225 protein-coding genes, 3 tRNA genes, 3 rRNA genes and 1 pseudogene (2 of these 232 only partly in view) are annotated in these 230,686 nt (G+C 56.4%); 84 read left to right on the top strand and 148 right to left on the bottom strand.

From position 1 onward, the window contains the following. Positions 1-361 carry the 5' portion of a hypothetical protein gene (locus tag PL263_RS19170; RefSeq protein ID WP_278210880.1) on the bottom strand. Its footprint begins 320 nt before the window's first position, so 361 of the gene's 681 nt are visible here — the first part of the coding sequence; the start codon lies at positions 359-361; its stop codon lies off the left edge, out of view. A gap of 261 nt (positions 362-622) precedes the next feature. Between PL263_RS19170 and PL263_RS19165 the strand changes: the two genes are divergently transcribed. Then, a complete protein-coding gene (locus PL263_RS19165) occupies positions 623-1,735 on the top strand; it encodes an NADH:flavin oxidoreductase/NADH oxidase (protein ID WP_278210879.1) in 1,113 nt (370 codons plus the stop codon). Positions 1,736-1,993: 258 nt separating this feature from the next. Continuing rightward, on the top strand, positions 1,994-2,755 hold the full coding sequence (locus PL263_RS19160) for a diguanylate cyclase (protein WP_278210878.1): 762 nt from the start codon (positions 1,994-1,996) through the stop codon (positions 2,753-2,755). 25 nt (positions 2,756-2,780) lie between these two features. Here the strand turns inward: PL263_RS19160 and PL263_RS19155 are convergent, their stop codons facing one another. Both PL263_RS19155 and htpX read right to left on the bottom strand, forming a co-directional pair. Further along, positions 2,781-3,008, bottom strand: coding sequence for a DUF2835 domain-containing protein (locus tag PL263_RS19155; RefSeq protein WP_140911768.1), 228 nt, complete (start codon positions 3,006-3,008; stop codon positions 2,781-2,783). A gap of 47 nt (positions 3,009-3,055) precedes the next feature. Continuing rightward, positions 3,056-3,931 carry a protease HtpX gene (gene htpX / locus PL263_RS19150; RefSeq protein ID WP_186289519.1) on the bottom strand — a complete coding sequence of 292 codons (876 nt, stop codon included), beginning with the start codon at positions 3,929-3,931 and terminating at the stop codon, positions 3,056-3,058. A gap of 113 nt (positions 3,932-4,044) precedes the next feature. On the opposite strand from htpX, the gene PL263_RS19145 reads away from it, so the two are divergent. Together PL263_RS19145 and PL263_RS19140 are read left to right on the top strand one after the other, a co-directional pair. Continuing rightward, complete coding sequence (locus PL263_RS19145) at positions 4,045-5,154, top strand: PQQ-dependent sugar dehydrogenase (protein ID WP_278210877.1); 1,110 nt, start codon at positions 4,045-4,047, stop codon at positions 5,152-5,154. Next, on the top strand, positions 5,151-5,771 hold the full coding sequence (locus tag PL263_RS19140) for an NUDIX domain-containing protein (protein WP_278210876.1): 621 nt from the start codon (positions 5,151-5,153) through the stop codon (positions 5,769-5,771). The genes PL263_RS19145 and PL263_RS19140 overlap by 4 nt, the downstream gene beginning before the upstream one ends. An 18-nt stretch (positions 5,772-5,789) precedes the next feature. Here PL263_RS19140 and PL263_RS19135 read toward each other — a convergent pair whose 3' ends face one another. Beyond that, entirely contained in the window at positions 5,790-7,109 is a 1,320-nt protein-coding gene (locus PL263_RS19135) for a hypothetical protein (protein ID WP_278210875.1), read from the bottom strand. 196 nt (positions 7,110-7,305) lie between these two features. Here PL263_RS19135 and PL263_RS19130 point away from each other — a divergent pair, with 196 nt between their 5' ends. From PL263_RS19130 to PL263_RS19100, 6 genes are all read left to right on the top strand, one after another. Further along, the gene (locus PL263_RS19130) at positions 7,306-7,812 is read left to right on the top strand and encodes a ProQ/FinO family protein (protein WP_278210874.1); all 507 of its coding nucleotides are present in this window, start codon (positions 7,306-7,308) and stop codon (positions 7,810-7,812) included. Positions 7,813-7,830: 18 nt separating this feature from the next. Beyond that, positions 7,831-9,156 carry an MFS transporter gene (locus tag PL263_RS19125; RefSeq protein WP_278210873.1) on the top strand — a complete coding sequence of 442 codons (1,326 nt, stop codon included), beginning with the start codon at positions 7,831-7,833 and terminating at the stop codon, positions 9,154-9,156. After that, positions 9,140-9,739, top strand: a complete 600-nt coding sequence (locus PL263_RS19120) for a DUF2799 domain-containing protein (protein ID WP_278210872.1) — start codon at positions 9,140-9,142, stop codon at positions 9,737-9,739. The genes PL263_RS19125 and PL263_RS19120 overlap by 17 nt, the downstream gene beginning before the upstream one ends. 329 nt (positions 9,740-10,068) lie before the next feature. Continuing rightward, positions 10,069-10,563 (top strand): HNH endonuclease, encoded by a 495-nt coding sequence (locus PL263_RS19115; RefSeq protein ID WP_278210871.1) that lies wholly within the window; start codon positions 10,069-10,071, stop codon positions 10,561-10,563. A gap of 105 nt (positions 10,564-10,668) precedes the next feature. After that, positions 10,669-11,271, top strand: coding sequence for a hypothetical protein (locus PL263_RS19110; RefSeq protein ID WP_278210870.1), 603 nt, complete (start codon positions 10,669-10,671; stop codon positions 11,269-11,271). Between the two features lie 359 nt (positions 11,272-11,630). Then, the gene (locus PL263_RS19100; protein WP_278210869.1) at positions 11,631-11,909 is read left to right on the top strand and encodes a DUF2442 domain-containing protein; all 279 of its coding nucleotides are present in this window, start codon (positions 11,631-11,633) and stop codon (positions 11,907-11,909) included. A gap of 84 nt (positions 11,910-11,993) precedes the next feature. Here PL263_RS19100 and PL263_RS19095 read toward each other — a convergent pair whose 3' ends face one another. The 17 genes from PL263_RS19095 to PL263_RS19015 all read right to left on the bottom strand — a co-directional run bounded on the left by PL263_RS19095 (position 11,994) and on the right by PL263_RS19015 (position 25,809). After that, the gene (locus tag PL263_RS19095; protein ID WP_278210868.1) at positions 11,994-12,743 is read right to left on the bottom strand and encodes a YdcF family protein; all 750 of its coding nucleotides are present in this window, start codon (positions 12,741-12,743) and stop codon (positions 11,994-11,996) included. A 63-nt stretch (positions 12,744-12,806) separates the two neighbouring features. After that, positions 12,807-13,820, bottom strand: a complete 1,014-nt coding sequence (locus PL263_RS19090; protein WP_278210867.1) for a tryptophan--tRNA ligase — start codon at positions 13,818-13,820, stop codon at positions 12,807-12,809. Positions 13,821-13,925: 105 nt separating this feature from the next. Then, positions 13,926-15,194: a (Fe-S)-binding protein gene (locus PL263_RS19085; protein WP_278210866.1), complete on the bottom strand. Its 1,269-nt coding sequence runs from the start codon at positions 15,192-15,194 to the stop codon at positions 13,926-13,928. A gap of 1 nt (position 15,195) precedes the next feature. Beyond that, the gene (locus tag PL263_RS19080) at positions 15,196-15,645 is read right to left on the bottom strand and encodes a hypothetical protein (RefSeq protein WP_278210865.1); all 450 of its coding nucleotides are present in this window, start codon (positions 15,643-15,645) and stop codon (positions 15,196-15,198) included. A gap of 3 nt (positions 15,646-15,648) precedes the next feature. Then, positions 15,649-16,611: a DUF364 domain-containing protein gene (locus PL263_RS19075; RefSeq protein WP_140911757.1), complete on the bottom strand. Its 963-nt coding sequence runs from the start codon at positions 16,609-16,611 to the stop codon at positions 15,649-15,651. A gap of 9 nt (positions 16,612-16,620) precedes the next feature. Next, positions 16,621-16,998, bottom strand: coding sequence for a hypothetical protein (locus tag PL263_RS19070; protein WP_140911756.1), 378 nt, complete (start codon positions 16,996-16,998; stop codon positions 16,621-16,623). Next, entirely contained in the window at positions 16,995-17,501 is a 507-nt protein-coding gene (locus PL263_RS19065; protein ID WP_278210864.1) for a hypothetical protein, read from the bottom strand. The genes PL263_RS19070 and PL263_RS19065 overlap by 4 nt, the downstream gene beginning before the upstream one ends. Positions 17,502-17,504: 3 nt before the next feature. Beyond that, positions 17,505-17,828 (bottom strand): (2Fe-2S) ferredoxin domain-containing protein, encoded by a 324-nt coding sequence (locus PL263_RS19060; RefSeq protein ID WP_140911754.1) that lies wholly within the window; start codon positions 17,826-17,828, stop codon positions 17,505-17,507. Between the two features lie 629 nt (positions 17,829-18,457). Further along, a complete protein-coding gene (fdxB, locus tag PL263_RS19055) occupies positions 18,458-18,769 on the bottom strand; it encodes a ferredoxin III, nif-specific (protein ID WP_140911753.1) in 312 nt (103 codons plus the stop codon). Between the two features lie 8 nt (positions 18,770-18,777). Then, positions 18,778-18,993 (bottom strand): CCE_0567 family metalloprotein, encoded by a 216-nt coding sequence (locus PL263_RS19050; RefSeq protein ID WP_278210863.1) that lies wholly within the window; start codon positions 18,991-18,993, stop codon positions 18,778-18,780. A gap of 8 nt (positions 18,994-19,001) precedes the next feature. Next, entirely contained in the window at positions 19,002-19,475 is a 474-nt protein-coding gene (locus PL263_RS19045) for a NifX-associated nitrogen fixation protein (protein WP_140911751.1), read from the bottom strand. A gap of 472 nt (positions 19,476-19,947) precedes the next feature. Further along, positions 19,948-20,379, bottom strand: a complete 432-nt coding sequence (nifX, locus tag PL263_RS19040) for a nitrogen fixation protein NifX (RefSeq protein ID WP_278210862.1) — start codon at positions 20,377-20,379, stop codon at positions 19,948-19,950. A 44-nt stretch (positions 20,380-20,423) separates the two neighbouring features. Then, a complete protein-coding gene (gene nifN, locus PL263_RS19035; protein WP_278210861.1) occupies positions 20,424-21,821 on the bottom strand; it encodes a nitrogenase iron-molybdenum cofactor biosynthesis protein NifN in 1,398 nt (465 codons plus the stop codon). Between the two features lie 15 nt (positions 21,822-21,836). Then, positions 21,837-23,285 (bottom strand): nitrogenase iron-molybdenum cofactor biosynthesis protein NifE, encoded by a 1,449-nt coding sequence (gene nifE, locus PL263_RS19030; protein WP_140911747.1) that lies wholly within the window; start codon positions 23,283-23,285, stop codon positions 21,837-21,839. 381 nt (positions 23,286-23,666) lie between these two features. Continuing rightward, positions 23,667-24,131, bottom strand: a complete 465-nt coding sequence (locus PL263_RS19025; protein ID WP_222101877.1) for an Hsp20 family protein — start codon at positions 24,129-24,131, stop codon at positions 23,667-23,669. A gap of 190 nt (positions 24,132-24,321) precedes the next feature. Continuing rightward, positions 24,322-24,522 (bottom strand): DUF2892 domain-containing protein, encoded by a 201-nt coding sequence (locus PL263_RS19020; protein ID WP_278210860.1) that lies wholly within the window; start codon positions 24,520-24,522, stop codon positions 24,322-24,324. A gap of 9 nt (positions 24,523-24,531) precedes the next feature. Continuing rightward, positions 24,532-25,809, bottom strand: coding sequence for an FAD/NAD(P)-binding oxidoreductase (locus tag PL263_RS19015; protein WP_278210859.1), 1,278 nt, complete (start codon positions 25,807-25,809; stop codon positions 24,532-24,534). Positions 25,810-26,009: 200 nt separating this feature from the next. Between PL263_RS19015 and msrB the strand changes: the two genes are divergently transcribed. The 5 genes from msrB to PL263_RS18990 are packed head-to-tail and all read left to right on the top strand — an operon-like array spanning position 26,010 to position 32,819. Beyond that, on the top strand, positions 26,010-26,405 hold the full coding sequence (msrB, locus tag PL263_RS19010) for a peptide-methionine (R)-S-oxide reductase MsrB (RefSeq protein WP_278210858.1): 396 nt from the start codon (positions 26,010-26,012) through the stop codon (positions 26,403-26,405). After that, entirely contained in the window at positions 26,402-27,703 is a 1,302-nt protein-coding gene (locus PL263_RS19005) for a M18 family aminopeptidase (protein ID WP_278210857.1), read from the top strand. The genes msrB and PL263_RS19005 overlap by 4 nt, the downstream gene beginning before the upstream one ends. A gap of 46 nt (positions 27,704-27,749) precedes the next feature. Then, positions 27,750-28,331, top strand: a complete 582-nt coding sequence (locus tag PL263_RS19000) for a YfiR family protein (protein ID WP_278210856.1) — start codon at positions 27,750-27,752, stop codon at positions 28,329-28,331. Next, the gene (locus tag PL263_RS18995; protein ID WP_278210855.1) at positions 28,324-30,684 is read left to right on the top strand and encodes an EAL domain-containing protein; all 2,361 of its coding nucleotides are present in this window, start codon (positions 28,324-28,326) and stop codon (positions 30,682-30,684) included. Before PL263_RS19000 ends, PL263_RS18995 begins: the two co-directional genes overlap by 8 nt. A gap of 8 nt (positions 30,685-30,692) precedes the next feature. After that, complete coding sequence (locus tag PL263_RS18990; protein WP_278210854.1) at positions 30,693-32,819, top strand: TonB-dependent receptor; 2,127 nt, start codon at positions 30,693-30,695, stop codon at positions 32,817-32,819. A 1-nt stretch (position 32,820) separates the two neighbouring features. Here PL263_RS18990 and PL263_RS18985 read toward each other — a convergent pair whose 3' ends face one another. From PL263_RS18985 to ffh, 9 genes are all read right to left on the bottom strand, one after another. After that, positions 32,821-33,243, bottom strand: a complete 423-nt coding sequence (locus tag PL263_RS18985; RefSeq protein WP_140911739.1) for a response regulator transcription factor — start codon at positions 33,241-33,243, stop codon at positions 32,821-32,823. 84 nt (positions 33,244-33,327) lie between these two features. Next, positions 33,328-34,113: an acyl-ACP--UDP-N-acetylglucosamine O-acyltransferase gene (gene lpxA, locus PL263_RS18980; RefSeq protein ID WP_278210853.1), complete on the bottom strand. Its 786-nt coding sequence runs from the start codon at positions 34,111-34,113 to the stop codon at positions 33,328-33,330. Positions 34,114-34,115: 2 nt separating this feature from the next. Continuing rightward, on the bottom strand, positions 34,116-35,000 hold the full coding sequence (xerD, locus tag PL263_RS18975) for a site-specific tyrosine recombinase XerD (RefSeq protein WP_278210852.1): 885 nt from the start codon (positions 34,998-35,000) through the stop codon (positions 34,116-34,118). After that, a complete protein-coding gene (locus PL263_RS18970; protein ID WP_278210851.1) occupies positions 34,997-35,506 on the bottom strand; it encodes a methylated-DNA--[protein]-cysteine S-methyltransferase in 510 nt (169 codons plus the stop codon). The genes xerD and PL263_RS18970 overlap by 4 nt, the downstream gene beginning before the upstream one ends. Positions 35,507-35,597: 91 nt before the next feature. After that, the gene (gene rplS, locus PL263_RS18965) at positions 35,598-35,945 is read right to left on the bottom strand and encodes a 50S ribosomal protein L19 (protein ID WP_054759399.1); all 348 of its coding nucleotides are present in this window, start codon (positions 35,943-35,945) and stop codon (positions 35,598-35,600) included. Positions 35,946-35,954: 9 nt separating this feature from the next. Continuing rightward, complete coding sequence (gene trmD / locus PL263_RS18960; RefSeq protein WP_278210850.1) at positions 35,955-36,698, bottom strand: tRNA (guanosine(37)-N1)-methyltransferase TrmD; 744 nt, start codon at positions 36,696-36,698, stop codon at positions 35,955-35,957. Between the two features lie 6 nt (positions 36,699-36,704). Continuing rightward, on the bottom strand, positions 36,705-37,145 hold the full coding sequence (rimM, locus tag PL263_RS18955) for a ribosome maturation factor RimM (protein WP_347568924.1): 441 nt from the start codon (positions 37,143-37,145) through the stop codon (positions 36,705-36,707). Positions 37,146-37,223: 78 nt separating this feature from the next. Next, positions 37,224-37,475 (bottom strand): 30S ribosomal protein S16, encoded by a 252-nt coding sequence (gene rpsP, locus PL263_RS18950; RefSeq protein ID WP_140911734.1) that lies wholly within the window; start codon positions 37,473-37,475, stop codon positions 37,224-37,226. An 88-nt stretch (positions 37,476-37,563) separates the two neighbouring features. Beyond that, entirely contained in the window at positions 37,564-38,919 is a 1,356-nt protein-coding gene (ffh, locus tag PL263_RS18945; protein ID WP_278210848.1) for a signal recognition particle protein, read from the bottom strand. Positions 38,920-39,144: 225 nt separating this feature from the next. Here ffh and ccsA point away from each other — a divergent pair, with 225 nt between their 5' ends. Continuing rightward, a complete protein-coding gene (ccsA, locus tag PL263_RS18940; protein ID WP_347568923.1) occupies positions 39,145-39,846 on the top strand; it encodes a cytochrome c biogenesis protein CcsA in 702 nt (233 codons plus the stop codon). A 16-nt stretch (positions 39,847-39,862) separates the two neighbouring features. Here the strand turns inward: ccsA and PL263_RS18935 are convergent, their stop codons facing one another. From PL263_RS18935 to PL263_RS18920, 4 genes are all read right to left on the bottom strand, one after another. Further along, complete coding sequence (locus tag PL263_RS18935) at positions 39,863-40,060, bottom strand: hypothetical protein (protein ID WP_278210846.1); 198 nt, start codon at positions 40,058-40,060, stop codon at positions 39,863-39,865. A 66-nt stretch (positions 40,061-40,126) separates the two neighbouring features. After that, positions 40,127-42,634, bottom strand: a complete 2,508-nt coding sequence (locus tag PL263_RS18930; protein ID WP_278210845.1) for a 6-hydroxymethylpterin diphosphokinase MptE-like protein — start codon at positions 42,632-42,634, stop codon at positions 40,127-40,129. A gap of 22 nt (positions 42,635-42,656) precedes the next feature. Further along, a complete protein-coding gene (locus PL263_RS18925; protein ID WP_278210844.1) occupies positions 42,657-43,511 on the bottom strand; it encodes a flagellin in 855 nt (284 codons plus the stop codon). A gap of 211 nt (positions 43,512-43,722) precedes the next feature. Then, positions 43,723-44,361 (bottom strand): FMN-binding negative transcriptional regulator, encoded by a 639-nt coding sequence (locus PL263_RS18920; protein WP_278210843.1) that lies wholly within the window; start codon positions 44,359-44,361, stop codon positions 43,723-43,725. Positions 44,362-44,590: 229 nt separating this feature from the next. On the opposite strand from PL263_RS18920, the gene PL263_RS18915 reads away from it, so the two are divergent. The 9 genes from PL263_RS18915 (at position 44,591) to kdpC (ending at position 55,348) form a co-directional block, all read left to right on the top strand. Continuing rightward, positions 44,591-45,277: a hypothetical protein gene (locus tag PL263_RS18915; RefSeq protein ID WP_278210842.1), complete on the top strand. Its 687-nt coding sequence runs from the start codon at positions 44,591-44,593 to the stop codon at positions 45,275-45,277. A gap of 259 nt (positions 45,278-45,536) precedes the next feature. Continuing rightward, complete coding sequence (locus PL263_RS18910; protein WP_278210841.1) at positions 45,537-47,765, top strand: fused MFS/spermidine synthase; 2,229 nt, start codon at positions 45,537-45,539, stop codon at positions 47,763-47,765. Positions 47,766-47,773: 8 nt separating this feature from the next. Next, positions 47,774-48,802, top strand: a complete 1,029-nt coding sequence (gene lpxD / locus PL263_RS18905) for a UDP-3-O-(3-hydroxymyristoyl)glucosamine N-acyltransferase (RefSeq protein WP_278210840.1) — start codon at positions 47,774-47,776, stop codon at positions 48,800-48,802. Positions 48,803-48,829: 27 nt separating this feature from the next. Continuing rightward, positions 48,830-49,507, top strand: coding sequence for a ribose-5-phosphate isomerase RpiA (gene rpiA, locus PL263_RS18900; protein ID WP_278210839.1), 678 nt, complete (start codon positions 48,830-48,832; stop codon positions 49,505-49,507). Positions 49,508-49,750: 243 nt separating this feature from the next. Next, the gene (locus PL263_RS18895) at positions 49,751-50,230 is read left to right on the top strand and encodes a peroxiredoxin (protein WP_278210838.1); all 480 of its coding nucleotides are present in this window, start codon (positions 49,751-49,753) and stop codon (positions 50,228-50,230) included. Between the two features lie 432 nt (positions 50,231-50,662). After that, positions 50,663-50,752, top strand: coding sequence for a potassium-transporting ATPase subunit F (locus tag PL263_RS18890; protein ID WP_140911723.1), 90 nt, complete (start codon positions 50,663-50,665; stop codon positions 50,750-50,752). Beyond that, positions 50,752-52,560, top strand: a complete 1,809-nt coding sequence (kdpA, locus tag PL263_RS18885) for a potassium-transporting ATPase subunit KdpA (RefSeq protein WP_278210837.1) — start codon at positions 50,752-50,754, stop codon at positions 52,558-52,560. The genes PL263_RS18890 and kdpA overlap by 1 nt, the downstream gene beginning before the upstream one ends. 85 nt (positions 52,561-52,645) lie before the next feature. Beyond that, positions 52,646-54,748, top strand: a complete 2,103-nt coding sequence (gene kdpB, locus PL263_RS18880; protein WP_278210836.1) for a potassium-transporting ATPase subunit KdpB — start codon at positions 52,646-52,648, stop codon at positions 54,746-54,748. A 9-nt stretch (positions 54,749-54,757) separates the two neighbouring features. Beyond that, the gene (gene kdpC / locus PL263_RS18875; protein ID WP_278210835.1) at positions 54,758-55,348 is read left to right on the top strand and encodes a potassium-transporting ATPase subunit KdpC; all 591 of its coding nucleotides are present in this window, start codon (positions 54,758-54,760) and stop codon (positions 55,346-55,348) included. A gap of 64 nt (positions 55,349-55,412) precedes the next feature. Here kdpC and PL263_RS18870 read toward each other — a convergent pair whose 3' ends face one another. From PL263_RS18870 to PL263_RS18835, 8 genes are all read right to left on the bottom strand, one after another. Further along, positions 55,413-55,763, bottom strand: a complete 351-nt coding sequence (locus PL263_RS18870) for a hypothetical protein (protein WP_278210834.1) — start codon at positions 55,761-55,763, stop codon at positions 55,413-55,415. A gap of 161 nt (positions 55,764-55,924) precedes the next feature. Beyond that, complete coding sequence (locus PL263_RS18865) at positions 55,925-56,371, bottom strand: hypothetical protein (protein ID WP_278210833.1); 447 nt, start codon at positions 56,369-56,371, stop codon at positions 55,925-55,927. A gap of 96 nt (positions 56,372-56,467) precedes the next feature. Continuing rightward, a complete protein-coding gene (locus PL263_RS18860) occupies positions 56,468-57,886 on the bottom strand; it encodes a phosphomannomutase (RefSeq protein WP_278210832.1) in 1,419 nt (472 codons plus the stop codon). A gap of 116 nt (positions 57,887-58,002) precedes the next feature. Beyond that, complete coding sequence (locus PL263_RS18855; protein ID WP_140911717.1) at positions 58,003-58,689, bottom strand: YafY family protein; 687 nt, start codon at positions 58,687-58,689, stop codon at positions 58,003-58,005. Between the two features lie 18 nt (positions 58,690-58,707). Further along, positions 58,708-59,082 carry a VOC family protein gene (locus tag PL263_RS18850; RefSeq protein WP_140911716.1) on the bottom strand — a complete coding sequence of 125 codons (375 nt, stop codon included), beginning with the start codon at positions 59,080-59,082 and terminating at the stop codon, positions 58,708-58,710. Between the two features lie 80 nt (positions 59,083-59,162). Further along, a complete protein-coding gene (locus tag PL263_RS18845; protein WP_278210831.1) occupies positions 59,163-60,668 on the bottom strand; it encodes a helicase HerA-like domain-containing protein in 1,506 nt (501 codons plus the stop codon). 49 nt (positions 60,669-60,717) lie between these two features. Next, the gene (locus tag PL263_RS18840) at positions 60,718-61,371 is read right to left on the bottom strand and encodes a redoxin domain-containing protein (RefSeq protein ID WP_278210830.1); all 654 of its coding nucleotides are present in this window, start codon (positions 61,369-61,371) and stop codon (positions 60,718-60,720) included. 19 nt (positions 61,372-61,390) lie between these two features. Continuing rightward, the gene (locus tag PL263_RS18835; RefSeq protein WP_256611403.1) at positions 61,391-61,873 is read right to left on the bottom strand and encodes a YajQ family cyclic di-GMP-binding protein; all 483 of its coding nucleotides are present in this window, start codon (positions 61,871-61,873) and stop codon (positions 61,391-61,393) included. Between the two features lie 137 nt (positions 61,874-62,010). On the opposite strand from PL263_RS18835, the gene PL263_RS18830 reads away from it, so the two are divergent. The 4 genes from PL263_RS18830 to PL263_RS18815 all read left to right on the top strand — a co-directional run bounded on the left by PL263_RS18830 (position 62,011) and on the right by PL263_RS18815 (position 66,335). Continuing rightward, positions 62,011-62,544, top strand: coding sequence for a hypothetical protein (locus tag PL263_RS18830; protein WP_278210829.1), 534 nt, complete (start codon positions 62,011-62,013; stop codon positions 62,542-62,544). A gap of 396 nt (positions 62,545-62,940) precedes the next feature. Then, the gene (locus PL263_RS18825; RefSeq protein WP_140911711.1) at positions 62,941-63,216 is read left to right on the top strand and encodes a hypothetical protein; all 276 of its coding nucleotides are present in this window, start codon (positions 62,941-62,943) and stop codon (positions 63,214-63,216) included. 66 nt (positions 63,217-63,282) lie between these two features. Continuing rightward, a complete protein-coding gene (locus PL263_RS18820) occupies positions 63,283-65,250 on the top strand; it encodes a methyl-accepting chemotaxis protein (protein ID WP_278210828.1) in 1,968 nt (655 codons plus the stop codon). Positions 65,251-65,480: 230 nt separating this feature from the next. After that, positions 65,481-66,335, top strand: a complete 855-nt coding sequence (locus tag PL263_RS18815; RefSeq protein ID WP_278210827.1) for an SIR2 family protein — start codon at positions 65,481-65,483, stop codon at positions 66,333-66,335. A 40-nt stretch (positions 66,336-66,375) separates the two neighbouring features. Here PL263_RS18815 and PL263_RS18810 read toward each other — a convergent pair whose 3' ends face one another. The 19 genes from PL263_RS18810 to PL263_RS18720 form a co-directional block, all read right to left on the bottom strand. Continuing rightward, positions 66,376-66,948 (bottom strand): transglycosylase SLT domain-containing protein, encoded by a 573-nt coding sequence (locus tag PL263_RS18810; protein WP_278210826.1) that lies wholly within the window; start codon positions 66,946-66,948, stop codon positions 66,376-66,378. Then, positions 66,935-68,053 (bottom strand): FHA domain-containing protein, encoded by a 1,119-nt coding sequence (locus PL263_RS18805; protein WP_278210825.1) that lies wholly within the window; start codon positions 68,051-68,053, stop codon positions 66,935-66,937. The genes PL263_RS18810 and PL263_RS18805 overlap by 14 nt, the downstream gene beginning before the upstream one ends. A 101-nt stretch (positions 68,054-68,154) precedes the next feature. Continuing rightward, positions 68,155-69,237 (bottom strand): molybdenum ABC transporter ATP-binding protein, encoded by a 1,083-nt coding sequence (gene modC, locus PL263_RS18800; RefSeq protein WP_278210824.1) that lies wholly within the window; start codon positions 69,235-69,237, stop codon positions 68,155-68,157. After that, positions 69,234-69,920: a molybdate ABC transporter permease subunit gene (gene modB, locus PL263_RS18795; RefSeq protein ID WP_278210823.1), complete on the bottom strand. Its 687-nt coding sequence runs from the start codon at positions 69,918-69,920 to the stop codon at positions 69,234-69,236. The genes modC and modB overlap by 4 nt, the downstream gene beginning before the upstream one ends. Positions 69,921-70,075: 155 nt before the next feature. Beyond that, on the bottom strand, positions 70,076-70,387 hold the full coding sequence (locus PL263_RS18790) for a hypothetical protein (RefSeq protein WP_278210822.1): 312 nt from the start codon (positions 70,385-70,387) through the stop codon (positions 70,076-70,078). A gap of 253 nt (positions 70,388-70,640) precedes the next feature. After that, on the bottom strand, positions 70,641-71,084 hold the full coding sequence (locus PL263_RS18785; RefSeq protein WP_278210821.1) for a SoxR reducing system RseC family protein: 444 nt from the start codon (positions 71,082-71,084) through the stop codon (positions 70,641-70,643). Positions 71,085-71,096: 12 nt separating this feature from the next. After that, positions 71,097-71,627 (bottom strand): flavodoxin, encoded by a 531-nt coding sequence (locus tag PL263_RS18780; protein ID WP_278210820.1) that lies wholly within the window; start codon positions 71,625-71,627, stop codon positions 71,097-71,099. Positions 71,628-71,653: 26 nt separating this feature from the next. Then, positions 71,654-72,271, bottom strand: coding sequence for a Grx4 family monothiol glutaredoxin (gene grxD, locus PL263_RS18775; protein ID WP_278210819.1), 618 nt, complete (start codon positions 72,269-72,271; stop codon positions 71,654-71,656). A gap of 417 nt (positions 72,272-72,688) precedes the next feature. Beyond that, positions 72,689-73,990, bottom strand: coding sequence for an ATP-dependent Clp protease ATP-binding subunit ClpX (gene clpX, locus PL263_RS18770; protein ID WP_278210818.1), 1,302 nt, complete (start codon positions 73,988-73,990; stop codon positions 72,689-72,691). 1 nt (position 73,991) lies between these two features. Then, on the bottom strand, positions 73,992-74,852 hold the full coding sequence (gene nifM, locus PL263_RS18765) for a nitrogen fixation protein NifM (protein ID WP_140911700.1): 861 nt from the start codon (positions 74,850-74,852) through the stop codon (positions 73,992-73,994). 1 nt (position 74,853) lies between these two features. Next, positions 74,854-75,330 carry a nitrogen fixation protein NifZ gene (locus PL263_RS18760; RefSeq protein ID WP_140911699.1) on the bottom strand — a complete coding sequence of 159 codons (477 nt, stop codon included), beginning with the start codon at positions 75,328-75,330 and terminating at the stop codon, positions 74,854-74,856. Next, the gene (locus tag PL263_RS18755) at positions 75,327-75,641 is read right to left on the bottom strand and encodes a nitrogenase-stabilizing/protective protein NifW (RefSeq protein ID WP_140911698.1); all 315 of its coding nucleotides are present in this window, start codon (positions 75,639-75,641) and stop codon (positions 75,327-75,329) included. Before PL263_RS18755 ends, PL263_RS18760 begins: the two co-directional genes overlap by 4 nt. A 4-nt stretch (positions 75,642-75,645) precedes the next feature. Further along, positions 75,646-75,768: a hypothetical protein gene (locus tag PL263_RS18750; protein WP_260839241.1), complete on the bottom strand. Its 123-nt coding sequence runs from the start codon at positions 75,766-75,768 to the stop codon at positions 75,646-75,648. A 71-nt stretch (positions 75,769-75,839) separates the two neighbouring features. Then, entirely contained in the window at positions 75,840-76,364 is a 525-nt protein-coding gene (locus PL263_RS18745; protein WP_140911697.1) for a hypothetical protein, read from the bottom strand. Next, positions 76,364-77,140 (bottom strand): serine O-acetyltransferase, encoded by a 777-nt coding sequence (gene cysE / locus PL263_RS18740; RefSeq protein WP_278210817.1) that lies wholly within the window; start codon positions 77,138-77,140, stop codon positions 76,364-76,366. The genes PL263_RS18745 and cysE overlap by 1 nt, the downstream gene beginning before the upstream one ends. Further along, on the bottom strand, positions 77,137-77,304 hold the full coding sequence (locus PL263_RS18735; RefSeq protein ID WP_278210816.1) for a hypothetical protein: 168 nt from the start codon (positions 77,302-77,304) through the stop codon (positions 77,137-77,139). The genes cysE and PL263_RS18735 overlap by 4 nt, the downstream gene beginning before the upstream one ends. Before the next feature lie 11 nt (positions 77,305-77,315). Further along, positions 77,316-78,440, bottom strand: coding sequence for a homocitrate synthase (nifV, locus tag PL263_RS18730; RefSeq protein WP_278210815.1), 1,125 nt, complete (start codon positions 78,438-78,440; stop codon positions 77,316-77,318). 434 nt (positions 78,441-78,874) lie between these two features. After that, a complete protein-coding gene (locus PL263_RS18725) occupies positions 78,875-79,681 on the bottom strand; it encodes a hypothetical protein (RefSeq protein WP_278210814.1) in 807 nt (268 codons plus the stop codon). A gap of 14 nt (positions 79,682-79,695) precedes the next feature. Continuing rightward, a complete protein-coding gene (locus tag PL263_RS18720; protein WP_278210813.1) occupies positions 79,696-80,580 on the bottom strand; it encodes a hypothetical protein in 885 nt (294 codons plus the stop codon). A gap of 68 nt (positions 80,581-80,648) precedes the next feature. Here PL263_RS18720 and PL263_RS18715 point away from each other — a divergent pair, with 68 nt between their 5' ends. Continuing rightward, a complete protein-coding gene (locus PL263_RS18715) occupies positions 80,649-81,611 on the top strand; it encodes a PfkB family carbohydrate kinase (protein ID WP_278210812.1) in 963 nt (320 codons plus the stop codon). Here PL263_RS18715 and PL263_RS18710 read toward each other — a convergent pair. Next, complete coding sequence (locus PL263_RS18710) at positions 81,595-82,401, bottom strand: GntR family transcriptional regulator (RefSeq protein ID WP_140911692.1); 807 nt, start codon at positions 82,399-82,401, stop codon at positions 81,595-81,597. The genes PL263_RS18715 and PL263_RS18710 overlap by 17 nt on opposite strands. 313 nt (positions 82,402-82,714) lie before the next feature. Between PL263_RS18710 and PL263_RS18705 the strand changes: the two genes are divergently transcribed. Continuing rightward, positions 82,715-83,596 carry a hypothetical protein gene (locus PL263_RS18705; RefSeq protein WP_278210811.1) on the top strand — a complete coding sequence of 294 codons (882 nt, stop codon included), beginning with the start codon at positions 82,715-82,717 and terminating at the stop codon, positions 83,594-83,596. 90 nt (positions 83,597-83,686) lie between these two features. Here PL263_RS18705 and nifS read toward each other — a convergent pair whose 3' ends face one another. From nifS to PL263_RS18690, 3 genes are read right to left on the bottom strand one after another with little or no spacing between them, the layout of a single operon-like run. Continuing rightward, positions 83,687-84,901 carry a cysteine desulfurase NifS gene (gene nifS, locus PL263_RS18700; protein ID WP_140911690.1) on the bottom strand — a complete coding sequence of 405 codons (1,215 nt, stop codon included), beginning with the start codon at positions 84,899-84,901 and terminating at the stop codon, positions 83,687-83,689. Continuing rightward, on the bottom strand, positions 84,894-85,808 hold the full coding sequence (nifU, locus tag PL263_RS18695) for a Fe-S cluster assembly protein NifU (protein ID WP_278210810.1): 915 nt from the start codon (positions 85,806-85,808) through the stop codon (positions 84,894-84,896). Before nifU ends, nifS begins: the two co-directional genes overlap by 8 nt. An 18-nt stretch (positions 85,809-85,826) precedes the next feature. Further along, positions 85,827-86,183 (bottom strand): iron-sulfur cluster assembly accessory protein, encoded by a 357-nt coding sequence (locus tag PL263_RS18690; RefSeq protein WP_140911688.1) that lies wholly within the window; start codon positions 86,181-86,183, stop codon positions 85,827-85,829. A 185-nt stretch (positions 86,184-86,368) separates the two neighbouring features. Between PL263_RS18690 and PL263_RS18685 the strand changes: the two genes are divergently transcribed. The 21 genes from PL263_RS18685 to PL263_RS18585 all read left to right on the top strand — a co-directional run bounded on the left by PL263_RS18685 (position 86,369) and on the right by PL263_RS18585 (position 112,454). Further along, positions 86,369-86,641 (top strand): nitrogen fixation protein NifZ, encoded by a 273-nt coding sequence (locus PL263_RS18685; RefSeq protein WP_278210809.1) that lies wholly within the window; start codon positions 86,369-86,371, stop codon positions 86,639-86,641. A gap of 92 nt (positions 86,642-86,733) precedes the next feature. Beyond that, on the top strand, positions 86,734-88,344 hold the full coding sequence (locus PL263_RS18680; RefSeq protein ID WP_278210808.1) for a SagB/ThcOx family dehydrogenase: 1,611 nt from the start codon (positions 86,734-86,736) through the stop codon (positions 88,342-88,344). Between the two features lie 75 nt (positions 88,345-88,419). After that, positions 88,420-88,833 carry a hypothetical protein gene (locus PL263_RS18675; RefSeq protein WP_278210807.1) on the top strand — a complete coding sequence of 138 codons (414 nt, stop codon included), beginning with the start codon at positions 88,420-88,422 and terminating at the stop codon, positions 88,831-88,833. A 455-nt stretch (positions 88,834-89,288) separates the two neighbouring features. Beyond that, entirely contained in the window at positions 89,289-90,599 is a 1,311-nt protein-coding gene (locus tag PL263_RS18670; RefSeq protein WP_278210806.1) for an autotransporter outer membrane beta-barrel domain-containing protein, read from the top strand. A gap of 150 nt (positions 90,600-90,749) precedes the next feature. Further along, complete coding sequence (locus tag PL263_RS18665) at positions 90,750-91,556, top strand: lysozyme (protein WP_278210805.1); 807 nt, start codon at positions 90,750-90,752, stop codon at positions 91,554-91,556. Between the two features lie 58 nt (positions 91,557-91,614). Continuing rightward, on the top strand, positions 91,615-92,367 hold the full coding sequence (locus PL263_RS18660; RefSeq protein ID WP_278210804.1) for an MlaD family protein: 753 nt from the start codon (positions 91,615-91,617) through the stop codon (positions 92,365-92,367). Between the two features lie 63 nt (positions 92,368-92,430). Continuing rightward, the gene (locus tag PL263_RS18655) at positions 92,431-95,190 is read left to right on the top strand and encodes a caspase family protein (protein ID WP_278210803.1); all 2,760 of its coding nucleotides are present in this window, start codon (positions 92,431-92,433) and stop codon (positions 95,188-95,190) included. Between the two features lie 13 nt (positions 95,191-95,203). Continuing rightward, positions 95,204-99,031 (top strand): CHAT domain-containing protein, encoded by a 3,828-nt coding sequence (locus tag PL263_RS18650; RefSeq protein WP_278210802.1) that lies wholly within the window; start codon positions 95,204-95,206, stop codon positions 99,029-99,031. A 56-nt stretch (positions 99,032-99,087) separates the two neighbouring features. Beyond that, positions 99,088-100,899 (top strand): caspase family protein, encoded by a 1,812-nt coding sequence (locus PL263_RS18645; protein WP_278210801.1) that lies wholly within the window; start codon positions 99,088-99,090, stop codon positions 100,897-100,899. Further along, positions 100,900-101,577 carry a hypothetical protein gene (locus PL263_RS18640; RefSeq protein WP_278210800.1) on the top strand — a complete coding sequence of 226 codons (678 nt, stop codon included), beginning with the start codon at positions 100,900-100,902 and terminating at the stop codon, positions 101,575-101,577. 1 nt (position 101,578) lies between these two features. Beyond that, positions 101,579-102,778 carry a phage tail sheath C-terminal domain-containing protein gene (locus PL263_RS18635; RefSeq protein WP_278210799.1) on the top strand — a complete coding sequence of 400 codons (1,200 nt, stop codon included), beginning with the start codon at positions 101,579-101,581 and terminating at the stop codon, positions 102,776-102,778. A 34-nt stretch (positions 102,779-102,812) separates the two neighbouring features. Continuing rightward, positions 102,813-103,244: a phage tail protein gene (locus PL263_RS18630; RefSeq protein ID WP_140911676.1), complete on the top strand. Its 432-nt coding sequence runs from the start codon at positions 102,813-102,815 to the stop codon at positions 103,242-103,244. Between the two features lie 12 nt (positions 103,245-103,256). Continuing rightward, on the top strand, positions 103,257-104,489 hold the full coding sequence (locus PL263_RS18625; RefSeq protein WP_278210798.1) for a hypothetical protein: 1,233 nt from the start codon (positions 103,257-103,259) through the stop codon (positions 104,487-104,489). Continuing rightward, positions 104,477-105,244, top strand: coding sequence for a hypothetical protein (locus PL263_RS18620; protein WP_278210797.1), 768 nt, complete (start codon positions 104,477-104,479; stop codon positions 105,242-105,244). Before PL263_RS18625 ends, PL263_RS18620 begins: the two co-directional genes overlap by 13 nt. Before the next feature lie 2 nt (positions 105,245-105,246). Beyond that, the gene (locus PL263_RS18615) at positions 105,247-106,815 is read left to right on the top strand and encodes a phage baseplate assembly protein V (protein ID WP_278210796.1); all 1,569 of its coding nucleotides are present in this window, start codon (positions 105,247-105,249) and stop codon (positions 106,813-106,815) included. Further along, positions 106,812-107,150, top strand: a complete 339-nt coding sequence (locus tag PL263_RS18610) for a hypothetical protein (RefSeq protein WP_278210795.1) — start codon at positions 106,812-106,814, stop codon at positions 107,148-107,150. Before PL263_RS18615 ends, PL263_RS18610 begins: the two co-directional genes overlap by 4 nt. Further along, complete coding sequence (locus PL263_RS18605; protein WP_256610314.1) at positions 107,150-107,578, top strand: GPW/gp25 family protein; 429 nt, start codon at positions 107,150-107,152, stop codon at positions 107,576-107,578. Before PL263_RS18610 ends, PL263_RS18605 begins: the two co-directional genes overlap by 1 nt. A 2-nt stretch (positions 107,579-107,580) precedes the next feature. Next, positions 107,581-110,193 (top strand): baseplate J/gp47 family protein, encoded by a 2,613-nt coding sequence (locus PL263_RS18600; protein WP_278210794.1) that lies wholly within the window; start codon positions 107,581-107,583, stop codon positions 110,191-110,193. Further along, on the top strand, positions 110,174-110,722 hold the full coding sequence (locus tag PL263_RS18595; RefSeq protein ID WP_222101876.1) for a phage tail protein: 549 nt from the start codon (positions 110,174-110,176) through the stop codon (positions 110,720-110,722). Before PL263_RS18600 ends, PL263_RS18595 begins: the two co-directional genes overlap by 20 nt. A 101-nt stretch (positions 110,723-110,823) precedes the next feature. After that, entirely contained in the window at positions 110,824-111,840 is a 1,017-nt protein-coding gene (locus PL263_RS18590) for a PASTA domain-containing protein (RefSeq protein ID WP_278210793.1), read from the top strand. Between the two features lie 29 nt (positions 111,841-111,869). Continuing rightward, the gene (locus tag PL263_RS18585) at positions 111,870-112,454 is read left to right on the top strand and encodes a hypothetical protein (RefSeq protein ID WP_278210792.1); all 585 of its coding nucleotides are present in this window, start codon (positions 111,870-111,872) and stop codon (positions 112,452-112,454) included. Positions 112,455-112,456: 2 nt separating this feature from the next. On the opposite strand, the gene PL263_RS18580 is transcribed toward PL263_RS18585, so the two are convergent. The 6 genes from PL263_RS18580 to rpmH form a co-directional block, all read right to left on the bottom strand. Further along, a complete protein-coding gene (locus PL263_RS18580) occupies positions 112,457-113,167 on the bottom strand; it encodes a hypothetical protein (RefSeq protein ID WP_278210791.1) in 711 nt (236 codons plus the stop codon). 314 nt (positions 113,168-113,481) lie between these two features. Then, positions 113,482-114,822, bottom strand: coding sequence for a tRNA uridine-5-carboxymethylaminomethyl(34) synthesis GTPase MnmE (mnmE, locus tag PL263_RS18575; RefSeq protein WP_278210790.1), 1,341 nt, complete (start codon positions 114,820-114,822; stop codon positions 113,482-113,484). After that, positions 114,822-116,552 carry a membrane protein insertase YidC gene (gene yidC / locus PL263_RS18570; RefSeq protein WP_278210789.1) on the bottom strand — a complete coding sequence of 577 codons (1,731 nt, stop codon included), beginning with the start codon at positions 116,550-116,552 and terminating at the stop codon, positions 114,822-114,824. Before yidC ends, mnmE begins: the two co-directional genes overlap by 1 nt. A 2-nt stretch (positions 116,553-116,554) precedes the next feature. After that, complete coding sequence (gene yidD, locus PL263_RS18565) at positions 116,555-116,779, bottom strand: membrane protein insertion efficiency factor YidD (RefSeq protein WP_140911664.1); 225 nt, start codon at positions 116,777-116,779, stop codon at positions 116,555-116,557. After that, the gene (gene rnpA, locus PL263_RS18560; RefSeq protein WP_278210787.1) at positions 116,761-117,129 is read right to left on the bottom strand and encodes a ribonuclease P protein component; all 369 of its coding nucleotides are present in this window, start codon (positions 117,127-117,129) and stop codon (positions 116,761-116,763) included. The genes yidD and rnpA overlap by 19 nt, the downstream gene beginning before the upstream one ends. Beyond that, positions 117,130-117,264, bottom strand: coding sequence for a 50S ribosomal protein L34 (rpmH, locus tag PL263_RS18555; protein ID WP_054763660.1), 135 nt, complete (start codon positions 117,262-117,264; stop codon positions 117,130-117,132). A gap of 156 nt (positions 117,265-117,420) precedes the next feature. Between rpmH and PL263_RS18550 the strand changes: the two genes are divergently transcribed. The 5 genes from PL263_RS18550 (at position 117,421) to PL263_RS18530 (ending at position 120,689) form a co-directional block, all read left to right on the top strand. Further along, positions 117,421-117,813 (top strand): hypothetical protein, encoded by a 393-nt coding sequence (locus PL263_RS18550; RefSeq protein ID WP_140911662.1) that lies wholly within the window; start codon positions 117,421-117,423, stop codon positions 117,811-117,813. Positions 117,814-117,868: 55 nt separating this feature from the next. Continuing rightward, a complete protein-coding gene (locus PL263_RS18545) occupies positions 117,869-118,879 on the top strand; it encodes an inorganic phosphate transporter (RefSeq protein WP_278210785.1) in 1,011 nt (336 codons plus the stop codon). A gap of 6 nt (positions 118,880-118,885) precedes the next feature. Then, positions 118,886-119,527, top strand: coding sequence for a DUF47 family protein (locus tag PL263_RS18540; RefSeq protein WP_278210783.1), 642 nt, complete (start codon positions 118,886-118,888; stop codon positions 119,525-119,527). 203 nt (positions 119,528-119,730) lie between these two features. Then, positions 119,731-120,309, top strand: a complete 579-nt coding sequence (locus tag PL263_RS18535; RefSeq protein WP_278210781.1) for a glutathione S-transferase N-terminal domain-containing protein — start codon at positions 119,731-119,733, stop codon at positions 120,307-120,309. Continuing rightward, positions 120,306-120,689, top strand: coding sequence for a ClpXP protease specificity-enhancing factor (locus PL263_RS18530; RefSeq protein WP_140911659.1), 384 nt, complete (start codon positions 120,306-120,308; stop codon positions 120,687-120,689). Before PL263_RS18535 ends, PL263_RS18530 begins: the two co-directional genes overlap by 4 nt. Positions 120,690-121,090: 401 nt before the next feature. On the opposite strand, the gene PL263_RS18525 is transcribed toward PL263_RS18530, so the two are convergent. The 11 genes from PL263_RS18525 to PL263_RS18475 all read right to left on the bottom strand — a co-directional run bounded on the left by PL263_RS18525 (position 121,091) and on the right by PL263_RS18475 (position 134,312). Then, a complete protein-coding gene (locus PL263_RS18525) occupies positions 121,091-121,945 on the bottom strand; it encodes an IS3 family transposase (RefSeq protein WP_278212847.1) in 855 nt (284 codons plus the stop codon). Between the two features lie 11 nt (positions 121,946-121,956). Next, positions 121,957-122,271, bottom strand: coding sequence for a transposase (locus PL263_RS18520; protein WP_278209330.1), 315 nt, complete (start codon positions 122,269-122,271; stop codon positions 121,957-121,959). Positions 122,272-122,322: 51 nt separating this feature from the next. Further along, positions 122,323-122,757 (bottom strand): hypothetical protein, encoded by a 435-nt coding sequence (locus PL263_RS18515; RefSeq protein WP_278210779.1) that lies wholly within the window; start codon positions 122,755-122,757, stop codon positions 122,323-122,325. A 12-nt stretch (positions 122,758-122,769) separates the two neighbouring features. Continuing rightward, positions 122,770-125,856 carry a type I restriction endonuclease gene (locus PL263_RS18510; protein ID WP_278210778.1) on the bottom strand — a complete coding sequence of 1,029 codons (3,087 nt, stop codon included), beginning with the start codon at positions 125,854-125,856 and terminating at the stop codon, positions 122,770-122,772. A gap of 61 nt (positions 125,857-125,917) precedes the next feature. Next, positions 125,918-127,054 (bottom strand): Fic family protein, encoded by a 1,137-nt coding sequence (locus tag PL263_RS18505; RefSeq protein ID WP_278210776.1) that lies wholly within the window; start codon positions 127,052-127,054, stop codon positions 125,918-125,920. 190 nt (positions 127,055-127,244) lie between these two features. Continuing rightward, complete coding sequence (locus PL263_RS18500; protein WP_278210774.1) at positions 127,245-128,627, bottom strand: restriction endonuclease subunit S; 1,383 nt, start codon at positions 128,625-128,627, stop codon at positions 127,245-127,247. Next, positions 128,624-129,652 carry a virulence RhuM family protein gene (locus PL263_RS18495; protein ID WP_278210773.1) on the bottom strand — a complete coding sequence of 343 codons (1,029 nt, stop codon included), beginning with the start codon at positions 129,650-129,652 and terminating at the stop codon, positions 128,624-128,626. Before PL263_RS18495 ends, PL263_RS18500 begins: the two co-directional genes overlap by 4 nt. Next, complete coding sequence (locus PL263_RS18490; RefSeq protein WP_278210771.1) at positions 129,649-130,026, bottom strand: hypothetical protein; 378 nt, start codon at positions 130,024-130,026, stop codon at positions 129,649-129,651. Before PL263_RS18490 ends, PL263_RS18495 begins: the two co-directional genes overlap by 4 nt. Beyond that, complete coding sequence (locus PL263_RS18485) at positions 130,023-131,156, bottom strand: hypothetical protein (protein WP_278210769.1); 1,134 nt, start codon at positions 131,154-131,156, stop codon at positions 130,023-130,025. The genes PL263_RS18490 and PL263_RS18485 overlap by 4 nt, the downstream gene beginning before the upstream one ends. Next, positions 131,153-133,273 carry a class I SAM-dependent DNA methyltransferase gene (locus PL263_RS18480; RefSeq protein WP_278210767.1) on the bottom strand — a complete coding sequence of 707 codons (2,121 nt, stop codon included), beginning with the start codon at positions 133,271-133,273 and terminating at the stop codon, positions 131,153-131,155. The genes PL263_RS18485 and PL263_RS18480 overlap by 4 nt, the downstream gene beginning before the upstream one ends. A 91-nt stretch (positions 133,274-133,364) precedes the next feature. Beyond that, the gene (locus PL263_RS18475) at positions 133,365-134,312 is read right to left on the bottom strand and encodes a site-specific integrase (RefSeq protein WP_278210766.1); all 948 of its coding nucleotides are present in this window, start codon (positions 134,310-134,312) and stop codon (positions 133,365-133,367) included. 106 nt (positions 134,313-134,418) lie between these two features. On the opposite strand from PL263_RS18475, the gene PL263_RS18470 reads away from it, so the two are divergent. The 3 genes from PL263_RS18470 to PL263_RS18460 are packed head-to-tail and all read left to right on the top strand — an operon-like array spanning position 134,419 to position 135,953. Then, positions 134,419-134,733 (top strand): transposase, encoded by a 315-nt coding sequence (locus PL263_RS18470; RefSeq protein ID WP_278209330.1) that lies wholly within the window; start codon positions 134,419-134,421, stop codon positions 134,731-134,733. Continuing rightward, complete coding sequence (locus PL263_RS18465) at positions 134,730-135,599, top strand: IS3 family transposase (RefSeq protein ID WP_347568950.1); 870 nt, start codon at positions 134,730-134,732, stop codon at positions 135,597-135,599. Before PL263_RS18470 ends, PL263_RS18465 begins: the two co-directional genes overlap by 4 nt. Positions 135,600-135,614: 15 nt before the next feature. Further along, positions 135,615-135,953 (top strand): hypothetical protein, encoded by a 339-nt coding sequence (locus tag PL263_RS18460; protein WP_278210764.1) that lies wholly within the window; start codon positions 135,615-135,617, stop codon positions 135,951-135,953. 159 nt (positions 135,954-136,112) lie between these two features. On the opposite strand, the pseudogene PL263_RS20370 reads toward PL263_RS18460, so the two are convergent. The 15 genes and pseudogenes from PL263_RS20370 to PL263_RS18385 all read right to left on the bottom strand — a co-directional run. Beyond that, positions 136,113-136,175: pseudogene (locus PL263_RS20370) on the bottom strand (DNA-binding protein); the annotation flags it as partial. A 242-nt stretch (positions 136,176-136,417) separates the two neighbouring features. After that, positions 136,418-136,822, bottom strand: a complete 405-nt coding sequence (locus tag PL263_RS18450; RefSeq protein WP_278210761.1) for a hypothetical protein — start codon at positions 136,820-136,822, stop codon at positions 136,418-136,420. A gap of 506 nt (positions 136,823-137,328) precedes the next feature. Next, positions 137,329-138,156, bottom strand: a complete 828-nt coding sequence (locus tag PL263_RS18445; RefSeq protein WP_278210760.1) for a DUF6387 family protein — start codon at positions 138,154-138,156, stop codon at positions 137,329-137,331. Between the two features lie 89 nt (positions 138,157-138,245). Continuing rightward, positions 138,246-139,499: a site-specific integrase gene (locus tag PL263_RS18440; protein WP_278210758.1), complete on the bottom strand. Its 1,254-nt coding sequence runs from the start codon at positions 139,497-139,499 to the stop codon at positions 138,246-138,248. A 249-nt stretch (positions 139,500-139,748) separates the two neighbouring features. Further along, positions 139,749-139,824 (bottom strand) — tRNA-Lys (locus tag PL263_RS18435). Between the two features lie 220 nt (positions 139,825-140,044). Further along, positions 140,045-140,593, bottom strand: coding sequence for a response regulator transcription factor (locus tag PL263_RS18430; RefSeq protein WP_140911658.1), 549 nt, complete (start codon positions 140,591-140,593; stop codon positions 140,045-140,047). Further along, complete coding sequence (locus PL263_RS18425; RefSeq protein ID WP_140911657.1) at positions 140,571-141,944, bottom strand: ATP-binding protein; 1,374 nt, start codon at positions 141,942-141,944, stop codon at positions 140,571-140,573. Before PL263_RS18425 ends, PL263_RS18430 begins: the two co-directional genes overlap by 23 nt. Positions 141,945-142,132: 188 nt before the next feature. Continuing rightward, a complete protein-coding gene (locus tag PL263_RS18420) occupies positions 142,133-142,408 on the bottom strand; it encodes a hypothetical protein (protein WP_278210755.1) in 276 nt (91 codons plus the stop codon). 34 nt (positions 142,409-142,442) lie between these two features. Then, positions 142,443-145,073 (bottom strand): DUF3570 domain-containing protein, encoded by a 2,631-nt coding sequence (locus tag PL263_RS18415; RefSeq protein WP_278210753.1) that lies wholly within the window; start codon positions 145,071-145,073, stop codon positions 142,443-142,445. Further along, positions 145,060-145,269 carry a DUF4266 domain-containing protein gene (locus PL263_RS18410; RefSeq protein ID WP_278210751.1) on the bottom strand — a complete coding sequence of 70 codons (210 nt, stop codon included), beginning with the start codon at positions 145,267-145,269 and terminating at the stop codon, positions 145,060-145,062. Before PL263_RS18410 ends, PL263_RS18415 begins: the two co-directional genes overlap by 14 nt. Before the next feature lie 94 nt (positions 145,270-145,363). Beyond that, complete coding sequence (locus PL263_RS18405; RefSeq protein ID WP_278210749.1) at positions 145,364-145,870, bottom strand: TlpA disulfide reductase family protein; 507 nt, start codon at positions 145,868-145,870, stop codon at positions 145,364-145,366. A 122-nt stretch (positions 145,871-145,992) separates the two neighbouring features. Next, a complete protein-coding gene (locus PL263_RS18400; RefSeq protein WP_278210747.1) occupies positions 145,993-146,472 on the bottom strand; it encodes a hypothetical protein in 480 nt (159 codons plus the stop codon). Between the two features lie 105 nt (positions 146,473-146,577). Then, the gene (locus tag PL263_RS18395; RefSeq protein WP_278210745.1) at positions 146,578-147,393 is read right to left on the bottom strand and encodes a hypothetical protein; all 816 of its coding nucleotides are present in this window, start codon (positions 147,391-147,393) and stop codon (positions 146,578-146,580) included. 108 nt (positions 147,394-147,501) lie between these two features. Then, a complete protein-coding gene (locus PL263_RS18390) occupies positions 147,502-148,257 on the bottom strand; it encodes a hypothetical protein (RefSeq protein ID WP_278210743.1) in 756 nt (251 codons plus the stop codon). A gap of 95 nt (positions 148,258-148,352) precedes the next feature. Further along, entirely contained in the window at positions 148,353-149,159 is an 807-nt protein-coding gene (locus tag PL263_RS18385) for a VPLPA-CTERM sorting domain-containing protein (RefSeq protein ID WP_278210741.1), read from the bottom strand. Between the two features lie 65 nt (positions 149,160-149,224). On the opposite strand from PL263_RS18385, the gene PL263_RS18380 reads away from it, so the two are divergent. Together PL263_RS18380 and PL263_RS18375 are read left to right on the top strand one after the other, a co-directional pair. Continuing rightward, complete coding sequence (locus tag PL263_RS18380; RefSeq protein ID WP_278210739.1) at positions 149,225-149,380, top strand: hypothetical protein; 156 nt, start codon at positions 149,225-149,227, stop codon at positions 149,378-149,380. A 602-nt stretch (positions 149,381-149,982) separates the two neighbouring features. Beyond that, complete coding sequence (locus tag PL263_RS18375) at positions 149,983-151,299, top strand: hypothetical protein (RefSeq protein ID WP_260839237.1); 1,317 nt, start codon at positions 149,983-149,985, stop codon at positions 151,297-151,299. 233 nt (positions 151,300-151,532) lie between these two features. Here PL263_RS18375 and radA read toward each other — a convergent pair whose 3' ends face one another. The 5 genes from radA to PL263_RS18350 form a co-directional block, all read right to left on the bottom strand. After that, positions 151,533-152,900 carry a DNA repair protein RadA gene (radA, locus tag PL263_RS18370; protein ID WP_278210737.1) on the bottom strand — a complete coding sequence of 456 codons (1,368 nt, stop codon included), beginning with the start codon at positions 152,898-152,900 and terminating at the stop codon, positions 151,533-151,535. A 16-nt stretch (positions 152,901-152,916) separates the two neighbouring features. Beyond that, positions 152,917-154,509, bottom strand: coding sequence for a phospholipase D-like domain-containing protein (locus tag PL263_RS18365; protein WP_140911648.1), 1,593 nt, complete (start codon positions 154,507-154,509; stop codon positions 152,917-152,919). A 52-nt stretch (positions 154,510-154,561) separates the two neighbouring features. Then, positions 154,562-156,061, bottom strand: a complete 1,500-nt coding sequence (locus tag PL263_RS18360) for an endonuclease/exonuclease/phosphatase family protein (protein ID WP_278210734.1) — start codon at positions 156,059-156,061, stop codon at positions 154,562-154,564. 65 nt (positions 156,062-156,126) lie between these two features. Next, positions 156,127-157,713 (bottom strand): 1,4-alpha-glucan branching protein domain-containing protein, encoded by a 1,587-nt coding sequence (locus PL263_RS18355; protein WP_278210733.1) that lies wholly within the window; start codon positions 157,711-157,713, stop codon positions 156,127-156,129. Continuing rightward, complete coding sequence (locus PL263_RS18350) at positions 157,706-158,359, bottom strand: DUF4912 domain-containing protein (protein ID WP_278210732.1); 654 nt, start codon at positions 158,357-158,359, stop codon at positions 157,706-157,708. Before PL263_RS18350 ends, PL263_RS18355 begins: the two co-directional genes overlap by 8 nt. 214 nt (positions 158,360-158,573) lie before the next feature. On the opposite strand from PL263_RS18350, the gene glgX reads away from it, so the two are divergent. After that, complete coding sequence (glgX, locus tag PL263_RS18345) at positions 158,574-160,751, top strand: glycogen debranching protein GlgX (RefSeq protein WP_278210730.1); 2,178 nt, start codon at positions 158,574-158,576, stop codon at positions 160,749-160,751. Between the two features lie 3 nt (positions 160,752-160,754). Here the strand turns inward: glgX and PL263_RS18340 are convergent, their stop codons facing one another. Genes PL263_RS18340 through PL263_RS18330 form a run of 3 tightly spaced genes read right to left on the bottom strand, consistent with a single transcriptional unit; the run spans position 160,755 to position 163,686 of the window. Next, on the bottom strand, positions 160,755-161,261 hold the full coding sequence (locus PL263_RS18340; RefSeq protein WP_278210729.1) for a hypothetical protein: 507 nt from the start codon (positions 161,259-161,261) through the stop codon (positions 160,755-160,757). Then, the gene (locus PL263_RS18335) at positions 161,258-161,899 is read right to left on the bottom strand and encodes a hypothetical protein (protein ID WP_278210728.1); all 642 of its coding nucleotides are present in this window, start codon (positions 161,897-161,899) and stop codon (positions 161,258-161,260) included. Before PL263_RS18335 ends, PL263_RS18340 begins: the two co-directional genes overlap by 4 nt. Further along, complete coding sequence (locus tag PL263_RS18330; protein ID WP_278210726.1) at positions 161,896-163,686, bottom strand: vWA domain-containing protein; 1,791 nt, start codon at positions 163,684-163,686, stop codon at positions 161,896-161,898. Before PL263_RS18330 ends, PL263_RS18335 begins: the two co-directional genes overlap by 4 nt. Before the next feature lie 130 nt (positions 163,687-163,816). Here PL263_RS18330 and PL263_RS18325 point away from each other — a divergent pair, with 130 nt between their 5' ends. Next, on the top strand, positions 163,817-164,989 hold the full coding sequence (locus tag PL263_RS18325; RefSeq protein ID WP_140911640.1) for a phosphoglycerate kinase: 1,173 nt from the start codon (positions 163,817-163,819) through the stop codon (positions 164,987-164,989). A gap of 50 nt (positions 164,990-165,039) precedes the next feature. Here PL263_RS18325 and PL263_RS18320 read toward each other — a convergent pair whose 3' ends face one another. Continuing rightward, positions 165,040-165,807: a hypothetical protein gene (locus PL263_RS18320; protein WP_278210723.1), complete on the bottom strand. Its 768-nt coding sequence runs from the start codon at positions 165,805-165,807 to the stop codon at positions 165,040-165,042. Between the two features lie 7 nt (positions 165,808-165,814). Further along, positions 165,815-166,696 carry an Hsp33 family molecular chaperone HslO gene (gene hslO, locus PL263_RS18315; protein ID WP_278210722.1) on the bottom strand — a complete coding sequence of 294 codons (882 nt, stop codon included), beginning with the start codon at positions 166,694-166,696 and terminating at the stop codon, positions 165,815-165,817. A gap of 76 nt (positions 166,697-166,772) precedes the next feature. Here hslO and msrA point away from each other — a divergent pair, with 76 nt between their 5' ends. The 3 genes from msrA (at position 166,773) to PL263_RS18300 (ending at position 170,466) form a co-directional block, all read left to right on the top strand. After that, positions 166,773-167,408 carry a peptide-methionine (S)-S-oxide reductase MsrA gene (msrA, locus tag PL263_RS18310; RefSeq protein WP_278210721.1) on the top strand — a complete coding sequence of 212 codons (636 nt, stop codon included), beginning with the start codon at positions 166,773-166,775 and terminating at the stop codon, positions 167,406-167,408. A gap of 256 nt (positions 167,409-167,664) precedes the next feature. Then, complete coding sequence (locus tag PL263_RS18305; RefSeq protein WP_278210720.1) at positions 167,665-169,518, top strand: methanol/ethanol family PQQ-dependent dehydrogenase; 1,854 nt, start codon at positions 167,665-167,667, stop codon at positions 169,516-169,518. Between the two features lie 90 nt (positions 169,519-169,608). After that, positions 169,609-170,466 carry a quinoprotein dehydrogenase-associated putative ABC transporter substrate-binding protein gene (locus PL263_RS18300; RefSeq protein ID WP_140911635.1) on the top strand — a complete coding sequence of 286 codons (858 nt, stop codon included), beginning with the start codon at positions 169,609-169,611 and terminating at the stop codon, positions 170,464-170,466. A gap of 18 nt (positions 170,467-170,484) precedes the next feature. Here the strand turns inward: PL263_RS18300 and malQ are convergent, their stop codons facing one another. From malQ to glgC, 3 genes are read right to left on the bottom strand one after another with little or no spacing between them, the layout of a single operon-like run. Continuing rightward, a complete protein-coding gene (gene malQ / locus PL263_RS18295; RefSeq protein WP_140911634.1) occupies positions 170,485-171,960 on the bottom strand; it encodes a 4-alpha-glucanotransferase in 1,476 nt (491 codons plus the stop codon). A gap of 17 nt (positions 171,961-171,977) precedes the next feature. Further along, positions 171,978-173,669 (bottom strand): glycoside hydrolase family 57 protein, encoded by a 1,692-nt coding sequence (locus PL263_RS18290; RefSeq protein ID WP_278210717.1) that lies wholly within the window; start codon positions 173,667-173,669, stop codon positions 171,978-171,980. After that, on the bottom strand, positions 173,659-174,939 hold the full coding sequence (gene glgC / locus PL263_RS18285) for a glucose-1-phosphate adenylyltransferase (protein WP_140911632.1): 1,281 nt from the start codon (positions 174,937-174,939) through the stop codon (positions 173,659-173,661). The genes PL263_RS18290 and glgC overlap by 11 nt, the downstream gene beginning before the upstream one ends. Positions 174,940-175,155: 216 nt before the next feature. On the opposite strand from glgC, the gene glgB reads away from it, so the two are divergent. The 5 genes from glgB to PL263_RS18260 all read left to right on the top strand — a co-directional run bounded on the left by glgB (position 175,156) and on the right by PL263_RS18260 (position 184,457). Beyond that, positions 175,156-177,333 (top strand): 1,4-alpha-glucan branching protein GlgB, encoded by a 2,178-nt coding sequence (glgB, locus tag PL263_RS18280; RefSeq protein ID WP_278210715.1) that lies wholly within the window; start codon positions 175,156-175,158, stop codon positions 177,331-177,333. A gap of 9 nt (positions 177,334-177,342) precedes the next feature. Then, positions 177,343-178,776, top strand: a complete 1,434-nt coding sequence (gene glgA / locus PL263_RS18275; protein ID WP_278210713.1) for a glycogen synthase GlgA — start codon at positions 177,343-177,345, stop codon at positions 178,774-178,776. Continuing rightward, positions 178,766-179,554, top strand: a complete 789-nt coding sequence (locus PL263_RS18270; protein ID WP_278210711.1) for a secretin N-terminal domain-containing protein — start codon at positions 178,766-178,768, stop codon at positions 179,552-179,554. Before glgA ends, PL263_RS18270 begins: the two co-directional genes overlap by 11 nt. Positions 179,555-179,676: 122 nt before the next feature. Further along, on the top strand, positions 179,677-180,714 hold the full coding sequence (locus PL263_RS18265) for an extracellular solute-binding protein (protein ID WP_278210709.1): 1,038 nt from the start codon (positions 179,677-179,679) through the stop codon (positions 180,712-180,714). Then, positions 180,714-184,457 (top strand): EAL domain-containing protein, encoded by a 3,744-nt coding sequence (locus tag PL263_RS18260; protein ID WP_278210707.1) that lies wholly within the window; start codon positions 180,714-180,716, stop codon positions 184,455-184,457. The genes PL263_RS18265 and PL263_RS18260 overlap by 1 nt, the downstream gene beginning before the upstream one ends. A gap of 4 nt (positions 184,458-184,461) precedes the next feature. Here the strand turns inward: PL263_RS18260 and PL263_RS18255 are convergent, their stop codons facing one another. The 21 genes from PL263_RS18255 to serA form a co-directional block, all read right to left on the bottom strand. Continuing rightward, positions 184,462-185,301: a transporter associated domain-containing protein gene (locus PL263_RS18255; RefSeq protein WP_054761594.1), complete on the bottom strand. Its 840-nt coding sequence runs from the start codon at positions 185,299-185,301 to the stop codon at positions 184,462-184,464. Next, positions 185,298-185,756 (bottom strand): rRNA maturation RNase YbeY, encoded by a 459-nt coding sequence (gene ybeY, locus PL263_RS18250; protein WP_278210705.1) that lies wholly within the window; start codon positions 185,754-185,756, stop codon positions 185,298-185,300. Before ybeY ends, PL263_RS18255 begins: the two co-directional genes overlap by 4 nt. Then, complete coding sequence (locus PL263_RS18245; protein WP_278210703.1) at positions 185,753-186,739, bottom strand: PhoH family protein; 987 nt, start codon at positions 186,737-186,739, stop codon at positions 185,753-185,755. Before PL263_RS18245 ends, ybeY begins: the two co-directional genes overlap by 4 nt. Further along, positions 186,739-188,094 (bottom strand): tRNA (N6-isopentenyl adenosine(37)-C2)-methylthiotransferase MiaB, encoded by a 1,356-nt coding sequence (miaB, locus tag PL263_RS18240; protein WP_140911623.1) that lies wholly within the window; start codon positions 188,092-188,094, stop codon positions 186,739-186,741. Before miaB ends, PL263_RS18245 begins: the two co-directional genes overlap by 1 nt. A 106-nt stretch (positions 188,095-188,200) precedes the next feature. Continuing rightward, positions 188,201-188,929 carry an MBL fold metallo-hydrolase gene (locus PL263_RS18235; protein WP_278210702.1) on the bottom strand — a complete coding sequence of 243 codons (729 nt, stop codon included), beginning with the start codon at positions 188,927-188,929 and terminating at the stop codon, positions 188,201-188,203. 28 nt (positions 188,930-188,957) lie between these two features. Beyond that, entirely contained in the window at positions 188,958-189,572 is a 615-nt protein-coding gene (locus PL263_RS18230; protein WP_278210700.1) for a chemotaxis protein, read from the bottom strand. Between the two features lie 103 nt (positions 189,573-189,675). Next, positions 189,676-190,374 carry a 7-cyano-7-deazaguanine synthase QueC gene (queC, locus tag PL263_RS18225; protein ID WP_278212895.1) on the bottom strand — a complete coding sequence of 233 codons (699 nt, stop codon included), beginning with the start codon at positions 190,372-190,374 and terminating at the stop codon, positions 189,676-189,678. Further along, positions 190,358-191,002 (bottom strand): 7-carboxy-7-deazaguanine synthase QueE, encoded by a 645-nt coding sequence (gene queE / locus PL263_RS18220; protein ID WP_278210699.1) that lies wholly within the window; start codon positions 191,000-191,002, stop codon positions 190,358-190,360. The genes queC and queE overlap by 17 nt, the downstream gene beginning before the upstream one ends. An 11-nt stretch (positions 191,003-191,013) precedes the next feature. Then, complete coding sequence (gene ybgF / locus PL263_RS18215; protein WP_278210697.1) at positions 191,014-191,862, bottom strand: tol-pal system protein YbgF; 849 nt, start codon at positions 191,860-191,862, stop codon at positions 191,014-191,016. Beyond that, positions 191,862-192,425, bottom strand: coding sequence for a peptidoglycan-associated lipoprotein Pal (gene pal / locus PL263_RS18210; RefSeq protein ID WP_140911618.1), 564 nt, complete (start codon positions 192,423-192,425; stop codon positions 191,862-191,864). Before pal ends, ybgF begins: the two co-directional genes overlap by 1 nt. Positions 192,426-192,488: 63 nt before the next feature. Further along, positions 192,489-193,772, bottom strand: a complete 1,284-nt coding sequence (tolB, locus tag PL263_RS18205; protein WP_278210696.1) for a Tol-Pal system beta propeller repeat protein TolB — start codon at positions 193,770-193,772, stop codon at positions 192,489-192,491. 17 nt (positions 193,773-193,789) lie between these two features. After that, the gene (gene tolA, locus PL263_RS18200; protein WP_278210694.1) at positions 193,790-195,223 is read right to left on the bottom strand and encodes a cell envelope integrity protein TolA; all 1,434 of its coding nucleotides are present in this window, start codon (positions 195,221-195,223) and stop codon (positions 193,790-193,792) included. 10 nt (positions 195,224-195,233) lie between these two features. Beyond that, positions 195,234-195,644, bottom strand: a complete 411-nt coding sequence (gene tolR / locus PL263_RS18195) for a protein TolR (protein ID WP_278210693.1) — start codon at positions 195,642-195,644, stop codon at positions 195,234-195,236. A 44-nt stretch (positions 195,645-195,688) separates the two neighbouring features. Continuing rightward, positions 195,689-196,366 (bottom strand): protein TolQ, encoded by a 678-nt coding sequence (gene tolQ / locus PL263_RS18190; RefSeq protein ID WP_064020548.1) that lies wholly within the window; start codon positions 196,364-196,366, stop codon positions 195,689-195,691. Continuing rightward, positions 196,366-196,782: a tol-pal system-associated acyl-CoA thioesterase gene (ybgC, locus tag PL263_RS18185; RefSeq protein WP_140911614.1), complete on the bottom strand. Its 417-nt coding sequence runs from the start codon at positions 196,780-196,782 to the stop codon at positions 196,366-196,368. Before ybgC ends, tolQ begins: the two co-directional genes overlap by 1 nt. Then, positions 196,779-197,813: a Holliday junction branch migration DNA helicase RuvB gene (ruvB, locus tag PL263_RS18180; protein ID WP_186289523.1), complete on the bottom strand. Its 1,035-nt coding sequence runs from the start codon at positions 197,811-197,813 to the stop codon at positions 196,779-196,781. Before ruvB ends, ybgC begins: the two co-directional genes overlap by 4 nt. Beyond that, positions 197,813-198,415 carry a Holliday junction branch migration protein RuvA gene (ruvA, locus tag PL263_RS18175; RefSeq protein WP_278210691.1) on the bottom strand — a complete coding sequence of 201 codons (603 nt, stop codon included), beginning with the start codon at positions 198,413-198,415 and terminating at the stop codon, positions 197,813-197,815. Before ruvA ends, ruvB begins: the two co-directional genes overlap by 1 nt. Continuing rightward, positions 198,412-198,909, bottom strand: coding sequence for a crossover junction endodeoxyribonuclease RuvC (ruvC, locus tag PL263_RS18170; protein ID WP_278210690.1), 498 nt, complete (start codon positions 198,907-198,909; stop codon positions 198,412-198,414). Before ruvC ends, ruvA begins: the two co-directional genes overlap by 4 nt. Before the next feature lie 31 nt (positions 198,910-198,940). Then, positions 198,941-199,690, bottom strand: coding sequence for a YebC/PmpR family DNA-binding transcriptional regulator (locus PL263_RS18165; RefSeq protein ID WP_140911610.1), 750 nt, complete (start codon positions 199,688-199,690; stop codon positions 198,941-198,943). 68 nt (positions 199,691-199,758) lie between these two features. Beyond that, complete coding sequence (locus PL263_RS18160; RefSeq protein WP_140911609.1) at positions 199,759-200,400, bottom strand: HAD-IB family phosphatase; 642 nt, start codon at positions 200,398-200,400, stop codon at positions 199,759-199,761. Next, positions 200,397-201,980 (bottom strand): phosphoglycerate dehydrogenase, encoded by a 1,584-nt coding sequence (serA, locus tag PL263_RS18155; protein WP_278210689.1) that lies wholly within the window; start codon positions 201,978-201,980, stop codon positions 200,397-200,399. Before serA ends, PL263_RS18160 begins: the two co-directional genes overlap by 4 nt. Positions 201,981-202,115: 135 nt before the next feature. On the opposite strand from serA, the gene PL263_RS18150 reads away from it, so the two are divergent. Continuing rightward, on the top strand, positions 202,116-202,562 hold the full coding sequence (locus tag PL263_RS18150) for a TlpA disulfide reductase family protein (protein ID WP_278210688.1): 447 nt from the start codon (positions 202,116-202,118) through the stop codon (positions 202,560-202,562). Positions 202,563-202,699: 137 nt separating this feature from the next. Here the strand turns inward: PL263_RS18150 and rrf are convergent. The 6 genes from rrf to tyrS all read right to left on the bottom strand — a co-directional run bounded on the left by rrf (position 202,700) and on the right by tyrS (position 209,637). After that, positions 202,700-202,815, bottom strand: a 5S ribosomal RNA gene (rrf, locus tag PL263_RS18145). Between the two features lie 162 nt (positions 202,816-202,977). After that, positions 202,978-205,871 (bottom strand): 23S ribosomal RNA (locus tag PL263_RS18140). 341 nt (positions 205,872-206,212) lie between these two features. Beyond that, positions 206,213-206,288: transfer RNA gene (locus PL263_RS18135), tRNA-Ala, on the bottom strand. A gap of 108 nt (positions 206,289-206,396) precedes the next feature. Next, a tRNA-Ile gene (locus tag PL263_RS18130) sits at positions 206,397-206,473 on the bottom strand. A 60-nt stretch (positions 206,474-206,533) separates the two neighbouring features. Beyond that, positions 206,534-208,069 (bottom strand): 16S ribosomal RNA (locus tag PL263_RS18125). The 16S, 23S and 5S rRNA genes sit together here with 2 tRNA genes alongside, the layout of an rRNA operon. Positions 208,070-208,458: 389 nt before the next feature. Beyond that, positions 208,459-209,637, bottom strand: a complete 1,179-nt coding sequence (gene tyrS, locus PL263_RS18120; protein ID WP_278212894.1) for a tyrosine--tRNA ligase — start codon at positions 209,635-209,637, stop codon at positions 208,459-208,461. A gap of 160 nt (positions 209,638-209,797) precedes the next feature. Between tyrS and PL263_RS18115 the strand changes: the two genes are divergently transcribed. Beyond that, the gene (locus PL263_RS18115; RefSeq protein WP_278210686.1) at positions 209,798-211,093 is read left to right on the top strand and encodes a peptidoglycan DD-metalloendopeptidase family protein; all 1,296 of its coding nucleotides are present in this window, start codon (positions 209,798-209,800) and stop codon (positions 211,091-211,093) included. A gap of 4 nt (positions 211,094-211,097) precedes the next feature. Next, positions 211,098-212,213 (top strand): anhydro-N-acetylmuramic acid kinase, encoded by a 1,116-nt coding sequence (locus PL263_RS18110; RefSeq protein WP_278210684.1) that lies wholly within the window; start codon positions 211,098-211,100, stop codon positions 212,211-212,213. Here the strand turns inward: PL263_RS18110 and erpA are convergent. Next, entirely contained in the window at positions 212,205-212,537 is a 333-nt protein-coding gene (gene erpA / locus PL263_RS18105; RefSeq protein WP_064020540.1) for an iron-sulfur cluster insertion protein ErpA, read from the bottom strand. The two genes, PL263_RS18110 and erpA, sit on opposite strands and share 9 nt — an antisense overlap. A 162-nt stretch (positions 212,538-212,699) precedes the next feature. Between erpA and PL263_RS18100 the strand changes: the two genes are divergently transcribed. Beyond that, positions 212,700-213,185, top strand: coding sequence for a histidine phosphatase family protein (locus PL263_RS18100; RefSeq protein ID WP_278210681.1), 486 nt, complete (start codon positions 212,700-212,702; stop codon positions 213,183-213,185). Here PL263_RS18100 and nirJ read toward each other — a convergent pair. The 9 genes from nirJ to PL263_RS18055 form a co-directional block, all read right to left on the bottom strand. Continuing rightward, on the bottom strand, positions 213,145-214,356 hold the full coding sequence (gene nirJ, locus PL263_RS18095; protein WP_278210679.1) for a heme d1 biosynthesis radical SAM protein NirJ: 1,212 nt from the start codon (positions 214,354-214,356) through the stop codon (positions 213,145-213,147). The genes PL263_RS18100 and nirJ overlap by 41 nt on opposite strands. Positions 214,357-214,358: 2 nt before the next feature. After that, a complete protein-coding gene (locus PL263_RS18090) occupies positions 214,359-214,838 on the bottom strand; it encodes an Lrp/AsnC family transcriptional regulator (RefSeq protein ID WP_278210677.1) in 480 nt (159 codons plus the stop codon). Beyond that, positions 214,838-215,281 (bottom strand): AsnC family transcriptional regulator, encoded by a 444-nt coding sequence (locus tag PL263_RS18085; RefSeq protein ID WP_278210676.1) that lies wholly within the window; start codon positions 215,279-215,281, stop codon positions 214,838-214,840. The genes PL263_RS18090 and PL263_RS18085 overlap by 1 nt, the downstream gene beginning before the upstream one ends. A 4-nt stretch (positions 215,282-215,285) precedes the next feature. Beyond that, positions 215,286-215,843, bottom strand: a complete 558-nt coding sequence (locus PL263_RS18080) for an AsnC family transcriptional regulator (protein ID WP_278210675.1) — start codon at positions 215,841-215,843, stop codon at positions 215,286-215,288. After that, positions 215,836-216,291: an Lrp/AsnC family transcriptional regulator gene (locus PL263_RS18075; RefSeq protein WP_186289578.1), complete on the bottom strand. Its 456-nt coding sequence runs from the start codon at positions 216,289-216,291 to the stop codon at positions 215,836-215,838. The genes PL263_RS18080 and PL263_RS18075 overlap by 8 nt, the downstream gene beginning before the upstream one ends. A gap of 2 nt (positions 216,292-216,293) precedes the next feature. Continuing rightward, positions 216,294-217,466, bottom strand: a complete 1,173-nt coding sequence (locus PL263_RS18070; protein ID WP_278210674.1) for a cytochrome D1 domain-containing protein — start codon at positions 217,464-217,466, stop codon at positions 216,294-216,296. A gap of 73 nt (positions 217,467-217,539) precedes the next feature. Next, positions 217,540-217,839 carry a cytochrome c gene (locus PL263_RS18065; RefSeq protein WP_278210673.1) on the bottom strand — a complete coding sequence of 100 codons (300 nt, stop codon included), beginning with the start codon at positions 217,837-217,839 and terminating at the stop codon, positions 217,540-217,542. A gap of 3 nt (positions 217,840-217,842) precedes the next feature. Beyond that, positions 217,843-218,154: a c-type cytochrome gene (locus PL263_RS18060; RefSeq protein WP_140912432.1), complete on the bottom strand. Its 312-nt coding sequence runs from the start codon at positions 218,152-218,154 to the stop codon at positions 217,843-217,845. Then, the gene (locus PL263_RS18055) at positions 218,151-219,728 is read right to left on the bottom strand and encodes a nitrite reductase (RefSeq protein ID WP_278210672.1); all 1,578 of its coding nucleotides are present in this window, start codon (positions 219,726-219,728) and stop codon (positions 218,151-218,153) included. The genes PL263_RS18060 and PL263_RS18055 overlap by 4 nt, the downstream gene beginning before the upstream one ends. A gap of 205 nt (positions 219,729-219,933) precedes the next feature. Here PL263_RS18055 and PL263_RS18050 point away from each other — a divergent pair, with 205 nt between their 5' ends. The 4 genes from PL263_RS18050 (at position 219,934) to rsmA (ending at position 224,359) form a co-directional block, all read left to right on the top strand. Then, positions 219,934-220,506: a MarR family winged helix-turn-helix transcriptional regulator gene (locus PL263_RS18050; protein ID WP_278210671.1), complete on the top strand. Its 573-nt coding sequence runs from the start codon at positions 219,934-219,936 to the stop codon at positions 220,504-220,506. 62 nt (positions 220,507-220,568) lie between these two features. Next, positions 220,569-221,552, top strand: a complete 984-nt coding sequence (gene pdxA, locus PL263_RS18045; protein WP_347568922.1) for a 4-hydroxythreonine-4-phosphate dehydrogenase PdxA — start codon at positions 220,569-220,571, stop codon at positions 221,550-221,552. A gap of 11 nt (positions 221,553-221,563) precedes the next feature. Continuing rightward, positions 221,564-223,555 carry a tetratricopeptide repeat protein gene (locus PL263_RS18040; protein WP_278210670.1) on the top strand — a complete coding sequence of 664 codons (1,992 nt, stop codon included), beginning with the start codon at positions 221,564-221,566 and terminating at the stop codon, positions 223,553-223,555. An 18-nt stretch (positions 223,556-223,573) separates the two neighbouring features. After that, positions 223,574-224,359: a 16S rRNA (adenine(1518)-N(6)/adenine(1519)-N(6))-dimethyltransferase RsmA gene (gene rsmA / locus PL263_RS18035; protein WP_278210669.1), complete on the top strand. Its 786-nt coding sequence runs from the start codon at positions 223,574-223,576 to the stop codon at positions 224,357-224,359. Between the two features lie 18 nt (positions 224,360-224,377). Here rsmA and PL263_RS18030 read toward each other — a convergent pair whose 3' ends face one another. Next, complete coding sequence (locus tag PL263_RS18030; RefSeq protein WP_278210668.1) at positions 224,378-227,413, bottom strand: ABC transporter substrate-binding protein; 3,036 nt, start codon at positions 227,411-227,413, stop codon at positions 224,378-224,380. 280 nt (positions 227,414-227,693) lie between these two features. Here PL263_RS18030 and adk point away from each other — a divergent pair, with 280 nt between their 5' ends. From adk to leuB, 4 genes are all read left to right on the top strand, one after another. After that, positions 227,694-228,332 carry an adenylate kinase gene (adk, locus tag PL263_RS18025; RefSeq protein WP_278210667.1) on the top strand — a complete coding sequence of 213 codons (639 nt, stop codon included), beginning with the start codon at positions 227,694-227,696 and terminating at the stop codon, positions 228,330-228,332. Between the two features lie 96 nt (positions 228,333-228,428). Next, positions 228,429-229,835: a 3-isopropylmalate dehydratase large subunit gene (leuC, locus tag PL263_RS18020; RefSeq protein WP_278210666.1), complete on the top strand. Its 1,407-nt coding sequence runs from the start codon at positions 228,429-228,431 to the stop codon at positions 229,833-229,835. Between the two features lie 3 nt (positions 229,836-229,838). Further along, positions 229,839-230,477 carry a 3-isopropylmalate dehydratase small subunit gene (leuD, locus tag PL263_RS18015; RefSeq protein ID WP_278210665.1) on the top strand — a complete coding sequence of 213 codons (639 nt, stop codon included), beginning with the start codon at positions 229,839-229,841 and terminating at the stop codon, positions 230,475-230,477. A gap of 22 nt (positions 230,478-230,499) precedes the next feature. Beyond that, positions 230,500-230,686, top strand: the 5' portion of a protein-coding gene (gene leuB / locus PL263_RS18010; protein ID WP_140912442.1) for a 3-isopropylmalate dehydrogenase. Its footprint extends 893 nt past the window's final position; the window shows 187 of its 1,080 coding nt (coding positions 1-187); its start codon is at positions 230,500-230,502; its stop codon lies off the right edge, out of view.

Below are 230,686 nucleotides of genomic sequence, written 5' to 3'. Positions count from 1 at the left end.
CCATAAATTCGGTAGCAAACGTAAATGCACCCGCCAATGAGGCCAGATCGATCGTGTCGAAGCTATAGAAAACGCTGGCAATACCACCGCTCGGACCGTTGCTGACGGTCAGCAAACCCGCTTCAACCACCACCTCGGAGGTATCGCCATTCGAAAACGGGGTCGCGGTCAGCGTGCGGGTAATACCATTCAAGCCGGAACCGACGATGGCCACCGGACCGTCGCTACCGTTATCGACTGCTTGAAAATCGGAAAAGTCGTCGATTAATGTCGCGGAGACAGCATGTTCCGCAAACAAGGTTAGGGATAGGGCGATTAAGACTAAGCGTAATCCAGGCAAATATTTGTCCACTTTTTTCATCCTTCTTTGCATCAGTAATATAACGTTGGATAGTACGGAACGAATTCCTTAACCCTATACAAAGCATGCCTTGTGCCAATATCTATAAAATTTTTAGAATCAATTATTTGACTCCGTTCACAATCAATTTTTTCAATATGCCGGAATGACAGCACTGGCAGCGGAATGACAGGTGTGGCAGTACTGCCAGGCAATATTGCCAATCCCTCCGCCAGCCCATAGACTCACGCCTCACCGACCAAGACTTTCCCGACGTACGCCATGAGCCAACTATTCACAGCGTTTTGTTTAGGCCCGATTACCTTACCCAACCGGATTGTGATCGCCCCCATGTGCCAATATTCGGCCGTCGACGGCATAGCCTCCGATTGGCACCAGATCCATCTCGGCAATCTGGCACTGTCCGGCGCCGGGCTGCTGATCATCGAAGCCACCGCAGTCGAAGCCCGCGGCCGCATCTCGCCGGCCGACCTCGGCCTTTGGTCCGACGCCTGCGCGGCGGCCTTGGGTAAAATCCTGGATTCGATTCGGCGCTATTCGCCGATGCCGATTGCGATTCAAATCGCCCACGCCGGCCGCAAAGCCTCTACCGCGCCACCATGGGACGGCGGCCATCCGTTGGGCGCAAACGACGGCGGCTGGCAGCCCGTCGCCCCGTCTCCGCTGGCTTTCATGCCCGAGGATATGCCACCTCAAGAACTGAGCCAGCTCGACATGGTGCAAATCGAGCAGGCTTTCGTATCGGCGGCACAACGGGCGCAACAGATCGGCGTCGACGCGATCGAAATCCACGCCGCACACGGCTATCTGTTACACCAGTTTTTGTCGCCGCTGGCCAACCTGCGGGATGACGAATTTGGCGGTTCGCTGGAAAACCGGATGCGCTTTCCGCTGGAAGTATTTGCGGCGATGCGCAGCGCGGTTTCCGAGCGAATACCGATCGGAGTCAGGATTTCGGCAACCGATTGGGTGGCCGGCGGCTGGGATGTCGAGCAAAGCATCGTGTTTGCCAACCAATTGAAAGCGCGCGGTTGCGCCTTCATTCACGTCTCCAGCGGCGGCCTGTCGCCGCAACAGAAAATCCCGTTAGGCCCCAACTACCAAGTGCCGTTGGCAGAAGCGATTCGTGCCGGTTGCGGGTTGCCGACGATTGCAGTGGGTTTGATTACCGAAGCGGAAGCGGCCGAAGCCATAATTGCCGAAGGCCGGGCCGACTTGGTCGCGATCGCTCGCGGCATTCTGTACGATCCGCGCTGGCCCTGGCATGCCGCGGCGAAACTCGGCGCACAGGTTGACGCTCCACGGCAATATTGGCGCTGCCAACCGAGAGAATTGAAGGAACTGTTCGGCGACATCCGGTTTCGCCAACGCTGACTTGCCCGTCAAGGCCAAGCACTAGACCGCGTTAAAAATACGAAATATCGTGCGCTTAGCGATATTTCGTCTCCGTTGCGCCAATCCTAGGGTTGCCGGAGCAGTGCTCCCGCCAGGCCTTACAATAAAAACAATTTCATTTCAATGAATTGCAGCATCTTGATTCGATTAAATCCGCAATGGCACGGCTCTTGATCGATACGGTAAAAAAGTCGCCGGAAAACGGCCTACACAATCCCTTTACCGACAGAGCTGACCATGAAAAACGAACCCAATCTTTTTTTGAACCCGATTCCAGCATTTTCCTGTTCCGACAATATTGCGGCCTCGCAATGGCTGAAGCCAACCTCGTGCGGCACAGCTCCCGGCAAATGCGAACCGCTGAACCAAAACTTCGCGGAAATCGCCGAATTGCAGAAAGCCCTGGCTTTGAGCCAACGCCAACTGGCCGACGCGAAACGGCAAATCGAAGCGTTGAATGCCGACCGAGCCGAACTCAGCCAACAATTGCAAGAAGCCGGTGAACATTACCACCAGGCCTTACATGCGGCCCATCACGACGCACTGACCGGCCTGGCAAACCGGACATTGCTGCAAGACAGGCTGCAGCAAGCGATGGCTCGGACAAACCGTCAACAATCGCAACTCGCGTTGCTGTTCATCGATCTGGACGATTTCAAGGCCGTTAACGACACCTTAGGCCACGCCGCCGGCGACCGTCTATTGAGCGAGGTCGCCAACCGGCTGCAAACCTGCATTCGCAATTGCGATACCGCTTGCCGTTACGGCGGGGATGAGTTTTTGGTGTTGCTGACCGACATTGAAAATTCGGAACAGTTAAACGCGGTAATCGACAAAGTCTACGAAAACCTGATCGCGCCCTACGCCTCGGCCATTGGCTACCTGACGCTGGATGTCAGCATCGGCACCGCGATTTACCGCCGCGGCAAACAATCCTGGGACGAGTTGATCAGACAGGCCGACCAAGCCATGTACCGGGCGAAGGCCGCCAAGGTTTGAGTCGGGTTGCGGGATTGAGGCCGAGCTAGTCCAGCCGGCGCAGCGCGACGAATTTGTTAGCCGGCCCCAGTTCCATTTCGAAATAGCCCTGAATGCCGTTTTTGGTGAGATAACGTTGAATATTGCCGGCCGGAAACTGAATGCGCCGGCCGTCATCGGCTAGAACGCTGATGGTTTTGGCGTGACCTTGATAAACAGCCAGAAACCGGTCGTAACTCAGATCGAGTCTAAAGCGGATGAATTGGTTGACCATACACAAGGCCGGCCCGGAAGCGACGACCGGACCGACCCTTAAATCGCTTAACGCGCGTTTTGCAATGCGGCGATCCGCTCTTCCAAAGGCGGGTGGCTCATGAACAAGCGTTGCACGCCGCCGCCGTTAATACCGAATGCCGCCAACTCGCCGGGCAATTGCGCGGGTTCGTGCGCACGCTGCAAAGCGCGCAAGGCACTGATCATTTTCTGCCGGCCGGCCAATTGGGCACCACCGGCATCGGCGCGGAATTCGCGGTAACGCGAGAACCACATCACCAGCATCGAAGCCAAAATCGACAACGCAATTTGCGCGACCATTTGGGTGATGTAGTACGCCGGGCCGTAACCGCGTTCGGTTTTGAACACCGCCCGGTCGACCACATAACCGATGATGGTGGCGAAGAAATAGACGAAGGTGTTGACTACGCCCTGCATCAAGGCCATCGTCACCATATCGCCGTTGGCGACGTGGCTGATCTCATGGCCGACCACCGCTTCGACTTCGTCGGCATTCATGCTCCTGAGCAAACCGGTACTGACCGCGACCAAAGCATTGTCGCGATTGGCTCCGGTGGCGAAGGCGTTGGCTTCCGGCGCGTCGAAAATACCGACTTCCGGCATGCCGATACCGGCCATTTGCGCTTGGCGCGCTACCACGCTGACCAACCACTGTTCGGTCTGGTTTTGCGGCTGCTCGATCACATGCACGCCCATCGCGCTTTTTGCCGACCATTTCGACATGAACAGCGAAATGACCGAACCGGTCATACCGAACACGGCGGAAGTCGCCAGCAAACCTTCGATATTCAGATTTACGCCTTGAGCGTCCAGCGCGCCTTTCAAGCCTAAAACGTTAAAAATGATGCTGATCGCAATCATGATGGCCACGTTGGTAGCCAAAAACAGCAATATTCTCATCATGGCGTAACTTTCCTGTGTTGTTATGGTGTGGTGGCGATTTGGGGCGCCAAAAGATTAAATTCAAGGTTATAGAGTGATAACATCATTCAAAGTTTACTCAGAGGCAGATAAAAATGAAAAGAATAAAGTCCCTGCTATTGCTCATGCTTACCAGCTTGCCGACCCTGGCCGCCAGCCCGGAACACGAGGCGGTGTTAAAACAATTGCACTTGCCGCCGGGGTTCAATATCCGGATTTTCGCCGACAATCTGCCCAACGCCCGGCAAATGGCATTGGGCGACAAGGGCGTGGTCTACGTCGGTTCTCGCCAAGGCAACGTCTATGCCGTGCAAGACAAGGACGGCGACGGCGTAGCCGACCAGCGCTTCGTCATCGCCGAACAGCTCAACCTGCCGAACGGCGTCGCTTACAAAGACGGCTCGCTGTACGTGGCCGAAATCCAACGCATCATTCGCTTCGACGAAATCGGTATGCGGCTGGCCAATCCGCCGAAACCGGTGACCGTATACGACCAATTTCCGTCCGACCGCCACCACGGCTGGAAATATTTGCGCGTCGGCCCCGATAACAAACTGTACACCGCGGTCGGTGCGCCTTGTAACGTCTGCGATCCGGAGCAACCGATCTACGGTTCCCTGTTGCGGATGAACCGCGACGGCAGCGGTCTGGAAATATTGGCGCGCGGCATCCGCAATACGGTCGGTTTCGATTGGGAAACCCGGACCGGCCATTTGTTTTTCAACGACAACGGTCGCGATCACCTGGGCGACGACCTGCCGCCGGACGAGCTGAACGAATGGACCCCGACCAACCAACACTTCGGCTTTCCCTACTGCCATGGCGGCAATGTTGCCGACCCGGAATTCGGCGCCGGCAAAGAATGCTACAAATATGCGGCGCCGGCCTGGCGCTACAAGGCTCACATCGCGCCGCTGGGTATGCGCTTTTATACCGGCAAGCAATTCCCCGACGTCTATTTCCGGCAACTGATCGTGGCACAACACGGCTCGTGGAACCGCAGCCAACCGCAGGGCTACCAAGTCGACGTCGTCAAATTCCGCGAGGGCCAGCCCTACAACGAACAGCCCTTCATCAGCGGCTGGCTGACGCCGAAGGGCGAGGTATTAGGCCGGCCCAACGACGTGCTGCAACTGCCGGACGGCAGTTTGCTGATCAGCGACGACAGCCTGGGCGTGATTTACCGGGTGACCTACGGCCGATGAGCGACAAGCGTTTCGAAATACTGGATTGCCGCACCGTCTACCACGGCTTTTTCCGGCTCGAGCAATATACGCTGCGGCACACGCTGTTCAACGGCGGCTGGAGCCAGCCGCTGACGCGGGAATTATTCCGCCGCGGCAATTGCGTGGCGGTGCTGCTGTACGACCCCGACCGCGACGAAGTCGTCATCATCGAGCAATTCCGGGTCGGCGCGATCTTGCAGCCGCAACGGGCCTGGCTGTTGGAGATCGTGGCCGGTGCCATAGAAGAAGGCGAAACCGCCGAAGAAGTCGCTTACCGCGAAGCGCGGGAAGAAGCCGGCTGCGAAATTCTGGAATTGATCGAGATTCAACAATTTTTCACGACGCCGGGCGGCGCCTCCGAATGGATCACGCTGTATTGCGGCCGGGTCGACAGCAGTGATGTCGGCGGCATTCACGGCCTGGACGAGGAAGACGAAGACATCCGGGTCAGCGCTATCAAATTCGACGAAGTGTTCGCGATGCTGGAACGCCGCGAAATCGAATCCGGCATTCCGATCATCGCCATCCAGTGGCTGTATATCCACCGCGACCGGCTGCGGGGGCGCTGGCTAACCACCGCTGGGCAGCCGGCGTAACTTGCCGGCCGCGGCCGGTTAACGCGTCTTTAACGAACCGCTGCGTCCTAACCAGGGATTGGATTTTTCCTGCAACCACGCCTGGGCGAACGCATCGTTTTTAACGATCATGTCCAAAAACGCGGTTGTGGTGCCGATGACGGCGGCAACGTGTTTATAGCCCTGCTCCCGCCGGACTTCTTCACTGCGGGAACTGCCGAACCAGGAACTGCTGCCGCCCGGCGGTCCACCCGCGCCACCGCGACGGCGACCGCCTCCAATCGGAGGCTCTCCAGCCATCGCCGCGTCACTGCGCCGGTCCGCCGCTGCGAAACGGCCGCCCGGTTCCGACCCCGCCAGTACCTTATGCCCACCATCCTGCAACAGTAATAAGTATTTGCCGCCGGCCGGCGCGTATTCCCACAAAGCGGTTCTGACCGGCGCCGAGCTGATCGCATACGGATCGTTGTCTTCGCTACCGGTAACGCTCAACATCGGCAAGGATAACTTTTGAAACCGGCCGCGCACTTGGCCTTCGGCCAAATCCACCGACGGACTCAACACGATGGCCGCAAGCGGCTGCAAATCGCCGCGGTCAGGCATATCGGCTGCGAACGCTTCTCCGGCGGCAGCGGAAACGGTTTGCCCGCCCAAATCGTAACCGGCCAAAACCACTTTGGAAAAATCCGCCGCGGCAAATACCGGCACGTGCATCTCGGCCCGGAGTTTCAGTTGCCGATAAGCCCAATACAAATGCCCGAGCCGGCTCTTTAAACGCTCCGGCGCAAAATATTGATGGCCGACGTAATGCAATTCGCTGCTGCGCGCGGAACGCGATTGCCGCGGCCGTTTTTCGCCGAACCAGGAGTCGCCGCCGGGTTCCCGCGCCGGCGGGCTTTCTGCGTCCAGTTCCTCGACCGGGCCGAAGGCATCTTCGTCCGGCAGGTCGAACTTACGCTCGGCTTCCAATTGTTTCAACGCCTGGGCGATTTCCACCGGCTGTAAGCTGAATACCGCATAGCCGGCCTTGACCCAATTTTCCCGCCACAACTTACCGGCCCTTGCGTCTTCGCCGATACTGGGCAGATAAATCACCAGCGGATAACGGCCCGGCATTTTCGGCGCAAGCATTTCCACATCCAGCTCGACGCCGTCGTGCACCCACAGATCGTGCGCCGAATCCAGCTCGAAACTGCCAGCCGGTTGGTAGGCACCGGAGCGAAGCATTTGGTCCAGTTTTGCCGTTTGATCTTCCATATCCGGCAGCGACGGACGGGACGAACAGGCACCGAGCATGGTCAGGAGTGCAGTTGCCAAAACCAGGCGAAATTCTGGAGAAAACTTCGAAAAAACGGACATCGGTGTGAAACTCCGGCGCGGGTAGCATAAAAAGATCCAAGTCATAGTCTCAAGTATGCCCAAAATAAAGTAAATCGCCGTCTGCCGAATGTAAAAATAAATTAAGCCGCAAACCGCTGCCATTCAGCCGGATCAATGCCGAAATAAACCGCATGAAATGCGCGGCAAATTTCACCGCCGCCCGCATCGTTGTACAATGCGCGTTTTTCAGTACATTATCGGTTTGCGTATGGGCTTCGAACAATTAGCATCGCTGCGGGATCAACTGGCGCAACAGGCCGCCGCCGAAAAAGCGAAAAAGCAAGAGCAGAAAAAGCAACACCAAGCGCCAAGCGCGGACGTCGACCCGGTCGTGCAAACCATCGGCCAGTTGCAGAAACGTTTTCCGGCCATCTTCCCGAAAAGCCCCAACCCGAAAGTCCCGCTCAAAATCGGCATCCACAACGACTTGGTCGAACAGTCCGAACAACTCGGCATCGCCAAGGAAGCCTTGTTAGAAGCGATCAAAACCTGGTGTACCGGCAACCGCTATTGGGCCTGCATGGTCGAAGGCGCGATTCGGGTCGATCTGAACGGTAACGAAGCCGGCCGCGTCACCAAAGACAACGCCACCCAGGCGCAACGGCTGAAATACCGGTCGCAGAAAAAAAAGCCGAAAAAAGCCGCAGCCAAACCCGCTCAGCCAGCTCCCGCCGTCGAATAAGGCCGACCAGGCGCAGGGATGGAATCTTTCGCCGCACTTCCGCCCGCCAATCCTACGCTGTCGCACCGGCAGCGCCTGCGTTACATTTTGAGCGGCTCCGCCGGCAATCTGGTCGAATATTTCGACTGGGCCATCTACGCCGCCTTCGCCCTGTACTTTGCCCCGCTGTTCTTTCCGGAAGGCGACCAGACCGCGCAATTGCTGAATAACGCCGCGGTATTCGCCGTCGGCTTCGTGTTCCGCCCGCTGGGCGGCTGGCTGCTCGGCAGTCTGGCGGACCGCAAAGGCCGCAAGAGCGCGCTGCTGTTATCCGTGAGTCTGATGTGCCTGGGCTCGTTGATCATCGCCTGCGCGCCGGGTTACGCCGAAATCGGCAACTGGGCGCCGGCTCTGCTGCTGTTTGCCCGCATGCTGCAAGGCTTCAGTATCGGCGGCGAATACGGCAGCTCGGCCACCTACCTCAGCGAAATGGCCGGCGCCAAGCACCGCGGTTACTATTCCAGCTTTCAATACGTGACCATCGTGCTCGGCCAGTTGCTGGCCCTGGGATTATTGATGCTGCTGCAACGCTACCTGTTAAGCAGCGAACAACTGCACGCCTGGGGCTGGCGGATTCCGTTCGTCGTCGGCGGCACCCTGGCCGTGCTCGCACTCTGGCTGCGCGGCAACATGGCCGAAACTAGCGCCTTTGCCAATTCCCGCCAGCACCCCGGCCGCCGGACCGCATTGCGGGAACTGGCGCGCCACCCGCGCGCGGTCTTCACCGTCGTCGCCCTGACGGCCGGCGGCACCGTGTCCTACTACACCTTTACCGTGTACATGCAAAAATTTCTGGTCAACACCAGCGGCTTCAGCAAAGACGACGCCACGCTGATCTGCAGCCTGGGCCTGTTGGGGTTCATGGCGCTCCAACCGATCTTCGGCCTGATTTCCGATTACGTCGGCCGCCGCACGCTGCTGATCGGTTTCGGCATCGGCGCCAGCCTATGCACCACGCCGCTACTGTCGTTGCTGGCGCAGGCGCGCAGCGTCGAAACCGCATTGGCCTGGTACCTGTGCGCGTTACTGATCACCTCCGGCTACTCGTCGGTCAACGCCATCGTCAAAGCCGAATTGTTTCCGGTCCAGATTCGCGCCCTGGGTGTCGGTTTTCCGTATGCGCTGACCGTAGCCCTGTTCGGCGGCAGCGCCGAATATCTGGCCTTATGGCTGAAAAGCCAGGGCCACCCGGATTGGTTCGGTTATTACGTCAGCGGCTGCGCCGCACTGGCATTGTGCGTTGCCGTAACCATGAAAGAGCCGCTGCGCGACTCGGCACTGGACCGCGATGAAGCCGCCGCTTAAATTGATCCGCCGCCGATTCCGCCGCAGCGTTTACCTGGCGGCGGCTTTACTTGGTTTATTGTTTGATTCCGGTTGCGCCAGCCTGAGCCGGGAAGACTGCCTGCGCGGCGACTGGTTCGGCGTCGGCATACGCGACGGTCTCGGCGGCGAGCCCGGCGCTCGGCTGGCCGACCACGCCGACGCCTGCCGCGAACACGGCATCGTCGTCGACCAAGCAGCTTATTTCGCCGGCCGCGACCAAGGGCTGCGCGATTATTGCCGGCTGGACAACGCGTTCACCGAAGGCCTCAACGGCCGCGGCTACCAACACGTCTGTCCACCGGCCATCGACAGCCAATTTGCCCGTTACAACGCTGCGGCCTATGCGGTGTACGAAGACCGCAACGAACTGGACCAGCTGCAAAGCGACTTGTCCGACAAGGAAAGCCGTTTGCGCGACAGCAAATTGACCGACAAAGAGCGCGACCGACTGCGCAGCGAACTGCGAGACCTGGACCGCCACTACGATCACCACCGCCAAGACCTGTACTTCCACGAACGGCAACTCGACGACATGCGCCGGGAGCTTTCCGGCTATCGTTGAAGCGGATTGCAACGCGGCGGGAATAATCGGGCCATTGGGTTAACTATTTCGCTTGCCGGCGAGTCCCGTTGCGGTCAATCCTGCGAAGTGGTTGAATGGCGGCCAAATGGCTATTCCCGAACATCGTTTCGAATCGACGAAGATAGACAGACAGGAAAATCCGATGCTGACCAACTAGTTACAGTGAAAATAAACATCAGCTTGGTGATATACGGAAACCACTTAATTACTAGTTAGACATCGCAAGCCCTATGCCAAAGCGTAAGCCATTTCCGAAGGACTCTGTGTGTAAGCCTTGCTGGGAGCTGAAGTACTGCCCTTACGGTCCGATGGTCGAGTACTTTACGTTTGCCGACGTTCGGGAATCCCAGGCAGAAGTCGAAGGCCGTTACAACGACCACTTGATGTCGCTCGCAAACGGCAAGTCAAAGACCGAGGAAGACATCTGGGACGACATCCGAATGCTTCACCTATGGCGTCCATGGGTTGCAGAACAACTCAGGGAGTACGAGCCAGAGGACATCACCTGCAAAGTGTTCGGACATTCATGCCCGGTCTTCTTCGTCCAGAGCGGCGGAACCGAAACAAAGGAGTCGCGGCCCGAAGGTCGCTCGGTCCCACGCAATGTCATGCTCAAGGTAGTCCGTCGAGACAATCACACTTGCCAGCTATGCCACGCTCACGTTCCTGACGATGAAATTGAGTTTGATCACATCATTCCGTTTTCGCGGGGAGGTGCAACGACAGTGGAGAACATTCGCTTGCTCTGCCGCTCATGCAACCGCAAGAAGTCCAATGCGCTAGGAGAGCTTCTTGGTCGGTAAAGCGACGTCTGACCCTGCGTTCGAGGCGACCTGCGCGAAAAGCCGCGCAGACGACTCAACTCCGCGTTGGACGTCACGAACCTATTTCCACAATCTGATAATGCAATGAAACATCCGAGCCATTCCGACCTTTCCTTCAATCTTGCGTGGCAGTTCACTGACATCTTGCCTGGCTCCTTTGAGCGCGCTCGAGAAGCCGTCGCTGGAAAAAAGTTCCCTATCCTTGGACCGCGCCCTGACGCCGGCCCAAGGACACAACCTTTATCGAATCGGAACGTGAAGGGTCCGTACCTGTATGCCGTGTACAGCCAAACGGGCGAAATCCGCTACGTGGGAAAGGCTCTGGAGAAGACAGTTCTGTATCGATGGATACGTCCGGACAATCGAACTGGGCAGCATTACTGGTCTCACGGAACCACGAGCGGCACCAAGAAGGCGACCATTGAGTTCATTGCCGAAGAGCTATTGGCCGGCTGCAAGCCCGTCGCTCTCTATTTTGCTGGCTACAGCCAGCTCGTTTCCTTGGTCCAGAAGCGAGCAACTGCGATCGGAATCAACAGCCAAGAAATTGCAGCTATTCCGGCCGAGCAATTCGCCGAGCAGCTCGAGAACTACCTGATTTACACCCTACAGCCACCTTGGAATAGTAGAGGCAAGACCTCACCTCCGAACGGGATCCTCGCCAAATGCGGCGATTACTGGAAGTGATGTCCAACAAGGCGCTCAAAGGGACGCTCCTAACGTCGCGCCCCTTAGCTTTACGTTGGGCAAACAAATAAAGGAGCCCAGTGTGCCAACAATTTCGATGTTCTACGGAATCCTGATCTTGATGTATTTCTACGACAACAAGAAACACAGCGCTCCTCATATCCATGCTGAGTAGGTGAATACGAGGCGACGATAGCCATTGAGGATGGTTCAGTCCTTGATGGCAGTTTACCGCCAGCAAAAATGAAGCTGGTACAAGCGTGGATAGAAATTCACCGAGAAGACTTAATGGCAGATTGAAAATTGGCCGTTTCTGGCGAACCAGTCTTCAAAATTGACCCATTGCGATAGAGTGTTCCATGGATAAGATCGTAAAAGCCATTCCTCTCGATAATTATCGGATTGAGATTCAGACAACTAGCGGTATTTCCGGCATTTTTGATGTCAAGCCCTACCTGGGAGGGAGTGCATTCAAAGAGCTTTTGAACGAATCATATTTTCGCTTGGTTCACCCGCGACATCATGGTATTGCTTGGCCGAATGAACAGGACTTCAGTGCGGATACCATTATCTATGACATCCAAAATGCCCAACAAAACGCTCCAGCAGACACCGTTACCGCTCTGCCGCCGAGCTAATCGCTAGCCGTTAAACACTATCCGGGTTCCCACGGTCCACCGTGGGAACCCATACTGCATGAAAGCTGCTGTGCATGCACCCAATCAATACCGAATCCGATACCAAACCATCCCGACCGCTTCGTGGGCCAGCAGGAAAAGGTTGGCCCAGGCCGACGGCGACGGTAGCCAGTCCGGGAAGCGAGGGTCGCCGTTGCGGCCGATGAAGGCGGTCGGTGCCGGCAAGACGTTAAAGCCGGCTTGGCGGAACGCCATCAACGCCCGCGGCATGTGGTAGGCCTGCGTTACCAGCACGATGTCGTTTATGCCGTATTGGCTCAGCAAGTCCCAGCTGAAGCGGGCGTTTTCGGCGGTGTTGCGGCTGTCGCGCTCCTGCCAGGCCACCGGGGTTTTGAATTCCTGGTCCAATATCGCCGCCATCAGGTCGGCTTCGGCCACATCGTCCGCCGCCAGCGCGCCGCCGCCGGAAACCAATACCGGCAAGCCCAGTTCCCAGGCCAGTTTGGCGGCATAGCGCAGACGCAGCAGATTGCGCGGATGTAAGGTGATTTGGCCGGGATATTCCGGCGTGTCGAATTGCAGGCCGCCGCCGATGACGACTAGTGCGCCGGGTTTGAAGGTTGCGGCAGCATTGGCCGGCAGCGGCGGCACCCGTTCCCAACACTGCGCCAAACGGTTGACGACGATGGGCAGACTCAGCAACCACAGCAAAACCAAACTCGTCAGCGCCATGCTCCGCCCCCATTTGCGTTTGTCGGCCAGCACCCCGACCAGCGCCAAAACCAGCAGTAAAACCGGCGGCAACAACAGCGACTGCAGCGCATAAACCAGCATGGCGGCTATCCTAGCCTAGGCCGGTTGCGCCGGGTTAAACCGCAAACCGCCGGGCAAAGCTGCCTAGCCGGCCAAGCCGGAAATGCCGACCGCTGCGCGCAATTGCTGAATGAACGGCCGGCTGATGGCGCGGGCTTTTTCGGCGCCTTCCTGCAATTGCTGTTCGATATGTTCCGGCGCCGCTATCAAGGCTTCGTAACGCTCGCGGGCCGGGGCGATTTCGTCGTTGATTTTCTCGAACAATACCTGCTTCATCTCGCCCCAGCCGATGCCTTCGGCATAACGCTGGCGAATCGAGTCCACTTCGTGGTGGTTGGCAAAGGCCTGGTAAATACCGAACAGCGTGCAGCCTTCTGGATCTTTCGGTTCGCCCGGTTCCAGCGAGTTGGTTTTGATCTTGTTGATCAATTTGCGCAGTTTCTTTTCCGGCTCGAACAACGGAATCGTATTGTTGTAGCTCTTGCTCATTTTGCGGCCGTCCAGGCCCAGCAAGGTCGCGGCATTTTCTTCCAGCACCGCTTCCGGCAACGCGAAATGTTCGCCGTAGATATGGTTGAAGCGGGCGGCGATGTCGCGGGCCATTTCGATATGCTGGATTTGGTCCTTGCCGACCGGCACCTTGTTGGCATTGAACATCAAAATATCGGCGGCCATCAAAATCGGATAGCTGAACAGGCCCATCGTGATGCCCTTGTCCGGATCGTTGCCTTCGGCTTCCTCGTTCTCGGCGACGGCGGCTTTGTAAGCGTGAGCCCGGTTCATCAAGCCCTTGGCGGTGACGCAGGTCAGCATCCAGGTCAGTTCCAGAATTTCCGGCACGTCGGATTGGCGGTAAAACACCGCATTCGAGGTATCCAGCCCCAGCGCCAGCCAGGTGGCGGCGATTTCCAGGCTGGATTGCTTGACCCGGGCCGGCTCGTTGCATTTGATCAGCGCATGGTAATCGGCCAGGAAATAAAACGGCCGGACCTGTTCGTCTTTGCTGGCCTTGATCGCCGGCCGGATGGCCCCGGCGTAATTGCCCAAATGCGGCGTGCCGGTGGTGGTGATGCCGGTAAGAACGATGGATTTAGTCATACTGCTGCCTGCGCTATCGAAATGAAAAAGTGGCGCGATTTTACACAAATCGCCGGGGATAGTCAGGCTCGACGCCTGCGGCGAGGCAGGCGGGGCCGCGGTTGGTCAGATCCGGTCGGCCAGCAGCCGAATCGGATGCATCAGTTTGCGGTCGGTTTCGCCGCGCTCGGCGTTCAGAAAAAACGCGCAACCGAAATTGGTGCTGACGGCGATATCGGCGCCGCAACCGGCGATGGCCTGGCGCTTTAGCGTTTTTAGTTGCCCGGCATTTTCCGGATGGCTCAACATATAACTGCCGCCGGCACCGCAGCAGGTGTGGTTGTCCGGCAAGGCTTCGATATTCACGCTGGGGATTTTCGCCAACAAGGCATAAACCGCCTTGGCGTTTTTCAAGACGTTACGCTGGCTGCACGGTTCGTGCACCGCGATATTCAGGTTGGATGCCGCCGGCTGAAGCTGGTCCGGCCAATGTTCCAGCAAAAACTCATTGATGTCGCGCAAACTGCGGGTGAACCAGCCGGAGGTTTCGCTATCAGCGCCCTGGTATTCGGTTAGCATCGCCCCGCAACCGCTGGCCAGATACACCACCGCCTCGACTTCCAGCTCGTAAAACGTGGCGATATTGTTTTCGATCAGTGCCTCAGCCGAGCGGCCGTTATGCTGGTGGATCGCGCCGCAGCAGCCCTGGCCTTCCGGCACCACCACCTCGTAGCCGACCGCATTGAGTAGTTTGATCGCCGCCCGCAGCGTGGCGCGGTCGAAATTTTCGGCCAGACAACCGGTAAACAAGGCGACGCGGCCGCGTTGGCGGGCGCGTTTACTCACAGGAAAAACTCCGGCTAAACCGCCGAGCGCCGGCTCGCAGACTAGGCGCTCGGCGGCCGCCAGATTCAGTTTTTGCAACAGGCCGCTCGCCCGCAACGGCTTTTGCAGGCCCGAACGCAAATATAGGGTAAGCAACGGCAACAAGCTGCGCCGCCAGTTTTTGTGTTCGATCAGACGCAGCGCCAATCCGGCAAGCCAGGACGACGGCTGCAATTGCGTCAGTTTGTGCCGCGCCAGGTCGAACAGTTCGCCGTATTTCATCCGGCTTGGACACACGGTTTCGCAGGCCCGGCATTGCAGGCAGTTATCCAGATGGGTACGTTCGTCGGCGCTGAGCGCTTCGTCGCGCAACACTTTTTCGATGCTGCGAATCCGCTGGCGCGGGGTTTCGGCGTCGGTTTGGGTCAAACGGTAGGTCGGGCAGCCGGTCACGCACATGCCGCAGCGCATGCAGTCCTGCGCCTCCGGAATATACGGGCCGGTGTTGGTCGAAAACGATGCGCCGCTATCCTCGCCGGAATCCAGGCCAAAATCCATGTAATCGAACACGCTAACCCTCCATCATCGTTTCGTAGGCGCGGCGCAGCAACTCCATCTCGGCCGGCGGCCGGCCGCGCAGTTCGGGTAAGGTGCGCATCCGGCAATCCAGGCTTTGCATCAACCGGTGCGGCGGATCGAGCAGTTTAAAGCGGGCGATGTAGACGGTGACGATGCCGCCGGGGGTGTCGACCGACTGCTTGTAGCCGGCTTCGGCCTGCAGCAAATCGGCCTCGAAGCCCATCAGCTTAGTGATAGCATTGACCAGCGTTGCCGGATGCACGGTCAAACCGGCCGCTTCGCCGCTGTCCTGGTCCAGTGCGGATGATAGCGCCGGCAGCGGTTGCGGAAAACAGACGCTGCCGTTGGCTTGCTGGGCGAATAAAGTCAAAGCGCTGATGTCGCCCTTGTATAACAGCAGCAACCGGTGCCGCTCGAAGTGTTCCGGTACAGCCAAGGTCATACGTTATCCGGCGGCATAGTTGTCCCATAACGATTTAAAACTGGTATCCAAGCGCGACAAACGACCGTTCAATTGGTCGAGCAGCGAATACTGCGGAAATCGGGCTTTGTTGCCGGCGTCGTACCATTGCTGCATCGCCGTGGTCAGTTGCGACTTTTCGGCAAAACAATCGGCGATTTGCTGCTTCAGCCAACTGATGCTGCGTTGCGGCGCCAGCTCGGCAATCCGGTAGCGCAAGCCGTTATGGAAAATCCGTACCCCGCCGCCCTGAGCCGCGGTGTGGTACAGCGCTTGCGGGTCGACGACTTCGACGCCGGCCAGATAATCGATGCCGAACTCGTGCAATTGCGGCAACCAGGGCACGGTCGGCCCCATCAAAACCGTGGTGGCATGAGAGGCCAGTTCGGTCAGGCGCGGGAAGGTCTTGTTGGTGATGCTGCTGCCGGTCAGAAACACCCAGTCGGCCTGCGGCAACAAAAACTCGCACGCCGAGTCCGGCAGATCGGACGCCGTCGGCTGCCGCTCCAGCACCGTCAGCAACATTTTGTCCTGGTAGCGCTCGATGCCGGGATAGCGGCCGATTACCACCACGTGCTTCCCCTGCAACTGCGGCAGAAAATAATCGAACACCGCCAGATTGGCGTGTTCGCCATGGCAATCCAGCGCCACCGATTCCGGCAACGGCCGGGCATTGATGCAACTGTTGATCGCTGCCATCGCCACGGTGGCCTTGAACGGGTCCCACTCGGTAATCCAGGCCGCCAGATCGGTGACCGGCTTGCCGACCAAGGTCCCCGACCAGGTCAAGGTGCGCGTGGCGAGGCCGGGGCTCATCGCCAGACCGGCCGTGGCCTTGCCCTGACTTTGGCATATGGTCCAGACCAGGCCGATCATCAAATTGTCCACCACGGCATCGCTGCTGCAATAGTCCAACAGCAATTCGTACAAGCGTTTGGGATTTGCCATAGCGCCTCCTTATTGCGGAGTTTCCAACAATTTTGCTTCGGTTTTGATGTTGTCCTGCCGGCCCCAGGCGTTGATGGCCTCGACGAACCAGAGCTTCTTGGTCGGGTGCGGCTTTACCACGTCGTATTCGGCGTAAAAACTGCCGTCGCCGTGGAATTTGATCTGGCCGATGCGCTGTTTGCCGGCGTTATACCAATAACCCACCAAATCCCGGCTTTGGGTAAACGGATCGGTGACCAGACTGAACACCGCGGCATCGAAATCCGGCAAACTCAGATCGGTCTGCAGCGGAAAACCCAGTTTGACGATGTTCTCGGTCATGCGCTGGCATACCGCCTTACCGAAGCTGCGTTTGGCTTCGACTTGTTGTTGCAATTCTTCGCTCATGCCGCATCCTCCGCCAAGGCCTCGGCCAAATGCATGATCACCGAACCGCCGGAACGGTCCAGCGGATCCAGTTGCCGCAGCACCGCCAGCACCAGCCGCGCCTCGTCCTCCAATTGCCGGCGCAGGCGAATGAAGCCCAGCGCTTTCAAACTGTACAGATAAAACAGGCAGACGTCGCTGGCATACATATCCCACTGCCCGGCTTCGGCCGCCAATTGCCGATAATCGGCCGGAAACCCGCCTTGGCGCGCCGATTCCGCCAGCGCCGCCAAAGCCTCGCGCTCGGCCTCGGCCAGCCGGCCCTGGTAGAAATAAAACTTGTACAGCGCGAAATAGGTCTGCAGGCAGGCCGGATCGAGCTGTTGCGCCTGTTGGAAGTACTTTTCCGCCAGCGGTTTATCGGCATGGCTGGCCGCCACGGCCATTTGCAGCAGCTTGTTCACCGCCTCGGGCACATCCGGGCTAAATAGCACCCTCTCTTCCAGAAACGCCACTCCGGTCATGGCTTACCAGACCTCGGCCGGCACTTGCAGCGCCTCGACCGGCGCACCGCCCAACAAATGCTGGTCGATGATGGTCTTGACGTCGTCTTTGGTGACTTTGCCGTACATGACGCCTTCCGGATAGACCAGCACGCTCGGGCCGAGCATGCATGGCCCCATGCAACCGGTGTTGGTCAGACCGATTTTCTCGAACAGATTCCGGGCCTGGATCTGGTTCATGAACTCGTTCATCACCTCGGCGCAACCGCTGGCCGAGCAGGACCCGCGCGGATGGCCTTGCGGACGGGCTTGAGTACAGACGAATACGTGTTTTTCGGGGCGTGGCATGATAGCTTTCCTTTTTTAAGATAAAAAAATTGGTGTCGCTATCGCGACGTGGATTTGAGTGTCGGTTCTCGGACCGACAACCGAGATACTTTTCTTTGCTTGTCCAAAGAAAAGTATCCAAAAGAAACGACACCCGGATTTCGCCCTTATCCTGCGCTTCTCATTTTTTGCAGGGGTTGGCGAAAGGGGCTTCCTGCCCCTTCGCCAACGAGCGGCATCCCTGCCGCTCCCCTTCGGGCGAATCCAGCAAAAAACTGCGATGCTCGGGGTCGAAATACGGGAGTAAAACCATCCCCAATATGAGCGGTTTTCAAAAATATCTACTGGCACTCCGACCAACTACACTGGGACGGAATTTCCCGTATGCAGCGCCGAACAACGAGGCTTTTGTAAGGATCAGCCCGCCAGGGTCGCCGCAGGGATGCGGCGCGCAGGATCAAAGCGGCATCCGGGTCGCCTTTTCTTTGGATACTTTCTTTTGGCGACACACAAATTCGTTTCGAACGAATTTGCACAGCCAAAGGCTGGCCCGTCAGGGCGAAAACCACGGATGGTTTTCGTAGCGAAAGTATCGCGGCCGCCAGCCCGCGAACCGGCATTCAATTCAGCCGTCGCGCCAGCGCCATCACCTACGCCGCAGCCTTATGCTGATGCGTAAAACAATCCTTCGGACAAACCTTGGAGCAGGCCTCGCAACCGATACAGTCGGCGGCGTTTTTCAGGCTCATCACCATACTGTTGTCGTCGTCCTCGAAATCTTCGTAGTCGTCGTCAGCCGCATCGGCCAACACCTCGTCTTTCTCGACCAGATCGAACACGTCGCGTGGGCAGACTTTGAAACAACGGCCGCAGCCGATGCAGGCGCGCTGGTTGATATCGGTCACGTAGGACGGCGTCCAAACCGTACCGCCGAAGGTCACGCCGGTTACAAATTCGCTCATCGTTCCTCCTAAGCTGAAGTGGCGCTGGCCGCCAAGAATTTCTTGTTGGCGTCGTCCCAGGCCTTGCAGGCATCGTAGGTGGCTTGTGCCACGCCCATCAGTTCGCCGTAGGCATCGGGCAACCGGTCTTCGATCAAGTCGTGCAGTACCGACGCCGCCTCGTTGGCCAGGCGTTTGTTTTTCTTCACTTCTTTTTCCAAGGCTTTAATGTCTTCGTCACTCATAAATCACCTCAAGCTTCGGCCACTTCTTTGTATTGCTCGATCAAGCTGACGGCCTTTTCCAGAATCTTCTCGGTCTTCTCGTTCAATTCTTCCAAACTGCCGAAACCGAAACGGTGCACGTCGCGCAAGACTTTATCGACCGCGATCAATTTGCCGACCAGCACCAGCGCCCGGCCGAACCCTTCGTGGGTGATGTTGATCACCGGCACCGCCATCAAGCCGGTGCGTTTTTCCGCCAGCGAGGCAATCGCGTTGTAATAGGCCTTGACCCGGGCCAACGTGATTTCGTCCGGATCGCCGACGATCGGAATCTCACGTTTACGTTCCTTGGTCATGATCAACGGATCGATGATTTTCTCTTCCGACCAGCCTTCGTAGGTATCGTAGGTATCCATCGCCCGAAGCTGCTTCAGCATTTCGACGACGATGTCGGAAGTCATCAAGGGATCGCCGGCTTCGACGACAAGTGCGGGTTGGGACATGGTGGTTCTCCTATTCAGGTTTTTTGTTTAAGTAGTCAAGCTGTCTTGGCTACCGAAAGGTATTCGTTCAATGTGTCGCTAACGCGACGTTTCTTTAACGTCGGTTCTCGGACCGACAACCGAGATACTTTCTTTTGCGTCGCCAAAAGAAAGTATCCAAAGAAAAGGCGACCCGGATGCCGCTTATTCCCTGCGCTCCTCAGGTTTGAGCGGGATTTTCCGAAGGGGCATCTCAGCCCCTGCGGAAAATGCGATGCATCCATGCATCGCCCCTACGGGCTAATCCGCTCAAACCTTCCGGTGCTCGGCGCGGCATACGGGGCTAAAACCCTCCCGAATTCTCGACACCCACAGCACTATTTACCGGCCCGGCTTTTAAGAATCTGGGCCCTTCGTGCTGCGCTCGTCGAAGCACAAGCAGGCTCTGGACAGGCTCGATACCCAAATTACATATAGGCAAATGGCTATTGCCTTATTCATCCCACCCTTCATCTTCCATCGCATTAAACCGATCCGGACTCGGTCCTTTGTGCTGGTTGATGGCCTTGGCTAGCCAAGTCGACGGGCCGGCTTTCATTTCGTGTTGCAAGTCGCCGATCAAATCCTTGATGGTGGCGCCTTCCTGAACCTTGATCGGCTGGATGCCTTGGGCCACGATCTGCTTGATCGCCGAGGCGCCGATGGCCTGGCAATAGACCGCCGCGCAACCCTCGAGCAATTGAATCTTCACCGACAATTTGTCTTCGTTACCATCCTGCGCCAGTTCGCCGAACTGGGCCGCTTCCAGCATCTCCGACTGCTCCGGGTCCACGGCATAGACCGCAAACGATCTGGCGGAACCGAAATGCTGGTTGACGTGAACCATGTCGGTGGTGGCGAAAGCGACTTTAATGGCGGTTTCCATAGGCATCCTCTGGTCTGGGGCATGCAATACCTGCATGCGGCGTGCTAATGACATGACGGCGAGCAGGTTTGGCGTTCGGTTTCCGGCTTCTGCGCGTACGGCGAGTAGTACGGTTCGATGTCCTCATGGGCGAAATTGATCACCAGATTGGCCAGATCGAACAGGGTTTGGCGAGAGCCGCGGTAGCCGATCCAGGTTTTCTGGTAGCCGCCGATGATGTCGTACAACGGAAAGCCGACCCGCAGAATCGGAATGCCCAAGCGCTCGGCACTGGCGACGGCATGCGAGTTACCGATCAACAATTGCGCCTTGCCGGCGCGGGCCAGGTTTTCCAAATCTTCGAGGTCGCCGATCTTGACGCTGACAACCGGCGTGGTCGCCAGCACCGGCGCGTTGCCGGCCGCGACCGCCGCAACCACTTCGGCGCCCATGCCGGTGACCAGATGCGCCAACGCGTTCAGTTGATCCGGATCGCCGGCAATCGCCACCCGCAATTGGCCGAGCATGAAATGGGTATCCAGCATCGCGTCCTGCAATTGCGCCCGCTGCCGTTCGACCTTGCCCGGTACCGGCATTTCGCTGATGTCGGCCAACGCGCAAATCAAGGCATCGTTGGCTTGCAGCCCGTAGAGATGGTCGAAGAAATGGCTGGGAACGCCGGTTTTTTCCTGCAACAGTTCGCCGGCTTTGCGCAGCGACGCGCCGATCACCAGCGTGGCGCGGGCCTCGCCCAGCGTTTTCAATTCCGACACCGGGGTACCGCCTATCGTCACCGGCGAAAAATCGTCGTCGGTCAAACTGCCGTCCAGCGAATCGGAAATATCCGGCACCAAAACCGGCCGTAAATTGAATTGCTCGATCAGGTCGCGCAAAGCTTCCAAATCGCCCGGCGTCAGCATCGGGCTAACCAGGACATTGACCTGGCGCTGGCGGGTTCCGGGCTTGGTGCCGGCCTGGTCGGCGTCCGGCACCAAGCTACGCACGATTTCGGTCAGCGTCGCTGCATAGCCGGTTTCGACGCAACCGGTAAAATCGGGCGTATTGACTACCACGACCGCGACATGGTCGTATTCGGGATATTTGGCGCGAAATTCGCGCAGGTTGCGCTGTACATCGCAACCCTGGGTTTCGGCCAAACCGGTGGTCAATACCGCAATCAAGGCCGGGTTGGATTTTTCGGCGATGACCCGGATGCCTTCGATCACGTTCTCATCGGCGCCCAGCACCGAACTGGCCTGGTCCATCGCTGTGGTTTGCAACGGAATCGGTTCGCGGAAATGGCGGACGAAAAACACCTTGGCAAACGCGGTGCAGCCTTGCGAGCCGTGCAGCATCGGGATGGCCCGGTCGAAACCCAGGCAGGCCAACGAGCCGCCGGTGGGTTGACTGGCTTTCAGCGGACTGACCGAGAGGGCTTTGTTGCGTTTTAAAATTTCGGCCATGGCGAAATACCCCGGTTAAGCGGCGACGGGCTCAGCGAACAGCACCGCCTGTTCGGCGGCTTTGGCAACCTTGGCCGCAGCCTTCCACGGTACCGGCGCCCTGACCGCTTCCCAGACCGGGCTTTCCAGCGTCAGCGCCAATTGGCGGACCAGTTCCAGCATGCCTTGGTAACCTTCGTAGCCGAATTCGCGCTCCTGATTGATGTCCAGGAACGGAATCCGCGCTTTCAAGGCGGTGTACATATTGCGGCCGCCGGCGATCAGAATGTCGGCCTTGTAGTCGTGTACGACTTTCAGCAAGGCTTTCGGGCTACCGTCTTCGATCATCAAGGTGTCTTCGCCCATCAACTCGCGAATCCGGGCTTTGTCTTCTTCGGTGGATTTCTTGGTGCCGGTGGCGACCACCACCATACCCAAATCCTGCAGCGCCGAAATCACCGACCAACTCTTGACGCCGCCGGTAAACAGCAGCACCCGTTTGCCTTTCAGGCGTTCGCGCCATGGTGCCAAGGCTTCGCGGATCCGGTTTTCCTCGCGGGCGATGATGGCTTCGGTACGAGCGGTCAAATCCGGATCGTTAATGACGCGGGCAAAATCGCGCAGGGCCTGACTGGTATCGGTAATGCCGTAAAAACTGCCTTCGAACCAGGGAATCCGGTATTGCTGCTCCAATTTGCGCGCCACGTTGATCATGGCTTTGGAGCAAACCATCATGTTGACTTCGGCCTTGTGCATGGTTTGCACTTCGCGGAAGCGGGCGTCGCCGGACAAGGTGCACAACACGCGCAAGCCCATTTCGTCCAGCAGCGGCAATACATGCCAGAATTCGCCGGCAATGTTGTATTCGCCGACCAGATTGACGTCGTGGATTTTGATGCCGGCTTTCTCCGCTTCGATTGCGGCCGGCGGCAACGGATCGGGGTCGCGGGTGCCGACCACGTATTTGATCATCGCATCGGCGGCGATACGGTTGCCCAGGTTTTTGGTGCCGTAAAAACCGGCGGCGTCGATCGGCACGACCGGCACGCCCCAACGCTCGGTGGCTTCTTTGCAGGTGGCATTGATGTCGTCGCCGACCAGGGCCGGCACACAGGTGTTGTAGATGAATACCGCCGGCGGGTTAAAGGTTTCCACCGCTTGCTTGATGGCATGGAATAGGCGTTTTTCCGAGCGGCCCATGACGATATCCTGCTCGGTCAAGTCGGTAGTCATGCCGATCCGGTACAGGTCCGGGCCGGACGAACGGGTGCCGCGGTTGTCCCAGGAACTGCCGGCACAGGCGATCGGACCGTGCACGATATGAGCGACGTCGGCAATCGGTAACAGAGCGATTTGGGCGCCGTCGAAGGCGCAGCCGCCGGCGGCGGAGCCGGGTTTGGGTTTGGCGCAGCCGGATTTTTCCTTCTTGTTATGCTCGCATGCCGGTTCGTCCAGCATTTCGGCAATGTCTTTGGTCGATTTCATGGCACAACCCCAAGTTTTTTGTACTATCTACTGCAACCGTTGTGCCAAGTGCTAAGACAATGATTTTCAAGGTCTTGGCCCGATTTTTTTTGTAGCAAACCCGACAATCGACGATTGCGACCAAACAAAGCCCGGCGCAACCGACGCCAGACCGGCCGACAGGGGAAAGGAATAACCGGGACCTGGCGAGCAACCGACGCGGCTATCAATCAGACTTGACGATGCCGGCGCATCGACTGAGATCCGGGCAAGCAGTCAGCGTTTTCCGGCTGATCGCCCGAATGCTGAAGGGAAAGGCTGTAAAGAGGGAAATTGGCGAGAGCCCCGCCACCGGCGTTGGCTGACAACGGGGCTCAAACCGTCATCGACTGGCGATCAGTTTCATGCGATGGGCAATGTCGCTTGCGCCGGACTCAACACTTGGCCGACGTTATCGATCTCGATGCGCCGCGGTTTCATTGCCTCCGGAATCCGTTTCACCAGCCTGACGGTCAGCAACCCGTCGCGGTAATGGGCACCGTTGACTTCGGTGTGTTCGGCCAGGTTGAAGCGGCGTTCGAAATTGCGACTAAAAATGCCTTGGTGCAGGAAGCGCCGTTTTTCGGCGTCTTGCGGTTTCTCGCCTTTGACGGTCAACACCTTGTTTTCGGTTTCGATCGATAACTGGTCCGGACTGAAACCCGGTACCGCCAAACTGATCGCAAACTGGTTGTCGCCGACCACTTCGATATCGAAGGCCGGATAATCGTGATTCGGCCGGTCGCTTTGTAAAATGCCGTCCAGCATTGCGGCCCATTGGCCCAAACCCAGGTTGGGACGGTAAATCGGCGTATATTCGACTCTCATGATTCTTTCTCCCCAATTCAAATAAGCTTTGAAAACATTGGTTGTAACCGAGCCGTCCGGCCCGGACACCGACAAATTAGGGTCGATGACGAAAACTTCAAGAGTGCGGCCACCGGATTTTTTCCGGTCGGATCTGAGCCGAAAAAGACCTAACCGCCAATCCAGCGGCGGTTAGGCTAGAGGGAACAAACTAAAATGCGCAGCCGGATTTGACGCCGAGCTTTTTCAGGATAATCGCCAACGGGCAAAATCCGGTAAATGACGCCTGCACCAAATTGGCGCCAACGAAGGCGGTAAACCACAACCAATTCGGCGAATGCCAATGCGCCAAAGCCAGACTGGCCAGAATAAACGAGCCGGCAAACGCCATCACCATCCGATCGATAGACATAAGCACCTCCTATTTCAGGCGGACGACGCCCATGAATTTCAGCATCATCCGCTCGTAGAACGGCTCGCTGATGCCTTTTCTAATCTTGCGCATGAAGTATTTTTCGAAGGCAATTTTGGCTAGATGCACCCATTTGCCGTGATTCGACCAAGTCGTGTTGCGGGGCGGAATTTGCGGTACGGCCAAAAACGCCACGCCGGTATCGCCGAGATCGGCCAGACATAGCGCGCTCAAACTGGGCTTGTCGGTCGGTTGTTTGCCGTCCAGTTCGTCGCGGATGTTATGGGCCGTTGCCGTCACCATCGATTCGATCATATAACCGGTTTTCGGCGTACCGGTCGGCACCGGGGTTTTTTCCACCGGCGGCAAGGCTACGCAGACGCCGACCGAATAAATGTTTTTATAGGTCGGGTTACGCTGGTGTTCGTCGACGATGACGAAACCGCGCGGATTGGTCAGACCTTCCGCGCCGCAATGCCGCACCGCATCGACGCCGGTGAACGCCGGCAGCATCATCGAATGCTTGAACGGCAGTTCGTGCTTCTTCTTTTCGTTGCCATCTTCGTCGACTTCGGTGACATACATCATGCCGGCTTCGATCTTGTCGACCTTGGCGTTGGTGATCCATTTGATGGTCTTGTCGCGTAATGCGCTTTCCAACAAGCCTTTGGTGTCGCCGACGCCGCCCAGGCCCAAGTGACCGATGTAAGGTTCGGAAGTGACGAAGGTCATAGGCACCTTGTCGCGGATCTTGCGTTTGCGTAACTCGGTTTCGATGATCATCATGTATTCGTAGGCGGGACCGAAGCAGGAAGCGCCTTGCACCGCCCCGATCACGATGGGGCCGGGATCGGCCATGAAGCGGTCCCAGTCTTCGGCGGCCAACGCCGCGTGATCGACATGGCACACCGATGAAGTATGTCCGCCATGCGGCCCCAAACCGGGCACCTCGTCGAAGGCCAGACGCGGACCGGTAGCGATGATCAGATAGTCGTATTCGACCGCACTACCGTCGGCCAGATCGACTTTATTGTTTAGCGGATCGACCTTAGTGGCTGCCTTTTGGATGAAGGTGATGCCTTTTTTTGCCATCACCGGCGCCAATTCGATTTTCAAATCTTCCGGTTTGCGCCATTTCGGCGGCACCCAGGGATTGGAAGGTACGAAATGGAAGGTCGGCGAATCGGAAATCACCACCACTTCATGCTGTTTGCCCACCGTTTCCTTCATTTCGTAAGCCATCGGCACGCCACCGATGCCTGCACCCAACACTACGATTCTTGCCATGACAATCTCCTCGCTGATATTCAGATAAACACGAAATTACGGTCTCTTTATCGAATAATTGTAGTTATACGCCGCAAAACCATGTGACCAAAGAATATTAGAATTCTCTAACATTATCAACCAAAATATTTGTCCGCCTTCAGCAAGCGCTGAAGACTGAGTACAATGGCCGTCGACTCCCGTTGATATGGATAGCCACCATGACCGACTCAAACGATCCGGAAAAATATTGGCGCGAAAAGCTGACGCCGGAACAATACCGCGTCTGCCGCGAAAAAGGTACCGAACCGCCGTTCACCGGCAAATACACCGATTGTGAAGACGACGGTATCTACCGTTGCGTCTGTTGCGGCGCGGCCTTGTTCGACTCGGAACATAAATTCCACTCCGGCTGCGGCTGGCCCAGTTTTTGGAATCCGCTGCATGACGAGAGCTTGGACGAGCACCTCGATACCAGCCACGGCATGCGCCGTACCGAAGTGACCTGCCATTCCTGCGGCGCCCATCTCGGCCACGTATTCGAAGACGGCCCGTTACCGACCGGATTGCGCTATTGCATCAATTCGGTGGCGTTAACTCTGGACAAGAAAACATGAGCGCACACCGGCAAGTACAGGATTTATTGGACTTTATCGACGCCAGCCCCAGCCCCTGGCATGCGGCAGCCTGCATCGAACAACGCCTGCAGGCGTTTCAGTTTCAGCGCCTGCACGAGGGCGACGCCTGGAGTTTGAGTGCCGGAGGCCGTTATTACGTGATTCGAGACGACTCTTCAGTGGTCACCTTCGTTTTGGGTCGGGAAGACTTGGCCAGCAAAGGCTTTAAGCTGCTCGGCGCCCACACCGACTCGCCCGGATTGCGGGTCAAACCGCAGCCGGTGTTGGAATCCGACAAAATTCAGCGTCTGGCCGTCGAAATTTACGGCGGGCCGATTCTGGCAACTTTTACCGACCGCGATCTCAGTCTGGCCGGCCGTATCGCATTCAGTCAGGCGGACGGCAGCGTCGGCAGCCGTTTGCTGCGCTTCGACCAACCGCTGTTGCGCTTGCCGAATCTGGCGATTCATATGAACCGCGGCGTTAACGAAGACGGCTTGAAACTGCAAAAGCAAAACGAGTTGGCCTTGATATTGGCCAGCGCTGCCGAACAATTGCCTGCTAATTATTTTCGCCAGCTGTTGGCCGACTCTGCCGGCATCGACGGCGACAGTCTGTTGAGTTGGGAATTGAACGTCTACGACACCCAAAAAGGCGTATTCTGGGGCACCGATCGCTTATTCTACGCCGACAGCCAGCTGGATAATCTGGCGTCTTGCCACGCAGGTTTGACGGCGATGTTGGACGCTTCGGTACTGAATAGCGGGAATACGCTGGTCTGCGCCTTTTTCGACCACGAAGAGATCGGTAGCGAGAGCTGTAAAGGCGCGGCAGGCAGTTTTTTGCCGGACGTGCTGGAACGTATCGCCACCGACTGCTGCGACCGCGCCGACGGCTACCGCCGCGCCCTGGCCAACAGCTTTATGGTCAGCGCCGATATGGCTCACGCTTACCAGCCCGGCTTTCCCGGCGCCTACGAACCCGGCCATAAAGTCATCGTCAATCACGGCCCGGCCATCAAGATTAACGTTAACCACCGCTATGCCTCGGAATGCGTGTCGGAAGCCGAATTCATCCGGTTTTGCCGCGACGCGGACGTGCCCTACCAGAAATACGCGCACCGCGGCGACCTCCCCTGCGGCAGTACGATCGGCCCGATTGCCTCGGCGAAACTGGGCGTGCGCAGCGTGGACGTCGGCTCGCCCATGTGGGCCATGCACAGTATCCGCGAAAGTGCCGGGGTTTTGGACCACGGCTATATGATCCGCGCGCTACGGGCTTTTTTCTGCAGCCAGTGATTTTTCAACTATCCTTGCCCCATGATTTTTTTCGGCAGGCAATAACTTGGTTTCCGTTTTTTCTCTCGCTGAGGCGCGGACACTGCGGCGCATTTGCGTCGCATTCGGCTGGAGCTTCCTGTGCTGCGTTATCGCTCAGGAAGCACACGCCGACGACAACGAATTGGAATACAAGGTTAAAGCGGCCTATCTCTATAATTTCACCAAGTTCATTACCTGGCCGGCCAAAGCCAGCCCCACGTTCAACATTTGCATTATCGGCAACGATCCGTTCGGCCACTTGCTTGATCCGCTGGAAAGCAAAACCGCTCAGGATAAGCCGATCAAGCTGATCCATTTCGACTCTGCCAAACAGGCGCGCGATTGCGACATCGCCTATTTCGATAATCCGGACCTGCGCCCCGAACAGCCCGTGGCAGGGGTGTTAACTGTCGGTTCGTTTAAAACGGCGCTGACGGTCAGCAGTCAGCCGTTTTTTGCCGAATCCGGCGGCATGATCGGCTTTGTGTTGGACGACACCAAAGTCAAATTGCATATCAACCTGAAAGCGTTGAAAAAAAACGGCCTGAACGTCAGCGCCAAACTGATCGAAGTCGCCACATTGGTCGAGGGAGGAGAGCTTGAGTAAGTTTTTCGCTCGACTGTCGATCAAATCCAAGCTGTTTACGATCGCGATCACATCCAGTTTGTTCTCGATGCTGCTGGCGCTGGTGATTCTGGTGACGATCAATATCAGCGACGTCAAACGCAAGGCCCAAGACGACCTGCTGGCCGTCGCCGGGCTGATCGCCAACCGCAGTATCGCGGCGGTGATGTTCGACGACGCCAATCTGGCCAAGGAAAACCTGGCCTCTTTAGCCAATCTGCCCGATGTGCGCAGCGCTTGCTTATACGACAAGGCGGGCGGACTGTTTACCGCACTGGACAATCCGGCGAACCAGTGTCCGGCCAGCCAACAAGGTTTATATACCCACTTCGACCAATTGTCCTTGTACGTTTACCAACCGATGTTGCTCGACGGCGAGATCATCGGTGCGGTGTATTTGTCGTCCGACCTCAGCACCGCCTTCTGGCGGGAGTTGAAATTCGTCGGCGTGGTGCTGTTGGTCCTGTTCGTCGCATTGTTCATCACCTTTTTGCTGACGGCGCCGTTGCTGAACCGGGTCGCCAAGCCCATTTCCCAGTTGGCGCGTACTGCGCAGAAAGTCAGCCGCGACCACGATTATTCGTTACGCGCCGAAAAACACAGCAGCGACGAAATGGGCATCCTGGTGGACGCTTTCAACGACATGCTGGATACCGTCGAAACTCAGAACAAGGCGCTGGTCAGCGTCAAAAACAACTATCAGGCGCTCTACGACAATAACCCGACGATGGTATTCAACCTGGACTTGGACGGCCAAATTATCTCGGTCAACCGCTTCGGCGCCCGACAGTTGGGTTTGGGGGTCGAAGAATTGCAGGGTTGTTCGTTATTCGCCTTCTCTCACCCGGAGGATATCGGCAACTGCAACCAGTTCCTGCAAATTTGCCGCGACCACCCGGAGCAGGTACACAAACTGGAAAGCCGCATCGTTTGCCGCAACGGCAATACGATTTGGGTCAGGGAAACGGCGCGCCTGGTCAAGGACGAAAACAATCTGCCGCATATGTTGCTGGTGTGCGAAGACATTACCGAAACCCGCCGACTGTCGGAAAAAATCGCTTACCAGGCCAGCCACGACGAACTGACCGGCCTGGTCAACCGCCGCCAATTCGACATCCATATCCAGAATCTGGTGTTGCAAGCCCAAAACGACAACAGCGCCCACGTGTTGTGTTACCTTGATTTGGACCAATTCAAGATCGTCAACGATACCTGCGGCCATCTGGCCGGCGACGAATTGTTACGGCAGCTTGGCGAGTTATTACGACAACAAGTGCGCAAGATGGATATCCTGGCCCGCTTGGGCGGCGACGAATTCGGTATTTTGATGTCGTACTGCTCTCTGGATCAGGCTGTCATCACCGGCGAAAAATTGCGAAATGCGATTTGCGACTTTCAGTTCGCCTGGGAAAACCGCAGCTTCAGCATCGGCGTCAGCATCGGCGTAGCCCCCATCAACCGGTCCAGCGGCAATGCGGTCGACGTGTTGAAGGAAGCCGACGCCGCCTGTTATGCGGCGAAAGAAAAAGGCCGGAACCGGGTGCATGTGTTCAGCCCGGACGACGAGGAATTAACCTTGCGCCAGGGCGAAATGCAATGGGTCGAGAAGATTCGATTGGGTATCGAACAAAATCGCTTCCAATTGTTCGGCCAGTTGATCGTGCCGGTGAATCACAACCACGAGGCCTTACACTTCGAAACCCTGATCCGCTACCGCGACGACCAGGGCAAAATCATCCCGCCCGGCGCATTTCTGCCGGCGGCGGAACGCTACAACATGGCTCCGCCGCTGGACCGCTGGGTCATTTCCTCGCTGTTCGAGTATTTGGCAACGACACCGGATTTGTTGCAGCGCCTGGAAATGTGCTCGGTCAACCTGTCCGGTCTGTCACTGTCGGACCAAACCATGCTGGGTTTCATCGGCGAACAATTCCAGAAATGGCGAATTCCGACCGAGAAAATCTGTTTCGAGATCACCGAGACCGCGGCGATCAGCAACCTGTCTTACGCCCGCCAATTCATGGAATCGCTGCGCGGCAAAGGTTGCTCGTTTTCTTTAGACGATTTCGGCAGCGGCTTGTCTTCATTTGCTTATTTGAAAAACCTGCCGGTCGACTATCTGAAAATTGACGGTTTGTTCGTCAAAGACATTGTGGAAGATCGAGTGGATCTGACGATGGTCAAGTCGATCAACGAAGTGGCGCACGTGATGGGTAAGAAAACAATTGCCGAATTTGTCGAAAACGAGTCTATCTTTGATTTACTGCAAACCCTGGGCGTCAATTACGCGCAAGGTTACGGCATCGCCAAGCCGGTGCCCCTACGGGACTTATGAGATTTGTTATGTCTGGTGCTTTGAAAAAACGGCTGTTCAAACCTGGTTTATGGCTTACCTTGATTAGCCAAGCGGCACACGCCGACAAAAGCATGAACGATTTACTGGATATGTCGCCGGCGGAGTTGGCCAATATATCGGTAACAATCGCGTCAGGCACATCCAAACCGATCGCCCAATCCGCAGCGGTCACCAGCGTTATTACCGCCGAACAAATCGCGGCGATGGGCGCCACCGATTTGCATGAAGTTCTGGAAACCGTGCCCGGCATGCATGTCACGATCCAACCTGTGACCAACGATTACAGCTACACCATGCGCGGCATCCGCAACGAGACCAATTCCGAAGTATTGCTGATGATCAACGGCACCCGCTTTTCGTTACCTTACCAAGGCACCCACATGGCCGGCATGATCATGCCGGTGGAGAACATTCAACGCGTCGAGGTGATTCGCGGGCCGGGTTCCGCGCTTTACGGTGCCGACGCCTTCGCCGGCGTCATCAATATCGTCACCAAAAAAGCGGCCGACATCGACGGATTTAACGTGGGCGCCCGCGGCGGCAACGCCGACACCAAGAGCGCCTGGGGCCAATACGGCGGTAAATGGCAGGGCTGGGACGTGGCCGGTAGCCTGCAATACAGCCACAATGGGGTAGACCCGGACCGAATCATCAAAGCCGATGCGCAAAGCCAGATCGACCAGTTGCTGTCGACCCGCGCTTCCCTGGCGCCGGGGCCAATGCAAACTCAAAACGAACGCTGGAACGGCCATCTGAATCTGCAACGCAAACATTGGGATTTGGGTTTCTGGGCCTTCAACGAATCGGATTACGGTTTTAGATCCGGGGCTTTCGGCGCTTTGGATAACCGCGGCAAAGGCAACGGCAGCAACTATCTCGCCGACATTCGTTATTCGACCGAAGACGATTTTCAGGATTGGGAGTTGCAGGCCCACGCCAGTTTCTTGCATACGGACGTTTCAGCAGATATTTACGGCTTTCCTCCCGGATCGATACTACCATTGGATGCCAGCGGCAACGTCACCGGACAACCGGCATTGATCAATGCCTTGGTGCCGTTTCCTAATGGCCTGCGCTTCGTCGCCGGTTTTAAAAATACGGTACCCAGTTTCGAACTGACCAGTATTTACAAGGGCTTTTCCAACCATATCATCAGGATGATCGCCGGCTTCCGCTACGAGGAGCTAAACACCGAGGAGGCCCGCAATTACGGCGCCGGCATCACCAGCCTGGGTGGTCCGCTGCAAAATCTGACCGGGACGCCTTTCACGTTTCTGGACGACCAACACCGCGATATCTGGTCCACAGCGTTTCAAGACGAATGGCAGTTTGCCCCGGATTGGCATTTGACCACGGGTCTGCGCTTCGACCACTATTCCGACTTCGGCAGCACGCTTAACCCAAGGGCGGCGCTGGTTTGGGATGTCAACGAACAGTTCACCAGCAAATTGCTTTACGGCCAAGCTTACCGGGCGCCGAGCTTTTTGGAGCAATACCAACAAAACAGCACGCTATTTCTAGGCAATCCGAGTTTGAGTCCGGAAACCATCGCCACCACGGAATTGGCGTTCGATTATCATCCGAGCAAAACGCTCAGAACGGCGCTGAATTTGTACCATTACGAAATCCACGACCTGATCAGCGGACCTATCGCCAGTTCGACCACACTGACCGAGCAAAACACATCCGGACAGGACGGCTATGGCAGCGAGTTCGAGTGGGACTGGAAGTTTCTGCCGGATTGGAATTTGCGCGGTAACTATGCCTGGCAATTCGCCCGCAACGAAGCGACGCACACTCGCGTCAGCAACGTGCCGGAACACCACGTGTATTCGGCGCTGGCCTGGAACTTTCTGCCGAAATGGCAAATTCAAACCCAGATCAACTGGATCGGCCACAGACTAAGCAGTCCGGGAGATACCCGGCTGTTAAAAGATTATGAGACGTTGGACTTGACGCTGAATGCGAAAAAACTGATGGGATATTTGGATTTGACAGCCTCGGCCCGCAATTTGTTGGACTCTGACGGCACGGAACCGGCAACCGCCAGTTATCCTTATAACCTGCCGATCAGCGGTCAAATGTTTTACTTCGAACTAGGATTACACTACTAACTTACAATGCGTCCTGGCCGACACAAGCTTTATGCACCGCATCCAATAAACTGGCGACGAGCTTACGCCCTAACCACGCTTCGCCGGCAGCTACCGCCCGAATCATGCGATTGATATAAAGCGCCAGCGAATCGCTGTTTTGGTAGCCCTTGGCTCCAGCCAACACGCAACTGACCACTTGCTCCGTAGCCAGATCGTTGCCAATGATCACAATATTGCTGGCCGGAGCGGCATTCAACAACAAACCGGTATATTCGGCGGTATCAGCTTCGCGTAACGCATAATTCAACAAAATCAGCCCAGGCTTATCCTGTTCCGCGGCATTTAGCGCCTGTATCTCGTCGGTATAGAACGCCACTTCGGCCTCAGCCATCAGCAGCAATGGCTCTATTTGCCCGGCATTATCGATTACGTGTATTTTCATGGCGGTTATTTCTGGCTGTGTGCCGAATCGCTGCCCGAAGTGCGGAACCGGATAAATCGCGGTTCTCAACGGGCCTAGCTCCCTTTAGTCGTGATCGGTCGGCGCTATCGACATGAAACCGTGCAATCCACGCTTCGAATCGGCGGCCAACCAATTTTTTAAGTATTGCAGTTCTTCGGTAGATTGCAATTCATCGAGGCTTTTTTTATTTCTTAGCAATCTGAATGCGGCGGAAAGCGCTTTGAGCCTATCGCCAGCAATCCCAGCCCGCCTCAGGCCGACGATATTCAGTCGGTAATGCTTTGCCGGACGGCCGCCGATCAACGTAAACGGTATCACGTCCATGTTGATACCGGTTGTACCTTGGATAATGGCGTAAGACCCGACCCGGCAAAATTGGTGAACCACTACCGCACCGCCCATGAACACATTATTTCCGACCTCGACGTGACCGCCAATCGCCACGTTATTGGCAAAAATGGTGTTATCGCCAACCCGGCAATCATGCGCGACGTGACTGTTATTCATGAAATAACAACCTGACCCGATCATAGTCGCCGCACCGGCCTTGGTGGCTCGATGGGCGGTAAAACCTTCCCGGAACACGTTGCCATCGCCGATTTCCAACCATGACTCGGTTTCCGGCTGAAAACCGGTGTCCTGCGGGAGCCCGCCCAATACGGCATGCGGGTGCAGAATATTATTCGCCCCCATTTTTACTCGGCCGTGGACGACGGCATGAGCACCGATTTGGCTACCGGAACCGACGCTGGCTCCGGCTTCGACCACCGCAAACGGCCCGACGCGTACGTTCTCCGCCAAAATCGCACCGCTTTCGATGTAAGCCGTTGGATGGATCAAATTGCTCATGTTTAACCTCTAGGGTGATGTTGGCGATGGAGTTCTTTCAAGCGCTGTTGAGCGATATGGGTATAAATTTGGGTTGTAGACAGATCGGAATGCCCCAACAACAACTGCACCACGCGCAGATCGGCACCATGGTTCAGCAAGTGAGTCGCAAACGCGTGGCGTAAGGTATGCGGCGACAAGTGTTTGTCAATTCCGGCCAGCTTGGCGTAACGCTTGATGATATGCCAAAAAGCCTGCCGTGTCATAGCATCGCCGCGCGCGGTAACAAACAAATAGTCGCTTTGGCGGCCGCCCAGTAACGCTTGTCTGGCTCCCTTGATGTAACGTTCGGCCCAATCCAGGGCTTCCTCGCCGATTGGGACTAGGCGCTCTTTATCGCCCTTGCCGACCACTCGCAAACACCCTTGGCGAAAATTGATCTGTGAAAAACTCAGTCCAACCAATTCCGATACCCGCAACCCGGTTGCGTACAGCACTTCCAGCATGGTTCTGTCTCTAAAACCCAAATTGCTGCTGATTTCCGGAGCCTCCAGCAATGTTTCGACATCGCTCTCGGACAGCGAACCCGGCAAATATCGGCCTAATTGCGGCGCATCTACCAGTTGGGTAGGGTCGACGACGATTTTTGCCTCTCGTAGCAAATAACCGTAAAACCGTTTCAAACAGGATAACTTGCGCGCCGAGGAGCGGCTGGAAGTACCAAGTTGCCGCAGGTGGGCCAAAAACCCTTTGATATCCGATTCGTCCGCGGCCGGCAACTCTTTATGCTTCAGCCACGCAGAAAATTGCTTCAAATCGCTGCCGTAGGCGGCGAGCGTGTTATCGCTTAACCCGAATTCCAGCCAAAGCGCATTTAAGAAAACTTCTATGGACTGACTCGAATTCATGCTTCCGAATCGCGCAAACGGCGCTCGTAGTCGAGCAACTGCCTTTTCAACTGAACGAACTCGCCTTCGATCTGGCCCATAAAGCCGCCAATACCTTGGCTTGCGACAACACGATGGCAAGGAATGATTCCGGCGTAAGGGTTACGTTTGCAACCAGCAGCAACAGCGCGCGGAGCCGAATCCAAGCATTTGGCCAATTCAGCATAAGTCAACGTCCGACCGACCGGTATTGCCAACAACGCGTTCCAGACCTTTTTGCTGAATTCGCTACCCTGAGTTAGCAGCTTAAGTTGCAAATCAGTATTATCCGGATCCAGTAGATATTGCCGAACATGTAGCGCCAGATCAGGCAGATCCCCCTCCGCCGGAAGTGCCTGCATCCGCCAGGAGGCGTCGACGATGACCGACCCGCGCAAGGTCAATAACAATTCAACACCAAATACCGGCACCCCAATTGTGTGCGGTTCCGCATCCGCTGTTGGCTGCCAAACAATATGCAAGGTCATGGATTATTCAAAATGAGCGGCAAAAAAAAGGCGGCCTGATAGCCGCCTTTTTCGGAGCCGATCCGATTGCTGCCAATCGGATAGCAACGGCTTAAGAAAGTCTTTCTTTAATCCGGGCGGCTTTACCGGCCAGATCGCGCAGATAATACAACTTGGCACGGCGCACATCACCACGGCGCTTGACTTCGATGCTGCCAACCGCAGGGCTGTGGGTCTGAAACACACGCTCAACACCAACGCCGTGGGAAATTTTTCTGACGGTAAATGCGGAATTCAAACCGCGATTACGCTTGGCGATAACGATGCCTTCGAAAGCCTGCAGCCGCTCGCGGCTACCTTCGGTCACTCTGACTTGAACAACCACAGTATCGCCCGGACCGAATTCAGGGACGTCTTTTTTCAGCTGTTCCGCTTCCAATTCTTCGATAATTTTACTCATAACCACACCCTATTTAACAACTTCGTTTCTAAATTCTTTCAGCAAGGCGTCCTGCTCTGCACTTAATTCGCGTTTTTCCAGTAAATCCGGCCGTCGCACCCAGGTTCTACCCAAGGCTTGCTTCATTCGCCAGCGGCGGATCGCCGCATGATTACCGCCCAACAAGACCTCGGGAACATTGCCGAGCTCACTACGCTCAGGCCGCGTGTAATGCGGGCAATCCAATAAGCCTTCGGCATGGGAATCCTGTTTAGCCGACTCCTCGTCGCCCAGCACCCCCGGTATCAAGCGGCTGATCGCGTCTATTACAATTAAAGCTGCAAGTTCGCCGCCGCTGATCACATAGTCGCCCAACGACCACTCGTCATCGCAAGCATGTTCGATAAATCGTTCGTCGATACCTTCATATCGTCCGGCAATCAGAATCAAACGCGGGCTGGTGCTGGCATCCTGCAACAGGGCCTGTGTGATCAATCGCCCTTGCGGGCTCAAATACACAACTTTGGCTCCATCCAGCTGCTGACTCCGTTTTGCGTCGTTTACAGCATCCAATAAAGGCTGGTACTTCATTACCATGCCGGGCCCGCCGCCGTATGGCCTGTCATCTACCGTTTTGTGCCGGTCGTGCGCGTAATCGCGCGGATTCCAGACCGATAAACCGACCAAACCTTTTTCTATCGCTTTCCCGGTTACGCCATAACCTGCCGCTCCGGAGACCATCTCCGGAAAAAGGCTGACCACATCGAAATGCATATCCGCCTAAAAATCCGGATCCCAATCGGCGACGATCAACCCGCCAACCAAGTCGACTTTCAAAATCGTGCTGGGCTGCAAAAACGGTATCAAACGTTCAGTCTCGCCGTCGATAACGACCAAGACATCGTTGGCTCCGGTCTCCAGCAAATGATCGACGGTACCTAGCCTGAAACCTGCTTGGTTTTCTACTAACAGGCCTATCAAATCGGCCCAGTAGAATTCACCCGCTTCAGGCTTGGGCAATTGCTGCTTGCGAATCAGAATTTCCGCACCCATCCACTCGGCGGCAGCATCCCTGTCGCCAATATTTTCAAGCTGGGCAACAATCAAATTGCCTTGTCGGCGACCACCAACAACTTTCAATTCATGGCGCTGGCCGTGTTTTTGTAACAGCCATGGCGAATATTTCAGGATATTTTCGCGGGGATCGGTAAAAGAAAACACTTTTACCCAGCCCTTTACACCAAAAACGCCGGATACTTGTCCGACGTTCAGATACTCCCCTGCCTGCAAAACTAAGCGTTACGCGGCAGCTTTAGCAGCGTCTTTGATCAGTCTGGCAACACGGTCGGTCGGCTGAGCACCGTTGGCTTTCCAATATTGAACGCGTTCAGCATCCAACACCAGACGCTGCTCCGCACCACGTGCCAGCGGGTTAAAAAAACCGACCCGCTCAATGTAGCGACCGTCGCGGCTGCTTCTGCTGTCGGTTACGACAACATGATAAAAAGGACGATTCTTTGCGCCGCCTCTGGACAAACGAATGCTTACCATTTGAATACCTTAAAAAACATTGAATCAAAAAATTTAATCAACCTATTCTACGCGATTTTGCGAATAAGTGAAGGACAAATTGCGCCGATCACATTCTCAGGCCGCGCATATTACTCTTCAAGCCGCGCATCATGTTGGTGATATTGCCTTTGCTGAACTTCTTCATCATCTTTTCCATCATCTGATGTTGTTTCAACACCCGATTTACCGCTTGTAAATCAAGGCCGCAACCGTCGGCAATACGTTGCTTGCGACTACCCTTGATCAAATCGGGAAACCGCCGCTCCTGCTTGGTCATCGAATTGATCACGGCAATCTGATGCGCCAAATCCTTGTCGTTGACCTTTTCCCTAATATCTTTCGGCACATTGTTCATACCAGGCAACTTATCCATCATCGCCCCCAGACCGCCCATGTTTTGCATCTGCAACAACTGTTCCTTCAAATCATCCAAATCGAAGCTTTTACCTTTTTGCAGCTTCTTGGCTAATTGCTCGGCTTTTTTCTTGTCGACCTTTTGTTCGATATCTTCGATCAGCGACAACACGTCGCCCATACCCAAGATACGAGACGCCAGCCGGTCCGGATAAAACGGCTCCAACGCATCGGTTTTTTCGCCGACACCGATGAATTTGATCGGCTTACCGGTGATTTGACGAATGGACAATGCCGCACCGCCGCGGGCGTCGCCATCGGCTTTGGTCAGGATCACACCGGTCAACGGCAGCGCGTCGTGGAAGGCTTTGGCGGTATTGGCGGCATCCTGGCCGGTCATACTGTCAACGACAAACAAGGTTTCGATCGGCTTGATCGCGGCATGCAAGGCCTTGATCTCGGCCATCATCTCGTCGTCGACATGCAGCCGGCCGGCGGTATCGACGATTAGTACGTCGACGAATTGGCGTCTAGCCGCATCAAGCGCCCGATTGACGATATCGACCGGATTCTCGCTGGCATCGCTCTCGAAAAACTTCAGACCGATGTCGTCAGCCAGGGTTTGTAATTGTTTGATTGCTGCGGGCCGGTAGACGTCGACACTGACCACACCGACTTTTTTCTTTTTCTTCTCTTTCAGATGCCGGCCCAGCTTGGCGACCGTCGTGGTTTTACCGGCACCCTGCAAGCCCGCCATCAACACGATGGCCGGCGGATTGGTACGCAGATTCAACTCTTCGTTGGCCGCACCCATCACATTTATCAGCTCCGATTGCACCACCTTGATCAGAGCCTGACCCGGCGTCAAACTGGTTTGCACTTCCTGGCCGAGCGCGCGCTGAGTAACTTGCTCGATAAAGTCGGTCACCACCGGCAAAGCGACATCGGCCTCCAGCAAAGCCATCCGCACCTCGCGCATGGTCTCCTGAATATTGCTCTCGGTCAGACGGCCTTGGCCTTTTATTTTTTTAAGTGTGCCACTCAGGCGATCGGATAAATTATCGAACATAGATACGTCTTGTTTAGCTGGTTAATTACGACTCGTTCCGGCTCAAGCGGAGTTAGAACAATACTCGGGCTTAGTTTAACATAAGGCCTACGCAACGCCTTTTGATAATTCTGCCCCGCCACTCCAATGAATATCGCAATTCTCGGCATCCTATCGGTTTTATGCTATTTGGCCGCGGCCACTTTCATCGCGAAGGACCTTTTCGCCGGACAGGAGCGCCGCCCGGTGCCTATCCGCCTGGCCTGGATCGGCGCCGCATTGCATGCCGCTTACGCCGGGACCATCTTCCTTGGCGAACAACCTTTCAACTTCAGTTTCTTTAACGCAGCGACCCTGGTAGCGCTAGTCATCTCGTGGTTTCTACTATGCGCCGCACTGGACAAGCCGGTCGAAAAACTCGGCGTCGCGGTATTCCCTCTGGCGGCGGCATTGATCGGCCTGGATATGATTTTTCCGGAAACCAACCATCCGCTGGTTACGCATAGTTGGCAGATGAGCGTCCACATTCTGACTTCCATCGTCGCGTTCAGTTTGTTGAATATCGCGGCGATTCAGGCCATCTTGCTGGCGATTCAAGACCAACAACTGCGCAGCCACCAGCCGAAAAGACTAATGCTGGCGCTGCCACCGCTACAAGCGATGGAAACCTTGTTATTTCAAATGATCGGCACAGGATTGGTGTTTTTAACCGCTGCGCTGATTAGCGGTTTCATTTTTATCGAAGACATCTTCGCGCAGCATCTGGCCCACAAGACAGTCCTGTCAATTTGCGCTTGGTTGATTTTTTCCGGGTTGTTGGTCGGGCGACTGCGGTACGGCTGGCGTGGCAGTACCGCAATCCAATGGACGCTGATTGGCTTTGTGCTGCTGCTCTTGGCTTATTTCGGCAGCAAACTGGTATTGGAATTGATCTTGAAAAGAACCTGAGCGCCGCGAACACGCATCAAGCGTAAGTATCGATTTTGCCGGCAGCAGTTGTAGCGGCCGAATCAATCAGCTTCAGCGCGGCCTCTCCCTGGGCGGCTTCGACTTCCTGGCCTTTTTTGACGACAGCCACCGCCAACTCTTGCTTATTCGATGCCTGCTGCAACACCGCTGCCAGCAGACTGGATGAATTAATACCGGATATCGAATCAGCCATCGCACACCTCCAGAACAAAAGATAGCACTGCCAAGCTTATCGCCCGACAACGCGAAATCTTTAGCCCTAACCCGCCGTTTTCTGCTCCGACAGGTGCCGCTTCAAAGCCAACGCCGCAGCGTAATCCGGTTTTTGCTGCAAAATGTAATCCAGCATCATATCCGCCCCATCGTAAATCCGGCATTCGCCGTACAACGCCGCCAATTTCATCTGTACCAGTACGTCTTGCGGGAACTGCCCGATATACGCCGCGTACGAATCGATAGCCGCAACCATGTCCTGCTGCAACCGTTGAATTTCGGCGTAGAACGGCAAATACACCGGATTCAATTGCGACAAGCACTCCAAAGCCAATCTGGCCGTTTGCCCGTCGTCGTGACTGACGCCGATCGCGGCAATTCTGGCCAAAGCTTCCTCCAGCAAGGCATCCCCCAAATCGACCACTCGCTGGTAAGCGTCCAACGCATCTTCCGGGCACTCCTGCAATTCGGCCAGATAGCCCTCGACCAAAAAGCGGTAACAATTTGCCGCCTGCTGTTGCTCGTGCTTATCCAGTGCGGCAAGCAAATCTCGCAGTTCTGCCGTTTTGCGATGTTTGAACAGCAAACCGGCCCGATGCTTTACCGCAGCCAGATTGCTGTGGCTCTTGGCTCGAGCCATGTGCTTGGTATTGCGATCGCTCAAGACGTCCGCATAACGCCGCTCCATCTCGGCAAATTCAGCAGCGAACCCGGCCGGTAACGATTCTTCGCCGAATTTTCGCCGCCACAATTTGACTCGGCCGTAACTGCGGTCTGTTTCCGCCTGAGCAAGCAGCTGAGCAAAATCGGGCTGCGGCATTTGCTCTTGCCGACGCGCAGAAACCCGATCGATCGCTGCATCGATCAAAGCCAACAACTTATTGGCGCCTTCGGCATAGGCATCGTAATAAACGTTGCCCAATTGGCGGGCTTCCTCGGCGCTCCATTCCGCATCGTCGAACGGCTTGGTCAATTTGATGAAACTGCGAATACCGAATTTTTTGACCAGCCGGCTGTATTGCCGATATTCGCGCTTAAATTTTTTCTCGATTTGGTCGAGGTTTTTCTTGTCTTTAAAACTGACGACCGTACCCTCGCTCCGATACATCGCGTCATTAATTTGGCGGGCGTTAGCAGACAGTTTGGCAATCGCTTTGACTTGGTGTTGCGCGCGTTTCAATTCGGCATGAACGTGTTCGAGATCCTGGCACCCGCCGCTCGCCGATGACAGCCGTGCCGTCAGAATGGAATCCACGTCGACAGGTTCTGAGTCCAGCAGCAACGACGCCGCCGGCAGGTATTCCACCGCTTCGATTTTTGCGGCGCCCTCGGCCAGGTTGACGATGCGACAACCGGCACGGCTCAGCAACTGGGTCTGCCGTCCCAACGACTTGATCGCTTGGGCAAAATCGCAACTGGTTGGCGCCAGATAACCGCCATTGGTCTCAACTTGCAATGAGGTGAGATTGAACCGCGGCCCAGCCAATTGTTCGTCGCTGCCTTTGGCGTGAGTAAAGCCCTCGCGGGTAAAACACAGGTCGACGCCGCATAAGATAATGCGACTGAAACCGAATTCGTAGGCCATGTTCAAGGCCGTATTGGTCACGGTAGGACCCGCGCTGCTCAGGTTTTTGATATTCAAGTCGCTCTGCCAGGGCAAGCGGGCCCCCAGATAGAGCATCGTGCCCGGCCATTGACTGACCAACGTCGGCACAGTGTGGTAAGAACAGACAAAAACGGTTTTTTCGCTGAAGTTCAGCATTTCCTTGCTGATATCGAAACTTAAATCGGTGGGGTCGACGGAAAACACGAAGTCCGGTTCGATACCAGCGGCCAGCAATTGCCTGGAAATGCGGGAGACGGCAAATACCACGCACTGCTGCCGATGCTGGATTACCCAGGGCAAAGCCTGATCGAGCGACGGCCCGCCGGCAAGAATTGCCACCGTTTTACCGCTGAACGCCTTTGCCAATAATTTGGCCGGCAACCGGTTGTCGGCTGCATTGGCGATTTGCCGGGCAATAAACGCTTCCGAACCCAATTCGGCGCTATACCGCCAGTTCAGTTGCGACAGAACTTCGGCGACGTGCCAACTCAACTCGGCGTATTCGTCGATAAAATCGTCCTGTGCGCACAACGCATTGACCGATTTCACCGCATCGATATAAAAATAATCGGCGGCTTTGAATTTTTGCAGGGTCTGCGGCCACTCGCCGGGACCGACGCAAACGATACGTTCGTCTGTCTCCCCAAGCAAGTCATGGCTGAGCAAGGCCTGCAATACCCGATCCGGCTCGATAAAAATATATCGGGTACCCTTCGGCAAAGTCTTGCCGCGCAAATACTGCAACAACATGCCGCAATCGGTACCGACAACGATGTTCAGCTCGTCTTCCCTGAACAACAGATCGCCGAACTTGGTCTCGAACAACGCCGCCGCGCCGAGCTTATCGAACGCGTGGCGATTCAGATTGAAAAAGTAGCGGTCGCCGAACGCGTTCGTCGTTAACGGCCCCAGCGCTTGTTCATCCGCCAAATCGATCGTTTCTGTCATACCTCGCGCCTGGTAGCCCGGTTTATTGCAATAGTTTCAAGACCCCTTGCGAGACCTGATTCGCCTGCGCCAACATCGCCGTGCCGGCTTGTTGCAGGATCTGGCTGCGGGTCAGATTCGAAGTTTCCGAAGCGAAGTCGGCATCCATGATTCTGGACCGCGCCGCACTTTGGTTCTCGATAGACGATTGTAGATTAGCAATCGTGGTCGTGAAACGGTTTTGAATCGCACCGAGGTTGGAACGGAAGATATCGATCTTCTCGATCGCGGTATCGATCGCATCGATCGCGGACCGCACGAACGTGGAAGTCGCAGCGCTACCGATCGAGCGGTTAGTGCCGAACAGCTCGTTGATGCCGGACATACTCAACAAATTGGATACCGTCACCGAAATCTGGTTATCCGAGGCGGTGTTGGCACCGATTTGGAAGTTCGCGCCTTGCAACGAGCCGTTCAGGATTTTCTTACCGTTGAACTCGGTGTTGGTGATAATCCGCTGCAACTCGTCGCCCAACTGGGCAAACTCGGTTTGCAGTTTTTGCCGGTCGCCATTGCTGACCGCCGCCCGGTTCGCCGCCTGAATCGCCAGATCGCGCATCCGTTGCAAGGTTTCGGTCAGCGTTCCCATGCCGGCCTCGGCAGTTTGCGCCATGGAAATACCGTCGTTGGCGTTGCGCATGGCAACCGTCATACCGCGGATCTGCGAAGTCATCCGGTCGGCAATCGCCAAACCGGCCGCGTCGTCTTTCGCGCTGTTGACCCGCATGCCTGAAGACAAGCGCTCCATGGACGTTTGCAGACTTTCGTTAGTCCGGCTCAGATATTTCTGGCTGTTCAATGAAGCGATATTCGTATTGATGACCATTGGTGATGGCATGATCGTTCTCCCGATAAATCTCTAATGAGTTTGGCATTATTGCCGCCTACCCGGATCATTCACTTTCCATGCCACATAACTTTTACATAAAAATAACAACAACTTACATAGAAACAAAAAAATTTCATCCGCCGAAGCCTGGCAAAGGCGCAATTTATTGCCGCCCCGGCACGGATTTCCAGTCAGATTCTTGACGCCGCGCAGCCGGCAATCATTTGCCCAAACACCGTCGCACCAGATCCGCCATTGCTACCGCTTGCGGCTGGCTGCTGGATTGCAATCCTGCGATTACCCCAAGCCGATTGGCGACGGGCTGGTTTTGACTGACTTTCCATTTCCCCTCCAAGCGCTCGACGGCAATTTCGATACCGACAATCTGGTTCAGCAAATTGCCAGTAAATTCGGCCGGCGCATCGGCCAAAGCCCACGGTGAGGCCAGACCGGCCTCCTGCACGTCGGTCATCTCCGCCAAGTGTCGATGCAACCAAGCGGCATCTTCTACCACCCGCAGCCGGCCATGAGCATGCACGACGGCGTAATTCCAGGTCGGCACAACTTTGCCATGCTCGCGCGTGCCGACGTACCAGGTTGGCGAAATGTAAGCGTTGGGGCCTTGGAACACCGCCGACGCCGGCCGGCGTCGGTCGTATTCGCGCCAAACCGGATTGTTGCGGGCGACATGACCATGCAACACGCCTTGCTCAGAGCCGTCATCGCGCCAAAGCAACGGCAGGTGATTGATTTCCGTTCCCGTTGAAGTCGGTGTAATCAGGCATGCCAACGGGTAGTCCCGCATCAATGCCTGGAGAAGCTGTGGGTCGTGCTCTTGAAACTGAACGGGGCTGTACATGTTGAAAACTACCAATAACCGGTTTTGAAGTTATTCCGCCAGCAGCGCCGGGGGATAGCGGCTGACTTTAACACGCTAGTCAAGATTGGCACATGGGCGGCGAATCGTTAGAATTCCGGCTACGGTCGGCATTCGAGCCCCACCGTCCGCTAGCTCACTCGACCACTAAAGCGGCGCAGCTAACCAGCTGCCGCCGGCCAAGTCTGTTTCACCGTTTAGGATCTAATCAATGAAATCTCCAGCACTCTTAACCGCAATCGCGGTCATCATGACCGGCTGCGCGGCGATCGAAACGCCGGCGCCCGCCGAAACCCTGGCGCCGATTCCCGACTTTAAACCCGCGCCCCCTCAGACCAAGACCCAGCCGGCAGAGAAAACCGGTCCGGTCGATGTCTATCTACTACCGCTAGACGATTTCTCCGCCGATTACGCCGCACAAATGGCGAAAACGTTGACTAAGGAGTTCGGCATTCGGGTCAAGGCCACGTTGCCGCTGGGTAGCTTGCGCTTGCACGCCTTTCCCGGCACTCAACAATACGCCGCGCAAGACATCTTCGAACAAGCCGGTACGGTGATGCGACGCTTGCCGGAAGGCGGCAAGCACACCCATTTCGTATTCCTGACCAACCGCGACATCAATGCTCGTGACCGCAATTTTCGTTTTCAATTTTCCTTCCACGACCGCGATTGCCGCTGCTCGGTCGTTTCTGCCGCACGCATGCACCAACCGGGAGATACCGCGACCAGTCCGGCAGTGGAAACCCGCTTTCTGAAAATGACCAAGCGCGCGATCGGCGAAATGGATTTGGGTTGGACCCGCTCTACCGACATCAAAGACCTGATGTATTCGCCGATTATGAGCCTGGACGATTTGGACGCACTCGGCAACCGCCATCCGCCGATCCGCTCCCGCTAACCGAGTTGGCTATTGAAGGCTGGCGACCAGCAGCCGGACTCGGGCACGCCAATACGGGGCCGGCCGCGATGGAAGTCGCCAAAACCTTGACGCGGCCGATATCGCCCCTGCGAACAATGCGTCACCGAGCGAACAAAACTTCCGCCCTTTCGCTTCCCCCGGCGGCAAAGGCTGGTCACTCGTATCGCCGGAGCGGCCACAAGCGCCGCCAAATGCTTTATGATGGGCCGCGACTCGTTCGGCCACAATCAGAATAACAATGAACAGCACCGCACAAACTGCCCGCCAATCTTCGATTTCTCCCGTCATTCCATTCGCCGCCACCCTGTTCGCCAGCGCCACGTTAATGTTCGTGCTGCAGCCGATGTTCGGCAAAATCCTGCTGCCCTTGCTGGGCGGCACGCCTGCGGTGTGGAATACCTGTATGGTGTTTTACCAGACCTTACTGTTCCTCGGCTATCTGTATGCCGATTGGCTCAGTTCGCGTTTCGGCAGCCAGCGCCAGTTGCAAATCCATACCGCGCTGCTGATATTCAGTGCGATCGCGTTACCGGTAGCGTTGCCGGCAGACGCGACGCCGCCCACCGCCGGCAATCCGACGCTATGGCTGGTTTGGACTTTGTTCCTGGCCATCGGCCTGCCCTTCTTCGTGGTGTCGACCACGGCACCGTTGCTGCAAAAATGGTTTTCGCACAGCGGCCATCACAGCAGCGGCGATCCCTACTATTTATACGCCGCCAGCAACGCCGGCAGCCTGTTGGCGCTATTAAGCTACCCGTTTTTGATCGAACCCAATTTGGGCCTGACGACGCAACAGCTGGCCTGGAGTGGTGCTTACGTCGGCTTGTGCCTGCTGATTCTGGTTTGCGGCATCAGTTTTTGGCGGAATCAGGCCGATAAGGCCGAAGACGAGGTGCTGGCCGATGCCGGCGTCGAACCGCCCACGACGTTGCAACAACTGCATTGGCTGGCCTTGGCTTTCGTGCCGTCCAGTTTATTGCTCGGCTTGACTCAGTTCATCAGTACCGACATCGCCGCAGTACCGTTGTTGTGGATCGTGCCGCTGACCTTGTACCTGCTGACCTTCATTCTGGTGTTCGGCACCTGGGCCGACCGGCTCCGGCCGTGGATGCTGGCCGCGCAGCCGGCGGTATTGACGGTATTCATCGCCTATTCCTTCATCAATCCGGCCACGCTGCCTTATTGGCTGGACCTGATTCTGCACCTGATCGCGTTTTTCCTGGCGGTAATGGTTTGCCACGGCGAATTGGCGAAAAGCCGGCCGCATCCACAATATCTGACTCGTTTTTATCTGGTGATGTCGTTCGCCGGGATGTTGGGCGGACTGTTCAATACCTTCGTCGCCCCGTTCGTGTTCAACTCGGTCTACGAATACCCGATCATGATCGTCGCGGCACTGTTGTTGCGGCCCGGCTTTTTCGACGGCAAATGGTTTCTGCAGCCGATTTTCCCGGCCGTGGTGTTGGCGGTCGGCCTGATCGTTTATTTCAGCAGCCGCGAATTGTTTGATTATCTGGATCTGATCGGCGGCGCCCTGATCCTGCTGGCCGGCGTCAGTTACGCACTGCGCCATAGCCCGATCGCGCTGGGCTCGCTGACCGGCGTGTTGCTGCTGTTTACGCTGGGCCTGCACAGCATGGCCTCCAACACCCTGTACCAGGAACGCAGTTTTTTCGGCGTGATGTCGGTGCGCGACACCGTGATCCCGGACGAAAACCAGAAGCCGGAAACCGTGCACGAGCTGTACCACGGCACCACTAAACACGGCGCACAACGCCTGACCCCCGGCAACCTGACGACACCGTTGACCTACTACAGCAAACCCGGCCCGATCGGCCAAGTGTTCGCCGAGTTCGACGCCGAAAACCAGCATTGGCATATCGGCGCGGTCGGCTTGGGCGCCGGTGCGCTGGCCTGCTACTTCAAGCCCGGCCAGCAATGGACGTTTTACGAAATCGACCCGCTGGTGGTCGAGGTGGCGCAAAATCCGAAATGGTTCAGCTACCTGAGCCGCTGCAACCCGCAAGCCGAAATGGTGGTCGGCGACGCCCGCCTGTCGCTGGCCAAAGCCGCCGACCGCAGTTTCGACTTGCTGGTGATGGACGCCTTCAGCTCGGATGCGGTGCCGACCCATCTGCTGACCCGCGAAGCCTTGCAGCTATACTTCGCCAAGCTGAAAGACGACGGCCTGCTGGCGTTTCACATCACCAACCGCCACCTGGCTTTGAAAAAAGTCATGGCCGACCACGTCAACCAGTTGCATCTGGCGGCCTTGCTGCAGGAATTTAAACCGGAAACCGATGTCCCTCTGGTGGTCGCCACCGACTGGGTGGTGATCGCCAAGAATCCGGAACGCCTGCAACGCTTGCAGCAAAGCCGGCTCGGCCACTGGCAAAAATTACCGTTGACCTTCGGTCTGCAACCCTGGACCGACGACTTCACCCATATTATTGGAATCTGGAAATAGGAAACGACATGCTGATTAAGGATCTGGCCCAACACTGCGACGCCACCGTACACGGCGGCGACGCGTCGGTCTTCATCAACTCCGCCGCCGACATCATGTCTGCCCACGCCCATCAGGTGACGGTACTGAGCGACGGCAAATACAAAAAATATTTGAAAGACACCCAAGCCTCCGCTTGCTTTATCAGCGAAGCCTTGATCGACAGCGATATCCCGGAAAATCTGGCCCTGTTGGTGTGCAAGGACCCGGAAATCAGCTTCTTGAATGCGGTGAAGGCACTGCACCCGGAACCGGCGCTGAAACGCCAGGTGTCCGAACATGCGGTACTGGCCGATACCTCGACGCTAGGCTACGACGTCCACGTCGGCCCGTTCGCCACGATCGGCCAACACAGCAGCATCGGCGACAGCAGCACCATCGAAGCCGGCGCCCGCATCGGCAACCACGTCTCGATCGGCAAACACTGCCACATTCATCCGAATGCGGTGATTTACGACCACAGTGTGATCGGAAATAACGTCATCATCCACGCCGGCGCGGTAATCGGCGCCGACGGCTTCGGTTACAAATTCCGCGACAACCAGCACGTCAAAGTACCGCACGTCGGCCACGTCGAAATCGCCGACAATGTCGAAATCGGCGCCAACACCTGCATCGACCGCGGTGCGCTGGGCGCGACCAAGATCGGTGCCGGCAGCAAGATCGACAATCTGGTGCAACTGGGCCACAACAACATCGTCGGCCGCAACGTCATCATCTGCGGCCAATCCGGCATCTCCGGTTCCTGCACCATCGAAGACGGCGCGATTCTGGCCGGCAGCACCGGCGTCGCCGACCATGTCAAGATCGGCTCCCGTGCCGTGGTGATGGCGCGTAGCGGCATCTCGGCCGACGTCGATCCCGGCGCGCAAGTGTTCGGCAGCCCGGCCAAAGACCGTAAAGTGGCCTGGCGGGAATTGGCGGCGCTGGCCAAGCTGCCGGAGCTACTGCAAAAATTCAAGGCGCTGGAAACGCGGATCGCCAAACTGGAAGAGTAAAACCACCCTAAATGCGAGGAGACGGCCATGAACGATAAACAACGCGTTGCCCACTACGCGGCTCAGCAGGTGCAAAACGGCATGATCGTCGGCCTCGGCACCGGCTCCACCGCCAATTTCTTCATCGAAGAACTGGCGCGCCGGCAAAGCGAGGAGAGTTTGAAATTCAAAGTGGTATCCAGCTCGGTGGTCAGCGCCAATAAAGCCAAGCAGTTGGGCCTGGCATTGTTGGGCATAGAACATATCGACGGTCTGGATTTATACGTCGACGGCGCCGACGAAGTGGCGCCGGACCTGACGCTGTTGAAAGGCCGCGGCTACGATCTGGTGCGGGAAAAGCTGCTGGCCAAAACCGCCGACTCGTTTTTGGTCTTGATTGACGCCAGCAAACGGGTAAAACGAATCGGCGAAAATTTCCCGATTCCGATCGAAGTCAGCCCGTTCGCCTGGCGTTTGGTACAACGCAGCGTCGCGGCGATCGGCGGCCACGGCAACTTGCGGCAAACCCCGAACCAGGACGGCCTGGTGGTGACCTCGCACGGCAGCCTGGTGCTGGACGTGGCCTTCGAACCCAATCTGGACGGCAAAACCCTGAACGAACGTCTGAACGCCATCCCCGGCATCGTCGAACACGGCATATTCAGCGGTCTGACTCGCGCGGTGTTTTGCGGCCACGACGGCAAAGTCGACGAGCAGTGGGCTTAAGCAAAGGCCCGACTCTAGCAAAACGTCACTGGCGGCCCACTCGAATCCGGTCCCGGCTTTGCCCCACTGCTTTTGGGGTAGATAGGGCCGGAAAACTTGGTTCATAATCGGCCAATTGCGGTTTCAACCAAAAACCGCTCCCAATTTCAACGACCGTTGGTCTTGAAAACCCGGCGCCCGCCAACGCAGCGCCACCCGGACTTGGCTCCGGTTCCTACAGGCCGAAATCGAGAGGAGAATCGCATGTCACAATTAGAAAAAAACCAGGAAGCGCCCTTCTTCCGCGCCGTCAACCAACACAATAAACCGGTTTATCTGGCCGACTATCAGGGCGAAAAGAACATCGTGCTGTATTTCTATCCGAAAGACGACACCCCGGGCTGCACCATAGAAGCCAACGACTTTACCGCATTGGCCGACGAATTCGCGGCGCTGGATACCGTCGTGATCGGCGTCAGCAAAGACGATTGCGAAAGCCACCGCGCCTTCATCGCCAAATACGGCCTGAACGTACAACTGCTGGCCGACACCGACGGCACCTTGTGCGACAGTTATGGCACTTGGCAGGAAGTGGAAAAAGACGGCGTCAAAAAAAGGAAAATCGTTCGCTCCACTTTCATTATCGATAAAGACGGCAAGCTGGTGGAAGCCATGTACGGCGTCAGCCACGAAGGCCACGCCCAAGCGGTGCTGGACATCGTCAAAGGTCTGGCGGCGGCATAACCCGGCTTTCCCCGGGTTGCGGCATGCGCCGGAGCCCGGTTCCCGTTTTTTAATGTTCAAGCTGTCGGCCGCCGACCGGCCGATAGCCTGCTCCCCCGTTCAAATCCCGCTGATCACCCTCCGACCTCGGCGGCCTCGAATTCGGCCGCGCGCACTGAGCTCCAATAGCAGAGCCGCATAACATCCGCCACTCGAATTCCGCTACCGCGGCGAAATACAAAATCCTTATATTTCCTTTATCCCGGTTTACGTCTTTTTTACGACATTTTTACCGGCCTATCTTTACCCTATCGCTACGCAATCAATCACGACTGCAAAGCCGGCTTAATGAGTGGAGGTAACGATGGACATCCTGTATTTACTGGTAGCGGCGACCTTCTTTGCCGCCACCGTTTTGTTAGTTGCGGGCTGCGATGCACTGAGGGGGCAAACATGAGCTGGATTTATCTGTTAAGCGGCGGGCTGGCGTTGGCCGTGTTCGTCTATCTGTTGGTCGCGCTGTTTTACCCGGAGAAATTCTGATGAACGGACCAGGTTTTTTGCAAATCGCTATTTATCTGATCGCGCTGATTGCACTGGCCAAACCGCTGGGTAGTTATATGGCGCGGGTTTACCAAGACGAGTCGGTGGGCTTGAACCGCTGGTTCGCCGGCGTCGAGCGGCTGTGTTACCGTCTGAGTGGGGTCGATCCCGAGCAAGACATGCGCTGGCAGCAGTATGCGCTAGCGACCTTGGTCTTCAATCTGTTCGGCTTGCTGGCCGTCTATTTGTTGCAACGCTTTCAAGACGTTCTGCCGTTGAATCCGCAAGCCTTGCCGGCGGTGACGCCGGATTCGGCCTTCAATACCGCGGTCAGCTTTGCCACCAATACCAACTGGCAAGGCTACGGTGGGGAAAGCACGATGAGCTATCTGACGCAAATGTTGGGGTTGAGCGTACAAAACTTCCTGTCGGCGGCCAGCGGCATGGCGGTGCTGGTCGCGTTGATTCGCGGCTTCGCCCGCCGCAATGCCCAGGGCATCGGCAATTTCTGGGTCGATATGACCCGCAGCACCTTGTATATTCTGCTGCCGTTGTCGTTCGCGTTGGCCCTAGTGCTGGTCGGACAAGGTGTGGTGCAAAGCTTCAACCCTTACCAGACAGTGAATACGCTGGAAACCGTCAGCTACTCGGCGCCGAAGCTGGACGCCGACGGCAAAGCCATGGTCGATGCCGAAGGCAAGCCGGCCACCCAAACCGTGCAGACTCGACAACAAACCTTGGCCTTAGGCCCGGCCGCCTCGCAAATTGCCATCAAGCAACTGGGCACCAACGGCGGCGGCTTCTTCAACGTCAATTCCGCCCATCCTTTCGAGAATCCGACGCCGCTGTCCAATTTCCTGGAAATGCTGGCGATTCTGTTGCTCCCGGCGGCGCTGTGTTACAGCTTCGGGGTGATGGTGGGCGACACCCGCCAGGGCTGGACGATTCTGGCGGCGATGACCTTGGTGTTCGGCACGTTGGTCTTTGTCACGGTACCGGCCGAACAACACGGCAATCCGGCCTTGACGGCGTTGGGCGTCGATCAAAGTATCGGCGCACAACAAGCCGGCGGCAATATGGAAGGCAAGGAAGCCCGCTTCGGCATCGTCAATTCCGGCTTATGGGCTGTCGCTACTACCGCCGCGTCCAACGGTTCGGTCAACTCGATGCACGACTCCTACACGCCGCTCGGCGGTTTGGCGCCGATGTGGCTGATGCAACTCGGCGAGGTGATTTTCGGCGGCGTCGGCTCCGGTTTGTACGGCATGATCGTATTTGCCATCGTCGCTGTGTTCATCGCCGGGCTGATGATAGGCCGTACCCCCGAATACTTGGGCAAAAAGATCGAAGCCTACGAGATGAAAATGGCCGCCATCGTCATCTTGATCCCGCCCTTGATGGTGTTGGGCGGTACCGCGTTGAGCCTGATGCTGGACGCCGGCAAGGCCTCGATCTTCAATCCCGGCGCCCACGGCTTCAGCGAAGTGCTGTACGCCTGGTCGTCGGCCGGCAACAACAACGGCAGCGCCTTCGCCGGCTTGTCGGCCAACGTGCCGTTTTATAACCTCTGGCTGGGGTTGGCGATGCTGTTCTCCCGCTATTGGCTGATGGTTCCGGTGCTGGCGATTGCCGGCTCGTTGGCGGCCAAAAAGACGGTACCGGTCGGTCCCGGCACCCTGCCGACGCATACGCCATTGTTTGCGGTGTTGCTGATCGTCACCGTACTGATGGTCGGCGCACTGACCTTCGTACCGGCATTGGCTTTAGGCCCTGTCGTCGAGCAGTTGCAAATGCTGGGGCATTATTAACTTCGGCTACGCGCCGGAAACAGCGGATTTTGCGACCCTCGAACCGCTTTATTCCGGCCTACAGAGATTTGATATAGGTAACACTATGACCAGAAAACCCTTAACAGCGTCCTTAATGGACCCGCAAATTTTGCAACAAGCGTTTTTCGACGCCTTTACCAAGCTGACGCCACGCCAGCAATGGAAGAATCCGGTGATGTTCGTGGTCTACCTCGGCAGCTTCCTGACAACCGTGTTATGGCTGCAAGCCTGGAACGGCGGCAGCGAGGAACCGGCCGGTTTCATTCTGGCGATTACGTTATGGCTGTGGTTTACCGTGCTGTTCGCCAATTTCGCCGAAGCGGTCGCCGAAGGCCGCAGCAAGGCCCAAGCCGCCTTTCTGCGCAGTGCCAAGCGCGACATCGCCGCCAAAAAACTGGATGAAGCGAAATACGGCAGCAACTACAGCAAGGTCGCCGGCTCCAGCTTGCGTAAGGGCGACGTGGTACTGATCGAAGCCGGCGATTTCGTACCGGGCGACGGCGACGTCATCGAAGGCGTGGCCTCGGTCGACGAAAGTGCGATTACCGGCGAATCGGCCCCGGTGATCCGCGAGTCCGGCGGCGACTTCAGCTCGGTGACCGGCGGCACCCGGGTACTGTCCGACTGGCTGGTGGTGCGCATCTCCACCAACCCCGGCGAAAGCTTTCTGGACCGGATGATCGGCATGGTGGAAGGGGCCAAGCGCCAAAAAACCCCGAACGAAATCGCCCTGACCATCTTGCTGGTGGCATTGACGCTGGTGTTTTTAATGGCCGTCGTCACTTTGCTGCCGTTCTCCATTTACAGCGTGGCAACCGCCGGTAGCGGCAGCCCGATCAGCGTCACGGTGTTGGTGGCCTTGCTGGTCTGTCTGATCCCAACCACCATCGGCGGCTTGCTGTCGGCCATCGGTGTGGCCGGCATCGGCCGAATGATGCAGAAAAACGTCATCGCCACTTCCGGCCGCGCGGTCGAAGCCGCCGGCGACGTCGATGTATTGCTGCTGGATAAAACCGGCACCATCACGCTGGGCAACCGCCAAGCTTCCGGATTCTTTCCGGTCAAGGGCGTCAAGGAGGCGGTTTTGGCCGATGCCGCGCAACTGGCCTCGCTGGCCGACGAAACCCCGGAGGGCCGCAGCGTGGTGATACTGGCCAAGCAAAAGTACGGTTTGCGCGAACGCGACATCCATTCTCTGGGCGCCACCTTCGTCCATTTCAGCGCCCAAACCCGAATGAGCGGCGTTAATCTCCCCTCTCCCCCTGGGAGAGGGGGCGGGGGTGAGGGTCGGCAAATCCGCAAGGGTGCGGCGGATTCCATCCGCCAGCACATCGAAACCCAAGGCGGCAAATGGCCGGCGGAACTGAAGACTCTGGTCGACGACGTCGCCCGCCGCGGCAGCACGCCGCTGGTGGTGGCGGAAGGCGCCAAGGCTCTGGGTGTGATCGAGCTGAAAGACATCGTCAAGGGCGGCATCAAGGAGCGCTTCATCGAATTGCGGCAAATGGGCATCAAGACCATCATGATAACCGGCGACAACCGGCTGACAGCAGCGGCGATTGCCGCCGAAGCCGGCGTCGACGATTTTCTGGCCGAAGCCACCCCCGAGGCCAAGTTGGCGCTGATCCGCCAGCACCAAGCCGACGGCCGCCTGGTGGCGATGACCGGCGACGGCACCAACGACGCGCCGGCCCTGGCGCAAGCCGACGTGGCGGTGGCGATGAACAGCGGCACTCAGGCCGCCAAGGAAGCCGGCAACATGGTCGACCTGGATTCCAACCCAACCAAATTGATCGAGATCGTCGAAACCGGCAAACAAATGCTGATGACCCGCGGCGCGTTGACCACCTTCAGCATCGCCAACGACGTGGCCAAGTATTTCGCCATCATTCCGGCCGCGTTCGCGACCACTTATCCGGTATTGAACGTGCTGAACGTGATGCACCTGGCCACGCCGGCCAGTGCCATATTGTCGGCGGTGATATTCAATGCCTTGATCATCATCGCCCTGATTCCGTTGGCCTTGAAAGGCATCAAATACCGCCCGGTCGGCGCCGAGCAACTGCTGCACAACAACTTGCTGGTCTACGGCGTCGGCGGCTTGATCGTGCCGTTCATCGGCATCAAGGCGATCGATTTATTTTTGGTTGCGATGAACTGGGTATAAGGAGCGAATATGTCCAATTATTTAAGACCCGCAGCGGTGATGCTGCTGTTATTGACCCTGGCCACCGGTGCCGTCTATCCGGCCTTGGTGACCCTGGTCGCCCAAACCGTATTTGCCGAGCAAGCCAACGGCAGTCTGATCAAAACGGCCCATGGCGAGGTGATCGGCTCTCGCTTGATCGGGCAAAGCTTCAGCGACCCGAACTATTTTTGGAGCCGGCCGTCGGCCACCGCACCCTACCCTTACAACGCCGCTGCCTCTAGCGGTTCCAACCTGGGGCCGACCAATCCGGCGTTGAGCGACACCGTTGCCGCCAGGATTCAGGCATTAAAACAGGCCGATCCCGACAATCAAGCGCCCGTGCCGGTCGATCTGGTCACTGCTTCCGGCAGCGGATTGGACCCGCATATCAGTCCGGCGGCGGCGAAATACCAAGTCAAACGCGTTGCCAGATTCCGAAAAATCGAGGAAGCCAAAGTTCGGGAATTAATCGAAGCCAATACCGAAGGCCGGCAATGGGGCGTGTTGGGCGAACCCAGGGTCAACGTGTTGCAATTGAATCTGGCCTTGGATGCCGTTAGTTTTCCTGCTCCGAATTAGCTTGCCCGATTCGGCACGGGCGGCGGCGAAAGCCGGCCATTGCCCAATCGGACATCAATCCGTATCAGGCCATTTGCCCGTAGACCCGCCTGACCGTCCGGTAAAACCAGCGCGGCCGACTCAAGATGATCGCAAAGGCGATTACCGGGGTGACCGGTAGCGGCAGGATATCGACTAAAAACAGCAGAAACAGACCGGCAAAGCTTTTGATGCGGGCCGCGCGGGCTTCGGCAGCGCTAACAAAATCGGCATTGTCAGAATAATCGTAAATACCGCGCACCAAGCGGTGGAACCAATCTGGACGCTTGACCACGACATACATGCCGATCAAGCAACCGGGAGAAATCGGACCGAAACCGATGATTGCGAATATCGCAAAAACGGACAAGGCTTTGAGTTGGGCGGCATTAAGCATGTTGCGACAGGTTCTGCGGAAAGAGCGCTAAGCATAGCCAATTGGCCGGCTTTAGGTATCGAATAGGTTTACCGGCGCAATACCGGCATTCGCTGTCCGGTTATCGAATCGACTCAGAGAGAGAAGCGGGCGGCGGCACGGCCGCCGCCCGTTTACCGGACTTAATTCAGCAAATCCAGCGCTTTGGCGGCGGCTTTTTGCTTGGCCTTGCCTTTGGCAGCTTTGACCGCTTCGCCGGCGGATTTGGGTGCGGCATCGGCTTTGCCTTTCAGATTCGCGGCGGCTTCCTTGCCGGCTTTAACGGTTTCCGCGCCCTGTTTGACTTCGGCCGGCACCGCTTGCTCCAGCTTTTGCTGCGCCGCGTCTTTCGCCGCTTCCTGGGCCTGGTTTTTCAATGCACCGGGCGCATTTTCAACACCCTGTTTGACTTCCTGAGCCTGCTCCAAGGCTTGGTTGGCTTGCTCCGCCCGTTGCACTGCGCCCGGCGCTACCGCGGCCGCAGTATCTTTTGCCGCCTGTTTCGCCACGCCTTCCAGAACGCCGGTTTCGGCGCAGGCCGCAGATGATGCCAATAGCAACGACCCGATTAAAATAGCTTTGTTTTGCATGTTGTCTCCTTGGTGTTATGTGTTATCGCGGGTCTACGATATCCCATGGAAACTTAACCGCAAATTAACCGAGGCGATATTGCCGATGGCCGAAAATCAGCCGGCAATCCGCCGCAAAGTTTCCGCCACCAGACTTTGCGCCCGCTCGGCATCGCCAGCCTCGGCATAACAACGCAGTTCCGGGGCATTGCCGGACGGCCGTAAATGGACGATGTCGCCGCTGGCGAAGGTCAGGCGCAAGCCATCGGTGGTATCGCTGTTTACCGGCGCACCCAAGCTATCGCCCCACAGGCCGCGATAGGCGGTGTCGTCGGCTTGCAAGCGGTCCAGTAACGCTCGGCTGTTGGCCGCAGGAAAATCCTGAATCCGGTCGCTGGCGGTAAAACGTTGCGGCAAACCTTGCAGCAGGCCGGACAATTTGACGCCCTGCCCGCGGGCCATCGCCAATAGTGCCAACGCCGGCAGCAGCGAATCGCGAGTCGGCAACGCGGCCAGAGGTTTGGCGTCGACGCTCAGACCGTTGCCGGCCAAAAAGCCGCCATTGGCCTCGAAGCCGGCCACGCCGCCCGCCGCGACCTGTTCCATACCGGCAATCACGTACGGCGAACCGATCCGGGTGCGTATCACTTGCTTGAACCAGCCCGACGCTTCGATCGCGGTATTGCAACTGACCGGTGTGACCACAGTATCGGCGCCCAGGAATTTGGCGCACAGCAAGCCGACGATGTCGCCGCGCAACCATTCGCCATGCTCATCGCCGATCAACGGCCGGTCGCCATCGCCGTCGGTGGAGATCAATGCATCCAGTTTATGTTCGGCGGCCCAGTTACGACCGCGCTGCCTGTCCGCCTCGCCGACCGCTTCGGTATCGATCGGCACGAAGGTATCGGTACGCTCCAAACCGATCACCTCGGCGCCCAGTTCGGCCAGCACTTCTTTCAACACATCGCGGGCGGCGCTGGAATGTTCGTAAACTCCCACCCGCCAGCCGGCCAGCAAATCTCTAGCAAACAGTTTGGTGTAGCGCTGCCGATACTGGTCCAATGCCGCCGGATTGACGGCCGGTAATTCGGCAGCCACCGCTTCCACTTCGACCGTCGCACCGGTCATCGCCGCCTCGTCGGCCTTGCTAATTTCGCCGTCGGCCCGATAAAACTTGATGCCGTTGCGGTCGAACGGAATATGGCTGCCGGTGACCATGATCGCCGGAATGCCTTCCGCCAACGCATACAAGGCCAGCGCCGGGGTCGGCAACACCCCGCAAAAATCCACCTCGCAACCGGACTGGCGGATGCCGGCGACGCAGGCTTGAGCAATCTCCGGGCTGGACGGCCGCAGATCCATGCCCAAGGCAATACGCTGGCCGCGGCGGGCGAGATTCAAGCCTTGAATAAACGCCAAGGTGTAAGCGGCGCAGACCTCGCCGCTCATCTGGCTGACCAGGCCGCGCGCGCCGCTGGTGCCGAACGCAACGCCGCTGTCGGCCATCATTTGTTGGATATTGATTGTCGTCATGGTAGGGATAATGATTGAAACGGTGAAGGAAAATGGCGGCCGCACCGACCGCTTAATCTGCCATGATAGATAAAAGCCGGAATTCGGCAAACCGATTCTTGCCGTCGGCTACAAAATCATTGCGGTGTGCAATGCATGCTGCGGATAAAGTCTTGTAAAGTCTGGCCGGGGTCTTCGCTGAAGGCTTCGTCCAGCACCAGCGCGCGCTCGATGCGGTCCAAGCGGAAGTTGCGAAAATCGCCGCGCAACTCGCACCAGCCGACCAGAGTCCAGACGTTGCCCCAGAAATACAGCCCCAGCGGCCGAATCCGGCGCTGGCTGAATTCGCCGTCGCCGCGGCGGTAATCCAGATGCAGCACGCGCTTGGCGTCCAAGGCTTGGCGGCAAATGTCCATCGTGACGTCCAAATCTTCGCGCGGCGAAAACCGCAGCGCGAACAATTTGGAACGGTCCAAACGGTCGCGCAATTCGGCCGGCACCACCGCCGTGACCTTGTCCAACACCGACTGCGCCGACCGGCCCAGCTCGGTACCGGCCCAGGTCTTGACCATGCGGGCGCCGACCACCAACGCCTCCAGTTCGGCGGCGCTGAACATCAACGGCGGAATATCCAGACTGTGACGCAAAGCATAACCGACGCCGGCTTCGCCTTCGATCGGAATCCCGGACAGGCTCAACACCTGGATGTCGCGATAAATGGTGCGCTCCGAGACTTCCAGCCGCTCGGCCAGCGCCTTGGCCGTCACCAGCCGCCGGTTACGCAGAATCTGCACGATCTGAAACAGACGGTCGGCTCTGCGCATCGTGGCTGCCGCTTCGGACTATGCCGGTGAGTAGAGGCCGACTCGATTGCCTTCGCTGTCCAGCACCAGCGCGAAGTAACCGCATTCGCCGTCGTGGATCGGCGTTTTCGGCATCAAGACCTTGCCGCCGGCGGCTTCGACTTTAGCCAAAGGTTGGCTCAGATCCTCACCGCCGTTGAAATACACCACGGCTCCGGTTGCCGAGGGTTGATAGTGCTCGCTTTTCACCAACATGCCGCTGACCGCACCGTCTTCGGCTTCGAAAATCGCCAATTGCATGTCGCTCATGTCCTCCAGCTTGAAACTGGTATCCAAGACGCTACGATAAAAATCCTGGGCGCGGCCGAGGTCGGTTGCAGGCAATTCGAACCAGGTTGCGATATTTTGATTCATGGTGGATTCCTCCATTGGTTTAAAAGAGCCGCCATCCTAAAACAGCCCTCCTGACAGCGTGGTGTCAGCAATGTTTGCCGCTAACGGCGGCGTCCGCCCAACAAAGAACCTAACACGCCGCGAATGATTTGCTTGCCGACTTCCTGGCCGATGCTGCGCGCCGCGCTTTTGGCTGCAGCCTCCAGCACGGTTTCGGCCGAACTTCGTCGCCCGCGGCGGGAAGTCGATTTACCGGCCCCGCCGCCCATCAACACCTCACCCCAATCGAAACCGCTGCCGCCGGTATCGCCACCTCCGGCCGGCCCGGCTTGCTCGGCGCGGCCTTTCAGAATCTCGTAAGCCGATTCCCTGTCGACCTGCTTTTCGTAATGGCCGGCGATCACCGAGTTCGCTATCGTCTCCCGCCGCTCGGCGTCGCTGGCCGGCCCGATCCGCGAGCGCGGCGGTTTGATCAGGGCCCGCTCGACGATAGCCGGTGTGCCTTTGGCTTCCAGAAACGATACCAACGCCTCGCCGACGCCCAGTTCGCCGATTGCCGCGGTGACGTCCAACTTGGGGTTAGTTCTGAAGGTTTCGGCAGCGGCTTTCACCGCCTTTTGGTCGCGCGGCGTGAAGGCCCGCAGCGCATGCTGCACCCGGTTGCCAAGCTGGCCCAGAATCACGTCCGGAATATCCAGCGGATTTTGGCTGACGAAATAGACGCCGACGCCTTTGGAACGGATCAGGCGCACCACCTGTTCGATTTTTTGCAACAGCGCCGCCGGGGCGTCGTTGAACAGCAAATGGGCCTCGTCGAAGAAGAACACCAGCTTCGGTTGGTCCAGATCGCCGGCTTCCGGCAGGTTTTCGAACAACTCCGACAGCAGCCACAGCAACATCGTGGCGTAAACCCGCGGCGAGTTGTAGAGGGTATCGGCGGCCAGAATGTTGATTACGCCGCGGCCGCCTTCGGTTTGCAGCAGATCGTTGAAATCCAGCGCCGGTTCGCCGAACAGTTTTTCGCCGCCTTCATGTTCCAGTTGCAGCAAGCCGCGCTGAATCGCGCCGACGCTGGCCGCCGAGATACTGCCGTACTCGCCGGCCAGCTCGGACGCATGTTCAGAGGCGTACTGCAACATTGTTTTCAGGTCTTTCAAATCCAGCAGCAGCCAGCCGTTGTCGTCGGCGATTTTGAAGGCGGCGGTCAACACACCGCTCTGCACCTCGTTCAGATTCAGCATCCGCGCCAGCAGCAACGGCCCCATCTCCGACACCGTCGAACGCAACGGATGGCCTTTCTCGCCGAACACGTCCCAAAACAACACCGGCGCGGCCGCCGGCTGCAGTTCCGGCAAACCCAATTCGGCCAGACGCGCGTCGACTTTGGAATTGCCGCCGCCCGGCCGGCTCAGCCCGGACAGATCGCCTTTGACGTCGGCCATGAATACCGGCACGCCGATCTCGGAAAAAGCCTCGGCCAGCGTTTGCAAGGTAATGGTCTTGCCGGTGCCGGTGGCGCCGGCAATCAAGCCGTGGCGATTGGCCATGGCCGGCAACAAGTGCAACTCGGCGGTGGCGGATTTGGCGATCAGCAGCGGTTCGGTCATCGAAAATATCCTTGGGGGGTTGGAAAAAGCCGGCCAACGCCGGCGAGTTTTAGAGCAGGCCGGTCAAATCGGTTTCCAGCTCGTCGTAGGCACCGAAGCGGCTGGCACGCAGGATACCGGCCCTATCGATCAACAGATACGACGGCGTGCCTTGCAGCCGATACCGCTCGAAGGTTTCCGGACGGAACGGCCGTTGCCCGAAATAGGCCCGCAGCCGGGCGCGGATGGCTTGGCGTTCCACCGGCGGGCGACTCTCGAAATCCGGCAATTGTCGGGCGACGAACGCGTCGATCTCGACTTCGAGATTATCCGCCGATTGCGGCACCAGCCGGTCCATCGCCACCGGAAAACTCAAGGAATACGGCAGCCGCTCGCCTTTGAGCAGCGCATGCTGCTGCAACAGTTTTTCGGTTTCGCCGATCACGCGGCCGCTGTCCAGCAACAAACGTAAATTGCCGACCGTATTTTTGTCGAAATCCTCGAACGCAGTGGCCAGGCCCAACACGGTCAAGCCGCGATCCTGGTAGCGCCAATGCAAATCCTCAACCCGCGGCAGGCAATGCAAAAAGCAGCCGGGGCAATTGACCTGGAATACCGCCACCAGCACCACCCGTCCGGCCAGATCGGCCAGTGGCGTCGGCCGGCCCTGCAGCCATTCGCCGATTGCCAGCGGCGGTGCCGGATGGCCGATGCGCGCTTCCACCAGGGTCTGCCGGCCAGGATCAATCCCGGAAATTGTTGAATTGCAGCGGTTGTTCCAGATCCTCAGTGCGCAGCATCTGGATCACTTCCTGCAGATCGTCCCTTTTCTTGCCGGTCACGCGCACCTTGTCGCCGTTGATCGCGGCCTGCACTTTCATTTTTTTATCTTTGATCAGTTTGACGATTTTCTTCGCCAGATCGCTGCCGATGCCTTGCTTCAGAGCAATGGTTTGGCTGGCGGTCTTGCCGGTATCGGTGATTTTTCCGCTCTCCAGCGCCGAAATGTCGATGCCGCGCTTGCTCATCTTGGCGTACAGAATCGGCAGCATTTGCTGCAATTGGAAGGTCGATTCGGCTTTCATCATAATGCCGTCGTCGGTCTGTTCGAAATTGGCATTGGAGCCCTTGAAGTCGAAACGGGTCGAGACTTCCTTGTTGGCTTGGTCCACGGCGTTGGTCACTTCGTGGCTATCGAGTTCGGAAACGATGTCGAATGATGGCATAGCATTGATTTACAAGTATAAAAGCCAGGCAATATAACGGCGTTACCGGCATTATTCAACTGCAATCTGAGCAAGGGCGCGGCCTTGTCGGCCATCGGCGAAACGGGTATCTTTAGCCGGCAACGGAGGAGAACCCCATGAAAACACACCCCAAACACCTGATTTTTCCGGTCGCGGCGCTGGCGCTGTTGAGCGGCGCTTTGCTGGCCGGCTGCGGCCAGGAGCAACCCAAGACCATCGTCGCCAAGCCGGCCGGCGCCCAAGTTTTACGGGCGGCCAGCCTGACCGGTGCGGTCAGCAACAACAGTGGTCCGATCAAATCCGGCGAGGTCAAATTGCGCTCCGAAGCCGGCAAATTGATCGCCAGCACCGAATTGAACAACAGCCCGCGGTTCGAGATACCCGTGCCGGCCAATACGCCGCTGCCGCTGATTTTGAGTTACGGCGCGGGCACCGACGAACTGGTCAGCGTGATCATCCATCCCGACTCCGGCAAATACGACATCAACCCGACCACGACCGCCATCGCCAAACAGGCCAAAGCCATGGGCGGCTACAGCCATGGCAACATGGTCAGAGCGGCGGAAGAAACCGCGCACGTGCCCGACGCCAACAAGACCACCTCCGGTTTCCGCGGCGACCCGACCACCCAGTACGGCGGTTGGCATTAACAGAAAATCCGGCAACAATTTCGCAGTAACGCTCACTAGACCGAGATCGGGACTCAACCGGTTCAACCGGCAGTCGTCGCCCCCACCGGGGCGGCGCGTTCAGCGCATGCCGCCCGTGTATCAATCAGAAACAATCCCTGACAATCCCGCCAAATTGATCCCGCCGCCGAACTTTCGGCATTCCGAGTCGGCAGCAATATTTCCCTAGCCCTCACGCCAGAATTCGCGGCCACCCCCGACCCCTCATGGCGAATTTCTTGCCGAAATTGCCGGCTAGCCGGCAATTTATCCATCGAAATAGCGCCGGCCCGAATCTGTAACAAAGTTGTCGCAATTCCGTTTTAACATCCGCCGCGCGAACTCACCGCGCCTTAACCATACCAGGAGTCAGAAACGATGAAGGACATCGACACCAAGGCCAGCTCGCCGGTGATTTTTGTGGCGGTAATTGGCGGTTTTGCCGTTAGGGATTCCATCGGCCGTTATCCGGCGCATCGATTCAAACCTAAGGTCCGGAAGGGCACAGACAAACGCCCATGTCACCCGACTCTGCCAACAATCGACGGCCAATATCAGCATCGCCACCAGAGTCGCTCAAATCGGGCAAATCAACGACCCGCACTATCCAGCCATTGCTGTTTAGGGGCAAAACCAGCGCCTTTCAACGCCTAAGTTAGGCCGGCTGCTGTCCGTTAAACCGCCAAGTATTTTCCAAATTACCGATTGCTATTTTCGCCCATGAACATCAGCCGAATTACCAAGATCGTCAGCCTACTGTTAATCCTTACGCTCAGCGGTTTCACCATTGCCGTAGTGTCCGCGTTGCGCCACTTAAACCAAGCGTTTTCGACCGTCGAATATTTCGGACAACAGCAAAACGGCTTTTACCTGCAGGTCAGCCAGCCGATCTTTGCCTATTTGGCTACCGGCGACGCCACGCTGCTGACCGCGATAGACCACAACGTCCGCCAGACCGTTAACGATGTCGAAGCCAACCCAACGGTCGCCGCCCATCTGAAAGCGCCGCTTCTGGACCTGCTCCGCAAGGTGCAGGAATCGGTGATCGCCGAATTGGCCGCCGCCGGCAAGCTGGCCGACCCACAACTGTTGTTGGTCAATAACGAACAACAACTCGCCGGCCATCTGCAAACCTTGCTCGATTACGCCGAGCGGGCGCCGGCCGAATACCACGCCAAACAGCTTTACTGGGTGACGCTGGGCCAAGCGCAAACGGCTTTGCTGTCGCTGTCGCGAGCCAGGCAAAGTTATTTTGCTAGCCGCGGCAACGGTTCGCCGGACAACGTACGCCACTACCTGCAGCAGCTCATCGCCGTAACGGAACGCATCCAACGCCTGCCGTTGCTGGGTTTATTGAAGCCGCAAGCCGTCGATGAAGCCGATTTCGGCTTGGCGCTGGCCGGAACAGAACGGCCGGCGGAGGATATCGCCGTCGAACCGGCGGCCGAAATCGCCGCACTGGCGAAGCGTTATGACAAAGAACTGGCCAACGCCAGCCAGTTGATCGTCCAGAAAAGAGCCGGGCAGGACCAGGCGGAACAGCAAATGCGTACCCTGCAACAACGGCTGGACGGATTGCGCGGCGAAATTTCCGCCGAATACCAGGCCTACGAACGCGTGCTGTACGGGATCGTCGGTTTGTGTACCGCAGTGCTGGTCGCAATCAGCGGCTTGATGATTTATCTGAAGCGCCATCTTGCAGAGGTTATCGGCTATATCAGCGGCCATGTCGACCGCTTGGCCAACGGCAATCTAAGCGGTTCGGTCGATTTAAGCAGCCGGATCGCCGAGATAAACCTGCTGAAAGATTCGCTGCTGAAACTGCACGATTACTTCGAACGGCTAATCCGCAACATCAACCAGGAATCGTCCGAGCTAAACCGGCACGGTCAGAATATCCTGCAGGTTGCCGCAAGCCTGGAAACCATTATCGCCGACCAACGCCTCGCCACCGAGAACGGCGCCCGCCAGATGACCGAACTACACCGTTCGTTTGCGAGCGTTGCCGACCATGCCGCCCATTCGCAAAGCGTGACGGCGTCGGCGCGGGATTTGATCGACCGCGGCCTGTCCACGATGCAACATACCCGTGAGCAAATCGACACGCTGGACCGCTGCAACGAAGCCACCGGCCGCGCATTGGAGCGCTTGCAACGCGATGCGGCGGGCATCGGCAACGTGCTGGATGTGATTCAAGGTTTTAACGAACAAATCAATCTGCTGGCCTTGAATGCGGCTATCGAGGCGGCCAGGGCCGGCCAGCACGGCCGAGGCTTCGCGGTGGTGGCCGACGAAGTGCGCAAGCTGGCGGCGCAAACGGCGGTTTCGGCCGGGCAAATCCGCACCCTGGTCGAGAAGCTGAATGCCGCCACCGCCGACACGGTGGGATTGATGGACGGCCAACAAAGCGCCGCCAAAAACACCGCCGCTGCCGTCGAACAAGTCGGCCAGGTGTTTGCCGGCATCAAAGACTCGGTGGCCAGCCTATTGCAACAAAGCCGAATCATCGCCGAAACCTCGCTGCAGCAATCCCAAGCCAGCGAACGTATCGCCACCAGTTTCAACCAGACCGCGGAATTGGCGCGGCAAACCAGCCGCGAAGCGCAAAACAACAAGGCCAGCGCATCGGCCATCACCGGCATCAACCGCAATCTGCGCGATTTGATCGCCCAATTCAGTATCGGTTGATCGCCTCGGCCCGAACGGTCGCCACCGGCTTTGCCGGCCACAACGATTTCCTCAAACCGGATTTGTCGCATGTCCGACAAATTCACTGAAATTTATGCGGTTGTTGCACTAGCGCCCCTTGCCGAAACCAGCCGAACGCCTTGCCGCATAAGGCCTGCCGCCAAACCGGAAAAATTGGATTGAATTTTGCTTTCCCCCAGTATCCTTTACTATCCTTGATGGGGCGCGACATGTCCAACAGTGTGTTTTCCGAAATTTTAAGCGGCTTGTACGACAACCAAGTCATCCCGTATCTGGGGCCGGGCGTGTTGTTCGACGCTCAAAACAAGCTGACCCGCGAGCCGATGCCGGCCGACAGCGACAGCCTGATTCTGGCAATGAACGGCGGCAAACCGATGGCTCCCAAGCTGATGTACGAATTTCCGCGGGCCGCAATGAACCAGGAATTGAAACGCGGCCGCAACTTTCTGACTCAATTTCTGAATAAAACCTACGGCGAGGCGCAATACACCCGCGCCGCGCTGCACGACTGGCTGCAGGAATGGCGGCCGAAGTACGTGGTCGATATCAACCGCGACACCCAGTTACAGGACAGTTACGCCGACGAGGAACACACTCTGATCGTCGGCGTTGCCCGCATCGTCGGTACCGCGTTCCGTTTCAGAATTTACCACTACGACGGCAGCGGCTATTTCGAGGTCAGCCAGGAGCAGGTCGACAAAAACCTGCCGGTCCTGTTCAAGCCGATGGGCACACCGAAACCGGAAGCCAACTATATCGCCTCGGATGCCGATTACGTTGATTACATTACCGAATTGATGGGCGGCTTTGCGATTCCGGATTTTCTGAAGGAATACCGTAAAGGCAAAAAGTACCTTCTGATCGGTTTACCGTTGAACCGCGACTCGGAGCGGATGGTGATGAGCGACATCGTTTACGGTGCGACCGAGCCGAAAGGCTGGTTTTTGCGCAAAAATCCGACCGATAAGGAAAAACGCTTCAGCGAACGGATGGGCTTCGAACTGATCAACGCCGACGTCCAAGACTTCCTGCAATCGGTGCAAGCCGCGGCCGTCGCCGCCTGATCGCCGATTCGGCGCTGGCGGCGCGGATCGAGCGCCGCCGCTAGCCTGGCGCCGGCATCGCCGCCAGCAACGGCGGTTTGAAATCGAAGCCGAAATGTTTCGGGTCTTCGCCGATCACGGCCGCGGAGACGATGTAAAACACATAATCGTAAGTCTCGGCCGGAATCTCGTATTGCTGGATGAATTTCCAGAAGTTCTTGTCGCGCGGATTGTCCGGCATGTTTTCCACCATGCTGCGCACTTTGTTGTGGCCGTAGTTATAACTGGCCATCACCAACAAGCCGGAAGCCTGGGCCTGGGTGCCGTAGATGTGCTTCAAGTACTTGGCACCGGCGCGGGTTGCCTGGTTGAAATCGAAACGGGCGTCCTGCTCGTCGTAATCGCGGGTATTGGCCAACGGCCCCGGCGCCAAGCCGTAATCCTGGCCGGTGCTCGCCAGAAACTGCCAGGCGCCCTTGGCGATGCCGAAGCGGGTTTCCGGACCGACGGCTTTGCTGTCGTAATTGCTTTCCTGTAGCGGCAAATACAAAAAGTAAGCCGGCAAGCCTTCCTTTTCCAGCTCGCTCAGCACGATAGGCGCATATTGGTTGGCTTCCAGGTTACGAATCGCCAATTGCAGACGGGAACTGTTTTTTCCAGTTGTCGATGTACTGCTTGACTTTGGCCACGAACTCTTCCGGTACCTCCAGCTCGCTTTCGCCGAAACCGCGCGCCACCCGCGTCACCAGTTCCCGCTCGTATTCCTCGTCGCTCGGAAAACTCAGCCGCAGAAAATCGATTTGTTGCAGATAGGCCTGATATTTGACTTTCATCGCCTTCAAGCGCTCGCGCTCTTCGGCCAGACGTTTCTTTTCCTGTTGGATCCGCAATTGCTCTTCCTTGATCCGTTCCTGCGACACCCGCATCTTTTCGTCGTTGACCGCGGCCAGGGTTTGCGCCAAGGTCTCGGCGCTTTGCTCCAGCCGAATGTCGGCTTGCGACAGGCTGACTTCCAGCGTCTTGATGTCGTAGAACATGTTGATCGCCAGCGTCCGGGCGTTGTCCAGCGCAAACCGCTGATACACCGCCAAACCGGCCACCAGCACCAACAATCCGGCCAGCGACCAGATCCATTTCTTGTAACTTTTGGTGCGGACGGTGCGGTCCTCGCGGATGAAACCGCGCACCATCCGGGTGTAGTCGCCCATGTCTTCCGACTCCTGCTCAGACAATAGCCGGTTTTTGATTTGCTCGGGCGTTAATTGCGGGCGGGATTGGCTATGCTGCTGCGGTTGCGGCTCGACTTGGGCGATTGCTGCGGCGCCGGGTTGCGGCAATATCGGCTTTTGCTGGGCGGCGGGGTCGCTCAGTTTCAAAACGAACGCCGCCGGGCCGAAACAGACCGTCGCCGGCAAAGCCAATTTGAGCTTGCCCGAAACCCGCAGCCCCTCCAGATAGACGCCGTGGCTGCTGTTCATATCGCACAGCCACCAGGCGCCGCCGCTGAATTTGATTTCGCAATGGTGCCGGCTGACCGACGGGTCCTGGATCACCACCTCGTTGTCGGCGGAACGGCCGACGCGAAAATTCTTGGCAAAGGCAAAATCGGCGACGGCGCGGCCGGAAGCATCCAACACACTGACGGCCAGCCTGCTGGTGCCGACCAGCAAAGTCCGGTCCGAATCGGCCTGCGCGCCCCCCGGCTTCGCATTCATCAGTACGGTTTTATCCTCTTCCATCGCTACCTCGTGACCGCCGTCGTCGAAAATTCCGGCAAAGAGTAGCCGATTTCTGCCGCCAACACAGCGCCCGCTACGCGGAAAACGGCCGCAATCCGGAGTCAACCGACGATCGAGGTGCCTTTGATCTGGGCAAACACCGGCATCCCCGGTCGCAGGTTCAACAACGCCGCCGATTTTTGGGTGATGTGGGACAGCAGAATTTCGCCGCCGGCTGCCAATTGCACGACGCTTTGGCCCTGGCCCAGATCGGCGACCGCGCGTACTTCGGCCGGCAATATGTTCAAGATGCTGGAAGCCTGTGGCGGTTGCAGCGCGATGCTGACGTCGCGCGCATAAATTCTGATCCGTACCGGGCTGCCCGGCGCGGCATCCAGGTAGGGCAGACTGAGATTGCCGCCGGCAAATTCGGCATGACTGAGATGGTAGTCGGCTTCGTGGCTCACTAGCCGGCCCTGCCAGACGCTGGCCGCCATCCGGTCCGCCGCCAGCGGCCCGTCCAGCCGGGTCAACGTCTCGGCCAGCGGTCCGCAGGCCACGGCTTTACCGGCCGCCATCACCAGCAAGTGGTCGGCCAGCCGATTGACCTCGTGCCGGGAATGGGTGACGTACAGAATCGGAATCCGCAGGTTTTGCTGGAGGCCGGTCAGATAGGGCAAAAACTCCTGCTTGCGTTCTTCGTCCAATGCCGCCAGTGGTTCGTCCATCAACAGGATATCCGGACTGGCTGCCAAGGCGCGGGCGATCGCCACCCGCTGCCGCTCGCCGCCGGACAGGCGCCCCGGCATGCGCGCCAGCAACGGCGCAATCGCCAATAATTCGATGGCCTGCTCCAGCGAAATTTTGCCTTCCCGGCAACGCATGCGCCGGACCGCATAATCCAGATTGCCGCGCACGCTCAGATGCGGAAACAAATTGGCATCCTGGAACACATAACCCAGGTTGCGCCGGTGGGTCGGCAGAAACAGGCCGCGCTCGCTGTCCTGCCACAAGGTATCGCCGACACGCAGATAACCCTGCGGCGCCTGCTCCAAACCGGCGATACAGCGCAGCAACGTGGTTTTGCCCGACCCGGAATGGCCGTAGAACACTGTCACGCCGGCCGCCGGCAAGTTCAAATCCACATCCAACGCGAATCCGCCGTAGTTGAGTTGGAAACGAGCGATCAATTCGGACGCGTTCATTTGGCGGACTGACTCAAAGGCTGGGTATGTTTAGTACTGTACAAAACCAACAACACCAGAAACGAAAAGATCAACAAACCGCCGGCCAGCCAATGGGCTTGGCCGTACTCCAGCGCCTCGACATGATTGTAGATCTGTACCGACGCCACTCGGGTTTTATCCGGAATATTGCCGCCGACCATCAGCACCACGCCGAATTCGCCGACAGTATGGGTGAAGCCGAGTATGCCGGCGGTCAGGAATCCCGATTTGGCCAGCGGCAACGCCACCGAGAAAAACCGGTCCAGCGGTCCGGCGCCGGCGGTCGCAGCGGCTTCCAACGGACCGTTGCCGATGGCGACAAAGGTATTCTGCAAGGGCTGCACCACAAACGGCAGCGAATACAACACCGATGCCGTGACCAAGCCGCCGAAGCTGAATGGCAACGTGCCGAATCCAAGCCACTGGGTGAATTTGCCGACGACGCCGGCCGGTCCCATCAATATCAATAGGTAAAACCCCAGCACGGTGGGCGGCAACACTAAAGGCAAGGCAACGATACTGTTGACGACACCCTTCCACCGCGAAGGGCTACGGGCCAGCCACCAGGCCAATGGCGTACCGACCAACAACAGCAGTAAGGTGGCAAGCCCGGCGACCTTAAAAGTCAGCCACAGCGCGGCGTAATCGGAAGAATCGGGCATTGGTAAAAGAATCGAGTCAGGATGGGGCTTATTCTCGCCAAATCACAGGCAACAACGCCAGAAAATAGTTAAGGCAGGTGTCGCGCAAGGCGACAACGGCGCCGATGTCGGGATCGCTGGCCAATCTCCCGGCAGCGGCGCCGGATTGCAGTATGTTACTTGATCAAAGCCTGCAGCCGACTCTCGACCTTGGCCGCTACCAGACTATCGTAGTGGCGTTGCAGCATCGAATCGGTCGGCCGCGGAAACAAAGCCGCTTCGATCTCGCTTTGCAATTGCGCGAGAAAATGCCTTCTCAGAATCGAATCCTCCGGCACCACCGGCCCAGTCTTGCCGCTATCGGCAAACGGCTTGTCGGCGTCAGTCTGCTTCGCTTTGGCGTAAGCCGACAAAAAACAACCCAACGGTGCAAAGGCGCATGCCGCGACGATCACCATGATCAAACCAACCAGAACAACTTCGCTCATCTCATCACCTCGAAGATATCGCCATAAACACAATGGCGGCAGGCGCTGGCACTCGCCTGTCGCCCTTTTGAAAGCCCAGTGGTTTTCGATGATTTATTTGCAATATCAATGCCATGGACATAACCTTACGAAACACAAGGTCTAATGCGGATTTGCCGGCGAGACTGGAATGATTAGCGGAATATTTCAATGCAGATTTACGACAAGCCGACACCAAAACCTGGAGATTGTGGCCGATCCGACAACCGCGCCGTCATGCGGCGGGCAGCTTTTTCACGATTTGCGGTTTGAAACACAGGTGCAGCAATAACAGATTCTGGCAACGGTGGATTAGCGCAAAACCACTTAGCAGGCTGATTAAGGCAATTTCGGGAAGATATTCGGTGTTGTCCGGCGAAGGCAGCCAAGCCTGGGCCAACCCAACCCCGCTTAGCATGAACAGTAGCGGCGCCAAATACAAAACCAGAGACGTCAACAACAAATGGCCGTCGTCGATCGCAACCACGACCCGGTCTCCTGCTTGCAGCGCGATATCGGAATCGACCGCAAATTCGCGTTTAGGCAAGACTTTCGCCAACGTCGCAGTGCCGCAGGACGGCTGTTGCATACAGCCGCTGCAGGCACTGCTTTGCAGGCTTTTGATCCAGGTTCGGCCGTCTGTGCCGATGCGGGTGACGACGGCCGCTTCTTCGATCATGGCAAGCTCAAACTAGGCCCAAGCCGACGCGATCGATTCCAGCCAGGCATTCAAGCGACCTTCGCTGAGTTCCTTTTGGTTGTCTTCGTCCAAAGCCAAACCAACAAACTGATCACCCAATAGTGCCTTGGATTTTTTGAAGTTGTAACCTTCCGGGCTGGTCATGCCGACGATGGTGGCGCCGGCATCGGCGAAGGCGTCGTACAAAAAGCCCAGCGCGTCGACGAAATGGCCGGGATAACCTTCCTGGTCGCCTAGCCCATACAGGGCGACGGTTTTACCGGAGAAGTCTGCACCACCCAGGGTTGGCAGGAACTCTTCCCAACTCTCGTTATCGTGGCCGGCGCTCAAGCCCGGCAATTCTCCCTCGCCATAAGTCGGCGAGCCGACGATCAACACGTCGTAGGCCAATAGATCGTCGACGCTGGCTTTATTGATGTTGACCGGTTTGTCCGCGACATCGCCCAATTTAGTGGCGATCGCCTTTGCGAATTTGCGGGTGTTACCGGTATCGGTGCCAAAGAAAATGCCTACTTTTGCCATAGTGCTTACTCCATGTTATCCAAAAATTAAAGCTGAATCTGCAACAAACCGGGGTTGGCAGCCGGTTGTTGTGCGGCCCATTCGGCCGGGGTATGGGTTTTCAAGGTCACGGCATGCAGCCGGCCGTTCGCCAGCGGCTCGCTCAGTGTCGCCATCACCCCCTGGTGTTGTTTGATCATGGTTTGGCCGGCGAAAGCCTCGCTGACCACGCTGATACTCAAATCGCAGCCGACGCCTTCGATACCGATGGTTGCTCCCGGATACTCGGCCAAAATCAGCGCTTCCACTTCGGAATGGGTGATGGTTTGGCTCGGTTCTGCTCCGGCGGCAGGTTGAACGGCGATTTGCAGCAACGGCAACAGGCTGCCGTCCTTATGCATCGCCTCGACGATATCGGCCCCGCCCACCAATTCGCCTTTGACGAACAATTGCGGAAAAGTCGGCCAGCGCGAAATCGACGGCAATTTTTCGCGGATGAACGGCGATTGCAGGACGTTGACGTAGGCGTAAGGAATCTTGGTTTCGTTCAGAATCCCCACCGCCTTGGCGGAAAACCCGCACTCCGGCGCGCTCGGCACGCCTTTCATATAAATAATCACCGGGTTCTCGGCGAGCTGTTTTAGGATTTTTTCTTTGACGCTCATAGTGGTTTTCTCTATTAACTAAATTTTGGCAATCCCTGAATCTTAACGAACGCGATCAATGGGCTTCACGCTGTTCAGCCCATCCTACAAACGCATTACCACGCAGACTCCCCTCCCGTATGCCGCGCCGAGCACCGAAGCTTTTGGACGGATCAGCCCGCCAGGGGCGCCGCAGGGATGCGGCGCGTTGCCTGCAGGGGCTGGGAAGCCCCTTTAGGCAACCCCGTTCAAAAGCTTCGGAGCGCAGGGAATAAGCGGCATCCGGGCCGCCTTTCTTTGGATACTTTCTTTTGGCGGAGCAAAAGAAAGTATCGCGGCTGTCGGTCCGCGAACCGACTTACAAACCATCCGTCGCGACAGCGACACAGCACCGTTGGGTTACGCCTGTCGGCTAACCCAAGCAGCACATTTCAAAACTCACTCCCCACCCGACAACCGCTTCAAATCCGCGGCATCAGTAACGCCATCCCGCTCCACCGTTTGGATCTCGCCCTCGCCGCGAATCACTTCGGCATTGACGATGCAGCGCTGAACGTTGGTGCGGGACGGCAAATCGAACATGGTTTTCCGCAGCACTTGTTCCATGATGCCGCGCAGGCCGCGGGCGCCGGTGTTGCGGGCGATGGCTTTTTCGGCGATTTCCACCAGGGCGTCCTGGGTAAACTCCAACTCGACTTCGTCGAAGGCGAACAACTGCTGATACTGTTTGACTAGAGCGTTTTTGGGTTCGGTCAGCACTTGAATCAGTGCGTCGACGTCCAATGGTTCGAGCGGCGCCAGTACCGGGAAACGACCGATAAACTCAGGGATCAGGCCGAAGCGTTTCAAATCGTCTGGTTGAGTCGCGTTCAGCATCGCTTCCAGAGTGGGTTTGTCGTCCGGGTTGTTGACTTCCGCATGGAACCCGATCGCGGTTTTCGGCGGCTGCAGGCGTTTTTCGACATGTTTTTCCAAGCCCGGAAAGGCGCCGCCGGCAATGAACAAAATATTGCTGGTATCGACCATCACCGAATCGCTACCGCTGTGGTCTTTGCGCCGGCCCTTGGTCGGCACTTTGACCTGCGAGCCTTCGACCAGGCGCAGCAAGGCTTGCTGCACGCCTTCGCCGGACACGTCGCGGGTACCGAAGGCCTGTTCCGGGCTGCGGGCGATTTTGTCCACTTCGTCGATGTAGACGATGCCCCACTCGGCCCTGCTGATCTGGCCGTCGGCCACGTCCAGTAGCCGCACCAGGATGTTTTCGACGTCGTCGCCGACATAGCCGGCCTGGGTCAAGGTCGTGGCGTCGGCCACTGCGAACGGCACGCCGACGATCTTGGCCAGCGTCGAGGCCAGCAAGGTTTTGCCGGTGCCGGACGGGCCTATCATCAGAATGTTGGATTTGCCGATTTCGACGCTTTGGTCGGCCTCACCCAAGCCGCCGGTTTTATTGCCGACGTGCTTCAGGCGTTTGTAATGGTTGTAAACCGCGACTGACAGAATTTCCTTGGCCAAATCCTGGCCGATCACATACTGGTCCAGCATGGCTTTCATTTCCGCCGGCTTCGGCAACGGCCCCTGCATGTCGGCCAGTTCCTTCTTCTTGCCCCAACTCGACACCACCTGGCTGGCCAGCATCACGCAGGCCTCGCAGATGTAGCCTTCGGTGCCGGCAATCATCGGCACGGAGGCCGACGCTTCAATACCGCAAAACGAGCAATGTTTGGGTTCTTTTGTCATGTTAGGCTCTCCTAGTGGCGGCGGGTAGACTGGCCAGCCAAGTACGCTGGCAATTGCGGCGGTAACGGTCTTGCATGATCTGCTGAATCTTGGGCGTGGCTTTTTTCAGGGACATGGTCTCGGCCGGGCTAATCTTCAGGCATTGGATGACATGAAACCCGATCTCGGATTCCAGCACCTCACTGACGGCTTGTTCCTTCAAAGCGAACAGGGCTTGGTCCAGTTCGGGGTATAGCACACCTTTGGTCACCGCGCCCAATTCCCCACCCTGCATGGCGGTCGGACACTCCGAATATTTCAGCGCCAAATCGGCGAATTTATGCGGTTTGCGTTTCAGCGTTTCCAGAATCTCCTCGATCCGGCGGCGGGCGCTGTCGCGGGTATTCTCCGGATAATCCGGGTTGATGCTGATCAGGATATGGCGGGCGGAACGCTGCTCCGGCTTGTGAAACTTTTCCGGATGCGAGTGGTAGAAAATGCCGATTTCCACTTCGTTGACCTTAGGCGCCCGTGACCCGACTCGCTCCAGCACGGTATTGACCTTGCATTGCCGGCTCAACGCGGCCCGGAGCTGATCGACGTCCAGATGGTTGGCTGCCAGCGCGGCCAAAAAAGCCTCTTCATCGTCGAAGCGGCTGCGAATCTCCTGATAAGCCCGTTCCAATTCGATGTCGGATACCACGACGCCGGCCGCTTCGGCCGAACTCAGCACCCTGCTCTCGATTTCGAATTCGTTTTTGGCCTGCACCTCCACTTGGCGCAGCTGCAATTGCTCGAGTTCCGTCGGCGACTTTTTGAACAGACTCAAAGAGGCCCGCAATAAAGTGTAAGGTTCGATCATGACTTCAGCAGCTTGATTCATGCTACTCCTCCGGTTCGCGAAAGTTGGCCGGATCGGCGGGGTCCAATACGGCTTCCGGGACCTGCATGGTCTTACCCGGAAAGCGCACGTGGTACAGCAAGGGTTCACGGTCGCGCAGTATTTTCATTACTTCGCCTTCGGTACCGGAGGCTATCACGCCATCGGCAGTCGGTAAATCGCGGTTGCACCTGACTTTATCGCGAAATTCAAACCGACTCGGATTCCAGGGCGCTTCAGCCGGAATCAGTTCTTCGGCTCGGCAGCCGATCATTTTGCCGTGGTCCAGAAAATGTACCGTGTAGATTACCTGGTCCTGCAAAAAGGTACCGACTTCGATGACGTGACCGACGCTACCGCGGCGGATCAGCAGATCGCCGATTTCCCGGCCCGGATAAGTCCCGTCGTTGCGCACGTTGCGGGTAACCCGCACCGCCTCGCCAAACTCGAACCGTTCTTCGTCATAGCGTTCTTCAATCATGTCTTAATGTCGCCCAAGGAAACGAATACGGTTTGCGGTTCCATCATCTTGAACACCTTGAACACCTTTTCGGTCTGGGCATCCGACTCGACGAAATCGCTGTAAGCCCGCTGCAGCAATTTTTTATAAATCTCGCGCAAAGCATCTTCGTCATCCGGCATGTTGTCGCTGGCCTGACTCAGATAGTCGTGGAACCGTTGCAGGATATGCAGCCGGTTGACGTGAACCACGGTCGCGTCGTATTCCAGGCCGAAATACACCATAAAGTCTTCGGCCGATTCCATTTCTTCCATTTCTTCCAAAAAAGTCATCTCGTTACCTCATCATCAGGTGATCCAGGTGGGCGGGCTGTTCGCCCAGCGCATACACCACTAACAACACCACCAGCATTACCGCAGTCTGGGCTAGAAACGGATCGGACTTCAGTTGTTTTTTCATGGCAATCACCTTCGGGTTAATTGTGCGGACGGGCGACGCCCATCGCGGTTGGGTTCATTTATCGGGCGGCTTCACCCGAACAAGCGGAAAATCCCTTCATCGGCTTCCTGGCGCCGGACCACCATTTCCAATAAGCCCTTGGCGCCGATCCGGTCCATGTCGTCCAACTCCACCAGTTTTTCGAAAATGGCTTTGGCCAACTCCAGATTTTCCAGCCGCATATTCAAGAAACCGATCGATTTCAAGGTAAACAGATACAACCTGATTCGGGTCAACAACTCTTTCGGCGCGTCGCTGATCAAGCCGAGGTTTACGTCTCGCCAGTCTGCCGGGAAACCGATGCCGGGCCGGATCAGCACCAAGGCTTTCTCGGAGATCAGCAAGGCTTCCTGCAGCCGATGCTGGTAGTAATAAAACCGGTTCAACGACACCAGAACGTTTAACGATTCCGGTGCCCGCAAGTAAGCTTGCAGCAGCGGCAACTCGGCTTCGCCGGTGGCGTAACGCTCGGAGGCGTACTTGATCAATTCCTGGACTTCCGGGCTGTCTTCCTGCTCGTAGTACAAATCCTCGGCTTCGAACTGCAGCAAATCCATTACTGACCACCTGCCGCCTGTTTCAATTGCACCACCTCGTCGCCGTGGCAGACGCCTTCCGCTTCGCAACTGCCGCAAGTGTCTTCGGCGACGACGAAACGCTTTTGATTGTGCTCCAGCTCGTCCAGACGTTCGACCAGGCAGTTGATGGCCTTGCCGATCGGGTCCGGCACCAGGTGGTGGTCCAGATCGATGCCGCGCGGGTCTTGAATCTTGACGCCTTTTTGCTGAATGATCCGTCCCGGAATGCCGATCACGGTGCAGCACGGCGGCACGTCCTTGACCACCACCGAGTTGGCGCCGACCCGGACGTTATCGCCCAGCGTGATTGCACCCAGAATCTTGGCGCCGGCGCCGACCAGCACGTTATTGCCCAAGGTCGGATGGCGCTTGGTTTTATGCCAGGTGGTGCCGCCCAGCGTCACGCCGTGGTACATGGTCACGTCATTGCCGATTTCGGCGGTCTCGCCGATCACGACACAGGCGCCGTGGTCGATGAAGAAGCGTTTGCCTATGGTCGCGCCGGGATGGATATCGACGTTGGTCAACCAGCGGCCGAACGCGGCCAGAAACCGCGCCGCAAATTTCCACTCCGCCAGCCACAGCCGGTGGGTAACCCGATAGATCAGCACGGCGTGTACGCCGGGATAGGCGAACAACACTTCGAACACATTGCGGGCCGCCGGATCGCGGGCGAAAACGCACGCCACGTCTTCCCGCCAGTCCTGCCAAAGGCTGGGTTTGGGCGCAAGCCGCGACGGCGAGAACAGCATCATTTTGCCAAGCTCCAGGTGGTTTTGCCCGGCATCGGCACGCCCGGCACCCGGAAAAACGTACCCGGATAGCGCTCGTCCGGCAGCTCGCGCTGGTCGGGATTGGCGACAGGGGCTTCGACTTTGCCGGTGGTTTTCGCTACGGATTGTTGACGGTTACTACTCATCGCACACCTCGCTATAGGCTGTGTAAAAACTGGTTCAAATCGGTGGATTGCGGTTCGCGTTTGTGCAGGCTGACAAACTCGCGAATCAGCGGCAGCAGGCGGCCGGCCTGCCAGCGGTTAATCTGGATCCCCAATTGCCGATAGGCATGCATCACGCCCTGGCTGCCGGAATGCTTGCCCAACACCAGCCGGTGGCTGCGGCCGACCAAGGCCGGGTCGACGCCTTGATAGTTGTTGGGATCTTTCAGCAGACCGTCGACATGGATGCCGGCTTCGTGGCTGAATACATCGCGGCCGATCAGGCTTTTACGGCTGCCGATGGTGTCGCCGGAGGCGGTCGCCACCTGATGGGACAATTCCGGGAAATTGCGCAGATCGACGCCGGTTTCGAAGCCGTACAGTTGCTTCAGGCCGACCACGACTTCTTCCAGCGCGGCGTTGCCGGCGCGTTCGCCGAGGCCGTTGACGGTGGTATTCAAGTGAGTGGCGCCGGCAAAGGCGGCGGCCAGACTGTTGGCAGTCGCCAAGCCCAGATCGTCGTGGGCGTGCATCTCGATATCCATATCGGTGATGCTGCGCAGCTTGCGGATCGCTTCGAAGGTGCCGAACGGCTCCATAATGCCGACCGTGTCGGCAAAGCGAATCCGAATCGCACCGGCGCTTTGCGCGGCTTCGGCCATTTGCGCCAGGAAATCGCTATCGGCGCGGGAGGCGTCTTCGGCACCGACGCAAACCTGCAAGCCGGCGTCGATTGCGGCTTTGACGCAGCGGTCGATGGTGGCTAACACCCAGGCCCGGCTTTGTTTCAATTTGTGTTGGATATGCTGGTCGGAGGCGGATATCGACAAATCGACCATGCCGACGCCCAAGCCCAGACAATGTTGCAGGTCGTCGTCGCGCATCCGCGACCACACCAGCAGATTGCAGGGCAAGTTCAGCGCCGCAATGGCTTCGATTTCGGCCCGTTCCTGGCCACCCATCGCCGGGATGCCAATTTCCAGTTCCGGCACGCCCAAGCCCGCCAGCCGTTCCGCGATCGCCAGCTTTTCCTCCAGCGAAAACACCACGCCAGCCGACTGTTCGCCGTCGCGCAACGTGGTGTCGTCGATGATGATGTGTCGGTTTTGAGCTTGCATTCTTCACCTCTGGCGGAACGTCGATTGCGGTTTTGCTGGGGTAACGCCTTTGTCAGAGATAATGCAAAACACTTGCCAACTGCCGGAAACCGGCGTTTTGCGGCATTGGCAACTGCGGTTTGGCGGGATAACGACAAGAAAAACCGGAATCGAAAAAACACATTGTCGGAAACCCTACAATGGCTAATGAAGTTGGCGGCACCGCCTGATTAGGCCGAGTCCGGCCATTGATCCAGCCGCATCAATACGCGCTGGCTCAATCGATGTGAAATGGAACCATAAGAGACGGGGCCGCCAAGCACCGTGCCTGGCGCCCCGAGAGGGTATGGTAAACGTCGTATCGCAACCCAAAGATGAGACTGCGGCTGGTATCGTGTTTCTTTAAGCGTAGGCTGCGAGCCGCGCCAGAGCGAACGCCATCGACCAGCCGAACGCTAAACCGACCGCGAAATGCTTGCCAACCGACGCTTAGGTGCGATAGCCGCCAGACCGACGGCGAACAATGCCAAGGCCGGCGGCAGGGGCACCGGTGCATAGCTATAGCCGCTTTGACTGGTCAATTGGTAATTTGGATCGAGCACGCTGATAAAGGTGCGCGCGGTATGGCTGAAGTCAACTTGCGAGCGCTTCCTGAATGGATCGAACAAACCGAGGTAACCATCGGCTCCGGCAGCAACGCTCAGTAATCCGCTTATCGAAATATCGGTATTGGTGCGCAGGGCAAAGATAGCCGTACCATCGCAAGCCCCGGTGTCGCCCGACCAGGTGCCGCAGGTAAAGGCAGGCGCAGAGTAGTACGATTGCGCAAAGTCAATTTTGCCTTGACTACCGCCAAGTTCGACGAATCCGGATGCGCCGCCGGGACCGCTAATGCCGCCCTCGACACGAAAATTGAGCAAAACCTGGACAAACCGCAGATTGCTGGCTCCATTTAACCTGATGGTGTCGCTAAAGATCGATTTAGCAAATGCAGCGGAAGTTGACGTTCCGCTCTCTACGCTGGCCGCCGCGTAGGCTTTCAACACCCCGGCATTCGCCGAGGCAAAAGCGCTGGCGGCATAGCCTTCATAAGTTGCCAGTGCCGATGCTACCGCGGGCAAATCCACATGTGCATCGACATTCAATTCGCTGTCCACACCGTTTGCCGCACTGGCACTGGCTTCGACCGAAGTCGAATAGGCCGTCGCCGAAGTGCTGACCGATAGCAAACTCGCCATTACCAAGCAATAGATTCTGTTCATGATTCCCTCCCGGCTTAACCGGCCAAACTTGAACGACGCTTGCCAAAACCCAGCAAGCCCAAACCACTAACGAACAGCCAGGTCGCCGCCGGCAGCGGCACCGCTGCATAGCTGTATCCGCTTTGGCTGCTCAACGAATAATTGGGATCCAGCACGCTGATGAAGGTCCGCGCGGTATGGCTGAAATCGGTTTCCGCGTGTCGTTTCTTTGGGTCGAACAATCCGCCGTAGCCATCCGCAGTCGCCGCTACCTGTAGTAAGCCGCTAATCGCGAGTTCGGTATTGGTGGGAACCCAAAAGACCGCGCCGCCATCGCAGGCGCCGGTGTCGCAGGTATATACAGGCGCGCTGTAGTAGTTGTGCGCAAAGGTAATATTGCCGCCGGCGAAGTTGATGAAACCGCTGGCTGCACCGATACCGCTGATGCCGCCCTCCACCCGAAAATTCAGCACGATTTGAGTCGACCGCGCAGCGCCGGATCCGCTGATTTTGATGGTGTCGCTAAAGAGTGACTTGGCGTAGCTAGTCGAATCCAGCGCCCCTTTTTCGATGTTGGCCCCCGCATAAGCCTTCAACACGCCCACGCCGGCGGAGGCGAACGCACTGGCAGAATAGCCGTCGATGCTCGCGGATGCCGAGGTGAAAGAGTCCTGGTCGATGTGGCTGTCGGTGTTCAAGTCGCTTGCCAGCGACCGTCCGGACGAGAAACCCGCACTCGCACCGGTTTCTACGGAAGTTGAGTAAGACCAGGCGGAAGAGCTTGTGACCAGCAAGCACGCCAATGTCGTGTAATGAAATCGATTCATGATCGCTCCGAAATTCTCAGAAAATGCGATGCGCTGCCTCCAGCCACCGTCGGCCGGGAGTGTAATGCCATATGGATACCAAAACAATACCAAATATTACCGTGCGTCTGCCGGCGTTTGGCTTTAGGCTATTGGCTTTTTTAACTCCGTCAGGACGCTTTATGCTAACGCTGGTTTTAGGCAGCTATGTACAGGCCAATTGTTTACAAGTTCCGGATTTACCGGCAGCCGGCCAATCGTTGCTGGCCGCAGGTTATTGGTCGGAACATGGCGGCAAAGGCTTGAACGTCGGCGTGGCTTTGCACGCCCTGGCGGCGGAAACGGCATTACTGCTGCCGGTCGGCGACGACAACGGCGGCCGGCAAATTAGCGCAGAGTTGTCGCAGATGGGGCTTGATACGCGCTGGGTAATTGTTTGCGCCGCGCAATCCGGCTACGGCGTGGGCTTGATCGACGCCCGCGGCGATAACGTCATCGCCGTATTCCCCGGCGCCAATGCTCACCTCACTCCGGCTATGGTTTGCGATGCCTTGGACCGGTCGCGTCCGCGCCGGGTTTACGCCCAACTGGAAATCCCGCTGGAATCGGTCTTGGCGGCGTTCTCGGCGGCACGCCGGCTCGGCAGTTACACGGTGCTGAATCCGTCGCCGTGGCGGCCGATTACGTCGGAATTGCTTGCGCTTACCGACACGATGATCGTCAACGCCGCCGAAGCGGCGACGCTGTTTGCCGATAACGGCGCGCGGCTGACTTTATCGGCGGAACGGTGGCTGGAGTTATTGCCGGAAATGGCCGATACCATCGCTTGGCAAGGCGATTGGTTGATCGTGACGCTGGGAGACCAAGGCTGCGTCGCACTGGGGCGGCAGGAAGTGATTCACGTCGGGGCCTGGCCGGTCGAGGTGCGCGACGCCACCGGCGCCGGCGATGCGTTCAGCGCCGGATGGCTGTGGGCGCAGGATCGTTACCCGCCCGAGCACGCGCTGCTTGCAGCCAATGCTTGCGGCGCTTTTATCGCCGAGCGCGACGGGGTTTTGGCGCATTTGCCGGACAATGCAGCACTGACAGCGTTTATGGCTAGCCGGCCTGCGCCTGGGATTCGACGGATCAGCCGGGCATTTTGAGCTCGACCCGATAGGTATAGGCGTCGCCGCGAAAGGTGCCCTCGACGTACTCGACCATCGTGCCTTGGTCGGTATAGGTTTTTCGCTTCAGCAGCAAACAAGGGCCGGGCTGTTCGAAACCGAATACCCGCATTTCCGCCTGATTGCAGATGACGGCTTCGATGGTCTGGTCGGCGCGTTGCAAGCTCAAACCGCAGCGTTCCTGTAAAAATTGGTAGGCGGAACCGTCGCCGTTCCATTGCGCGAAATCCGGCGCCGGGGTCAAATCGTACCAAGCGACTTCGCGCGACATCGGATTGCCGTCGCCCAGACGCAAACGCACAATTCTAAAAAAACGGTTGGATGCCGGCCGATTGAAGATCGAGGCAATGGTGCGGTCCTCGACGATGCCCTGCTCCAAAATCCGGGTCGACGCCACCATGCCGAGTTCGCGCATTTCTTCGGTAAAACCCTTCAACCGCCCCATCTCCGGCGCGATCCGTTGCGGCGCCGCTTTTACCGTCACCCCGGCGCGGCCATGGGTATCGATATGGTCTTGCGCCCGCAATTCTTCATAGCAGCGGCGGACGGTGGTGCGACTCAAAGCCAGCGCTTCGGCCAGGGCCCGCTCGGATGGCAAGCTAAAGCCGTCGCCGAGCTCGCCTGACTCGATCAATTGCACGATGCGGCGCAACAACTGCTTATAAACCGGTTCGGCAACGCCACTGTCGGGGCGGATTTTGTCGATAAAGGCGGTGCTGTCGTTGGCCGCTTGAGGTTGCGGTTTGACAGAGGATCGGCTTTGATTCATAGACGGACAATGCAGGCGGCAGCGCTTCGATACCGGGCAGATTAGCACAGAACATCCGAGTTAGGCCTGTTAGCCCAAGACACCTCACCCCATTACCGGCAAGTGGATTCGTCCGGAATTTGTGCGCACGATGGTCGAGACACTATAAATCCACCCGACATAACGCACCGCTCAACTGAGGGGACTGCGCCTCAACCTGCCCAAAAAATTTGCCGGCCGGCCGAAATCGGCGCATGATCCGGGCCGCACGCCCCATCCAGCCACCAGGCCGGGCGCCGAGCGTACCGGCCGCGAACCCAGCAGCGAGGTCAGCATGTCATTAGGATATTACCGCTACATCAAAGGCCGTCTCGTCGTGCGGCAACGGCAATCGCCGGACGGCGACAGCATGCGTTTCATCGCCGACGACATGACCTTGTTCCAGGGGTTGCCCCGCTTCGCTCAGCCCAGCGAGGCCGGCGGCGAGGAAAGTTACCAATTGCGCTTTCAAGCGATAGACACGCCGGAGCTGCACTACGGCGGCGCCGAACAACCGCACGGACTGGAAAGCCGCAACGGTCTGCTGGAGTGGTTGGGCCTCGATCCCGCCGGCTGGGACTGGGCGGTCGCCCCCAGCGGCTTCGCCTGGGAAACCGAGGCAGCGATACTGTGCGACGGCTTCGAGGGCCACGGCCGACCCATCGCCTTTGTGTTGCCGCGGCAGAAGATCAAGGACGGCGCGGACGTGAAACTGACCAAAGCCCTACTCGGCAAAACCTACAATTTTCACGCTGTCGCCAGCGGTCTCGCCTACCTGGGCCTGTACTCCGGCGGCCTGTCCTTCGACAGCCAGACCCGGCTGATCGCCGCCTACCAGCAGGCCAAAACCGCGCGGCGGGGCATCTGGCGACTGGATCGCAGCAAGCGTTTCACCGTCTCCACGCTGGACGACCTCGGCCCTGAAACCGGCGTGCTGGTCTACCCCAAAATCTTCCGTCGCTGCGTGGACGCCCTGCGCTGGGTCGGCGGCGAATTCGAACCCGGCCGCGACCTGGACAACTTCCTGGCCGCACGCAGCGGCGAAGACGACCAGTTCCTGGTGCGTGCCCTCCACGGCGGCCAGGTCAAAACCCGGCTCAGCCAGGCTCTGGAACAGATCAACAACCAGATCAGAATTCAGGTGGACTTGAATACGGTGGAGTTCGTTTCCAAATAAATCGGCGTCTCCAAGCGATTGGGGACGGGGCAGAAGCTTGGCGAAGCCGCCGCAACACCGCCGATCAAAGCGGTGTCGCGGTATTCGCCGTCAGGCGTAGGTCGGCTGGAAGGCTTGCTCGGGGTCGGCCACCGGGCAGTTGTTGATACTGTCCCAGTACGGCGACAGCTTGCGCAGGTTGGCGACGATGGTCGGCATCACTTTCAACACCTCGTCCACTTCGCTCATGGTGTTGTAACGCGAGAACGAGAAGCGGATGGTGCCGTGGGCGGCGGTGTAAGGGATGTCCATCGCCCGCATCACGTGCGACGGTTCCAGCGAGCCGGAAGTACAGGCCGAGCCGCTCGACGCGGCAATGCCGGCCTTGTTCAGCAGCATCAGGATCGCCTCGCCTTCGATGTATTCGAAAGCAATGTCGGTGGTATTCGGCAAGCGGTTGTTCAGGTCGCCGGTGATGAAGCAATGCGGAATCGCCTCGACCACGCCTTGCTCCAACTTGTCGCGCATGGCCTTGACTTGGGTGTTCTCGAACTCCATGTGCTGCAGCGCCAGTTCGCAAGCCACTCCCAAACCGACGATGGATGCAGTATTCTCGGTGCCGGCCCGGCGGCCGCGCTCCTGGTGGCCGCCGCGCAGCAAAGGCCGGAAGCGGGTACCGCGGCGCAGATACAACACGCCGATACCTTTCGGCGCGTGCAATTTGTGGCCGGACAGACTGAGCATGTCGATCTTGGTATCCTGCAGCATCATCGGAATTTTACCGACCGCCTGCACCGCATCGGTATGGAACATCACGCCGGCAGCATTGGCCATCTCGGCCATTTTCTCGACTGGGAAAATGGTGCCGGTTTCGTTGTTGGCCCACATCACCGAAACGATGGCAACCTTATCCGACAGCATGGCCTGATAGGCTTCCAGATTAATCCGGCCGCGCTTGTCCACCGGTAAGCGGTGGATGGTGTAGCCTTCTTTCTCCAGATTATCGACCAGGTTCAAAATCGCCGGATGCTCGACCGCCGTGGTAATGATTTCCTTGCGGTTAGGCTGGCATTTGATCGCCGACAGGATCGCAGTCGAATCGGATTCGGTGCCGCAGGAGGTAAAAATAATCTCCGAGTCGTGCTCCGCGCCCAGCAATTCCTGCACTTGACTGCGGGCCTTCTTGATCGCCCGCGCCACGCCGTCGGCGAAGCGGTGAATCGACGACGGGTTGCCGAAGTATTCGGTGAAATAGGGGATCATCGCATCGACGACGGCCCGGTCCACCTTGGTCGTGGCGTTGTTATCCAGATAGATATCAGGCATGACCGGCCTCCTGGATATTCACCAGTTTCGGCATTTGCGACGCCGGCACGACTTTGATGAACTCGCCCATCACTTCGATCAGGCGTTGCTGAATACCGGCGATGGTCATCGCCGACATTTGGCAGCCGTTGCAGGCGCCGGTCATGTTGACGTAAGCAGTCTTGTCGACCACTTCCACCAACTCGACGTCGCCGCCGTCGGCCATCAATTGCGGCCGGAACGACATGATCACTTCCTCGATTTTCTTGATCCGCTGCAGATTGGTCATCGGTCCTTTCTCCGCTACCACCGGCGCCGGTTTGGCGACCGGAGCCGCGTTCGGATCGAAGCTTTCGCCGCGTTCTTTCAACACTTTTTCAAGGAGGCCTTCGATGTCTTCATGGCAGGAAGCGCAACCGCCGCCGGCCTTGGTGAAGTTGGTGACGTCCTCGACGGTGCGCAGTTTGTTGGCCCACACCATCTCTTCGATCATTGCCGCATCGATACCGAAGCATTTGCAAATCAGCGCGCCTTCTTCATGGTCGTCCTTCCATTCTTCACCGCGATAGTTGGCGACGGCGGCTTGCAGCGCTTCCCGGCCCATTACCGAGCAGTGCATTTTTTCCGGCGGCAGGCCGTCCAGTTCGGCAGCGATATCCTGATTGGTGACTTTCAACGCTTCGTCCAGCGTCATGCCTTTGATAATTTCGGTCAACACGGAAGACGACGCAATCGCCGAGCCGCAGCCGAAGGTTTGAAAGCCGGCGTCTTCGATGACTTCGGTGTCTTCGTTGACTTTCAAGGTCAGCCGCAAAGCGTCGCCGCAACTGATGGAACCCACTTCGCCAATCGCATTGGCCCCGGCGACCGCACCGGCATTTTTCGGGTTGAAGAAATGGTCTTTAACTTTTTCTGAATAATCCCACATGGCAATAACCTCGCAAACTTAAGAACAGGATTTAGGGGCGCCGCCGTTATCGCCGGTGGTAAACGACGAACCGCAGGCGCAGCTTTTCACCGCGTTGGGATTGGTAAATTTAAAGCCTGAACCTTCCAGGCTATCGACGAAATCGATAGACATGCCGTCCAACTTGGGCATGCTCAACGGGTCGACGAAGACTTTGACTTCGCCGCAGTCGATCACGGTATCGGCTTCGCTTTCTTTCGCTTCCAGGCGCAGGCCGTAAGACAGGCCGGAACAGCCGCCGTCGGTCACTTCGATGCGCAAACCGCCGGTGGGCTTGTCGGAACTGCTGATAAAACGGCCCACGGCTTTTATCGCGCTTTCGGTAAGGGTAATCATGGATAAGTCTCCTGAAACGGGTTGGCATTGATCTTGTAACTCGTTCAAGCAACCAGCATGCCATGCGCGATTCTCCAGCCTAAGCTATTGAAAAAACTAGCAACAGCGTGCCGGCCATCCCTGATCGGCAAGCCGTTTCCCAACATTTTGTCGGCTTTGCTACAAACCACTCACAGGAGTACAGAATGAACGTAGAAGACTTGGATTTGGGCGACGTCGTGTACGCAGCGCATACGATTATCGACGACGGCAGCATGCCGGACAGCGAAGAAGGTGCGATACTGGCCGAAGCCGGAGCGCGCGGCGTCATCGTTATGAAAGGCCATGTCGAAGAAGACCCGGGGCTGACCGTTTTTTTGGTACGCTTCGAAGACAGCGAACTGAATTTGGGTCGGCCGATCGGTTGCTGGACCGAAGATCTGATCGCTCCGGACCTGGAGCCGGTAACGACGCATTGATACACGCGCGACTAACCGGCGGGACACCCGGCCGCAATGCCTCTCCGCAACGCCGCCAGTCCCTGCCCCACCCAATTTCGCACCAACAGGCTATGAGCGACGACTCCCAACAGGTACTTGCGTACCACCAACGCACCAAACACCAACTGAATGCTTACGCCAAAGGCCCGGCATCGCTGGATTGGGACGACCAGCCCAGTCCGTTCCGCCGGTTCGACGGCTGCGAAACGTTGGCTTTGCCGCAGCCAGGTGCGGAACTGGACTGCAAGTTCGCCGAGCTGGATGCGCCGGGGCTGATTCCCGTTCAACCGCTAAATGTCTCCAATCTCGGCTTGTTACTGGAACTCAGTTTCGGCCTGTCGGCCTGGAAGCAATTCGGCCCGGACCGCTGGGCCTTGCGCTGCAACCCGTCCAGCGGCAATTTGCATCCGACCGAAGCCTATCTGCTCAGCACGGCGCCGGAGGTATTGGCGCCGGGCGTGTACCATTACGTCAGCCACGACCACCATCTGGAACGGCGTTGCCGGTTCGATGCCGCCGGTTTGCCGGCCGGCTTGTACGTTGGCTTGTCGTCCATCCATTGGCGGGAAGCCTGGAAATACGGCGAACGCGCATTCCGCTATTGCCAGCACGACATCGGCCATGCCCTGGCGGCGTTGAGCTATGCCGCCGCCTGCCTGGGCTGGCACGTTGAGTTGCTCAGCGAAACCGGCGACGCCGAAATCGGCACTTGGCTGGGTTTGGATCGCGACGCGGATTTCGTCGCCGACGAACGCGAAACGCCGGACCTGTTGTGCCGGATCGATACCGGTGACGGCTCCGAGGGTGAATTTTCCGCTGCGGCCTTGTCGCAAGCACTGCAGTCCGCCGAATGGTTCGGTAGCACCAAACGTTTGAGCGGCCGCCACTTCTACCGCTGGCCGATTATCGACCAAGTCGCCGAACACACGCTCAAACCCGCCACGCTGCGGGAACGGCTCGAATTACCGGCCGCCTCGCTACCCGCTGTCAGCCACGACCAGCTCGCCAGCCGTTTGATCCGCCAGCGCCGCAGCGCGCAACATTTCAACGGCAAATCGGCGCCGCTGCCGCTGGCCGACTTTTACCGTATCCTCGCCGCGCTGCTCCCCGCCGCCAAGCCGCCGTTCACGGCCTGGAACTGGCCGGCGCAGGTGCATTTGGTGTTGTTCGTGCATCGCGTCGACGGCCTCGAACCGGGCCTGTATTTCCTGCCGCGCAGCGTGGAAGCCTTGGCAGAAATCCGCCCCGCCTGTTCCACAGACTACAACTGGCAACGCATCGACGCCCCGTTCGAGTGGTACCGACTGCAAGCCGGCAACGTGCGTCAGGCGGCGAAAACCTTGTCCTGCCATCAGCCGATTGCCAGCGACAGCGCCTTCAGCCTGGGCATGCTGGCCCGCTTCGCCGACAACGTCTCGGCCGAGGCTTGGCGCTACCGCCGGTTGTTTTGGGAATGCGGCCTGCTCGGCCAGATTTTGTATCTGGAGGCGGAAGCGGCCGGACTGCGCGGCACCGGCATCGGCTGCTTCTTCGACGATGCGGTACACGGCGTACTGGGGTTAAAAGACAATGACTGGCAAAGCCTGTATCACTTCACCGTCGGCGAGCCGCTGGACGACAGCCGCCTGCAGACGTTCCCGGCGTATGCTCATCTCAACAATTCCGCGTCAGACAAGGTGTAAAAATAATTGGCGGCCAAGCGGTTCGATTGCGATTAGAATCATCGGCTTACTTCCATCCACCGTTGAAGGCCCACTATGAGCTTAGCAGCCAATTTAATCCGATTCGCCATCAAAATAACGCCCAACTCGCTGATCGTTTGGGTCGCCAACCACGTCATGAAAGGCATCGCCGAATTGACCCAGTTCAATTTCGATCTGGATGCGCGCAAGGTCTATGTGCAAAGCCGCTTGTACGGCGAGGATTTCACGATAGACGTGGTATTGGAGGATTTTGCCGTGTTCAACGACGGCGAAAGCTACCGTTTCATTCTGCACCACGCCCATTCCGACCGACCCTGGCTGCAGAACATCCTGGCCAAATTCGTTGGCAAGGCCTGGAAAATTCCGGCCATACCGGGCTTTACCAAGCCCTTGGCATTGGCCGCCGAAGTATTCGCGGCCCAAGCGCCGGCGCTGCACTTGATAGAAGGCGAGGCTTCCGCCGAGTAATCCCCAACTCCCCGCCGCCAGACTCGACTGGCGGCGTTGCCAAACCAATCTATCGCCCCGGCTAAAGACCATTCTCTTGATGCCCTTCCGGTTACTAAACGCGTCGACAGCCGGCAGCCTCCGGCTTCGACACGCCCAATCCGAACGGAATACCGGTCAAAAACAGGGTGGGTTATAACTGCGAACGGCAAACCGGCCGATCCCGTCCCATCTGATTCGCCTCTCCCGGCCAACCGCTTTAGTCGACGACGCTTGCCGGCATACCCGCCTACCACGCTTTGCTGTCGTCATCAAGCCAGCCATTTCACCCGCTCCGTATTCGCTAGTCCATCGCATTGCGAATAGTCCGATAGGACAATTGAACCTGCAAATTATTAGTGTTTGACAATCGTCAAATCAGGACTACTATAAGCCCGCACAGTTCGTCGGATTGGGCTTTTGTCAAGGGGGGAAACGTGAATAACATCGCTTGGCTCAAAAAAATTTTCCAGCTTCTGCTGGCTTGCTTCACACTAACTCTTGCCGTAAACCCACAGAGTTATGCGGATAGCGGCATCAATACCGGATCGATGAATACGCTGGGCCAAGCCGGGGTCGCCAGTTCCGGCCAACTTGCGGTATTTCAAGCCATCAGCTCGCAGTGCGGCGGCCCTATCACTACGCTGCAGGCGCTTTGCGGCTCAAATTCGGGCGTTGCCCTACAACAGCTGTCACCGCAAGCGGCGCTGCAAGCAGACTCGATTGCAATCACGTCACCGTACGATTTCGTCAAAAAAATCAATACTCGCTTGCAACGCCTTAACGATTGCGACGCGGCCGATAAAACCGCCAAAGACCGGGAAGATTGTCGAAAACGCGGCGGCGGCAGCGGCGATGCCAGTTACATAGGGCCATTCGGCATCTCGATTAGCGGCGGCGGCGGCTTCGGCGACCGCAACAATGTCCGCGGTCAAACCGGTTTCGACGTCAACACCCAACATGCCAACGCCATTCTGGATTACCGCTTCGACAAGCAATTTGCCGGCGGCCTTTCTCTGGGCTATCTGCATTCCGACCGCGATTTGAATTTCAATAGCGGTTATCTGAACTCCGACGCCTACCGAGTAGCTCCGTTTCTGGTTTACTCTCCTTCCTCGCAAAGCTATGTCAGCGTTCTGGCAGGCTACAGCCGGCTGGAATTCGACTCCTTGCGCTCAGTCAACGCATCCCTTGCCAACAACGTAACCATCGGTAACGCCTCAGCCAGCTATGGTGCCGACCAGTTTTTCACCAGTCTCGGTGCCGGCTACATAGAGCAAATGGAATGGTTCAATTTACGGGGCTTCGTTCGCGGCGACTACAGCCACACCGAAATCGACGGATATACCGAACAAGGAGCGGCCGTAGTAGATGGCGGCGGCGCGCTAAGGGGCTCTGCTCCCATCCAAATGAACGGCCAAGCGATCGACTCGTTCACAACCACGGTCGGCGCCGAACTCAGCCGCGCCTTCAGCGTGCCCAGCTTATATACCGTATTCATCCCCCGTTTTCGGGCCGAATGGGTCCACGAATTCGAAAACCGGAGCCGGCAAATCAATGCCTCGCTGGCCGGGACCGTTCTGAACCCAATTACGACCGGAGCGCCCGAACGCAACTGGGTCAATCTGGCCACCGGCGTGCAGATGCTGTTGCCGCAAAACATTACCGCCTTCGTCGATTACGAAGCGTTACTGATCGAAAACGGCAGCAACCAGATCGTTTCCGGCGGAGTAAAGATTCAATTTTGAGCTAGGCCCATTAACGCAAAGCTGAGTCGAGGCCGACCTTTCCGAAAAGACCTCGATCGTCCCGACCATAACAAACGGCCGCTAACGGATCGGATATCCGGCAAACCAGTACCGGCCACTAAATAAAGCATCAACGCTAGAGGGGGAATCATGCGCAACAAAGCCATTCTGAGAGCGGCACGCCAGCCGGCGTCCGATCGCGCCCAACCAAACCGTTGCAGTCCGGCAAAGCCGCAGCCATTCGCCCGGCCGGAATTGCGACGGACGCCAATCGCCAAAGCCCTGCTACCGTTTGCCCTGATTTCATGTCTCGCCGCTTGCACCACGCTGACGCAGGAATGGGCCGAAGACGAAGAAAAAATCACGGCCGGTATTTTTCTGGAACCCGACGAGCGGGCGGTATTGCCGCCCGGCATGGAACTCAGGCCGATTTACGACAAGGGCCTGGACCTGACCAAATTCATGGAAGGCTTCAGAAGCCTGCCCTACCACGACGTGGCCTACTTCTGCACCATCGGCTACGGCCATCTGATCAAGCAAGCCCGCTGCAACGGCACCGAACCGGCCGAGTTCCGCAACGGCATCAGCGAACCGCGCGGCGGCGAGCTATTGGTGTCCGACATGGAACGCGCCCAAATCGCGGTACTGACCAAAACCAAAGTGCCTTTGACTGACGGCCAATACGCCGCGCTATGCGATTTCGTCTACAACGTCGGCACCGGCAACTTCGCCAAGTCCAGCCTGTTGTCGGTGGTCAACAAGCAACAATTCGACCGGGTCCCGGCCCAATTCCGCCGATGGAGCAAAGCCAACGGCCGGGTCATCAAAGGCTTGAAAATCCGCAACGAAAAACGGATCGATCTGTTTTTCGACGGGATCGGCGTCCCCCGCGCGGTCCCGGAAGCCGAGGCGGAATTGCCTGAAATCGATATTCGCTTGGGCGAAACCGGGCGATAACCGAACTTTTCATTCAGAGGCAGCAATGCCCAGCGATCACGCACCTTAGGAGAATCCCATGGCAAGCACCCATTTCAAATGGCTGATATTGGCAATCGTTACCGCGTTGGCAGGCTGCGACCTGTTCCCGTCCTGGATCAACGTCAGCGTGAATTTCAGCGATGCAAAAAGCATCAAGCCCGACGATCCGGTCGAATTTAACGGCGCCGTGATCGGTAAGGTCACCGGCTTAACCCCCATCAGCAGCGGCGTCACGATTGCGCTGGCGCTGGAAAAAGCCAAAGCCGCGCCGGTACAAGCCAACGCCCAGGCCGCAATCGCCGTCGAGCCGCCGCCGGCCAAAATCGTAATCACTAATCCGCCGGAATCCGCGCCGCCAGTAGCCGACGGCGGCGTGCTGACGGCGTTGGAACCCAAATCCGGATTCGGCGCGATTTTGGGTGCCATTTCCGATATGAAACAGGCGGTCAGCGAGGCCGCCAAAAACCTCGGCGACTATTTCAAAGATGCCAACCAGGAATGGGCGGATTCGAAACAGAAAATGAACGAATCGCTGGCGGCATGGCAGCAGGACGCCCAATCCACCGAAACCGAAATCCGCGACCGCTACCAAAAACTGGTACAGGAAATGGAAGCGATCCGCGGCGAAGCCGGCGAACAAAGCAAACAGATTTTTCAAGATTACGACGAGATCGAGAAAGCATTGCTGGCCAAACAACAGGCGCTCAGAGACCAGGGCCAAGCCAAAGCCGCCGAAGCGCTGCAAACCTTCCGCGACGAACTTAAACACAATGTCGACAAGCTGAAATAAAGTCAGCGCCGGGCTCAGGCCCGGCAAAGTCGCCGACCACAGCTTTCGCCGGGAGTCGAAACCATGAAACGCTCCAACCGCCTCGCGCTAGAGATTTGTTGCAGCCTGCTGGGTTTGTATCTGGCAGCGGCCAGCCCATGCTTTGCCGCGATTCAACAAATTCCGAGCTGCGCCATCGAACAAACCACCGAATCCGGCGGGGTCAGAAAGCTGGCTTTGGTCGTCGGCGTCGGCCAATACATCTCGGACAAAGTCCCGGATCTGGCCGGCCCGCCGGCAGACGCGCGCCGGATGCAGGAAATATTGTCCGGCAAGAACGGTTACGGCTTTCCGAGAGAAAACGTCTGCATGCTGCTGGACGACCAGGCCACCGTACAAAATCTGCAGGCAGCGTTCGACAGCTTTTTGTTGCCGCGCTTGAAAGAAAAGGACATCGTCGTGTTCTACTACGCCGGCCACGGCTCGCAAACTGTCGATAAAAACGGCGACGAACCCGACGGCCAGGACGAAACCCTGGTATTGCACGATTCGCGTACCGAACAAAACGGCGCCAAAATCGGCGATTTTACTGACGACCGCTTGAACGGCCTGTTGGCCAAACTCTATAAAAAGAGCGACAACGTCACCGTCATCCTCGACTCCTGCAATTCCGGCACCGCGACCCGCGGCGACCGGGAAACCATGGTCGCCCGCTTCGTCGAACCGGCCCCGGATCAAGCCGATGCCCCGCAAACCGAAGGCGTCGGCGACGGAGCCGGCGATTTAGCGCCGGAATCGATGCCGAATCTGATTGCGCTGACCGCGGCCAGCGACGGCACCAGCGCCCTGGAACAAGCCGGTCGCGGCATATTTACCGACGCCTTGTTGCAAGTGCTCGGCCAAGGCAGCAACCAAGCCCTGACTTACGCCCAGGCCGCCCGGCAAATTCCGGCCCTGGTCGCCGCCCGCAGTTACCAAATCCCCTATTTCCAAGGCAAGCTGGACCGGCCGGTGTTCGGCAACAGCACACGTACGGCGCCGGTGGCCTGGGAAGTCACCGAATTGGGGCCACCGCTGAAACTGGCCGGTCCGCCGTTACCCGGACTGGGCGTCGGCGCCGAACTCCGTATTTACGACGGCGCGCTGAGCGGAGCGGATACCCGCGATCCGGCCAAGGCCAAAGCCAGCGTGGCGATCGACACCATGACCGGCCTGACGGCGACGGCCACTATCGTCGGCAAAAATGCGGCGGCGACTGCGCTGGCGGTCGGCGACATTGCCGTGCCGGTGAGGCCGGCCGACGACTACGTCCGCATCAATGTCAGGATCAAACCCGAGTCAGAGCCCGGCGGCGTGCCGCCGGACCGCGCCGCCGCGATCAAACAGGCGATCGCCGACGATCCGGATGCGAAAACCTTACTCAACGTCGGCGACGGCCCCGGCGACTTCGAATTAAGCCTGACCTCCGACGGCTTATTACAACTGAAAGGCCCGGAAAACCGGGTGCGCAACGTCTTCGGCCAGGATAGCGACGCCGCCCACAACTTGTGGCAGCACGCCCGCCAAAAAGGTTTGCTGCAATTGCGCGGCGAAGGCGGTAGCGAGTTTAGCGATAACCAGAGCCTGCAAGTCGAAGTGATTCCGTCGGCCAGACAAGACGACTGCGCCAAAGGCGTGTGGGAAGCAGCCGCGCCGAATGCCGACCAGGTCATGCCCTTATGCCACCGCTGGAACGTCAAAGTCACGTTGGACAAGAACGCACCGGCACCGCTGCTGGTCGGCGGCGTGGTGCTGTCCACCGACGGCAGCAGCTTCGGTTTCCCGGCCGACGGCCGCCGCGAACTACTGAAACCGGGCGAATCGACTACGTTCAGCGCCGCCGGCGAAACCTTTCGCGCCGGTTTGCCTTTGGATGTTTGGGACCAACTGATCGTGTTCGGCACCAAGGAAAAAAATCCGGTGCGCTGGGATTTGCTGACGCAAAGCGCCCGCACCCGCGCGGCCGACCCGGCCAAAACCGGTTTGTATCGGGCATTGGACCGCTATCTGACCGGCACCCGCGGCCAGATGCAAGACAGCGACAGTGCGGAAGACACCACCTGGACCTTGAGCAAAATCAAATTACGGGTCGAGGCCAATTCCCGCTTTCAAAAAGCCGGCGACCGCGGAATCGCCGGATTTAGTCAGACCCGCGAATTCACCATCCCGCATTTCGATATCCGCCCCTATCTGCCCGACGACCGCGACACGGCACTCTACAAAGTATTGCAAAAAGCCGATTGGCTGGCGCAAGCCGCGGCCGGCGACGGTTTCGGCTACAAAGGCCACGCCTGGAACGCCGCAACCGATCTGGACAATTTAAAACGCGGCATCGATTGTTCGCGGGCGATCTGGTTTGCCTTTACCCGCGCCGGCCTGCCCTACAACGCCGGCGACAAATACCTGAACACGGCCGACATGGTCAAAACCGACAGCCCGCTGGCGCAGCATTTCGAACGCTGCGACAGTACACCGCCGCAAACCGGCGACCTGTTGGTGTACCGCGATCCGAAACGCGGCGACGGCCACGTGGTGATGGTGGTCGACCCGCTGAAGCGGATCGCCTGGGGTTCGCACGGTTACGACGGCAACGCCAAAGAACTTAAAGTCAAACCCGATATCGGCGTCGAATACCAATTGATCAAATACAAAAAGGATTGGGAACGCTGGGACCGAAAAACCATGCGCCAAAAAGCCTGCTGGCGTTACCGGCAATTCGGCGAAGAAACCCGCAGCGCCCGCGGCCTGCCCGGCGTCAAAGCCCTGGTCAAGGCTTGCGACATCAAAAGCCGCTGCGGTAACTGACCGGAACCGAGCCATGAGCCCAGCTTCTCTCTACCTCGACCGACGCACCTTTCTGAAATACGCGGCCCTAGTGGCCGCCTATGCCGGAAAAATCGGAGTCTCGGGCTGGTCAGAAGCGTTTGCCGCCGAACCTGCCGGCGCCGGCTCGTTGCCGCTGACGTCTATCGTCTACGCCGAATTCAAAGACGATTTCGCCCAAGCCCGGGCCAAGGCGGAGACTCAAACCGCAGCCGCCCGAACCGCAGCAAATCCGGAACAGTTGGCCGATGCGCTGCTGGGTTTGGGCCTCGTCCGCTTAATGCAAGGCGAAGCGGCCGCTGCCGCCGGCCATTTCCGCGAGATCGAAACCTTGGTGCCGGCCGATTCACTGCGCCAACTGCGGGCGACCAGCTTTACCGAGATGGCCGCTTACCAGCAATTCAACCATTTTCCGAACGACAGCGGCGGCAGCGTCGCCGACATGGAAGCCGGGCAAACCCAGCGTTTCATGGCGCTGCTGGCGGAAACCGGCAAACGTAAATCGGCATTGCGCCCCCAAGTCTCGGCAGCGCAAGCGCTCCAGGAAAATACCTTCGTCGGCGAAGAGCTGGGCGGCATCAAATCGCTGCAGTCGGCGCTGGATTCGGCGGCCACGCTACCGATGACCCCGCAACAACGCACGCAATTGCTGAACCAGGTATTGACGATGCTGACGCCGGACAGCCAAACGGGCTACCCGCCGGCATGGCAAGCCGTGGTGTTGCGTAACCGGGCCGATCTCTACCGCCGCGGCGGCGACCTGCAAACCGCGCTGGTTTATTGGCAGCAAGCCAAACAACTGTATCTGCAAATCGGCGACAAAGCCGGTGCCGGCGCCTGCTGGCTAGCGGAAGGCGACGCCTACGCCGCGCCGTTATCCTCGCCGCTGGTATTCAATACCGCGCTGAACCCGCCGCCCAACGCCGACAGCAGTTTGTCTTCGCAAGCGATGGAACGCGAGTTGGACCGCTCCGCCGTCGATATCCGGCGAGCGACTGATGCCTACGCCCAAGCCGCGGCACTATTCGCGGCGGCCGGCGACTGCCCGCGCGGCGAAGCGGCAGTTAGCTTGCGCCATGCCTATTTGGCGGCGTTGGCAAACGACACTGCCGCAGCGTTGGCCACAGCGAGCAGCGCCCGCGAGCAGTTCCAAGCTGCCGGCGACGATTACGGTTATTGGACCGCCGCCGCGCATGTCGCATTGCTGAAAGTCGCCGACGGCCAAGTGCCGGAACCGCGCGACATCGCCGCCGGCATCGGCGAGTGGGGCAAAACCGCCGGCTCGTTCAGTTATGCACTGGGTCTGGGATTCCTGCACAGCCGCCTCGGTTGGCACTGGCTGTTGCGCGATGCCGATTTCGAGCGGGCGCTGGCCTGCTTTCGTCTGGCGGAATCGCTGTATACCGGCCTGGGTTCGACGCCGCGGCGGGTGCAAAGCCTGATGGACCAGGGCTATCTGCTGCGTAAGCTGGGCGAGCGCGACGCCGCCATCGTCCACCTGCAACAGGCGGTCGAATTGCAATCGGCAGCCCAAAACTCGGCCAAGCTCGACGCCAACGCGCCGCTGCGGCTGCTGTTGTCGCTGCACGGTCTGTGGCAGGCCTATCTGGACGCTATGGACGCCGACAATATGGAGACCATCGCCGGCAAACTACAAACCCAACTCGATTGGTTGAAAACTCACCCCACCAGCGACAATACCGGCGCCGGCTCCTTGGTGACGCAACTGGCGCAGGAGGCCATCGAATACACCGCCGTCAATGCCCCGTGTTACCGGGCGCTGGCCGCACGCAATGCCGGCGACCGCACGGAAGCGGAGCGGCAATTTGCCATTGCACTGGCGGCAGCCGACAAAACGGCTCAACACCACCGCGACTTTCAGTTGGCAATCGTCCACGCCCAGCGCAAAGACTACCCTGCCGCCGCCACAGCCTACCGCCGCTATCTGCCAAAACAAATCGGCGCATCGCCGTTACTTAGCGGCATCGAAGCGCTGGCAGCGCAGATCGGCGGCGAAGCAATCCAGGCCGGCATCCAACAACAATGGCGCAATAGCCAGCAGCAGGCGGCGCTGTTCTTCTGCATGATCAAGGCCTATGCCGATTCGGCCAACCATCTCGGCCAATTGGAAAGCCGCTTCGGTAAAGATTGGTGGCAAAGCGAGGACAAGCCCTGGGAGAGCCTGCAAACCTACGGCGAAGTCGCCGAAGGCCTGGAAAATTTAACCCAGGCGGCCGACTACTATGCCAAAGCGCTGGATGCGTTCGAACGCTCCCGGCAATTGCTGCGGCGGGACAACTTCAAAACCGCCTTATCCTCCGCCTCCAGCTCGCAATACCTGTATTTTTTGCCGGCAAGAAATGCGTTGAAATTGGCGGCATTGCAACCGGCTTCAGCAGCCAGCCATCGGCAAACCGCCTACCACTATGCCGAGCGCGGCAAAGCCCGCGCGCTGTTGGACCTGATGGCTAACGGCGCCAATCGCCCCGAGCGTAACGCAGACGAAAGCGTCCGCCGCTGGCTGCAGGACACGGCCAAGCTGGCGACCTGGGGCAGCTTATTGGCCGGCGAGCGCGGCGCGCAAACACCGGATGCCGGCCGGATTGCCTATCTGGAACAAAAAATTGCCGCCGCCGAGACTCAATTGCGCCAGACCGAAACCCAACTGGCCGCAGCAAATCCCAGCTTCTACCGCTCCGTCAATCGCCAGGCGCCGATCGCCGACGTCGGCCAAATTGCCGGCCTGTTGCCGGCCGGCACGGCTTTGCTGCAATACGCCTTTCTCGGCGAAGACCTGCTGACCTGGGCAATCGACAGTCAAGGTCTGATTACGGCAGAGCGGCAGAACATCGACGCCAAGCAACTGGACCGCCGGGTACGCGACTTCCATACCGCCTGCGAACGCCGGGGCGACTACCGCCAAACCGGCGACCAGCTCAGCGCATGGTTGCTGAAACCGTTTGCCGACGTCCTCGCTACGCACAATCGCCTGCTCATCGTACCCTACGGTACGACCCATGCCCTGCCGTTCCATGCCCTACCCTGGCAAGGCCGGCCGCTGATCGCCGGCCACAGCCTGTCCTATCTGCCCAGCGCCAGCATTCTGCAGTTTCTCGCCAAGCCCGATAGCGGCACTAAACCGAAGGTGTTGGCAGTCGGCAATCCGGCCAAGATGGCCTACCAAGCGCCGTTTGCCGAGCATGCAGCAGCCCAACCGGCGCTGCCGGCCGCCGAAACCGAAGCCGCCCACATTGCCCAGTTAAACGATAACAGCCTCGTCTTAACCGGGCCGGCGGCGACGGTAGCCGCGGTAAGGAAGGCGTTACCGGATTTCAATGTGCTGCACTTTGCCACCCATGGCGTACTGGCGGAAAACGCGCCGTTGTTGTCGTCGATTCTGCTGGCCGATGGCGGCGCGTTAACCGTACAGGACTTGATCGGGCTGCGTTTGAACGCCGATTTGGTGGTGTTGAGTGCCTGTCGCACCGGCCAGGGCAAAGCCGCCGGCGGCGACGATGTGTTGGGCTTCAGCCGCGGTTTGCTGGCGGCCGGCGCCCGCGCCGCGATCGTCAGTCTCTGGCCGGTCGACGATTTGGCGACCAGCCTGCTGATGGCCGAGTTTTACCGGCACCTGCAGGCCGGCGAGACACCGAGCTCGGCGCTGCAGGCAGCACAGCTTCATTTACAAACTATGAGTCCGGATGCGATCAAATCCGGCCGGCGCGAGGCGTTAAACAGCCGCGGCGTATCGGTGGATAGCGACGCCGCGCCGGCCGATTACCAGCACCCGTACTACTGGGCGCCCTTCGTGCTGGTGGGATGAAACGGACCTCGGCGGATTTAGGAGAATTGAATATGCAACGGCAAAGCCAGCCTCCAATGACGACACCCTTTGCGGCAAGCGCAATCGGCCGCTTCGCTGTCTGGCTCGGCTGCGTTTTGCTGCTGGCCGGGTGCGCCGGCGGCATGTCGCGCTCGGGCGGCATGCAATTGGCCGGCTGCCCGGTCAACGGCAGCCGGGTTGGCGACCCGGCGGAAGGCAGCAACCGCAGCGCCGAGGAACGGATGATCGTCGATTGCCAACTGCCCGGACTGCACATCGAAGTCGGAACCGGCATTTTCTATACCACGCCGCCGCGCCCGGCCCGTACCAGTTTATGGCAATGCCGGGCTAGCGGCGGCCAGCATGTAGCCTTCGACGCCGCCAATTTGCAGCAGGTCGCCAACGTCTGGAAAGAATGCGCGGAAGCCGGCGATAAGATTGCCCAAACCTATCTCGGCGAGTTCTACGAACGCGCCGCCGATTACGCCAATGCCGCGGTTTGGTACCGCAAAGCCGCCGAGCAGGACTATTCCCGCGCCCAAGCCAATCTGGGATTTTTACTGGAAAAAGGGTTGGGTATCGGCAAAGACTCCACTGCATCGATGGAATGGTATCGCAAAGCCGCCGGTTTGCCTGCTCAAGCTCCGCCGGCGAACGACAATGCCGAAACGGCCAAATTGCGTACTGAACTGGCCAAGACAAGCCTGTTGTTGGTTAACGCTCAAGCCGGCTTGAAGCAGCAAATTGCGGAAAAGTTAGCGCTGGCGATGCAAATCAAAAAACAACCGCCATCCCACCCCGATCCGGCCGAACAACAGCGCAACCGGCAATTGCAGCAACGGATTAGCGAACTGGAACAAAAAGCCAAAGCCGACCAAGACCAAATCGCCAAGTTGCAAAGCCAGATCGCCCAAACCGAAACCAAGTTGCGCGGCCAAGGCGTGGAAACCGAAACGATCGCCGCGCCCGCTGTCGGCCGCTATTTTGCGCTGGTGATCGGCATAGACGATTACACCGCGATGAATCAACTGCAAACCCCGGTCAACGACGCCAAAGCGGTGGCCGAATTGCTGCGCGGCAAATTCGGCTTCACCTCGGTCACACTGCTGCTGAATCAAGAGGCGACCCGCTCGCGAATCTGGCAGGCGATTTTCGACTTGCGCCAGCAAACGACCGACAACGACAACCTGCTGATTTATTACGCCGGTCACGGTCAGGAAGAAAACACGGCGGGGTTCTGGCTACCGATCGATGCCGACAAGCCGCCGCGCAGCGATACCTGGATCAGCGATTACGAAATTGCCCGCAACACCGCGCCGCAAGTGATGCGCGCCAGACACGTGCTAATCGTGGCCGACTCCTGTTTTTCCGGATCGTTACGCAATACCGCCTTGATGTCGACCCCGCAATTGACCGCCGCGACCGGCCAGCCCGGTTCGATTGTTGCCCTGAAATCGTCGCTGATTTCGCGCAAATACTTGACCTCGGGCGGCGACGAACCGGTGTTGGATAAGGGCCGCGGCAAACATTCGGTGTTCGCCGCGGCATTCATAGACTTCTTGAAAAATTACAACAAGCCGGACCCGATCTCGGCCGATGCTATTCACGACCAGATCGAAGAAACGGTTTACGACCAGTCTTCCCGGCTCGGCCATCCGCAACGGCCGTTGTACGGCCCGATTCAGGGCGCCGGCGACACCGCCGGCGAGTTTTACTTTCGACCCAGCGGACAAACGGCCGCCAACCAAGCCGAGACAAATTGGTTTGGCGCGCGGTTGCTTTCTGCCGGTGAAACCGGCCTAAGTACCGGGGTTTCCGGCAATCAGTCGTACAGCCGATTCAGCACTGCCGGCCGGGGGAGATTTTAAGTGTTCGAACAAACCGACCAAAAATTATCGGCCTGGGTCGGCGCCGTCGCCGCCGGAGCCAGGATATCGTTCGAGCCGCCCGGCATCCCGGCCGCCGAACCGACCGTCGTGTTATACCTGCTGGATTTCAGACGTCTGACTTCATCTGCGGCCGCGCGCAGCCCGCAACCGCAATTCCTGTTGAACTATCTGATAACGGTGCAGGCCGCCGATCAAACCGCGGCACACCAATTATTGGGCACTCTGGTCGCGGCAGCCGTGCAACAAACCGAATTCGAATACGAGTTTGCGCCGCCACCGCTCGAAGTCTGGCAAGCCTTCGGTGTCAAACCGGCGCCGGCTTTTACGATCAAGGTTCCGGTCGCGCTGGCTGTGGCCGAACCAACGGTGCCGCGCATCAAAGCACCGCCGCAGGTCAGGATGGGCCCGGTCGCGACTTTCAGCGGCCGCCTGCTCGGCCCCGGCGAGATTCCATTGGCCGACACCGACGTCGAGCTGGTGGCGGCCGGCCGTTACACCCGGACCGATGCCGCCGGCAATTTCAGCTTTGCCGGCATCGATCCGAACCAACACCGTCGCGGTTATCTGATCCGCGCCAAACGACGCGAGTTATTAGTGGAACCCGCTAATTCGACTCAAGAACCCGTAGTAATACATTTCGAGCAATTGGAGATCTGACATGGCTACCTATCTGACACCGGGCGTTTATATCGAAGAGCTCTCGACCGGATCGAATTCTATCGAAATGGTGGGATCCGAAGTCGCCGCATTCTTGGGCGTAGCACCCGCCGCGAATAAACATCTAAACGAAGCCTTCGCCTGCAACAACTGGCAACAATTCGTCCGCGAATTCACGGCCGAGGACAGCGAAAGTACCGATCTGGCCCGATCGGTATACGCCTTTTTCTGTAACGGCGGCTCGCGCTGTTATGTGGTCAATGTCGGCAAAGGTGGCTCGGTGGTCGGCGATGCCCGCAAACGCACCGGCCTGTATTGTCTGGAACCGATCGACGAAATCGCCATCGTCGCCGCACCGGGCTATACCGACAAAACCACGCAGGAAGCCCTGAAAACCTTCTGCGAGAATCGGCAGGACGTGGTGGCGATCCTTGATGCCTCGCGCGACGCCGAAAAGAATATCGACGCGCTGAAACAGATCGGCAGCGAAGAAGCCAGCGACGCCACGGCCAAACCGGCCGATGCGCCGGCCGTGAAAGGCTTGTTGCCGAGCGGCTCCGACCGCGGCTTCACCGCGCTCTACTTCCCCTGGGTAGTCGCCGCCGACCCGCTGAATCCCATTCAGAAAGTGGCGACGCCGCCGTCCGGCTTCATGGCCGGGATCTATGCCAAAACCGACGTCCACAAAGCGCCGGCCAACCAAGTGCTGAACGGCGCGCTGGGTTTGACCTACATGCTGACCCACCAGGAACAAGGCGAATTGAACCGGCTCGGCGTCAATTGCATCCGCTCGTTTCCGACTTCCGGCATCCGGGTCTGGGGCGCCCGCACGTTGAGTTCGCGCAGCGAATGGCGCTACGTCAACGTCCGCCGCTTGTTCAACTCGGTCGAAGAATCCCTGGCCAAAGGCACGCTGTGGACCGTGTTCGAACCCAACGAACGCATTCTGTGGAACTCGGTGGTGCGCAACGTCTCGGCTTTTCTGACCCGATTGTGGCGTAGCGGCGCCTTGAAGGGCGCAACGCCGGAGCAGGCCTTCTTCGTCAAATGCGACGCGGAAACCAATCCGCAGGAAGTCATCGACGCCGGCCAACTGATCATCGAAATCGGCATCGCGCCGGTGAAACCGGCCGAATTCATCATCTTCCGCATCGGGCAATGGGCCGGCGCGACGCCGGTAGAACCGCAAAACGCGGCATAGATCAATCAGCGACCAAGCAACCAGGAGAACGACCATGGCAGAAGCGGAAATTTACCGAAATTACAATTTCATCCTCGAATGGGGCGGCCAGAACGGCGCCTATTTCACCGAAATCGACGGCCTCAGCATCGACGTCGAGACCATCGATTACCGGGAAGGCGGCGCCGCACCGGCGGTACGCAAACTGGAAGGCCGGGTTGCCTACGGCAACGTGGTGTTGCGTTGGGGCGTTTCCGACAATAAAGACGTCTGGAATTGGTTGATGCAATCGACGCGCGGCAAGGCCGACCGCCGGGAAATATCGATCATTTTGCTGAAGCCTTACGGCCAGGCCGAGGAAGCCACCCGCTGGAACCTGCACAACGCCTGGCCCTGCAAATGGAAAGGCGCCCGGCTGGAATCGTTGGGCCAGGGCGTGGCGATCCAGACGCTGGAAATAGCCCACGAAGGCCTGGAACAACGCTAAGCGGGAACGACGATGGGACGCACGCTGCTGATTGGCCTGGGACGCTGGCTGCAAAGCTGGGGCAATCGTTTAGTCGAGCGCTACCAGACCGTCAATCCGGCCGGCGACCTTGCCGAAGCAGAGGATGGGGCAGCGCCTGTAGCAGGCTCATCCGCCAGGGTACCGCCGCCGCACTGGGTGGCTTTGGTCCAAGCCGAGGCGCCTTGGCTGCTGGAAGACTACGTTTGGCCGGAGACCGGGGCTTATCGAACCGCGACCGAGCCAAGCGCCGCGACCCGCACCGGCCGCCCAGGAAACGAACCGGAGCCGAGCCGCCGAGCGCCCGCCGCCCAAGCTCGAGCAGCGAATACGCCGGCGCCGGCAGTAGCCGCCTCGCCGTTAGCCGGCGGTCAACCCGTGCCGGAAACCACTACCGCGAGGCACCACAGCCAAGCCCAGCCAGTGCCCTCGCCTGCCAAGCTCTGGCTGCGCCGTAACAGTAAGGTCAAGCCGACACTCCCCGACCAAACCAGCAACACCCAGCAGTCCGCACGGCCCAGTGCAACTATCGAACCCAGCGTTGGCCCCTCCCGGCGAGCTGAAACACCGCGCACCGACCCGCCGGCCCGAGCCACGCCGATTTCAACCGAAATGGGTTCGGCAAAGCCCGCGTCGGCTGCCGCGACTCGGCGCCGGATCGAAAACCACCCGGCGCCTGCGGCTGCATACCGCAAGCAACAGCAAACAGCTCGTCATCGGTTCGAAGTGAAACCAGCGCCGCGGCCTGCCACGATCGAATCGGAATCGGCGCCGCGTGCCCGGCAATTTGCCGGCCAAACTGAAGCGGACCGGCAAAATCCGCCGGCCGCTAGCCGGCGTCTGATTGCGCTGGCTCAAGTACCGGCAAGGCCGCAGCAAACCGCCCCGATCCAGGGCAACGCCACCCGCTCGGCCGACCCGATCGCAGTTTCCCACAACAGGCCGCCCGCAACCCAGCCGTTGCTTGGCGCGGTTCCGGCCAAGCCGACGCTACCAACCGAATCGCAGCCGGCCAAACCGGAAAACTGGCAGCGGCAAAACTGGCCGCAATTGCCCGACGAATCGGCGGACCAATTCGCGCAGCGCTGCCAACGCTGGCCGGAACTGCCTGATCAATTTTTAGAAAACAGCTTACAAACCCAGCCTCCCAGGGAGCCGATGGCTCGCGAACTGGAGCGTAACCGCCGGCTGGCACAGGAACATCGGGGGTTGGCATGGAACGAGTAGCCTTCGTGCTGGAACAGAGCGGCGAACAATTACGCTGCCTGTTGAACCCGGAAACGCTGGTGATGCGCCGCAAGGCCGGCATCCAGCCCCGGCAGTCCTCGGCCGCAATCCTGACCGGCCACGGTCTGGCCGACGATTGCTATATCCAGACCGGCGGCGGCACCACCATTTTGGAGCTGGATCTGCTGTTTGATGTCAATATCGCCGGCTCGTCGATCGGCAGCGAGGACGTGCGCGACCTGACCCGGCCGTTCTGGAATCTGGCCGAGAACAACGCCAAAACCGGCGGCGGCGGCCAAGTCCCGGTCTGCCGTTTCGTCTGGGGCAAAAGCTGGAACATTCCCGGCGTCGTCACCGCCGTCGCCGAACGACTGGAACATTTCAACCAGGACGGCGTCCCTCAGCGTTCCTGGCTGCGGATGCGGCTGCTGCGGGTCAACGAACCGCCGATGCCGACCGACGCCGATTTTCCCGAAGCGATGGCTATCGAAAATTTCACTTACCCCGGTAACGCGCCGCTCCCGGCCGGCGGTTTGCAACACATGATTGCCGCAGCCGAAACCGAACTGGCGGAGGCCGATACTGCCGCCGACAATAGCAGCAGCGATCGCCCCGACCTGTTGTCGTTCCAATATCTCGGCGATCCGGGCCGCTGGCGGGAGTTGTTTGCCAACACCGTCGTTGCCGACCCGTTAAACATTGCCTCCGGGACCGTGCTGGAAATCGGCCCGGCCGCCCCCGCCGCCGAGCCATAGCCATGGAAGCGCTGCTAAACCCGCCGCAACTGCAGATCGAATTGGCCGGCAAGCCGTTGTCTGCCGGCGACGCCCAATATCTGACCGAACTGCAAGTCAGCGAACGCCTGTCCTTGCCCAGCCAATGCGAGCTGGCATTTCAGGGCCTGCCGGATTTGCTCGGCGAGCTGGCCTCGGTCGCGGACGGCGCCGAGTTGATTGTTCGGACCGGTCCCGACCGCTGCCTGTTTCAAGGCAAGGTCAGCGCACTGGAATACGAATTCGCGCCGGGCAACAACCTAAGCTTGCGCATCCGCGCTTACGACCGGCTACACAGCTTGCGCCAGCGCCAGGCACCGCGCTCCTATGTCGATTTGACCGTCACCGAATTGGCCGCGACCTTGGTCGGCGATCTGGATATCGCGGTCGCAGCCGACGAAACCGGACCGATCTGGCGGCTGATCATGCAACACGAGCAATCCGATCTGGAATTGCTGACCGAATTCGCGGAACGCGCCGGTCTGTATTTCCATTTGCGCGATTCGGTGTTGCAGTTCGCCAGTCTGGCCGGCCGCCCCGGCAACGCGGTGTTAACCCTGGGCGAAAATCTGTTCGAAGCCAGAATCGAAGCCAATAGCGGCAAAAGCCGGCAAGCAGTGACCAATCTGGCCTGGGACCCGTGGCAGGCCGCCGCCCGCCGCGGCCGGGCCGATACCGCCCGCTGCGGCCGCCGCTTGGCCGCCGACGCCGCTTTTCACGCCGATTCGGCGCCGGAATTCACTTCGACCGACGACAGCGTGCAGGACGACAACCAGGCCGAAGCTTACGCCCAGGCGCAACTGGACCACAGGACCGCCGCCGAAACCGTGTTTTGGGGCATCGCCGCCGGTAATCCCGAGCTGATGCCCGGAGTGGCAGTCAAGCTCGACGGCTTGCCCGGACCGGTAAACGGCCAGTACGTACTCAGCACGGTGACCCACCGCTTCGATAGCCGCCAGGGCTACGTCTGCGAACTGGATTCCGCACCGCCGCCGCTGCGGCCGCGCAAACGCGCCTCGTTGGCTACGGTCGGCGTCGTCACCAGGGTCGACGATCCGGACGGCCTGGGCCGGGTCAAGGCCATGCTGCCCTCTTACGGCGAACTGGAAACCGACTGGATCGAAGTCGCCTGTGCCGGCGCCGGCAAAGGCAAAGGTCTGCTGCTGCTGCCGAATCTGGGCGATAAAGTGCTGTTGGCACTGATCCGGGAAGACCCGGCCCAGGCCATCGTCATCGGCGGCTTGTACGGCGACAGCCCGCTGCCGGACGACGCCGTGGTCGATGCTGACATCGGCCGCTATTTTCTGGCCACGCCGGGCGGCCAACGCATCAGCCTGGACGACTCCGAGCGCTCGATCCGGCTGCAAACCCAATCCGGCCAACAGGTGGAACTGCAGCCGGACAAGATCCGCCTGCAACTGGATTCCGGCAGTTTTTTCGAACTGGCCGATAACGGCACCCGGCTGCACGCCGAGGCCGATCTGGAGATCGAGGCGCCGGGCCGCACCATCACGATTCGCGGCCGGGCCATTAATTTCGAGCAGAAATCATGAAACTGTTAACCGAAGACGCCACGCTGGTTTGCGCCCACGAGCTGGGTTTGGTCGGTATTGTCCCGACCCAGTCGTTTGTCACCGTCAACGGCCGCCGCCTGTTGGTCGAGACCAATCCGGAGCAACGGCCGATCGTCGGCTGTCCGAACGCCGGCCCGGCGATCAAACCCTGTACCTCGACCTTGGCGGTGAAGCACGGTTATTCGAGCTGGATCAGAATCGGCGGCAAACGGGTTTGCCTGGACAGTGTGACCGGCCTGACCGACGGCACCCCGCCCGGCACCGTGCTGTATAAAGTACGCCAGCCGGGCCAATATTTTGTGGAGGAACGCTAATGCCCAGCACAGCCAGATTCCGGGCCTGGAGTTTTGCCCACCCCGATTTTCTGCATCCCGACGCGCCGGCCGGTCTGGAAATCTCGGCCGGCGGCGGCATCCGCATGGTCAGCGAGGATTTGTCGGTACGTCAGGCGATCCTGATGCTGTTGACCACGGTGCCCGGCGAGCGGGTCATGCGTCCCGACTACGGTTGCAGTCTGGACAAGCTGGCCTTCATGCCCAACGACGCCACCACCCACGGCCTGGCGATCCATTTCGTGCGCCAGGCCCTGGAACGCTGGGAACGGCGCATCGAAATCCTGAAACTGGACGCCGGCAGCAATCCGGACGACCCGACCCGAATCGACATTGTTCTGGATTACCGGGTGCGGCGGACGCTAGGCCGCGACCAACTACTATTTGGCTACCCACTCGTGGCAGGTTAATCATGACTTACTTGACGCCGCCCAACCTCGACGACCGCCGCTTCGCCGATTTGCTACAGGAAGCCCGCGACCGCATTCGCCAGCAATGCCCGGAATGGACCGATCTGAGTCCGAGCGATCCGGGCATGGTGCTGCTGGAAGCCTTTGCCCATCTGACCGAAGTGATGATCTACCGCTTGAACCGCTTGCCGGAAAAAGCCTATATCGAGTTCCTGAACCTGATCGGCGTGCGCTTGCAACCGCCCGCCGCCGCGGTCACCAATTTGGTGTTTTCGATTCCGAAACCATTGGGCCACGCCGTGGAAATCCCGAAAGGCGTAAGGGTGACCTTGGGTCGCGCCGGCTCGGGGCGGGAACCGCCGATCTTCACCACCAGCGAGGCGGTAACGATTCCGGCCGGCAGTACCAGCGCCGAAAGCATTGCCTACCACTGCGACTGGGTGCGCGGCGAACTGGCCGGCAAGAGCAACGGCCAACCGGGATTTTTCGTCAACGCCAAACGGCCGCCCATCGTCGCGCCGAACCGCGACGGCCTGGATTTGGTGGTGGGGGTGGAGGCCGGAGCGGACGAAATCGAAGACCATACCTCGGCGCTGGAGTACGAAGGTAAGTCCTACATCGTCTGGCGCGAAGCCGAGAACTTCGCCAATCCGGGTTCGGACGGCAGAATCTATCTGGTCGACCGCCTGACCGGGAAAATCGTGTTTACCCCGGCGCTGCGGCTGCCCGATCCGGCCGGCGGCATGACGCCGTTGCAAACCCTGGCGCAAATCCCGGCGGCCGGCCGCGAAATCCGGCTTTGGTACCGGCGCGGCGGCGGCGCGGAAGGCAATCTGGCGGCAAATACGCTGAACACATTGAAAGATCCGCTCGTCGGCGTTGCGGTGACCAACCCGGAACCGGCCGCCGGCGGCAAAGCCGCCGAAACCCTGGAAAACGCGCTGATCCGCGGCCCGCAGCAAATCCACTCGCTGGAACGAGTGGTCACGGCCCGCGATTACGCGCTGTTGGCGGTGCATTGCTCCGGTGCCGCCAACCGCGCCAAGGCCTTTACCCGGGCCGACATCTGGAGCCACGCCAGACCCGGTACCGTCGAAGTCCTGATCGTGCCCAACCTGCCGGCGCCGGACGATTACAACGCCCCGTTGACTGCCGAACAACTCTACGCTTTGGAAAGCGAAGAAGCCCGGCTGCGGATTGAAAACGCGCTGGCGGAACGCCGGCCGCTGGGTACCGAATGCCAGGTCAGTTGGGCGCGCTACAAAAACGTCACGGTGCGGGCGCAGATCGTCACCCACCGCGAAGAAGACCTGCTGCAATTGAAACAGCGCTTGTTACGCAAACTCTACCGCGGCATCAATCCGATCGAAGCCAACTCGGCGCAACCCTGGCCGTTCGGCCAACCGTTACGGGTGTTCGACGTCTACAAAATCCTCGGTGACGACCCCGGCGTCAAATCGGTCAACAATGTCCGGCTCTCGGTGCAACACGCCCCGAACGCCAATGTCGCCGCCCTGTGCGCCGACGCTTTCCAGAGCAAAACCTGGTACACGGCAACCCCGGCCGGGCTGTTCCGCTCCTCGAACGACGGCGACGGCTGGGAATTGATCGAGCGGTTTGCCGGCGAAAAAATCGACGCGATCAAGGCCTGGCCGAAACAGGCCGGCGCCGATCCGAAACATGCCGGCTTGCTGGCGATCAGCTCGCGCCTGCTCGACAGCGACGGCGTCAGCCGGGTCAGAGTCTCGCTCGACTGCGGCGAAAGCTGGCTGGATTACGCGCAAACCAATTTTCTGGTCGAAGACATGGCCTGGATCGAACGCGACGCCAAACTGGCGCTGTTGCTGGCCACCGAGAAAGGCCTGTTCGAACTCGGCGTGCCGTGGGACCCGGCGGCGGGCCCGAAACCGGTGCAGTTCGATGCCGAGGACAACGAAATCCCGTTATACGCGGTTGCGGTCGCGGCCGACGCCTCCGGCTTGGTCAGCGTCGCGCTGGCTGCCGGTAATAATCGCGGCATTTACCTGTCCAACAACGGCGGCCGTCCCGGCAGCTTCAGCGCCATCGGCTTGAAAGGCGAGCTGGTCCGGCTGCTTGCGGTGCAAAACCAGGGCGGACACAGTTATTTATGGGCCGGCATCGGCGCACCGGGCACCGACCCCGGCAAAGGCTGCTTCCGCTGGCGACTGACCGGCACCAGCGATAACAACGAGGGCTGGAAAGGCTTTCAGGCCGGCTGGCAAGCCGGCAGTTGCAACGGCCTCGCTTTCGTCGGCGAAGAGGTATTCGCCGCCAGCCAACGCCTGGGCGTATTGAGCCTGAACACCAATTCCGCCGCGCCCGCCTGGAAAGCGCCCGACGCCAAATGCGGCTTGCCGGTGCGCGATGTCGGCCGGTTCCAGGCCGTCGATGCGATTGCCGCCGCTCCGGCCGGCAAAGCGCTATTGCTGTGCGGCGGCGTCGAAGGGCTTTATCTGCGCGGCGCGGCCGGCGATTACCGCAATTGCTCGGCGGACAGGTTTCCGGACATCGTCACCGTGCCGTGCAATTGGTTGCTGTGTTCCGCCGCGCACGAACTCGAAGTGGTCAGCGAAGATGAAACGCCAAGCGATTGAACGCCTGCTGCCGGGCATATTCCAGCGCGGCCTGACACCGCAATCGCCGCTGTTCGCGATTCTGGAGATTATGGAAGCGCTACACGCGCCGGCCGAAGCGATTCTGGAAAACGTCGAAACCCGTTTCAACCCGTATCTGGCCGACGAGCGTTTCGTGCCGATGCTGGCGGCCTGGGTCGATCTGGACCGGCTGTCGCCCTTATCCGGCGCCGGCCGCCCGAACGGCGCGCCGCCGATTTCCACCGGCATCGAGCGCTTGCGCGAACTGATCGCGTCGGCCACCTTGCTGTCGAAGTGGCGCGGGACCGCCTACGGCCTGAAATTATTTTTACAAACCGCCACCGGCGACGCCGGTTTCGAGCTGAGAGAAAACGCCACGGCCGACGGTGCCGCCCGGCCGTTCCATTTGTGCGTGTTGGTGCCGGAACGGCTGCGGCCGCACCGCGGCTTGATCGAAAGAATAGTGGATCAGGAAAAGCCGGCTTACGCGACCAGCGAGGTTTGTTTTGTCGCCGATGGCGGAACTTGAACCCGCTATCCGGGCAACTCGGTCGAAGCGGCTGGTAGCGCCGACAGCGGCGACTAACAAGCCGGTATTCGTTTTATTTAACGTCACAGGAGATAACTACAATGACCGCAATCGTCAGTATCAAACAAGCGTCAGACAAGGTAAGTTGCGATAGCAACGGCAACGGCAATTGCAAGTTTTTCGTCACCAACGCCTACACTGACCGGCAATTGCTGCTCAAAGCCCGGGTTGTCACCGGTAGCGGCACCGAAGAAAAATGGATCTCGTCGATCCAGGCCGGCGCCAACGCCAAACCGACCAGCGGTGCGATCTCAAACGAATGGAAGCTGGCGCCGAGCGCCACCGAGGAAATATCGGTCAATTTTCAGGTCCCCAAATCGGTTGCTGACGGCAAATACGAATTCCACTTGCAGGTGTTCTCGGTGGATAGGCCGGACGATGACTTCAAGGACGGCGAACCGGTTTATCTGCAAATCCAGAACGCAGTGGCGCCGCCTCCCCCACCCAAACCATTCCCCTGGTGGATTCTGGTGTTGGCGTTGGTGGTGCTGTTAACCATAGGCGTCGCGGTTTGGTTGATGATGAAGCCCGACGACACCGGCCCGGTGGTCGAGAAAGCCAAAGTCCCCGACCTGAAAGGCATGATCTGGGACGAAGCCCAGCAACGGCTGAAGCAGGCCGGCTTGAGTAAATTCGAAACCAGCTTCAAATTCGATCCGAGCAAACGCGATCCGATCGTGCTGGATCAGTCTCCGTCTGCAGGTTCAGCGGCCGAAGCGGAAACGACAGTGTCGGTGGTGTTGAGCTTTCCAGGCATCGCCGTGCCGGACCTGAGAGGCAAAACGCTGCTCGCCGCCGCTCAAACCCTATCCAACAGCAATCTGGTGTTGGGAGAAGCCAACTCGCAACCCACTAACGCCCAGCCGGAACAAACAATCATCGAGCAAAGCCCTGCTCCCGGCCAAGCCGTGGATAAAGGTACTCCGATCAAGCTGACCGTGGCAACCACGCCGACCCGGCCGGTAATTATCTGGGACCGCGATTTGACCAAGTTGATGACCAGACAACAACAAATCTTCAAAGTCATGCCGCGCGGCATTGAACCGGCGGAACAGTAATCACGGATTGAAATTCGGAGATTCGATCGATGGAGCAAAACAAAGGCGTGATCATCGGCTTGGTTTTATTGCTATGCCTGTTTGCGCTGGCGTTGGCTTTGGGGTTCCGTCCCCGAGCCAACGACAAACCGGCCGACGCCCGCAGCCGAAACCAAGAGGCCTCGCGTTTAAGTAAGGATAGTTGGCTGAGTGCGATGGACGACCTGCTGGCGCCGCTGGCGCCGGCGATCAAGCCGGCCGAAATTCACCCGTTGGATAACCATTGCCGGCGCGACGGCGATTCATTGGCGCTCAGCGCCAATGAGTCCTGCCTGATCAAAATCGACCCGGCCAAAGCCGAACGCAGAACCTTGAACCTGCGCGGGTCCGACAATTACCAGTTGCTGATCCCGGTTGCCGCCGGGGAGGCTTGTCCGCAAAACTCGGCGCCGGTCCGGGTCCGGGTCAGATTCGAATTGAACGACGCCGATTCGAAGTGGGAAGAACCGCTATGTTGGAAACCGGCCCGCAATCCGCAGCATTTCAAAGCGCCGGTGCTGACCAAAGGCGCCAATTTGAGACTGAGCTGCGAAACCTGCGGCGATGGGCAAACCGCGCGCTTAACCTTGGAATAAGCTCAGGCCAGCGCCCGATCCACCCGCAAGGCCTTGACGATGGCCGGTAGCGAGCCGATCAGCAACACCAGGCTCCAGATCGCGCCCAGCACGCCGATCACCAGCGCCGCGATACAGTCGGTGATGCTGACCAGAAAACCCGGCACCAGCCCGTGCAGGAAAGTGACCAGGATATTCGCCAGCAAGGCCGTCAGCGTCAATAACACCAGCCCCTTGTTCTGCAGGAACTGCTGCTGGGCCGCCACCAAAAATCCGCAAAAGCCCAGCTTCAACAGCATGATCAGCGCCAGGGTGGAGGCCGCCGCGGCCTTGGCAAAATCGGCGAATCCGGCGAAATACAGCGCGGTGCCGAACGGCACCGCCAACAGCAACGACACCATGACCCCTAACAAGGCGATGGCGACCATAATCATGCCGATCGACGCGATCAGACTCATTAAGCCGACGATGAAAGTCACGATGCCTTGGATGCGGCCGTGGATGCGCTCCGGTACCAGCAGCGACACGCCGATCAAACCCACGGTGTACAGCAACAGCCCGTCGACCAGAGCCAGGTAGGGAATCCCCAAACCCGGACGCGGCAGATCGCCCGGACTTTTCTGGCCGCTCGGCACTGCGAAATCCAGAAACGAAGCGCCGATGTCGATCAAAAACGCCAGCGCCAACAGCACCAGCGCGACGGCAAAAAACGGCTTTCTCATGGTGTCCAACATAGCGGTACCTCGTTAGCGGCTGCGCCCATTCGCATAAGAGCGATACTACACCGAAATGGCCGAATTCGCCGACAGTGTTTAGTAGGCCCGACCGGGCGGGTATTGCGTAGCCGCTCTGTGGCGGTCGAGGGAAGGCAACTGAATTATTCGAGCGGATTTGAAAATTAGCGTCTAAATATGGGCCAAGTTTTCCAAGCCAGTTTTGTGGACGTGTGGATTCATAAAATAAACTTGAGTAACTTTGGCCTAGGGCCGAGCGACGGCGATATCCAGCTTTAATGGCTTCCAGGCCGAACAGACTGGAATTAAATCGATTACTTCCCGATACAAAAACTGGAAAAAATCTCGCCCAACAGGTCGTCGGAGGTGAATTCTCCGGTGATTGCGGACAAGCTGGTTTGGGCCTGGCGTAGTTCTTCGGCGACTAGTTCGTGGGCCTGGTGCTGCAATTGGTCGGCGGCGTTTTCTACGGCTTGGGCGGCCTGTTGTAGGGCTTGAATATGGCGGGCTCTGGCCACGTAAACGTTGTCCGCGCCTTCGCTGAAGCCCATGCTCAGCTTCAGATGGTTTTTCAACAAATCCAACCCCTGGCCTTGTTTGACCGACAGATGAATCTCGGTTCCTAGCGGGGTTTGTTCGATTCGAGCCTGGCCGCCGACCAAGTCGATTTTGTTGAACACTTTGGTGACGGCGATTCCGGCCGGCAAATCGGCATCGCTGCCAGTACAGTCGGTGTCGCTGCTGTCGATCAACAACAACACCCGATCCGCCCTGGCGATTTCCTGGTGGGCGCGGCGAATGCCCTCCTGCTCGACCGGATTGTCGCTGTCGCGCAGACCCGCGGTATCGATCACGTGCAGCGGCATGCCGTCCAGTTGAATCCGCTCGCGTAACACGTCGCGGGTGGTGCCGGCGATGTCGGTGACGATGGCCGCATCGTGGCCAGCCAAAGCATTCAATAAACTGGACTTGCCGGCGTTGGGTTTACCGGCCAAGACCACGGTCATGCCGTCGTGCAACAGCCGGCCCTGTTCGGCGCTACGGCGGATTTCGCCGATCTGTGCTTGCAGGCGCGCGATCCGGCCGGCGACGACGCCGTCGCCGAGAAAATCGATTTCTTCGTCGACGAAATCGATCGCGGCTTCGATAAACACGCGCAGTTCGATCAATTCGTCGATCAACTGGTTAATTTTTTCGGAAAACACGCCCTGCAACGATCGCTGAGCCGAGCGCACGGCCTGTTCGGTGCTGCTGCTGATCAAATCGGCAATCGCTTCGGCCTGGGCCAGATCGATTTTGTCGTTCAAAAAGGCGCGGCGACTGAACTCTCCCGGCTCGGCTAATCTGGCGCCCAACGCTAATACCCGGCGCAACAGCATATCCAACACGACGCTGCCGCCGTGGCCTTGCAGTTCGACGACGTCTTCACCGGTAAAAGAAGCGGGGGCGCGGAAATACAGCAGCAGTCCGCTGTCGATGGCGCGGCCGTCGGCTTCCAGGAAAGATACGAATTGGGCGAAACGGGGTTTGGGGAGTGGTTTGCCGGTCAGGTTACCGGCGATGCCGGGCGCGGCGGGCCCGGAAATGCGGATCACGCCGACGCCGCCGTTACCCGGCGGCGTGGCGATGGCGGCTATGGTGTCGCCGTCAAGCATTAAGGGACAACACTATGCTTGTGGGCATCCTCTTCAAGCACGTGCTTGGTGATGTACCACTGCTGGATGATCGACAAGCTGTTATTGCAAATCCAGTACAGTACCAAACCGGACGGGAAGAACAGGAAGAACACGGTGAACACGATCGGGAACATTTTCATGACCTGCGCTTGCAGCGGATCGATCGGCGCCGGGTTCAGGCTTTGCTGGATCTTCATCGTGATGCCGTACAAAATCGGCAACAGGTAGAACGGGTCTTGCGCCGACAAATCCTGAATCCACAGGGCAAAGTCGGCCTGGCGCACTTCGACGGTTTCGATCAATACCCAGTACAGCGAAATGAACACCGGAATCTGCACCAGGATCGGTAAACAGCCGCCGAGCGGGTTGACCTTCTCCTTTTTGTACATCGCCATCATTTCGGTATTGAACTTCTGGCGGTCGTCGGCGTAACGCTCTTGCAAGTCTTTCAGCCGCGGCTGAATCTTGCGCATTTTTGCCATCGACTGGAAGCTGGCTTTGGACAGTTTGAAGAACAAGGCCTTGATGACGAAGGTCACGCCCAAAATCGCCACACCCCAGTTGCCGACGAAACCGTAGATCTGGTTAAGCAACCAATAAATACCTTTGGCAATCGGCGTCAACCAGCTGTAATCGACGGTCAATTCCAGGCCGGGAGCCAAAGCTTCCATCACCGGCTGGATTTTCGGGCCGGCAAACAATTGGCTGGTGAACGCAGCTTCACCGTTGGCGGGCACGCTTAAATCCGGCGACAGGGAACCGACTTGATAGCGGGTATCCTCTAAATCGTTGGTGTAAAACTGGGCGTCCTGGTCGGCGGGCGGAATCCAGGCTGCGGCGAAATAGTGTTGGATCATGCCGCTCCAACCGCTTTTGCTGTGCACGTTATCTTTGGCCTTGACGTCGTATTTGTCGTCGGCCATGTCTTCGAATTTGATTTTTTGGAACTTGTCTTTCTCGGTGTAAACCACGCCGCCGGAGAAGGTTCTGATGAAGCTGTTGTTGCTTTTGTCGCTGTACAGCTTTCTTAGCAATTGGTTGTATTGTTTACCCGACCAATCCTGTGCCGAACGGTTGCTGACCTTCTGTTCCAGGCCGATCGCATAATTACCGCGTTTGAAGGTATAGGTTTTGGTGACGGTCAGGCCTTGCTGGTTGGTCCAGGTCAGCGGAATCCGCAATTCGTCCTGGCCTTCGGCCAATTGGTATTCGTTCTTTTCGGCACTGAACACGCTGCGGTGGTCCGGAGCCGCGGCGGAATTGGCATTGGCGATCAAGCCGCTTTGCGCCAGATAAAGGCTTTCCGGATTGCTGTCGAACAGGCGGATCGGGTTGAGATTTTTTTCCGGCGGGGTCATGCCGATCAGAGCATAGGCCTTGTCGACGACGGTGTTGACTTTTTCGTGGGGGTACTTGAGCAGATCGAGATTGCGTAATGTGCCGCCTTGGGTATCGATCTCCAGCTCGAAAACATCGGTTTTGACTTTGATGACTTTATCGGCAGGCGCTTGGACAACGGCTGGATTTGCGGGGTTTTGCCCGGCAGCGGCTGTCTGTCCGGATGAGGCGACCGTTGCGTCTCCAGCGATCACGGGCGTTTCGGAAATAATCGCTTGCGGCTTCGGGCCATAATCGATCTGCCAAGACTCCCACAACATGTAGGAGATCATCAACATCGCCATGACCAAGACAAATCTTATGTTATCCATTGTTATTTACTCAATTTTTCCGGAACAGGATCAATGCCGCCCTCGTGAAAAGGGTGGCATTTCAATAATCGGCGAAGCGTGAGGTAAGAGCCTTTGAAAGCACCATGCAGTTGGATTGCTTCTAAGCCATAACTTGAACAGCTGGGATAAAAACGGCATCTCGGCCCCAGCAAAGGACTTATGAAGTATTTGTAAAACTTGATCAGGGTTATGAGCAGGAATCGCATCGCTCTACCAGTTTTAGCCAATGCCTTTCCAATGACTTCCTCAATATGGGCGAGGCTGCGTTAGCCGCGTCGCCCCGCGCCAAAACTACAATATCTATGCCGACGATATGTTGCCGCTGTAATCTGAAACTTTCCCTGGCAGCCCTTTTTATGCGATTCCGTGCGACTGCTTTTTTTATCGTTTTTTTGGCGATCGCCAGGCCCAAACGCGAATGGGCCAGGCAATTGCTTACTGCCAATACCGTAAAATACCTGTCGGTCGATTTTACCGGGTTGGCGAATACTCTTTTATACTCAGCAGGCGTCCGTAGCCGATACTGATCGGGAAAGCCAAAACTTTCCGCCGACAATTAAACCGTCAACGAAGCGCGGCCTTTGGCTCTGCGCGCGTTAATCACTTTACGGCCGCCGACGGTAGCCATGCGAGCACGGAAACCGTGGGTTCTGACGCGCTTGATTTTGCTGGGTTGATATGTTCTTTTCATAAGGTACTGCCCTGATTGATAACGGATAAAAAGGCTGCGAATCATACGTGAAGCGGCGCGCAACTGTCAATTCGACTTACCCGATTCCAAATTGGTGCGAAATCGGCTAATCTCTGGCCCACTTCCGCCGAGTCGGACATATTCAGGAGAAATGACATGCAAAAACTATCGCTTAAATCGGTACTGACAACCGTATTGCTGGTTTCCGGCTGCGCGACGACGACAGGCTGGACGCCGACCGTGGACACCTACAACGACAGAAACGCTTACCGATTGAACCAGGACATGCAGGAATGTCAACAGTTGGCAGCGCAATCGGCAAGCACCTACAAGGATACCGCAATCGGCGCCGGCGTCGGCGGCCTGATTGGCGCAGCCGGCGGTGCGGCGATCGGCGCTGCAACCGGTAACGCCGCCAGAGGGGCAGCGGTCGGCGCAGCCGCAGGCGGTATCGGCGGCGCAGCCCAGCAAGGCATCCATTCCAACGACAGCTACAAGAACGCTTACCGCAACTGCTTGCGGCAGCGCGGCCACAACGTCATCAACTAATTAACCGGGCTTGCCACCTACATTGGAGGGCTTACTACCGCTTATCGTTGTTGCCGTGGGAATCGTACTGGTGTTCGACTATACCAACGGCTTCCACGACGCCTCCAATATCATTGCCGGAGTCATCGCTTCCCGGGCGATGACTCCACTTCAAGCCGTAATGGTCGTAGCCAGCTGCGAGTTTCTCGGACCGTTGCTGGGCGGCTCGGCCGTGGCCAACACGCTGGGCAGCATGATCGATCTTTCGCATATTCCCAAGCGCCAAGCCTTGCCCATCGTCATCTCCGGTGTGTTTGCCGCCGTGGCCTGGAACTTATTCACCTGGTGGCGCGGCTTGCCTTCGTCCTCGTCCCACGCGCTGGTGGGCGGACTGATAGGCGCGGTACTGGTTTCGGCCGGCACCGAACCGGTTTACTGGGGATTTGCGGAACTCCGCCGCGGGGAATTCGACGGTTTCAGTAAAGTCTTGCTCGCCTTGTGCTTGTCGCCGCTATTGGGCTTTGCAGCCGGTTTCGTGCTGCAGCGGCTGACCCTGTTTTTACTACGCGCAGCCCATCCCCGCATCAACAAACGCCTGCAACAAAGCCAATGGCTAACCGCCGCGTCACTGGCCTTCGCCCACGGCAGCAACGACGCTCAGAAAAGCATGGGCATTTTGACGCTGGTTCTACTGCTCGGCGGCGCTATCGACAGCTTTCGGGTGCCGATGTGGGTGATCTTGCTCTGTGCCGGCGCGATGACGGCTGGCACCCTGACCGGCGGTTGGCGCATCGTCCGCACCCTGGGGTTCTCGATCTACAAGATTCGGCCGATCCACGCTCTGAACTCGCAACTGAGCGCCTGCGGCGCCATATTCGCCGGCTCGTTCTGCGGCGCGCCGGTCTCCACCACTCACGTCGTCGCGGCGTCGATCATGGGCATAGGCGCCTCGGAGCGGCCGCGCACCGTGCACTGGGGTAAAGCCGGGGAGATACTGGAAACCTGGATCATCACCATTCCCGGCTCGGCACTGATCGCCAGCCTGAGTTATACCTTAATCAGCCATTTGCCCGCTTTGGGCCTGTGAACCGCGATGCCCAGCCCAAACACGTCTGCCATTTCACGCCTCCTGCAAAAGATTTTCCCGAAACCCGCGGATTTTTACCGGCTATTGCACGAGCAATGTCGGCAAGTTTGCGTCACGGTCGACAATCTGGCGCGGTTCATGGCCACCGAATGCATTGATGCCGGCGAGATGTTAAAAGAAGACGAGCACGAGGCGGACCGCCTGCGGATGCGCAATTTGCACGCGCTGAACAGTTCGTTTGCGACGCCGATGGACCGGGAAGATATTTACCGCGCCATAGCCTCGCTGGACAGTATCGTCACCTATTGCAAGAGTACTTACAACGAAATGCAGGCGCTGCAACTGGCGCCGGACCGGCATTCACTGGCCATGGTGCAGGAACTGCAAGTCGGCATCAATGCCCTGGAAAAGGGCTTTGCGGTGCTGGGCAAACAGCCTCGCGGCGCGGAACCGCATGCTTTCGCCGCTCGCCATTCCGAGCGGCGCATCGAAAAAATGTACCGTAAGGCCATCGCCGACTTATTCCAGGGCGACGACTATCTGAATATGTTCAAACAACGCGAGCTCTATCGGCACCTTTCCAACGCCGCCGACAAGGTTCACGCCACCGCCAACGTGCTGGAAGACATCATCGTCAAACTCGGCTGACCGCAGCCCGACAAATGCCGCCAAGCCAAGCTGAAACCGGCGAATTACGGCGCCTCCAGCCTCCGCCGCTCAACCCAAAAGCCCGATCATCCATGCTACAATCAGCCGCGATCCAATTCCGGTTTCTCCAAGAGGTTCAATTCGTGGCAAACATTTCCAGCCGAAAATCCGCAATGATTCTTTTCAGCTCGGCCAACTGCATAATGAGCCACTGCGCCAGGCTGGTGGTGCACGAAAAAGGCGTGCCGGCCGACATCGAATTTTTCGATCCGAACGACCCGCCGGAAGACTTGCTGGAACTGAACCCGAACGGCAACGCGCCTACTTTCGTCGAACGCGATCTGGTTCTATACGACGGCCGCATTATCATGGAATACCTCGACGAACGCTTCCCCCACCCCGCCCTGCACCAAATGGACCCGGTTTCCCGCGCCAACGCCAGAATGCTGATCAAACGCATCGACCAGGAATGGTACCCGTTGCTGGAGGAAGTCCAGGTCCACGGCGACAAGAAAGCCGCAAAAGCCAAAAAAATGCTGCGGGAAAGCCTGATTGCGGCGGCTCCGGTCTTCGAAGCCACACCTTATTTTATGAGCGAAGAATATTCGTTGATCGATTGCGCGATGGCTCCGTTTTTATGGCGGCTGCCGAGCATAGGTATCGACATCGCCGGGCTGGGCAAAGGCGTCACTGCCTACGCCAACCGCTTATTCGGCCGCAAAGCCTTTCAGGAAAGCTTGAGCCGCGAAGAAAAAGACATGATGCAACTCGCAAGCAAATGACCCCACTAAAACCCTATCTGATCCGCTCCATTTATGAATGGATTGTCGACAACAGCCTGACTCCGCACTTATTGGTCAACGCCGAATACCCTGGCGTCGTGCTACCGACCGATTTCGTTGAAGACGGTCGTATCGTATTGAACATCCGCCCGGAAGCCATTCAAGGCCTGCACCTCGGTAACGATGAGATCCAGTTCAATGCCCGCTTTGCCGGCAAAGCCATGCGTATAGTCGCCCCCTGCAAAGCCGTACTGGCGATTTACGCCAAGGAAAACGGCAAAGGTATGATATTCGACCCGGACGAAACCGACGACGAAACACCGCCAACACCCACAGAACCCAAACCGCCGCAAAAGCCGCAACTGCGCGTCGTAAAATAACGAGCCCGCCCGATCGATGACTTTGCTTTGACGGGCGTTGGCTGCGTACCGATCCTACGCCGCAACTTAGGCCGCCAGGCATATCTATCAAACCTCCGAGAGCTGCCTTTTCTGCTTCACTAAGATCTACAAAGAGACCTCAATCAGCTTGGCTCTCAATTGATCTTGCCCATTTGTTCAGCAAATTTTTTTGATGAACAACTTTTGCTTATCGGCGATTCGCCTTTGCGTCTTACTTGAACTTGCCAAGAACCGGTTGGTAACTTTCCGATAGCTGCCATAAGCGCTTTTCCTGTTCACTGAGAACGATTTGTGAACGAAAAACGCCTAAAAACAAAAAAGGCCTACAGTTTTTGCTGTAAGCCTTTGAATGTAATGGTCAACAAAAACCGGACACTTGTTTAGGCAGCGTCTCTCGAAAATTCCCGCTCGAATTCGATCGGGGATTGATAGCCCAATGTTGAATGCGATCGACGGCCGTTGTAAAAAGCCAAATAGTCGATCACGCTCAGTTTTGCCGCCTCTTGGGTTTTGAATTTTTCGTAGTTGAGCTGTTCATGCTTCAAGCTACGGAAAAAGCGTTCCGTCGGCGAATTGTCCCAGCAATTGCCTTTTCGGCTCATGCTTTGCTCCATGCGCATCACGGCCAGATGTTGGCGATATTCTCGACTCGCATACTGACTACCACGATCCGAGTGATGCAGCAGACCAGGTGGCGGTTTGCGACGCCAGAAGGCCATTTGTAATGCCTTGACACAGAGCGAGGTCCGCATGTGGTCGTCAATGGCCCAGCCCACCACTTGGCGGGAGAATAGATCGATAACGACCGCGACATACAGCCAGCCCTGTAACGTCCAGACATAGGTAATATCCGTGCTCCACACTTGATTTGGCTGAGCGACCTTGAATTGGCGATCCAGCCGATTTGGGGAGATGGCCTCGCTGTGGTTGCTGTCCGTGGTCACTTTAAATCGTTTGGGGTAGCGAACTTTTAACTTCAACTCCCGCATGATCCGCCGCGTTTTAAAGCGGCCGACGGCAAAACCCTGTTTCTGCAAGCGATCCGCTAAGCGACGCGAACCAAAGCACTGCTTGTTGTCGGTAAAGATTTGACACACTTTATCGGTAAGCTGTTGATCCTGCCGCTTTTTATCACTGCCTTGTGAGGCGGTGCACCATTCGTAGTAAGCACTAGTGCCAACGCCCATGACCCGACACAGTACGGTGACTGGATAGGTCTTCTGTTGCTCTCGAATAAACCCGTACTTTATTCGGTTTCTTTCGCAAAGAAGACTGCGGCCTTTTTTAAGATTTCGCGCTCCATTCGCAACTGTTCATTTTCCTTCCGTAAGCGGATCAATTCGTCACGGTCCCCCAGATTCAGACAAGACTTTTTTACCGCCGATTCGTTCGCCGAAGGCTTGCGTTCCGCTCGTACCCAGCGTCCTAGGGCGCTTTGCGATATGCCCAAATGATCGGCTGCCTGCTGTTGGCTGTAGCCTTTTTCCAGAACCAGTTTGGCGGCATCTTGTTTGAATTCCAGGCTGTATTTTGGCCGATTGTGTTTTTTGTCGTTACTCATGACCACCTCTGCTAACAGTATAAATTCTGCCTTTAGAAGTGTCCGGGGTTATTAGACCATTTCACTCGATATTTTGAGGTCAAAAAGATCATGGGCTTTGTACCCTAAGCTTTCGCGAATTCTCATACAGAGCCGGGTAAAAGCCAGAATTTCAGGCTCTCTTTCTAAAGTCGCCCCATGCTCCCAGAACTCAGTCAAAGCTTGCACTACTGATCTGTCCCCACAAATACAAATTCTAACCTTTGCATCATTGAGTAATGCCAATTCTTGGGGATCGTTCTCGGTATTGCCTAGCCGCCTTGCGGCGATTATCTTGGAAGCAGAATTTATAAAATCCGAATACGCTTTCAATTTCTGTTCGGTTAACTCTTCGCGCCGTTTGCGCCTGTCCGACAAAAAATGGGTAGCAAGCACACCAAGAAGCGCGCCAATCAGCGAAAGCAAGCCAGACGTTATTGCCGTCAAAAACGGGTAGGTCTCGAACATGGCAAATCCGGTCTAACCCTTGGTTTGAGGAATACTGTCAAAGATAACCTTAGACAAAACCGCAAACGCCGCATCTTCAAACGCTCTGTCGTCCATGTATCGCGTAACAATCTTGTCGTTCTCATTCATCCGTTGAATCATCAGATCTTCCAACACTTGGCGTAAACCTAGCTGAAATTTATCAAACGGATTCGCTTGCCGTAACCGAATCACCTCTGGCGAATTGGTCGCTTTTTCTCTGATTTGTTCGAAGAATAAGCGGTCTTCTTCGGTAAAGTTCGTACCAAAGCGGTTGTTTAATATCTCGATGATTTCCGACAGTGGGGCTTTTTCGTCCTTGGTTTTGCCGGTGCCAACATCGGTCGGGCTTTTTACCGTGTACTCGCCTTGCTCATCCGCCAGATCGATTGCGCCGGAAAACACCCGTTGCAGCCGGTAATATTGCAAATCGACTTCGTCGCCCAGCTTGACGTTGGTGTTATCTCGATCCAGCGGCAAATGCGGCAATAAAAAACGGCCAAAGCTATACAGCATTTCCAGATCAGGATCGGCATAAGGCATGATCTGGCTCAAAAAAGCATACACATTGACATAGCCGCTTAACTTGTCCCGAAACACAAAGCGCTGCTCTTCATCGCTTATCGCCTTGAACCGGTCCACTGCCGGTTGCAAATGGCGTTGCAAATGGGCGTGATCAGCCGGATTTTGCTTATTGGGTGATCGGTAGAAAATACGGGCAAACGCTTCCACTTCGTTCCAGTAATAAACCTGCATACTGTCCAAGTCATGCTTGACCTGTTCTAGCAAAGCCGGGTCGGACGTTTCCTGTAAGCTGGTGGCGTCGTAATAAGGTTTGAATGCGCGGTAAATGTCATCAGCTTCATTGACAAAATCCAGCACGAACGGCGCTTCCTTGCCCGGCAGCATGCGATTCAGGCGCGACAGGGTTTGCACCGCCTGCACGCCATCCAGGCGTTTATCGACATACATCGCCATCAACTTCGGCTGATCGAAACCGGTTTGGTACTTGTTAGCCACCAGTAGCACTTGATAATCGGGCGAATTAAAACGCTCCGGCAATTGCTTTTCGCCGATCGCTTTACCGGTCACGCTGTCGGTATTCATGCCTGGTTCAGTGTATTCCTGGCCGCTTTCAGGGTCGAGCACCGTACCGCTAAACGCTACCAAGGCCTGTACATCGTGGTAAGCGTGTTGCTCGATATAGGCCTGAAACGCCTGCATGTATTTGACGGCGTGCAGGCGTGAGCCGGTCACCACCATCGCCTTGGCTTGGCCTCCCAAATGATGTTTAACGTGGTTGCGAAAATGTTCGACGATGATTTCGATCTTTTGCGAAATATTGGTCGGATGCAGCACCAGGAATTTCGCCAAGGCCCGCGCTGCCTTTTTCTTGGGCAGGTTCGGGTCTTCCTCCATGGCCTTGACTAGCTTGAAATAGGTCTTGTAGGTCGTGTAGTTCTGCAACACGTCCAGAATAAAACCTTCCTCGATGGCTTGGCGCATGCTGTATAGATGAAAAGGTTCTGGCTTGCCGGTGTGGCCGACACGACCGAACAGCTCCAAGGTCTTGCCCTTCGGAGTGGCCGTGTAAGCAAAAAAGCTGATGTTGGGCTGACGGCCGCGCGAAGCCATGACCTGATTCAAACGGTCTTCAAAATCGATTTCGTCGTCTTCACCGTTGGCGGCAGTCGCCCCCAAAATCGACTTGAGTTCTCGGGCCGTTTCCCCGGTTTGCGACGAGTGCGCTTCATCGACGATCACCGCGTAACGACGCTTGGCTATCTCTTGCTCCCAGGCTTTGGCCTGCTTTTTGGCCATCTCATCCGCTGCGTCGATATTATCCGCGCCAGCGGCATGCAATAAGCCGCGCAACACAAACGGAAACTTCTGCAAGGTGGTAATCACGATATTGGTGCCATCAATCAGTGCCGCCGCTAATTGCTTGGAATCCTGATCAATGGCCTTGACCACCCCTTGCGCGTGTTCGATTTGATAAATCGCGTCCTGCAATTGCCTGTCCAGCACTTGCCGATCGGTAATCACAATCACGCAATCGAACACCTTGTGATCGTTGCCGTCATGCAAACTGGCCAAACGATGCGACAGCCAGGAAATTGAGTTAGTTTTGCCGCTACCGGCTGAATGCTGGATCAGATAATTCCGGCCGGGGCCTTCCACTTGTGCAGCAGCGACCAATCGCCGAGTGGCATCGAGCTGGTGATAGCGCGGAAAAATCACCGCTTCTTTTTGCATCAATCGGCTGCCGCCCTTGCCGTCGTCGACTTTCTCTTCCTTACGCTCGATAAAAATAAAATTACCGAGAATGTCCAGAAACTGCTCGCGCTCAAGGACTTCTTCCCAGAAATAACCGCTGCGGTAACCGGACGGATGCTGCGGGTTGCCCGCTCCGCAGACTACTTCGCCGGGATGGCTGCCACGATTAAACGGCAGGAAAAATGTCTTTTTGCCCGCCAGCCGAGTGGTCATATAAACTTCGTCCGGGTCGGCGGCAAAATGCACCAGCGCCCGTTGTTTGAATTCAAACAACGGCGCGCGCGGATTACGGTCGTTGCGGTATTGATTTACTGCATGCCGCCAGTTTTGCCCCGTCCAAGGGTTTTTTAGCTCGCAGCTTGCCACCGGTAAACCATTAACCGCAAACAACATGTCCAGCGTACTGTGGTCGCCCGGATGGCAAGGCACTTGCCGCGTCACTGTCAGCCGGTTTTGTTGATAATGCGCCAGCACTTCGGCATTCAGACCGTGCGCCGGTTTGAAATAGGCCAGCCGGAAGGTTTTGCCGTAAAACTTGAAGCCGTGGCGCAGTACATGCAACGAGCCTTTGATGGCTAGTTCCTTAACCAGCTCTTTGATTAACAGGGCTTGCAGATTAGCGCCATGCTGTTCGTGCATGCTGTCCCAAAGCGGCGTTTGGGTGGCGGCGATAAATTCGAAAATTTGTGAAGGAAATAAAGCCAGTTCCTTATCCCACTCCTTTACCGAACCGGCTTGCCAGCCTTTGGCCAGCAGCATTTGCTCGACATAACTTTCGAAGGCTTTTTCAGTGGTTTGGGCCATTCAGATGTCCTTATTGTTTCTTAACTTAATTCCAAGATTAGTTAAGAAAAAGTCATTTTACTTAACTAACGAACAATTTAAGGTAAGGTTCAAACGAAAAAATCCGGCTGCGTTGCTGACCGGTAATCTCTTTCAAATAACCCATGCGCTCCAGTTCCTTGATCAGCGCATTTGCGGTGGGCGTACTCACTGCCAAAAATTTTTCCACTTCGCTCGCCACAATCACCGGCTTGCGGTACAGCAAATTCAGCAATTGCTTCATGTTGACGGCACGTTTACTGCCCAAACCGATCAACTGGTTATCAATTTCGTTGCGGAGCGCCAATATTTGCCGGAATACGTCCCGGCCTTTGCTGGCGGTCTGTGCCACGCCGCCCAGGAAAAAGCGAACCCAGTGAATCAAATCGTTGCTCATCCGTACCCGCATCAGGGCGTCGTAATAGCTGGCGCGGTTGCGTTCGAAAAAGTCGGACAAATATAACGAAGGCTTGGCCAGCAGACCATTGTTCACCAAATACAACGGAATCAACAAACGACCGATCCGGCCGTTGCCATCCAAAAACGGATGTATGGTCTCGAATTGATAATGGCTGATAGCGATGCGGATCAAATGCGGCACGGTGATGGCTTCGTTGTGCCAGAATTTTTCCAAATCGCCCATCAATTCCGCCACATTATCCGGGTGCGGCGGAATGAACACCGCGTCCATCAAATTCGAACCGCCAATCCAGTTTTGGCTGGAACGAAACTCGCCCGGTTGTTTATGCTCGCCGCGCACGCCCTGCATCAAAATGGCATGGGTGTGCTTGAGTAACCGGTTGGACAACGGCAAGCGGCTCAACTCCTCGATGGCGACATTGACCGCGTCAATGTAATTGCGCACCTCGCGCCAATCGTTGCGCTTTTCCGGTAGGATTTGTTCCTCCGGCATCAAGGCCTCGTCGATGCCGGTCTGTGTACCTTCTATACGGCTGGAGGTTTGCGCCTCCTTGACGACGTGCATTTGAATGAACAGATCGATGTCCGGCACGATCAGCGAAAATGCATTCAGTTCGCCCAGCGCACGGGTGGCTTGCTCCAGCAAGGTGTTGATGACCGGGTCTTCCCAAACCCACGCGTGATTGACCGGCACCGGTTCGAAGCTTTTGTATTGATAGCGCGATTGCCAGGAACCGGCTTTGAAGGTTTCGAACTTCATAGCGCCTCCCGCACATCGATTTTGCCGGTCACGGCGGCGGTGATCAGAGCGCTGCGGTATTCCCGCAAGCGGGTGATGGCGGTTTCCTGGTTCCCACGGTCTCCGTGGGAATCCATACCGGCGTCGAACGACGGTCTGCATTCCCACGCGGGAGCGTGGGAACGAGTGGCGGAGTATATGGCATGCCGATTCATGCCGTCCCTCGCACGTCGATTTTGCCGGTCACGGCGGCGGTGATTAACGTGCTGCGGTATTCCTGCAAGCGGGTGATTGCGGTTTCGACTTTTTCCATGAGCCGGTCGATTTTTGTGGTTTCGCGGTCGAGATAGGCGGCGATGGCGGTTTGTTCAACTTGCGGTGGGACCGTAACTAATACCCGCCCGAGATGAGACGGGCCAAAATTTGGTTGGCATGATCCGGTCATAAATTGCCCAAGTTGCTCTCTGGTTCCATCTGAAATCAATAGCCACTTTACGAAGGCCCTAACCAAGGTTCCGCTTACATTTGTATTTATTCGAATCGTACTGGTATTGAGTATAGCTATTTCGTTAGACTGAAACTCTGCAACTTTCCCCCACGAGTTACCAGAACTAGAAAGCAACAAATCACCGTTTGATACAGTAAAGTGCCTATAGCTAGTCTGATATTCTTCATCGGATATGAATTTCCCATAGTTAGAAAAATTAATTCCTGAATCAGTAATGTTTGTTACGCAGATAACTCGAACCCCATCTTGAGTAAACTGCCAATTGCGAAGTCCTGGCCCCTCCTGAAAAAAAGCGCAGCGTGAAAACTTTTGTATCCCCCAATGCAAAGGTATATTGCCTAGCCATTCAATACCTGATTGCTTGAAACCCTTGTTAGGTTCAAGGCCAAATTCTCCCGCCACATCGGCGGGCAGGCCGCGGGTGACGGTGCGGGAAATCAGCGCGCTGCGCTTTTCCTTGAGCAATTCCACCAACTTGCGCTTTTTCGCCACCAGCGTATCGATCCGTCCGGTTTCCCGATCCAGAAAATCAGCGATGGCGATTTGTTCTTCAAGAGATGGTGTTAATACAGTGAATTTCCTGATGTCTGATTGAAATAGATGAGGTACGCCTTGCCCATCTTTCAAACTGTCAATAATTGACTGCATGAATGAGCTACTAATCCAACGAAACAGAAAACTGCTGTCAATCGCATCTTTGTTTTTTGGACGTATGACCGCAATGGAACTGTTTACAGTTGCCGGTCTCGGCAAATTTCTTACAACATTTGTGATTCCTAGAGTTGAACCGTCCTTTGCCAAAAGGACGTCGCCTTCGCTCAAAATAATCTCAGGTGATTCGATATATCGTTCCCAAGTGATGTAGTTGACATTTTTATAGTCGATATTCTGCTCACCTTTAATATTTGGCGTAGCAAGAAATACGTATCCTTCATCAACATATTCAGAGGCAGTAAGGGCTTTCCAGCCAAGCCGAGCCTTCACCGACGCTAAGAAATCAAGACGCTTCACATCCCAATGCTCCGGCACCTCACCCAACCACGCCACGCCGCTGTCCTTGTATTGCGGATAAGCCGGATATTTCATTTCCGCCCGCCTTTTTCCAGTGCCTGCTCCAATTGCTCCAAGGCTTTCAAGTCTTCCGCATCGGCAGCCGTTGCTTCGTCGGCGCGGCGTTTGGCGTCGAAATCGTCAAAGAGCTGTTCGGCGATGGTTTTCATCGCGGCCTTACTAATCGAGCCAGCGCCGCGTAAGATGGGCTTGTCGTTGAACTCCAGCAGGCGGTCAACGTTGCTGCGCCAGTAATCCAGCGTCAGTTGTTTGCGTTCCTTGACGCGCAATTCGGCCTGTTCCAGAAATATCACCACCAAACGATTCAGCGAGTCGATTTCGTCGGCGCTCAGGTAATTTTTGGCGACAATCACATCCGCTTTGCGCACCCGGCTGCCTTTCCAGGTGGTCAGATTCATATTGGGGGCGTTGGCATCGGCACGCTGAACAATGATTTCCGCAGCGGTGTGCTGGGTGACGGCATATAGCAATTTGTTTTGCACTTCGGCAAAGAATAGTTGCGCGTTGGTTTCGTTGTCTTGATAGTCGCTACTGAGGGCAAACAGGTCGCGCACTTTTTGGTAAAAGCGTTTTTCCGAGGCGCGGATTTCGCGAATGCGCGCCAGCAATTCATCAAAATAATCCCAGCCGCCGGGATTTTTCAGCCGCTCGTCGTCCATGACAAAGCCTTTAACGATCAAGTCCCGAAGCTGGGTATTGGCCCAGCGGCGGAACTGGGTGCCACGCTTGGATTTAACCCTAAAGCCCACGGCCAGAACGGCTTCCAGGTTATAGTGAATGACATAGTAAGGTTTACCGTCGGCGGCAGTTGTCCGGAAATTCCTGACAACTGAAAGTTCGTTCAATTCGCCTTCGCTAAAGATGTTTTGCAAATGCTCGCTGATGGTCTGTTTGGCGCGGTCGAACAATTCACCCATTTGCGCTTGGGATAGCCAAATGGTTTGCTCTACCAACTTGCATTCAATACGGCTTTGGCCGTCATCGGTTTGATAGATAACCAACTCGCCTATGGCTTGGCTAGGTAAATTAGCCTCGCTCATGCCATCGCCTCACGGTAAAGCCAATTTCTCGCTTCGGCTTTTGCTTTTAGCAACTTGGCTTTTTTTTCGGTTTCATTCTTGCTGTAGGCAGAAAAATCAATCAACGCATGTTCGGGAAATGGCGCTGGATCAGGAAGTGTGGGTAAGCCAGTTTCTTGGCACTCCAATACCGTCACAGCCATTACGCCGACCGAAGGCAGGTTCAATTTGCCGGTGTAATGCTGGTAAGCGGACGCTGGTTCGATCTGGTCACCGTCATAAACCGAGAGTTTTTGCTCATCCTTGGGTGTCGGGCGAAAGGCTTGGGATGAAACGCGGTTTTGCTGGATGAAATTGGGGTGAATTTGGCGATATAAAAGCGTGTTGGTATTCATGCGTTAATTCCATTTAGGTGCTTCAGTTGGTCCATCAGCCACAGCCAGTGTTCAGGGTTGGACAAATCCAGCTCACGGCAGTCTTCCTGCTCGGAAGTCATTTCCAACGCAACATATTGCGCGGTGTGCGAATCGATGTTGATGTCCAAAGAAATTTCGTGTGTATTTACTGACCACTCGGCCTGAACACCACCTTCGGCAGTTGGATAGAGGTAAGGCGCAGGTAATTCGTCCGGATAGTAGCTTTTAAAACAATCTGCTAGCCAAGTTAACCCTTTGGCACTTGGCGCAAAACCTTTTTTGCCATCTAACCAACCGTTGCGAATTGCGCTGAATTCGTCCAAGCGGGCGAAAATATCGTTTGGCTCCAAAAGGGTTAAATGTTCGACTGCTTCAACGCTTTGCAGGCGGTCACTACGGCTATAAAGACCAATGCCTTGCAACAAAACACGGACGCCCTGTTTATAACCGGTAAACGCTTCCAAAACGGTTTGTAAGTGTTGAGGTGCAATTGGGGCCTTTAATCGAGGGCCATTGATGACTTCAAGTTCAAAGGTCATCTTTTTTTGGTCTGCTTTGGCTATTGAGCCGCGCAAAGAAACGTCTTCAGAAAAGCCTTTCATTTCCGAAGAAGCCAGTATTAACTTTCTTCTGGTTACCTTGTTAAGTCTGGCTGGACGGTCGATATTAGTGGGTTGAAATTCAATCGATTCCCCATCACGCAATCCACGCCCAATGCGATCGAAAAAGCCCAATAAGAAATCCGGTAAATGTTGGTTGATTGGCGTGCCATGTTCGGCAGCATCAATTGCCCCAATGATTGCATCGCGCGCGCGCTCAAAGTAAATCTGATTAACTGGTTGAAACAATTGATTGGATTCAACAAGCATTTGGATTTGAGGGATGGCACTACCTTCGTCGATACCCGTTAGTCTTAGTCCAATGCCGTCCGTGAACCCTTTAGGCGTTCTCTTACGATCCGAGTTTTCTTGCAGGTAGCGCCACTTAGCCACTTCATTGACCATCTCTTCTAATGTGGCAAGGTCTTTCAGCAGTTCTAGGGGAACGGAATGTCCAGAAAACCGGCTACCAACCATGCGCGGTGATAAAAATGGTATTAATTGCGTCATGCTGTTACCTCTCGCAATAGATCAACAATCTCGCCTTCCAGTGTCTTAATTTCGGCTTCGATGGTTTCCAGCTCGCGCGGTGGCTCGTAGCGATAGAAATGCCGGTTCAGCGGGATTTCATACCCGATTTTAGTTTTGCTGTGGTCTATCCAAGCATCCGGAACATGTGGCAACACGTCGCGTTGAAAATATTCGTCAATGCTTTCCTTGAGCGGAACGGTTTCAGTGTCGCGCAAGTCGGCATCCGGCTCCGGGTTACCTTGCCTGTCGGTGCAAATGTTTGCCGTTTCGTCACGCTCGCCCAAGGCAGCCAACACGGCTTTGAGTTCCGGGGCAGACAGGCGCACGTCATGGGCGCGATCGATGTCGCGCAGTGTCAGCAAAAACTGTTTGCGGTCTAAAAACAGGGTGTCGCCATGCTGCTTGGCAAAAGTTGCCAGCAAATCGCGGATTTGTTGTTGGCGGACGCGACCTGCTTCGATTTCCTGCTGGCGGACGGTTTCGTTCTTTTTACTGCTGCTGGCGAGGTTAATAAACGCGGTTTGCTCTTCCAGGCGGGCGATGCGCTCGGCGTTGGCTTGAAAATTGAGCCTGAGCGGACGCTCGACGGTAATCTTGTGATAACCAAAGTCTTCATTGTCGAACACTTTGCTGACTACAAGTTCTTTGTCTTTACCGTCAAATGTAAAGCTCCGGGGTTCGCCATCGGCAAAGTTGGCATAGATTTGGGTGATTTCGCCGATATGGTTCGGGTCTTTGGCTTTGTCGCTTGGGTCGCCAATGCGGCGGCGCTTGTTGCCCAAGGATTTTTCCATGGGCACCCAGAAATTGCGTGCGTCGATCAATTGCACTTTGCCTTTGCGCTGTGACTCCTTACGGTTGCTGATGATCCAGACATAAGTGGAAATGCCGGTGTTGTAGAACAGTTGCTCCGGCAAGGCGACGATGGCTTCCAGCCAGTCGTTTTCGATAATCCAGCGACGGATTTCGCTTTCGCCGCTACCCGCATCGCCAGTAAATAAGGGCGAACCGTTAAACACAATGCCGATTCGACTACCACCCGTAGCAACTGGGCGCATTTTGGCAATCATGTGTTGCAGGAATAAAAAAGCACCATCGTTGATGCGTGGCGTACCGGCACCAAAGCGACCGGCAAAACCCAAGGTATCCGCTTCTTGTTGAATGTATTTCTGTTGCTGTTTCCATTCCACGCCAAAAGGCGGATTGGCGAGCATGTAATCGAAAGTCCATTTGTTACTGTCGTTGTCGCGATCAAAGCCATCACGGGTGAAGGTGTCGCCGAGGATGACGTTGTCGGCGTCTTCGCCTTTGATCAGCATGTCCGATTTACAAACCGCCCAAGCCTCGTCGTTAAAATCCTGGCCGAATAGTTTCGGCTGAGCGTCGGCATTGAGCTTGCGAATGTATTCCTCGGCTACTGACAGCATGCCGCCGGTACCGCAAGCCGGGTCGTAAATGGTTTTAACGATGTGGCTTTGTGCTAAATCCTGCTCAGGCACCAATAACAGATTGACCATCAATTTGATGACTTCACGCGGGGTGAAATGCTCTCCGGCTTCTTCGTTCGATTGCTCGGCACCGATACGGATGAGTTCTTCGAAGACATAACCCATCTGGACGTTATCGACCCGTTGCGGAGACAGGTCGATAGCGGCAAAGGCCTTGACCACTTCGAACAGGATGTTCTTTTCCGCCATGTGGGCGATTTGCTCGCTGAACTTGAATTTCTCCATGATGGCGCGGACATTCGGCGAAAAACCGTTGATGTAGCTGTTTAGATTGGGCGCCAGATTGTTCGGATCATTGAGCAGGGAATGATCGGCATTTTTATCGAACTGCATCCGCGACAAATTGTAAAAGCGGTGACCGGTAATGGATTGCAGTCTGGCCTGGATGACTCGCTCCGGTTTGGTTTTTAGGGTTTGAAATTCCTCAAACGCTGAATTTTTGGTGGGTGCGAGTAGACAATCGAAACGCCGCAATACGGTGAGCGGCAGAATGACTTTGCGGTATTCGTTGCGCTTGTATGGTCCGCGCAATAGGTTGCAGATGCTCCAGATAAAATTGGCTAGTTGGCTATGAGTTTCGCCGTTCATTGGTAAAGCCGTCCCTATTTTTGTTGTTCGTATGATTTATAGCATGTCTTAATGAGTGAGCCATTGCTCAGGCGCGCGATGTTAACCTTTTCTAGGAGGATAGTGATAGATTTGCTATTTTTTGGTTTGTCAAAGCTCTAACAACCGCCATGGCGAATTCGTCAGCGTTTGGTGCTGGTGGATTCCTTGGCGAGCTTAACTGCTGGATAATTTCACCTTGCCGGCTCTCCTGCACATAACCATAGCTGTACAAGGTCGTCAAAACCTCTTCATGACCTAAATTCTGGCTCCAGGCTTTCAATGCTTCCGGTGTCGGGCAAATCTGTAGTCCAAGCTTGACCAAAGTATCTCTGATGCTGTGCGGGTTGAAATAGGGCAAACCAGCGGCTTCAAACGCCTCGCGGAAAATAGCACGTATCGGCGACGCATTGCTCCAGTGAGCTTTTTCCAGGCCGGCAGCTTTAAAGACGTGGTCTTTGCTGACTGCGACTCGGGTTTTGGGAAACAATGGATCATCGTTGCCCCACAATAGATGTTCTTTGAGGTGACGCACCCAGTCATGGACAATTTGTTCTATTTCATCGCCCACCGGAAAAAAGAAAGTGGTGAAGGTCTTGCTGAATTTGGTTTTCACGTCACGCGCATCTTGAAACACGTTTCTGCCGGCAATATCGATATGTTTCAATTTCATCGAGGCGATGGCGCTGTCGCGTGCGCCAGTCAGCAAGGTGAAGGCAATCAGGGCGCGGTTACGCTGCTCGATGTCGGTCTGGTTCGGCATCAACTGGATGACGTGCTTTATCTGCTCCAGGGTTGGCACCGGTTTTGGTCGCTTTGCCGTGGCAATGCGAACCTCTTTTTCCGACAAATTGAAATACTCGGCGTCACTGTAGTTGATACGCGATTTATAGCCAGTTTGCATTGCCAGCCATTGGAAGAACGCTTTGAGCTGGCCTAGCGTGGAATGCATGGTGGCTTTGCTGATTGGCTTGCCGGTTTGTTGATTGAGTTGCTTGGCCAAATGATGCTTAAATGCCACGGCCTGTTCATAATGAAAAGCCTTGAAATCGCGGTGTTTGTTTGAAATGGTCTAATAACCCCGGACACTTCTAAAGGCAGAATTTATACTGTTAGCAGAGGTGGTCATGAGTAACGACAAAAAACACAATCGGCCAAAATACAGCCTGGAGTTCAAACAAGATGCCGCCAAACTGGTTCTGGAAAAAGGCTACAGCCAACAGCAGGCAGCCGATCATTTGGGCATATCGCAAAGCGCCCTAGGACGCTGGGTACGAGCGGAACGCAAGCCTTCGGCGAACGAATCGGCGGTAAAAAAGTCTTGTCTGAATCTGGGGGACCGTGACGAATTGATCCGCTTACGGAAGGAAAATGAACAGTTGCGAATGGAGCGCGAAATCTTAAAAAAGGCCGCAGTCTTCTTTGCGAAAGAAACCGAATAAAGTACGGGTTTATTCGAGAGCAACAGAAGACCTATCCAGTCACCGTACTGTGTCGGGTCATGGGCGTTGGCACTAGTGCTTACTACGAATGGTGCACCGCCTCACAAGGCAGTGATAAAAAGCGGCAGGATCAACAGCTTACCGATAAAGTGTGTCAAATCTTTACCGACAACAAGCAGTGCTTTGGTTCGCGTCGCTTAGCGGATCGCTTGCAGAAACAGGGTTTTGCCGTCGGCCGCTTTAAAACGCGGCGGATCATGCGGGAGTTGAAGTTAAAAGTTCGCTACCCCAAACGATTTAAAGTGACCACGGACAGCAACCACAGCGAGGCCATCTCCCCAAATCGGCTGGATCGCCAATTCAAGGTCGCTCAGCCAAATCAAGTGTGGAGCACGGATATTACCTATGTCTGGACGTTACAGGGCTGGCTGTATGTCGCGGTCGTTATCGATCTATTCTCCCGCCAAGTGGTGGGCTGGGCCATTGACGACCACATGCGGACCTCGCTCTGTGTCAAGGCATTACAAATGGCCTTCTGGCGTCGCAAACCGCCACCTGGTCTGCTGCATCACTCGGATCGTGGTAGTCAGTATGCGAGTCGAGAATATCGCCAACATCTGGCCGTGATGCGCATGGAGCAAAGCATGAGCCGAAAAGGCAATTGCTGGGACAATTCGCCGACGGAACGCTTTTTCCGTAGCTTGAAGCATGAACAGCTCAACTACGAAAAATTCAAAACCCAAGAGGCGGCAAAACTGAGCGTGATCGACTATTTGGCTTTTTACAACGGCCGTCGATCGCATTCAACATTGGGCTATCAATCCCCGATCGAATTCGAGCGGGAATTTTCGAGAGACGCTGCCTAAACAAGTGTCCGGTTTTTGTTGACCATTACAGTTGTAGGCTTCGAAGCGACTGATGGCCTTAGCCACGGCATCGACCGAGCTTTCGTTTTGCCGCTTGGCTTCCTTCAAAAAAGCAAAGTATTGGCGCTTGATGCGCTCGTTGTTGGCATTGTATTTGGTCATGGTTTTATCTCACTGATTGAAGTCACTGTTTACGAGGGGGTTGTTACTCTCGCTTATGTGTTTCAGTGCTTTCGTCTGCGTGATGTCCAAGTAGCCCCGGATTTCATCGAGTCGGTTGAATCTGACAAACTTGTTGATAATGCCGCCGCAGTCGGGGCAAAGACCGATCAATCGCCCTGTGTCAGAATTTAGCGGTTCATAATCAGCCATGTTTTCGGCTGGCCGTTGCGTTACCTTGCAGCGTACGCAATACATTTCAAAGAGCTGGCATTTTCGTTTCCTGCAGGTTCGTTTGCTTTGCCAGTAGCGACGAAGATCGGCGCCAGCAATCAGGATGGGGCGTTTCCGATCAATCGTCGGCAGCCCGTCTTTGATCCAGAGCCGCACGGTATTTTTGTGTACTGCATAGAGCATCGCGATTTCTTCTACCGTGTAGTTTCGGTGGATTTTGGCGCGATTGGGATTTTGGAGTTTGGCCATTTAACCGGTTCTATTTTTAATAGGGCATGGTTAATGTAGGTGTGTCGCAAAAACAATCACGCAGGATTTTGATAAGCCGTTGTTTTTGGCTTTTGGCGTGCTGATTTTTAAGACACAAACTCATTGCAAAAAACTTTGTGTCTCAAAAAGCGGCATACAAAATCGTCTTGCGTGCTTCAATTTGATACGGTTGGTTTGTTTTTCTCATTCCAGTTTTCCCAGTCGTGAGTTGGTTTCCGGTGTTCAAACGGCATCCAGGTCAAACGCCATTCACGCGCCTTGCTGCCGGTTTTGCTGTTAAATAGAGATTCGTTTTCGCAGGCGATGAAGCCGCGTTCATTCAGTAACTTGAAAGACTTCGAAGCCGTATTTACCGCGCAACCAATTTGGCTTGCCGCTTCTCGTACGCCATAGGCAACGGCTTGATCGTTTCGCCAATGTATCTGTAGCAATACCATCAACACCTTTGCTTCTGGCGGTAATGATTTGTAGGCATACGAATCCAGCAATGCCCGTGAAATGACGATGACGCCGCCACGCTTATCAAAATCAAGTTTCAGCTTGTTCTTTCGCTTTGTCATATTTGCCTAGTCGCAATCGGCGCAATTTCCCTTCGATTTGCCCGTCGAGTTGAAGTCTTTTTGTTAAAAACCGGGAAATTTGCGCCTAGATTTACGCCTTATCAAATAAAGTCCGCGTCAGAGCTGGTATTGCATCGCATTTCATATGCGAATCAATCCGCAAGCTGCGAATCGATACACTCGGCCAAAACTTGGGTGTTTACGAAAAGTTGCTTTCCGACCTTGCGAAAGGCTCTAGCAAGCCCATTATGTTGACGTTGTTTGACCGCCCATTGCCAGCTTTTGCGGCTGTATAGATGGGGGAATTTGTCGGGGACAGACTGGTATGGCACCAAGTCGGTTAGGGTTACTGCGGGTTGGTCTTGCATGATATAGCCTCATGTTGTTTCACAATTTTTGGCTATTAAATCAATGCAAAATAGAAAACACGAGGGATAGCGTAGAGTTGATTTTTATGCCGGTAAATTTTACCAGCGATTATTTTCCGGAACGAAAAATGCGTTTTTTTATTCCACTTTTTTCGTTTTTTGAAGCTGAACACCAAACGCATCGATTACCGAACCTCTCATCAACCAGTCAGCCTTTTTCTTCGTGGTTTTTCTAATTCTCTCGGTTATATCGATTTCATACTCATCAGGATATAGCGCGCGTGCAATCATAGATTGGGTTATTTTTCTCTCACACAACATCGACCATATTTTCAAATCGATGTAAGGCAAAACTTTGTATTCAGCCCATTCGTTAAAATCTGACTCACAAAAATCTTTCTTTGCAGATTTTTTATTTACTACCTCTCTGATGTTTGAGAGCCAATGTCTAAAATCATCAATAATTTGCTCGTCATTTGCATGAAGATTGATCGAGAGATAAGCCTCTTGATAAGAAAATAAATTCGATTGATTCTGATAAAGAAAGCTTTCCAGCTCTTTGTTTTTCAAACTCAATGAAAACGCATTTTCACTAGAATTTTTTTCTATTTCCAAATACTCATGAAATATATCTGGGGCGTTTTTTAAAATCATGTCATAGGTGCGAACGAAGTCTATGTTTTTCAACGATCTTGCAGTAGTCTTTATGTATGAGGTTCTTCGATCTGCATTAACATTCAAAAGCGGGCTCTCTGAAATCATATTGACGAATGACTTACACCACCTACCTGCATGATCTTTCCGACTCTCGGATATGTCTGTCCGTTCACTATGATGCATTTTGTAATAGGTAAAAAACATTCTCCTTTGATTTAAATTTTCATACCATTCAAGGGGAGTAAATGAAGAAGTTTTTTGATAATTTTCAAGCTTAAACCATCCAGGTAATTCCTTGCTTTTCTTCACACACCGACCCCACTCAAATGGAAATAATAAATAGCCAGCCAAACTGTAAATAGCTCCGCTTGTCCCGCTTCGGGCAGACTAAGATTGGATTATAGACTGAACGCCTGAGCCAGCTCGTTAACAATTTGACGCTTTTGCTCTCGGCCTTGATGGATGTAACGCATGGTTGTCTGAATGCTCTTGTGACCAGCCAGCTTTGCAATTTGATTGATTTCCTTACCTGAGTCGGACAGCGCGGAACAGAAACCATGCCGTAAGCAATGGAAGGTGAATTTTTCCTGTTTTATGCTGCCGTCAGCGTTAAAAGTATCCTTGTCTGAGATTTGCGCGGCCTTAAGTGCCTTTGCCCATGCTTTGCGAATATCCATGGGCTGGCTTGGCTTCTCTGTGGATGGAAAAATCAAGCCTGTGCCAACTTCCTGAAAGCGTTTCAGTTCAGCCATAACAACGGGCGGGAAATGCAATTCTCGACTGGTGCCATTTTTGGTGTCACCGAGAAAACCGGTCGAGTCCTTGAAGTTGATGTCACCCCAGCGTAATTTCATCAATTCGCCTTTGCGTGCGCCGGTTACCATGGCCATCAACACTAGCAAATATAACTTATCCCAGTAGGATTCCTTGCAGGCTTTAAGCAGTCTCTGGCGTTCGTATTCGGATAAAACTCGGTCACGACGCTTGGTGTCGTCGTCAACAACGACGCTACGAACTATGTTTTCATCAACATAACCGCGGCTCAAGGCAAATTTGTAGACGCTGGATAACACGGCTTTCTTGCGATTGATCGTGCTGGCGCGCTCGCCGGAATCGATCATGCCGTCCACGTGTTCACGCAAATCAAAAATATCAATGTCTGTCATGATTCGATCACCGAACAGCTTGCACCAGTAATCAACTCGCTGCATCTGGCCTTGATAGTCTTTCTTGTTCCAGCGTGACAGGTATTCGTTGCAGACTTCGCGTAAGGTTTTGTATCTGATGCGCTTGCCGGCCTGTATAAACAACTCAGCGCCGCCCATGCGTTCTATGTCTTGCGGTGACAGTTGCAACAACTCTTTTTTGGATAGAGCGTTTATCGCGGCCAGCTTGGCTTGATGGTGAATAGCAAACAGATCGATACCGAGTTGTTCGAACAAGTCGGAGCCACCCATTTTTTCAATGTCGGTATCAGACAGCGCCAACAATTGCGCCTGATCCATCAACGGTACGACTTTAATGCTGTGTTCGATTTTATCTGCCCAGGCTTGGGCAAGTACTTCGGTAGGGAAAGTTTTGTTTTTAACGATACCCTTCATGCGGACATCGGCGCGGAAGTTGCCGTTTGCTAAAGGTCTGATGTAGGCCATTACGCACCCCCGACGAAAATGCCGCGCGCGCGAAAAAACACGAAAGAATCGTGTCTAGAAAAAACATTTGGTTGGTTTGAAAATTTAGTCGCGGATTTGACTAAAAAGGACTGCTTTTGCTGGTTCATTACGCCACCTCATTGAGCAAACAATTGCAGAGTGCGCCTAAATTTGCGCCTTGCTGCGGATGCTGCTTCAACTCGACGGGCAATCCAGCTGAAAAAACTCTTCCGGTTCAAAGAGTTAGGATGGTGGGTCGTGTGCGATTCGAACGCACGACCATCGCATTAAAAGTGCGGTGCTCTACCGGCTGAGCTAACGACCCCCTGAATGAATTACCCATTATACCTATGTTTTTTAATTTTGCAACAGATATAACCAAAATATTACAAAACCGATAAGCCCGCACCAACCACACCATCGTCAAAGAACGCTTGTTTAGCATAACGCCAAGATATCCAAAGCTAAGAGTGGCCTTAACTGATTCGAACTATCGCTTATGAATCAAAGCAATAGGCAAGAACAATCTAAAAGCTTATTGCAATCTATTCCTTGACCGGCTTCTTTTCCAGCTTTCTTTGCAAAGTCCTTCTGTGCATATTCAGTGCGCGCGCGGCTGCCGAAATGTTGCCGTCGTGCTGCATTAGCACTTTTTGCAGATGCTCCCATTCCAGGCGCTTTACAGATAGCGGACTATCGCTGATAGCCACCGAGGCGTCGCCCTCGTTCTTGTACAACGCGCTGACAATTTCGTCGGCATTCGCCGGTTTGGTCAGATAATGGATTGCACCCAACTTGATCGCTTCCACCGCGGTCGCGATGCTGGCAAAGCCGGTCAACATGACGATCTGGGTATTGTCGTCGAGCGAGATCAGCTTCTTGACCATCTCCAAACCGGAATCGAAACCAATCCGCAAATCGATGACCGCATATTCCGGCTCGGTCTGCTCAGCCAACTTCATTGCCGTCGCCACATCGTTAGCTACGGTCACCTGAAAATTGCGTTTTTCCAATGCCGGTTTCAACACCGAGCAGTAGGTGACATCATCGTCAACCAAAAGTAAATTCGGCTTATCCATAGGCAAATTGGTCATGGGTACTCTCCTTAGCTAATAACGGCAAACTGATCTCCACGCAAGCTCCGCCGCTGTCGAGATTACTGAACTGTATTGTACCCCCCAGGCGTTTTATCGTGGTGTAGGTCAAAAACAATCCCACTCCCATGCCCTGCTTGTTGCTTTTCACCGGCTGATGCCCGGCGAAATCGATAAACTCCGCTGGTAAACCGGGGCCAAAATCCCGTATCCGCAAAAACAAATTCTCATCGCTCCATTCGGCATGGAATTCAATGCCGGCATCGACCGGCGACGCTTCGGCCGCATTGTTCAGGATATTGATAATGGAATGGGTCACCGTGCGCTCGGCAATGATTTTCGCCGCCATATCGACATTCGGCGAGACGAACAGCTTCATCCGGGTAGCGGACTTATGCGCCCGCCATTGGTTCAGCACCTCGTCGATATATTCGCTGACCAGCATGACCTTGCCCGACTCGGCCCGCATCTCGCCGGCAGACGCCGACATCACCGATAAGGCTTGTTTGCAACGATCGATTTGCTGCTGCACGATCATCAGTTTCTGGTAAAGCTCCGGGTAACGGTGCTCGGGCAAATCCTCAACCATCTCATGCGTCAGGATCGCGATCGTACCCAGCGGCGTGCCCATGTCGTGAGCGGCGCTGGCTGCCAACGTACCCAGCGACACCACCCGTTCATCCCGCAACGCACTCTCGCGGGCGTCGGCCAGATTGCGTTCGCGCTCTTTCAGCGTTTTCGACAGCTCCACCACAAAAAACGCGACCAAGCCGGCACTGAACACAAAGCCGAACCACATGCCGAACACATGTAAATTGAAATAGCGCCGGTCGTTGATCAAATGCATTTGCAAACTCATTTCCGGCGTCAATTCGGTCATGGCCGGATGGGCCAAATGCGGCTCGATGGCCGGAAGCGGCACGTTGTAGGCGATCAACACGGTGTAAACGCAGGACGTAATGATCACCATATTCCAGGCATAAGCTTGCGGCAACATGATCGCCGTTACGATCAACGGCAACAGAAACACCCAAATGATCGGATTGGAGGCTCCGCCGGTCAGATAGAGCAGATAAGCCAGCGCCAACACGTCCATGCAGATTTGCGAAAAAATCTCGTGCTCGGTGACTTCTTCCGGCGTACGCAACCGCAGCCAAGTGTATAAATTCAGTATCGAGATCGCGAATATCGCCAGCCATAGCTGATTTTGCGGCAGATTGATACCCAGCCCGTTCACGGCGATGAACACGGCAAAAGTCACTGCGAATAACATCAGATTTCGCAGGATATACAACCAGCGAAGATTTTCCCGAATCGAAATTTCGGCTTTAGGCAGTATGTGGGAAAGCATGGATAGAAAAACTCAGCGAGGACAAGACGGCAAGCCGCGGCAAACGCAATAATAAGGCCGGATTCGGAAAAATCCAGCGACAGATCAGGCGCAACGAAAATTTGACCGGTACAGCCGGTCAGAAACTGTACGCGAAAGAATCGTCGAAAACCGAGCCGTTACCGCCACCGCTCCCAACAAAAGCCGGATCAAGCGCCGGCAACCCGCCATCCGCCGTTTTTATCCACCCAGCGCATGCTCGCCCAGTACCAGAGCGTCATCGGCAGCATCATCGCAAACCACTCCCAGTCCGAAATCAGGAATAACTTCGCCACCCACTCGTTGCCGACAAAAAACGTGCTCCAGGGCAGGCAATACAGAGTAAACACGATACTGCTCCAAATCAGCAGCAACGCGCCTCGGCGGGTTTCAATACTGGATAAGGCCAGGAAAACCCATAACGGCGTCTTGTCGGTTTTTTGCATAAATTTTCGCTTGAAAGGTTTAAATGATCGGCTATTAAAACGCGTACATCCAGGTCGCATTCAAAGTACCGCTGCGCTCCAACTGGTAGCCGTTGACATTATCCTCTACCGGTTGCAGCCATTCCACACTAAAATTATGTCCGGCAAAAGCGCCGTCCGGCACCGTCGCATTCAAGCCAAAGCCGACATCCCAATAATGCCCGCCGTAGTTTTTCGGGTTATCCATCGACCCGCCTTTCGGATTGACGTCGGCGCACTCTGTCCGTACATCTGGATCGTAATTGACGACGCACTCCCCGGGGATCGCTGAAAAACGGCCTTTGATTGCGCCCTGCGCCGTGTAAATTCCGCGCACCGAGGCCGCCAACCAATCCAGCACATTGTAGCTCCCCCATGCCGTACCCTGCACCGCGTCGCCCAAGGCAAAACCGGCCGAATTTCTGTCCTCCAGCCGTTTGGTAGCATTGACCTGGCCGCCCCAGGACCAAGCGCCGGCCTGGCCGGTATAGGTCAAACTCGGCTTAAAGTCCCAGGTACCACTGCCGAGTTGCATCCCGTAATGGATATAACCGCTGTCGAACTTATGATTGCGATTCAGTTTGATATCCACCTTGCCGGTGGGAGCGGTGACGCCCAGGCCCATGTTGACCTGATGCCCTTCCGCTTTAAACACATCAAACAACGCATACATGCCGGTATCGCCGACGCTGCCGGTATCGTGGCCGCCGTGCAAGTGGTCGGCGGCGGGGTGCGCTACGGGGGAAATCCCGGCCAAGGAGCGCGAATTCATGTCCATATCCATGAACTGCGGCATCACCATCAAATTCAGCCAGTCGGTAGCCGCATACATGATGTCGAGCATGTGCATGTGCATATTCATGAATTCCGGTACGGTGCGGCAGGTTTCGCCGTTTTCGGTACAGCCGTTATTGATGATGGCGCGATCGGTCACGGTTTTACCGGCGTACAGCATGTCACCTCCCTGGCGGCTATACATATAGCGGTATCCAACCATCACCTCGCCCGGCATCGACATCACGTGGCCGAACATCACGCCGGCCGGCAACGGCGCTCCGTGATGGTGGCCATGGTGCCGATGCTGCGCGTGCGGATCGTCCGCCAAACTGCGGCCCAGCGCACTCAAATTGACGTTGAGCGTCCCGCTGGCCAGGTAATAGTTGAAATCGGCATAGCCAGCCTCGCCACCGCCGCCCAGTTTCAAATCGCCCTGGTGAGTGTAATACTCGAAGCCGGCATCGAAACGGATGCCTTTACTGAATTGCTTGCTCAACACGATACCGCCGCTCAAGGCGCCATAGCCCGACAGACGGTGGTCACTGGAAAATGCGGCCGGCAACTGGGCGTTGTCGCTGGCCTCGTTCGACTGCCCTGGGGCGGCCGAACGTCCGGCAATCAAATACGGGTGATAAAAATCCGCCGCGCTTTGCGAGTAATAGCGCACCCGCGGCGTGACCGACCATCCCGCGCCGAGCGGTTGCACCCAATCGCTCTCGAAGGTATGGGCGTTGATCCCCCAATCGTCATGGAAAAACTTGTAATCGAAATGAAACGCCGCATCCAGCCAGCCAACATGCTGCACCCAGCCGGTGGTGAAGTTCCACTGGTTCCGGTAATCCGGCCGCTGTTCCAGAAACACTTTGGCGACGCCGACATAAGGAAGCGTCGACGAAAACTCGCCCAAACTGCCACCGGTCGGCTGAATAAAAAATGCCGTCACCCCTTTATACGGATTTTCCAGATAGCCCTGACTGTGAGTGAAACCGACACCCAATTTGAACAAAGCGTCCTTATTCACGACCTGAGTCAATCCCAGGCTCCCGCTCCAGTCGTCGCGTTTGCCCATGATCATCTGATCCCCACTCTGGTCGCTGGTTACTTTCTTTAGCTGACTCTCGTACGCCCTAAAGTTGATGTACGGTTTGGTAAAGTGATCGCTCAGGCGCGCGAACGAATCGCTGTTGGTGTAGCTCAAGCCGGCGTTCACGGTGGTACGCTTTTGATTGAAATCCAGCCTGATCCCGGCATTGCCGAAGCGCGACTCATAGTCGTTCTCGACCGAGATGCCGCCGCCGACATCCACCGCTGCTTCGTCCCATTCGTAACCCAGCTTGAAGTTGCCCTCCCTGCGCGTCTCCGGAGAAGCGGTCGACATCGTGTGCACCAGTTTCCGGTCGGTGCCCAAACCGACGACATCTCCACCCGCAACCGAATCCGGGTCTACCAATAGCGGCTGAAGCTTGTTATCGAAATAAACAATATTGTCACTGTCCTGAAGATAAGGAGAGGCACCGGCGACGGTACCGAATTGCTCAAAGACTTTATTGCCATGACGACCCGAAGGCGCGGTCGTGATCGGCGTCGCGCCGGACCACGTGTCCTGCACGAAATTAAAGGCAAATTTGATTCTGTCGGTGAGTTTGACGTTGCCGCCGCTATGCAGGCTATCCACCGTGATCGGCTGGTACTGGCTTTTGACGCCGTTCAAATCGCGCGCGCTTTCTTCATAGCGGCCGTACTGAAAGCTGAACTCGTCGCCGTCGGCGGCATTCGCCGCGGAGCCGACCAGACCCGGCAACATCAAGGCCGCGGCCGTCAGAGCCTGCAAGCCGGGATTAGGTTTTTTTTCCGGATTAATAACAGCCACAACCGCCTCCGCTACCGGTATTCCCTGCCCCCGCCGCTTCGCGGGCACCGTAACTATGCCCGCGCAATTCGGATTGCACCGGATAAGGATCCAGGGCCATCTGCGGCTTGGCCAGATTGCCGCGCTCCCACGGCTGCACCTCGGCGCAAGCAGTCAGGTTAATAACGATTGCTAATAGAGACAGGGACGTTTTCATAGGCCACATTTACCACGATTAAACCGGCGCGCATTCTAACCGCTTTTGATTCCGCCGCCGAAACCCAAGCCAAAGCATCCGATACCGCGCAGCATCAGGGCGCAGTCGGCTCGTCGAGCAGTTGCTCGACTTGCTTACCGAATTGCTCGGCCTCGCCGACGCGAAACCCCAAATGCCGGGCCCGGATCCGCCCGTTCCGATCGATCAAATAGGAAGAAGGCATGGCCTTCAATTGGAGTTGTTTGGCGCACGCCTGCCCGCTATCGACTGCCACGGCAAAATCGACCCGATGCTGCGCCAAAAATTGGGCTCCGTCCTCCAGGTTTTCGTCCAGATTGACCGCCAATACCACCAAACCTTTATCTTGCAACTGGCTGTGCAATCGGTTCATGAACGGAAACGATTCCAGACAAGGCCCGCACCAGGAGGCCCAGAAATCCAGATAAACCACTTTGCCGCGGTACTGGCTCAAGCTCCGCTCGGGAGCCGACTCGAAGCCGGCGAACCTGCAATCGGGCGCCAACGCCGCCTCGTCCGCCGCCAGGGCTGAACCGGAAACAGTGAACAGACAAATCAGGAAGGGGATTAATGCGGATTTCATAACTGGGAACAGAACATTGACCGATCTACCGCGCAGCAATCCGAACTCGGATAGCCTCGTAGTGAAAAACAGAACTACCGGAAATTTGCCGGCCGGAGCCGGCAAACACCTGGTAACGCGAGCTATTGATTGGAGATACGCAAAATAGAAGTGGGGGTGTGTACGCTACCATCCGCGTTTTGACAATGGTATTCGAAGCTATAACTCTCGGTCGCAGCCACACCGGTATGCCAGACCAGGACGTTATACACCCCGTTGCCGCCCGGCATAGTGATGCCCGGACTATAAACCGTATTGGCACTACCGCCGACCGGATCGATGGTCGTATAAGCGGCTTGGTTAGCCGGGGCGTCGGCTTTGACCACGGTCATACCCACCTGATTACTGCCAGCAGTAACATCGCGAATCTGGAAAAACAGGTTGGCGGTCGCCGTGCCGTCCGTCGCACTGGAACAAGTGACTTGGTAATAGTCGGTCGCGCTGAGGCCGGATGTCAAGGTCAAGCTGCCGTTCTGGGTGTGGGCAAACGCCTGCTCCGTTGCGACAGCACAGACCAACACCAAACCCATTTGCCAGGTTTTTTTACTCGTGATTTTTTGCATAACAATTCCTGATGATATTTATAGCCAAACAAACCGCGATGCCGACATCGGACTGTCGTCGAAGCCCGCGGCAATTTGGGATTTTTGTGAAAATTAAAAACCGCCTTACCTATCCGGCTGCGCCAACTGTTCCAGCTTGAGAGAAGCCAAATCGCGCACGGCCTGATCCGCATCCCGTGCCGCCATTTGCAACAAAGTCTGGTCAGTTTCGATGTAGTCCAGCGCCATCAGCCGCAATTCGGCGTTCCCGTTACGCAGGATCTGCGCCAGCGGTTGCATTACTGCTTCTTCGCCGTCGCGGCTGGCGATACCGCCAATGGCCTGCAACTTGACCCGGCTGTCGCTGTCGGCCATGGCGTTTTGCAAAGCCGTCCTGATCGCGGCGTCGTCGCTTGAGGCGTTCAATCGGGCCAGTTCGCTAACCGCCTGCAGCCTTTCGCCGGTGTTTTTGCTCCGCGCCTGCTGCAACCAGGTGGCGATAGCCAGCTCCTTGGCCGGCGCTTCGGCCGCAGCGGCACTAACGCTCGACTGGCATTGGCTCGTCGCGGCCTGATTTGCCGCACCCAAGGTAGAGCCCATAATCCAGATCTCGCTGGCCGCCGCCGTTTTGCCGGTCGCGAGCGGGAGCTCGCGCACCGCCATGTTCACGGAATTGCCGAACAGGCATTTCAACAGCCCCGCCGCATCGACAGCCACGCAAGTCGCGGTCACCTCGGGCGCCGGCAACCAGGAGTAATGCAGCTTGCTGCCGGTACGCTCGGCAACCATATCCAGCAAGCGCGGCAAGTCGGCATGGCGCGCATCCAGATGCCATTGGCCTGCGATACGCTCGACGACAACGCCGTTGTCAGTCGCCGCATGAACCGGATTGCCGCACTCAATGATTGCCCACACGGCAAACCAACAATGCCAAGTTTTCACAAGGCTAGCCAAATGCGGTATCGGCAACTGCCGGAACACGCGGCGGTGCCGCCGATAGAGTGCAAATGCGCTTCATGCCCGAATCGGTAATATCGGCAAAACCGCGATTTAAGCAACGATGGTTTTTTTGCGGCCGAATGCGCCGAAGCCGGCCAGCACACTACCCATCAACCAAATGGCGCCAGGCACCGGCACTGGCTCGACCGCAGGACCGGCCACGGCCAAGGAGCCCGGTGACGCCTTAATGGTTAAATCGCTAAATCCGTCGGCGTTGTTGAAGAGGTCGCTACTGTCGCCAGTCCAAGACCAGGTAAAGCCTGCGGACAACTTAGCGCCCAGTGGAATAGGATCTGAGTCGAACGGCGAGTGACCAAAAACAGATCCTTGACTACCCACCACAAATGCGATGTAGGAACCCAAATCAAAGCTTTCTCTGAGACCAGCATCCGAACGGCCGACATAGTCTTTGTCCACATAGTCGGTTCGATGCACGCCAAAGATATTGTCAGGATTGTCCGGCCCAGAAACAGGGGCTTCGAAGCTGTAATGGGTTAATGTCCAATCCGCACCGACATCATCTTTCTTGTAAATATACAAGCTTGAAAACGCATACGGATCGTCATGATCATTCGTATACACATCCAAAGATCCCGCGGCAGTCACGTCGAAGTGGTAAGCCAAAATAGTGTTGTTGTTCAAAACGCCGTTAGTCGCAGTACCGACACCGCCGCTCCAGCTCAGGTCGGTTTCGGTGGCGATGTAAGGGTCGCCGGACACCGGAGTCGGCAGTCCGTGCGCATTGGCCGTTCCGGCCGCCAAACCCAGCGCGAGCGCCGATATCTTCAAGCTATTGGTAAAACCCATGATGTTGATCTCCTTAATTGCATTGATGGAAACGCCGAACCGGCGCCAGCTCTTTGATCCGCGGCGCTCTGCCACCACGGCCAAAAATTCTTAGGTTAAGCCGCGGGCAAGCGGCGTTTGTTTAAACCCAATACACCGATCAGGCCACTGATCATCAGCCAGGCGGCCGCCGGCAGCGGTACCGGCGCAACCGACGACACGGTAACGCTGACTTTATAGCCGCGGGCAGTTTCGTCGGCGTTCGGATCGAAGATATTGAACGCGCCGACGCATTGGTTTTGGTCGTAACAGCTGCCGCCGATTGCCAGCGTGTAATCGCCAGGCGTCAAAAAGAAATTGAGCAACGAGACGCTGGCTGCGGAACCATTGACGGAACCGGCATGAGCCAAGTATTCGATGGTGGCGACATCGCCGTTGTCATTGCCCATGGTTGTATCCGCCAGCGCTCGCCAAGCCCCTTCCTTACCGAATTGCGGATCGCCGGGCTGGAAACCGGCAGTAGCACCATCGTGAGCTTCGTCAGGCACTAAGCCGCGGTATAAAGAAAACCCCGGCTTTAAGTCGCCCAAGCGCGACGGGTTGTTCGGATCGTTATTGACGTATTGGTTGATGCCGTCGCTGGCGACGTTAATGCTTACCCAGACACCTGCCGGCTGGCTAACGCTGAAGCGAATCCAAGAACCCATATGACTGTCACCCCAGTCCACATCGGTGGCGTCGCCCCAACCAAAATTGCCTTTCAGGACGTCGCCGCCGCTGTAGGTCGTTGATGTCGCAGTGCTGGTGACTTGGGTAGTCACGTTATTGAACAAATCGTAATAATTCACATGAGCCGATGCCGATTGGAACGGTAGCATGACGGTAGCAATAACGGGTACGACCTTGAATAACTGGTGCTTCATAGCAATCCTCAAACGTTTAGTAGAACGGTTACAGACAAGCCTGGACCACCGGCCTGCAGAATCCAATGGATTACAGCAAAACCCGCGCCACAATCTGGAACTACGCCGCCGACATATCGAACGGCCATACTCAGCTGACACCACACAATCCGCCGAAGCCACTAAAACCAAGCCTTGCGGCAACAGCCATCCCGTCGAACGTTAAACCGCGCCGCGTTTAATCAGCCGCCAAACACCTCTAGCCCAACCTTAGGATTAGGAAGGAATTTCACGATTTAAAATTAAACTATGTTAAATAAATGATTGTTTTTGTGAAATAACACTATTTAATTTCCAGACCTCGCCTCGGAATTCCAGCCTTTTTGCCGGAAAAACTCAGCTTTATCCGCAAAACCGCGAAGCAATCCTCAATCGCCGCAGAAAATATCAAATTGATTTCAATAACTTATAAAAAATTGCGCCAAATCACACACTTTTCGGCCGGTACGCAGCCGCCGCCTCAAACTCGTCTAGCCGACCCGACCAGCCATCTATACCGCCAACCATTTGATTTATAAAGGCGTTGTCAACATTGCAAATCGGGCTGGCACGAATATTGTTGATGGGCTTTTGCTCGTCGATGTCGGCAACACTCGGGATTTCCGAACAGATAGTCCCGACTCGAAGACAACACGTCCGAAGCTGAGCGACGGACACAACAGCAGGAAGTTATTGAATCGGATCGAGCTTGGCTAATTGCCGCAGTAAGGGTGATCGCCGGGCTATGGGGGAGGCCGCTTCGTTAGCACCGTCTTTACAAAAACGATAATTCTGAGGACAGAAAATGGTATTGCAAAAAAAACTGGTAGTAGCACTGTTAACCGGCGGCATGGCGGGTATTTCCGGCCAAGCGTTCGCTCACTGGAGTTCCGGCCCTTTCCTGTATAACGATGCCGGCACCAACCCAATGAATCTGGCTAATAGCAACTTGGCCGCCGGCGTAGCAAACAACGGTACCGGCGCCAATGCAGCCGGCACTTTCGGTACCAATACCGCTACCGGCACCAGCTACGGCACCTATACCCAAACTCGCGCGGTTTCTTCCGACTACGGCTGGATCCAAGGCCAAGACAATAGCCTGTGGGCCAATAGCCACGACAACAAAGGCTTGGCGTTTTCTCTAGCCAATACCTCTCGCGTTACATTCACTGTGACAACGCTGGGTACAGCCGCTAGCACCGTACAAACTCAAGCTACAGGCGGCAGCACAGTGACCACCTTGAGCGGTCAAGACTGGAACCCGGCATTTTCCATTTTTAAAGGCTTGGCTCCGCAGTCATCTCACGAAGGCGGGATTGGCAACACCGCACTGGCCCAGCGTCTTCCAGGATATGTTGCATGGGGGCCCTACGCATCAGTTCAGCCCTATACCGCGGCAACGGATGCTACCTATGAAACAACAACCGGCAATACTTATACCGGTTCCGGCACATGGGGTGCATATCGTTCAAACGCCGACTGGACTGGCGGAAGAGATATTAGCGCGACCGCAACATACGGTAATGGCAAGTCGATTGGCACGTCACAAGTGCTCGGCGAAGGTAATGTCTCAACCTTGAAATATATCGACTCTGCGGCGTCAGCCGCTGGCAGCCATACGGTCACATGGAGCGGCATCCTAGGCCCCGGTGACTACAGTCTTTGGGTAGGCGGCACCAACGCAGCACATGCCCTTGAACAACAAGCCAACTACCAAGGCCTACAGGCAGCGCATACCGCGGACGATGCCGCAATCGCTGCGGCAAACACCGCTTATACTAACTACATATCGACTGCTCCAGCCATCGTAGCAGCACAAGCAGCTTACGACGCGGCTATCGCAAGCCATACGACAACAGCCGCTGAAAAAGCAGCCGCTAAAGCCGCACTGGACGCCGCTTTAGCAGCTGATCCGGCCGCAGTTGCTTTAAAAGATGCTTACAACGTAGCGCGGACTAACGTTACAAAATACGAAAATTTGGTGGCTACTTTGCGTAGTCCTTACGGCTTCACCATCGAGACCACCGTCGCTGCGGTGCCGGTACCGGGCGCAGTCTGGTTGTTCGGCAGCGCCATGGCCGGCCTGATTGGCGCCAGCCGTCGCAAACAACAACTGGCTTAAACCAAGCTGGACGCTCGACGCCGGATTGCGTCGAGCCAACGGAGCAAGGACGCTCCGCAACTCTCCGCCGCCGCTTCCGCGCGGCCGCATCGCCTATCCGTAACGCCTTGGACACGGCGGCCTGACAACTTAACGTTCCGCGCCCCCAAGATTCCGGGAAGCAGCTAGCGTTAACCGTATCTCTGTGCCCCCCAGACGGTTTAAAGGTCACGGCCACCGAAACCGGCCTTCGTTCACAAATCGGCCAATACCGCCAGCGCGTCCTGAATGTTGCTCACCGCATGGATTTCCAGATGTTTGACGCCATCCTTCGGCTTATTGCTTTTCGGAATGATGGCTTTTTTGAAACCGTGTTTGGCGGCTTCATTGAGGCGGGCATGGCCGTTGGCGACCGGGCGAATCTCGCCGTTCAAGCCCACTTCGCCGAAAAACACCGTGTCGTAAGGAATGATCCGGTCTCTAAGACTGGATACGACGCCGACCAGGATGGCCAGATCGGTACTGGTTTCGCTGACTTTGATACCGCCGACCACGTTGGCGTAAATCTCGTCGTTGCCGGTGAAGATACCGCCGTGGCGCGATAACACCGCCAGCAGCATCGCCAGCCGGTTTTGATCCAGACCCACCGCCAACCGGCGCGGATTGCCGTACTGGCTTTCGGTGACCAGAGCCTGAATTTCCACCAGCAAGGGCCGGGTACCTTCCCACAACACTGTCACCACGCTGCCCGGCGAAGGCTTTTCCGCGCGCGACAAAAACATCGCCGACGGGTTTTTCACTTCCTTCAAACCGCTGCTTTCCATCGCGAAAAAACCCAGCTCGCCGACGCTGCCGAAGCGGTTCTTGTCGGCGCGCAACACCCGAAACCGCGAATCGTCGGTCGAAGACAGTACCACCTGGGCGTCGACGATGTGGCTCAAGGTCATCGGCCCGGCCAGCGACTGGTCCTTGGTGACGTGGCCGACCATAAAAAACGACACGCCGGTACGCTTGGCGTACTGAGTCAAAAAACTGGCCGACTCCCGCACCTGCGACACCGAACCCGGCGCCGAATCGGAATCGGCGGTGTACATGACTTGGATCGAATCGATGATGACGACTTGTGGCTGCTCTTCATCGAGCAGCTGGCAAATCTGCTGCACCGAGGTTTCGGCCAGCATCTTGATGCCGGCGGTGTTCAATTGCAGGCGGTGAGCGCGCTCGGCAATCTGCTGCAAGGACTCCTCGCCGGACACGTAAAGCACCGGCAATTGCCGGGCGATATGGGCGATAGCTTGCAATAAGATCGTACTCTTGCCGGCGCCCGGTGCACCGCCGATCAACACCACGCTGCCCTTGACGATACCGCCGCCCAATACCCGGTCGAACTCGGCCAGGCCGCTGGAAATGCGCTCGGCCTGAGCCAGATTGACCTCCGACAGCAACTGCACCGCACTGCGGCTGCCGGCGTAACCGGAACGCTCGCGTTCGGCCTTACCCCCGCCCAGTTTGACCTCTTTGATCGTATTCCAGGCGCCGCATTGGTTGCATTGCCCCGACCACCCCGGATAATCCGCGCCGCATTCGGTACAGACGTACGCGGACTTTTGTTTTTTTGCCATGCCGTATCGACTCGAATCAGTAGAACACCCGGAACAAGCGCTGAATCTGCTCGAACTCGTACAAGTAAGGCCGCGCCACGTCGCGGTTGGCAGCGACGACGACCAGATCGTGGGAGAACACCGAGGTGTTGTACCAGTTGAAGCTGCCTTCGATGACGATGTATTCGTCGATCACGCAATACTTGCAATGGATCGGCGAGTACGGCACCGGTAAATCGTCTTGGCCGTAGACCAGGCCGACGCGGATGCCGGCGTCTTTCAGGCGTTGAATCGCCGGCAGCAAGGGCCGCGCCAGCTCCTCCGCCATCGGTCGTTCGACCCCGATCTTGCCCTGCCGCGCCAAATGGCCGTTAAACAACAACTGCACGTCCACCCCGCGGTCGCGGGCCTGGATCAAGGCGGTAATGACGCTATCGTTGTGGTCGCCGAGCAGATCGCCGATCAAAAACAGGCACAGCTTCAACGAACGGCGGGCGCGGTGAATTTCGGCCAAAATCGCATGATGGGGCCGATACACCTTGCCGTTGGCCATGGTTTGCCGGCCGAAGGTATAGAGCAGGTTGAACGGGCTGAGCGGATCGATACCGTATTTCTGGATCACACCGCCGCGCTGGCTTTGGAAGATGTTGTCCAGCAAGCGGCACACGCCCTGGGAATGGAAGCTCATGCCCGATTCCCAGTTGGCCCACCAGCGGTCGAAGGTAATGTTGAACGAACCGATGATCGCGTCCTCGTCGTTAAAGATGACGAATTTGGTATGCATGTCCGGCTCGACTTCGATCAAGTGGTGCTTCGGCGTGCAGAACACGCCAACCAACTCGATGCCGGAACGTTTCAACCGGGCGTAGTTCTGGCTGTTGGTCAAGGTCATCTTGCGCCAGTCGACGATGCATTGCACCAGTACGCCCTGGTGGCTGGCATGGATCAGGTGATTGATGAAGTCGTTGTCGTCGATGCAATCCACGCTGACCTTGATCGTGCACAGGCGATCGGGTTGTGCCCGTTTGGCGGCGATGGTTTTATCGATATGGTCGTGGATGAAGCGCTTCGGGTGGTAGGGATGGTGCTGCTGACCCTTGGTGAATTTTGGCGTCAGGTGCAGCGAGTCGAAATGGCGGTTGTACCAGTCCACGTCGGCCTGCAATTTGCCGGGATCGACTTCATGCGTGCGGTAGTGGTTGGCAGTGGCCCATTGTTCGCCGATATGCCGTTGCGCCGGCTGATTGTCCTGCAATTGCGGCGCGTCCATGAAGATGTACTCGTGCCGAGACGCTATAGAATGTTCGCCAAGGTGGACGATGAACGCAAACTTGATGCAATGGATCCGGCCGAACTGGGCCGAATACGGCATCACGTAAAAATCGCGGGTCGAACGCTTGTGCCGATCCCACTCGACGTCGTAGGCATCGGTATCGACCACGTAAGTTTCGCAGATCGCATCGCGGAACACCTTCAGCACCACCTTCAGGTTGGCAGTGACGCCATGGTTCAACTCGAAATCGATCTTGCCCCAACGAACGTCGAAGATTTCCCTAAAATCGTTGCTGCGTTGAAAACAGCCCCCCAATTTGCCGAATACCGGCTTGGCGTAATGTTCTGCTACTTGCATATTCGCTCGCCTAATCGCACAGGTTAAAATCCATACTCGAGCCTGGAACCGGTTACAGCGGCTCGAACTCCAGCAGATAGCCGCAATGGTCGGAAACCCGGCCGTAATCCTGCTCGGTGAAGACTACCCGCGCCGAAGTCGCCCGCAATCCGCTATCTTTGTTCATAAACACATAATCGATCCGGTAGTCGTCCGCCAGCCGGTCGCGCCAGTGGGCATCGTCCACCCGGAAGATCTGTTGAAACAAGGCCGGTGCGTTGGCCGCCAGATATTGGTCTTCGTAGCGGTGGCCGTCGACGACCAAGCCATAGCCTAACGAACCCGCCGCGATATTGAAATCGCCGCATAACAAAGTGGCCGCCACCTCGGCGCCGCGCCGGCCGTCGGCCCATTCCGACAAGCGTTGAAATTGGTCGCGAAAACCGTCTTCCCACCAGCTCAAATGGGCGGAGAATACGTCGATGGTGCCGATGTAAGGTACGTCGATACTGGCCGCCACCACTTTGCGGGAATGGATGCTATAGGCATCGCTGCTGTCGGAAACGTAGCGCGCCTCCTGGCGCTCGAACGGATAGCGGCTCAGGATCGCCACGCCCTCCCGGTATTTGTCGAACCCCAGATGGGACCAATCGCTATACAAATGAAACGGCTGTTTCAAGCGCCGGTTGATGATATTGGCGGAATTGGAGGCCCAGTCGCCGCGACCGTCGTTCCAATGTTCCGCCACTTCCTGCAAACACACCAGGTCGGCGCCCAGTTCGTCCACCGCTTTCGCGATTTGCCAGAACTTCCGATCCTGATCGTCCTCCTGGTAACAGTGCAGATTCAGAATCATCACTTTAAGCGGCGCCCGGCTCAGCCGGTAGTTTTGTCCGGCATTGTTATCCCAGAAGGTCTGCTCCTTACCTTCGCAGCAGATGCTGTACTGCACCCGGAACGCGCCGTCGAGTTTGAGATTGGTGCTCCAATGCTGTACCGGATGCAGCCCGGCATAACCGCTACGGGTGGCGGAGCGCCTGCCGGATTGCAGCCGGCAGCTGGTTTTGTGGACGTGGTGCCAATCGTCCAGCGTCCAATGGACCGTCACCTTTTCTGCCGCCAAACCGGGATCGACGGCCAATTTAAGCGGAATGCTGCGTTGCGACGCGCCAAGTCCCTGCAACGGGCTCAAATTCAGTACCGGCACCAAGCCGGTCGTGCGTCCACCGCTGCCGGCTGCGCAAAAATAACCCTGACAGCCGTCGTTGTTGTCCCAATATTCGCGGCCCTCATGCTGTAAGCGTAAGGAGAAACGGATATCGCCGGGCAAATCGGCCTTGGCCTGGCGCTGAAACCTCAGCTCGGCGCGCCAGTATTCGCTACCGTCGCCGGCAGTGACGCAATAATCAGCCAACACCGTGCGCCGCACGCCGTCTTCGCCGGCCCAATGCACTTCGACGGTCTTACCGTAACCGAGATTGGCCACCCGCATGAAAAACTGCAAGATCTGGCTGCTGGCAGCGGCTTTACCGCTAACGATGTTGCCGACATACAGTAACTGGATGTTATCCATGATCCCTCCCGTGAGCTGAACGGCACGGCAACGGCACGCACCGGTTTGGCTTGGTGGCCGGCCGCCTAGGCGGCATACTGGCGAAAATCGATCTCCGGAAAAATATCGTCCATGATCTCCAGCGCTGTCAAATAGCGTTCGTCGATCCGGTTTTTACGAATCGAGTCGTGCAGATAATTGAAGCGCGCCAGATGGTCGGTGATGCGTTTCCGCGCGTAATCGATGGTGGTACCGGCTTTCATGATGAACGGCCAATCCGAAGCCTGCGCCAGCAACAAGGAGCGCGCGGCCTGGTTCAGCGCCCGGCGTTGCAAGTCGCTGACCTGCAAGCCGCGCAAGTCGCCCGCCAACTTTTCCATTTCGGCGGCCGCCTTATGCAACAACGGATAAATCCAATCGTTGCTTTCGTTCAACCAGAATTCCGAATAGCCGTGCTCGCCCCAACTCGATGCGGCAGGTACCGCCGGCTGGCACGGCAAGCCCAATTGCAGATAATCGCTGCAACCGACGGTTTGCAAACCGCTGTCCGCGCCGGCTGCCAAACGCAATACCTGTTCCAGCCACAACGGCCCCTCGAACCACCAATGGCCGAACAATTCGGCATCGTAAGGGGCGACAACAATAGGCGCTTGTTGCATTTCCGCGGCCAAGGCGTCGATCTGCCGCCGGCGGCTGGCGATGAAATCTTCGGCGTGGCGGCGTAGTTTCAACTTGGCCAATTCCGGCTGATACGCCTGTTTGGGCTGTTTGCCGCCGGTGATCCGATAGTATTTGATGCCGGTATTGATCCGGGTCTCGCCGTCCAGGATGTAGGGCGCGATGTATTCCAATGGCAGATCGAAACCGATGTCCCGGTAATATTCGCGGTAGTCGCCGTCGCCAGGATAGCCGGACTCGGCACTCCAAACCTGGTGCGACGCGGCCGGATCGCGGCCGAATCCGGCCACTCCGCCGCAATCGATCGGCGCATACACGCCGAACGGCGGCCGACGATCGGCATTGAGCAGCGCATGGCTTTCCAGAAAAAAGTACTCGATACCGGCGGCCTTCAGGGTCTGCTCCAGACCGGGGTAGTAGCCGCACTCCGGCAGCCAAAATCCGCGCGGGGCAAAACCGAATTGAGCCTGAAAACTGTCGATGCCGACGCCGATTTGATTGCGGACCGAGACGGGATTGACGTCCAACAACGGCAGATAGCCGTGGGTCGCCGCGGTAGTGATCAATTCCAGCCGGCCGCTGCTTTGGTGGCGCTGAAATGCAGCCAGCAGATCGCAGTGGTAGCGCTGCTGGTAATCGTACAGATTGTCCTGAAACAGTTGCAGGTAATGTTGCGCCAGCGCATGAAACTGCGGCAAGCGCCGGGTACGCTCCACCTCGCGTTCGGCCAGTTCCACCCGTCCCCGCAGATAACGCAAAAACCGGTTTTGCAACAACGGATCGCGCAACATCGCCATCAGCGTCGGCGATAACGACAGGGTCAGCCGGTAGGCTACCCGGTCGTAACGCAACCGCTCGAACATGGCCAATAGCGGCAGATAACACTCGCTGATCGCCTCGAACAGCCAGTTTTCTTCAAAAAAACTGTCGTGCTCGGGGTGGTGCACGTACGGTAAATGCGCGTGCAAAACAATTGCCAGATAGCCGTTATTCATGGTCGCAACCCGCCAATGCCGCCGATCCGGCAGGCGAACCGGCAGAGACCGGCAACACGAACTGGGCGATGACCGGCGCCAGCCAGGTCGCCGCACTCGCGGTTTCGGCGACAGCCGCCGGATTGGAATAGGCCAAGGCGGTAAACTCCTTATACTGGTCCAGATGACCGATAGCCGCCTGGTAATAGCCGGCGGAACTCGACAATGGCTCGGGTAACGCGATTTGCTGCTGACTGCTCTGGCCGGACACCGGCAGGTCGAACCACTCGGGCCGGTTTTCGGTTTGCTCCGGCAAATCAGCCTTCGCTTCCGGTTGCCGGTAAATCCGTAGGGTCAATCCGGTTTCGCTCGTTGCCGGCGGTTGCGGCTGAACATCGGTCCGGGCTTGCCGCGCGGGTTCCGGCAATTGCCAATAGGCGTGCAGCCGGCGCGGATCCACCGGCAACAGCACCAAGCTGGGCGCCCCCGGTGCGCGCATATCGGCCCGCGGCGCGAATTCGCGGCTGATTTGCTGGCTGATGCCAAACAGCTCTTGCGGCGAAAACCCGGAGGTGGCGGCCCGACCGCCGGCCCTGAACCGCCGCGGGGCAAAAGTGCGGCTGATCTCCAGGCTGATATCCCGCATCTCCTCGGCAGATAGCTGCAAGCGAGACTGGGATGTGGACCGGGAAGAAGCCATTGGCAATGTTAAAGATATGGTTTGGCGGAAGGTTAAGCGCAGGCCGATGCTGCCGGCTGATTCAGCCCTCCGCAATGGCACGCTAATAGACTCTACCCGTTGTCGATTATTTACGCAAGGCGTAGGCCTGTGCCTACGATTTGCAGTAAAATCAAGGCATCCAAGTTTTTCGGCAAAGGGCATGCGCGAATCATACAGTTTAAAGTCAGGGAGTCCCTATCCGCACGGCGCCAAAGTCAGCGAAGGCGGCGTGAATTTTTCCATCTCCAGCCGGCATGCCACAGAGGTCGAATTGTTGCTGTTCGCCAGCAACGACAGTCCGGAACCGTTTCAAGTCATTGCGCTACACAAAGACAAACACCACACTTTTTTTTCCTGGCACGTATTCGTCGAAGGCTTGCCGACCGGCACTTGGTACGCTTGGCGTATCGACGGCCCGAGCAATACTCGCGAGTCCGGCTTGCGCTTCGACAAGGACAAGCTGTTGCTGGACCCTTGGGCACGGGCGGTTAGCGACAAACTCTGGCAACGTGCCGCCGCCTGCCTGCCCGGCGACAACAGCGCCCATGCGATGCGCGCGGTGGTGGTGGACGACCGCTACGACTGGGAAGGCGATACCCCGCTGGCGATCCGCAGCGAGAAAGCCATCATTTACGAATTGCACGTCGGCGGTTTCACTCGCCATCCGTCCGCCAAAGTCAAGCATCCGGGCAGCTTTGCCGGCCTGATCGAAAAAATCCCTTACTTGTCCAAACTGGGCATCACCCACGTCGAGTTGCTGCCGGTGATGGCCTTTGACGAGCAGGACGTTCCGCCGCACACCTCGGATTTGGGCCTGAAAAACTACTGGGGTTACAGCACCCACAGTTTTTTCAGCCCGCATCCCGGCTACTGCGTAACGCCGGAACAGGGCACGCACATCCGCGAGTTCCGCGACTTGGTCAAGGCTTTACACAAAGCCGGCATCGGCGTGATCATGGACGTTGTGTTCAACCACACCTCGGAAGCCGGCGCCGATGGACCGGTGATCAACTTCAAAGGTATCACCGGTAACAGCTTTTATCTGACCGACAAGCACGACAAACGCATTTTTCACGATTACACCGGCTGCGGCAACACCGTCAACGCCAACCATCCGCTGGTCACCAACTTCATTATCAGCTGCCTGGAGTATTGGGTCAGAGAAATGCACGTGGACGGCTTCCGCTTCGACCTCGCCAGCGCACTGGCCCGCGGCGAAGACGGCAGCGTACTGCAGGACCCGCCGCTGGTCTGGGGCATCGAATTGTCGGAACAATTGGCCAGAACCAAACTGATCGCCGAAGCCTGGGACGCCTCCGGCCTGTACCAGGTCGGCAACTTCCCCGGTTACCGCTGGGGCGAATGGAACGGCCGTTACCGCGACGTGATCCGCCGTTTCGTGCGCGGCGATACCGGCATCATCAGCGAAGTCGCCACCCGCATTTGCGGCAGCAGCGACCTCTACCAGCACCAACACCGGTTGCCGATCAGCGGGATTAATTTCGTCACCTGCCACGACGGCTTTACGCTGAACGACCTGTTCAGTTACAACGAAAAACACAATGCCGCCAACGGCGAAAACAACCGCGACGGCTGCAATAACAATTTGAGCAGCAATTGCGGCACCGAAGGCCCAACCCGCGATCCGGCTATCCTGGCGCTGCGCCGCAAACGCGTGAAAAACACCTTTGCCATTCTGCTGTTGAGCCACGGCGTACCGATGCTGCTGGCCGGCGACGAAATCCTGCACACGCAACAGGGCAACAACAACTGCTATTGCCAGGACAACGAACTCAGCTGGCTGAATTGGGAGAAAGCCAAGGAAAATGCCGACATTCTGCATTTCGTACAGTTGATGATTCGCTTGCGCAAACGCCACGTTTCGCTGATGCGCCGGCGGTTTCTGAGCGGGGAGATTTTGGAAGAACGCGGCATGCCCGATATCGTCTGGCACGGTCTGGAGGTCGGCCAGCCTCCGCGTTGGGACGATCCGGAAGCCCGGGTGCTGGCATTTACGTTAACGGCTTTGGCTAAGGATGAGTCCGACTTGCACGTCATCCTCAACATGTCGGATCAACGGCTGGCGATGGAGTTACCGTCCATTCCGGAACGGACTTGGCGGCTGGCGGTGGATACCGCGCAAAAACCGGGGCGCGACATTTTCGAACCGGCCGAACAAAAACCGGTCGCAGGCAACCGTTACTGGGTAGACAGCGACTCGGTGGTCGTATTCGAAAACGGCCAACCGGAACCGGGCGACGGCGATAGCCTGTCTAAACGCTCCGCCCAACTTTTCAGCAAATTCACCGGTATCAAACTGGCCGATACTGCGGCCTGAGCATCAATCGAACACATCCCCCCAATCCGGCGGCGGCGGCGTTTCGGTTTGCTCCGCACCGGCTTCCGCAGGCTCGGCATCGCCATCGCCGCCCGCTGGTTCTGCATCGCCGTCCGCTGGTTCTGCAATCGGCGGCGCAACGGGTTTTGCCGTCAGGGTGGCGTTCAGATAACTGTCGAGCAAGCCGCACAGACTCTCGTAAAAACCGGATAGCGGTTGCCGACCCAGCAATTGCTCGACACACTGGTATAGGAACTGCTTTTCCGCCAGCATCAGCACCTCCGACACGCTATGCCCTGCCTCCTCGCCGAAGCCGTATTTTTCGACCAGCGCCAGCAGGATACGATCTGCACGCTGCCCTTGCCGGTCTTCGATTTCAGCCAACAACGCCTCGATTTCGGCCTGATGGCGTTTTTTCTCCCGTCTGCCAACCAGCCACAGCACCGCCAATCCCAACACGCTGACGGCGAATAGATTGGCCAGAATGATGATCGTCCACGTCTGACTCATCGCTGCGCCAACTCCTCAAGGTCATGCCGCAACGCCAACTCGGCGTCGAGAAATATCTGCAACATCTTTTTGCTGCTGTTTTCCAATTCCAAAGCGGTTTGGTTGCCGCTGAACACCCGGGTATATTCGGCGGACATTTCGTCTATGGTTTTCATCGCCGTATCGAGTTGCCGCACCAATTGTTGATTTACCCGCTCCAGGCCGACCTGCTTTTGCACCTGCTCCGCATCAGCGCCTCCGGCTGGCCCGTGCTGAACCGAACCGGCGCTGGTGACCAGATTTTGGTAAGGCTCGGCCAATTGCTCGATGCGTTGCTCTATCTCCTGCAACAGCACCAATTCCCGCTTCAGGAACAAGCGGATTACATCCTGAAACAAGGCGCGTTCCGAGGCGTTGACTTGCTGCAGCACCGTTTCGATTTCCGCTTCGCTCAAACTGCAATGTTCGCTGATGAACTGCTGCAAACGTTCGCCTTTTTCGAAGGAATGACCTTCCAAATCGCCGATGAAGCGCTCGATTTCGGCCATTTCCTTGCCTTTTCTATTCCGGGACAGGTAGAACAGCACGATAACCAACAACAACAAAACGGCAAAGGCTTCCGCCGCCAATACCACGACTACCGAATCGAACGAACTCATGACAATTTCTCCAACAAGCGTTGATGCTGTTCCGCTTCGGATTTTTTCAAATAGCGGTAGATAAAAAAGCCGGCCAGCCCGAATAACAGATTAATCGCCAGCAAAACGCCGCCGACCAGCCACCAATTGGCCGCCGGTAGCAGCTCGGGCTCGGGCTCGGGATGCGTGTCCGGATGCGCAGCTTCCTTGGCCGCAACATGGCCTGCCTCGGCAGCCGGGACCGCAGGCTCGCCATGTTGCGGTGGTTCCTCGGCAGCGGCCGGCTCCGCATGAAACCAGCTATCGTCTATCGCTACAGGCTTGACGGCCGGAGACACCGGGTTGCCATGGCGATCCTTGGCCATTACGTTAAAACTGACCTTGGTGACGCTTGCCGGCGGCAATTCGGTTAAATCCAACTCCCAGAGCCCGTCTTTTGCGGTCGCTGCACGCGTTTCAGGCTGTTTATCGTCGCGGCTGATTTGGGCGTTAATCACCATGCCGGCCGGCTCCAACAGCGCCAAATCGGGTTTCAACAACAGGCGTACCCGCCGCTGTCCGGCATCGATCTGCCGCTCCACAGTAATCGGCGTCGCTACCACTTGAATCTCGCTGATGATTTCGCGTTTGAAGGTCTTGCCGTCGGCGAGGAATTTCAGGGTGTGCTTACCAACCGCCAGCCCGCTCAAACTATGCTGAAAAAAACCGGGGTTGCCGGCCGCCGCCATTTTCTGCGGCGCAGATTGGTCCAACCCCAACTCCAAACTCAACATGCCGAGAAAATCGGCCCGAGTAATCAACTGATCGCGGTCGGTAAAGTGGGCCTCCACCGCCAATGTGTCGTGCTCGCCGATAAAATTCGGAATTTGGCTGAGCTGTAGCTTGAGGTCGGTCACGATCATGACCTGATTATCCGGATCGACTTCGGCCAGCAAACGCCACTCACCCACCGCCGGCTGCCTGACCGTGATCAAATCGTAATTCTGGCTTTCCAGCCACGACACATTGGCGGCCATGGTCTGCTTCGCCAATGTTTTGCCGTCCGGCAGGGCCAATTGGGTCGGCGCCGCATGCGCGGTCTTGAACACCAGAATCGAAAACTCCTGAATGCCGCTGTCGACACTGAATTTATTGTCGCGCAACGGCAGCGTGGTTTTCGGTGCGGCTTTTTGTGCCATCTTCAAAAACGAACGTTGCAATTGGTCGGCGGATTGGGCGACCTCGGCCCAACCGCCGGTCTCGAACGCCAGTTTGTCCAGCAACTCCTGGTCCGCTTGGTCGGACAACGCGACAGTCTGCACCTGGATATCTTGTTGCTGCAACTGCGGAATCCATTCGCTGAGAATGCGCTCCCGCGAATCGGCACTCTGCATGATGTCCTTGGAGATATCGACGAAGCCGTCGGTCAATAGGATCAAGTGCTTGCGGCCGGGGCCTTTGAAGCCTTGGCTGAGAACGGTACGGATCGCGTCTTCGATATGGGTGTACAGGCCGCGGGAATGAATGTTGGCCAGCGCTTTACCGGCTTGCTGTTTCCAGGCCGCATTGACCTTATCGCTGGCGATTAGCGGCACGGTCTTTTCGGCAAACAACCACAATCCGGTGCGGCTGCCGTCCGGCAGCAATTCGACCAGCAAGCGGCCGGCTGCGACGCGCAGATTGTCCGGATCGTTTTGCTTCATGCTGCCGGAGACGTCGATCAGCACCTGAATCTCGTCTCCGCCCGTTGCCGGCAAGGGTTGCGCTCGGGCCGCAGTACCGGCAAAAGCAAAAACGCATGCCGCGACCGCCATCAGTAATCTGCACATGACTCCGTCCGGGAGAGTTAAAGTAATGGTTAAAAAATATAGTCCAATGGGTCGGAGTGTTGCCGATTTTTAATTCGGGCCGCGACCGGTGTTACCCTATAATGTTTTTATTTCAACCATAGGAGAACTTATGTCTATCAAACGAATGGTCGATCTGGATCTGGCGGGCAAACGCGTCCTGATCCGCCAGGATTTAAACGTACCGGTCAAAGACGGCAAAGTCACCAGCGATTTGCGCATTCAGGCCAGCGTTCCGACCGTTGAAGCAGCCTTGGCCGGCGGCGCCGCGGTGATTTTGATGTCTCACCTGGGCCGCCCGACCGAAGGCGAATACGACGAAGCCTCCAGTTTAAAACCCGTTGCCGAGCGTTTTTCCCAATTGCTGGGCCAGCCGGTACGTCTGGTCAAAGACTGGCTGGACGGCGTCGAGGTCAAACGCGGCGAAGTCGTGCTGTGCGAGAACGTGCGTTTCAATAAGGGCGAAAAGAAAAACAGCGCCGAGCTGGGCCAAAAAATGGCTGCGCTGTGCGACATCTTCGTGATGGACGCCTTCGGCACCGCCCACCGCGCCGAAGCCTCGACCCATGCTGTGGCCGAGCACGCTGCAGTCGCCTGCGCCGGTCCGCTGCTGGCCGCGGAATTGGATGCATTGGGCAAGGCCCTGGAAACCCCCGCCCGGCCGTTGGTGGCAATCGTCGGTGGTTCCAAGGTTTCGACTAAATTGACCGTGCTGGAATCATTGTCGACCAAAGTCGATCAGTTGATCGTCGGCGGCGGCATCGCGAATACTTTCATTGCCGCGGCTGGCTATGGCGTCGGCAAGTCCTTGTACGAAGCCGATCTGCTTCCGGAAGCGAAAAAATTGATTGCAGCGGCGAAACAACGCGGTGCGGACATTCCGGTGCCGGTTGACGTGGTTACTGCCAAAGAATTTTCGGAATCCGCAGCCGCCACCGTGAAAAACGTGGCCGACGTAGCTGAAGACGATCTGATTCTGGACATCGGCCCGGAAACCGCAAAGCAATATGCGGAAATCTTGAAAACGGCCGGCACCATCGTTTGGAACGGCCCGGTCGGTGTATTCGAAATCGACCAGTTCGGCGAAGGCACCAAATCCATGTCGATGGCGATCGCCGACAGCCCGGCATTCTCGATTGCCGGCGGCGGCGACACTTTGGCGGCGATCGACAAATACGGTATTGCCGATAAAGTGTCCTACACCTCCACCGGCGGCGGCGCCTTCCTGGAATTCCTGGAAGGTAAGGAACTGCCTGCCGTTGCGGTATTGAAAGCCCGCAGCTAATTAAGCAGTCGAGCAAATGGGCCGGCGGCCATGCAGCCGGCCCAATCAGCCTACAAACCGGCGACGGTCTTATCTTCTTGGTAATCCCGGTAGTTGATCGAAATCTTCAGGCCGGCGAAACGGCCGGACATTTTCACCATCTCCGCTGTTTGCTTGTCGAACATCAGCCTGACTTCGCTCAAAGCCCTATCCTCGTAACCTTCTTCGATCTCCTTCGCTTCCAGACGAAAGTGGTACAGGTAAACTTCCTGCTTGTCTTCCTGAGTGATCTCCAACGGCTCGCCTAACTGCTTAACCACAACCGCTTTTTTCGGCAGCAGCGCGGCAATTTTTTCGAGTTGGTCGGCTTTGGCTTTTAACTGCTTTTTCTCTTCATTAATTTCGGCACCGCCCAACGAACGGAACGAAGCCTCCAAAAACTCCGGCGGCGCGATTTGCAGAAACAGGTTGGAAAAGGTCCAGTCGGTGATCTTGTCCTCCTTGTTGAAGGCCAGATCCAGGTAAAAGCTGATTTCCGGGGCGACCTGCTTGCCGTCCTTATCGATTTTCCGGAACCAGTAACGCCAACGTTTGCCGTCGGCGGTCTGCTCCTCGCTACTGGCATGCAGTTTGGCCAGCGACACGAAGTCTTCGCTGAATAACTTGGGTTTCTTGAAATGTACGGTGAAATCGTCTTTCGACACCACCGAGAAATAGCGGTCGAATTCGTCCATCTGCAAATAGGTCTGATAGGCGTGCAACCAATGCAGACAACCAGTCATCGTGCTGAGCAAGGTAAAAGCCAGCAACCAGCGTAAAACTCGGGAAAATGTTTTCATAGCCTCCTCAATGCCGGGTCGGCGGGTTGGTCTCGGTTTCTGCCGCCGGATTGGTCAGCAAATTTTCTACGTCGATTTGATCGAAGCGGTATTGCGCACCGCAGAACTGGCAGTCGATTTCGATGTCGTCGCGCTCTTGCAAAATCGCATGCAGTTCGGACCGCCCCAACATCAATAAAGTGCCGGCGATTTTTTGCCGGGAACAAGTGCATTTGAATTCCACCGCTTCCGGATCGAAGATTCTGACCTTTTCCTGATGGAATAGCCGATACAGCAAATCTTCGCAATCCAGCGTGAAGATTTCCTGGGCGGTGACGGTAGCGGCCAACATTTCCAGGCGCTCCCAGTCGGCCGGGTCTTTGTGTTCACCCGGCAACTCTTGAATCAACAATCCGGCCGCGGCGTTGCGGTCGGCGAACAACCACAATCGGGTGTTCAGTTGTTCCGATTGTTTGAAATACACTTCCAACACTTCGGCCAGCGTATCGGCCTCGATCCCGACGATACCTTGGTAAGGTTCGGCATTCTCGGATTCGACGGTCAGCACCAATCGCCCGCCAGCGCCGACCATTTCGCGCAGGTTGGCGCCGCTGACCTTGTCCGCGCTACGCACCAGTCCCCGAATGTTACGGTCGTTGCTGGCCTGGGCGACCAAAGCGGTCAAATCGCCGCCGCCCTGAATCTGCATAATCATTGCGCCTTTAAATTTGATCGTCGCCGACAGCAATACCACCGCGGCCAGCGCCTGTCCCATTTGGGCGTCGACTGCATCGTCCGCTATCCGCTGGTGTTGTTTGGCTTCGACCAAGCTGGTCTGTAGCCGCACCCATTCGCCGCGCACACCGTGCTCTTCGAAGATAAAGCGGCGTAAGCAATCCTGTTGTTTCATGATTTGATTAACTTTATCGAAAGGTCGGGGATTATAATCCCCAGCGTCCCATCATTCGACTAGGGGGAAGGCGGTTATGTCTTTTCTTTCCAAAAAAATTGCCATGCCTGTTGCGGAACAAGCGTTAGCGGGCCGCTCGTCGCCTATCGCCAGCGGCTTGACGCATGCCGTACACGGCCATCCTTACCATCCGCCGTTTCCGGAGCAGATGCAGCAAGCGGTATTCGGCATGGGTTGTTTTTGGGGCGCCGAACGCAAGTTCTGGCAGCAAGCCGGCGTCTATACTACTGCAGTCGGCTATGCCGGCGGCTTTACGCCCAATCCAAGCTATCAGGAAGTCTGTAGCGGCATGACCGGCCACGCCGAAGTGGTTCTGGTAGTCTTCGACCCGCAAACCGTTAGCTACGCGTCGTTGTTGGCGGTGTTTTGGGAAGCGCACAACCCGACCCAAGGCATGCGTCAGGGCAACGACATCGGCACGCAGTACCGTTCGGCAATTTACTGCTACGGTGACGAACAACTCGCCGCAGCCAGCGCCAGCCAACACGCATACCAAGCTGAACTATCGAAAGCCGGATTTCCGCCAATCACGACCGAAATCCGCATTGCGCCGCCGTTTTACTACGCCGAGCAGGACCACCAGCAGTATCTGGCCAAAAATCCCGACGGTTATTGCGGCCTCGGCGGCCTGGGCATTTGTTTGCCGCGTTGAGCAAATCAGCGCCAAATGCTAAGGCATTATAAGTCTTGGCTTTATCGTTTGCGGGCGTTCCCGGCAGAGTTTTTCCGGTTGACTTTTAGGAAAAAATCCTTCAATTTACACGTCTGGTGTGGCTCTACCTCTGCGTTCGACGATGTGCGAACGACCTAAACAGGTCAGTCATCCAAACAGAGCTTTAAAACTAATATTAGTCTTAACAACACAAAACCGTACTCTGTCTCATCAACAGATTACCAGGAGGAAACATATGAAGAAGCCTGTACACAACTGGCTGCTTGCTTCGACTGTAGCGACGATCCTTGCTGCACCAACCGTATCTACCGCCAACGACGACTTAGAAAAATTAACTCAAAACCCTGCTAACTGGGCTTCTTGGGGTGGCGACTACGCTGGTACCCGCTACAGCAAATTGTCCCAAATCAACACTCAGAACGTTAAAAACCTGCAACCAGCCTGGTCTTTCTCTACCGGTGTGTTGCGTGGTCACGAAGGTGGTCCTCTGGTTGTTAACGGCGTTCTGTATGTTCACACTCCGTTCCCTAACACCGTTTACGCGATCGACCAAAAAACCAAAGCGGTCATCTGGGAATTCACCCCAACAATGGATGCCGACGTCACCATTCCTGTCATGTGCTGCGATACCGTTAACCGCGGCTTGGCTTACGGCGACGGTAAAATCTTCCTGCAACAATCAGACACCGTGCTGACTGCGCTGGATGCCAAAACCGGCAAACGCGTATGGAGCGTACAAAACGGCGACCCGAAACTGGGTATGACCAACACCAACGCGCCGATCGTTGTTAAAGACAAAGTCATCACCGGTATTTCGGGTGGTGAGTTTGGTGTCCGCGGCTTCCTGGCTGCTTACGACATCAAAACCGGCCAGTTGGCGTGGAAAGGTTACAGCATGGGTCCGGACAAGGACACCCTGATCAAACCGGGCAAATCCACCACCTGGCAAGACGGAAAAGTCACTCCGCTGGGACCTGAATCCAGCTTGGCGACCTGGAAAGGTGACCAATGGAAAATCGGTGGCGGCACCACCTGGGGCTGGTATTCCTACGACCCTAAACTGAATCTGGTCTACTACGGCTCAGGCAACCCTTCTACATGGAACCCTGTACAACGTCCGGGCGACAACAAATGGTCCATGTCTCTGTGGGCTCGCGACGCCGACACCGGTGAAGTTAAATGGGTTTACCAAATGACGCCACACGACGAGTGGGACTATGACGGTATCAACGAAACCGTTCTGGTTGACCAAGAAGTCAAAGGCAAAATGCACAAAACCATCGTCCACTTTGACCGTAACGGCGTGGGCTACACCCTGGACCGTGAAACTGGTGAATTGCTGGTTGCAGAAACCTTTGACAAATCAGTCAACTGGCTGACTCACGTCGACATGAAATCCGGCCGCCCACAAGTCGTGCCTGAATTCTCTACCGAGCATAACGGCGAAGACGTCAACACCGTTGGTACCTGCCCTGCAGCGCTGGGTGCGAAAAACCAACAACCGGTGTCTTACTCTCCACAAACCGGCCTGTTCTACATCTCCGGCAACCACTTGTGCATGGAGTACGAACCGTTTGAAGTTAGCTACACCGCTGGCCAACCGTACGTAGGTGCCACCCTGAACATGATGCCTGCAGGCGCTGATGTTTTGACCGGTAAAAAAGACGGCACCACCAACCTGGGCCAGTTCACCGCGTGGGATGCCAAAACCGGCAAAATCGCTTGGTCTAACAAAGAACAATTCTCTGTCTGGTCAGGCTCTGTTGCAACGGCTGGTGGCGTTGTGTTCTACGGCACCCTGGAAGGTTACCTGAAAGCAGTTGACGCCAAAACCGGTAAAGAATTGTACAAATTCAAAACCCCATCCGGCATCATCGGTAACGTCAACACTTGGGAATTCGAAGGCAAACAATACGTCGGCGTTCTGTCAGGTATCGGCGGTTGGGCAGGTATCGGTATCGCGGCCGGTCTGGACGACGGTTCGTCATCAACCAACTCGGAAGGTCTGGGTGCGGTTGGCGCGTACAGAAGCTTAGGCTCTTACACCAAACTGGGTGGTACACTGACTGTGTTCGCTCTGCCTAACTAAAATCTAAACTTTAGATTGCAGTGAAGCAAGCCTTGGCCGAGCAATCGGCCAAGGCTTTTTTATGCCAAGAAAACCAGTACAGGAATTATCATGAAAGCCAATTCGACCTTTACCACTTGGGCCTTATCTCTAGCCTTGACCGCGCCAATCGCCAACAGCCAAGCCCAGGACAAGTTCAAAGTCTGCGCAGACCCGGTAAACCCGCCCTATTCCACTAAGGAACTGACCGGCTACGAGAATAAAATCGCCGCGCTGTTTGCCGACCAATTGGGCCAGGAACTCGAATACACCTGGTTGCCGGACCGCATCGGCTTCATCCGCAACACCTTGAAAGCGGAAAACGACAATGGCGAAGGTTTCAAGTGCGATGTCGTGATGGGCGTGCCGGCCGGCTTCGAATTGACCGAAACCACCAAACCCTACCTGCATTCGACCTACGTCTTATTGATTGCAAAAGGCCGGGGCTGGGACGATATCAAAGATCCCAACCAATTGGTGCAATTGCCCGAGCAGCGACAGCAGAAACTGAAAATCGCCATGTTCGACCGCGGCCCCGGTACCGACTGGCTGCAACAGAACGGCCTGCTGGATTACGGCGTTCCTTACCAAAGTATGACCGGCGACAGCGAACACAACGTGGCAATGCAGATCGAGAAGGATCTGAGCGCCGGAAAAATCGACATGGTGATTTTATGGGGCCCGATGGCGGCGTACGTGCAAAATCAGAACACCAAGAACGGCTATATCGCAATCCCGATGCAATCGGCACCGGGGACGCGCTTCGATTTCTCGATTGCGATGGGCATTCGCCAAGGCGACAATCAGCGCAAGCAACAGCTTAACGACTTGATCGACAAGAATCGGGCAAAAATCCAGGCGATTATTGCCGACTACAAAATTCCATCGCTGCCGATACCGGAAAAACCGGCCAAGCAAGACGACGATTGACAGCTGAACTCGGCCGCTTCAGCAGCGGCCGAACAAGCGGACTAAATGCGCAAAATGTCCGGCTTTATCGTCGGACAATTGCGACCAATCGAAACGCCAGCGCCAGTTACCTTCAGTGGTTCCGGGCGTATTCATCCGATCCGGCGACCCGAGCTTTAAGATATCCTGCATCGGAATCATCGCCAGATTGGCAACCGATCCCATCGCGGCATGAATCAGCGCGCTCGGCATCGGCAAACTGGACCAGCCTAAATAGTCATAAATCCGCTGTTTTTCGCTGTCGTTAAGCCCGTCGAACCAGCCTAACGTGGTGTCGTTGTCGTGGGTACCGGTATACACCACACAGTTTCGATGGTAGTTACACGGCAGATAGGGATTGCGACTATCGTCGCCGAAAGCAAATTGCAAAATCTTCATGCCGGGCAATTCGAAGTCGTCGCGCAAGGCCTCGACTTCGGCGGTAATGATGCCCAAGTCTTCGGCAACCAGCGACAGCGAGCCGAAATGACGTTGAATTTCGGCCAATAACTCGGCGCCGGGCGCGACGACCCAACGGCCGTTGATCGCGGTGTCCTCGTTGGCCGGAATCTCCCATGCCGCTTCCAGCCCGCGAAAATGGTCAATGCGGAGAATATCAAACATCTCGTATTGGGATTTGATCCGCTCCAGCCACCACTTGAAACCGGTTTTGCGCAAATACTCCCAGTCATAATGCGGATTACCCCAGCGCTGACCGAATTCGGAAAAATAATCCGGCGGCACCCCGGCCACGACTTCCATCTCGCCGGCCGCGTTCAGTTTGAACACGTCGCGGTTAGCCCAGACGTCGGCACTATCGTAGGAAACAAAAATCGGAATGTCGCCGAACATCAGAACGCCGTGCCGAGCCGCATAATCCTTCAACTCGTGCCACTGCCTGAAGAATACGTACTGTTCGAATTTGATCGAATCGATCACCGCTTTCAATAACTGCCGCGACTCGCTCAGCGCTTTCGGCTCACGTTGCCGCAACGCTTCCGGCCACTCGTTCCAACATTTGTGCCCGAATACGTTACGCAATGCGATAAACAAGGCGAAGTCATCGAGCCAATCGGCTTTTTCCTGACAAAACCGTTGAAAATCAGCCTGCTGTTCGGCATCGGCCAAATTTTGGAAGCCGTAGAACGCCTTGGTTATCAGGCAACTTTTGGTAATTTCAGTATTGGTATGACAATCGCCGCAACGGTCGACGGCCTGCAGCCAACCCTTGTCCGACAACCATTCGAGATTGATCAGCGCCGGATTGCCGGCATGGGCAGACAAACACTGGTACGGCGACCCGTCGCCGTGCGGCATGCCGAGTGGCAAGGTCTGCCAAACCGTGGCACCGGTATCGTGGAGAAAATTGACAAAATGAAACGCTTCCCTTCCCAAATCGCCACACTCTCCGCGCCCCGGCAAGGATGTAATGTGTAGCAAAACGCCCGCGCGGCGTTTATCCAAGAGAGCACCCATGAACTAGTTCCGTTTTCTTATATTTGATTACCGCGGCGCATAGCACCGCCCATCGCCGGACTACCGCTACCTTGCGTAAACGACAAGGCCAAGTACGCCGGCGGCTCTTCCCCCAACAACCGGTAAAGGTTGGTCAGATTGAGCCTATACTGCTTTTCGAAGTCGCTAACCGCTTCGCCGGGGTTATAGTCGCCAAACCACCAGAACCAGTCCGAACCTTCGCAAACACCCAACTGGGTTTGAGCACGCAGCAGCTGTTGCTCGCCGAGCTTACCGTTCGCCACAGCCCGATCGAACGCCATCTTGACATCGCCCAGCATATCCCAGCCGTAATTCTTATCGGCATCGCCAATCCAGGTCGAAAAGGTACCGTAAACCCAACTTCCAGCCACCAATTTCGGCAATTTTCCTCTGCGATTTCCTTTGCTATCCAGATACTCGGAAAAGGTGGTCAACTCGATACGCGGATGCTCGCTCAACCGACGATACAAAGCGCTAAGAAAATGATAGCCGTTATCCGGAAAATATTCCCACGCATTTTCGCCGTCCATAATGATCGAAACCAGAGGCTCCTCGCTATCGAAATCGGCGATATTCTCCAAATGTTTGATCAAATCGGCCACCGCATCATCGGCATGCCATTTGGAATATTCAAAACCTATCAGGTCTGACAAGCCATCGTCCCGGAAAAAACAGGCAATATCGGCTGAATATAGTTTAAACGGCTGGTGCGGGCTGCAACTTCCGGCCACACCGGAGGCGTGCAAACTATTGTGCAGCACGTTGCCGCCACTGGCGGCCCAACGGAAACCGGCTTCGGCCAGAATCTGCAGCGTCCGCTCGCTGACACTGCCCTCCGACGGCCAGCAACCTTGCGGCTCGAAGCCGAAGAAATGCCGAAACGTCGCCACGCCCTTCTGCAGATGCCAACGTACCCGCTCCTCCCCGCCCGGATAGTTCTCCAGTCCCGGCAATTCGACGCCAGGCATCGCCTCGCGGGCACAATCGATTTGCAGCATCAGCGGCATGATCGGATGGGCGTAAGGGGTAACGGATAATTCGATACGGCCTTTTCTGGCCAGCGATTTATAACGGTAGATGACTCGCGATAACAGGTCGCCGATAATTTCGACAATCTCGATCCTGTCGTGCAGACTGAAACCGCTGCCTTTGTCGATCAGACGCTGCACGCGGCCGTCGCCAAGTTTGACGGTCTCGCCCATCCACACCAAATGGTACCAGACCAATATGTCGGAAATGAACTGCGCGTTGACGTAGTTGACCGAATCCTGGTGCGACTGGATCCAATCCGCCATATCGATTAGCTTGCGGAAGGCGGGATAGCGCTCGATCTGTCGCTCGCGGTTCGCCTTACGGCAATCGTGCAACAATTTCAGTCGCCGATCCGGATCAGCCGAAACAGCCGGCTCAACCAAGGCCGCGAGCAGCGGATCCTTGATCGCGATTCTATCGTGCAAATAGCCATTGACCTGGTTTGAATAGTCTTCGATCTGCTCCAGCAAGATGGGTGCAAAGTTCACCACCGCTTTCGCCGCCGGAGTGGCCTCCAGGTGGGCCACCATATCGACGTAGTCTTTTATGACATGCAGATAAGTCCAAGGTAATTTGAACTCCCCGCTCTGCATATCGCGGTATTCCGGCTGGTGCATGTGCCAGCACAGCACCAGCTTCAATTTTTTAGCGGACATAATTCCGGCGTTGCCCCAACATATCGGAGGTCACCAGCACGACGCCGCCCTCGCTGACATGAAAGCGCTTTTCGTCTTCAGCCCGGTTTTCGCCGATCACGGTGCCTTCCGGCACTTGGCAGCCTTTTTCGATGATCGCTTTCTTGATCCGGCAATGCCGGCCGATATTGACTTCCGGCAGCACTACCGAATCCTCTACGATGCTATAGGAATTGACCCTGACTTGCGAGAACAACAGCGAGTGCCTGACAGTCGCGCCGGAGATCACACAGCCGCCGGAGACCATCGAGTCGATAGCTTGACCACGGCGATCGTCGTCGTCGAACACGAATTTAGCCGGCGGCGTCTGCGCTTGGTAGGTCCAGATCGGCCAAGTGTTGTCGTACAGATTCAGGTCAGGTTTGACGCCGACCAGCTCCATGTTGGCGGTCCAGTAAGCGTCGATGGTTCCGACGTCGCGCCAGTAGCTTTGCTGGCCGCTTTGCAGATCCAAAAACGGATAGGCGTTGACCCGGTACTTGTCGATTACCGCCGGAATGATGTCTTTGCCGAAATCGCGGCTGGACCCCTTGGTGTCCGCATCTTTGATCAGTTGCTCGAACAAAAACCCGGCGTTAAAAATGTAAATCCCCATCGACGCCAGCGCGGTGTTCTCCCGGCCCGGCATGACCGGCGGATTTTCCGGCTTTTCGACGAAGGCCTTGACCCGACGGTTGTCGTCGACGTGCATTACCCCGAACGCCTTAGCATCTTCCAGCGACACTTCGATACAGCCGATGGTCAGGTCGGCCTTGTTGGCGACATGGTCGGCCAACATCACCGAGTAATCCATTTTGTAAATGTGGTCGCCGGCCAAGACCAACACGAACTCCGGATTGCGCGCCCGTAAAATATCGATGTTTTGGTAGATTGCATCGGCTGTGCCCTGATACCAGGAGTGTTCGTCGTGGCGCTGCTGCGCCGGCATCAGATCGACGTATTCGCCGAATTCGCCGCGCAGGAAGCCCCAGCCTTGCTGAATGTGCCGAATCAAGGAATCGGCTTTGTATTGGGTCAGGATTCCGATCTTGCGAATATCCGAGTTGATGCAATTCGATAATGGAAAATCGATAATCCGAAACTTGCCGCCGAAAGGTACCGCCGGCTTAGCCCGCCAGTCCGTCATGTTCTTCAACCGCGAGCCGCGTCCGCCAGCCAAAATTAAAGCGATGGTATTGCGGGTTAAATCGTTTACCCGTCTCTCCTGCTGATGTGTATCGACGACTGACATGTATTTCCTCGTTCAATTGATAAGCTTTACTGCAAATACGGGCTGCGGCCGGCCGATGCAGATTTCTCGAGCTGGCACTTGCCGCGCTGAGCCATTATCGTTACTCTTCACGGAAAAGTAAAAACCCATACGCATTGCTACTATTAACGCCGGTCTTTTAGCAAAATCGCCGTCCCCGCCCAACGCTTAACCCTAACTATACTGAGGCCCTGCAAGATGAACAAGCCAAGCCCGTTACATTCGCTTGATTCAGAACTCGTCAAAATTAAAGATGCCAAACATCACGATCCGTTCTCGGTTTTGGGCCGCCATACCGTAGGCGGCGACACCATTCTCCGCGCCTTTTTGCCCTACGCCGAATCCGTCAAACTGGCAGCCGACGGCGGCGAATTTCAACGCATCCCGGACAGCGATTTCTTCGAATACCGCCCCGGCAAAACCGGCGTTCCGGCCCACTACCAGTTAATCTGGCTGGACAAAGACGGCGGCAGCCACTGCCAGTACGATCCTTATAGCTTCGGGCCGATACTGCCGGAATTCGACCAACATCTGTTCGGCGAAGGCAGGCATTGGCACATTTACCAAAAGCTCGGCGCCCATTTGATGACGGTCGACGGCATTGAAGGCGTGCATTTCGCCGTCTGGGCTCCCAACGCGCAACGAGTCAGCGCCATCGGCGACTTCAATCGCTGGGATGGCCGTTGCCATCCGATGCGCAATCTGGGCAACAGCGGCATTTGGGAGATCTTTGTTCCGGGCCTGACGGTAGGCAACCTGTACAAGTTCGAAATCCTGAACCGCCACAGCGGCCAAGTGCTGGTCAAAACCGACCCTTACGGCCAGCAGTTCGAGTTTCGTCCATCCACTGCGGCGATCGTGGTCGACGAGGATGCCTACATCTGGCGCGACGGCGCCTGGATGGAGCAACGGCCGCAACACGACTGGCTCCACCGGCCGATGTCGATCTACGAAGTACACCTCGGCTCTTGGCGGCGCGACCACCGCGGCAATTTTCTGAACTACCGCGATCTGGCCGCGCAATTGGTCGATTACGTCAAAGAAATGGGCTTTACCCATATCGAACTGTTACCGGTCACCGAACACCCGCTGGACATTTCCTGGGGCTACCAGACCACCGGTTATTTTGCGCCGACCAGCCGCCACGGCACGCCGGACGACTTCCGTTTTTTCGTCGATCACTGCCACCAAAACGGCATCGGTGTGATCCTGGACTGGGTGCCGGCCCATTTTCCGAAGGACAGCTTCGCGCTGGGTCGCTTCGACGGCACCCCGCTTTACGAGCACGAAGACCCGCGCAAAGGCGAACATCGCGATTGGGGCACATTGATCTACAACTACAGCCGCAATGAAGTGAAAAACTTCCTGCTGTCCAGCGCCTTCTTCTGGCTGGAGGAATTCCATCTGGACGGTCTGCGCGTCGATGCGGTCGCCTCGATGCTGTATCTGGATTACTCGCGCGATGCCAACGACTGGATTCCCAATATGTACGGCGGCAACGAAAACCTGGAAGCGATCGACTTCCTGCGCCATATGAATACGGTGACCCACGAGCAGCACCCCGGCACCGTGATCATGGCCGAAGAATCCACCTCCTGGCCGCAAGTGACCCGGCCGACCTGGACCGGTGGCTTGGGCTTCTCGATGAAATGGAATATGGGCTGGATGCACGACATTCTGCATTACATGCAAGAGCAGCCGATTCACCGCTCCTACCATCACGATTCGCTGACCTTCGGCCTGTTGTACGCCTTCACCGAAAACTTCGTGCTACCGTTTTCGCACGACGAAGTGGTGCACGGCAAAGGCTCCCTGCTGAACAAAATGCCCGGCGACGAATGGCAGCGTTTCGCCAACCTGCGCCTGCTCTATACCATGATGTTCACCTATCCCGGCAAGAAGCTGTTGTTCATGGGCTGCGAATTCGGCCAGGGCACCGAGTGGAGTTGTAACCGTACCTTGGATTGGTACGTGTTGGACTATCCCCACCATCGCGGCTTGCAGACATTGGTCAAGGATCTGAACAAGCTATACAGCAGCCATGCCGCGTTACACCGGTACGATTTCGAACATCAAGGCTTCGAATGGATCGATTGCCACGACTACCAGCAGTCCATCATCAGCTACCGGCGCAAATCGGCGCACGAAGATTTGATCGTCATCCTGAATTTCACACCGGTGCCGCGGGAAAGCTATCGAATCGGCGTGCCGCAACCGGGCACCTACTTCGAAATTTTCAACTCCGACTCGCAATATTACGACGGCAGCAACGTCGGCAACGGGACGGTATTGTCCGAACCGCAACCGTGGATGGGCCAGCAACATTCGATTGCCGTCACCTTACCGCCCTTAGCCGGCATCATTTTGAAAATGTAGTTCCCCGATATGAAAAAAATCCTGTTCGCTAGCAGCGAAACCCATCCTCTGATCAAAACCGGCGGCTTGGCCGATGTCGCCGGCAGCTTGCCTCAAGCCTTGGCCGAATTGGGTCAGGACGTGCGTATCATCATGCCCAATTACCAGGCCATCAAAAACTGCGAGCCGGGCCGCTACCTGTGCACGGTGCGGGTGAATAATTGCGACGTCAATTTACTGGAAACCCGACTGCCGGACAGCAGCGTCATCGTCTGGCTGGTCGATTACCCGCCGTTCTTCAACGTCCCCGGCAATCCCTACCTGGACGAAGCCGGCCGGCCCTGGGCCAATATCGGCGAGCGCTTTGCACTGTTCTGCCGCATCATCGTCGAAGTCGCGATGAATCGGGCTTACCTGGACTGGCGCGCCGACATTTTACATTGCAACGACTGGCAAACCGGGCTGGCGCCGGCCTTATTGTCGTTGGAGCAAGAACCGCCGGCGACCGTGTTCACGATCCACAACATGGCTTACCAAGGCCTGTTTCCGGGTAGCGCCTATTCGCAACTGAATTTGCCAGGGCAATTGCTGCACCCGGAAGGACTCGAATTTCACGGCATGCTGTCGTTCATCAAGGGCGGCCTGGCCTACGCCGACCGCATCACCACGGTCAGCCCCACCTACGCCCAGGAAATCCAGACGCCGGAATTCGGCTACGGCCTGGAAGGCTTGCTGGCCCACAAGCAACAGCAGCTCAGCGGCATCATCAACGGCATCGATACAGCCGTTTGGAACCCGAGCAGCGACAGTTATTTGGCACACAATTACAGTGCTGACAACCTGGAAGGCAAACAGGCCAACAAAGCCGCATTGCAACAGCAACTGGGCCTGCCGATCGCGGCCGATGTACCTTTGTTCGGCCTGATCGGCCGGCTGGTGGAGCAAAAAGGCATAGACTTGGTATTGAACTGTCTGGCGGAAATGACGAGCTTACCGCTGCAATTCGCCTTGCTGGGCAGCGGCGACAAAAGCATAGAGTACCGCTTGCAGGAGTTCGCTCGGCTCTACCCGGAAAAGGTGGCCGTAACGATAGGCTACGACGAACGTCTGGCGCACCAAATCGAAGCCGGGGCCGACATTTTCCTGATGCCGTCGCGGTTCGAGCCGTGCGGACTAAATCAGATGTACAGCCAACGTTACGGCACCATCCCGATCGTCAGAAAGACCGGCGGTCTGGCCGACACCGTGGTCGACGCCTTGCCGGAAAGCATCGCCAACGGTACCGCCAGCGGGATTGCCTTCAACGATGCCTCGGCGGCGGCATTGATCGAAGCCATCAAGCGCAGTTTGGTTCTATACCATAATCCGAAGATCTGGCATCAGATTCAACGCAATGCGATGGCCAAGGATTTCTCGTGGAAAAACAGCGCCGCACAATACATGGCCTTGTACGATGAAATTTAAGGCCGCTGGGCTGGCGCTGGCAATCTTGGCCGGGCAAGCCGCCCTGGCCGACGAACCGGTGATGGAAGTGATTCCGCTCGCCAACCGCCCAGCCTCAGAAATCCTGCCCTTGTTGGCGCCGTTACTGGACGCCAACGATCGGGTGGTAGACAACGGCAGCAGCCTGATCGTCAGAACCCATCCAGACCGGCTGGAGACCATTCAGTCCCTGGTGCGCAAACTGGACGCCCGCCTCAGCAACCTGGTGATCAGCGTCTTGCAAAGCAGCAGCAAAACCGCCGCCGAACTCAACGCAGAAGCGGCAATCGCAGTGTCGCCGGATGCGATTCGGATGCGCGGCATGGTCGGCAACACGGCCGATTTGGAAAACCGGCAACAACACCAACAATTGCGCACCTTGGAAGGCCAGCCGGCCATCATCAGAACCGGCGAGGTACGGCCGGTGCATCAATACAATGCTTACCAATACGGCTACGGCGCCAGCGTTTACAGCAACACCCAAATGGTCGAAGCGACGACCGGATTCGCCGTCACTCCGCGCCTGGTCGGCCGGCAAGTAATCATCGACGTTGCCCCCTGGTCCGATCGCTTTCGCCAGAATGGCCAACTCGACACCCAGTCGGCACAGACCTCGATACGCGCCAATCTGGGCGAATGGGTCGAAATTGCCGGCAACGTCGATGACGAAAACAGCCGGCATAGCGGATTCAACAGTTTCAACGACGCCACGCGGCACAACCAGCTGCGGATTCTGGTCAAAGTGGAAACGACCGACTGACGCGCTTTAGTCGGCAAATGCCGCGGCGGCGACGTTTCCAGCGTTTAGCGGCCCACACTCTGCCCCATCTGCCAATATACTTAGGCACCTTCGTCAATCGCGCATAAGCCCCGGCACTCTTTATGGCACCACGCTTTCGATTCGCCGCCACCATCGCTGTTATGGCGATTATTTGTGCGCTCTGCCCAGCGACCGCAGCGGCAACGGAAGTCTTGCGAGTGTTGGCCTGGGACGGTTATGCCGACACCGATACTGTCCGCGAATTCGAATACCGCTACGCCGCCAAGGTGGAAGTGACTTACGCCAATTCCGACGACGACCTGTGGTATAAGATCAACCATGCCGCCTACGACGTGTTTGCAGTCAACACGGCCGAACTGCAGCGCTATATCGACCGGAATTTAGTGCAAGCGCTCGATCCCAGCCGGCTTACCAATCATGCCCGGCAACTGCCGCGTTTTCGCGATCTGGCGGCAATTCCAGGTTTGGTTCGGCAGGAGCAGGTGTTCGCAATTCCCTACACCTATGCGGAAATGGGCTTGATCTACAACCGCAAGATCATTGCCGAACCACCACAATCGATGGCCGCAATGTGGGACCCTGCCTACCGTGGCCGGGTCCTGGCATTTAACACCAGCGACCATAATTTCTCGTTGGTCGGACTATTGCTGGGCGCCGCCAATCCGTTTCGACTCTCAGATGGCAATCTGACCGAAGCCGCGCGCGAACTGGCGAAATTACGCCGCAACGTGCTGACCTTTTATTCGACGGCGGAACAAGCGGTCCAGCTGTTTATGCGCCACGATGTCGCACTGGTGTTCGGCAATTACGGCAGCCAGCAACTGAAAGCCTTGCGCGACGCCGGCGCCGATGTCGGCTATCAGATTCCGCAAGAAGGCGCGCTGGCTTGGCTGGATTGCTGGGCGATTACCCGCAACGCACGCAACCCGGCATTGGCTGAACAATGGATTGATTACACGCTGGAACCCACCGTCAGCGAACGCCTCAGTGCCCGTCACGGCTTGGCAAACACCATCTCCGCCCACCCCGATACCGAATCCGGGCAAAAACTGATTTGGCTGGAACCCGTCGCCAATCCGGACCTGCAAAAACAGCTGTGGGATCGCGTTATTTCCGGCGAACCGCCCGAGGCGTTTTGATGAAGGCAAGCGTCGGGATCAAACTAGGATTCTGGCTGGCCTTGCTGGGTACCGTTTCCACCGGCCTGACCGGTTATTACGTCTACGACCGCAGCCGCCAGCTGCTGGTCGGCACCGCGCAAGCACAATTACTAAGCACCGTCCAAGGCTTATCGTTCCGCTTCGGCGATGCGTTGGCCGCCACCGCAAAAGACGCCAAAACGCTGGCGAACCTCAAGCTATGCCGAGAAATCGCCTTGGCAAATCCCGCCAGCCAGCTCGACGCCGCGAAAGCCGAATTAGCCGACCTGTTTTCGGCATTGCTGAAAAGTCACCCGGAATACAGCCAAGTCCGGCTGATCCATGCCCAGCGTTACGGCAAGGAATTGGTCCGCGTCGACCGGGACCAAGACGGCGTACAGATCGTTCCGGAGGCGCAGTTGCAGGAAAAGAACCATTTTCCGTACGTGTTCGAAACCTTGCATTTAGCCAGCGCCGATGAAATTTACGTCTCCGAGATCAATTTAAACCAGGAACTTGGCTCCCACCAAGGTTTCGGCAAGCCCACGGTACGCATCGCGCTACCGATTTCATCGCCGGCAGGCGCTCACATCGCGTTGCTGGTTATCAATGTCGACCTCGACGGCTTATTTGCGCTGATTAGCCGCCGGCTGCCACCTCACACCCAATTGCTACTGAGCAACGGCAACGGCGATTATCTGATCCACCCCGACAAAACCAAGACCTTCGGCTTCGAGAACGGCCGTCGTTTCCAGATTCAGAACGATATTCCCGAAATCGAAGGCGTGTTGCACGGCGAGCGGAATTTGGCGGTGTTCGCGACCGGCGCCGAGCGAACCTTGGCGCCGTCGTCGTTAGCGGCCTTCGTCAAGTTACCGCTAGACCCGTATAACCGACGCTTCGCGCTACTGGGTATCTACACCCCCTTGGCCGAGGTATTGACCGGCAGCCACTTGCTGGGCTGGAAAGTGGTCGAGATCACCGCGATCTTCAGCCTGTTGGCTAGTGCAATTTCGTTGGTATTGGCCAGAATACTGGCCAAACCGCTAGATCAGATGACCCAGGCCGTCAGTCGGTTTCGGCTTGGCCAAAGCTTGGAAGCCGTTCCAATCGACCGCCACGACGAAATCGGTTATCTGGCGAAAAACTTCGTCGCCATGACCGGGCAACTGAACAATCAGGTGGCCGAGCTATATGCGTCCGAAGCGAAATTGCACGCCATTTTGGATAATGCACCGGTCGGAATTTGGTTAATTGACGCAAACCGGCAATTTTCCTTCGCCAACAAAACCTTTTGCGACCACCTCGGATTGGCGGAAAACCAAGTCATTGCCAACCCGGATTTGGCTGAGTCGCTAGGCGAGGAATTGGCATCGCGGTTTAACGCCGCCGACCAGGAATGCCTGAACGGAGCAGAACCGGTTCACCAGTCGCTGGAACGCATGACATTCGCGGACGGCAAACGCCGGGTGCTGCAAATCACCCGCGCCCGTCTGCAAGATATCGACGGCAAGCCGGCCGGAGTGATCGGTATCGCCATGGACATTTCTGACCGCCAGCAGGCGGCGGACCGGGAACGCGCCCATAATCACGTCCTCGAGTTGATCGCCAAAGGCGCACCACTGGCCGGCATCCTGGAAGCCGTGGTTCTAGCCGTCGAAACTCAGAATCCCGATCTGCTGTGCTCGATACTATTGCTGGATAACGACGGCAAACAATTGCATATTGCCGCCGCCCCTCATCTGCCGGCTTTTTACCATCGGACTATCGATGGCATGCCGGTCGAAAACGGCGTCGGACATAGCGAAACCGGGACCTACTCAGGCGAGCGCACCATCGTCGAAGACATCCAGCAGCATCCGTATTGGGCACCGTTCAAGGAATTGGCCGCTCAAGCCGGACTCGGCGCCTGCTGGTCGGAACCGATCCGCGACGCTTCCGGCAAACTGCTGGGCTGCCTGGCGATTTACCAACACAAACCGGCCGCACCGAACGCCGACGACATATTCGCCATAGAACAGGCCGCCAATCTGGCCGGCATTGCGGTCGACCGCAGCCGCAGTACCGAGGCCCTGCAATTGGCGTCGCTGGTATACCAAAACAGCAGCGAAGCGATGGCCGTCATGGACGCCGACTGCGCCATCATCACGGTAAATCCGGCCTTTACCGAACTAACCGGCTACACGCTGGCCGAGGTGGCCGGCCAAAGCCATGCGATTCTGAATTCGAATCGGCAAAGCGAACAGTTTTACCAAGCTATGTTGCATGCGATCGGCAGCAGTGGCCACTGGAAAGGCGAACTTTGGAACCGGCGCAAGAACGGCGAGATCTTTGCCGAACTGCTGACCATCAACACCATTTTCAATGCCGACGGCAGCCCGCACCGGCGCGTGGCGATGTTCTCGGACATCACCCAGAAAAAACAATCCGAAGAATTGATCTGGACCCAGGCCAATTTCGATCCGCTGACCGGCCTGCCCAACCGGCGCATGTTCCACGACCGGCTGGACCAGGAAACCAAAAAGTGCCAGCGCAGCGGCTTACCGCTGGCGCTGATTTTTATCGACCTGGACCGGTTCAAGGAAGTCAACGATACGCTAGGGCACGACATGGGCGACATGCTGCTGAAGGACGCGGCGTTGCGTTTGAGCCGTTGCGTGCGGGAGTCGGATACGGTGGCGCGCCTCGGCGGCGACGAATTCACGATGATATTGCCGGAACTGGACGACATTGCCAGCGCCGAGCGGATTGCGCAAAGCATACTGCGGACGCTGGCGGAACCCTTCCAACTGAAAAACAAGGTGGCTTATTTATCGGCCAGTGTCGGCATTACCCTGTATCCGCAGGACGCCGAAAAAATCGACGCATTGATCAAAAACGCCGACCAGGCCATGTACGCCGCCAAGCACCAGGGCCGCAACCGCTATTGTTATTTCACGCCGGCAATGCATGCCGCCGCCCACAAACGCATGCTGATCGCCGGCGATTTGCGCAGTGCACTGGCAAACGGCCAATTCCGGCTTTATTACCAGCCGATCGTCGCACTGGCTTCCGGAAGGATACTGAAAGCCGAGGCCTTGTTGCGCTGGAACCACCCCGAACGCGGCCCGATCAATCCGGCCGAATTCATCCCGATCGCCGAAGACAACGGCCTGATCGTCGATATCGGCAACTGGGTATTCGAGCAGGCCGCGCGGCAAACTAAACGCTGGCGGGAGCTTTACCATCCCGAGTTCCAAATTAGCATCAACAAATCTCCGGCCCAATTCTACGGCAGTCAGTCGCACGACCCATGGTTGGATTACCTACGGGCATTGGGACTGGCGGGGGAAGGGCTGGTGGTGGAAATTACCGAGGGCCTGCTGTTGGATGCCAGCAATGTGGTTCGAAACAGTCTGCAAGCGTTTCGCGAGGCCGGGATGCAGATATCGCTGGACGACTTCGGCACTGGTTATTCGGCACTGGCATATCTGAAAAAATTCGATATCGATTATTTGAAAATCGACCGCTCCTTCGTCGCAAATTTAGCTCCGGACTCGAGCGACATGGCGTTATGCGAAGCCATCATCGTCATGGCCCACAAGTTGGGCATGCAAGTCATCGCCGAAGGCTTGGAAACCGAAAACCAACTCCGTTTGCTGCTCGAATCCGGCTGCGACTACGGCCAGGGCTACCACTTTTCGCAGCCGTTGCCGGCCGAGGATTTCGAGCGTTTTTTGAGTACGGCCGAGCGGCCGGACTGAGCGCTTACTTGATTTTAAGTTTCAGCAGATGCACGCGACGATTATCGGCGCGCAACACCTCGAAACAAAAATCGCCGATCTCGACTTTTTCACCTTTCTTCGGAAAATGCTCCAGGCGTTGCACGATCAAACCGCCAATGGTGTCGTATTCGTCGTCTTCCAGATCGGCGGAAAAATAATCGTTGAATTCTTCGATCGGCGTTAATGCGTTCAGAATGAATTCCTTTTCACCGCGCTGGGAAATAAATTCCTGAACCTCGTCATCGTCGTGCTCGTCCTCGATTTTGCCGACGATTTGCTCCAGCACGTCCTCGATGGTGACCAGGCCGGCGGCGTTGCCGTACTCGTCGACCACGATCGCCATGTGGTTGCGCTCGGTGCGAAATTCTTTCAGCAACACGTTCAGACGTTTGCTTTCCGGCACCAGGTTGACCGGACGCATCACGTCTTCCACCTTCAGCGCTTTGTTGCGCAAGGCATGAGCCAGTAAATCCTTGGCCAACAGGATGCCGACCACTTTGCTGCGGTCTTCTTCGATGACGGGAAAACGGGAATGGGCAAATTCGACGACCAGCGGAAAGATGGTTTCCAGTTCGGCCTCGCGCGGCACTACCACCATCTGCGAGCGAGGGATCATGATGTCTCTGACCCGCATCTCCGCCACATGCATGACGCCTTCCATCATGGATAACGCGTCGGAATCGAGTAAATGTTTTTCTTGGGACTCTCTCAATATCTCCAGCAAGTCTTCCTGGTCTTGCGGCTCCCCACTCAGAAAATGGCCGATGCGTTCGATCAGGCTTTTCTGATGGGGCTGGCTACTCGGGGGGTTACCATCGCTCATTGCTTACTATCCTCCAGATAGGGATTGGCTATGTTTAATCGGCTTAGAATGTCAATTTCCAGCGCTTCCATTTGTTCCGCGTCTTGCTCTTCGATGTGGTCATACCCTAGCAAATGCAATACGCCGTGTACAGTGATATGCGCCCAATGGTGCTCGGGTAATTTACCCTGTTCGGCCGCCTCGTGCGCGATCACCGGCGCACAGATCACCAGATCGCCCAGCAAATCGAGTTCCACGCCAGGCGGTGCTTCGAACGGAAAGCTGAGGATATTGGTCGGACCGGATTTGTGCCGGTATTGGCCGTTGAGTTCGGCGCTTTCTTCCGCGTCGACCAGGCGGATCGTCACTTCGCTATCACGTTGGAAACCGGATAAGGCGGCGTCGACCCAGGTTTGGAATTGCGCTGCATCGGGATGGGACGATTCGGTGGCAATCTGCAGATCGATATAGTTCACGGCGTATTCTGGCCCTGCTCCAGTTCGTAACGGTCGTAAGCGGCAACGATGCGTTGCACCAAAGGATGCCTGACCACGTCGCGCACGCCGAAGAAGGTGAAGCTAATTCCTTCCACGTCTTTCAACACTTTCAACACATGCTTCAGTCCGGACATTTTTTCGCTGGGCAAGTCGATCTGGGTCACGTCGCCGGTAATTACCGCCGTGGAGCCGAAACCGACTCGGGTCAAGAACATCTTGATCTGCTCTACCGTGGTATTTTGGGCTTCATCGAGAATAATAAAAGAATCGTTCAAGGTTCTGCCGCGCATGAACGCCAACGGCGCGACTTCGATGACGTTTTTTTCCAGCAGTTTTTCGACCCGCTCGAAACCGAGCATGTCGTATAAAGCGTCGTACAACGGACGCAAATAGGGGTCGACCTTCTGCGCCATGTCGCCGGGCAGGAAACCCAACTTCTCGCCGGCCTCCACCGCCGGCCGCACCAGAACTATTCGCCGCACAGTCTCGTTTTGCAAGGCTTCCACTGCACAAGCCACCGCCAGGTAAGTTTTGCCGGTTCCAGCAGGGCCAACACCGAAATTGATGTCATGGCTGAGGATCTTGCGTAAATAATCCTGCTGATTGTGACCTCGACCTTTGATCACACCGCGTTTGGTCCGGATCGCCACCGGCTCGTGATTGACCGTAGGCTGCAACAGTTGATCGATACTGGCATCCTGCAAACTCAGGTGCACCTGCTCTGGAGTGATTTCTTCGCGCTCGGTCATGTCGAACAGCTTTTGAATCACCGCGCAAGCCGCTTTGACCGCGGCATCGACGCCAGTGACCCGAAAATGGTTGCTACGGTTGGCAATATCCACATGCAGGCGCTGTTCGATCTGGCGGATATGGCTATCGAGTTGACCGCAGAAATTGGACAGGCGTTGGGCGTCGTCCGGTAACAGCGTGATTTCTTGAGAAAAATGCGAGGTATTCAACACTAGGCGGTCTGTCTGACTTTTTCGATGGAAGATTCCGACACGCGGCCGCGCAAAGAATTCGGCAACGCTTCGGTGATCAAGACGTCGACGAATTGGCCGATCAGGCGCGGATGGGCGGCAAAATTGACCACCCGGTTATTCTCGGTACGCCCGGTCAGATGCAACGGATTTTTCTTGGAAACGCCTTCCACCAACACGCTTTGCACCGTGCCGACCATCGATTCCGAAATCGCCATGAACATCTGGTTCAAGCGTTCTTTCAGGCGCTGCAGGCGCTGCTCCTTGACTTCCATGCTGACGTCGTCGGCAAAATTCGCGGCCGGCGTGCCGGGTCTGGCGCTAAATATGAAACTGTAGGAAAAGTCGAAGCCGACTTCCTCGATCAGCGCCATCGTATCTTCGAAATCCTGGTCGGTTTCGCCGGGAAAACCGATGATGAAATCCGACGACAAACTGATTCCCGGCCGCACGGCTTTGATCTTGCGCATGATTTCCAGGTAATCCTCGCGCCGGTGGCCGCGTTTCATTTCGGCCAGAATCCGGTTGCTGCCGCTTTGCACCGGCAGATGCAGGTGATTGACCAGCTGCGGGATCTCGGCGAAGGCTTCGATGATGTCGTCGGTGAATTCCAACGGATGCGAGGTGGTAAAGCGAATGCGGTCGATGCCGTCGACGGCGGCGACACAGTGCAACAATAACGCGAAGCTGGCGATGTCGCCGTCTTCCATTGCGCCGCGGTAGGCGTTGACGTTCTGGCCCAACAGATTGATCTCGCGCACGCCTTGCTTGGCCAGCGTTTCGATTTCGGCAATCACATCGTTGAGCGGCCGGCTGACTTCCTCGCCGCGGGTGTAGGGCACCACGCAATAAGTGCAATATTTGCTGCACCCTTCCATCACCGACACAAAGGCTTTCGGACCTTCGGCGCGCGGCTCCGGCAGATTGTCGAATTTTTCGATTTCCGGGAAGGAGATATCGACCACATGTTTGTCGCCGCTACGCGCCTGATTTAACAGCTCCGGCAGACGATGCAGGGTTTGCGGACCGAACACGATGTCGACGTAGGGCGCACGCTTCTGTATCGCCGCCCCCTCCTGACTGGCGACACAACCGCCGACGCCGATAATCACGTCAGGGCGCTTGTCTTTGATTTTTTTCCAACGCCCCACCGCGGAAAATACTTTCTCCTGGGCTTTTTCCCGGATGGAACAGGTATTCAGCAACAACACGTCAGCCTGTTCGGGGATATCGGTCAATTCCAAACCGTGCGATGCTTGCAGTACGTCCCGCATTTTGTCGGAATCGTACTCGTTCATTTGACAGCCGTTAGTCTGTATATAAAGTTTTTGCGCCATGCTTGATGAGATACTCCAGCTCCTCTCACTAACAAAAAACCCCCGTCTCGCGACAGGGGCTTGATAACGGCTGGATTATAAACCCAATTGTCGGCAAATGCTTGTTTTATACGGCAATACCCACCTGTAACGCCTCGAACCAATCCAGGAAACGTTTGACATCGTCGCCCTTGAACATCCGGCCGTGTTGCGGCGCCAGAATTTGCACATCCAGTTTTCTGACCCGCTCCAACCAGGCCCGTTTGGCTTGGTTGGACGGCATCCAGCGCTGGTGGAAAAAGCGCATTTTCTCGATATGGGCATCGAAATTATCGACGAACACCGGCGCATCGGAAGCCTCCAGTGCCGCGCCGACATCGCCCGACATCAAAATCTTGGCCTGCGGATCGTAAATATGAAAGTTGGCCGACGAGTGCAGATAGTGTGCCGGCACGATTTGCAGCTCGACGCTGCCGAGATTGATCGTGCCGCCATGGTCGGGAATCGGCACGTACTCGATTGTTTCGCAACCGAAATGGCGTAAAAAGCCCTCCCACAACTGGGCCGCATGCAATTTGGCGTTCGGCAAGGCTTGGTCCCACAAACCCAAAGACGAAATAATGTCCGGGTCCTGGTGCGAGGCGAATAAATCGGTGATTTCTTCGACCGGCGCGTGGTGCAAAACCGCCGCCAGCATCGGCGCGAACAGCTCGATGCCGCCGGGGTCCATCAATAAACAACGATCGGCAGTGCGCACCATGTATTGGTTGGTATCAATGATCTTCTCCGGCCGGTGCGGATCGCGGCCGAACATTATCCATTGATGCGCGCCTTCGTAAATTTTGGTCATTTTCATGCGATATACCTCGTGCTGCCGAACTGTGCTAATCGGCGAGATTGATAACGGTCAATGCGCTACGACAGCGATGAACTTTGTCGTTAATGATCTGGGCCGCGTTATCGACGCTTTCGGCAACCGCTTGCAAGCTCTGCAGATATTCGCCGGCTTGCGACGCTTCGATTCGGGAATTGGCGGCGATCACTCGCGCCGCGCGAGCCGGATGCATCACTTCGGCCAGCTTAACCAGCAATTCTTCCACATGAATTGTGAACTCGCGACGTCCGGCCTGCGCTCTTTGTCTGGCCTGCTGCAACGGTCCCTTCAAGGATTCGGCGTAGCGAGCCCCCACGGCCAGTCGTTCGACATTTTCGAAACGCTCGCAGGCTTCTGCCAAACGCTGTTCGTTGACCGTCAGCCGGTACAGAACAAAAGCGTAATCGTTGATATTGTTGACCAACTCAATGGTGCCCTTGGCCAATTCGTTAATAAAATCGGTGATGGGCTGAAAGCCTTTGGCTTTTTCTCCGGCGCGAAAGGCGATGGCTTTGGCGTTGGCCGCAGCCAACGATATTTCCTTAGCCACCTCCATCACGGCACTCAATTCGGCGGCGATGGACGCCACCGCCACGAACTGGGATTTGGTTTGTTTGACTTGCATGTGGCGAAACCTCTTGCGACTGACTCCGTCTGACCCTGCAAAGCTTAGCCGACAAATTCCAGCGCGCGAATTTCAGTTTCGATAAATGCGCGCCGATACGAATTTAGCGGGACTGATAACGGGTCGGATCAAGGACGCCGGCCGCCTCAAACCCAGCCGCACGCAGCCGACAGGCGTCGCATACGCCGCAGGCCCGGCCTTCGCTGTCGGCAGAATAACAGGAAACGGTAGCGGCATAATCGACGCCCAAGACCATACCTTGCCGGATAATCTCGGCCTTGCTCAACGCAATCAACGGCGTGTGGATCTGAATTTTATGGCCTTCGACGCCAGCCTTGGTGCCGAGGTTGGCCATATCCTGGAACGCCTTGATGAATTCCGGCCGACAATCGGGATAACCGGAATAATCCACGGCGTTGACGCCGATAAACACATCGTGTGCGTTCAACACCTCGGCCCAACCCAAGGCAAACGCCAGGAAAATAGTGTTTCTGGCCGGAACGTAGGTCACCGGAATACCGGCTTGAGGCGAAGTCGGCACATCGATATTGGCGTCGGTCAGTGCCGAGCCGCCGATCGAACTCAATCCCAAATTGATGATCTTATGGGCCGCGACTTGATAGTGGCCGGCAATGTTTCTTGCCGCTTCGAGTTCCGCGTTGTGGCGTTGGCCGTAATCGAAACTCAACGCATGACAGACAAAGCCTTGCCGCTGAGCCAGCGCCAACACCGTGATCGAATCCAATCCGCCGGACAACAAAATCACCGCCGGCTTGCCGCTGAAATTATTTTCCTCGCGCATCATTCCACAAATATTTATGCAATTGAATTTGAAATCTGACCGTTAACTGGTCGGCCAGAATTCGCTCAGCCAATTCGGTCGGAGGCATTACCCCCATCACCGGCGAAAACAACACTTCGCAACGCTGCGCCAATCGGAAATGCGCCACTTGTTGTTTGGACCATTCGTAATCGGCAGCATCGGCAATAACGAATTTCACTTGATCGTGCGGCAACAGAAAATCGAGATTGCGGTAAAGGTTGCGCTGCATTTCGCCGGAACTGGGCGTTTTCAAATCGATAACCTTGACGACTCTGGAGTCGACCGCCGCCACATCCAAAGCACCACTGGTCTCCAGAGAGACCAAATAACCGGCGTCCGCCAGTTGTACCAACAACAACTGACATCCGGGTTGAGCCAGCGGCTCGCCGCCGGTCACGGTCACGTAGCGGGTCTTATAGCGCCTTATCTCGGCGAGGATATCCGCAATAGCAAGTTTCTCGCCGCCACTAAAGGCGTAAGCGGTATCGCAGTAGGAACAGCGCAACGGACATCCGGTCAGGCGCACGAATACCGTGGGGATACCAACCGTATTGGTTTCCCCTTGCAACGAATAAAAAATCTCGGTGATGCGTAACTGTTGGTCCATCCGCCGACCGGCTATTGCGACATTTGCGCCAGCTTTTTCTCGGCCAAATGCGCAGCGGTGGTTCCCGGATAACTGGTGGTTACTCGGGTCAAATAATCGCGGGCTTTTGCGGTGTTTTGCAGATCGAATTCGATATAGCCCAATTTCAACAAGGCGTCAGGCACTTTCGAACTGTTCGGATATTGGCTGACCACTTTGTTGAACGCCGCTCGGGCGGCATCGAATTCGCGATTGATTTTATAAGCCTCTGCCAACCAATACTGGGAATTATCGGCGAATTCGCCGGCCGGAAAATCTTTCAGCAGTTCCTGAAACATTTTTACGGCTTGGGCGTTGTGACCGTTACGCAACGTGTCGTAGGCCGTTTGGTAGCGCTCTTTTTCGTTGCCGGAAACCGTTGTTGCAGCGGGCTTGGTATCAGCTACCGGCGCCGGCTGAACCGCGGGCGTTGCCGCCGGAGCAGCAGGCGTCGCGGAAGCGGCCGGAACGGTTGCAGCGACTGACGGAGTCGCCGTTTGCACGGCAGCCGCAGGTGCCGCCGCTGCGTCCGGCTGACCGACCGCAGGTTGGGTCGCAGCCGGCTGACCAGCGGTCGATAAAGCCTGCATCCGCTCGTCCAGATCGGAATACATATTGTTTTGTTTGCGTTGCAAATCGGCGATGGTTTGCGACTGCTCTTCAACCATGCCGCGCAATTGCTGCACTTCCGACTGTAACTGCTCGAGCCGTCCCAGGACTTCGAATATCGCGTTATCGCTGGGTGCGGCCGGATAGGCACCGGCATTATTGACCGGCGCTGCCGATGCCGAGACGGCCAACCCCAGGCTCAATCCCATTGCCAGAAGTGCGCGCTTAGCCATTATTGGTAACCGACTTCGACCCGGCGGTTCATTTGCCAAGCGGATTCGTCGTGGCCCGATACCGCCGGTTTTTCTTCACCGTAACTGACGACTTCCAATTGCGACGCGGTGACGCCCTGCGAGCGCATCATTCTTTCCACCGATTTGGCACGTTGCTCGCCCAAGGCGATGTTGTATTCGCTGGAACCGCGCTCGTCGGCATGGCCGGACAGAATGACGTGTTGGTTCGGATGCGAGGCCAGATAACGGGCATGGGCGGCAACAATCGGCACGTAATCCTGTTTGACTTGGCTGCTGTCCAACTCGAAATAAATGATCTGTTTGGACAACGGGTTATTCGGGTCGCTGAACTCCGGGCCCAAATTCGAACCTGAGCCGGAACCGAAGCCGTTGCCGGAACCAAACTGGCTGCCGGACATCGAGCCATCGTTGTAACCGCTGGTCGAAGCGTCGGTACCTTGGGTGGAATCGGCCAAGCTGCCTTCTTCGTCGGTTGAGCTGCAACCGCTGGCAATCAACACGGCGCTCATCGCCAAAGCCAAATAGGTTTTATTGAATCTCATCAAGTCTCTCCAAAAATAAATAAAAATCAGGTAGCTATAGTTTGAGGGTTATCGGCCTTGCAATCAAGGCGCCCAAGCCGGTTCGCGCACGCCGCCACTCTCGAATGCCAATTTTTGTTGCATCGCGCCGTCGGTCGACACCACCGATAACGCCGATTTGCCGCCACGGGTCGCCGCAAACAGAATCATGCTGCCGTTCGGGGCAAAACTGGGCGATTCGTCGAGATTGCCTTCGCTCAACACATTTACGGTACGCGACGCCATATCCATTACTGCGATCCGGTAACTGCCGCCATTGGCGGTGACCATGGCCAAACTTCTGCCATCCGCCGAGAATCGGCCTCTGGCGTTGTAATCGCCTTGAAAGGTCAAACGGCTGGCTTTACCGCCGGACGCCGGCATGCTGTAGAGTTGCGGCTTGCCGCCCATGTCCGAGGTAAACACGATCGTCGAACCGTCCGGAGACCAAGTCGGTTCGGTGTCGATCGACAAGCCGCTGGTCAAGCGGGTCAAGGCCCGGCTAGCCAAAGTCAGCACGTAAACATCGGGACTGCCGTCTTTGGACAAGGTAACCGCCAACCGGCTGCCGTCCGGCGAAAACGCCGGCGCGCCGTTAATGCCAGGGTAGGCGGCAACACTCTCACGTTGACCAGTAGCCAAGGTCTGCACCCAAATCTCGGAACGCTTGGTATGGAACGAAACGTAGGCGATTTTGCTGCCGTCCGGCGACCAAGCCGGCGCCATGATCGGCTCGGGAGATTCCGCTATCGTCCGCGGGTTGTAGCCGTCAGCATCGGCGACTTGCAGCATGTACTGTTTGCCGCTTCCGCGAGATACGCTGGTAACGTAAGCGATACGGGTATTGAACGCGCCCTTGCGCCCGGTCAGTTTTTCGTAAATCAAATCGCTGATGTGGTGCGCGGCGCGGCGCAATTCGTTGGCTCCGGCAGTCAGCCGGTAACCCATCAGCAATTGGCCGTTGTGCACGTTGAACAAGTAAAACTGGATGTTGAAGCTATTGCCGTTACCGACGACTTGGCCGATGGTCATGTAGTCCTGGCCCAACACCTGCCAGTCCCGGAAATTTACCTTTTCCGGCTCGCTGGGCTTGGTCAACATATCGTCTTCGGCCAGGGTTTTGAAAAAACCGCTACCGGCCAAGTCGGAACTGACTACATCGGACAGTTTTACGTTGCCGATAGAGCCTTGTTGGGCAAATGGGACAATAGCGATAGGCACGGCGGTTTGCGAGCCCTTGGTGATTTCGATAGTCAAACCGGCCGCCTGGGCCACCGATAGCAATGAGGCAATGAAGCCGCCGATTAAAACTCTGTTGATTAGCATCATTCTATGGGTTCCGTGGTTTATTCCGGTTTAAACGATAAATTGAAAACTCGGTACTTTTGGTTGAATAGTATTTTGTCTTGTGGCACCGGCAGCGGCGAGGCTTTTCTGACCGCATTTTCCGCCGAACGGTCGAATATCGGGTCGCCACTGCTGCCGACAACCACCGCATCCATCACGTCGCCGCTGGGCAGCAATTTTACCTGAATTGTACATTTCAAGCCTTGTGCGGCCCCCATCGGCCGAATCCACGCGCCTTCGGTTTTGCTTTTGATTAACCCGTTCAAGCGGGCTTCCTCGGCCGCAGCAGCAGCCAGGCGCTCCTGTTCTGCTTTCGCAGCAGCGGCAGCGGCCTCGGCGGCCTGGCGTTCTTTCTCGGCCTTTTCGGCGGCGGCTATTGCCGCTTGGCGTTCTTGCTCGGCTTTCGCCTTGGCTGCAGCTTCCGCGGCTAATTTGGCTTGGCGCTCTTTTTCGGCCTTGGCTTTGGCTTCCGCTTCTGCGGCAAGTCGTTCTTTCTCGGCCTTTTCCGCCGCTAATTTAGCCTGACGATCCTTTTCGGCCTTATCCGCTTTTGCCTTGGCTTCGGCTTCGGCAGCTTGTTTGGCTTTCTCTGCCGCCAGCGCGGCCTGTTTTTCCTTCTCGGCCCGGGCTTTTTCTTCAGCTAACTGCTTTTCTTTTTCCGCTTTGGCTTGTTGCGCCTGTTCCTCGCGTTTGGCTTCCTCGGCTTTTTGTTGCTGCAGCTTTTTCTGTTCCAGAGCCTTTTGTTCCTGAAGCTTCTTTTCCTGCTCCAATTTTTTTGCTTCGGCTTCCTGTTGTTTCAGCTTGGCTTCTTCCGCCAGTTTTTGTTCCTTGACTTTGGCTTCCCGTTCGGCTTCCTGTTGCTTTTGTTTTTCCAACTGCTTTTGTTTCTCGGCTTCCTTTTGCCTTTCCAGCTCGGCCTGTTTCTGCTTTTCGGCTACTTCCTTTTGCTTGTCCAATTCGGCCTGCTTCTGTTTTTCCGCGGCTTCCCTGGCTTTTTTTTCCTCCAGAGCCCGCCGTTCCTTGGCCTCCTCCAACTTTTTTTCCTCTTCCCTGCGCTTGGTTTCTAGCGCTTCCTGGCGCTTTTGTTCAGCCTGGGCCTCCTGCTTACGCTTTTCGGCGGCTTCCAAGGCTTTCTGCTCTTCCAATACCCGCTGCTTTTTTGCCTGCTGCAGGGCTTGTTCCTCGAACTTGCGCGCTTCTTCCAAATGCTGCTGGCGCTCGACTTCAGCCTGCCGTTTATTTTCTTCGTTTTGCTTCAGACGCTCGGCTTCGGCATCGATTGCCGCACCATCGAGTACGGTAGCCTCGATAATTTCGGCCGGCGGCGCAGTTTGAGCATTATCGCTATCGGTCAGGAAACTGATACTGAACAGCAGCACAATTAATATGTGCAATGCCACCGCCAAAACAAACGAAGGTTTGAAATTTCTCATGATTCTGACGTTATTTGCTCTCAGGCGGCGGCGAAGTCATCAAGCCCACTTTCGGCGCACCGGTTTTTTTCAGTTCCACCATGACCTTGACAATACTGCCGTAGTCGACTTCATGGTCGCCGCGCACGTAAAGCTGCGCCTTCGGGTTGTTCCGGAACACCGCTGCCACCCGGGTTTTGACGGTGTCGACATCGACCGGGGAGTCCGCTTCTTCATCGCCGTTACCGATGTCGACATACAGGCTGCCGTCTTTTTTAATCGAAACGATGACCGGGGCCTGGTCTTGCAAGTCGACCGATTCGGCTTCGGCTTGCGGCAAATCGACATCGACGCCGGTTTGCACCAGCGGCGCCGTGATCATGAATATCATCAACAGCACGAAAGTAACGTCGATATAAGGTACGACGTTAATTTCCGCCATCGGTCCGCGCCGTTTGCGCGATTTACGGTTGCTGCCGCCTACGTTCATTTGCTGTGCGCCTGTCTTTGCAGAAGGACGACGAATTCGTCGATAAACAACTCGTAACGGCCGGCCAAACGGTCCAGCCGGGTCGAGAAGCGGTTGTAGGCGATAACAGCCGGAATCGCGGCAAACAAACCGATTGCGGTCGCGATCAGCGCTTCGGAAATGCCAGGTGCGACGTTTGCTAGGGTGGCATTTTTAATTTCGCCCAAAGCCCGGAACGAATTCATGATGCCCCATACGGTACCGAACAAGCCGATGTAAGGACTGGTCGAGCCGACCGTTGCCAGGAACGGCAGGGTTTCGTCCAACCGGTCCAATTCGCGGGCCAGCTCGATACGCATCGCCCGCTGCGCGCTTTCGACCTGAACCACCGGCTCGACATCGCCTTTTTGGCGCATTCTGGCAAATTCGCGGTAGCCGGCCAGAAAGATTTTTTCGATCCCTTCCGGCTCGAAACGGTCGCTGGACATTTTTTTGTACAACTCCGCCAGACCGACGCCGGACCAGAACTCGTCCTCGAAATCGTCGGTGATCTCGATAGCCTGTTTCAACTCTTTCCGTTTGGAGAAAATGAAAGTCCACGAAGCAATCGACGCCGACAGCAGTATGAACATGACAAACTGCACGACAAAACTGGCTTCTTTGACCAGTGTCAGAATGGATAAATCGGTATTCATCAGCTTAATTGTTCCAAAATAACGGTGGGAATTGGTTTGGGTTTCATGGTTTGCGCATCGAGACAGGCGATCCTGACCTCCCCGGCACACAGAATTTGTTGTTGGCGGGTAACGGCCTGTTCAAAAGTAAGGTTGGTTTTTTTGATTTCAATGACTTTGGCGCTGACCGCCAATTGTTCGTTAAATCGGGCCGGTTTCAGATACTCAATCTTGACCGAGCGCACTACAAAAATAACGCCTTGCTCGGCAATCAATGCGTCTTGTTCGAATCCGTAACTGCGCAAAAATTCGGTTCGGGCCCGTTCGAAAAATTTAAGGTAGTTTGCGTAGAATACGACACCGCCGGCATCGGTATCCTCGTAATACACCCTGACCGGCCAGTTGAATTCCGCCGCATTGAACAGTCCTAACGTCATAGGCTAAAAATATCGTCGCTACCTGGCGCGCTTTTGGGCTGAGGCAAACCGAAATGGCTGTAAGCCTTGTGCGTGGCGACACGGCCTCGCGGCGTGCGCATGATGAATCCCTGCTGCAGTAAATACGGCTCTAATACATCCTCAACCGTACCACGCTCTTCGCTGATAGCCGCTGCCAATGTATCCAAACCCACTGGACCACCCTGGAAATTTTCGATCATCGCCAGCAGCAATTTGCGGTCCAGCATATCGAAGCCTTGCGGATCAATTTTGAGCATTTCCAGAGCCTGAGAGGCAATTTCGCGCGTCACCACGCCGCTCCCTTTCACCTCGGCAAAATCACGCACCCGGCGCAACAAGCGATTGGCAATGCGCGGCGTGCCGCGTGAACGGCAGGCAATTTCATCTGCACCGCCGCCATCCATGCCGATACCTAACATTTGTGCGGACCGTTTGACGATACTGGACAGTTCCTCGACAGTGTAGAACTCCAAGCGCTGAACGATACCGAAGCGATCGCGCAATGGCGAAGTCAATAATCCAGCACGAGTAGTGGCACCGATCAATGTAAACGGCGGCAGATCCAGCTTGATCGAGCGCGCGGCAGGGCCTTCGCCTATTATAATATCAATCTGGTAGTCTTCCATAGCCGGATACAGCACCTCCTCCACCGCAGGATTCAGCCTGTGGATCTCGTCGATGAACAAGACATCGTGCGCCTGCAAATTGGTCAATAAAGCCGCCAAATCTCCGGCTTTATCCAGCACCGGCCCGGAGGTCTGCCGAATATTGACGTTCATTTCGGTGGCTACGATATTGGCCAACGTAGTTTTACCCAGTCCCGGCGGGCCGAATATCAGCACATGATCCAAAGCTTCAGCGCGACTGACCGCCGCCTGAATGAAGATTTCCATTTGTTGGCGCAATTCGCGCTGGCCGACGTAATCTTTCAAGCGTTTCGGCCGAATCGCCCGATCGACTCTTTCCTCGTCGTTACTGCCCAGCGCAGTGACCAAACGGTCGCTTTCTATCATTTAACCGCTCCGCGCAGTGCCGCGCGAATGATATCTTCGCAACTGCTATCGTCGCTGGCAACGGCCTGGGCCATCCGCGCCGCATCCTGCGGTTTGTAGCCCAACGCGCACAACGCGCTGATGGCCTCCTGTTTTGCAGACTCTTTGGCGACATAGGTTTGGCCACCACCTGACTCGCGTGCACTAAATTTGTTTAGGTCCGGCAAGCGCCCGCGCATCTCCACGATCAAGCGTTCGGCGGTCTTTTGGCCGACGCCGGGCAAGCGCACCAAGGCCTTGACGTCATTGTCGTCGATACAGCGGTAAAACGCCTCTGTCGTCTGTCCGGACAATATGGTCAACGCCAATTTGGGTCCTATCCCGTTAACTTTGATCAGCGCCCGAAACAAACTTCTCTCGCCTTCGCTGACAAAACCGAACAAAATATGCGCGTCTTCCCGTACGATCAAATGGGTATGTAAGCGGACTTCCTCGCCCAGCGCCGGCAAATCGTAAAAGGTATTCATCGGTGCTTCGACTTCATAGCCAACGCCCTGCACGTCCAGCAATAACTGCGGCGGCGCCTTGTGGATCAGCTTGCCACGCAAAAAACCGATCACGCCCCCACCTGCTGCAGGCGTTTCGCTGTTTCCTGGTAATGGCTATGGCAGAGGCTGACCGCCAACGCATCGCTGGCATCGATTTGTAGCTCGCCTTGAATATTCAACAAAATTTTCACCATATGCTGCACTTGCAACTTGTCTGCGTTGCCTTTACCGACCAGCGCCTGTTTGACTTGCCGAGCGGCATATTCGAACACCGGTAGCCGCCTGTTCATCGTCGCGCAAATTGCGGCGCCGCGGGCTTGGCCGAGCTTCAAGGCAGAATCAGCGTTCTTGTGCATGAAAACCTGCTCGATCGCCATCTGCTCCGGACTATACAACTCTATAATCTGGCTGACGCCATCGAAGATTTGTTGCAACCGCTCCGGAAAATTATCGGACTGTACCCGAATGCAACCGCTAGCCAAGTATTTGACGCCGCGCGGCGACGTTTCGACCACGCCGTAACCGGTAATTCTCGAGCCGGGGTCTATGCCTAGTATCCTGACCAATCGCTTAACCGCCGCTTAATGTCAAAGCAGATTAACCGATCGCGGCCATAATTTCGTCGCTGATGTCGGCATTCGAATAGACGTCTTGGACGTCATCCAAATCTTCCAAGCGATCGATCAACTTCAGCATTTTCTCGGCAGCCTCGGCGTCTAACTCGGTTTTAGTGTCGGCATGCATAGTGACTTCCGCGCTTTCCGGCTCCAATCCAGCAGCGACCATGGCTTCTTTGACATTCAGATAATCCTCCGGCGCCGTAAACACATCGATCGACCCGTCGTCGTTGCTCACGACATCCTCGGCCCCCGCCTCCATCGCCGCTTCCATCACCGCATCTTCGTTTACCTCGTCGGAAAAACTGATAATGCCGACCTTACGGAAAAGATATGCCACGGAACCGTCCGTACCCAAGTTGCCGCCATGCTTGGAAAAAGCGTGTCGCACGTCGGCTACGGTGCGATTACGATTATCGGTCAGGCAATTGACCATGACCGCGGTGCCGCCGGGGCCGTAACCCTCATAGCGCACGTGTTCGTAATTATCGCCGTCGAGTGCGCCGATGGCTTTTTTGATGGTGTTATCAATGGTGTCCCGCTTCATGTTGGCACCAAGCGCCTTGTCGATAACCGCGCGCAAGCTGGGATTATTGGCAACGTCGCCGCCACCCGGACCTTTGGCGGCTACAGTAATTTCCCGGATCAGTTTGGTAAAAATCTTGCCCCGTTTGGCGTCTTGCGCACCTTTACGATGTTTGATATTCGCCCACTTACTATGCCCTGCCATTGTATCTCTCTGAATCCTCTAAAAAATTTGCCGATTTTACCATCGCAAACCCGGCTTATCGAGCTTCGTTATAGCACGTGCGGCAAAACGGCCGTTAGCGACGCATCGGCGACGTAGCAATCCGCTTGTTCTTCCACCAAAGGCCGGCGGACCACGCCACCAAACCCGATCATGTAAGCACCGGCCTGCTTGGCCTCCAGATCGGTCTTGCCGTCACCTATCATCACCAAGGCTGAATGGTGCATTCTAAGCCTTCTGCAGACTCTAGCCTTACCGCCGCTGACGGCTAACGGCGAATGCCGGGCAAAATCCGAATACCCGCCGTCGGCGTCGAACTCGATATCGACCGCATGCACGTGCTGCTCCGGAATCCCCAGCCGTTCCGCCAACGGCAAAATCGCTTGCCGCAATCCTCCGCTGATAATATGGATTTGTTTGGCATTCGCTTGTAACGCGGCAACGGTTTCGGCAACACCGTCGACCAACTCGGAAATGTACAAGGCGGCCAACCAATCTATCGCCGCTTTGTCCGGTTTGATCAATTCCAAGCGTTTGGCATAAACCTCTTCCAACGCCAATTCGCCATTCATCGCCGCATCTGTCAACGCCGCCACTTCATCGAATATCCCATTACGCCGGGCCAACTCGTCTATCCCTTCGATCCGGCTCAAGGTACTGTCACAATCAAAACAGACTACATCAAAACTCATAAAACGATTTGCCTCGCCGTATGCACTGCCGGCACTTCGCATACTGCTTTCAATACTTGTTCGTTCAAAGGGTCGGAAACGCTGATCACCATCATCGCCAATTGGTTTTGGTCGGCGATACTGACCTGCATCCGGGTGATATTGATATTGGCCGCGCCCAATATCGAACTGATCGCCGCAATCACACCGGGTTTGTCGTCATGCCGGGTAATCAACAACGCCCCCTCCGGCACGACTTCGATTTCGAAGTGGTTGATACCGACCAACCGGGGATGCTGATGTCCGAGCAAGGTACCGGACAGAGATACTTCCTTATCCCCACAATGCCCGGTGATTTTAATCAACGATTGATAGCCTTCAGCGTATTCGGTCTGTGATTCAACCAGCGCAACACCCTGGCGTTTGGCGATATTTTCGACGTTGACCCGGTTGACTGGAGTCGAAAGTTGACCTTTAAACAAACCTACCATGGCTTCCGCCGATATCGGCCTGATTTTGACTTGGGCGGCTTTACCGAAAACGGCAACATCCAGTTTTTCGATCGGCCGGTCGATTAAACCCACCAAGACCTTACCCAGAATATTCGCCAAGTTCATAAATGGCTGCGCCTCGTTCAGCTCTTCGGCTGACAGTCTAGGTAGATTCAAGGCATTAACCGCTTCGCCGGTTTGCAGGTACTTGACAACCTGACGCGCAATTTCGACGCTAACTGCAATTTGCGCTTCTTTGGTGGACGCCCCAAGGTGAGGAGTAAACACAATATTATCCAAACTCAACAAAGGGGAATCGGCCGGTGGCTCGTTTTCATAAACGTCCAAGGCCGCGCCGGCAATACGCCCTGCCTTTAACGCGTCGTATAGCGCCGCTTCGTCGACCAAACCACCACGGGCGCAATTAATCAGTCTTGCCGACTTCTTCATCATGGCCAATTGTTGGTGGCCGATAATATTTTTAGTTTTTTCTAATAACGGACAATGCAGCGTCAAATAATCTGCCTGTTTAAGCAACGTATCCAGATCGACCATTTCCGCACCGTGTTTAGCGAAAACATCGGGGGCAACATAAGGATCGTAAGCAATTACCCGCATGCCTAAGCCATGTCCTCGCTGGGCGACGATCCGGCCGATCGTACCGAAACCCAAAATAGACAGCGTCTTGTGGGCAATCTCGGCACCCATCAGCTTGGCCCGCTCCCACTTTCCTTGTCGAACCGAGAGATTGGCCGCAGGCAGATTCCGGCTTAACGAGAAGATATGCGCGATCGCCAATTCCGCCGTGGTGGTCGCGTTCGCATCGGGCGTATTCATTACGATAACACCCTGTTCGGTAGCAGCCGCTAAATCGACGTTATCGACTCCAATGCCCGCTCGTCCAACCACTTTTAACTTGGTCGCGCACTGTAAAACCCGCCTCGTGACCTGGGTATCGCTTCTGATCAGCAATGCATCATATTCGGCAATCAATTCGCATAACTCATCTTCATCCAATCCGGTCTGAATATGAATTTGAATGCCTTCTTGAGCATTCAAAAAATTAACGCCGTCTTCCGCGAGCTTGTCGGAAATCAGAATTTTTTTCATCACAGAAACCACGATTGATGGGCAATTCGGCCATTTTAGCAGCTTTGTTATAATCGCCCCAAGACCAATCAAGCCGTCCCGAATTTAACGCCTATGCAACTAAAATCCGCACTTGGTGCAATTGTCGCTGTGAGCATGTTGGCGATAGTTTTTTGGCAACAAACTCATTTAGACCCCAAAGCCCCCGATGCCGAATTCACCACGCTAAGTGGCGAGCGAATTGTGCTCGGAGAATTGGGCGGTCAGCCAGTATTGATCACATTTTGGGCGACCGACTGCCGGGCCTGTATCGAAGAAATTCCGGATTTAATCGCTTTGCACCAACAATTCGCCCACAAGGGTTTGCAAATAATTGCGGTAGCGATGCCTTACGAGATTCCCAGCCGAGTAAAGCAGTTGAGCGAAATGCGGAAATTGCCGTATGCAGTAGCCTTGGATATCGAAGGCGTCCATGCGAGGGCCTTTGGAGATGTATCGTTGACGCCCAGCAGTTTTTTGATTGACCGGGAAAGGAATGTCGTTTCCCGGGTGGTTGGTCGATTCAATTTAGCGGACTGGCGAGCACGAATTGCCGCAATGTAGTCGAATTGAACGACTCTCTAGGCGGATTAGCAGCCTTACGTGTCCCGTACCTGGATTGAGCCATCGCATGGCGCACGCAGCTGTGAGAAGAGTCTAGGCAAAAAAAAGCCCGTCTGAGACGGGCTTTATGTTTAAGAGCTTGGCGATGACCTACTTTCACATGGCAACCTGCCACACTATCATCGGCGCTAAGCGGTTTCACTTCCGAGTTCGGGATGGGATCGGGTGGTTCACGCTTGCTATGTTCACCAAGCAAACTGGTTAGGCTGTTGTTGCAGCCGTCATGCACAGGTTTCAAGCTTATTCGCTTGCCGGCTTTCGCCGTTAACCTGTTTTTCATGGAAATCTGTAGCGAGTTTGTCGTTCTCAGTTTGTTATCAGCAGTCAACTGCTACCCAAACGCATTGGGTGTTATATGGTCAAGCCTCACGGGCAATTAGTACACGTTAGCTACGCCCATTACTGGACTTCCACACCGTGCCTATCAACGTCGTCGTCTCCAACGGCCCTTCAGGGGACTTAAAGTCCCAGTGAGATCTCATCTTGGGAGGGGCTTCCCGCTTAGATGCTTTCAGCGGTTATCCTGTCCGAACGTGGCTACCCGGCAATGCCATTGGCATGACAACCGGAACACCAGAGGTTCGTCCACTTCGGTCCTCTCGTACTAGAAGCAGCTTCCCTCAAATCTCAAACGCCCACGGCAGATAGGGACCGAACTGTCTCACGACGTTCTGAACCCAGCTCGCGTACCACTTTAAATGGCGAACAGCCATACCCTTGGGACCTGCTTCAGCCCCAGGATGTGATGAGCCGACATCGAGGTGCCAAACACCGCCGTCGATATGAACTCTTGGGCGGTATCAGCCTGTTATCCCCGGCGTACCTTTTATCCGTTGAGCGATGGCCCTTCCATACAGAACCACCGGATCACTAAGACCTACTTTCGTACCTGCTCGACTTGTCCGTCTCGCAGTCAAGCACCCTTATGCCTTTGCACTCATTGCCTGATTTCCGACCAGGCTGAGGGTACCTTCGTGCTCCTCCGTTACTCTTTGGGAGGAGACCGCCCCAGTCAAACTACCCACCAGACACTGTCCCTAATCCAGATAATGGATCGAGGTTAGAACTCCAAACATACCAGGGTGGTATTTCAAGGATGGCTCCACAAGAACTGGCGTTCCTGCTTCACAGCCTCCCACCTATCCTACACAAGTAGGTTCAAAGTCCAGTGTCAAGCTATAGTAAAGGTGCACGGGGTCTTTCCGTCTAGCCGCGGGTACACTGCATCTTCACAGCGATTTCAATTTCACTGAGTCCCAGGTGGAGACAGTGTGGCCATCGTTACGCCATTCGTGCAGGTCGGAACTTACCCGACAAGGAATTTCGCTACCTTAGGACCGTTATAGTTACGGCCGCCGTTTACTGGGGCTTCGATCAAGAGCTTCTCCGAAGATAACCCCATCAATTAACCTTCCAGCACCGGGCAGGCGTCACACCCTATACGTCCACTTTCGTGTTTGCAGAGTGCTATGTTTTTGCTAAACAGTCGCAGCCACCGATTTTTTGCAACCGCCTTACGCTCCATCCGCGAGGGACTTAACTTATCAACGGCATACCTTCTCCCGAAGTTACGGTATCATTTTGCCTAGTTCCTTCACCTGGGTTCTCTCAAGCGCCTTAGAATTTTCATCCCACCCACCTGTGTCGGTTTAGGGTACGGCCACTAGTAACCTGAAGCTTAGAGGTTTTTCCTGGAAGCAGGGCATCTATCACTTCGCGTTTCTTTCGAGACACTCGTCATCACATCTCAGCATAAAGCACCCCGGATTTGCCTAAGGTACATGCCTACTTGCTTAAACGGCCACTTCCAACCGACCGCTGATATAGCCTTCTCCGTCACCCCATCGCAGTTACTACTGGTACAGGAATATTAACCTGTTTTCCATCGACTACGCATTTCTGCCTCGCCTTAGGTGCCGACTAACCCTGCGTCGATTAACGTTGCGCAGGAAACCTTGGGTTTACGGCGAGGGGGTTTTTCACCCCCTTTATCGTTACTTATGTCAGCATTCGCACTTCCGATACCTCCAGCCGACTTCTCAATCGACCTTCGCAGGCGTACGGAACGCTCCTCTACCACTCACGCAAAGCGTGAATCCGTAGCTTCGGTACTATGCTTAGCCCCGGTGAATCTTCCGCGCAGACCGACTCGACCAGTGAGCTATTACGCTTTCTTTAAAGGGTGGCTGCTTCTAAGCCAACCTCCTGGCTGTCTGTGCCTTTCCACATCGTTTCCCACTGAGCATAGATTTGGGGACCTTAGCTGACGGTCTGGGCTGTTTCCCTTTTCACGACGGACCTTATCACCCGCCGTGTGTCTCCCGTGCTGAAACTTGCTGGTATTCGGAGTTTGCATCGGGTTGGTAAGTCGGGATGACCCCCTAGCCGAAACAGTGCTCTACCCCCAGCAGTTATACACGAGGCGCTACCTAAATAGCTTTCGAGGAGAACCAGCTATCTCCGAGCTTGATTAGCCTTTCACTCCGATCCACAACTCATCCCCTACCTTTTCAACGGGAGTGGGTTCGGTCCTCCAGTGTGTGTTACCACACCTTCAACCTGGTCATGGATAGATCGCCCGGTTTCGGGTCTACACCTTGCGACTAAACGCCCTATTAAGACTCGGTTTCCCTACGCCTCCCCTATTCGGTTAAGCTTGCCACAAAATGTAAGTCGCTGACCCATTATACAAAAGGTACGCAGTCACCCCACGAAGGGGCTCCCACTGCTTGTACGCATACGGTTTCAGGTTCTATTTCACTCCGCTCTCCGCGGTTCTTTTCGCCTTTCCCTCACGGTACTGGTTCACTATCGGTCAGTAAGGAGTATTTAGCCTTGGAGGATGGTCCCCCCATATTCAGTCAACGTTTCACGTGCGCCGACCTACTCGATTTCATGCTGAAGACGTTTTCGTGTACGGGGCTATCACCCTGTATCGCCGGACTTTCCAGACCGTTCCACTAACGTCATCAACACTTAAGGGCTGGTCCCCGTTCGCTCGCCACTACTAAGGGAATCTCGGTTGATTTCTTTTCCTCCGGGTACTTAGATGTTTCAGTTCTCCGGGTTCGCTTCAGTGAGCTATGTATTCACTCAAAGATGACGAGGTTATCCTCGCCGGGTTTCCCCATTCAGACATCTCCGGATCACAGGCTGTTTGCCGCCTCCCCGAAGCTTTTCGCAGGCTACCACGTCTTTCATCGCCTCTTACTGCCTAGGCATCCACCGTATGCGCTTATTCACTTGACCATATAACCCGAATACGTCTGCTTTTACTTCGCTTCCGATTTTCATCTTCGGCTTCGTTAGGCTTACGATTTAAGTTATTTGTCAGCTGACATGTTCGCTGATGTTGCTTGAGAACGACTTGCTATTTACTTTCGGCGCTTATCTTTCGATAATCACTTCCGATAAACCGCAACTCGTTTCAGTTTTGATCGTTTCCGATCAAGACTTGGTTACAGATTTCCATATTGTTAAAGAGCGTATTGATCTAAGGATCAATTCTATAAAGCCTGTATTCAAGCATTATAGAGCTGATCGCCTTCACGGATACGTTGGACGCGGGCACTTGGCTTGCCTCTGGCGAGTGGTGGAGCCAGGGAGGATCGAACTCCCGACCTCCTGCGTGCAAGGCAGGCGCTCTCCCAGCTGAGCTATGGCCCCGAAAACAGTCAAAAGACTAAAGCCGAAATCGTCAAGATCAAAACAGCAATCCGACGAATGTCTTTTGCGTGTTCAGTTGCCTTGTTGCTTTCGTCTTGCTTTTCGCGTTGGTGGGTCTGGGAGGATTTGAACCTCCGACCTCACCCTTATCAGGGGTGCGCTCTAACCAACTGAGCTACAGACCCAGGTGCGTCTTTCAATCGAAATAATTTGTTGTGGATACGTGTAACGGGATTCTGTCTTTGTAAGGAGGTGATCCAGCCCCAGGTTCCCCTAGGGCTACCTTGTTACGACTTCACCCCAGTCATGAATCACAAAGTGGTAAGCGCCCTCCCGAAGGTTAAACTACCTACTTCTTTTGCAACCCACTCCCATGGTGTGACGGGCGGTGTGTACAAGGCCCGGGAACGTATTCACCGCGGCATTCTGATCCGCGATTACTAGCGATTCCGACTTCACGCAGTCGAGTTGCAGACTGCGATCCGGACTGGGACCGGCTTTGTGGGATTTGCTTGACCTCACGGTTTCGCTGCCCTCTGTACCGGCCATTGTAGCACGTGTGTAGCCCTACCCATAAGGGCCATGATGACTTGACGTCGTCCCCACCTTCCTCCGGTTTATCACCGGCAGTCTCCCTAGAGTTCCCGACATTACTCGCTGGCAACTAAGGATAAGGGTTGCGCTCGTTACGGGACTTAACCCAACATTTCACAACACGAGCTGACGACAGCCATGCAGCACCTGTCTCTCGGTTCCCGAAGGCACCAAGTCATCTCTGACAAGTTCCGAGGATGTCAAGGGTAGGTAAGGTTCTTCGCGTTGCATCGAATTAAACCACATGCTCCACCGCTTGTGCGGGCCCCCGTCAATTCATTTGAGTTTTAGCCTTGCGGCCGTACTCCCCAGGCGGTCAACTTAATACGTTAGCTCCACTACTAAGTTCTTTAAGAACCCAACAGTTAGTTGACATCGTTTACGGCGTGGACTACCAGGGTATCTAATCCTGTTTGCTACCCACGCTTTCGTACCTCAGCGTCAGTTTGAGTCCAGAGAGCCGCCTTCGCCACTGGTGTTCCTTCAGATCTCTACGCATTTCACCGCTACACCTGAAATTCCACTCTCCTCTACTCAACTCTAGTTATCCAGTATCAAATGCAGTTCCCAGGTTAAGCCCGGGGCTTTCACATCTGACTTAAACAACCGCCTACGCACGCTTTACGCCCAGTAATTCCGATTAACGCTTGCACCCTCCGTATTACCGCGGCTGCTGGCACGGAGTTAGCCGGTGCTTCTTGTATGGGTAATGTCAGTCTACCGGGTATTAACCGATAGGTATTCCTTCCCATTGAAAGTGCTTTACAACCCTCAGGCCTTCTTCACACACGCGGTATTGCTGGATCAGGCTTTCGCCCATTGTCCAATATTCCCCACTGCTGCCTCCCGTAGGAGTCTGGGCCGTGTCTCAGTCCCAGTGTGGCTGATCATCCTCTCAGACCAGCTACGGATCGTCGCCTTGGTAGGCCTTTACCCCACCAACTAGCTAATCCGACATAGGCTCATCTATTAGCGCAAGGCCCGAAGGTCCCCTGCTTTCATCCGTAGATCGTATGCGGTATTAGCGTGAGTTTCCCCACGTTGTCCCCCACTAATAGGCAGATTCCTATGCATTACTCACCCGTCCGCCACTCATCAAAGGTGCAAGCACCTTATCAGCGTTCGACTTGCATGTGTTAAGCATACCGCCAGCGTTCAATCTGAGCCATGATCAAACTCTTCAGTTTAATTTTGGTTTGTCGCTAAGAAAGATTAGCGACCAATCTTGACTCGATTACAGAACGTAATTTATAAGCTTAAATTGACGTGGTCTGTACCGATAATTTCTAACAGAAATCGATCGCTACACATACCCACACAAATTATTTCGATTCAGTTTGTTAAAGAGCCAGAGCGTTTCGCCCTGTTGAGCCGACATATTCTACAGCAATCAGAAGTCATGTCAACCACTTTTTTCAGCGACTTTCGATTCAAACCTCCAAATCAAAAGCCACCAACTTACCAACCCCAAAACAACAGAGCCAGCAAGCCCACCACCAACCCAGGATTTAACCTTCAAATCCCCAAGCCGTCAGCAGTGAAGAGCCGCTCATTCTAGCCACACCTCTCCACTCTGTCAACATTTTAATTTCACTTTGGCAAACTTTCTTTTGCCGACCTGGTAAACATGAGAACTTGCAGTGATTATTCGCTTCGGATCATCCAGCTTTTCGCCATCGATTTTCACAGCGCCTTGCTTGATTAAACGCAACGCCTCCGAAGTACTCTCTACCAGTCCAGCATTTTTCAGTAGATTAGCAATTGGCAAACCTTCGCTCCCTGCATCCATCTCTATTTCAGCCAGATCTTCTGGTATAGCCCCTCTCTGAAACCGCGCTTCGAAATTTTCCAGCGCCGATTTGGCGGCAGCGAAACCATGAAACCGCTCGACGATTTCCTGCGCCAACGCGACTTTATAATTCCGCGGATTGTCACCATCCTCACACGCTTGCCGCCAACCCTCGATTTCCAGCATCGGCCGAAAACTCAAAAGCTTGAAATAGCGCCACATCAATTCGTCGGATATCGACATGATCTTGCCGAACATATCATCTGCCGCATCAGCAATACCTATATAGTTGTTCAGAGATTTCGACATCTTCTGCACCCCATCCAAGCCTTCCAGGATCGGCATGGTCAGGACTATCTGCGGCTTCTGACCATAAATCTCCTGCAATTGGCGCCCGACCAGCAAATTAAACTTTTGATCGGTTCCACCCAGCTCGAGATCCGCCTTCATGACTACAGAATCGTAACCCTGAATCAGCGGATATAAAAATTCATGAATCGCAATCGGCTGACCACCTTTATAACGCTTGCTGAAATCGTCCCGCTCCAGCATCCTGGCCACCGTGTGTTTTGCAGCCAACTGAATCAATTCCGCACTGGTCATTGCGCGCATCCACGCCGAATTGAATTTCACCTCGGTTTTTTCCGGATCCAATATTTTAAAAACCTGGGCTTGATAAGTCTTGGCATTCTCCAGCACCTCTTCCCTGCTCAACGGCTTCCGCGTGACATTTTTACCAGTCGGATCGCCTATCATCGCAGTGAAATCGCCGATCAAAAATTGAACGTTGTGGCCGGCATCTTGAAACTGCTTAAGCTTGTTGATCAGTACGGTATGCCCCAAATGTAAATCCGGAGCGGTCGGATCGAATCCGGCCTTGATCGTCAACGGTCGATTCTCTTCCAACTTCTTAACGAACTCGGATTCCAACAAGATTTCTTCAGCTCCGTAACGCAGCTGAGCCAAGGTTTCTTGCAACAAAACACTCTCCTAATAGCCTTCAGTTTTAGGGCGCGCATTATAAGTGATGCAACTGTATCAACGGATAAAAAATCCCCATTTGTTAGCCATGAACCATAAAATTGCCTACAATTGGGCATTCGACAAACAATGAAAAGTGATTGCTGTGAAGAACAGAATACTCAAGTCGGCGCTGTTAGGCGCTTGTACCGTTGTTGCCGCAAGTGCAAGTTACGGATTGATCCCGCACAAAGGCTTGGAAGACGCCAAAAGTCTGGAGCACGACAAACTGATCTCTTCCAGGCTTGATCGATACACCAATTACAATCAAGCCAAACCCAAAATCAAACACCTCGACGTCACCGAGGAACTGGAACACACCGTCAAAACCGGCGAAAACCTTTCCAGCATTTTTTCGGACTTAAACCTGAACCGCGAGGATCTGCATAAAATCATCCACGCCAACCCAACCGGCAAGCAATTCGCAGCGGTCGAGCCCGGCCAAGACGTGGTTGCCACGCTTAACGCCTCGGGAGAATTGGAACGCCTAACCTACGCCAAAAACCCGTTCGAAACCCTGATTGCGACCCGTCACGACGATGGCTTCGATGTCGAATTGCTCAGCAAAAAAGTCGATTATCAAGTCGCCAGCGCCAAGGCTACGATCCATTCCTCGCTGTTCGAAGACGGCACACAAGCAGGATTGCCGGAAAAGATCATTCTAAAACTGGCCGACATCTTCGCCTGGGACATCGATTTTGCGTTGAATTTGCGCGACGGCGACGAGTTCACCGTGGTCTATGAAAAGCTGTTCGTAGAAGGGCGCGAATTCGACACCGGCGACATCTTATCAGTGGAATTCGTCAACCAAGGTAAGACTTACACCGCAGTACGCTTCGAAGACAATCAGGGCAATACCGGTTATTACACGCCGGACGGCAACGGATTACGCAAAGCCTTCCTGCAAACGCCGATGGACTTCGCCAAAATCAGTTCGCACTTCAACCTGCACCGCAAACATCCGATATTGAACACGATTCGCGCCCACAAGGGAGTGGACTATTCCGCCGCCATCGGCACGCCTGTCAAAACCACCGGCGACGGCAAAATCGTGTTCCGCGGCGTCAGAAACGGTTACGGCAATGTGGTCGAAATCGAGCACGGTCAAAAATACTCCACACTTTACGCCCATCTGTCGGGTTTCAAATCCGGCCAGAAAGTGGGCAGCAGCATCAAACAAGGCGAAGTGATCGGTTACGTCGGCAAAACCGGCTTGGCCACCGGTCCGCATTTGCATTACGAATTCCGCATCGGCGGCCAACACGTCAATCCGGTCACGGTAAAGCTGCCTCATTCCATGCCGATGGACAAAGCCCTGCTGGCCAAATTCAAGACCCAAACCCAACCGCTGGTCGCGCAACTCAAACAAGCCAAAGGCGACGCTCAGGTCGCGCAGAATTAAACCGATGGCCGAACTTTATATCGGCTTGATGTCCGGGACCAGCATCGATGGCATCGATGCCGGTCTGGTCGACTTCGCTGGTAACAAGATTACGCTTGTCGAGTTCCATTACCAACCCTTCCCGCCGGCACTGAGACAATCCATTCAGGCAATCAGCCAAGCCAATCAGGCAGTGCGATTGCTAGATTATGGACACCTGGACAGCCAAATCGGCCGTTTATTCGGCGAAGCCGCCAATGCATTACTAAAAAAAACAGGAATACCAGCGAGCGCGATCAAAGCCATCGGCAGCCACGGCCAAACCGTTTATCATGCTCCGGACGGCAGCGACGGTTTCACACTGCAAATTGGCGATCCAAACCGGATTGCGGAAATCACCGGCATCACTACGGTTGCCGACTTTCGCCGCCGCGACATCGCCGCCGGCGGCCAGGGCGCACCACTAGTACCGGCGTTCCACCAAGCGCTATTTACCGACCCGAACCAGGCCAGAACCGTGGTCAACATCGGCGGCATCGCCAATATCACGATACTCGACGACAAACCGGTCATCGGTTTCGATACCGGCCCAGGCAATGGCCTGATCGACTATTGGTATCAGCAACACCATTCAGGCATGTTCGATCAGTCTGGGGAGTGGGCGGCCGGAGGCCACACTAACCAAGAGCTACTGGCCGCACTCAAAGACGACCCTTATTTCGATTTAACGCCACCGAAAAGCACCGGCAAAGAGTATTTTTCCGCAGCCTGGCTGAAGCGAAAAATCGAATCATTCGGCAACCTAACGGCTCAAGACGTTCAAGCGACGCTTTGCCAATTCAGCGCAGATTCGATTTCCGATGCCATCAGCCGGCACGCACCGGAAACCAAACAAGTGTTCATTTGCGGCGGCGGCGCACATAACCTGCATTTGCTGCAGTTGTTGGCGGAAAACTTAAGAGTTTCAATCGCATCGACAGCGGCCATCGGCGTCGATCCGGATCACGTCGAAGCGCTCGCATTCGCTTGGCTGGCCCGGCAAACTTTGAATCGCTTACCGGGTAACCTATGTAGTGTCACCGGCGCCAAGGCGCCGGTGATTTTGGGCGGAATATATCCTGGCCGAAACGGTTTAGGCTGAGAAAGACGAGCCGCAGCCGCAAGTGGTGGTGGCGTTGGGATTGCGGATCACGAATTGCGCACCCGACAAATCTTCCTTGTAGTCGATTTCTGCGCCGTTTAGATACTGGATGCTCATCGAATCAATCAATACCGTCACGCCGCCGTTGACGATCTGCGTATCGTCCTCGTTCACTTCTTCATCGAAAGTAAAGCCGTACTGGAAGCCGGAACAGCCGCCGCCACTGATATAAACCCGCAGTTTAAGATTGTCGTTACCTTCTTCTTGAATCAAACCCGCGACTTTTTGCGCAGCGCTATCGGTAAATACAATTGGATCGGCCATATAAAACTCTTAAGCAATTGAATGGGTAGGGAATTATGACTATCCCCAGTATTTTGGTCAACAATTATTGTGATACCTTGACCCGGCTGGCCTTTTAACCCACCGGCAACTCAAATCGCAGTAAAATCAGGGTCCGTTTCCGCTGCAATCGAGGAGATACCGATGCTGATCACGTTTCTGAGACATGCTACGGCGGAGGATCGCGCCTTATCAAAAGCCGATAGCGATCGAGCGCTCACCGAAAAAGGCGCAAAACAGGTCAAACGGCTGGCGATCTTCTGTGAAAGAAATCGACTCTTGCCAAGCAAGCTATATTGCAGTCCGGCGCTACGGGCCCAACAGACCGCAACTTTACTGCATGACCACTTGCCCAACTGCCCCGCTGCGCTTAGCGTCGATTGGCTGACCATCGGCACCGAACCGCAACAACTGCTGGCACAACTTAAACGACTGGCCGATCTCGGCGAAGACAATGTCTGGTTAGTGGGGCATGAACCCGATCTTTCCGAGGCTATCGCCGCACTCTTAAACATGTCGGCCACGGCATTGTGCATCAAGAAAGCGTCGTTAACCCGCCTCAATGCCGACTTCAGTGATCCGCAATCGGTCACGCTGCTGTGGAGTCTGCCGTGCGGCTTGATGCGTTGATCTGTTTCGACTGGGCTTGATTCGGTAACAAACGGCCGGCAATTTCGTCGTCGTCCAGGTAGCACCCCGGATCTTCGGCCCAAAAATCGCCGGTCAGTTGCTGTGCCCGAACCCGGGTGTTGCCATTGCATATAGACTGGTAGCCGCAACTGCCGCACCGCCCCTGCAAAGGCCGCGGCGAAGCTTTCAGGCCGGCCATTAGGGGATCGGAGACATCCTGCCAGATTTCGGAAAACGGCCGCTGACGAACATTGCCCAAGCCGTAATGCCACCAGAACGTGTCGGGATGCACATTCCCCAGGTTATCGATATTGGCGACATTGACACCGGAAGCGTTGCCGCCCCATTGCCGCAGTTTGGCCTGGATGTGCTCGGCCCGCTCCGGGAAGCGGCGTTTGACCCAGTGCAGGAAATAGACGGCGTCGGCGTCGTTGTTGCCGGTCACCACTTCCCGGTGCAGGCCTTGTTTTTCCCAGCTCAACGACTTTTCAAACAGGCTATCCATTACTTTGCGGGTCAACTGAAACTCGGCATCGTCCTTGCGGTTTTTGTTGCCTCGTCCGCCGTAATTCAAGTGCGACAGATAAAATTTGTCGATGTCCTCGTCGTCCATCAATTGCAATAAGTTATCGAAATCATGGGCGTTGTCTTGGGTCAGCGTGAAGCGCACGCCAGCCTTGATACCGTGGTCGCGACATAAACGGATGCCGGCCAGCGAGGCATCGAACGAGCCCTGTTTCTGGCGAAATTTGTCGTGTGCCTCGCTCATGCCGTCGAGACTGACGCCGATGTACTGGTAATCGATCGCGGCAATTTGCTCTATATTGCTGGAGTTGATCAACGTGCCGTTGCTGGATAAGGCCACGTAAAAGCCCATGTCCCGCGCACGTTGCGAAATCGGAAAAATATCGGGATGCAACAGCGGTTCGCCGCCCGACAAAATCAGCACCGGCACCTTAAAGGCCTTTAAATCGTCCATCACCGTGTAGATTTCCGGCGTCGACAATTCCCCGGGAAAGTTGATGTCTGCCGAAGTCGTGTAACAGTGCTTGCAAGTCAGATTGCAGCGGCGAATCAGATTCCAGATCACCACCGGCCCGGAAGGCTTGCGCGCCGGTTTTAACGGTGTTGGCTCAAGTACCTCACGCATGTATTGGCTGAGTCTGAACATGCTTATCCCCCGATACGCAAACCGGTTTTTTTCAAAATTTTGCTGCTGTACAGTACCTCGTGCCCGCGCGCGTGATCGCCCAACAGCTCGGCAATGATGGCGACCTGGCGTTCGGCATCCTGCTCGGTCTTACCGTGTACCATCGCAAATAAGTTATACGGCCAGTCCGGTAAGTGGCGCGGGCGCTGGTAACAATGACTGACGAATGGCAACGCGGCAATCTGCCGGCCCAAGCGGTCGACATCATCATCGCCCACATCCCAAACGGTCATGCCGTTGTGGCGATAGCCCAGTTTGTAGTGGTTGGGCACCGCGGCGATCCGGCGGATGACGCCGGTCTGTTGCATTTCGGCCATGTGCAGCATCACGACCTGGACAGACAAACCCAATTGCTCGGCGACGGCTTGATAGGGCTCGGCAACCAACGGTAAGCCGGCTTGGGTAGCCTGGATAATTTGGCGGTCTATCTCATCGATACTCATCAAGCTTCCAATTGCAAACCGACGTAATATTCATTGATTTTCGGCATGTTATAGACGGTCAGACCGGTCAGCCGTTCGATCTCGGCAATCACGCTCGCCACCTGTTGCGGCTGTTCGGTGGCCAAGACAAACCACATGTTCAAGGCGTGGTTGCGAGCGTAGTTGTGGGCGACCTCGGGAAAGGCGTTGACGATTTCGGTGACTTCGTCAAAGCGTTCCTCCGGTACCTTGATGGCGGCCAGGGTCAACGCGCCGCCCATTTGCTCGGCGTGGTACATCGGCCCGAACCGCGACAACACGCCATCGGCCAGCAAGGCCCGCAGGCGCGTCAACAAACAGTCTTCGGTCAAACCCAGTTCTTCGGCGACCCGTCGATAGGGCGATTCGCAGATCGGGAAACCTTGCTGCAGGCGATTGACGATGCGTTTATCGATGGTATCCATGGCGTCACACATTTTGCCATTCGCATGCAGCGGGAACGACCGCATCCCGTTCGACACGGTTTGGTGGGTCGTTGGCGGCCTCCGCCGGCGCCGAATAGCGCGCACCGCGTTGTTTAAAGCAGCGCCGGCTAAACAATACTTCGTAGGGATAAGCCGCCAGCGCGCAATCATGTCTTAACACCGCCCATTGCTCCAACACCACTTCCCGGCTTTTGCCATGGATCATGCAATACAGGTTGTAAGGCCAAACCTCGCCCTGGCGCGGCCGCTGATAGCAGAGATTGACGCAGGCTTGTTGACTGATCAGGGCTCCGACGTCGGCGACACGCTCGTCCGGAACATTCATCACGATCATTGCATTGGCCCGGTAGCCGAGTTGGCGATGCTTGACAACCACCCCCCAGCGCTTGATCAAACCTTGCGCGCGCAAGCGCGATAGACGCTGGATCACGTCCTGTTCGCTCAAACCCAAATCCTCAGCAATTGCCGCATAAGGCCGTGCCGTGATCGGCAGACCGGCCTGGACGGCGGCAATCAAACGATGATCAACGGCATCAATCATGCAAATTCAATTCAAACCCGAGATTGATGAAATAGTCGGCCAACATCGGCAATAACATCGCCGGATAACCGCTGCGGTTCTCGATATCCGCAATCACGGCGCGCAAATGCGCCTCGTCGTCGGCCACCGCTACAAACCACAAGTTAAAACGATTTTCCCGTTCGTAGTTATGATTGACTTCCGGACAAGCGCTGACCAAGTCGGCAACCCGCGCCAGATCGTGATCCGGCACCGCCATCGCCACCAGCGCGCTGCTGCCGATGCTGTTCGGCGCAATGACCGGACCGATGCGGCTGATCATCCGTTGCGCCGACAATTCTTCAAAAGCGTGCAGTACAACCTCTTCGCTGACGCCGAGTTGATCGGCAATATCGCGATACGGTGTGGGGCTGAGCGGAAAATCCTGCTGGTAATCGTTGAGCAGGCGTTTGTGCAAGGGTGCCAGCATCGTCACCAACCTATGCGATTGGCGCGGTCGGTGAAAAAAATGCCGCTGGGTTTTTGGGCGGGCAGACGGGCTATTTCGGCCAGGGTTTCCGTATCGTAAACCATCAGCCGATCGTCGTCGCGCACCGCCAGCCAGACTGTTTCGCCGCGCGGACTGAATTCCATGTGCAACACCGCCTTGCCGGGTTGCAAGGTTTTGACGATGTTGAAATTCTTGACGTCGATGACCTGCACGGCCTGGTTATCGGGGAACGCGAAATTCACCCAGATTTGGCGGCCGTCGGGCCGGGCACTGACGAAAACCGGCTGGCCGGCCAGCGGAATGCGCTTGACCAGTTCCCAATCGGTTTTGTCGATGACCAGTACCTCATGCTGCCCGATGGCCGGCACGAACAGCCAGTCGCCGGCCATCGTCCAGCCCTCCAGATGGGGCATTTTGTAGACTGGTAGTTGCTCGTCGTCCTTGCCGTAGTCTTCGAGGATATGCTCGACGCCTTTTTCCGGCTGCCATAAATCCAGCAGTGCCAAACCTTTTTCGCCGAACAGGCCGGCCGCATAGAAATGGCCGTCCGGGCTCAACAACGCATCGTAGGGCTGCTTACCGATGTCCTGGTATTTTTTGACGACTGGTTGACGCGGATTTTTGGCGTCGATCAGCCAGATTTCGTTGGCTTCGAACAGGCTGCACACGAAACGCTGACCCGGCGCGTCAACCAAGCCGACCACTTTGGACAACTTGCTATCGTCGCCGTAGACCGCCGGAATCTCGGCCAATTGCTCCAAGCTTTCGGCGTCGAACAGCTTCACCCCGCCCGGCGTGTAATTGGAGACGGCAATCACTTTACCGTCCTGAGATATGGCGCCGCCGATACTGTTGCCGGCCTGCACGATCCGTTTGTCGATTTTGTCCTGCAACAGATCGATTTTGCTTAATCCGCCGTCACGACCGAATACATAGGCGTAACGCTGATCGCGGGAAAATACCACCGAGGCATGCGACAAATCGCCCAGACCTTCGATGCGGCTCAGCATAGCTGGTTTGGTAGTATTGACGATTTGAATAGTGCCGGCTTCGCGCTCGATCACGACGCCCAAATCGCCGGTCGCCCGAAAATCGGCGCAAGCCGAGCCGGCAACGGCCAGAGCAGACAACAACACGGAAGCCAAAAGTTTCATGAAAACCCTGTTCTGAAAATTATTCCGTTCCAACAAATCCGCAGCCGGCCGCCGCCCTTTAGCTAAGCCGGCTTCAGCGTTGGCGCAGACGCGCAAGCATCCAGCTGATCTCGGCATCGTTCAAAAACGGTTGCCACGCCGGCATAGCCGTGCCGGCCCGGCCGTTACGAATCACGTCGAACAATAACGCATCGCTTTTGTCGGCCAAGGCGTCCGGCATCAACGAAGGCCCCAATCCACCCTTGGGCGGCAGGCCATGGCAGGAACCGCAATCGTGCTTCAGCATATTGGTCAATTCCTGCTGGCGCCCGGCGCCCGGCTCTTCGGCGTACACGCTGAAACAAAACGCGCCGAGCAGCCAGGCAATCCGCATCGCTTAAGGCTTGACGCTGCCGTAATAGGCGGCGATATCCGCAATCTCGCTATCGGTCAGCGAACCGGCTATCGCGTTCATGATGTCCGACTTGCGGGTCTTATCGCGGTATTGCTTGATCGCGGTTTTCAAATATTCCGGATCGCGCCCACCCAGCGGCGGAAACGGGGCATCGGCGCTGGGCATACGAATGCCATGGCATTGTGCGCAAACCATTCCGGCTTTATATTGACCGACATATAAACTGACCGCCTGGGCATTGCCGGCGACCAACATCGTCGCCAGCATTGCAGCACTGTAACGGGCTATTTTCATTTGTGTTGCTCCATTTCGTCAGGCGACAAACCGCGGGTCATGTATTTGACTCGGCCTCTGGAGAAAATCCCTGCCGGGCTTTCCATCGGAATGCTGGCGACTTTTTGCAGACTGTGGGAATCGTAAACCACGACTTCGTCACCGTTATAGCCAGCCGAAATGTAAAGGAATTTACCGTCGGCGCTGTATTCCGGGAAGTAGGCGTGGCCGCCGACATCCAGGGTTTTGGCGACTTCCAGGGTTTTCTTGTCGATCAACTGCACGGTGCGGGCACGCCGGTCTTTACTGATGATATCCACCGCGACATAAGGTGCGTTGGCATGAGCGGCCGGCGATTCGGTACCGCCGGAGACTGGCACTTGCTTGACGACTTCCATTTTGTCCAAGTCCCAAACGCTGACCACGGTTTTGTCGCAATCGCCGAAATTGGTACCAAAGCCCAAGGTACGACCGTCGACCACCACCGCCGAGCCGCCGCCGACGTGCGGCACGCAACCGGCCGGCAGTTGTTTGATCAATTCGCGTTTTTCCAAATCGATCGCGGCGACGATGCTGTCGTCATAGGACGCAATCATCAATTTTTTGCCGCCGTGGGTCAGAAAGGCATCGTGCAAGTGGCGACCGACTTTCTCGATCTTGGTCACTGGAAAGCCGTCTTTTTTGTAATCGACCACCCAGACTTGGCCGGCGTTTTCCAAGGCAATCGCAAAAATATCGGCGTACGGCGTACCGATGATCATGCCGGAATCCGAGGACACGTGTTTGCCGTCCGGATCGATACCTTCCAATTCGAAGGTTTTCAACGGCTCCAAAGTGTCGGCGTCCAGGATCACGGCGTTATGCGGCACGAACGAGCCGGCCATGATGTATTTGCCGTCGCGCGATACGCCCATGCCGGGACCGTTCCAGCCGGTTTTGATGCTGCGCACCGCTTTCATTGAGTACAAATCGACTTTAAAAATCTCGGCGGTGTCGGTTTTGACATAAGCCCAACGCGGATTGGCCGGATTGAAATCGATAATATGCGCCGCGGTGCCGGTCGCAACCTCACCAACTTTCTGGTGAGTCGCACTATTGATGAAGATGGCTTTAGAGCCTTCGCCGCGGCCGTATTTGCCGCGGGCAGCGACTCCGATCAGGTTCTCGAATTTATCGTCGATCTGAAACGTCGGCTTGGCTGGCAACGTGCTTTCGTCTTTGACGTAGACTTTCAACGATTTTTTCATGTCGTCTATGGTCCAGGCCGGATTCGGTTGTTTCGGCGTTTCCTGCAAGTGCTTGATCACGCCGCGGATCTCGTCGTCGCTCAATCGGCCGTAGAACGGCGGCATCAAAGTGTCGAAGCTGCCGACCATGACGATGGTGCGCAACGCGGTTGGACTGCGGCCTTTCAACGTGGCCGAGTTCAACGCCGGCGCCAAATAGCCGCCGTGGTCGGAGCCGTGGCAGCTCGCGCAATTGTCCTGATACAACTGATGCATGTCTTCGGTCTTGGCTAACGCCACTCCGGACGACAAGAGCATGATGATGGAACTCGCCAGTAATTTTTTACCCATTATTGTTGTTTTTTTCATCTAAATTTCCTGCCATCCGCAAGTTAAAAAAAGAGCCAACTTGGTGCATTAAACCATAAAAGACCGTAACGGGCAGCGCTGCGGATTCCCATGATAAAATGACAACTTGTTGACTCCAGGCCGAATGTTATAAGCTAAAGTTTCGATTCGCTATCAATTTACCGCTTGATAGGCGCCCTTGTCAACCCGACGCGGCTCAAACAGAATGCAATTTATGCAAAAGACTGATATCTATGAACTTATCGAGTGCATGACCACGTTAATCCGCTCGGAAGAGCGGAAAAAGTGCACCGAATTAGGCCTGCAACCGGTCCACTTCCAAGTGTTGAACTACTTATCGCGCTGCAACAAGTACAGCAACACGCCGGCCGCTGTCGCCAATTATCTGGGCATGACCCGCGGTACGGTGTCGCAATCGCTGATCATTTTGGAAAAAAAGGGCTACATCGGCAAAACGCCCGACACTAACGACAAACGCGTCGTGCACTTGCACCTGCTGCCCGACGGCGCCGAAATCCTGAAGCAAGCCCGGCCCTCCGACCTGTTCACCAGCGCCACGGCGATTTTACAGCAAAGCGAGTCGCCGCCATCCGACGCCAACGTATTCCAACAAGCCCTGACCGCGCTGCAAAAAGCCAACCAGTCGCAATCCTTCGGCGTGTGTAAAACCTGCCGCAATTTCAGCGAGAAAGACGGCGGCTTTTTCTGCCTGCTGACCCAGGAAAAACTCAGCGTCGAAGACAGCCAACAAATCTGCCAGGAACACAACCCGGTCTAAGACCGCGGAGCACGGCATCGCGGCTAGCGTCCGCACGGCACACCCGTTTCGGGGGAACAATTATGACGATAGCCAGAATAGCGATAACGCCGGGCGAACCGGCCGGCATCGGCCCGGATTTAACCGTACAACTCGTGCAACGAGCGCTGCAATGCCAACCGGTGGCCGTCGCCGACCCGGAACTATTGGCGCAGCGGGCCGAAAAATTGGGACTGCCGCTAACCATCGAACCGTTCGAGCCGGACCGGCCGGCCCTGCCGCATCGACCTGGCACACTGTCGGTGTTACCGCTAAAGCTCAGCGCAGCGGCGGTCTGCGGCCGGCTGAATCCGGACAACAGCCACTACGTGCTGGAAACCATCCGCCAGGCCACATTAGGCTGCCTGAGCGGCACGTTCTCGGCTATGGTCACCGGCCCAGTGCATAAAGCCGCGATCAACGATGCCGGCTTCCGCTTCAGCGGCCATACCGAATTCATCGCCGAACTGTGCGCTGCCGATCCGGTGATGATGCTGGCGACGCCGGGGCTGCGGGTCGCGCTGGCCACCACCCATCTGCCTTTGGCCCAGGTCAGCGCCGCGATCACGGCCGAGTCTTTGCGCCGAGTCATCAAAGTACTGGACCACGATTTGCGCCGGCGCTTCCGCATCGCGGAGCCGCGGATTCTGGTATGCGGCCTGAACCCGCACGCCGGCGAAAACGGCCACCTCGGCCACGAAGAAACCAAAATTATCGAACCGACGCTGGAGCGCCTGCGCAGTGAGGGCATCCATCTTTACGGCCCATTGCCCGCCGACACCCTGTTCACCCCCAAATACCTGGACCATGCCGACGCCGTACTGGCGATGTACCACGACCAAGGCCTGCCGGTCTTGAAATTCAAAGGCTTCGGCCAAGCCGTCAACGTCACCCTCGGCCTGCCCATCGTCCGCACCTCGGTCGACCACGGCACCGCACTGGAACTGGCCGGCACCGGCAAAGCCGAGATCGGCAGCTTGCAATTTGCATTGCAGACAGCTTTGGATATGAGCATAGGAACAAAATAAAGGAAGCGGCGATGACTGAATCGATACCGGAACCCGAGCACTGGAGTACCCAAAGTTTTCTGGCGCATTTCATGCGAGTTCACGATCAAATGCCCGATCGCTCGTTTGCTTTTATCCTTGGAGCCGGGGCATCGCGGGCTTCCGGGATTCCGACCGGCGGCGAGCTGGTGCAAAAATGGCTGGCAGAGTTGCATCAACGCGCCGAGACGCAAGACGCGCTAACGGACTGGGCCACGTCCGACAATCTGCAAATCTCAGGCTTCGATTACACCCGGAAAGCCGAGTTTTACCCGCAAATTTACGAACGCCGCTTTCGCCGCGATCCGGAAGAAGGCTATGCCGATTTGGAAGCGGTAATGGCGGACAGGGAACCCAGCTTCGGATACTCGGTACTCTCCAACATCCTCGACCAGACCCGGCATAAAGTGGTGATTACCACCAACTTCGACAATCTGGTCGCCGATGCCTTATCGATTTATACCCGCTCTTATCCCTTGGTATGCGGCCACGAGTCGTTGGCTGGCTTCGTCCGCACCCGTTTGCGTCGACCGTTAATCGCTAAAATCCATCGCGATCTGTTGTTCGCGCCGATCAACGACGGCGATGGCGTCAACCACTTGGCGGACGGTTGGGAACAGCCCTTAACCCGGCTGTTTTCCCACCACACCCCCATCGTACTGGGCTACGGCGGCAACGACGGCAGCCTGATGGACTTTTTACGTGCGATGCCAACCGAAACAATTCCCGGCGGCATCTTTTGGTGCTATCGCAAAGACGACGGCTTGCCCAGTGATAGAATCCGCACCTTAGTCGCTCAGCACAACGGCGCATTGGTGCCTGTAGTGGGTTTCGACGAATTCATGCTGCAATTGCACAACCAACTTGAATATCAATTTTTGGCGGATGCGGTCAGACAACGCGCCGAGGATCGCGCCAAACAATATCAAACCCAAGTGGACGAAATTCAAAAACGACTGGATAGCGCCACCGACGATCAATCGCCAGAAACTCAGGCCGTCAAACAAGCCTTGCACGACAGCGTTGCCCGGCAAAAACTCAAAAGCTGGTGGGATTGGGAAATCAAAGCCAAGCAAGCAAAAGACGCTGACGAACGCGAACGGATTTATCGCGCTGGTTTGGCCCAATTCCCTGACAGCGCAGGATTGACCGGCAATTTCGCTAACTTCATGAAAAATAATTGCCGGGATTACGACGAAGCCGAACGCCTGTACCGTAAAGCCATAGAACTCGATCCGAATGACGCAGATTACACCGGCAATTTCGCCCTGTTTAAGGCGAATGTTCGCAAGAATTACGACGAGGCCGAACGTCTCTACCGCAAAGCTTTGCAACTCGACCCCAATAGCGCTAACAAAACCGGCAATTTCGCCCTCTTTATGACGAATATTCGTAAGGAATACGACGAGGCCGAAAGTCTCTACCGCAAAGCTTTGCAACTCGATCCAAACCACGCCAACAACGCCGGCAATTTTGCCACCTTCATGGCGAACATCAACCAGGATTACGATGAGGCCGAGCGCCTGTACCGCAAAGCCCTACAACTCGATCCGAATAGCACCTACCACACCGGCAATTTCGCCTGTTTGAAGCTGATACAAAACCAATTAACTGAAGCGGAAACCTTGGCAAGGCAAGCCTGGCAACTCAGCGCCGGCCAAAGCGAACAAGTCGGCGCCGAAGCGGCGCTTTATCTAGGCTTGATCTCGCGGTTGCGACAAAGCAACGACATCGCCGCTTTGGGACGATTGAAAACTTTGCTGCAAACTGGTTTCGACCGACTCAGCTGGTCTTTCGATGCGCTGTTAATGGCCATGCAAGACCGATTGGATGCAGAAGACTTCTCGCTATACAGCGCATTAGCCGCAGCCATTCTCGACAACGACAGAGTTGCCGAATTGGACCAATATGCGCGCTGGCGGGAAATCTCGCCCATCGAACTGAATACGACCTGGGAAGACCAACAACCAACCGGTTCCGATTAAATTCAATAACGCATCTCCATGACCCACACCGCCCGCAAACGCTTCGGCCAAAACTTTCTGCAAGATTTCCGCATCATCCAAGACATTTTGGATTATGCCCACCCGCAAGCGGGCGAACACTGGGTCGAAATCGGCCCCGGTCTGGGCGCGCTGACCAAGCCGTTGCTGGACAGCGGCGTGAAATTGGACGTGGTCGAGCTGGACCGGGACTTGGTGACGCGCTTGCAAAAGCAGTTTGCCGGCAACGCCAACATCAACATCCACAGCGCCGACGCGCTGAAGTTCGACTTCAGCGGCTTGGCCGGGGCCGGCGAAAAATTGCGGGTGATCGGCAACCTGCCCTACAACATCTCCACGCCGCTGATGTTTCATTTGCTGGAAACCACGAGCTGCATCGAAGACATGCATTTCATGCTGCAAAAAGAAGTGGTGGACCGGATTTGCGCTGAACCGGGCAGTAAAAAATACGGCCGGCTCAGCGTGATGATGCAGTACTACTGCGAGGCGGAGTGGCTGTTCGACGTGCCGCCGGAAAGCTTCGATCCGGTACCCGCGGTGATGTCGGCCATCGTCCGACTGGCGCCGCATGCCGCGCCGCCGGCCGCCGTCGGCAACCTGGACGACTTCAACAGCTTGGTCAGCCAAGCGTTCTCGCAGCGGCGTAAGACCATTCGCAATTCCTTGAAAAATCTGGTCGAAGCGGAGCTCCTGGACGAGCTCGGCATCGACAGCAACTTGCGCGCCGAAGCCGTGACACTGGAACAATTTGCCGCGCTAAGCCGGCGCATTGCCACTCCCCGCTAAGCAAAACAGCGGCAATGTTTAGGTCTGCCCGGCTATGCAGCGGCGGATCAGGCCGATCAACTCTGCGATATTGAACGGTTTGGTGACGTAGGCCTGGAATCCGGCCGCCATGTAGCGGGCCACATCCTCGCTCATGGCATCCGCACTGATCGCAATCACCGGAACGGCGGCTGTCGCCGGATCGCGGCGCAAATCGCGCAAGGCAGCCTCGCCGCTCATACCCGGCAAATTGATGTCCATCAACACCAAATCCGGTTGCAAGGCCCGGATCATGGGCAAGGCTTGCTCGGCGCTGGCGGCGACGTCAAGCTGCAACTCCGGCAGCCGCCGGAATACTTGGCGCATCACGTCGACGTTCACCGAGTTGTCCTCGACATACACCACCTTGCCGCAGACACCCTCGCCGACAACAGCATTCACGCCGGCGTCTTCGGCGTCCACCGCCTCGGAAATGTACTCTGGCTCCGGCTCGGCCACAGCCAACTCCACCCAGAAATGGCTGCCGACGCCCTCCCGGCTTTCGCAGCCGATACGCCCGCCCATGACCTCGGCCAATTGTTTGCAAATCACCAAACCGATACCGGTACCTTCGATGGAGCTGCGCTCCGCACCCAGGCGCTGAAACGGCTTGAACAATTCGGACTGGTAGCGCTCCGGGATACCTATTCCGGTGTCTGTCACATCGATTGTTACGGTCTTCCCTTGAATCCGATAATCCAAATCGACCGTGCCGCCGTCCCGGTTGTATTTGACGGCATTGGAGACCAGATTCAGCAACAACTGCCTGAGCTTGTCGAGATCGGCCTTGACCGCTAACGCCGGGCTCTGTGCCGCCGGCTGGCTCTCAGCGGCGGTATCGTCGCGACGGCACAGGCGCAATTCAATGCCGCGGGCCGAAGCCATGGTCGACAACAACAGGATGACTTCCTTGAACACCGGCAGCAATGCCACCGGCACCAATTTGAGTTCGGTTTTGCCGGACTCGATACGAACCAGATCCAGAATTTCGTTGACCAGTTTCAGCAAGTGCCGGCCGCTGCCGAGTATCATCCGCACCGAACCGAGTTGCCCTTCGGTCAAAGGTTCGTCTGTATCGGACTCCAGCAGTTGGCTGAATCCGATGACGGAATTCAAAGGCGTACGCAGTTCGTGGCTCATACTGGATAAAAACACCGACTTGGCGCGATTGGCCGACTCTGCGACCTCCTTGGCCTGTGCCAATTTTTCCTCAGCCTGCTTCCGCTCGGTGACATCCAGCATGATGCCGGTCCACACCACCGATTCGCCGTTGGCCGCCGGATTGGGCTGGGCGGTCAATTGCAGCCATTTCAAGCGACCGGACAGCGCGATGATACGAAACTCGGCATTGAAATAACGCCCTTCCCGGCTGGCGTTTTGCTCTTCGACGGCCAGCCGCGGCAGATCGTCGGGGTGAATCAAGCGGGTGAAAGCCCTTGCGTCGCCGAGCACAGCCTCCGGCTCCAGCTCCAAAATGTCGCGGCAGCGCGGACCGACATAGAGAAAACCGGCATCGGGTCGAGGCGGTAACACGTAATCGCAGAGCATGCCCGGCACCGTGGCGGCAATGTTGCGAAATCGCGCTTCGCTCTTACGCAAGGCTTGCTCCATTGCTTTGCGCTCGCTGATGTCGGTGATAAAACCGTGCCACAGAACATCACCGTTTTCCAGCCGGGTCGGCGTAGCATGGCCTTCCAGCCAAATCTCGCCATGCTCGGGATGGATCACGCGGTACTCGTCGCGCCAAACATTCAGGCTCTCGGCGGAAAGCGCGATACTCCGCCGTACTCTTTCCAAATCGTCCGGATGCAATACCTCGAACATCGGCGCCGCGTCGACACGCACGGCAGCGGGATCGACGCCGTAAACACCGTAAATGCCGGCACTGGCGTAGGGAAAGCAGGAACGGCCATCGGCCCGCAGCAGGAACTGGTAGATCATGCCCGGCAAGTTAGCGGTCATTTTCTCTTGGCGACTCAGCACGCGGAATATTGCGCGACGGCTCCGCATTTGCAGATAGGCAAATCCGCCTAGCAGTATCAGTATGGTCAGCGTACCGGCCAACCAGGGATACAGCCAGGACAGGTCCTGGCCGTCGGGATGGTAGATCATGCCGCTAAAATCGAATCTTTCCGGCAGCATACCCAGGCGGGTGTAAATATCGGCGATGTGCTGCCAGCGCGACTCGCTGTTGTGCCCCAATTCGATCAGGTCGGCCATGATGAAGCGGCGGTATTGTCTGGCCTCCCACTTCAGATGTTCCAACGGCCTTTCGGGGATGTATTCGCGCTGAATCAACTCGGCGATTTCGTCAGGATGCTGCAACGCATAGGCCCACCCCTTCAAGCTTGCCGCCCGAAAGGCCCTGACGCGCTGCGGGTACCGTTTGACTTGTGCCTCGCTGGTAAACAGGGTATCGCCGTAGAAATCGATACCGGCGTCGATAGCCCGCAACTCGGTGTAACCGATGCCGGCCTGATGCAGCGTGTAAGGCTGATCGGGAGAGTAGGCGGAAATCGCGTCGGTACGGCCTTCGATCAGATCGTCGATGTTTTGGCTATGGGTCTGGCGCTGGTAATCGGCAGGGTGCAGACCGGATTGAATGAAATACGCCAGCAATTCGGCGTCGTTCGGCCCGTACATTACCCGCTTGCCGGCCAAATCGGCAACGTCGCGGATGCCGCTGCCGTGGCGCACCACCAAGCTCAGCGGCGAATGTTGGATGATGGGAGCCAATACCACTACCGGCAATCCGCTGGCTCTATCCAAAATCAACTGGGAATTGCCGACCCCAAACTCGGCCTGTCCCGATGCCACCGTTTCCGAAACCGAACGCTCCTGACCGCCTTCGACGATGCTGACCCGCAGCCCGGCGTCCTGGTAAAACCCCTTGTGTAGCGCCGCGTAGTAGCCGGCGAACTGGAATTGGTGTTTCCACTTCAGTTGCAGCGTTACCGTGTCCGGGGCTTGCACGGCGCCGGCAATCCGGACGACCGCGAACAGCAACACTATCAAACCGATTCTCGATACAGCCATGCCGACTGGCCTCCTATATTCCAAGACCGATATCCGGCATAGGCAGCGAATCGCTCGCGGGATTAGCGGTTTGGCATAAGCATAACCCGTTTTCCGGAAAGCGCACCTCCGCCAGCCGCCGGCTTGAGCGATCGACACCCGAAACTTGCGACGCCGGACAAATCAGCAAGCCTTCGATAAATGCGTTAAAATGCGGCATTTTTCTTAAACGTTAACCAAGCCGGATTTCCCGTATACGGCGGTATTTTCTAACCACACAATATCTTCCGGAGATGTTGCAATGCGTATTATTTTGTTAGGCAGCCCTGGGTCGGGCAAGGGCACCCAGGCCCAGTTCATCACCGAGAAATTCGGCATCCCCCAAATTTCGACCGGCGACATGCTGCGCGCCGCGGTCCGCGAAGGCACACCGCTGGGTATCGAAGCCAAAAAGGTCATGGATAGCGGCGGCCTGGTTTCCGACGAAATTATTTTAGGCCTGATCAAGGAACGCATTGCCCAGGACGACTGCAAAAACGGCTTTCTGCTGGACGGCTTCCCGCGCACCATCGCCCAGGCTGAAGGCTTGGCCAAAATGGGAGTCGAGCTGGACTACGTCGTGGAAATTGCCGTCGACGACGAGGAAATCATCAAGCGCATGAGTGGCCGCAGAGTGCATCCGGCTTCCGGCCGCAGCTACCATGTCGTATTCAACCCGCCGAAACAGGAAGGTGTCGACGACATCACCGGCGAGCCGCTGATCCAACGCGACGACGACAAGGAAGAAACCGTGCGCAAGCGCCTGAGCGTCTATCACGAGCAAACCAAACCGCTGGTGGGTTTTTATTCCGCAGCCGACCAAACCGCCAAATTCGCCTCGATCGCCGGCGTCGGCTCGGTGCAGGACATCACCGAAAAGCTGTTCGCAGCATTGGCATAACAATAGTTTAGGGTACGCATTTATGCCCTTTCGGGTATCGCGTACCTTTTAGTTAGAGACGGTACGCCGCGCGTACCCTACCAGAGAGAAACCAAGATGGCAGGTAAAACCTTATACGACAAATTGTGGGACGACCACGTCGTTCACACCGAAGACGACGGCTCGTGCTTGATCTATATCGACCGCCAGTTGCTGCATGAAGTGACTTCGCCGCAAGCCTTCGACGGCATGCGGATCTCGGGCCGCAAACCCTGGCGCGTGGCCCGCAATCTGGCGGTGGCCGACCATAACGTGCCGACATCGGGCCGCGCCCAAGGCATTGCCGATCCGGTTTCGAGATTGCAAGTGCAAACCCTGGAAAACAACTGCGCCGAGTTCGGTATTACCGAATTCGACATGGCCGACATCCGCCAAGGCATCGTGCATGTGGTCGGCCCGGAACAAGGCGCCACCCTGCCCGGCATGACCGTGGTCTGCGGCGACTCGCATACCTCGACTCACGGCGCATCGGCCGCGCTGGCCTTCGGTATCGGCACCTCTGAAGTCGAACACGCCCTGGCGACGCAGACGCTGGTACAAAAAAAAGCCAAAAACATGTTGATCAAGGTCAACGGCAAAACCGGTCCCGGCGTCACCGCCAAAGACATCGTGTTGGCGATCATCGGCCAAATCGGCACTGCCGGCGGCACCGGCTACACCATCGAATTCGGCGGCGACGCGATTCGCGCGCTGAGCATGGAAGGCCGCATGACCGTCTGCAACATGGCCATCGAAGCCGGCGCCCGCGCCGGTTTGATCGCCTGCGACGAAAAAACCATCGAGTTCTACCGCGACCGCCCCTATTCGCCTAAAGGCGAAGACTGGAACATGGCGGTGCGTTACTGGGAAAAACTGCATTCCGACGCCGACGCCAAATTCGACAAAGTGATCGAATTCGACGCGGCCGCGATCAAACCGCAAGTGAGCTGGGGCACCTCGCCGGAAATGGTATTGCCGATCGACGCCAGCATTCCCGACCCGACTCAAGAAGCCGATCCGGTCAAAAAGCAAAGCATCGAACGCGCTTTGCAATACATGGGCTTGCAGGCCGGCCAGAAGATCACCGACATCAAATTGGACAAAGTCTTCATCGGTTCCTGCACCAACTCGCGCATCGAAGACCTCCGCGCGGCGGCAGCGGCAATCAAAGGCCGCAAGAAAGCCGCTTCGGTCAAGCAAGTACTGGTCGTGCCCGGTTCCGGCTTGATCAAGCAACAAGCCGAAGCGGAAGGTCTGGACAAAATCTTCATCGCGGCCGATTTCGAATGGCGCGAACCCGGCTGCTCGATGTGTCTGGCAATGAATGCCGACCGGCTGGACGCCGGCGAACATTGCGCCTCGACCTCCAACCGTAACTTCGAAGGCCGCCAGGGTTACGGCGGCCGCACCCACTTGGTCAGCCCCGCGATGGCTGCCGCGGCAGCGATTGCCGGCCACTTTGTCAACGTCGCCGAGGAGGCTTAAACCATGCAGGCTTTTACCACTTTGACCGCTTTGGTTGCACCGCTGGATCGAGCCAACGTCGACACCGATGCGATTATTCCGAAACAGTTTTTGAAGTCTATCCGCCGTGCCGGTTTCGGTCCGTATTTGTTCGACGAATGGCGTTATCTGGACCGCGGCGAGCCGGAAATGGATTGCAGCAACCGGCCGCTGAATAAAGACTTCGTGTTGAACCAACCGCAGTATCAAGGCGCTCAAATCCTGTTGACCCGGGAAAACTTCGGTTGCGGCTCGTCGCGCGAACACGCGCCGTGGGCGCTGGAAGATTTCGGTTTCCGCGCCATTATTGCGCCGAGCTTCGCCGATATCTTCTTTAACAACTGCTTCAAGAACGGCATCCTGCCGATCATGCTGCCCGCCGAAACAGTGGACCGCTTGTTCAAGGAACTGGCTGACGGTTACCAATTGACCATCGACCTTGAAACCCAAACCATCACCACGCCCGGCGGCGAGGCGATTGCCTTTAGCGTCGACGAAAACCGCCGCTACCGTTTGCTGAACGGCTTGGACGACATCGCACTGACCTTGCAACACGCGGACAAGATCAAGGCTTACGAAACGGAACGCGCCAAACGCGCGCCCTGGTTGTTCAGAGAAGCTTAAACCGCAAGCATAAGGTCGATTGATGCCCAAAAAAATCGCCGTGTTACCGGGTGACGGCATAGGCCCGGAAATCGTCGCTGAAGCCCTGAAGGTGTTGAGTTTTGTCAACACCGACATGGGCCTCGGCCTCAGTTTCGAGACTGCGCTGGTTGGCGGCGCCGCTTACGACGCCTTCGGCACGCCGCTGCCGCAACAAACCTTGAACCTGT

Origin of the sequence: Methylomonas sp. EFPC3, from assembly GCF_029643245.1 — a bacterium.
Lineage (GTDB): Bacteria > Pseudomonadota > Gammaproteobacteria > Methylococcales > Methylomonadaceae > Methylomonas > Methylomonas koyamae_B.
The sequence above is the reverse complement of the archived record's forward strand: the minus strand, read 5'-3'. Positions and strand labels throughout refer to the sequence as shown.

Bases quoted from the DNA above. Each gene is read 5' to 3' on its own strand.
- PL263_RS18705 (WP_278210811.1), top strand. From the start codon at position 82,715: ATGTCATTAGGATATTACCGCTACATCAAAGGCCGTCTCGTCGTGCGG.
- PL263_RS18790 (WP_278210822.1), bottom strand. From the start codon at position 70,387: ATGAGCGAAGTTGTTCTGGTTGGTTTGATCATGGTGATCGTCGCGGCA.
- PL263_RS19135 (WP_278210875.1), bottom strand. From the start codon at position 7,109: ATGTCCGTTTTTTCGAAGTTTTCTCCAGAATTTCGCCTGGTTTTGGCA.
- PL263_RS18735 (WP_278210816.1), bottom strand. From the start codon at position 77,304: ATGAGTAGTAACCGTCAACAATCCGTAGCGAAAACCACCGGCAAAGTC.
- PL263_RS18500 (WP_278210774.1), bottom strand. From the start codon at position 128,627: ATGAAATATCCGGCTTATCCGCAATACAAGGACAGCGGCGTGGCGTGG.
- PL263_RS18505 (WP_278210776.1), bottom strand. From the start codon at position 127,054: ATGAAGTTCGAAACCTTCAAAGCCGGTTCCTGGCAATCGCGCTATCAA.
- PL263_RS18845 (WP_278210831.1), bottom strand. From the start codon at position 60,668: ATGACCGAACCGCTGCTGATCGCCAAATCCGCCACCGCCGAGTTGCAC.
- PL263_RS18835 (WP_256611403.1), bottom strand. From the start codon at position 61,873: ATGCCATCATTCGACATCGTTTCCGAACTCGATAGCCACGAAGTGACC.
- PL263_RS18510 (WP_278210778.1), bottom strand. From the start codon at position 125,856: ATGGCCCAAACCACTGAAAAAGCCTTCGAAAGTTATGTCGAGCAAATG.
- PL263_RS18825 (WP_140911711.1), top strand. From the start codon at position 62,941: ATGAAGGACATCGACACCAAGGCCAGCTCGCCGGTGATTTTTGTGGCG.
- ybgF (WP_278210697.1), bottom strand. From the start codon at position 191,862: ATGGCTAAGCGCGCACTTCTGGCAATGGGATTGAGCCTGGGGTTGGCC.
- yidC (WP_278210789.1), bottom strand. From the start codon at position 116,552: ATGGATAACATAAGATTTGTCTTGGTCATGGCGATGTTGATGATCTCC.
- modB (WP_278210823.1), bottom strand. From the start codon at position 69,920: ATGCCCGATTCTTCCGATTACGCCGCGCTGTGGCTGACTTTTAAGGTC.
- PL263_RS18390 (WP_278210743.1), bottom strand. From the start codon at position 148,257: ATGGGTTTTACCAATAGCTTGAAGATATCGGCGCTCGCGCTGGGTTTG.
- PL263_RS18935 (WP_278210846.1), bottom strand. From the start codon at position 40,060: ATGGCTGATTCGATATCCGGTATTAATTCATCCAGTCTGCTGGCAGCG.
- PL263_RS19060 (WP_140911754.1), bottom strand. From the start codon at position 17,828: ATGCCACGCCCCGAAAAACACGTATTCGTCTGTACTCAAGCCCGTCCG.
- PL263_RS18550 (WP_140911662.1), top strand. From the start codon at position 117,421: ATGCAAAAACTATCGCTTAAATCGGTACTGACAACCGTATTGCTGGTT.
- PL263_RS18680 (WP_278210808.1), top strand. From the start codon at position 86,734: ATGAGCGACGACTCCCAACAGGTACTTGCGTACCACCAACGCACCAAA.
- PL263_RS19080 (WP_278210865.1), bottom strand. From the start codon at position 15,645: ATGACCTTGGCTGTACCGGAACACTTCGAGCGGCACCGGTTGCTGCTG.
- nifX (WP_278210862.1), bottom strand. From the start codon at position 20,379: ATGGAAACCGCCATTAAAGTCGCTTTCGCCACCACCGACATGGTTCAC.
- radA (WP_278210737.1), bottom strand. From the start codon at position 152,900: ATGGCAAAAAAACAAAAGTCCGCGTACGTCTGTACCGAATGCGGCGCG.
- msrB (WP_278210858.1), top strand. From the start codon at position 26,010: ATGACCGACTCAAACGATCCGGAAAAATATTGGCGCGAAAAGCTGACG.
- PL263_RS18690 (WP_140911688.1), bottom strand. From the start codon at position 86,183: ATGATTACCCTTACCGAAAGCGCGATAAAAGCCGTGGGCCGTTTTATC.
- PL263_RS18610 (WP_278210795.1), top strand. From the start codon at position 106,812: ATGAAACTGTTAACCGAAGACGCCACGCTGGTTTGCGCCCACGAGCTG.
- nifM (WP_140911700.1), bottom strand. From the start codon at position 74,852: ATGAATCAAGCTGCTGAAGTCATGATCGAACCTTACACTTTATTGCGG.
- PL263_RS18110 (WP_278210684.1), top strand. From the start codon at position 211,098: ATGGCCGAACTTTATATCGGCTTGATGTCCGGGACCAGCATCGATGGC.
- PL263_RS18495 (WP_278210773.1), bottom strand. From the start codon at position 129,652: ATGAGCGAGGCTAATTTACCTAGCCAAGCCATAGGCGAGTTGGTTATC.
- nifV (WP_278210815.1), bottom strand. From the start codon at position 78,440: ATGCAAGCTCAAAACCGACACATCATCATCGACGACACCACGTTGCGC.
- PL263_RS18590 (WP_278210793.1), top strand. From the start codon at position 110,824: ATGACCGCAATCGTCAGTATCAAACAAGCGTCAGACAAGGTAAGTTGC.
- PL263_RS18910 (WP_278210841.1), top strand. From the start codon at position 45,537: ATGAACAGCACCGCACAAACTGCCCGCCAATCTTCGATTTCTCCCGTC.
- PL263_RS18745 (WP_140911697.1), bottom strand. From the start codon at position 76,364: ATGGATTTGCTGCAGTTCGAAGCCGAGGATTTGTACTACGAGCAGGAA.
- PL263_RS18405 (WP_278210749.1), bottom strand. From the start codon at position 145,870: ATGAAATCCGCATTAATCCCCTTCCTGATTTGTCTGTTCACTGTTTCC.
- queE (WP_278210699.1), bottom strand. From the start codon at position 191,002: ATGGACCAACAGTTACGCATCACCGAGATTTTTTATTCGTTGCAAGGG.
- PL263_RS18760 (WP_140911699.1), bottom strand. From the start codon at position 75,330: ATGATTGAAGAACGCTATGACGAAGAACGGTTCGAGTTTGGCGAGGCG.
- PL263_RS19120 (WP_278210872.1), top strand. From the start codon at position 9,140: ATGAAGCCGCCGCTTAAATTGATCCGCCGCCGATTCCGCCGCAGCGTT.
- PL263_RS19070 (WP_140911756.1), bottom strand. From the start codon at position 16,998: ATGAGCGAAGAATTGCAACAACAAGTCGAAGCCAAACGCAGCTTCGGT.
- PL263_RS18430 (WP_140911658.1), bottom strand. From the start codon at position 140,593: ATGACCAATTTGCCTATGGATAAGCCGAATTTACTTTTGGTTGACGAT.
- PL263_RS18660 (WP_278210804.1), top strand. From the start codon at position 91,615: ATGGCAAGCACCCATTTCAAATGGCTGATATTGGCAATCGTTACCGCG.
- msrA (WP_278210721.1), top strand. From the start codon at position 166,773: ATGTCTTTTCTTTCCAAAAAAATTGCCATGCCTGTTGCGGAACAAGCG.
- PL263_RS18340 (WP_278210729.1), bottom strand. From the start codon at position 161,261: ATGAGTCAGACGTGGACGATCATCATTCTGGCCAATCTATTCGCCGTC.
- PL263_RS19125 (WP_278210873.1), top strand. From the start codon at position 7,831: ATGGAATCTTTCGCCGCACTTCCGCCCGCCAATCCTACGCTGTCGCAC.
- ybgC (WP_140911614.1), bottom strand. From the start codon at position 196,782: ATGACGTTAGGACTGTTCAATGCGGCGGAATTCAACTGGCCGGTCAGG.
- PL263_RS18305 (WP_278210720.1), top strand. From the start codon at position 167,665: ATGAAGAAGCCTGTACACAACTGGCTGCTTGCTTCGACTGTAGCGACG.
- PL263_RS18595 (WP_222101876.1), top strand. From the start codon at position 110,174: ATGAAACGCCAAGCGATTGAACGCCTGCTGCCGGGCATATTCCAGCGC.
- PL263_RS18270 (WP_278210711.1), top strand. From the start codon at position 178,766: ATGAAATTTAAGGCCGCTGGGCTGGCGCTGGCAATCTTGGCCGGGCAA.
- PL263_RS18665 (WP_278210805.1), top strand. From the start codon at position 90,750: ATGCGCAACAAAGCCATTCTGAGAGCGGCACGCCAGCCGGCGTCCGAT.
- PL263_RS18635 (WP_278210799.1), top strand. From the start codon at position 101,579: ATGGCTACCTATCTGACACCGGGCGTTTATATCGAAGAGCTCTCGACC.
- PL263_RS18890 (WP_140911723.1), top strand. From the start codon at position 50,663: ATGAGCTGGATTTATCTGTTAAGCGGCGGGCTGGCGTTGGCCGTGTTC.
- PL263_RS18030 (WP_278210668.1), bottom strand. From the start codon at position 227,413: ATGGCTGTATCGAGAATCGGTTTGATAGTGTTGCTGTTCGCGGTCGTC.
- PL263_RS18300 (WP_140911635.1), top strand. From the start codon at position 169,609: ATGAAAGCCAATTCGACCTTTACCACTTGGGCCTTATCTCTAGCCTTG.
- PL263_RS18070 (WP_278210674.1), bottom strand. From the start codon at position 217,466: ATGAAACTTTTGGCTTCCGTGTTGTTGTCTGCTCTGGCCGTTGCCGGC.
- PL263_RS18325 (WP_140911640.1), top strand. From the start codon at position 163,817: ATGTCTATCAAACGAATGGTCGATCTGGATCTGGCGGGCAAACGCGTC.
- mnmE (WP_278210790.1), bottom strand. From the start codon at position 114,822: ATGCTTGACGGCGACACCATAGCCGCCATCGCCACGCCGCCGGGTAAC.
- PL263_RS19020 (WP_278210860.1), bottom strand. From the start codon at position 24,522: ATGTCTATCGATCGGATGGTGATGGCGTTTGCCGGCTCGTTTATTCTG.
- PL263_RS18260 (WP_278210707.1), top strand. From the start codon at position 180,714: ATGAAGGCAAGCGTCGGGATCAAACTAGGATTCTGGCTGGCCTTGCTG.
- PL263_RS18165 (WP_140911610.1), bottom strand. From the start codon at position 199,690: ATGGCAGGGCATAGTAAGTGGGCGAATATCAAACATCGTAAAGGTGCG.
- PL263_RS18265 (WP_278210709.1), top strand. From the start codon at position 179,677: ATGGCACCACGCTTTCGATTCGCCGCCACCATCGCTGTTATGGCGATT.
- miaB (WP_140911623.1), bottom strand. From the start codon at position 188,094: ATGGCGCAAAAACTTTATATACAGACTAACGGCTGTCAAATGAACGAG.
- PL263_RS18540 (WP_278210783.1), top strand. From the start codon at position 118,886: ATGCCCAGCCCAAACACGTCTGCCATTTCACGCCTCCTGCAAAAGATT.
- PL263_RS18750 (WP_260839241.1), bottom strand. From the start codon at position 75,768: ATGAAAAAACAACTGAAGTCCGATCCGTTTCTAGCCCAGACTGCGGTA.
- PL263_RS18780 (WP_278210820.1), bottom strand. From the start codon at position 71,627: ATGGCAAAAGTAGGCATTTTCTTTGGCACCGATACCGGTAACACCCGC.
- PL263_RS18085 (WP_278210676.1), bottom strand. From the start codon at position 215,281: ATGGATACCATCGATAAACGCATCGTCAATCGCCTGCAGCAAGGTTTC.
- PL263_RS19100 (WP_278210869.1), top strand. From the start codon at position 11,631: ATGGATAAGATCGTAAAAGCCATTCCTCTCGATAATTATCGGATTGAG.
- PL263_RS18235 (WP_278210702.1), bottom strand. From the start codon at position 188,929: ATGAAAATGACCAAAATTTACGAAGGCGCGCATCAATGGATAATGTTC.
- PL263_RS18385 (WP_278210741.1), bottom strand. From the start codon at position 149,159: ATGAAGCACCAGTTATTCAAGGTCGTACCCGTTATTGCTACCGTCATG.
- cysE (WP_278210817.1), bottom strand. From the start codon at position 77,140: ATGATGCTGTTCTCGCCGTCGCGGCTTGCGCCCAAACCCAGCCTTTGG.
- PL263_RS18100 (WP_278210681.1), top strand. From the start codon at position 212,700: ATGCTGATCACGTTTCTGAGACATGCTACGGCGGAGGATCGCGCCTTA.
- PL263_RS18915 (WP_278210842.1), top strand. From the start codon at position 44,591: ATGAAATCTCCAGCACTCTTAACCGCAATCGCGGTCATCATGACCGGC.
- PL263_RS18255 (WP_054761594.1), bottom strand. From the start codon at position 185,301: ATGAGCGATGGTAACCCCCCGAGTAGCCAGCCCCATCAGAAAAGCCTG.
- rsmA (WP_278210669.1), top strand. From the start codon at position 223,574: ATGACCCACACCGCCCGCAAACGCTTCGGCCAAAACTTTCTGCAAGAT.
- PL263_RS18715 (WP_278210812.1), top strand. From the start codon at position 80,649: ATGCTAACGCTGGTTTTAGGCAGCTATGTACAGGCCAATTGTTTACAA.
- PL263_RS18925 (WP_278210844.1), bottom strand. From the start codon at position 43,511: ATGCCATCACCAATGGTCATCAATACGAATATCGCTTCATTGAACAGC.
- xerD (WP_278210852.1), bottom strand. From the start codon at position 35,000: ATGAATTCGAGTCAGTCCATAGAAGTTTTCTTAAATGCGCTTTGGCTG.
- PL263_RS18755 (WP_140911698.1), bottom strand. From the start codon at position 75,641: ATGACTTTTTTGGAAGAAATGGAAGAAATGGAATCGGCCGAAGACTTT.
- PL263_RS18380 (WP_278210739.1), top strand. From the start codon at position 149,225: ATGGATTACAGCAAAACCCGCGCCACAATCTGGAACTACGCCGCCGAC.
- PL263_RS19095 (WP_278210868.1), bottom strand. From the start codon at position 12,743: ATGCTGGTTTATGCGCTGCAGTCGCTGTTGTTGCCGCCGGTTTTACTG.
- PL263_RS19015 (WP_278210859.1), bottom strand. From the start codon at position 25,809: ATGGCAAGAATCGTAGTGTTGGGTGCAGGCATCGGTGGCGTGCCGATG.
- tolB (WP_278210696.1), bottom strand. From the start codon at position 193,772: ATGATGCTAATCAACAGAGTTTTAATCGGCGGCTTCATTGCCTCATTG.
- PL263_RS19025 (WP_222101877.1), bottom strand. From the start codon at position 24,131: ATGAGAGTCGAATATACGCCGATTTACCGTCCCAACCTGGGTTTGGGC.
- PL263_RS18090 (WP_278210677.1), bottom strand. From the start codon at position 214,838: ATGAGTATCGATGAGATAGACCGCCAAATTATCCAGGCTACCCAAGCC.
- PL263_RS18425 (WP_140911657.1), bottom strand. From the start codon at position 141,944: ATGCTTTCCCACATACTGCCTAAAGCCGAAATTTCGATTCGGGAAAAT.
- PL263_RS19155 (WP_140911768.1), bottom strand. From the start codon at position 3,008: ATGGTCAACCAATTCATCCGCTTTAGACTCGATCTGAGTTACGACCGG.
- PL263_RS18520 (WP_278209330.1), bottom strand. From the start codon at position 122,271: ATGAGTAACGACAAAAAACACAATCGGCCAAAATACAGCCTGGAATTC.
- PL263_RS19050 (WP_278210863.1), bottom strand. From the start codon at position 18,993: ATGAGTGACGAAGACATTAAAGCCTTGGAAAAAGAAGTGAAGAAAAAC.
- PL263_RS18360 (WP_278210734.1), bottom strand. From the start codon at position 156,061: ATGGATAACATCCAGTTACTGTATGTCGGCAACATCGTTAGCGGTAAA.
- PL263_RS18530 (WP_140911659.1), top strand. From the start codon at position 120,306: ATGACCCCACTAAAACCCTATCTGATCCGCTCCATTTATGAATGGATT.
- PL263_RS18930 (WP_278210845.1), bottom strand. From the start codon at position 42,634: ATGACAGAAACGATCGATTTGGCGGATGAACAAGCGCTGGGGCCGTTA.
- PL263_RS18820 (WP_278210828.1), top strand. From the start codon at position 63,283: ATGAACATCAGCCGAATTACCAAGATCGTCAGCCTACTGTTAATCCTT.
- PL263_RS18375 (WP_260839237.1), top strand. From the start codon at position 149,983: ATGGTATTGCAAAAAAAACTGGTAGTAGCACTGTTAACCGGCGGCATG.
- PL263_RS18725 (WP_278210814.1), bottom strand. From the start codon at position 79,681: ATGAACAGAATCTATTGCTTGGTAATGGCGAGTTTGCTATCGGTCAGC.
- PL263_RS18605 (WP_256610314.1), top strand. From the start codon at position 107,150: ATGCCCAGCACAGCCAGATTCCGGGCCTGGAGTTTTGCCCACCCCGAT.
- nifS (WP_140911690.1), bottom strand. From the start codon at position 84,901: ATGCCTGATATCTATCTGGATAACAACGCCACGACCAAGGTGGACCGG.
- PL263_RS18685 (WP_278210809.1), top strand. From the start codon at position 86,369: ATGAACGTAGAAGACTTGGATTTGGGCGACGTCGTGTACGCAGCGCAT.
- erpA (WP_064020540.1), bottom strand. From the start codon at position 212,537: ATGGCCGATCCAATTGTATTTACCGATAGCGCTGCGCAAAAAGTCGCG.
- PL263_RS18320 (WP_278210723.1), bottom strand. From the start codon at position 165,807: ATGAAAACATTTTCCCGAGTTTTACGCTGGTTGCTGGCTTTTACCTTG.
- PL263_RS18865 (WP_278210833.1), bottom strand. From the start codon at position 56,371: ATGCAAAACAAAGCTATTTTAATCGGGTCGTTGCTATTGGCATCATCT.
- nirJ (WP_278210679.1), bottom strand. From the start codon at position 214,356: ATGTTCAGACTCAGCCAATACATGCGTGAGGTACTTGAGCCAACACCG.
- PL263_RS18895 (WP_278210838.1), top strand. From the start codon at position 49,751: ATGTCACAATTAGAAAAAAACCAGGAAGCGCCCTTCTTCCGCGCCGTC.
- PL263_RS18655 (WP_278210803.1), top strand. From the start codon at position 92,431: ATGAAACGCTCCAACCGCCTCGCGCTAGAGATTTGTTGCAGCCTGCTG.
- PL263_RS18160 (WP_140911609.1), bottom strand. From the start codon at position 200,400: ATGAGTTTTGATGTAGTCTGTTTTGATTGTGACAGTACCTTGAGCCGG.
- PL263_RS18830 (WP_278210829.1), top strand. From the start codon at position 62,011: ATGAAAACACACCCCAAACACCTGATTTTTCCGGTCGCGGCGCTGGCG.
- glgB (WP_278210715.1), top strand. From the start codon at position 175,156: ATGAACAAGCCAAGCCCGTTACATTCGCTTGATTCAGAACTCGTCAAA.
- PL263_RS19160 (WP_278210878.1), top strand. From the start codon at position 1,994: ATGAAAAACGAACCCAATCTTTTTTTGAACCCGATTCCAGCATTTTCC.
- PL263_RS18060 (WP_140912432.1), bottom strand. From the start codon at position 218,154: ATGAAAATAGCCCGTTACAGTGCTGCAATGCTGGCGACGATGTTGGTC.
- malQ (WP_140911634.1), bottom strand. From the start codon at position 171,960: ATGGGTGCTCTCTTGGATAAACGCCGCGCGGGCGTTTTGCTACACATT.
- glgC (WP_140911632.1), bottom strand. From the start codon at position 174,939: ATGTCAGTCGTCGATACACATCAGCAGGAGAGACGGGTAAACGATTTA.
- yidD (WP_140911664.1), bottom strand. From the start codon at position 116,779: ATGCGATTCCTGCTCATAACCCTGATCAAGTTTTACAAATACTTCATA.
- PL263_RS18290 (WP_278210717.1), bottom strand. From the start codon at position 173,669: ATGTCCGCTAAAAAATTGAAGCTGGTGCTGTGCTGGCACATGCACCAG.
- nifN (WP_278210861.1), bottom strand. From the start codon at position 21,821: ATGGCCGAAATTTTAAAACGCAACAAAGCCCTCTCGGTCAGTCCGCTG.
- PL263_RS18805 (WP_278210825.1), bottom strand. From the start codon at position 68,053: ATGGAAGAGGATAAAACCGTACTGATGAATGCGAAGCCGGGGGGCGCG.
- PL263_RS18355 (WP_278210733.1), bottom strand. From the start codon at position 157,713: ATGAATAACGGCTATCTGGCAATTGTTTTGCACGCGCATTTACCGTAC.
- PL263_RS19110 (WP_278210870.1), top strand. From the start codon at position 10,669: ATGAAACATCCGAGCCATTCCGACCTTTCCTTCAATCTTGCGTGGCAG.
- PL263_RS18855 (WP_140911717.1), bottom strand. From the start codon at position 58,689: ATGCGCAGAGCCGACCGTCTGTTTCAGATCGTGCAGATTCTGCGTAAC.
- PL263_RS18850 (WP_140911716.1), bottom strand. From the start codon at position 59,082: ATGAATCAAAATATCGCAACCTGGTTCGAATTGCCTGCAACCGACCTC.
- PL263_RS19115 (WP_278210871.1), top strand. From the start codon at position 10,069: ATGGTCGAGTACTTTACGTTTGCCGACGTTCGGGAATCCCAGGCAGAA.
- tolR (WP_278210693.1), bottom strand. From the start codon at position 195,644: ATGGCGGAAATTAACGTCGTACCTTATATCGACGTTACTTTCGTGCTG.
- nifE (WP_140911747.1), bottom strand. From the start codon at position 23,285: ATGAAATCGACCAAAGACATTGCCGAAATGCTGGACGAACCGGCATGC.
- lpxD (WP_278210840.1), top strand. From the start codon at position 47,774: ATGCTGATTAAGGATCTGGCCCAACACTGCGACGCCACCGTACACGGC.
- rplS (WP_054759399.1), bottom strand. From the start codon at position 35,945: ATGAGTAAAATTATCGAAGAATTGGAAGCGGAACAGCTGAAAAAAGAC.
- PL263_RS19140 (WP_278210876.1), top strand. From the start codon at position 5,151: ATGAGCGACAAGCGTTTCGAAATACTGGATTGCCGCACCGTCTACCAC.
- PL263_RS18490 (WP_278210771.1), bottom strand. From the start codon at position 130,026: ATGAATACCAACACGCTTTTATATCGCCAAATTCACCCCAATTTCATC.
- PL263_RS18920 (WP_278210843.1), bottom strand. From the start codon at position 44,361: ATGTACAGCCCCGTTCAGTTTCAAGAGCACGACCCACAGCTTCTCCAG.
- PL263_RS18440 (WP_278210758.1), bottom strand. From the start codon at position 139,499: ATGGCCTACATCAGACCTTTAGCAAACGGCAACTTCCGCGCCGATGTC.
- PL263_RS18630 (WP_140911676.1), top strand. From the start codon at position 102,813: ATGGCAGAAGCGGAAATTTACCGAAATTACAATTTCATCCTCGAATGG.
- PL263_RS18585 (WP_278210792.1), top strand. From the start codon at position 111,870: ATGGAGCAAAACAAAGGCGTGATCATCGGCTTGGTTTTATTGCTATGC.
- PL263_RS19130 (WP_278210874.1), top strand. From the start codon at position 7,306: ATGCGCGTTTTTCAGTACATTATCGGTTTGCGTATGGGCTTCGAACAA.
- PL263_RS18230 (WP_278210700.1), bottom strand. From the start codon at position 189,572: ATGCAAGTCAAACAAACCAAATCCCAGTTCGTGGCGGTGGCGTCCATC.
- PL263_RS18050 (WP_278210671.1), top strand. From the start codon at position 219,934: ATGCAATTTATGCAAAAGACTGATATCTATGAACTTATCGAGTGCATG.
- glgX (WP_278210730.1), top strand. From the start codon at position 158,574: ATGCGCGAATCATACAGTTTAAAGTCAGGGAGTCCCTATCCGCACGGC.
- PL263_RS18150 (WP_278210688.1), top strand. From the start codon at position 202,116: ATGTTGGCGATAGTTTTTTGGCAACAAACTCATTTAGACCCCAAAGCC.
- PL263_RS19065 (WP_278210864.1), bottom strand. From the start codon at position 17,501: ATGACCGGAGTGGCGTTTCTGGAAGAGAGGGTGCTATTTAGCCCGGAT.
- rpsP (WP_140911734.1), bottom strand. From the start codon at position 37,475: ATGGTAAGCATTCGTTTGTCCAGAGGCGGCGCAAAGAATCGTCCTTTT.
- PL263_RS19045 (WP_140911751.1), bottom strand. From the start codon at position 19,475: ATGTCCCAACCCGCACTTGTCGTCGAAGCCGGCGATCCCTTGATGACT.
- PL263_RS18075 (WP_186289578.1), bottom strand. From the start codon at position 216,291: ATGCTGGCACCCTTGCACAAACGCCTGCTCAACGATTACCAGCAGGAT.
- PL263_RS19145 (WP_278210877.1), top strand. From the start codon at position 4,045: ATGAAAAGAATAAAGTCCCTGCTATTGCTCATGCTTACCAGCTTGCCG.
- PL263_RS18970 (WP_278210851.1), bottom strand. From the start codon at position 35,506: ATGACCTTGCATATTGTTTGGCAGCCAACAGCGGATGCGGAACCGCAC.
- PL263_RS18450 (WP_278210761.1), bottom strand. From the start codon at position 136,822: ATGACAAAGCGAAAGAACAAGCTGAAACTTGATTTTGATAAGCGTGGC.
- PL263_RS18645 (WP_278210801.1), top strand. From the start codon at position 99,088: ATGACGACACCCTTTGCGGCAAGCGCAATCGGCCGCTTCGCTGTCTGG.
- kdpA (WP_278210837.1), top strand. From the start codon at position 50,752: ATGAACGGACCAGGTTTTTTGCAAATCGCTATTTATCTGATCGCGCTG.
- PL263_RS18860 (WP_278210832.1), bottom strand. From the start codon at position 57,886: ATGACGACAATCAATATCCAACAAATGATGGCCGACAGCGGCGTTGCG.
- fdxB (WP_140911753.1), bottom strand. From the start codon at position 18,769: ATGAGCGAATTTGTAACCGGCGTGACCTTCGGCGGTACGGTTTGGACG.
- PL263_RS18335 (WP_278210728.1), bottom strand. From the start codon at position 161,899: ATGAGTTCGTTCGATTCGGTAGTCGTGGTATTGGCGGCGGAAGCCTTT.
- clpX (WP_278210818.1), bottom strand. From the start codon at position 73,990: ATGACAAAAGAACCCAAACATTGCTCGTTTTGCGGTATTGAAGCGTCG.
- PL263_RS19090 (WP_278210867.1), bottom strand. From the start codon at position 13,820: ATGACTAAATCCATCGTTCTTACCGGCATCACCACCACCGGCACGCCG.
- PL263_RS18985 (WP_140911739.1), bottom strand. From the start codon at position 33,243: ATGAAAATACACGTAATCGATAATGCCGGGCAAATAGAGCCATTGCTG.
- pal (WP_140911618.1), bottom strand. From the start codon at position 192,425: ATGAGATTCAATAAAACCTATTTGGCTTTGGCGATGAGCGCCGTGTTG.
- PL263_RS18480 (WP_278210767.1), bottom strand. From the start codon at position 133,273: ATGAACGGCGAAACTCATAGCCAACTAGCCAATTTTATCTGGAGCATC.
- leuD (WP_278210665.1), top strand. From the start codon at position 229,839: ATGCAGGCTTTTACCACTTTGACCGCTTTGGTTGCACCGCTGGATCGA.
- leuC (WP_278210666.1), top strand. From the start codon at position 228,429: ATGGCAGGTAAAACCTTATACGACAAATTGTGGGACGACCACGTCGTT.
- lpxA (WP_278210853.1), bottom strand. From the start codon at position 34,113: ATGAGCAATTTGATCCATCCAACGGCTTACATCGAAAGCGGTGCGATT.
- serA (WP_278210689.1), bottom strand. From the start codon at position 201,980: ATGAAAAAAATTCTGATTTCCGACAAGCTCGCGGAAGACGGCGTTAAT.
- kdpC (WP_278210835.1), top strand. From the start codon at position 54,758: ATGTCCAATTATTTAAGACCCGCAGCGGTGATGCTGCTGTTATTGACC.
- PL263_RS18365 (WP_140911648.1), bottom strand. From the start codon at position 154,509: ATGCAAGTAGCAGAACATTACGCCAAGCCGGTATTCGGCAAATTGGGG.
- hslO (WP_278210722.1), bottom strand. From the start codon at position 166,696: ATGAAACAACAGGATTGCTTACGCCGCTTTATCTTCGAAGAGCACGGT.
- ffh (WP_278210848.1), bottom strand. From the start codon at position 38,919: ATGTTCGATAATTTATCCGATCGCCTGAGTGGCACACTTAAAAAAATA.
- PL263_RS18650 (WP_278210802.1), top strand. From the start codon at position 95,204: ATGAGCCCAGCTTCTCTCTACCTCGACCGACGCACCTTTCTGAAATAC.
- PL263_RS18710 (WP_140911692.1), bottom strand. From the start codon at position 82,401: ATGAATCAAAGCCGATCCTCTGTCAAACCGCAACCTCAAGCGGCCAAC.
- PL263_RS18080 (WP_278210675.1), bottom strand. From the start codon at position 215,843: ATGATTGATGCCGTTGATCATCGTTTGATTGCCGCCGTCCAGGCCGGT.
- grxD (WP_278210819.1), bottom strand. From the start codon at position 72,271: ATGAGCGTCAAAGAAAAAATCCTAAAACAGCTCGCCGAGAACCCGGTG.
- PL263_RS19165 (WP_278210879.1), top strand. From the start codon at position 623: ATGAGCCAACTATTCACAGCGTTTTGTTTAGGCCCGATTACCTTACCC.
- pdxA (WP_347568922.1), top strand. From the start codon at position 220,569: ATGACGATAGCCAGAATAGCGATAACGCCGGGCGAACCGGCCGGCATC.
- PL263_RS18420 (WP_278210755.1), bottom strand. From the start codon at position 142,408: ATGCAAAAAACCGACAAGACGCCGTTATGGGTTTTCCTGGCCTTATCC.
- PL263_RS18580 (WP_278210791.1), bottom strand. From the start codon at position 113,167: ATGTTGGACACCATGAGAAAGCCGTTTTTTGCCGTCGCGCTGGTGCTG.
- nifU (WP_278210810.1), bottom strand. From the start codon at position 85,808: ATGTGGGATTATTCAGAAAAAGTTAAAGACCATTTCTTCAACCCGAAA.
- adk (WP_278210667.1), top strand. From the start codon at position 227,694: ATGCGTATTATTTTGTTAGGCAGCCCTGGGTCGGGCAAGGGCACCCAG.
- PL263_RS18675 (WP_278210807.1), top strand. From the start codon at position 88,420: ATGAGCTTAGCAGCCAATTTAATCCGATTCGCCATCAAAATAACGCCC.
- trmD (WP_278210850.1), bottom strand. From the start codon at position 36,698: ATGCATTTCGATGTGGTCAGCCTTTTTCCGGAGATGGTCTCCGGAGCG.
- PL263_RS18410 (WP_278210751.1), bottom strand. From the start codon at position 145,269: ATGAAAACGTCCCTGTCTCTATTAGCAATCGTTATTAACCTGACTGCT.
- PL263_RS18615 (WP_278210796.1), top strand. From the start codon at position 105,247: ATGGAAGCGCTGCTAAACCCGCCGCAACTGCAGATCGAATTGGCCGGC.
- PL263_RS18870 (WP_278210834.1), bottom strand. From the start codon at position 55,763: ATGCTTAATGCCGCCCAACTCAAAGCCTTGTCCGTTTTTGCGATATTC.
- PL263_RS18625 (WP_278210798.1), top strand. From the start codon at position 103,257: ATGGGACGCACGCTGCTGATTGGCCTGGGACGCTGGCTGCAAAGCTGG.
- PL263_RS18055 (WP_278210672.1), bottom strand. From the start codon at position 219,728: ATGAAAAAAACAACAATAATGGGTAAAAAATTACTGGCGAGTTCCATC.
- kdpB (WP_278210836.1), top strand. From the start codon at position 52,646: ATGACCAGAAAACCCTTAACAGCGTCCTTAATGGACCCGCAAATTTTG.
- rpmH (WP_054763660.1), bottom strand. From the start codon at position 117,264: ATGAAAAGAACATATCAACCCAGCAAAATCAAGCGCGTCAGAACCCAC.
- modC (WP_278210824.1), bottom strand. From the start codon at position 69,237: ATGAACGCGTCCGAATTGATCGCTCGTTTCCAACTCAACTACGGCGGA.
- PL263_RS18600 (WP_278210794.1), top strand. From the start codon at position 107,581: ATGACTTACTTGACGCCGCCCAACCTCGACGACCGCCGCTTCGCCGAT.
- PL263_RS18515 (WP_278210779.1), bottom strand. From the start codon at position 122,757: ATGTTCGAGACCTACCCGTTTTTGACGGCAATAACGTCTGGCTTGCTT.
- PL263_RS18535 (WP_278210781.1), top strand. From the start codon at position 119,731: ATGAGCCACTGCGCCAGGCTGGTGGTGCACGAAAAAGGCGTGCCGGCC.
- queC (WP_278212895.1), bottom strand. From the start codon at position 190,374: ATGCGCGAGGAAAATAATTTCAGCGGCAAGCCGGCGGTGATTTTGTTG.
- PL263_RS18990 (WP_278210854.1), top strand. From the start codon at position 30,693: ATGTCTGGTGCTTTGAAAAAACGGCTGTTCAAACCTGGTTTATGGCTT.
- rpiA (WP_278210839.1), top strand. From the start codon at position 48,830: ATGAACGATAAACAACGCGTTGCCCACTACGCGGCTCAGCAGGTGCAA.
- glgA (WP_278210713.1), top strand. From the start codon at position 177,343: ATGAAAAAAATCCTGTTCGCTAGCAGCGAAACCCATCCTCTGATCAAA.
- PL263_RS18040 (WP_278210670.1), top strand. From the start codon at position 221,564: ATGACTGAATCGATACCGGAACCCGAGCACTGGAGTACCCAAAGTTTT.
- PL263_RS18485 (WP_278210769.1), bottom strand. From the start codon at position 131,156: ATGACGCAATTAATACCATTTTTATCACCGCGCATGGTTGGTAGCCGG.
- PL263_RS18330 (WP_278210726.1), bottom strand. From the start codon at position 163,686: ATGTGCAGATTACTGATGGCGGTCGCGGCATGCGTTTTTGCTTTTGCC.
- PL263_RS18815 (WP_278210827.1), top strand. From the start codon at position 65,481: ATGTCCAACAGTGTGTTTTCCGAAATTTTAAGCGGCTTGTACGACAAC.
- PL263_RS19075 (WP_140911757.1), bottom strand. From the start codon at position 16,611: ATGGCAAATCCCAAACGCTTGTACGAATTGCTGTTGGACTATTGCAGC.
- PL263_RS19005 (WP_278210857.1), top strand. From the start codon at position 26,402: ATGAGCGCACACCGGCAAGTACAGGATTTATTGGACTTTATCGACGCC.
- tolQ (WP_064020548.1), bottom strand. From the start codon at position 196,366: ATGAATACCGATTTATCCATTCTGACACTGGTCAAAGAAGCCAGTTTT.
- tolA (WP_278210694.1), bottom strand. From the start codon at position 195,223: ATGAGAAATTTCAAACCTTCGTTTGTTTTGGCGGTGGCATTGCACATA.
- PL263_RS18065 (WP_278210673.1), bottom strand. From the start codon at position 217,839: ATGCGGATTGCCTGGCTGCTCGGCGCGTTTTGTTTCAGCGTGTACGCC.
- PL263_RS18785 (WP_278210821.1), bottom strand. From the start codon at position 71,084: ATGATCGAAGAAGCGGCCGTCGTCACCCGCATCGGCACAGACGGCCGA.
- PL263_RS18470 (WP_278209330.1), top strand. From the start codon at position 134,419: ATGAGTAACGACAAAAAACACAATCGGCCAAAATACAGCCTGGAGTTC.
- PL263_RS18620 (WP_278210797.1), top strand. From the start codon at position 104,477: ATGGAACGAGTAGCCTTCGTGCTGGAACAGAGCGGCGAACAATTACGC.
- PL263_RS18400 (WP_278210747.1), bottom strand. From the start codon at position 146,472: ATGCAAAAAATCACGAGTAAAAAAACCTGGCAAATGGGTTTGGTGTTG.
- htpX (WP_186289519.1), bottom strand. From the start codon at position 3,931: ATGATGAGAATATTGCTGTTTTTGGCTACCAACGTGGCCATCATGATT.